The organism is Hoeflea sp. EC-HK425 (genome assembly GCF_902498795.1).
GTDB classification, from domain to species: domain Bacteria; phylum Pseudomonadota; class Alphaproteobacteria; order Rhizobiales; family Rhizobiaceae; genus Hoeflea; species Hoeflea alexandrii.
In genome coordinates this window covers 4,178,758-4,406,167 of record NZ_LR701572.1, presented here as the reverse complement: position 1 = coordinate 4,406,167, position 227,410 = coordinate 4,178,758, and the positions used below count along the sequence as shown (strand labels likewise).

215 protein-coding genes, 1 tRNA gene and 1 pseudogene (2 of these 217 running past the window's edge) are annotated in these 227,410 nt (G+C 61.9%); 115 read left to right on the top strand and 102 right to left on the bottom strand.

Features of this window, described 5'->3' with window-relative positions:
• The 5 genes in view from dapF to SPHINGO391_RS23660 are tightly spaced (at most 25 nt apart) and all read left to right on the top strand, a layout consistent with a single transcriptional unit that may run on beyond the window.
• Positions 1–259 carry the end of a diaminopimelate epimerase gene (gene dapF, locus SPHINGO391_RS23680; RefSeq protein WP_152011150.1) on the top strand. 620 nt of this gene lie to the left of the window's left edge, so 259 of the gene's 879 nt are visible here — the last part of the coding sequence; its start codon lies off the left edge, out of view; it ends in the stop codon at positions 257–259.
• Positions 256–1,560, top strand: coding sequence for a tRNA (N(6)-L-threonylcarbamoyladenosine(37)-C(2))-methylthiotransferase MtaB (gene mtaB, locus SPHINGO391_RS23675; protein WP_152011149.1), 1,305 nt, complete (start codon positions 256–258; stop codon positions 1,558–1,560). The genes dapF and mtaB overlap by 4 nt, the downstream gene beginning before the upstream one ends.
• Positions 1,561–1,584: 24 nt before the next feature.
• Positions 1,585–3,324: a signal recognition particle-docking protein FtsY gene (ftsY, locus tag SPHINGO391_RS23670; RefSeq protein ID WP_152011148.1), complete on the top strand. Its 1,740-nt coding sequence runs from the start codon at positions 1,585–1,587 to the stop codon at positions 3,322–3,324.
• Positions 3,321–4,034 (top strand): septation protein A, encoded by a 714-nt coding sequence (locus SPHINGO391_RS23665; protein WP_152011147.1) that lies wholly within the window; start codon positions 3,321–3,323, stop codon positions 4,032–4,034. The genes ftsY and SPHINGO391_RS23665 overlap by 4 nt, the downstream gene beginning before the upstream one ends.
• 25 nt (positions 4,035–4,059) lie before the next feature.
• Positions 4,060–5,091: an AI-2E family transporter gene (locus SPHINGO391_RS23660; RefSeq protein WP_152011146.1), complete on the top strand. Its 1,032-nt coding sequence runs from the start codon at positions 4,060–4,062 to the stop codon at positions 5,089–5,091.
• A gap of 104 nt (positions 5,092–5,195) precedes the next feature.
• Here SPHINGO391_RS23660 and SPHINGO391_RS23655 read toward each other — a convergent pair whose 3' ends face one another.
• The 6 genes from SPHINGO391_RS23655 to ccmA form a co-directional block, all read right to left on the bottom strand.
• Entirely contained in the window at positions 5,196–5,723 is a 528-nt protein-coding gene (locus tag SPHINGO391_RS23655; RefSeq protein WP_152011145.1) for an NUDIX hydrolase, read from the bottom strand.
• A 120-nt stretch (positions 5,724–5,843) separates the two neighbouring features.
• Positions 5,844–6,455: a DsbE family thiol:disulfide interchange protein gene (locus SPHINGO391_RS23650; protein WP_152011144.1), complete on the bottom strand. Its 612-nt coding sequence runs from the start codon at positions 6,453–6,455 to the stop codon at positions 5,844–5,846.
• On the bottom strand, positions 6,455–6,625 hold the full coding sequence (ccmD, locus tag SPHINGO391_RS23645; RefSeq protein WP_152011143.1) for a heme exporter protein CcmD: 171 nt from the start codon (positions 6,623–6,625) through the stop codon (positions 6,455–6,457). The genes SPHINGO391_RS23650 and ccmD overlap by 1 nt, the downstream gene beginning before the upstream one ends.
• Position 6,626: 1 nt before the next feature.
• A complete protein-coding gene (locus SPHINGO391_RS23640; RefSeq protein ID WP_152011142.1) occupies positions 6,627–7,388 on the bottom strand; it encodes a heme ABC transporter permease in 762 nt (253 codons plus the stop codon).
• A 44-nt stretch (positions 7,389–7,432) separates the two neighbouring features.
• The gene (gene ccmB, locus SPHINGO391_RS23635) at positions 7,433–8,095 is read right to left on the bottom strand and encodes a heme exporter protein CcmB (RefSeq protein WP_152011141.1); all 663 of its coding nucleotides are present in this window, start codon (positions 8,093–8,095) and stop codon (positions 7,433–7,435) included.
• Positions 8,092–8,736, bottom strand: a complete 645-nt coding sequence (gene ccmA, locus SPHINGO391_RS23630) for a heme ABC exporter ATP-binding protein CcmA (RefSeq protein ID WP_152011140.1) — start codon at positions 8,734–8,736, stop codon at positions 8,092–8,094. The genes ccmB and ccmA overlap by 4 nt, the downstream gene beginning before the upstream one ends.
• A 295-nt stretch (positions 8,737–9,031) precedes the next feature.
• On the opposite strand from ccmA, the gene acnA reads away from it, so the two are divergent.
• The 3 genes from acnA to SPHINGO391_RS23615 all read left to right on the top strand — a co-directional run bounded on the left by acnA (position 9,032) and on the right by SPHINGO391_RS23615 (position 13,654).
• Entirely contained in the window at positions 9,032–11,722 is a 2,691-nt protein-coding gene (gene acnA / locus SPHINGO391_RS23625; RefSeq protein ID WP_152011139.1) for an aconitate hydratase AcnA, read from the top strand.
• A 287-nt stretch (positions 11,723–12,009) separates the two neighbouring features.
• Entirely contained in the window at positions 12,010–12,753 is a 744-nt protein-coding gene (locus SPHINGO391_RS23620; RefSeq protein WP_152011138.1) for a DUF1223 domain-containing protein, read from the top strand.
• Positions 12,754–13,249: 496 nt separating this feature from the next.
• A complete protein-coding gene (locus tag SPHINGO391_RS23615) occupies positions 13,250–13,654 on the top strand; it encodes a DUF2794 domain-containing protein (RefSeq protein ID WP_152011137.1) in 405 nt (134 codons plus the stop codon).
• Between the two features lie 31 nt (positions 13,655–13,685).
• On the opposite strand, the gene SPHINGO391_RS23610 is transcribed toward SPHINGO391_RS23615, so the two are convergent.
• The 4 genes from SPHINGO391_RS23610 to SPHINGO391_RS23595 all read right to left on the bottom strand — a co-directional run bounded on the left by SPHINGO391_RS23610 (position 13,686) and on the right by SPHINGO391_RS23595 (position 18,560).
• Positions 13,686–14,237 carry a GNAT family N-acetyltransferase gene (locus tag SPHINGO391_RS23610; protein ID WP_152011136.1) on the bottom strand — a complete coding sequence of 184 codons (552 nt, stop codon included), beginning with the start codon at positions 14,235–14,237 and terminating at the stop codon, positions 13,686–13,688.
• A gap of 117 nt (positions 14,238–14,354) precedes the next feature.
• Positions 14,355–15,086 carry a Bax inhibitor-1/YccA family protein gene (locus SPHINGO391_RS23605; RefSeq protein WP_152011135.1) on the bottom strand — a complete coding sequence of 244 codons (732 nt, stop codon included), beginning with the start codon at positions 15,084–15,086 and terminating at the stop codon, positions 14,355–14,357.
• Positions 15,087–15,267: 181 nt separating this feature from the next.
• On the bottom strand, positions 15,268–17,841 hold the full coding sequence (locus tag SPHINGO391_RS23600; protein ID WP_152011134.1) for an ABC transporter permease: 2,574 nt from the start codon (positions 17,839–17,841) through the stop codon (positions 15,268–15,270).
• Positions 17,841–18,560 carry an ABC transporter ATP-binding protein gene (locus SPHINGO391_RS23595; protein WP_152011133.1) on the bottom strand — a complete coding sequence of 240 codons (720 nt, stop codon included), beginning with the start codon at positions 18,558–18,560 and terminating at the stop codon, positions 17,841–17,843. The genes SPHINGO391_RS23600 and SPHINGO391_RS23595 overlap by 1 nt, the downstream gene beginning before the upstream one ends.
• A 96-nt stretch (positions 18,561–18,656) precedes the next feature.
• On the opposite strand from SPHINGO391_RS23595, the gene SPHINGO391_RS23590 reads away from it, so the two are divergent.
• Together SPHINGO391_RS23590 and thpR are read left to right on the top strand one after the other, a co-directional pair.
• The gene (locus SPHINGO391_RS23590) at positions 18,657–19,298 is read left to right on the top strand and encodes an arylesterase (protein WP_152011132.1); all 642 of its coding nucleotides are present in this window, start codon (positions 18,657–18,659) and stop codon (positions 19,296–19,298) included.
• Positions 19,299–19,392: 94 nt separating this feature from the next.
• A complete protein-coding gene (thpR, locus tag SPHINGO391_RS23585; RefSeq protein WP_152011131.1) occupies positions 19,393–19,983 on the top strand; it encodes an RNA 2',3'-cyclic phosphodiesterase in 591 nt (196 codons plus the stop codon).
• Here thpR and SPHINGO391_RS23580 read toward each other — a convergent pair.
• Positions 19,911–20,429 (bottom strand): low molecular weight protein-tyrosine-phosphatase, encoded by a 519-nt coding sequence (locus SPHINGO391_RS23580; protein WP_244615490.1) that lies wholly within the window; start codon positions 20,427–20,429, stop codon positions 19,911–19,913. The genes thpR and SPHINGO391_RS23580 overlap by 73 nt on opposite strands.
• A gap of 59 nt (positions 20,430–20,488) precedes the next feature.
• On the opposite strand from SPHINGO391_RS23580, the gene SPHINGO391_RS23575 reads away from it, so the two are divergent.
• Positions 20,489–20,794 carry a 4a-hydroxytetrahydrobiopterin dehydratase gene (locus SPHINGO391_RS23575; protein ID WP_152011130.1) on the top strand — a complete coding sequence of 102 codons (306 nt, stop codon included), beginning with the start codon at positions 20,489–20,491 and terminating at the stop codon, positions 20,792–20,794.
• Between the two features lie 81 nt (positions 20,795–20,875).
• Complete coding sequence (locus SPHINGO391_RS23570) at positions 20,876–21,265, top strand: YkvA family protein (RefSeq protein WP_152011129.1); 390 nt, start codon at positions 20,876–20,878, stop codon at positions 21,263–21,265.
• Between the two features lie 63 nt (positions 21,266–21,328).
• On the opposite strand, the gene SPHINGO391_RS23565 is transcribed toward SPHINGO391_RS23570, so the two are convergent.
• Positions 21,329–21,904: a sigma-70 family RNA polymerase sigma factor gene (locus SPHINGO391_RS23565; protein ID WP_152011128.1), complete on the bottom strand. Its 576-nt coding sequence runs from the start codon at positions 21,902–21,904 to the stop codon at positions 21,329–21,331.
• A 292-nt stretch (positions 21,905–22,196) separates the two neighbouring features.
• On the opposite strand from SPHINGO391_RS23565, the gene SPHINGO391_RS23560 reads away from it, so the two are divergent.
• Positions 22,197–22,700, top strand: coding sequence for an invasion associated locus B family protein (locus SPHINGO391_RS23560; protein WP_152011127.1), 504 nt, complete (start codon positions 22,197–22,199; stop codon positions 22,698–22,700).
• A 199-nt stretch (positions 22,701–22,899) separates the two neighbouring features.
• Positions 22,900–23,547 carry a TetR/AcrR family transcriptional regulator gene (locus tag SPHINGO391_RS23555; protein ID WP_152011126.1) on the top strand — a complete coding sequence of 216 codons (648 nt, stop codon included), beginning with the start codon at positions 22,900–22,902 and terminating at the stop codon, positions 23,545–23,547.
• Between the two features lies 1 nt (position 23,548).
• Here SPHINGO391_RS23555 and SPHINGO391_RS23550 read toward each other — a convergent pair whose 3' ends face one another.
• On the bottom strand, positions 23,549–24,253 hold the full coding sequence (locus SPHINGO391_RS23550) for a YafY family protein (protein WP_152011125.1): 705 nt from the start codon (positions 24,251–24,253) through the stop codon (positions 23,549–23,551).
• 110 nt (positions 24,254–24,363) lie between these two features.
• Between SPHINGO391_RS23550 and SPHINGO391_RS23545 the strand changes: the two genes are divergently transcribed.
• The 3 genes from SPHINGO391_RS23545 to SPHINGO391_RS23535 are packed head-to-tail and all read left to right on the top strand — an operon-like array spanning position 24,364 to position 26,463.
• Entirely contained in the window at positions 24,364–24,630 is a 267-nt protein-coding gene (locus SPHINGO391_RS23545) for a hypothetical protein (RefSeq protein WP_152011124.1), read from the top strand.
• Between the two features lie 60 nt (positions 24,631–24,690).
• The gene (gene rlmN, locus SPHINGO391_RS23540) at positions 24,691–25,953 is read left to right on the top strand and encodes a 23S rRNA (adenine(2503)-C(2))-methyltransferase RlmN (protein ID WP_152011123.1); all 1,263 of its coding nucleotides are present in this window, start codon (positions 24,691–24,693) and stop codon (positions 25,951–25,953) included.
• A gap of 9 nt (positions 25,954–25,962) precedes the next feature.
• Positions 25,963–26,463 carry a hypothetical protein gene (locus SPHINGO391_RS23535; RefSeq protein ID WP_152011122.1) on the top strand — a complete coding sequence of 167 codons (501 nt, stop codon included), beginning with the start codon at positions 25,963–25,965 and terminating at the stop codon, positions 26,461–26,463.
• Here SPHINGO391_RS23535 and SPHINGO391_RS23530 read toward each other — a convergent pair whose 3' ends face one another.
• Together SPHINGO391_RS23530 and SPHINGO391_RS23525 are read right to left on the bottom strand one after the other, a co-directional pair.
• Positions 26,464–27,111: a LysE family translocator gene (locus SPHINGO391_RS23530; protein ID WP_152011121.1), complete on the bottom strand. Its 648-nt coding sequence runs from the start codon at positions 27,109–27,111 to the stop codon at positions 26,464–26,466. It abuts the gene before it with no gap.
• A gap of 100 nt (positions 27,112–27,211) precedes the next feature.
• On the bottom strand, positions 27,212–28,066 hold the full coding sequence (locus SPHINGO391_RS23525) for an SDR family NAD(P)-dependent oxidoreductase (protein ID WP_152011120.1): 855 nt from the start codon (positions 28,064–28,066) through the stop codon (positions 27,212–27,214).
• Positions 28,067–28,258: 192 nt separating this feature from the next.
• On the opposite strand from SPHINGO391_RS23525, the gene SPHINGO391_RS23520 reads away from it, so the two are divergent.
• On the top strand, positions 28,259–29,488 hold the full coding sequence (locus SPHINGO391_RS23520; protein WP_152011119.1) for an argininosuccinate synthase: 1,230 nt from the start codon (positions 28,259–28,261) through the stop codon (positions 29,486–29,488).
• 141 nt (positions 29,489–29,629) lie between these two features.
• Positions 29,630–31,681 (top strand): M3 family metallopeptidase, encoded by a 2,052-nt coding sequence (locus tag SPHINGO391_RS23515; protein ID WP_152011118.1) that lies wholly within the window; start codon positions 29,630–29,632, stop codon positions 31,679–31,681.
• Positions 31,682–31,714: 33 nt separating this feature from the next.
• Here the strand turns inward: SPHINGO391_RS23515 and SPHINGO391_RS23510 are convergent, their stop codons facing one another.
• Positions 31,715–32,296: a VOC family protein gene (locus tag SPHINGO391_RS23510; protein WP_152011117.1), complete on the bottom strand. Its 582-nt coding sequence runs from the start codon at positions 32,294–32,296 to the stop codon at positions 31,715–31,717.
• Positions 32,297–32,714: 418 nt separating this feature from the next.
• Between SPHINGO391_RS23510 and typA the strand changes: the two genes are divergently transcribed.
• The 4 genes from typA (at position 32,715) to ppa (ending at position 36,606) form a co-directional block, all read left to right on the top strand.
• Positions 32,715–34,541: a translational GTPase TypA gene (gene typA, locus SPHINGO391_RS23505; RefSeq protein WP_152011116.1), complete on the top strand. Its 1,827-nt coding sequence runs from the start codon at positions 32,715–32,717 to the stop codon at positions 34,539–34,541.
• Between the two features lies 1 nt (position 34,542).
• Entirely contained in the window at positions 34,543–35,199 is a 657-nt protein-coding gene (locus SPHINGO391_RS23500; RefSeq protein ID WP_244615341.1) for a chloramphenicol acetyltransferase, read from the top strand.
• Positions 35,200–35,363: 164 nt separating this feature from the next.
• Positions 35,364–35,870 carry a GNAT family N-acetyltransferase gene (locus SPHINGO391_RS23495; protein ID WP_152011115.1) on the top strand — a complete coding sequence of 169 codons (507 nt, stop codon included), beginning with the start codon at positions 35,364–35,366 and terminating at the stop codon, positions 35,868–35,870.
• Between the two features lie 202 nt (positions 35,871–36,072).
• The gene (gene ppa / locus SPHINGO391_RS23490) at positions 36,073–36,606 is read left to right on the top strand and encodes an inorganic diphosphatase (protein WP_152011114.1); all 534 of its coding nucleotides are present in this window, start codon (positions 36,073–36,075) and stop codon (positions 36,604–36,606) included.
• A gap of 104 nt (positions 36,607–36,710) precedes the next feature.
• Here the strand turns inward: ppa and SPHINGO391_RS23485 are convergent, their stop codons facing one another.
• Together SPHINGO391_RS23485 and SPHINGO391_RS23480 are read right to left on the bottom strand one after the other, a co-directional pair.
• Entirely contained in the window at positions 36,711–36,977 is a 267-nt protein-coding gene (locus SPHINGO391_RS23485; RefSeq protein ID WP_244615340.1) for a DUF167 family protein, read from the bottom strand.
• A gap of 41 nt (positions 36,978–37,018) precedes the next feature.
• Positions 37,019–37,309, bottom strand: coding sequence for a YggT family protein (locus SPHINGO391_RS23480; protein WP_152011112.1), 291 nt, complete (start codon positions 37,307–37,309; stop codon positions 37,019–37,021).
• Between the two features lie 188 nt (positions 37,310–37,497).
• On the opposite strand from SPHINGO391_RS23480, the gene SPHINGO391_RS23475 reads away from it, so the two are divergent.
• Positions 37,498–38,799, top strand: coding sequence for an MFS transporter (locus tag SPHINGO391_RS23475; RefSeq protein ID WP_152011111.1), 1,302 nt, complete (start codon positions 37,498–37,500; stop codon positions 38,797–38,799).
• Here the strand turns inward: SPHINGO391_RS23475 and SPHINGO391_RS23470 are convergent.
• From SPHINGO391_RS23470 to hemC, 6 genes are all read right to left on the bottom strand, one after another.
• Positions 38,750–39,499, bottom strand: a complete 750-nt coding sequence (locus SPHINGO391_RS23470; RefSeq protein WP_244615339.1) for a glutamine amidotransferase — start codon at positions 39,497–39,499, stop codon at positions 38,750–38,752. The two genes, SPHINGO391_RS23475 and SPHINGO391_RS23470, sit on opposite strands and share 50 nt — an antisense overlap.
• Positions 39,486–39,971, bottom strand: coding sequence for a TerB family tellurite resistance protein (locus tag SPHINGO391_RS23465; RefSeq protein ID WP_152011109.1), 486 nt, complete (start codon positions 39,969–39,971; stop codon positions 39,486–39,488). Before SPHINGO391_RS23465 ends, SPHINGO391_RS23470 begins: the two co-directional genes overlap by 14 nt.
• Positions 39,972–39,994: 23 nt before the next feature.
• Positions 39,995–41,878: a heme biosynthesis protein HemY gene (locus SPHINGO391_RS23460; protein WP_152011108.1), complete on the bottom strand. Its 1,884-nt coding sequence runs from the start codon at positions 41,876–41,878 to the stop codon at positions 39,995–39,997.
• Positions 41,879–41,888: 10 nt separating this feature from the next.
• The gene (locus SPHINGO391_RS23455) at positions 41,889–43,403 is read right to left on the bottom strand and encodes a mitofilin family membrane protein (RefSeq protein ID WP_193217394.1); all 1,515 of its coding nucleotides are present in this window, start codon (positions 43,401–43,403) and stop codon (positions 41,889–41,891) included.
• 84 nt (positions 43,404–43,487) lie between these two features.
• The gene (locus tag SPHINGO391_RS23450) at positions 43,488–44,249 is read right to left on the bottom strand and encodes a uroporphyrinogen-III synthase (RefSeq protein ID WP_152011106.1); all 762 of its coding nucleotides are present in this window, start codon (positions 44,247–44,249) and stop codon (positions 43,488–43,490) included.
• A gap of 9 nt (positions 44,250–44,258) precedes the next feature.
• Positions 44,259–45,188, bottom strand: coding sequence for a hydroxymethylbilane synthase (gene hemC / locus SPHINGO391_RS23445; protein ID WP_152011105.1), 930 nt, complete (start codon positions 45,186–45,188; stop codon positions 44,259–44,261).
• Positions 45,189–45,336: 148 nt separating this feature from the next.
• Here hemC and tsaD point away from each other — a divergent pair, with 148 nt between their 5' ends.
• The 5 genes from tsaD to SPHINGO391_RS23420 all read left to right on the top strand — a co-directional run bounded on the left by tsaD (position 45,337) and on the right by SPHINGO391_RS23420 (position 48,455).
• Positions 45,337–46,434 carry a tRNA (adenosine(37)-N6)-threonylcarbamoyltransferase complex transferase subunit TsaD gene (gene tsaD, locus SPHINGO391_RS23440; RefSeq protein ID WP_152011104.1) on the top strand — a complete coding sequence of 366 codons (1,098 nt, stop codon included), beginning with the start codon at positions 45,337–45,339 and terminating at the stop codon, positions 46,432–46,434.
• A gap of 116 nt (positions 46,435–46,550) precedes the next feature.
• On the top strand, positions 46,551–46,844 hold the full coding sequence (locus SPHINGO391_RS23435) for a YciI family protein (RefSeq protein ID WP_152011712.1): 294 nt from the start codon (positions 46,551–46,553) through the stop codon (positions 46,842–46,844).
• 1 nt (position 46,845) lies between these two features.
• Positions 46,846–47,283, top strand: a complete 438-nt coding sequence (locus SPHINGO391_RS23430) for an EVE domain-containing protein (RefSeq protein WP_152011103.1) — start codon at positions 46,846–46,848, stop codon at positions 47,281–47,283.
• A gap of 45 nt (positions 47,284–47,328) precedes the next feature.
• Positions 47,329–47,976 (top strand): methyltransferase, encoded by a 648-nt coding sequence (locus SPHINGO391_RS23425; RefSeq protein WP_152011102.1) that lies wholly within the window; start codon positions 47,329–47,331, stop codon positions 47,974–47,976.
• A 68-nt stretch (positions 47,977–48,044) separates the two neighbouring features.
• Positions 48,045–48,455: a DUF1761 domain-containing protein gene (locus SPHINGO391_RS23420; protein ID WP_152011101.1), complete on the top strand. Its 411-nt coding sequence runs from the start codon at positions 48,045–48,047 to the stop codon at positions 48,453–48,455.
• 23 nt (positions 48,456–48,478) lie between these two features.
• On the opposite strand, the gene SPHINGO391_RS23415 is transcribed toward SPHINGO391_RS23420, so the two are convergent.
• Positions 48,479–49,027, bottom strand: coding sequence for a L,D-transpeptidase family protein (locus SPHINGO391_RS23415; protein WP_152011711.1), 549 nt, complete (start codon positions 49,025–49,027; stop codon positions 48,479–48,481).
• A 158-nt stretch (positions 49,028–49,185) separates the two neighbouring features.
• On the opposite strand from SPHINGO391_RS23415, the gene SPHINGO391_RS23410 reads away from it, so the two are divergent.
• Positions 49,186–49,869 carry a response regulator transcription factor gene (locus SPHINGO391_RS23410; RefSeq protein ID WP_152011100.1) on the top strand — a complete coding sequence of 228 codons (684 nt, stop codon included), beginning with the start codon at positions 49,186–49,188 and terminating at the stop codon, positions 49,867–49,869.
• A gap of 60 nt (positions 49,870–49,929) precedes the next feature.
• Positions 49,930–50,388 carry a cyclic nucleotide-binding domain-containing protein gene (locus SPHINGO391_RS23405; protein WP_152011099.1) on the top strand — a complete coding sequence of 153 codons (459 nt, stop codon included), beginning with the start codon at positions 49,930–49,932 and terminating at the stop codon, positions 50,386–50,388.
• A gap of 59 nt (positions 50,389–50,447) precedes the next feature.
• Here the strand turns inward: SPHINGO391_RS23405 and SPHINGO391_RS23400 are convergent, their stop codons facing one another.
• The 9 genes and pseudogenes from SPHINGO391_RS23400 to tesB form a co-directional block, all read right to left on the bottom strand.
• Complete coding sequence (locus SPHINGO391_RS23400; protein ID WP_152011098.1) at positions 50,448–51,260, bottom strand: exodeoxyribonuclease III; 813 nt, start codon at positions 51,258–51,260, stop codon at positions 50,448–50,450.
• Between the two features lie 136 nt (positions 51,261–51,396).
• Entirely contained in the window at positions 51,397–52,056 is a 660-nt protein-coding gene (locus tag SPHINGO391_RS23395; protein WP_193217447.1) for an outer membrane lipoprotein carrier protein LolA, read from the bottom strand.
• Positions 52,057–52,165: 109 nt separating this feature from the next.
• On the bottom strand, positions 52,166–54,787 hold the full coding sequence (locus SPHINGO391_RS23390) for a DNA translocase FtsK (protein ID WP_152011096.1): 2,622 nt from the start codon (positions 54,785–54,787) through the stop codon (positions 52,166–52,168).
• 185 nt (positions 54,788–54,972) lie between these two features.
• Positions 54,973–56,310: an ammonium transporter gene (locus SPHINGO391_RS23385; protein WP_244615337.1), complete on the bottom strand. Its 1,338-nt coding sequence runs from the start codon at positions 56,308–56,310 to the stop codon at positions 54,973–54,975.
• 27 nt (positions 56,311–56,337) lie between these two features.
• Positions 56,338–56,538, bottom strand: a pseudogene (locus SPHINGO391_RS23380) (ammonia channel protein); the annotation flags it as partial.
• A 20-nt stretch (positions 56,539–56,558) separates the two neighbouring features.
• Positions 56,559–56,909 carry a P-II family nitrogen regulator gene (locus SPHINGO391_RS23375; protein WP_193217393.1) on the bottom strand — a complete coding sequence of 117 codons (351 nt, stop codon included), beginning with the start codon at positions 56,907–56,909 and terminating at the stop codon, positions 56,559–56,561.
• Positions 56,910–57,254: 345 nt separating this feature from the next.
• Entirely contained in the window at positions 57,255–58,601 is a 1,347-nt protein-coding gene (locus tag SPHINGO391_RS23370; RefSeq protein ID WP_210385812.1) for an ammonium transporter, read from the bottom strand.
• 20 nt (positions 58,602–58,621) lie between these two features.
• Positions 58,622–58,972 carry a P-II family nitrogen regulator gene (locus tag SPHINGO391_RS23365; RefSeq protein ID WP_193217393.1) on the bottom strand — a complete coding sequence of 117 codons (351 nt, stop codon included), beginning with the start codon at positions 58,970–58,972 and terminating at the stop codon, positions 58,622–58,624.
• Between the two features lie 217 nt (positions 58,973–59,189).
• Positions 59,190–60,068 (bottom strand): acyl-CoA thioesterase II, encoded by an 879-nt coding sequence (gene tesB, locus SPHINGO391_RS23360; RefSeq protein ID WP_152011094.1) that lies wholly within the window; start codon positions 60,066–60,068, stop codon positions 59,190–59,192.
• Positions 60,069–60,220: 152 nt separating this feature from the next.
• On the opposite strand from tesB, the gene SPHINGO391_RS23355 reads away from it, so the two are divergent.
• On the top strand, positions 60,221–61,447 hold the full coding sequence (locus tag SPHINGO391_RS23355; protein ID WP_152011093.1) for a ubiquinone biosynthesis hydroxylase: 1,227 nt from the start codon (positions 60,221–60,223) through the stop codon (positions 61,445–61,447).
• Positions 61,448–61,471: 24 nt separating this feature from the next.
• On the opposite strand, the gene SPHINGO391_RS23350 is transcribed toward SPHINGO391_RS23355, so the two are convergent.
• The 5 genes from SPHINGO391_RS23350 to SPHINGO391_RS23330 all read right to left on the bottom strand — a co-directional run bounded on the left by SPHINGO391_RS23350 (position 61,472) and on the right by SPHINGO391_RS23330 (position 64,695).
• Positions 61,472–62,020, bottom strand: coding sequence for a TetR/AcrR family transcriptional regulator (locus SPHINGO391_RS23350; protein ID WP_244615334.1), 549 nt, complete (start codon positions 62,018–62,020; stop codon positions 61,472–61,474).
• Positions 62,021–62,151: 131 nt separating this feature from the next.
• Positions 62,152–62,373, bottom strand: coding sequence for a Trm112 family protein (locus tag SPHINGO391_RS23345; protein ID WP_152011091.1), 222 nt, complete (start codon positions 62,371–62,373; stop codon positions 62,152–62,154).
• A 15-nt stretch (positions 62,374–62,388) separates the two neighbouring features.
• Positions 62,389–63,066, bottom strand: a complete 678-nt coding sequence (locus SPHINGO391_RS23340; RefSeq protein ID WP_152011090.1) for an LON peptidase substrate-binding domain-containing protein — start codon at positions 63,064–63,066, stop codon at positions 62,389–62,391.
• An 83-nt stretch (positions 63,067–63,149) separates the two neighbouring features.
• Positions 63,150–64,148: a thioredoxin gene (gene trxA, locus SPHINGO391_RS23335; RefSeq protein ID WP_152011089.1), complete on the bottom strand. Its 999-nt coding sequence runs from the start codon at positions 64,146–64,148 to the stop codon at positions 63,150–63,152.
• A 49-nt stretch (positions 64,149–64,197) separates the two neighbouring features.
• Positions 64,198–64,695 (bottom strand): prolyl-tRNA synthetase associated domain-containing protein, encoded by a 498-nt coding sequence (locus tag SPHINGO391_RS23330; protein WP_152011088.1) that lies wholly within the window; start codon positions 64,693–64,695, stop codon positions 64,198–64,200.
• 327 nt (positions 64,696–65,022) lie between these two features.
• Between SPHINGO391_RS23330 and SPHINGO391_RS23325 the strand changes: the two genes are divergently transcribed.
• From SPHINGO391_RS23325 to SPHINGO391_RS23315, 3 genes are all read left to right on the top strand, one after another.
• Positions 65,023–65,097 (top strand) — tRNA-Gly (locus SPHINGO391_RS23325).
• A gap of 333 nt (positions 65,098–65,430) precedes the next feature.
• Entirely contained in the window at positions 65,431–65,865 is a 435-nt protein-coding gene (locus SPHINGO391_RS23320) for a potassium channel family protein (protein ID WP_193217392.1), read from the top strand.
• A 107-nt stretch (positions 65,866–65,972) separates the two neighbouring features.
• Entirely contained in the window at positions 65,973–66,395 is a 423-nt protein-coding gene (locus SPHINGO391_RS23315) for a metallopeptidase family protein (protein WP_152011086.1), read from the top strand.
• Positions 66,396–66,472: 77 nt separating this feature from the next.
• Here the strand turns inward: SPHINGO391_RS23315 and SPHINGO391_RS23310 are convergent, their stop codons facing one another.
• The 3 genes from SPHINGO391_RS23310 to SPHINGO391_RS23300 are packed head-to-tail and all read right to left on the bottom strand — an operon-like array spanning position 66,473 to position 68,774.
• Positions 66,473–67,639 (bottom strand): amidohydrolase, encoded by a 1,167-nt coding sequence (locus SPHINGO391_RS23310; protein WP_244615332.1) that lies wholly within the window; start codon positions 67,637–67,639, stop codon positions 66,473–66,475.
• Positions 67,640–67,641: 2 nt separating this feature from the next.
• Positions 67,642–67,848 (bottom strand): DUF1737 domain-containing protein, encoded by a 207-nt coding sequence (locus tag SPHINGO391_RS23305; protein WP_152011085.1) that lies wholly within the window; start codon positions 67,846–67,848, stop codon positions 67,642–67,644.
• Positions 67,845–68,774, bottom strand: coding sequence for a CoA ester lyase (locus SPHINGO391_RS23300; RefSeq protein ID WP_152011084.1), 930 nt, complete (start codon positions 68,772–68,774; stop codon positions 67,845–67,847). The genes SPHINGO391_RS23305 and SPHINGO391_RS23300 overlap by 4 nt, the downstream gene beginning before the upstream one ends.
• Positions 68,775–68,937: 163 nt before the next feature.
• Between SPHINGO391_RS23300 and SPHINGO391_RS23295 the strand changes: the two genes are divergently transcribed.
• From SPHINGO391_RS23295 to SPHINGO391_RS23280, 4 genes are all read left to right on the top strand, one after another.
• Entirely contained in the window at positions 68,938–69,171 is a 234-nt protein-coding gene (locus tag SPHINGO391_RS23295) for a hypothetical protein (protein WP_152011083.1), read from the top strand.
• A 118-nt stretch (positions 69,172–69,289) separates the two neighbouring features.
• The gene (leuD, locus tag SPHINGO391_RS23290) at positions 69,290–69,895 is read left to right on the top strand and encodes a 3-isopropylmalate dehydratase small subunit (RefSeq protein ID WP_152011082.1); all 606 of its coding nucleotides are present in this window, start codon (positions 69,290–69,292) and stop codon (positions 69,893–69,895) included.
• A gap of 71 nt (positions 69,896–69,966) precedes the next feature.
• A complete protein-coding gene (locus SPHINGO391_RS23285) occupies positions 69,967–70,221 on the top strand; it encodes an acyl carrier protein (protein WP_152011081.1) in 255 nt (84 codons plus the stop codon).
• Between the two features lie 2 nt (positions 70,222–70,223).
• Positions 70,224–71,435 carry a beta-ketoacyl-[acyl-carrier-protein] synthase family protein gene (locus SPHINGO391_RS23280; protein WP_152011080.1) on the top strand — a complete coding sequence of 404 codons (1,212 nt, stop codon included), beginning with the start codon at positions 70,224–70,226 and terminating at the stop codon, positions 71,433–71,435.
• 13 nt (positions 71,436–71,448) lie between these two features.
• On the opposite strand, the gene SPHINGO391_RS23275 is transcribed toward SPHINGO391_RS23280, so the two are convergent.
• The gene (locus SPHINGO391_RS23275) at positions 71,449–72,411 is read right to left on the bottom strand and encodes a M23 family metallopeptidase (RefSeq protein ID WP_152011079.1); all 963 of its coding nucleotides are present in this window, start codon (positions 72,409–72,411) and stop codon (positions 71,449–71,451) included.
• A 129-nt stretch (positions 72,412–72,540) separates the two neighbouring features.
• Between SPHINGO391_RS23275 and leuB the strand changes: the two genes are divergently transcribed.
• A complete protein-coding gene (gene leuB, locus SPHINGO391_RS23270; protein ID WP_152011078.1) occupies positions 72,541–73,644 on the top strand; it encodes a 3-isopropylmalate dehydrogenase in 1,104 nt (367 codons plus the stop codon).
• 73 nt (positions 73,645–73,717) lie between these two features.
• Here leuB and SPHINGO391_RS23265 read toward each other — a convergent pair whose 3' ends face one another.
• On the bottom strand, positions 73,718–74,152 hold the full coding sequence (locus tag SPHINGO391_RS23265) for an Lrp/AsnC family transcriptional regulator (protein WP_152011707.1): 435 nt from the start codon (positions 74,150–74,152) through the stop codon (positions 73,718–73,720).
• Between the two features lie 139 nt (positions 74,153–74,291).
• On the opposite strand from SPHINGO391_RS23265, the gene SPHINGO391_RS23260 reads away from it, so the two are divergent.
• From SPHINGO391_RS23260 to SPHINGO391_RS23245, 4 genes are all read left to right on the top strand, one after another.
• Complete coding sequence (locus tag SPHINGO391_RS23260) at positions 74,292–75,146, top strand: PhzF family phenazine biosynthesis protein (RefSeq protein ID WP_152011077.1); 855 nt, start codon at positions 74,292–74,294, stop codon at positions 75,144–75,146.
• Between the two features lie 120 nt (positions 75,147–75,266).
• Positions 75,267–75,764, top strand: coding sequence for a ClbS/DfsB family four-helix bundle protein (locus tag SPHINGO391_RS23255; protein ID WP_152011076.1), 498 nt, complete (start codon positions 75,267–75,269; stop codon positions 75,762–75,764).
• A gap of 206 nt (positions 75,765–75,970) precedes the next feature.
• Positions 75,971–77,002, top strand: coding sequence for an aspartate-semialdehyde dehydrogenase (locus SPHINGO391_RS23250; RefSeq protein WP_152011075.1), 1,032 nt, complete (start codon positions 75,971–75,973; stop codon positions 77,000–77,002).
• Positions 77,003–77,166: 164 nt separating this feature from the next.
• The gene (locus tag SPHINGO391_RS23245) at positions 77,167–77,967 is read left to right on the top strand and encodes a lytic murein transglycosylase (RefSeq protein WP_152011706.1); all 801 of its coding nucleotides are present in this window, start codon (positions 77,167–77,169) and stop codon (positions 77,965–77,967) included.
• Between the two features lie 3 nt (positions 77,968–77,970).
• Here SPHINGO391_RS23245 and SPHINGO391_RS23240 read toward each other — a convergent pair whose 3' ends face one another.
• The 6 genes from SPHINGO391_RS23240 to SPHINGO391_RS23215 form a co-directional block, all read right to left on the bottom strand.
• Positions 77,971–78,393 carry a nuclear transport factor 2 family protein gene (locus SPHINGO391_RS23240; protein ID WP_152011074.1) on the bottom strand — a complete coding sequence of 141 codons (423 nt, stop codon included), beginning with the start codon at positions 78,391–78,393 and terminating at the stop codon, positions 77,971–77,973.
• 72 nt (positions 78,394–78,465) lie between these two features.
• A complete protein-coding gene (locus tag SPHINGO391_RS23235; RefSeq protein WP_152011073.1) occupies positions 78,466–79,116 on the bottom strand; it encodes a carbonic anhydrase in 651 nt (216 codons plus the stop codon).
• A gap of 144 nt (positions 79,117–79,260) precedes the next feature.
• Positions 79,261–80,007 carry a DUF429 domain-containing protein gene (locus SPHINGO391_RS23230; protein WP_152011072.1) on the bottom strand — a complete coding sequence of 249 codons (747 nt, stop codon included), beginning with the start codon at positions 80,005–80,007 and terminating at the stop codon, positions 79,261–79,263.
• Positions 80,004–80,897, bottom strand: coding sequence for a pyridoxal kinase PdxY (pdxY, locus tag SPHINGO391_RS23225; protein WP_152011071.1), 894 nt, complete (start codon positions 80,895–80,897; stop codon positions 80,004–80,006). The genes SPHINGO391_RS23230 and pdxY overlap by 4 nt, the downstream gene beginning before the upstream one ends.
• The gene (locus tag SPHINGO391_RS23220; RefSeq protein ID WP_152011070.1) at positions 80,894–81,136 is read right to left on the bottom strand and encodes a hypothetical protein; all 243 of its coding nucleotides are present in this window, start codon (positions 81,134–81,136) and stop codon (positions 80,894–80,896) included. Before SPHINGO391_RS23220 ends, pdxY begins: the two co-directional genes overlap by 4 nt.
• 107 nt (positions 81,137–81,243) lie before the next feature.
• Complete coding sequence (locus tag SPHINGO391_RS23215; protein WP_152011069.1) at positions 81,244–81,819, bottom strand: peroxidase-related enzyme; 576 nt, start codon at positions 81,817–81,819, stop codon at positions 81,244–81,246.
• Between the two features lie 214 nt (positions 81,820–82,033).
• Here SPHINGO391_RS23215 and SPHINGO391_RS23210 point away from each other — a divergent pair, with 214 nt between their 5' ends.
• Both SPHINGO391_RS23210 and SPHINGO391_RS23205 read left to right on the top strand, forming a co-directional pair.
• Positions 82,034–86,710: an NAD-glutamate dehydrogenase gene (locus tag SPHINGO391_RS23210; RefSeq protein WP_244615486.1), complete on the top strand. Its 4,677-nt coding sequence runs from the start codon at positions 82,034–82,036 to the stop codon at positions 86,708–86,710.
• A 32-nt stretch (positions 86,711–86,742) separates the two neighbouring features.
• Entirely contained in the window at positions 86,743–88,137 is a 1,395-nt protein-coding gene (locus SPHINGO391_RS23205) for an MFS transporter (RefSeq protein WP_152011067.1), read from the top strand.
• A gap of 227 nt (positions 88,138–88,364) precedes the next feature.
• Here SPHINGO391_RS23205 and purH read toward each other — a convergent pair whose 3' ends face one another.
• The 4 genes from purH to htpX form a co-directional block, all read right to left on the bottom strand.
• A complete protein-coding gene (gene purH / locus SPHINGO391_RS23200) occupies positions 88,365–89,978 on the bottom strand; it encodes a bifunctional phosphoribosylaminoimidazolecarboxamide formyltransferase/IMP cyclohydrolase (protein WP_152011066.1) in 1,614 nt (537 codons plus the stop codon).
• 133 nt (positions 89,979–90,111) lie between these two features.
• On the bottom strand, positions 90,112–91,815 hold the full coding sequence (locus SPHINGO391_RS23195; protein ID WP_152011065.1) for a heparinase II/III family protein: 1,704 nt from the start codon (positions 91,813–91,815) through the stop codon (positions 90,112–90,114).
• Positions 91,816–92,057: 242 nt separating this feature from the next.
• Positions 92,058–93,371: an RsmB/NOP family class I SAM-dependent RNA methyltransferase gene (locus SPHINGO391_RS23190; RefSeq protein ID WP_244615484.1), complete on the bottom strand. Its 1,314-nt coding sequence runs from the start codon at positions 93,369–93,371 to the stop codon at positions 92,058–92,060.
• A 68-nt stretch (positions 93,372–93,439) separates the two neighbouring features.
• Positions 93,440–94,399 (bottom strand): zinc metalloprotease HtpX, encoded by a 960-nt coding sequence (gene htpX / locus SPHINGO391_RS23185; RefSeq protein WP_152011063.1) that lies wholly within the window; start codon positions 94,397–94,399, stop codon positions 93,440–93,442.
• 148 nt (positions 94,400–94,547) lie between these two features.
• On the opposite strand from htpX, the gene SPHINGO391_RS23180 reads away from it, so the two are divergent.
• Together SPHINGO391_RS23180 and SPHINGO391_RS23175 are read left to right on the top strand one after the other, a co-directional pair.
• Entirely contained in the window at positions 94,548–94,808 is a 261-nt protein-coding gene (locus SPHINGO391_RS23180; RefSeq protein ID WP_152011062.1) for a DUF1674 domain-containing protein, read from the top strand.
• A 47-nt stretch (positions 94,809–94,855) separates the two neighbouring features.
• A complete protein-coding gene (locus tag SPHINGO391_RS23175; protein ID WP_152011061.1) occupies positions 94,856–95,326 on the top strand; it encodes a thermonuclease family protein in 471 nt (156 codons plus the stop codon).
• Between the two features lie 435 nt (positions 95,327–95,761).
• Here SPHINGO391_RS23175 and acs read toward each other — a convergent pair whose 3' ends face one another.
• Positions 95,762–97,714, bottom strand: a complete 1,953-nt coding sequence (gene acs / locus SPHINGO391_RS23170; RefSeq protein ID WP_152011060.1) for an acetate--CoA ligase — start codon at positions 97,712–97,714, stop codon at positions 95,762–95,764.
• Positions 97,715–97,955: 241 nt separating this feature from the next.
• On the opposite strand from acs, the gene SPHINGO391_RS23165 reads away from it, so the two are divergent.
• Positions 97,956–98,651 (top strand): DUF1013 domain-containing protein, encoded by a 696-nt coding sequence (locus tag SPHINGO391_RS23165; RefSeq protein ID WP_152011059.1) that lies wholly within the window; start codon positions 97,956–97,958, stop codon positions 98,649–98,651.
• 93 nt (positions 98,652–98,744) lie between these two features.
• Here the strand turns inward: SPHINGO391_RS23165 and SPHINGO391_RS23160 are convergent, their stop codons facing one another.
• From SPHINGO391_RS23160 to SPHINGO391_RS23150, 3 genes are all read right to left on the bottom strand, one after another.
• A complete protein-coding gene (locus tag SPHINGO391_RS23160; RefSeq protein WP_152011058.1) occupies positions 98,745–99,530 on the bottom strand; it encodes an SDR family oxidoreductase in 786 nt (261 codons plus the stop codon).
• Positions 99,531–99,682: 152 nt separating this feature from the next.
• Positions 99,683–101,593, bottom strand: a complete 1,911-nt coding sequence (locus tag SPHINGO391_RS23155; protein WP_152011057.1) for a propionyl-CoA synthetase — start codon at positions 101,591–101,593, stop codon at positions 99,683–99,685.
• Positions 101,594–101,732: 139 nt separating this feature from the next.
• Positions 101,733–102,392, bottom strand: coding sequence for a YggS family pyridoxal phosphate-dependent enzyme (locus SPHINGO391_RS23150; protein ID WP_193217391.1), 660 nt, complete (start codon positions 102,390–102,392; stop codon positions 101,733–101,735).
• A gap of 221 nt (positions 102,393–102,613) precedes the next feature.
• Here SPHINGO391_RS23150 and leuS point away from each other — a divergent pair, with 221 nt between their 5' ends.
• Genes leuS through holA form a run of 3 tightly spaced genes read left to right on the top strand, consistent with a single transcriptional unit; the run spans position 102,614 to position 106,789 of the window.
• Positions 102,614–105,244, top strand: a complete 2,631-nt coding sequence (leuS, locus tag SPHINGO391_RS23145; RefSeq protein ID WP_152011055.1) for a leucine--tRNA ligase — start codon at positions 102,614–102,616, stop codon at positions 105,242–105,244.
• Positions 105,231–105,734: a hypothetical protein gene (locus tag SPHINGO391_RS23140; protein ID WP_152011054.1), complete on the top strand. Its 504-nt coding sequence runs from the start codon at positions 105,231–105,233 to the stop codon at positions 105,732–105,734. Before leuS ends, SPHINGO391_RS23140 begins: the two co-directional genes overlap by 14 nt.
• Positions 105,735–105,760: 26 nt before the next feature.
• The gene (gene holA / locus SPHINGO391_RS23135; RefSeq protein WP_152011053.1) at positions 105,761–106,789 is read left to right on the top strand and encodes a DNA polymerase III subunit delta; all 1,029 of its coding nucleotides are present in this window, start codon (positions 105,761–105,763) and stop codon (positions 106,787–106,789) included.
• Positions 106,790–106,815: 26 nt separating this feature from the next.
• Here holA and SPHINGO391_RS23130 read toward each other — a convergent pair whose 3' ends face one another.
• The 8 genes from SPHINGO391_RS23130 to hemE all read right to left on the bottom strand — a co-directional run bounded on the left by SPHINGO391_RS23130 (position 106,816) and on the right by hemE (position 115,663).
• Complete coding sequence (locus SPHINGO391_RS23130) at positions 106,816–107,709, bottom strand: ParB/RepB/Spo0J family partition protein (RefSeq protein ID WP_152011052.1); 894 nt, start codon at positions 107,707–107,709, stop codon at positions 106,816–106,818.
• A gap of 34 nt (positions 107,710–107,743) precedes the next feature.
• Positions 107,744–108,538, bottom strand: coding sequence for a ParA family protein (locus tag SPHINGO391_RS23125; RefSeq protein ID WP_152011051.1), 795 nt, complete (start codon positions 108,536–108,538; stop codon positions 107,744–107,746).
• A 16-nt stretch (positions 108,539–108,554) separates the two neighbouring features.
• A complete protein-coding gene (gene rsmG / locus SPHINGO391_RS23120; protein ID WP_152011050.1) occupies positions 108,555–109,199 on the bottom strand; it encodes a 16S rRNA (guanine(527)-N(7))-methyltransferase RsmG in 645 nt (214 codons plus the stop codon).
• Positions 109,200–111,071, bottom strand: a complete 1,872-nt coding sequence (gene mnmG / locus SPHINGO391_RS23115; RefSeq protein ID WP_152011049.1) for a tRNA uridine-5-carboxymethylaminomethyl(34) synthesis enzyme MnmG — start codon at positions 111,069–111,071, stop codon at positions 109,200–109,202.
• Between the two features lie 162 nt (positions 111,072–111,233).
• Complete coding sequence (gene mnmE / locus SPHINGO391_RS23110; protein ID WP_152011048.1) at positions 111,234–112,559, bottom strand: tRNA uridine-5-carboxymethylaminomethyl(34) synthesis GTPase MnmE; 1,326 nt, start codon at positions 112,557–112,559, stop codon at positions 111,234–111,236.
• Positions 112,560–112,602: 43 nt separating this feature from the next.
• A complete protein-coding gene (rho, locus tag SPHINGO391_RS23105; protein ID WP_152011047.1) occupies positions 112,603–113,868 on the bottom strand; it encodes a transcription termination factor Rho in 1,266 nt (421 codons plus the stop codon).
• 212 nt (positions 113,869–114,080) lie between these two features.
• On the bottom strand, positions 114,081–114,626 hold the full coding sequence (hemJ, locus tag SPHINGO391_RS23100; protein WP_152011046.1) for a protoporphyrinogen oxidase HemJ: 546 nt from the start codon (positions 114,624–114,626) through the stop codon (positions 114,081–114,083).
• Positions 114,623–115,663 (bottom strand): uroporphyrinogen decarboxylase, encoded by a 1,041-nt coding sequence (gene hemE, locus SPHINGO391_RS23095; protein ID WP_152011045.1) that lies wholly within the window; start codon positions 115,661–115,663, stop codon positions 114,623–114,625. Before hemE ends, hemJ begins: the two co-directional genes overlap by 4 nt.
• Positions 115,664–115,785: 122 nt before the next feature.
• Between hemE and SPHINGO391_RS23090 the strand changes: the two genes are divergently transcribed.
• From SPHINGO391_RS23090 to dnaQ, 6 genes are read left to right on the top strand one after another with little or no spacing between them, the layout of a single operon-like run.
• Positions 115,786–115,980 (top strand): hypothetical protein, encoded by a 195-nt coding sequence (locus tag SPHINGO391_RS23090; protein ID WP_152011044.1) that lies wholly within the window; start codon positions 115,786–115,788, stop codon positions 115,978–115,980.
• A 60-nt stretch (positions 115,981–116,040) separates the two neighbouring features.
• Entirely contained in the window at positions 116,041–116,862 is an 822-nt protein-coding gene (locus SPHINGO391_RS23085) for a pyruvate, water dikinase regulatory protein (RefSeq protein WP_152011043.1), read from the top strand.
• A gap of 42 nt (positions 116,863–116,904) precedes the next feature.
• Positions 116,905–117,498 (top strand): Maf-like protein, encoded by a 594-nt coding sequence (locus tag SPHINGO391_RS23080; protein ID WP_152011042.1) that lies wholly within the window; start codon positions 116,905–116,907, stop codon positions 117,496–117,498.
• A complete protein-coding gene (locus SPHINGO391_RS23075) occupies positions 117,491–118,348 on the top strand; it encodes a shikimate dehydrogenase (RefSeq protein WP_152011041.1) in 858 nt (285 codons plus the stop codon). The genes SPHINGO391_RS23080 and SPHINGO391_RS23075 overlap by 8 nt, the downstream gene beginning before the upstream one ends.
• A complete protein-coding gene (gene coaE, locus SPHINGO391_RS23070) occupies positions 118,345–118,941 on the top strand; it encodes a dephospho-CoA kinase (RefSeq protein ID WP_152011040.1) in 597 nt (198 codons plus the stop codon). The genes SPHINGO391_RS23075 and coaE overlap by 4 nt, the downstream gene beginning before the upstream one ends.
• 5 nt (positions 118,942–118,946) lie before the next feature.
• Positions 118,947–119,651, top strand: coding sequence for a DNA polymerase III subunit epsilon (gene dnaQ / locus SPHINGO391_RS23065; RefSeq protein WP_152011039.1), 705 nt, complete (start codon positions 118,947–118,949; stop codon positions 119,649–119,651).
• 82 nt (positions 119,652–119,733) lie between these two features.
• Here the strand turns inward: dnaQ and secB are convergent, their stop codons facing one another.
• Both secB and SPHINGO391_RS23055 read right to left on the bottom strand, forming a co-directional pair.
• Positions 119,734–120,246: a protein-export chaperone SecB gene (secB, locus tag SPHINGO391_RS23060; RefSeq protein WP_152011038.1), complete on the bottom strand. Its 513-nt coding sequence runs from the start codon at positions 120,244–120,246 to the stop codon at positions 119,734–119,736.
• 81 nt (positions 120,247–120,327) lie between these two features.
• Positions 120,328–120,864, bottom strand: a complete 537-nt coding sequence (locus tag SPHINGO391_RS23055; protein WP_152011037.1) for an FxsA family protein — start codon at positions 120,862–120,864, stop codon at positions 120,328–120,330.
• Between the two features lie 131 nt (positions 120,865–120,995).
• Here SPHINGO391_RS23055 and SPHINGO391_RS23050 point away from each other — a divergent pair, with 131 nt between their 5' ends.
• The 4 genes from SPHINGO391_RS23050 to SPHINGO391_RS23035 are packed head-to-tail and all read left to right on the top strand — an operon-like array spanning position 120,996 to position 123,790.
• A complete protein-coding gene (locus SPHINGO391_RS23050; RefSeq protein ID WP_152011036.1) occupies positions 120,996–121,700 on the top strand; it encodes a Tim44/TimA family putative adaptor protein in 705 nt (234 codons plus the stop codon).
• On the top strand, positions 121,700–122,833 hold the full coding sequence (locus tag SPHINGO391_RS23045) for an MltA domain-containing protein (RefSeq protein WP_152011035.1): 1,134 nt from the start codon (positions 121,700–121,702) through the stop codon (positions 122,831–122,833). The genes SPHINGO391_RS23050 and SPHINGO391_RS23045 overlap by 1 nt, the downstream gene beginning before the upstream one ends.
• Positions 122,823–123,374: a Smr/MutS family protein gene (locus SPHINGO391_RS23040; protein ID WP_152011034.1), complete on the top strand. Its 552-nt coding sequence runs from the start codon at positions 122,823–122,825 to the stop codon at positions 123,372–123,374. Before SPHINGO391_RS23045 ends, SPHINGO391_RS23040 begins: the two co-directional genes overlap by 11 nt.
• Positions 123,371–123,790, top strand: a complete 420-nt coding sequence (locus tag SPHINGO391_RS23035; protein ID WP_152011033.1) for a helix-turn-helix transcriptional regulator — start codon at positions 123,371–123,373, stop codon at positions 123,788–123,790. The genes SPHINGO391_RS23040 and SPHINGO391_RS23035 overlap by 4 nt, the downstream gene beginning before the upstream one ends.
• Positions 123,791–123,826: 36 nt before the next feature.
• Here the strand turns inward: SPHINGO391_RS23035 and SPHINGO391_RS23030 are convergent, their stop codons facing one another.
• The 5 genes from SPHINGO391_RS23030 to hslV form a co-directional block, all read right to left on the bottom strand.
• Positions 123,827–124,783, bottom strand: a complete 957-nt coding sequence (locus SPHINGO391_RS23030; RefSeq protein WP_244615483.1) for a DUF1402 family protein — start codon at positions 124,781–124,783, stop codon at positions 123,827–123,829.
• 121 nt (positions 124,784–124,904) lie between these two features.
• Positions 124,905–126,212 carry an ATP-dependent protease ATPase subunit HslU gene (gene hslU / locus SPHINGO391_RS23025; RefSeq protein WP_152011031.1) on the bottom strand — a complete coding sequence of 436 codons (1,308 nt, stop codon included), beginning with the start codon at positions 126,210–126,212 and terminating at the stop codon, positions 124,905–124,907.
• A 7-nt stretch (positions 126,213–126,219) separates the two neighbouring features.
• Entirely contained in the window at positions 126,220–127,383 is a 1,164-nt protein-coding gene (locus tag SPHINGO391_RS23020; RefSeq protein ID WP_152011030.1) for a hypothetical protein, read from the bottom strand.
• Complete coding sequence (locus SPHINGO391_RS23015; protein ID WP_244615330.1) at positions 127,380–127,949, bottom strand: GNAT family N-acetyltransferase; 570 nt, start codon at positions 127,947–127,949, stop codon at positions 127,380–127,382. Before SPHINGO391_RS23015 ends, SPHINGO391_RS23020 begins: the two co-directional genes overlap by 4 nt.
• Positions 127,936–128,496, bottom strand: a complete 561-nt coding sequence (hslV, locus tag SPHINGO391_RS23010; RefSeq protein WP_152011029.1) for an ATP-dependent protease subunit HslV — start codon at positions 128,494–128,496, stop codon at positions 127,936–127,938. Before hslV ends, SPHINGO391_RS23015 begins: the two co-directional genes overlap by 14 nt.
• Before the next feature lie 200 nt (positions 128,497–128,696).
• Here hslV and hisB point away from each other — a divergent pair, with 200 nt between their 5' ends.
• The 7 genes from hisB to coaA all read left to right on the top strand — a co-directional run bounded on the left by hisB (position 128,697) and on the right by coaA (position 133,481).
• Entirely contained in the window at positions 128,697–129,305 is a 609-nt protein-coding gene (gene hisB / locus SPHINGO391_RS23005; RefSeq protein WP_152011028.1) for an imidazoleglycerol-phosphate dehydratase HisB, read from the top strand.
• A 35-nt stretch (positions 129,306–129,340) separates the two neighbouring features.
• Positions 129,341–129,823, top strand: a complete 483-nt coding sequence (locus tag SPHINGO391_RS23000; RefSeq protein ID WP_152011027.1) for a DUF2628 domain-containing protein — start codon at positions 129,341–129,343, stop codon at positions 129,821–129,823.
• A gap of 5 nt (positions 129,824–129,828) precedes the next feature.
• On the top strand, positions 129,829–130,479 hold the full coding sequence (gene hisH, locus SPHINGO391_RS22995) for an imidazole glycerol phosphate synthase subunit HisH (RefSeq protein ID WP_152011026.1): 651 nt from the start codon (positions 129,829–129,831) through the stop codon (positions 130,477–130,479).
• Between the two features lies 1 nt (position 130,480).
• A complete protein-coding gene (gene hisA / locus SPHINGO391_RS22990) occupies positions 130,481–131,251 on the top strand; it encodes a 1-(5-phosphoribosyl)-5-[(5-phosphoribosylamino)methylideneamino]imidazole-4-carboxamide isomerase (protein ID WP_152011025.1) in 771 nt (256 codons plus the stop codon).
• Between the two features lie 103 nt (positions 131,252–131,354).
• Positions 131,355–132,128, top strand: a complete 774-nt coding sequence (gene hisF, locus SPHINGO391_RS22985; protein WP_152011024.1) for an imidazole glycerol phosphate synthase subunit HisF — start codon at positions 131,355–131,357, stop codon at positions 132,126–132,128.
• Between the two features lie 40 nt (positions 132,129–132,168).
• Positions 132,169–132,492, top strand: coding sequence for a phosphoribosyl-ATP diphosphatase (locus SPHINGO391_RS22980; protein WP_152011023.1), 324 nt, complete (start codon positions 132,169–132,171; stop codon positions 132,490–132,492).
• Positions 132,493–132,494: 2 nt separating this feature from the next.
• Positions 132,495–133,481: a type I pantothenate kinase gene (gene coaA / locus SPHINGO391_RS22975; protein ID WP_152011022.1), complete on the top strand. Its 987-nt coding sequence runs from the start codon at positions 132,495–132,497 to the stop codon at positions 133,479–133,481.
• A gap of 25 nt (positions 133,482–133,506) precedes the next feature.
• Here the strand turns inward: coaA and SPHINGO391_RS22970 are convergent, their stop codons facing one another.
• The 5 genes from SPHINGO391_RS22970 to SPHINGO391_RS22950 all read right to left on the bottom strand — a co-directional run bounded on the left by SPHINGO391_RS22970 (position 133,507) and on the right by SPHINGO391_RS22950 (position 137,564).
• Complete coding sequence (locus SPHINGO391_RS22970; protein ID WP_152011021.1) at positions 133,507–134,118, bottom strand: alpha-ketoglutarate-dependent dioxygenase AlkB; 612 nt, start codon at positions 134,116–134,118, stop codon at positions 133,507–133,509.
• A 28-nt stretch (positions 134,119–134,146) separates the two neighbouring features.
• Positions 134,147–134,662: a peptidoglycan-binding protein LysM gene (gene lysM / locus SPHINGO391_RS22965; protein WP_152011020.1), complete on the bottom strand. Its 516-nt coding sequence runs from the start codon at positions 134,660–134,662 to the stop codon at positions 134,147–134,149.
• A gap of 80 nt (positions 134,663–134,742) precedes the next feature.
• A complete protein-coding gene (gene arfB / locus SPHINGO391_RS22960) occupies positions 134,743–135,177 on the bottom strand; it encodes an alternative ribosome rescue aminoacyl-tRNA hydrolase ArfB (RefSeq protein WP_152011019.1) in 435 nt (144 codons plus the stop codon).
• On the bottom strand, positions 135,174–135,851 hold the full coding sequence (locus tag SPHINGO391_RS22955; protein ID WP_152011018.1) for a nitroreductase family protein: 678 nt from the start codon (positions 135,849–135,851) through the stop codon (positions 135,174–135,176). The genes arfB and SPHINGO391_RS22955 overlap by 4 nt, the downstream gene beginning before the upstream one ends.
• A gap of 99 nt (positions 135,852–135,950) precedes the next feature.
• Positions 135,951–137,564: a phosphoenolpyruvate carboxykinase gene (locus SPHINGO391_RS22950; protein WP_152011017.1), complete on the bottom strand. Its 1,614-nt coding sequence runs from the start codon at positions 137,562–137,564 to the stop codon at positions 135,951–135,953.
• A 342-nt stretch (positions 137,565–137,906) separates the two neighbouring features.
• Between SPHINGO391_RS22950 and SPHINGO391_RS22945 the strand changes: the two genes are divergently transcribed.
• The 12 genes from SPHINGO391_RS22945 (at position 137,907) to trxA (SPHINGO391_RS22890) (ending at position 155,483) form a co-directional block, all read left to right on the top strand.
• The gene (locus SPHINGO391_RS22945; protein WP_152011704.1) at positions 137,907–138,623 is read left to right on the top strand and encodes a response regulator transcription factor; all 717 of its coding nucleotides are present in this window, start codon (positions 137,907–137,909) and stop codon (positions 138,621–138,623) included.
• A gap of 47 nt (positions 138,624–138,670) precedes the next feature.
• A complete protein-coding gene (locus SPHINGO391_RS22940) occupies positions 138,671–140,455 on the top strand; it encodes a sensor histidine kinase (RefSeq protein WP_152011016.1) in 1,785 nt (594 codons plus the stop codon).
• The gene (locus SPHINGO391_RS22935; RefSeq protein ID WP_244615329.1) at positions 140,452–140,955 is read left to right on the top strand and encodes an HPr kinase/phosphatase C-terminal domain-containing protein; all 504 of its coding nucleotides are present in this window, start codon (positions 140,452–140,454) and stop codon (positions 140,953–140,955) included. The genes SPHINGO391_RS22940 and SPHINGO391_RS22935 overlap by 4 nt, the downstream gene beginning before the upstream one ends.
• Before the next feature lie 123 nt (positions 140,956–141,078).
• Positions 141,079–141,480 carry a PTS sugar transporter subunit IIA gene (locus SPHINGO391_RS22930; protein WP_152011015.1) on the top strand — a complete coding sequence of 134 codons (402 nt, stop codon included), beginning with the start codon at positions 141,079–141,081 and terminating at the stop codon, positions 141,478–141,480.
• Positions 141,477–141,764 carry an HPr family phosphocarrier protein gene (locus SPHINGO391_RS22925; protein WP_152011014.1) on the top strand — a complete coding sequence of 96 codons (288 nt, stop codon included), beginning with the start codon at positions 141,477–141,479 and terminating at the stop codon, positions 141,762–141,764. Before SPHINGO391_RS22930 ends, SPHINGO391_RS22925 begins: the two co-directional genes overlap by 4 nt.
• 116 nt (positions 141,765–141,880) lie before the next feature.
• Entirely contained in the window at positions 141,881–143,275 is a 1,395-nt protein-coding gene (gene ahcY / locus SPHINGO391_RS22920) for an adenosylhomocysteinase (RefSeq protein ID WP_152011013.1), read from the top strand.
• A gap of 202 nt (positions 143,276–143,477) precedes the next feature.
• Positions 143,478–146,024 carry a PAS domain-containing sensor histidine kinase gene (locus SPHINGO391_RS22915; RefSeq protein WP_152011012.1) on the top strand — a complete coding sequence of 849 codons (2,547 nt, stop codon included), beginning with the start codon at positions 143,478–143,480 and terminating at the stop codon, positions 146,022–146,024.
• Between the two features lie 6 nt (positions 146,025–146,030).
• Positions 146,031–147,539: a tRNA (adenosine(37)-N6)-threonylcarbamoyltransferase complex ATPase subunit type 1 TsaE gene (tsaE, locus tag SPHINGO391_RS22910; protein ID WP_152011011.1), complete on the top strand. Its 1,509-nt coding sequence runs from the start codon at positions 146,031–146,033 to the stop codon at positions 147,537–147,539.
• A gap of 18 nt (positions 147,540–147,557) precedes the next feature.
• On the top strand, positions 147,558–148,292 hold the full coding sequence (locus SPHINGO391_RS22905) for a nucleotidyltransferase family protein (RefSeq protein ID WP_152011010.1): 735 nt from the start codon (positions 147,558–147,560) through the stop codon (positions 148,290–148,292).
• Positions 148,289–151,495 carry a double-strand break repair protein AddB gene (gene addB, locus SPHINGO391_RS22900; protein ID WP_152011009.1) on the top strand — a complete coding sequence of 1,069 codons (3,207 nt, stop codon included), beginning with the start codon at positions 148,289–148,291 and terminating at the stop codon, positions 151,493–151,495. Before SPHINGO391_RS22905 ends, addB begins: the two co-directional genes overlap by 4 nt.
• Complete coding sequence (gene addA / locus SPHINGO391_RS22895; RefSeq protein WP_193217390.1) at positions 151,488–155,048, top strand: double-strand break repair helicase AddA; 3,561 nt, start codon at positions 151,488–151,490, stop codon at positions 155,046–155,048. The genes addB and addA overlap by 8 nt, the downstream gene beginning before the upstream one ends.
• Positions 155,049–155,159: 111 nt before the next feature.
• On the top strand, positions 155,160–155,483 hold the full coding sequence (gene trxA / locus SPHINGO391_RS22890; RefSeq protein WP_152011008.1) for a thioredoxin: 324 nt from the start codon (positions 155,160–155,162) through the stop codon (positions 155,481–155,483).
• A 99-nt stretch (positions 155,484–155,582) separates the two neighbouring features.
• Here trxA (SPHINGO391_RS22890) and SPHINGO391_RS22885 read toward each other — a convergent pair whose 3' ends face one another.
• The 8 genes from SPHINGO391_RS22885 to SPHINGO391_RS22850 all read right to left on the bottom strand — a co-directional run bounded on the left by SPHINGO391_RS22885 (position 155,583) and on the right by SPHINGO391_RS22850 (position 163,509).
• A complete protein-coding gene (locus SPHINGO391_RS22885; protein WP_152011701.1) occupies positions 155,583–156,875 on the bottom strand; it encodes a folylpolyglutamate synthase/dihydrofolate synthase family protein in 1,293 nt (430 codons plus the stop codon).
• Between the two features lie 74 nt (positions 156,876–156,949).
• Positions 156,950–157,864 carry an acetyl-CoA carboxylase, carboxyltransferase subunit beta gene (gene accD / locus SPHINGO391_RS22880; RefSeq protein WP_152011007.1) on the bottom strand — a complete coding sequence of 305 codons (915 nt, stop codon included), beginning with the start codon at positions 157,862–157,864 and terminating at the stop codon, positions 156,950–156,952.
• Between the two features lie 36 nt (positions 157,865–157,900).
• Positions 157,901–158,740 carry a tryptophan synthase subunit alpha gene (gene trpA / locus SPHINGO391_RS22875; RefSeq protein ID WP_152011006.1) on the bottom strand — a complete coding sequence of 280 codons (840 nt, stop codon included), beginning with the start codon at positions 158,738–158,740 and terminating at the stop codon, positions 157,901–157,903.
• A gap of 2 nt (positions 158,741–158,742) precedes the next feature.
• Positions 158,743–159,963 carry a tryptophan synthase subunit beta gene (gene trpB, locus SPHINGO391_RS22870; protein WP_152011005.1) on the bottom strand — a complete coding sequence of 407 codons (1,221 nt, stop codon included), beginning with the start codon at positions 159,961–159,963 and terminating at the stop codon, positions 158,743–158,745.
• Between the two features lie 5 nt (positions 159,964–159,968).
• The gene (locus SPHINGO391_RS22865; RefSeq protein ID WP_152011004.1) at positions 159,969–160,649 is read right to left on the bottom strand and encodes a phosphoribosylanthranilate isomerase; all 681 of its coding nucleotides are present in this window, start codon (positions 160,647–160,649) and stop codon (positions 159,969–159,971) included.
• 95 nt (positions 160,650–160,744) lie between these two features.
• Positions 160,745–161,491, bottom strand: coding sequence for a M48 family metallopeptidase (locus tag SPHINGO391_RS22860; protein ID WP_152011003.1), 747 nt, complete (start codon positions 161,489–161,491; stop codon positions 160,745–160,747).
• Between the two features lie 129 nt (positions 161,492–161,620).
• On the bottom strand, positions 161,621–162,064 hold the full coding sequence (locus SPHINGO391_RS22855) for a DUF2852 domain-containing protein (protein WP_152011002.1): 444 nt from the start codon (positions 162,062–162,064) through the stop codon (positions 161,621–161,623).
• Positions 162,065–162,225: 161 nt separating this feature from the next.
• The gene (locus SPHINGO391_RS22850; RefSeq protein ID WP_152011001.1) at positions 162,226–163,509 is read right to left on the bottom strand and encodes a polyhydroxyalkanoate depolymerase; all 1,284 of its coding nucleotides are present in this window, start codon (positions 163,507–163,509) and stop codon (positions 162,226–162,228) included.
• Positions 163,510–163,889: 380 nt separating this feature from the next.
• Here SPHINGO391_RS22850 and SPHINGO391_RS22845 point away from each other — a divergent pair, with 380 nt between their 5' ends.
• Positions 163,890–165,086, top strand: coding sequence for an aminotransferase class I/II-fold pyridoxal phosphate-dependent enzyme (locus tag SPHINGO391_RS22845; protein ID WP_152011000.1), 1,197 nt, complete (start codon positions 163,890–163,892; stop codon positions 165,084–165,086).
• 39 nt (positions 165,087–165,125) lie between these two features.
• Here SPHINGO391_RS22845 and SPHINGO391_RS22840 read toward each other — a convergent pair whose 3' ends face one another.
• Complete coding sequence (locus SPHINGO391_RS22840) at positions 165,126–165,887, bottom strand: IclR family transcriptional regulator (RefSeq protein ID WP_152010999.1); 762 nt, start codon at positions 165,885–165,887, stop codon at positions 165,126–165,128.
• A gap of 125 nt (positions 165,888–166,012) precedes the next feature.
• Here SPHINGO391_RS22840 and SPHINGO391_RS22835 point away from each other — a divergent pair, with 125 nt between their 5' ends.
• The 6 genes from SPHINGO391_RS22835 (at position 166,013) to xsc (ending at position 173,461) form a co-directional block, all read left to right on the top strand.
• Positions 166,013–167,611 (top strand): GMC family oxidoreductase N-terminal domain-containing protein, encoded by a 1,599-nt coding sequence (locus SPHINGO391_RS22835; protein ID WP_152010998.1) that lies wholly within the window; start codon positions 166,013–166,015, stop codon positions 167,609–167,611.
• 37 nt (positions 167,612–167,648) lie between these two features.
• Positions 167,649–168,296: a YjbE family putative metal transport protein gene (locus SPHINGO391_RS22830; protein WP_152010997.1), complete on the top strand. Its 648-nt coding sequence runs from the start codon at positions 167,649–167,651 to the stop codon at positions 168,294–168,296.
• 107 nt (positions 168,297–168,403) lie between these two features.
• The gene (locus tag SPHINGO391_RS22825) at positions 168,404–169,522 is read left to right on the top strand and encodes a TRAP transporter substrate-binding protein (RefSeq protein WP_152010996.1); all 1,119 of its coding nucleotides are present in this window, start codon (positions 168,404–168,406) and stop codon (positions 169,520–169,522) included.
• An 89-nt stretch (positions 169,523–169,611) separates the two neighbouring features.
• On the top strand, positions 169,612–170,226 hold the full coding sequence (locus tag SPHINGO391_RS22820; RefSeq protein ID WP_152010995.1) for a TRAP transporter small permease subunit: 615 nt from the start codon (positions 169,612–169,614) through the stop codon (positions 170,224–170,226).
• On the top strand, positions 170,223–171,560 hold the full coding sequence (locus SPHINGO391_RS22815) for a TRAP transporter large permease subunit (protein WP_193217388.1): 1,338 nt from the start codon (positions 170,223–170,225) through the stop codon (positions 171,558–171,560). The genes SPHINGO391_RS22820 and SPHINGO391_RS22815 overlap by 4 nt, the downstream gene beginning before the upstream one ends.
• Before the next feature lie 116 nt (positions 171,561–171,676).
• Positions 171,677–173,461 carry a sulfoacetaldehyde acetyltransferase gene (xsc, locus tag SPHINGO391_RS22810; protein WP_152010994.1) on the top strand — a complete coding sequence of 595 codons (1,785 nt, stop codon included), beginning with the start codon at positions 171,677–171,679 and terminating at the stop codon, positions 173,459–173,461.
• A 53-nt stretch (positions 173,462–173,514) separates the two neighbouring features.
• Here xsc and SPHINGO391_RS22805 read toward each other — a convergent pair whose 3' ends face one another.
• Together SPHINGO391_RS22805 and SPHINGO391_RS22800 are read right to left on the bottom strand one after the other, a co-directional pair.
• On the bottom strand, positions 173,515–174,987 hold the full coding sequence (locus tag SPHINGO391_RS22805; protein ID WP_152010993.1) for a PLP-dependent aminotransferase family protein: 1,473 nt from the start codon (positions 174,985–174,987) through the stop codon (positions 173,515–173,517).
• 115 nt (positions 174,988–175,102) lie between these two features.
• Entirely contained in the window at positions 175,103–176,485 is a 1,383-nt protein-coding gene (locus tag SPHINGO391_RS22800) for an aminotransferase class III-fold pyridoxal phosphate-dependent enzyme (protein ID WP_152010992.1), read from the bottom strand.
• Positions 176,486–176,841: 356 nt separating this feature from the next.
• Here SPHINGO391_RS22800 and SPHINGO391_RS22795 point away from each other — a divergent pair, with 356 nt between their 5' ends.
• The 3 genes from SPHINGO391_RS22795 (at position 176,842) to SPHINGO391_RS22785 (ending at position 179,989) form a co-directional block, all read left to right on the top strand.
• Entirely contained in the window at positions 176,842–177,834 is a 993-nt protein-coding gene (locus SPHINGO391_RS22795) for an ABC transporter substrate-binding protein (RefSeq protein WP_152010991.1), read from the top strand.
• An 83-nt stretch (positions 177,835–177,917) separates the two neighbouring features.
• Complete coding sequence (locus SPHINGO391_RS22790; RefSeq protein WP_152010990.1) at positions 177,918–178,724, top strand: ABC transporter ATP-binding protein; 807 nt, start codon at positions 177,918–177,920, stop codon at positions 178,722–178,724.
• Positions 178,721–179,989, top strand: a complete 1,269-nt coding sequence (locus tag SPHINGO391_RS22785) for an ABC transporter permease subunit (protein WP_152010989.1) — start codon at positions 178,721–178,723, stop codon at positions 179,987–179,989. The genes SPHINGO391_RS22790 and SPHINGO391_RS22785 overlap by 4 nt, the downstream gene beginning before the upstream one ends.
• Positions 179,990–180,065: 76 nt before the next feature.
• Here SPHINGO391_RS22785 and gyrB read toward each other — a convergent pair whose 3' ends face one another.
• The gene (gene gyrB, locus SPHINGO391_RS22780; protein WP_152010988.1) at positions 180,066–182,501 is read right to left on the bottom strand and encodes a DNA topoisomerase (ATP-hydrolyzing) subunit B; all 2,436 of its coding nucleotides are present in this window, start codon (positions 182,499–182,501) and stop codon (positions 180,066–180,068) included.
• A 256-nt stretch (positions 182,502–182,757) separates the two neighbouring features.
• On the opposite strand from gyrB, the gene SPHINGO391_RS22775 reads away from it, so the two are divergent.
• From SPHINGO391_RS22775 to SPHINGO391_RS22765, 3 genes are all read left to right on the top strand, one after another.
• Positions 182,758–184,152 carry a cytochrome P450 gene (locus SPHINGO391_RS22775; protein WP_152010987.1) on the top strand — a complete coding sequence of 465 codons (1,395 nt, stop codon included), beginning with the start codon at positions 182,758–182,760 and terminating at the stop codon, positions 184,150–184,152.
• A 121-nt stretch (positions 184,153–184,273) separates the two neighbouring features.
• Positions 184,274–186,277 (top strand): hydantoinase/oxoprolinase family protein, encoded by a 2,004-nt coding sequence (locus SPHINGO391_RS22770; RefSeq protein WP_152010986.1) that lies wholly within the window; start codon positions 184,274–184,276, stop codon positions 186,275–186,277.
• Between the two features lie 119 nt (positions 186,278–186,396).
• Positions 186,397–188,553, top strand: coding sequence for a malate synthase G (locus SPHINGO391_RS22765; protein WP_152010985.1), 2,157 nt, complete (start codon positions 186,397–186,399; stop codon positions 188,551–188,553).
• Positions 188,554–188,647: 94 nt separating this feature from the next.
• On the opposite strand, the gene SPHINGO391_RS22760 is transcribed toward SPHINGO391_RS22765, so the two are convergent.
• Complete coding sequence (locus SPHINGO391_RS22760; protein WP_152010984.1) at positions 188,648–189,304, bottom strand: L,D-transpeptidase; 657 nt, start codon at positions 189,302–189,304, stop codon at positions 188,648–188,650.
• Positions 189,305–189,512: 208 nt separating this feature from the next.
• On the opposite strand from SPHINGO391_RS22760, the gene SPHINGO391_RS22755 reads away from it, so the two are divergent.
• A complete protein-coding gene (locus tag SPHINGO391_RS22755; protein ID WP_152010983.1) occupies positions 189,513–189,983 on the top strand; it encodes an MmcB family DNA repair protein in 471 nt (156 codons plus the stop codon).
• Between the two features lie 20 nt (positions 189,984–190,003).
• On the opposite strand, the gene SPHINGO391_RS22750 is transcribed toward SPHINGO391_RS22755, so the two are convergent.
• From SPHINGO391_RS22750 to polA, 10 genes are all read right to left on the bottom strand, one after another.
• On the bottom strand, positions 190,004–190,573 hold the full coding sequence (locus SPHINGO391_RS22750; protein ID WP_152010982.1) for an ActR/PrrA/RegA family redox response regulator transcription factor: 570 nt from the start codon (positions 190,571–190,573) through the stop codon (positions 190,004–190,006).
• Between the two features lie 82 nt (positions 190,574–190,655).
• On the bottom strand, positions 190,656–191,975 hold the full coding sequence (locus SPHINGO391_RS22745; protein ID WP_152010981.1) for an ActS/PrrB/RegB family redox-sensitive histidine kinase: 1,320 nt from the start codon (positions 191,973–191,975) through the stop codon (positions 190,656–190,658).
• 55 nt (positions 191,976–192,030) lie between these two features.
• Positions 192,031–194,490, bottom strand: a complete 2,460-nt coding sequence (gene hrpB, locus SPHINGO391_RS22740; protein WP_152010980.1) for an ATP-dependent helicase HrpB — start codon at positions 194,488–194,490, stop codon at positions 192,031–192,033.
• Positions 194,487–195,143 carry an ATP-binding cassette domain-containing protein gene (locus SPHINGO391_RS22735; protein WP_244615326.1) on the bottom strand — a complete coding sequence of 219 codons (657 nt, stop codon included), beginning with the start codon at positions 195,141–195,143 and terminating at the stop codon, positions 194,487–194,489. The genes hrpB and SPHINGO391_RS22735 overlap by 4 nt, the downstream gene beginning before the upstream one ends.
• Positions 195,144–195,145: 2 nt before the next feature.
• Entirely contained in the window at positions 195,146–196,840 is a 1,695-nt protein-coding gene (locus SPHINGO391_RS22730) for an ABC transporter permease (RefSeq protein WP_152010979.1), read from the bottom strand.
• A 33-nt stretch (positions 196,841–196,873) separates the two neighbouring features.
• A complete protein-coding gene (locus SPHINGO391_RS22725; protein WP_152010978.1) occupies positions 196,874–198,106 on the bottom strand; it encodes an ABC transporter substrate-binding protein in 1,233 nt (410 codons plus the stop codon).
• Between the two features lie 189 nt (positions 198,107–198,295).
• Positions 198,296–199,744 carry an amidase gene (locus SPHINGO391_RS22720; protein ID WP_152010977.1) on the bottom strand — a complete coding sequence of 483 codons (1,449 nt, stop codon included), beginning with the start codon at positions 199,742–199,744 and terminating at the stop codon, positions 198,296–198,298.
• A gap of 3 nt (positions 199,745–199,747) precedes the next feature.
• Positions 199,748–200,491, bottom strand: coding sequence for an alpha/beta hydrolase (locus SPHINGO391_RS22715; RefSeq protein ID WP_152010976.1), 744 nt, complete (start codon positions 200,489–200,491; stop codon positions 199,748–199,750).
• Positions 200,492–200,583: 92 nt separating this feature from the next.
• The gene (locus tag SPHINGO391_RS22710) at positions 200,584–201,615 is read right to left on the bottom strand and encodes an AraC family transcriptional regulator (protein WP_152010975.1); all 1,032 of its coding nucleotides are present in this window, start codon (positions 201,613–201,615) and stop codon (positions 200,584–200,586) included.
• 170 nt (positions 201,616–201,785) lie between these two features.
• Positions 201,786–204,731, bottom strand: coding sequence for a DNA polymerase I (gene polA / locus SPHINGO391_RS22705; protein ID WP_152010974.1), 2,946 nt, complete (start codon positions 204,729–204,731; stop codon positions 201,786–201,788).
• 471 nt (positions 204,732–205,202) lie between these two features.
• On the opposite strand from polA, the gene SPHINGO391_RS22700 reads away from it, so the two are divergent.
• The 12 genes from SPHINGO391_RS22700 to SPHINGO391_RS22645 all read left to right on the top strand — a co-directional run bounded on the left by SPHINGO391_RS22700 (position 205,203) and on the right by SPHINGO391_RS22645 (position 218,805).
• On the top strand, positions 205,203–206,594 hold the full coding sequence (locus tag SPHINGO391_RS22700) for a M20/M25/M40 family metallo-hydrolase (protein WP_152010973.1): 1,392 nt from the start codon (positions 205,203–205,205) through the stop codon (positions 206,592–206,594).
• Between the two features lie 230 nt (positions 206,595–206,824).
• Entirely contained in the window at positions 206,825–209,020 is a 2,196-nt protein-coding gene (locus SPHINGO391_RS22695; protein ID WP_152010972.1) for a transglycosylase domain-containing protein, read from the top strand.
• Between the two features lie 252 nt (positions 209,021–209,272).
• Complete coding sequence (dnaK, locus tag SPHINGO391_RS22690; RefSeq protein ID WP_152010971.1) at positions 209,273–211,186, top strand: molecular chaperone DnaK; 1,914 nt, start codon at positions 209,273–209,275, stop codon at positions 211,184–211,186.
• A gap of 155 nt (positions 211,187–211,341) precedes the next feature.
• A complete protein-coding gene (locus tag SPHINGO391_RS22685) occupies positions 211,342–212,439 on the top strand; it encodes an acyltransferase (protein ID WP_152010970.1) in 1,098 nt (365 codons plus the stop codon).
• A gap of 182 nt (positions 212,440–212,621) precedes the next feature.
• Complete coding sequence (gene dnaJ / locus SPHINGO391_RS22680; RefSeq protein WP_152010969.1) at positions 212,622–213,761, top strand: molecular chaperone DnaJ; 1,140 nt, start codon at positions 212,622–212,624, stop codon at positions 213,759–213,761.
• Between the two features lie 101 nt (positions 213,762–213,862).
• The gene (pmtA, locus tag SPHINGO391_RS22675) at positions 213,863–214,468 is read left to right on the top strand and encodes a phospholipid N-methyltransferase PmtA (protein ID WP_193217387.1); all 606 of its coding nucleotides are present in this window, start codon (positions 213,863–213,865) and stop codon (positions 214,466–214,468) included.
• Positions 214,469–214,663: 195 nt separating this feature from the next.
• On the top strand, positions 214,664–215,245 hold the full coding sequence (locus tag SPHINGO391_RS22670; protein ID WP_152010967.1) for an NAD(P)H-dependent oxidoreductase: 582 nt from the start codon (positions 214,664–214,666) through the stop codon (positions 215,243–215,245).
• A gap of 120 nt (positions 215,246–215,365) precedes the next feature.
• The gene (gene pyrF / locus SPHINGO391_RS22665) at positions 215,366–216,094 is read left to right on the top strand and encodes an orotidine-5'-phosphate decarboxylase (protein WP_152010966.1); all 729 of its coding nucleotides are present in this window, start codon (positions 215,366–215,368) and stop codon (positions 216,092–216,094) included.
• A gap of 18 nt (positions 216,095–216,112) precedes the next feature.
• On the top strand, positions 216,113–216,406 hold the full coding sequence (locus SPHINGO391_RS22660) for a DUF1330 domain-containing protein (RefSeq protein WP_152010965.1): 294 nt from the start codon (positions 216,113–216,115) through the stop codon (positions 216,404–216,406).
• 243 nt (positions 216,407–216,649) lie between these two features.
• Entirely contained in the window at positions 216,650–217,630 is a 981-nt protein-coding gene (locus SPHINGO391_RS22655; protein WP_152010964.1) for a complex I NDUFA9 subunit family protein, read from the top strand.
• 8 nt (positions 217,631–217,638) lie between these two features.
• The gene (locus SPHINGO391_RS22650) at positions 217,639–218,403 is read left to right on the top strand and encodes a sulfite exporter TauE/SafE family protein (RefSeq protein ID WP_152010963.1); all 765 of its coding nucleotides are present in this window, start codon (positions 217,639–217,641) and stop codon (positions 218,401–218,403) included.
• Positions 218,404–218,652: 249 nt separating this feature from the next.
• Positions 218,653–218,805, top strand: a complete 153-nt coding sequence (locus SPHINGO391_RS22645; RefSeq protein ID WP_193217386.1) for a hypothetical protein — start codon at positions 218,653–218,655, stop codon at positions 218,803–218,805.
• Between the two features lie 10 nt (positions 218,806–218,815).
• Here SPHINGO391_RS22645 and SPHINGO391_RS22640 read toward each other — a convergent pair whose 3' ends face one another.
• Positions 218,816–219,619 carry an undecaprenyl-diphosphate phosphatase gene (locus SPHINGO391_RS22640; protein ID WP_152010962.1) on the bottom strand — a complete coding sequence of 268 codons (804 nt, stop codon included), beginning with the start codon at positions 219,617–219,619 and terminating at the stop codon, positions 218,816–218,818.
• 187 nt (positions 219,620–219,806) lie between these two features.
• Here SPHINGO391_RS22640 and SPHINGO391_RS22635 point away from each other — a divergent pair, with 187 nt between their 5' ends.
• The 8 genes from SPHINGO391_RS22635 to SPHINGO391_RS22600 form a co-directional block, all read left to right on the top strand.
• Positions 219,807–220,499, top strand: coding sequence for a glutathione S-transferase family protein (locus SPHINGO391_RS22635; protein ID WP_152010961.1), 693 nt, complete (start codon positions 219,807–219,809; stop codon positions 220,497–220,499).
• Between the two features lie 55 nt (positions 220,500–220,554).
• Positions 220,555–221,724 (top strand): tRNA epoxyqueuosine(34) reductase QueG, encoded by a 1,170-nt coding sequence (gene queG / locus SPHINGO391_RS22630; protein ID WP_152010960.1) that lies wholly within the window; start codon positions 220,555–220,557, stop codon positions 221,722–221,724.
• A 4-nt stretch (positions 221,725–221,728) separates the two neighbouring features.
• Positions 221,729–222,601, top strand: a complete 873-nt coding sequence (locus tag SPHINGO391_RS22625; RefSeq protein WP_152010959.1) for an SDR family oxidoreductase — start codon at positions 221,729–221,731, stop codon at positions 222,599–222,601.
• Positions 222,602–222,759: 158 nt separating this feature from the next.
• The gene (locus SPHINGO391_RS22620) at positions 222,760–223,089 is read left to right on the top strand and encodes a septal ring lytic transglycosylase RlpA family protein (protein ID WP_152011698.1); all 330 of its coding nucleotides are present in this window, start codon (positions 222,760–222,762) and stop codon (positions 223,087–223,089) included.
• Positions 223,090–223,206: 117 nt separating this feature from the next.
• Entirely contained in the window at positions 223,207–224,514 is a 1,308-nt protein-coding gene (locus SPHINGO391_RS22615) for an acetylornithine deacetylase/succinyl-diaminopimelate desuccinylase family protein (RefSeq protein ID WP_152010958.1), read from the top strand.
• Between the two features lie 37 nt (positions 224,515–224,551).
• Entirely contained in the window at positions 224,552–226,042 is a 1,491-nt protein-coding gene (locus tag SPHINGO391_RS22610; RefSeq protein ID WP_152010957.1) for an ABC transporter substrate-binding protein, read from the top strand.
• An 85-nt stretch (positions 226,043–226,127) separates the two neighbouring features.
• Positions 226,128–227,078: an ABC transporter permease gene (locus SPHINGO391_RS22605; protein ID WP_152010956.1), complete on the top strand. Its 951-nt coding sequence runs from the start codon at positions 226,128–226,130 to the stop codon at positions 227,076–227,078.
• On the top strand, positions 227,075–227,410 hold the 5' portion of the coding sequence (locus SPHINGO391_RS22600; protein ID WP_193217385.1) for an ABC transporter permease. Its footprint extends 522 nt past the window's final position; 336 of the gene's 858 nt are visible here — the first part of the coding sequence; it begins with the start codon at positions 227,075–227,077; its stop codon lies off the right edge, out of view. The genes SPHINGO391_RS22605 and SPHINGO391_RS22600 overlap by 4 nt, the downstream gene beginning before the upstream one ends.

Here is a 227,410-nt window from a genome sequence, read left to right as displayed (position 1 = left end):
GACGCTTGATCTTCGGACCTGGGAACGCGGTGTCGGCCTCACCCGCGCCTGTGGCTCGGCCGCCTGTGCCGCCGCGGTCTGCGCCGCGCGCACCGATCGCACCCGCCGACGCGTGACCGTCAATGTGCCCGGCGGCCCGCTTCACATAGACTGGCGCGCCTCCAACCACGTGATCATGACCGGACCGGCGGAATGGGAATTCTCGGGAACCGTCGATCCGCTGACCGGAGACTGGAAGGCGGACGAGGCGGCGGCGTGAGCGGCGTTCGCGTTCTTACCCTCGGCTGCCGGCTCAACACCTACGAATCGGAAACCATGCGCAAGGCCGCCGAAACGGCGGGCCTCAACAACGCCATCCTGGTCAACACCTGCGCGGTAACCGCCGACGCGGTGCGACAGTCGCGCCAGACCATCCGGCGGGCACGCCGCGACAATCCGCACGCCCGCATCGTGGTTTCGGGTTGCGCCGCCCAGACCGAACCCGAAACATTTGCCGCCATGGACGAGGTCGATGCGGTGATCGGCAACGACGCCAAGGGCCAGGCCGCGACCTATCGCGGTCTGCCCGATTTCGGCGTCTCCCATAGCGAGAAGATCCGCGTCAACGACATCATGTCGGTACGCGAGACCGCGCCGCAGATGATCGAGGCGGTCGAAGGCCATACCCGGGCTTTCGTGCAGGTGCAGAACGGCTGCGATCATCGCTGCACCTTTTGCATCATCCCCTATGGCCGCGGCAATTCCCGCTCGGTGCCGATGGGGGCGGTGGTCAGCCAGATCGAAAAACTGGTCGGCAACGGCTACCAGGAAGTCGTCATCACCGGTGTCGACGCCACCAGCTACGGCGCCGACCTGCCGGGAGGCCCGACCCTCGGTACTCTGGCCAGGACCATTCTCAAACAGGTACCTGACCTCAAGCGATTGCGGCTTTCGTCGATCGATTCGATCGAGGTGGACAAAGCCCTGATGGACCTGATTGCCAATGAACCGCGTTTCATGCCGCATCTGCACCTGTCGCTGCAGCATGGCGACGACCTGATCCTCAAGCGCATGAAGCGGCGGCACAGCCGCGACGATGCGGTTCAATTCTGCCGCCAGGTGCGGGACTTGCGGCCAGGCTTTGCGTTCGGCGCTGACCTGATCGCCGGCTTTCCGACCGAGACCGAGGAAATGTTCGCCCGTTCGCTCGACATCGTCGAGGAATGCGGCCTGGCATTCCTGCATGTCTTTCCCTATTCGCCGCGGCAGGGAACTCCGGCGGCGCGCATGCCGCAGCTTGATCGCGCGCTCATCAAGCAACGCGCGGCGCGCTTGAGGGAACGCGGTGAACAAGCCTATGATGCCCATCTCTCGGCGATGGCGGCGGCGGCTGAAACACATAGGGTTATGGTCGAGTTTTCTGGCACGGCGCGGACAGAAAATTTCACCCCGGTGGTTGCGCCCGGCGCGCCACGGGGCCAGATGGCGCTGGTAAGGGTCAGTGGCCGCACCGCAGATCACCTGACCGGCGAGATCGCCGTAACGGATCATATGGAAATCGCAGACGTCGCCGCAGGCTGACGCGCAACAAGATACAGGACCGGAATGGCGCTCAACTTCATCAAAAAGGTTTTCTCCTTCGGGCGGAACAAGGAAGAGGCGCCGGCGCCCGAACCCGCCGAGGAAACGTCAGCCCAACCCGCCGGCGAAGAACCGGTGACAGACGACGCAGCGGCTACCGGACGGGCCTTCCCACGCGACGGCGAGATGCAGTTCACACCGGAAACAGCGGCTGGAAACGCCGGCGAATCCCCGGCACCGGCGGATGAATCCCATGCCGGTGAGCCGCCGCTCCCAGCCTCTGCCACCGATGCTGACGCCGGTACGGTCGAAAGCGCTCCCAGGAATGACGACGCTGCTGCGGATACAAGCAAAGCGGCCGAGGAAGGCGTCGCGCCCGATGCACTTTCCTCCGATCCCACGCTTCCCGCCGCCCCCGCGCCCGACGCGGGAACCGCACTGGAAGCGCGAGACCAGGACCCGTCCGGTACAGCGGCCAGCGAAAGCCTGCCGGACGACGGCGGCGCCATGCAATTCACCCCCGAGACGGCCGGCAACGCCGCGCGACCGACGCCTGCGCCCGCTGATGAAGATCATGCCGGAGAACCGCCCCTCCCGGTCGACGCCAGCAGTCCAGCCGCGACCGGCGTGCCCGAAGGCAGCGGTACCGGCTCCACGGACGAGGTTCAGCAGGCACCCGAGGATCTCACCGCTGATCCGGCAATCCCGCCCGCGCCTGAGCCGCAAGCAGAACCCGTAGCCAGCTCAGAGCCCTCAGCCACCTCGGAGCCGCGCAGGCTCGTGGTCCGCGACACGGTCTCGCAGGCGGAGCCGGAAAAGGCGCCCGAACCGGTCGTCGAGGACCGAGGAAACTGGTGGCAGCGCCTGCGCCAGGGCCTGTCGCGCACCTCGGGCCAGCTCACCGGCCAGATCACCGGCATCTTCACCAAGCGCAAGCTCGACGAGGAGACGCTCGAGGAGCTCGAAGACATCCTGCTGCAGGCCGATCTCGGCGTCGAGACCGCGATGCGGATCACCGACGCCCTGTCCTCGACCCGCTACGGCAAGGACATCTCTCCGGCCGAAGTGCAGAAGGTGATGGCCGACGAGATCACCAGGGTTCTGGGTCCTGTGGCAAGACCGCTGGAGCTTGATCTCAGCCACAAGCCGCATGTCATTCTGGTGGTCGGCGTCAACGGCACCGGCAAGACCACCACCATCGGCAAGCTCGCAGCCAAGCTCAGCTCCGGCGGGCTGAAAGTCACGCTTGCAGCCGGCGATACCTTCCGTGCTGCCGCCATCGAGCAGCTCAAGATCTGGGGTGAGCGCACCGGTTCGAAAGTGGTCTCGACCCGGCTCGGCGCCGATGCTGCCGGCCTTGCCTACGAGGCCTTCGAGACCGCCCGCGAGGATGGCGCCGACGTGCTGATCATCGACACCGCCGGCCGCCTGCAGAACCGCACCGAGCTGATGGACGAGCTCGCCAAGGTGGTGCGCGTCATCGGCAAGCTCGATCCGGAGGCGCCGCACACCGTGCTGCAGACGCTTGATGCGACCACCGGCCAGAATGCCTTGAACCAGGTCGAGATCTTCAAGAACGTCGCCGGCGTCAACGGCCTGGTGATGACCAAGCTCGACGGCACCGCCCGCGGCGGCATTCTCGTTGCCATCGCCGCCAAGCACAGACTGCCGGTCTACTTCGTCGGTGTCGGCGAAGGCGTGGACGACCTCGAACCCTTTGAGGCGGCCGATTTCGCCTCGGCAATCGCCGGAGAACCAAAATGAACGACCGCAACAGCACAACACCCCGGCCAGCGGATCCGGAGGCCGGCGACACGGCACCGCACATTTTCGAAAGCGATCCCAACGCCCCCGACCGCAAGCGCATCAATCCGCTGCTGAAGATGGTGCTGGAACTGGGACCGCTCCTGGTCTTCTTCTTCGCCAATGCGCGCGGCGAATGGATTGCCGAGCGGGTGCCGTTCCTGGCCGATATCGGCGGCCCGATCTTCGTCGGCACCGCCTGCTTCATGATCGCCACCGCGATCGCGCTGAGTGTCTCCTGGGCGCTGACCCGCACCCTGCCGATCATGCCGCTGCTCTCGGGTGTCATCGTGCTGGTCTTCGGCGCCCTGACGCTCTGGCTCCAGGATGAGATCTTCATCAAGGTCAAGCCCACGATCATCAACACCATGTTCGGTGTCATCCTTCTCGGCGGACTCCTCTTCAAGAAGTCCTTTCTGGGCTACGTGTTCGATTCCGCCTTCCGTCTCGACGCCGAGGGGTGGCGCATCCTGACCATGCGTTGGGGCCTGTATTTCCTTCTGATGGCGGTGGTCAACGAAGTCATCTGGCGCAATTTCTCCACGGACTTCTGGATCGCCTTCAAGGTCTGGGGCAACATGCCGCTGTCGATCGTCTTCACCATCATGCAGCTTCCGCTGATGCAGCGGCATGCCCTGCCGGAAGAGGATGAGGAAAAGGCGAAGGGTTAGAAACGCCGCGAGGGTCACGACGGGAATGCGGAACGCGACTTACGGCACAGCGCTCACCCTGATGATCGGCTGGCTGATCTGGATCGGCAAGCCGGTACTGATCCCGATTCTTGCCGCGGCGATATCGGTCTACGTGCTCTCCACCGCCGCCCAGAGCATGCAGGGCCTCCCCATCATTGGCCGGCTGCCGGCCTGGGCAAGACGGGTGCTCATCCTTCTTGCCTTCGTCCTGGCAGTGGTGCTTCTCTTCGTGCTGGTCATCGACAACATCGCACAGGTGGCCGCAGCCCTGCCGCGTTACGAAAGCAATCTTCAGGCGCTTGTCACCCGCTTTGCCAGCCTGCTCGGCATCGACGACGAGCCGACCTGGGCAAACCTGCGGCGGGCGACGCTCGACCAGGTGGATTTCGGATCCTGGATTGCGCCGGCTTTGGCCTCGCTGCGCGGGTTTGGCGGGACACTTTTCCTGGTGGTGCTCTATGCCAGCTTCTTCATGGCCGAACGCGGCATGATGGCGCGAAAGGTGGTGAACGCGCTGGGCGGAGAGGAGGCCGGCGCGCGCGCGCTGTCGCTGCTCGCGCGCATCAACGAACGGATCGGCGAGTACCTGTTCGTCAAGACCGCCGTCAACCTGATCCTCGGCGCAATCTCCTACGTCATCATGCTGGCGCTCGGCATCGAGTTCGCTTTGTTCTGGGCGGTGCTGATCGCCTTCATGAACTACATTCCCTATATCGGCTCGCTGATCGGCGTGATCTTTCCCGTGCTTCTCAGCCTTGCGCAGTTCGGCACCCTGTGGATGGCGGGCGTGGTGCTCACGTCGCTCACCGCAGCGCAGGTTCTCGTCGGCGCTTATCTGGAGCCGCGCATGATGGGCCGCGCATTCAACCTCAGCCCGCTGGTCGTGCTCCTGGCGCTGGCATTCTGGAGCACGCTGTGGGGCTTGCCCGGTGCGCTTCTGGCGGTGCCGATGACCGCCAGTCTCGTCCTGGTCTTCGCCGAGATCAGGACAACCCGCCCCATCGCCGTCATGCTCTCGGCCAGCGGGCGGGTGTGAGACTGGAGACGATACCCAACTGCGTCACCGAGCATTCAGAACCGGATGCTTAAGCCGCTGGGGACCGTCTAGCCCGCTGGGGAACTCGAAGCGGGAGCGAAACCCTACCCCGGATTCGCAAACGGCCCGGCATACCCCTTCGCCATCACCTCGCGCTCGTGACCGAGCATCCAGTGCACCGTGGGGAAGGCGATTTCGTCGACCGGGAGATTGTCCCAGTCGAACAGCTTGACCTCGAGGCTTTCCTCGCCCACCCCGAACAATGTCCCGCCGGCCTCCGGATCGATCAGTTCGGCGCGCCAGATCAGCTGCACCTGGCTCAGATGCGGAACGGAATAGACCGCCAGCAGCTCACCGAGCTTGAGCTGTGCCAGCGCCTCTTCGCGCGCCTCGCGCCGCGCCCCGTCCTCGGGCGATTCATTGAGCTCCAGATAACCGGCCGGCACTGTCCAGAAGCCGCGGCGCGGCTCGATGGCGCGGCGGCACAGCAGCACCTTGCCTTCGTGCCGGACCACCGACCCGACGACGATGCGCGGGTTCTGGTAGTTGACGAAGCCGCAGGTGGTGCAGACATCGCGCTCATGGGTATCGCCGTCGGGAACCAGGCGGTGGAAGGTTTTGAACGTGTTCATGAGGCAAAGATAGAGCCACCGGTGCGCCAAGGCGAGAGCGGCGTGATGGCTTTCGCGATAAAAAACAGCCAACGGTGGGTCAGTGGAAAACAGACGGGCAGGCCGGCGCAAACCGACCACTCAGCTTGCCGGGGCAACAGCCTTTTCGATCGCCGGCAGCAGTTTGTCGCGCAGGCTTTCAACCGTGAACGGACCGATCTGCTTGAACAGGATCTCGCCGTCCGGCGCGACCAGGTAGGTTTCCGGAATGCCGTAGACACCCCAGTCGATTGCCGCCTTGCCGACCGGATCGACGCCGACGGCGGCAAACGGATTGCCAAGTTCGCCGAGAAATCTCAGCGCGTTGTCGTTCTTGTCCTTGTAATTGATACCGACGAGCTCAATCCGCGGATCGCGCGCCAGCTCAAGCAGGATCGGATGCTCCTGCCGGCAGGGCACGCACCAGGATGCCCAGACATTGACCAGTGCAAGCTTGCCCTCGATCGCCGCATCGGTGAGCGCCGGCACCGGAGCTCCGTTGGCGCTGAGCCCTTCGAGCGGCGGCAGATCGAGCGACGGTGCCCTGGTGCCGATCAGCACCGAGGGAATTTCGCTGGCATCCTTGCCGGAACCGAGCTGGTAGAGAAACACCGCCGATAGCGCGATGAAAACCACCAGCGGCAGAAACGCGATCAGCAGCCGCCGACGGCCCGACGCGGCAGGTGCCGCCTCGTCGTGGATCTTTTCGCTCATCAGCTGGACCCGCCGGCAGATTTCGACCGCCGCCGCACGCCCTGCGCCTCGAGTTCAGTCAGTTCGCGCCGCCGCGCCCGCCCATCAAGCAGGATGAACACCAGCAATCCGGCAAGCGTCACCGCCGTTGCCGCATAGGAGAGAAAGACGAAGGCTTCGTGGCTCATCATGTCAGGCTCCGCCACCGATGGATTGCGCGGCCTGGCGGCGCATCGTCTGCACCCGCCGGCGCCAGATTTCGTTACGCATCGCCATCAGATGCAGCGTGAAAAAGATCAGCGTATAGGCGAGCGCCATCACCAGGAGCGGATAGAGCATCGAGGCATGAATGGTCGGACCGTCAAGCCGGATCACGCTCGCCGGCTGATGCAGCGTGTTCCACCAGTCGACCGAAAACTTGATGATCGGGATATTGATGAAGCCGACCAGCGTCAGCACCGCGGCGGGACGCGCCGCCCGGGCCGGATCATCCATCGCCTTGTGCAGCGCCATCAGCCCGAGATACATCAAAAACAGCACGAACACCGATGTCAGCCGCGCATCCCACACCCACCAGGTGCCCCACATCGGCCGACCCCAGAGCGAGCCGGTGAGCAGCGACAGGAAGGTGAAGGCGGCGCCGATCGGCAGCGCCGTCTTGGCCGCGACATCGGCCAGCGGATGCCGCCAGACCAGCGTACCGAGCGAGGCGATCGCCATCACCGAGTAGCACATCATGGCGAGCCAGGCCGCCGGCACATGGATGAACATGATCCTGACGGTAATGCCCTGCTGGTAGTCCTCGGGCGCCGCGAACGACATGTAGAGCCCGATGACCAGCGACAGCACCGCGGCCGTGGCGAGATAGGGCAGGATCCGCCCGGAAAGGGCGAGAAACCGGGTCGGATTGGCGAGGCTGGTAAACCAGCCCTGGGAGATGGTGGTGTCACTCATGGCTTTTTTCTAATCCTTGCCGCGTCCGGTTTCAATGCGACAAATCAATCTGACGCACCCCTGAGCGCCGCAGCCGCCGCAACAGGGCCGAGTGCTGCAAAAAAAAGCGCGATTGCCGACAGGATCATGAACGGCGGCCAGAACGGGTCCGGGTCGGTCACCGCGGCATAGGAAGCACTGACTCCGAAGATGAGGACCGGGATCGCCAGCGGCAGGATCAGGATCGACACCAAGAGCCCGCCGCGCGGCAGCACCACCGCCACCGCCGCACCCACCGCGCCGATGAACGAGATCGCGGGCGTGCCGACCAGGAGCGTCAGCATCACCGCGCCCGTCGACGTGGCGCCCATGTTCATCAAGAGGCCCAGCAGGGGGGCGGCCAGCACCAGCGGCAGGCCGGTGGCGAGCCAGTGCGCCAGGCTCTTGACGAAGACAGTGAAGACCAGCGAGAACCAGTCCTGCATCACCAGCATGTCGAGCGAGCCATCCTCCCGGTCAGCCTGGAACAGCCGGTCGAGCCCCAAGAGCGAGGCCAGAAGCGCGCCGATCCACAGGATCGCCGGGCCGATCCGCGCCAAAAGGTTGAGGTCCGGGCCGATGCCGAAGGGAATCACCGCCACCACCGCAAGAAAAAACAGCACGCCGAGCATTGCCGCCCCGCCCGAGCGGGTGGCAATCGCCAGGTCACGCCTGAGCAGCGCCATCATGCCCAGACCTCCCCTGAAACTGCACTGTGAATGCCCGAGAGCTCCAGCGACCGGACATTCTCCAGCCCGAGCGGCTGGTGGGTGGCGGCGATCGCCAGGCCGCCAGCTTCCAGATGCTGGCGGACCAGATCGGCGAAAAGGCGGTCCGAGCGCTTGTCGAGCGCCGCCGTGGGCTCATCAAGCAGCCACAATGGCCGCCGCGAGACCAGCAGCCGCGCCAGCGCGATGCGCCGTTGCTGGCCGGCCGAGAGATAGCCGAACGGCAGATGCGCCACGCCGGTGAGCCCGACCTGGTCGATCGCTTCGTCCACGCTCAGCCCCTCGCCGCTGTCGCTGCGTTGGAAGCTTTTCCAGAAGCTCAGGTTTTCCTGCACCCGCAGCTCCCGTTTCATGGCGTTGCGGTGACCGAGATAATGGGCAAATTCCGACACCGGCAACGCCGCACCATCATCGTCAAGAAGCAGGAATTCACCCGAATCAGCAGCCAGCAGACCGGCCAGGATCCGCAGCAGTGTCGACTTGCCCGCTCCGTTCGGCCCGGTGATCACCAGTGCCTCGCCGCGGCTGATGGTGAAGCCCAGATTGTCGAACAGCACGCTGTCGCCGCGCCGTCCCTTGAGTTTCGTGGCTGTAGCCTGCATCGGCCCCCCGCATCCAGGCTCGCCGGGCAGTGACCGACGCTCCCATTCAGAAAAAACTAACCACCCAAAAAAACATCGAAATGGGCCATTGGTTGATCTGGCACGTTCTTACGAAATTATCTATAACGCCCGCAACCACGCCAGCGGTCGGCGTGAATTCAATCTAGCGCCGAACATGACGCCAGGGCGTCACGGGCGGACAGCGGAAATGACCGTACCCGCATCCTTGTCCACGCAATCAGCGTGTAAGGTGTTCGCCCTCAAAGTCGGCTGAACTAACGAAAGCGGGTTGCCTGTGGCCAAATCACTCGACAGCTTCAATTGCCGTTCCACCCTCAAGGTCGGTGACACCGAATATGTCTATTACAGCCTCGTCGAGGCCGAGAAAAATGGACTGACCGGTGTCGCCTCGCTTCCGTTCTCGATGAAGGTCATTCTCGAGAACCTGCTGCGCAACGAAGACGGCCGTACCGTCAAGAAGGATGACATCCTCTCCGTCGTTGCCTGGCTGACCAACAAGGGCAAGGCCGAAGCTGAAATCGCCTACCGTCCGGCCCGCGTGCTGATGCAGGACTTCACCGGCGTTCCCGCCGTCGTTGACCTTGCCGCGATGCGCGACGCGATGGTGGCGCTGGGTGGCGACCCGCAGAAGATCAACCCGCTGGTACCGGTCGACCTGGTCATCGACCACTCGGTCATCGTCGACGAATTCGGCACCCCGCAGGCGCTGTCCAAAAACGTCGAGCACGAATACGAGCGCAATGGCGAGCGTTACCGCTTTCTCAAATGGGGTCAGCAGGCGTTCAAGAATTTCCGCGTGGTCCCCCCCGGCACCGGCATCTGCCACCAGGTAAATCTCGAATATCTTGGCCAGACCGTCTGGACCAGGGATGAAGACGGTGAAATCACCGCCTATCCCGACACCTGCGTCGGCACCGACAGCCACACCACCATGATCAACGGTCTTGGCGTCCTCGGCTGGGGCGTCGGCGGCATCGAGGCCGAAGCGGCGATGCTCGGCCAGCCGATCTCCATGCTGCTGCCGGAAGTCATCGGCTTCCGTCTCACCGGTGCGCTCAAGGAAGGCGTCACCGCCACCGACCTGGTGCTGACCGTCGTGCAGATGCTGCGCAAGAAGGGCGTTGTCTCCAAGTTCGTCGAATTCTACGGCCCCGGCCTTGATTCGATGACGCTCGCCGACCGCGCCACCATCGGCAACATGGGCCCGGAATACGGCGCAACCTGCGGCTTCTTCCCGGTTGACGGCGAAACCATCAACTATCTCACCATGTCCGGCCGCGAAGAAAACCGGATCAAGCTGGTCGAAGCCTATTCCAAGGCGCAGGGCATGTGGCGCGACACCGGCGCCGCCGACCCGGTCTTCACCGACACGCTCGAACTCGACCTCGGCTCCGTGGTCCCGTCGATGGCCGGCCCGAAGCGCCCGGAAGGCCGCATTGCGCTGGAAAACATCGCATCCGGCTTCGCCAAGTCGCTGGAAGACGAATACAAGAAGCCCGGCCAGCTCGATAACCGCTACCAGGTCGAAGGCGAGGACTACGATCTCGGCCATGGCGACGTCGCCATCGCCGCCATCACATCGTGCACCAACACCTCGAACCCGAGTGTGCTGATCGGTGCCGGCCTTCTGGCCCGCAACGCCATCGCCAAGGGCCTCAAGACCAAGCCCTGGGTCAAGACCTCGCTGGCGCCCGGCAGCCAGGTGGTGGCCGAGTACCTTGCCAAGTCCGGCCTGCAGGACGATCTCGACAAGCTCGGCTTCAACCTGGTCGGTTTCGGCTGCACCACCTGCATCGGCAATTCCGGCCCGCTTCCGGCCCCGGTCTCCAAGACCATCAACGACAAGGGCCTGATCGCCGCCGGCGTGCTCTCGGGCAACCGCAACTTCGAAGGCCGCATCTCGCCTGACGTTCAGGCCAACTACCTGGCCTCGCCGCCGCTGGTCGTGGCCTATGCGCTGGCAGGCTCGGTGCAGAAGGACCTGACCTCCGAGCCGATCGGCGAGGACAAGGATGGCAACCCGGTCTACCTCAAGGACATCTGGCCCTCCTCCAAGGAGATCCAGGAGTTCATCATGAAATACGTCACCCGCGAGCTCTACGCGGCCAAATATGCCGACGTGTTCAAGGGTGACGAGAACTGGCAGGCCGTCGAGGCCCCGGAAAGCCAGACCTACGCCTGGGACGACCAGTCGACCTATGTGCAGAACCCGCCCTACTTCGCCGGCATGGGCAAGAAGGGCTCGGGCATCTCCGACATACAGGGCGCCCGCGTGCTCGGCCTGTTCGGCGACAAGATCACCACCGACCACATTTCACCGGCCGGTTCGATCAAGGCCCAGTCTCCTGCAGGTTCCTACCTGATGGATCACGGCGTCGGCGTTGCAGACTTCAACCAGTACGGCACGCGCCGCGGCAACCATGAAGTCATGATGCGCGGCACCTTCGCCAACATCCGGCTGCGCAACCACATGCTCGGACCGAACGGACGTGAAGGCGGCTACACCTTCCACTACCCGTCCCGCGAGGAAGTCTCGATCTTCGACGCGGCCATGCAGTACAAGTCGGAAGGCGTGCCGCTGGTGATCTTCGCCGGTGTCGAATACGGCAACGGCTCGTCGCGCGACTGGGCGGCCAAGGGCACCAACCTGCTTGGCGTCCGTGCCGTCATCGCCCAGTCCTACGAGCGCATCCACCGCTCCAACCTGGTCGGCATGGGCGTTATCCCGTTCGTCTTCGAGGAAGGCACCACCTGGGAGAGCCTTGGGCTGAAGGGCGACGAGACCGTCACCATCGAGGGCCTCGCCAGCCTGCAGCCGCGCGAGAAGAAGGTCGCCAAGGTCACCTTCTCGGACGGAACCGTCAAGGACGTGCCGCTGGTCTGCCGTGTCGATACGCTTGATGAGCTCGAGTATCTCAACAATGGCGGCATCCTGCAGACGGTTCTGCGCGACCTCGCAGCCTGACGCATGACGCGATCATGATTGTGGAAGGCCGGGCTCACGCCCGGCCTTTTGCGTTTCGGACCGGAGTTACGCACTGCCGGGGAAGGTGCGGAAGGGCAGAGCCAGGACGGGGAAGAACCATGATCGCATCCGCCTGGCGCAAGGAAGAGCCGAACCTCGATATCGCGGCGATCGCAGGCCATTGACGCGGGAGTCAATCGAATGTGATTTGGACGTGTCCGCAGCTTCACGCTACACCGTTGTAAGAACTTACGGAGTGTCCCCCTGAACCATACGGAATCCAGTTGATGATCGTGCCCAGATTTTTACTTGCCTTTGCCCTGCCGGTCCTTGCAGCCGCCACTTCGGTGCTTGCGGTTCCGGCATTGGCGCAGGCTGGTGATCTCAAAGGCGTGGTGGAACTCTTTACCAGCCAGGGCTGCTCCTCCTGCCCGCCGGCCGACGCGGAACTGGCAAGGCTGGCCGATCAGGGGGATGTGCTGGCACTGAGCTACCACGTCGACTACTGGAACTACCGCGGATGGTCCGACACCCTGTCGTCTGCCGCCAGCACCGAGCGGCAATATGGCTACGCCCGCACGCTGCGACGCAAGAACGTCTACACGCCGCAGGCCGTCATCAACGGCCGGGACCATGTCAATGGCGCCAACGAGACGGCAATCGCCAGAACACTGGACAAGCTCTCCGCCATCGGTGCCGGACTGACGGTCGATGTCAGCGTGGAGTCCACCGATGAGGGTCTGAGCATCACCATCGGACCGGGCAAAGGCAAGGCCGACATCGTGGCAGTCTATTTCGACGAGCAGAACAAGGTCGAGATCGAGCGCGGCGAAAATGCCGGCCGCACCATCACCTATCGCCACAGTGTGCGCGACATGGAAACCGTCGGCATGTGGAATGGACAAACCGTCAATCTCAAGCTGCCGGCATCGGTGATCTCCGCCCATCCCGGACGGCGCTGCGCGATCCTGCTGCAGGTGGTGAGCCCGGATGGTTCGCCCGGACGCATTCTTGGCGCCGCCCGGATCTGATCCGGGGATTCATCCAAAAAGAGACCGGCCCGAAAAAGACCAGCCAAAAAAAAGACCGGCTCGAGGGCCGGTCGAAGGTTTGGTAAGGGGCGCTGCCTCGCGCCCGGAACGGGGGAACGACCCGAAACGCTCTCAAGGCCTCAACCGGTCACCGTTGCCGGTGACGCTGCATGAGCCGTTGAGATGATCCGTCCCGGGGACTCCGAGGGGGCTGGGGGGCTGTAAAATCGAAGTCCCCGGTTCGAACCGTCTGAGGCAACGAGGGAACATTCAGGGTCAATTCCGGCAAGGATTTGACTGAAATGCGGCTCAAATGCGCCCGGTGCCGATTTCCCTGTCCGAGAAGGTAAACAAAGACGACCGGCTGAAGTGTTCTGTGATGCTGCATTGCAACCAGAGATCGGGCGCCCCCTGGTCAAAAAATTCCCTCCCGCGCTTGAAATTATGCATGCGTCAGGCAAAGTGAGGCGATGAACACTGATTTGCAGTCCAGATAATGGCTGATCGAGCCGACTACGCGTCTGCCCGTGGCCCGGTCGATCCGACCGCCCCGACGGACAGGGCAGCGGTGGATCTGGCGGAACACCGCCGCCGCAACACACCCGAACCGGTCACCTTCAAGCGCCGCGAGCTCGACCGGATCCTGCAGGTCTATTCCAGGATGGTCGCTGAAGGACACTGGCGCGACTACGCCATTGATCACCTGCGCGACAAGGCCGTGTTCTCCGCTTTCCGCCGCTCAAGCGAAGTGCCACTCTACCGCATCGAGAAAGATCCCTCCCGGGCCAGAAAACAGGGTGCTTTCGCCATCATTTCAGCCGCCGGCCTGGTGCTCAAGCGCGGCCACGAGCTTGAAATCGTGTTGAAGTATTTCGACAAGGCCCCGCGCCTGGTGCGGTAGCACGCAGCAGCGACGCCCAAATCCCTGATGGTCACCCTCTGAAAAGCGTACCCGGATAAGTGTCCGGATCGGGGTCGGTCGCCTTGCCCTGGCCGAGCGGCCGCTGCATGAAAACCGTGTCGAGCCAGCGCCCGTGCTTGTGGCCCGACCCGGAAATCATCCCGGAAGTGACAAAGCCGGCCTTCTGGTGCACCGCGATCGAGGCCGGATGCGCGCCCCCGATCACCGCGACCATCTGCCGGAACCCAAGGGCCTCGCACCGGCCGATCAGGGCTTCGAGCAATGCCCGCCCGACACCCCTGCCGCGCGCTTCGGGCGCCAGGTAGATCGAATCCTCGACCAGCCACCGATAGGCCGGACGGGTCCGGAAGGCCGAGGCATAGGCGTAGCCCAGGATTCCGCCGTCCTCGTCTGCGGCGATCAGGTAGGGGTAGCCACCTTCGGTGATGGCCGACATCCGCCGTTCCATCTCGGCCTCGTCGGGCGCCACAAGCTCGTAGCTGGCCACGCCGGTGAGCACGCTGTCGGCATAAATGCGGGTGATCTCTACAAGATCGGCAGGCGTCGCATCGCGGATGATCATGGGAACGTGTCCGGTGGGTCAAACCATCCGTTTATCGCGCACCGGGCCCAAGGCCAACACAGGGCCAACAAAAAAGGCGGCCCGAGGACCGCCTTTTCGATTTCACTTGCGTTGCTGTTACTCGCGATTGCCGAGGAACTGCAGCATGAACATGAACAGGTTGATGAAGTCGAGATACAGACGCAGCGCGCCCATGATCGCCTTGCGGCCGGCGGTCGCTTCGCCGTCGCCTTCATAATACATTTCCTTGATCTGCTGGGTGTCGTAGGCGGTGAGGCCGGCAAACACCAGAACGCCGATTGCCGAGATGGCGAATTCAAGCGCGCTCGACTGCAGGAAGATGTTGACGATCATCGCGATCACCAGGCCGAACACGCCCATGATCAGGAACGAGCCCATGCCCGACAGATCCTTCTTAGTCGTGTAGCCATACAGCGACAGCGCGCCGAAGGAGGCTGCAGTGACGAAGAATGTCTGCGTGATCGAGGCGCCGGTGAAGACGATGAAGATCGACGACAGCGACAGTCCCATCATCGCGGCATAGACCCAGAAAGTCGTCTGCGCGGCGGAGACGCTCATCTTCTCGATGCGGAAGCTCAGGAAGAAGACCATCGCCAGCGGTGCCAGCATGATCACCCACTTGAGCGGGCTCGCATAGAGCAGTTGCGCAAAGGCCGGGTTGGTCGATGCCAGCATGTAGGTGCCGTAGGCAGCCACGCCGGTGATACCCAGGCCCATTGCCATAATATTGTAAACGCGGAGCATGTAGGCGCGGAGGCCTTCATCAATGGCGGCATCAGCCTGTACGCCATTCGCTACGCGGACATTCGAATTGCGAAAGTCAGCCATGTTTCCCTCTTTATAAGCCCCGTATGGGTTACGGTGTCGGGTTCAAGTACCCAGGCGCCGCTGCGGGGCTCCAGCATGCCTGCATGTAATATGAGTATGAACTGTGGCCACGACAAGACCCTTAGTGACGCAAGATGCGCGGAAACCTATGCTATTGCTTAACAAATGCGACGATTTGCCATCAAAGTTCGCGCAGCACCGGCGCAGCTTTCTGTCCGAGCACCCGCCAGGTGCCAAGCAGACCGATACCGACGGTCAGGATCAGCGCTCCAACCAGGGTCAGTAATGCGATGTCGGGCATGAACTCCGACGGCAGCGTCATGATGCGGCTGACCACGAACCATGAGGCCACGCCGCCAAAGGCCAGCGCAAAAACCGCCGTGGCCAGTCCCAGTAGGCCGTACTCGTAGACATAGGCACGAATGAGCGTCGCCCGTGTGGCGCCGAGCGTCTTGAGCACCACCGCATCATGGATCCGTGACCGGTTGCCCGCTGCCAGCGCACCGGCCAGAACCAGCACCGAGGCGACCAACGCCACAAGGGCTGCGGCGCGGATGGCAATGCCAATCTGGCCGACCAGGCGGTTGGCCAGTTCCAGCGCGTCCTTGACCCGCACGCTGGTGATCGTCGGGAACGCCTGCGTCACCGTGCGCAGAACCTCGCCTTCCTGTGCCGCATCCGCACCGGGATCCGACAGCGTCGCCATCCAGGAATGCGGTGCGCCGGCGAACGTGTTGGGCGAAAACACCATGACGAAATTGATCGACAGCGATTCCCATTCCACTTCCCGCAGATTGGCAATCCGCGCCGTGATCGAGCGGCCGAGAACCGAAACCGTGATGGTATCGCCGACATTCAGGCCGATCTCGCCGGCTTCCTCGGCAGAAAACGACACCAGCGGCTCGCCCGCATAGTCCGGTGCCCACCACTCACCTTCGGCCAGCCGCGAGTTCTCCGGCTGGTTCTTTGCATAGGTGATGCCGCGATCGCCCCGAAGCACCCAGCGGGCTTCCGGCGGGACATTGTCGGCATTGACCTCTTCACCATTGAGCTGGGTGATCCGTCCGCGCAGCATCGGCACCTTGATGATCTTGCCTTCCGGCACCAGCTCCGAGACGGTGTTTTCGAAACCGTCGATCTCGCTCGACTGGATATCGACAAAGAAGAAATTCGGCGCCCGCTCGGGCAGGTTGCCCGACAGTTCCCGCCTCAGATTGGTGTCGATCAGCGCCAGCGTGACAAGCAGCGCCAGCCCGAGGCCGAGCGACAGCACCACCGACGGCGTCAGCGCGCCGGGGCGGTGGATGTTGCCGATCGCCAGCCTGAGCGGCGTCGAACGCACCGATGGCCATTTCCGCGCGATCAGCTGCACCGCCTGCCCGACAAGACGCAGTACCGCAAAGGCAACGATCACCGCGACCACGAAGACGGTGGCGATGCGGCGGTCATCGGCAAACCAGATAGCCGCCATGCACAGCACCAGCAACGTCAGCCCGGCGGTCAGCAGGTAGGGCCAGCGCGGCAGCGCGCCTGCCTCGAACCCCTGCTGGCGGAACAGGGCGGTCGCGGGCACCTCGCCGGCCCGGCCCAGCGGAAGAACTGCGAAGGCAAACGCCGTCATCAGCCCGAAACCCGCGGCAACGGCCAGTGAGGCCGGATAGAACGAAGCGCTCACGGCGATCGGAATCACGCCCGAGAGCGCACTGGCGGCAAGAAACGGCGTCACCGCCCCCAGCGCCAGACCAAGGGCCACTCCGAGAGTGGCGATCAGCATCACCTGGATCAGATAGATAGCCACCACCAGGCTGGCCGGCGCGCCGACGCATTTGAGCGTCGCGATCACGCCACGCTTGCCTTCAAGCCAGGCTCGCACCGAATTGGCGATGCCGACACCGCCGACGATCAGCGCCGTCAACCCGACCAGGGTCAGGAACTGCGAAAACCGCTCGATGTTCCGTGTCAGCGAGGGTGCCGCGTTCTGGCTGGTCCGGATCGACCATCCCGCATCCGGGAAGCGGCCGGTTGCGTCCTCTCTGAGCGCGGCCAGATCCCTGGCCCCGGCGCTTTCGTCAAGCCGCACGCGATAGCTGAATTCCACCAGGCTTCCGGGGCGGATCAGGCCGGCCGCATCGAGTGCCGCGCGTGAGATCATCAACCGCGGAGCGAAGCCGAAGCCTTCCGACAGCGAATCGGGTTCCGCGGTGATGACACCGCGGATCTTGAGGCTCGCCTCACCCACCAGAATGCTGTCACCGACGGCAAGGCCGAGGCGATCGAGCAGGATCTGCGCAGCAGCGGCGCCATAAACGCCATTGTCTTCGGCAAACAGCTCGTCAAGCGGCAAGGCCGGCACCGTCTCGAAGCCGCCATAGAGCGGATAGGCGTTATCCACCGCCCGCAACTCGACCAGCGACTGGTCCGACCCGTCCGGTTTGCGCGCCATGGTCCGCATGTTGGCGCCCGCCGACACGGTGCCCAGCTCTTCGACATAGGCACGTTCCGCCTCGCCGATGTCGCGGTTGTCGCTCTCGAAGCGGATATCGCCGCCAAGGATGGTCTGGCCTTCCGAGGCAATCGAGCCGGTCATCATCTGCGAGACCGAGTTGACCCCGGCAATCGCGCCCGTGCCAAGCGCCACGCAGGCAAGAAAGATGTAGAAGCCGGACAGGCCGCCGCGCAACTCGCGCAGCGCCAGTCGTGCCGCCAGTCCCAGCCGCAGGCCGTTGGCCCGGGCGGTGGCCGGTGCCGGCGCCATCAGGCCACGACCTCGGCGGCGACCGGCTGTTCGCCACCGCCGACAATCCGGCCGGAGCGGACGGCGATCTGGCGGTTGCAGCGATCGGCGAGCGTGACGTCATGGGTGACCAGCAGCAGCGTGGTGCCGCGCTCGGCCTGCTTGGCAAACAGCAGATCGGCGATCTGTCGGCCGGTATCGCCATCCAGGTTTCCGGTCGGCTCATCAGCCACGATCAGCACCGGATCGGGCGCCAGCGCCCTGGCGATCGCCACGCGCTGCTGTTCGCCACCCGACAACTGACCCGGATAATGTGTCAGGCGTTCGCCCAGACCGACCGCGACCAGTTCCTCGCGCGCCCGCTCGAAGGCATTGGACTTGCCGGCCAGTTCAAGCGGGACCGCGACGTTTTCGAGCGCTGTCATGTTGGGGATCAGGTGAAACGACTGGAACACGATGCCGACAGAGCGGCCGCGCACGGCAGCGACCGCATCCTCGCTCAGCGCATGCAGGGCCTGGTCGGCCACATGGACTTCACCCGAGTCGAGCCGTTCCAGCCCGGCAATGACCATCAGCAGGGTCGATTTGCCCGAGCCGGACGGTCCGACGATGCCGACCGATTCGCCCCGGTTGATATCGATGTCGATGCCCTTGAGCACGTGGACGGACGATGCGCCGTTGCCAAGGGTGAGATTGGCCTGCCGCAGTGTGACAATGGGTTTGGTGGAGGATTGAGACACGGGCTGAGCATCCTATATGGAGAAGAGGCGGTCGGACTTGGAACGTCTGATGCCGAGCACTTAGGAGCCCACCCTCGCGTTTTAAAGGTTTACCCCATGCGTTTTAAGGCTTTGATCGCCGCATTGTGCCTCTCACTTGGGGTAGCTACCGCCTCGGCACTTCCAGCCTCTGCCGATGAGATCAGGATCGTGGGCTTTGGCGACAGTCTCATGGCCGCCTACAATCTTCAGTCGGACGAGGGTTTTCCGGCACGGTTGCAGGCAGCCCTGCGCGACCGAGGCCATGAGGTCTCCATCATCGATGCGGGCGTGTCCGGCGACACGACTTCCGGCGGCCTGGCGCGCCTCGACTGGTCCATTCCAGACGGCATTGACGGTGTGATCCTCGAACTCGGCGCAAACGATGCGCTGCGCGGATTGCCGCCGGAGAAAACCCGCGAGAATCTCGAGGCCATGATCGTCCGGCTGAAGCAGCGCGGCATCAGCGTTCTTCTGGCCGGGATGCTGGCTCCGCCCAACATGGGTGCCGGATACGAGACCGTCTTCAACCAGATCTACCCCGACCTGGCCGCTGAGCATGGCCTGATTTTCTACCCGTTCTTTCTTGATGGCGTGACCGGCAATCCGGAGATGCTGCTGTCCGATGGCATGCATCCGAATGTCAATGGAATCAACACGATGGTCGAAAAATTCGTTCCGGTCGCCGAACAATTCCTGGCCCGGATCAAGACCGAGTGACAGCCCCCGCGCTCCGCAGCGCAACATCTGGGTGCTTGCGTGGCCGCCTGTAGCGTGATTCGTTTGGATCAAACGGTGATTCGGGGGACACACAATGCCCAGGCTTTTTACCGCACTCGAAATTCCCCGGGAGGCGGCCTTGTCCCTCTCCCTCCTGCGTGGCGGATTACCTGGCGCGCGCTGGCTGAGCGTCGAGAACTACCACATCACCCTTCGGTTTATCGGCGACATCGACGGTCCCACGGCTGACGAACTGATCGGTGCCTTCGACCGGATCGACCGGCAGGCTTTCTCGCTTACCCTGTCGGGAATGGGATCCTTCGGCTCGAAGAAGCCGCATTCGATCTGGGCTGGCGTTTCGCCCTCCGCCGAACTCAAGGCGCTGCAGGCCGAGATCGAACGGATCTGTCAGCGCCATGGGCTGCCGCCGGATCCGCGTCGTTTTTCGCCGCACGTGACGCTCGCGCGCCTTCGCAATGCACGGGTCGGCGATGTCGTCAGCTATCTCGGCGGGCGCGGTGATTTCCGCACCCTGCCCTTTGATGTCGGGCGCTTCGTGGTGATGTCGTCGCGTGATTCGGTCGGCGGCGGGCCCTATCTGGTCGAGGAAGCCTACCCGCTGGGCTGGCGCAATTCCCTGCCGAGCCTCGACACAAGCTCGGTGCAGCCCGCCCGCAACAACTGAAACACGTCCTCGAATCCGTCCGCGCCGCCATAATAGGGATCGGGCACGTCGGCCCGGCTGCCGAGTGTATGGTCGAGAAACAGGAAGATGCGGTCATGCCGCGCCGAGGGCGCCCGGGCGCGCATTGTCGCCTCGTTGGAACGGTCCATGGCGAAGATCAGGTCGAACCGGTCGAAATCCTCCGCTGTCAGTTGACGCGCCCGCTGCCCGGAAATGTCGATCCCGTGCATGGCGGCTGTCTCTACCGAGCGGACATCCGGCGCGTCACCCTGGTGCCAGTTGCCGGTACCGGCGGAATCAACCTCCACCAGACCGGTCAGTTGTGCTTGCGCAAGACCGTCGCGGAAGATGCCCTCCGCCAGTGGCGAGCGGCAGATATTGCCCATGCAGACGAACAAGACCGAGATCGATGTCTTTTTTCCGTCATCAAGCACACTAGATTCCATCATAGAGCTTTCCAGCCAATCGGATTGCCATCCGTACCATTCTAACCCGGGAGGACGCCATGTCGCGCCAGAAACTCGATAGCACAGCCGTTGCCGAAAAGCTTGCCTCCGTGTCGTCCTGGAGCATCGACGCAGGAGAGACCGCGCTGAGCCGGACCTTCAAGTTCGCCGATTTCAGCGAGGCCTTCGGCTTCATGAGCCGCGCGGCGCTCGTCGCCGAAAAGCTCGACCATCACCCGGAATGGAAAAATGTCTACCGCACAGTCGAGGTGCGACTGACCACCCACGACGCCGGCGGACTGACCGGTCTCGACTTTGATCTGGCAATGGCCATGGATCATATTGCCTCAGGAACCGGCAGCTGACCGGCCCTGATATTGAAGACAGGCGGTGCCATCGCCATATCCGGTTGATGGAATGTGTGAACCGAGCAATGGAGGCGGGACATGACCGGCCTTGACGGCGAAATTCTCGAACCCGACCACATGGCCGGCCAGGACACCAGGGGCGCCGACGAGTCTTCGGTCCGCGCCGGGTTCTGGCGCACTTTTGCGAAAGCCGCAAAACAGGTGCCCTTCGCCGAAGACGTCGTGGCGGCCTACTATTGCGCGCTTGATCCTGAAACGCCGGGCAAGGCCAAGGCCGTGCTGTTGGGCGCACTCGCCTATTTCATCATGCCGATGGACGCTGTTCCCGATTTCCTGGCTCTCGTCGGCTTTTCCGATGATATCGCGGTTCTGACCCTGGCCATCGCCACTGTCCGCGCCAATCTCACCGAAGCCCACAGGATCGCGGCACGAAAGTCGCTTGACGAGCTGGCATCTGGCAAGGGCTGACCGGCCGCGCTCCGTGGCCGCGTCGCCTGTGTCCCTGACCACCAGCATCTTTCATCAAATGCATCAGTGCAGCGTCATTTCGCCGCCATCGCCCTCGAGCGTGCGCCGCAGACGGGCAAAGGCCAGCCGGATCCGCGATTTCACGGTCCCGAGCGGCAGGCCGGTATCCTCGGCAATCTGACTGTGCGAGCGGCCGAGGAAGAAGGCTTGCCGCACCAGCACCGCCTGCTCCTCGGGAAGATCGAGCATGGCCTTGCGGACACGCTCGTCGCGTTCCTCCGCTTCGACGATATCATCGGCTGATTCGGGTTGGGACGGCTGCAAGGCCGGATCATCGGGATCGAGCAGCGCCGACTTGTCGCGCCGGAAGGCGTCGATCCGGCGGTTGCGCGCGATTCTGAACAGCCAGGTGGCAAGCGACGATTTGGCCGGATCAAACAGCCCCGCCTTGTGCCACAGCACGATCATGACCTCCTGGGTCAGTTCCTCCGCCTGGCCGGGCTCCATGCCGAGCCGCTGCAGGTAGGATTTGATCCGTGGCGCAAAATAATCGAACAATTCCGCAAATGCCGCCTGGTCCCGCCTTTCGGCGACGGACTCGGCGAGCCGGACTAGCCGCTCTTTCATCTCATTCGACATAAACTGCGCAAAACCCCGACTGCTCCTCGCGATCAGCTACCGCCTTGAAGCCAACATATCAACACCTACAACGGAATCCACCAAGGTCAAACTGTTGCCGGATTCGAGTTGTTACAAAAGGTGATGAAGGGACGCGCCGCCCCGCAGCCCGGACCGAATACTGTCCAACTGCGGGATTCATTGACGGTTTGGTAACCAGGATTAAGTCAAAATGAACCAATCACCTCGCAACAAGCGGGAAATGTCGCCGCACTCCGCGCGCGGCACAGGACCACGAACCGGTAGGGAAGCCATGTTTGGGAAGACAATCGCAACCGCAGTGACGGCGCTTTTTGCATTGACCGCCGCCGCGGCGGCGCAATCGCCCACCAGGATCCAGCAGTTTGATGCCTGGGGGGCTTATTCGTACAATTCAGCGGGGGGCAAGGTCTGCTACGTTCTCTCGGTGCCAACCAGTTCCGCGCCGACCAACGTCGACCATGGTGATATCTTTTTCCTCATCTCGCAGCGCCCGGGCCAGAACGTCAGCTACGAGCCGCAGGCGATGATGGGCTATCCGCTGCAGGAAGCCTCCAAGATCACCGTCAATGTCGACGGCCGTGACTTCACCCTGTTCACACGGGGCAACTCGGCCTGGGTCGAAAACGCGGCGCAGGAACCGCAACTGGTTGCGGCAATGAAGGCCGGAACCTCGATGACGGTCAAGGCCGTCTCGCGTCGCGGCACCAACACCTCCTACAGCTACTCGCTCAAGGGAGTGACCGCGGCACTCAACCAGATCGCCAGCTGCAACTGAGTTTCCGTCCTCTGGAAAAGTTCAAGGGAAGGCCGATCATCCGGCCTTCCCTTTTTCGTATGCGCATCGGTTTCCCGCAGCCCTTTCGGTGCGGCCGGCAAGCCGTCGAAACAAGCCGTATTAACCATTTGTTATCCATAGCCTGTGTAAGGAATCGAACAATTGATTGGATGACGCATTGCATCGGATATGAGGCGGCATGGGCACGAAACAGACACTCACGCCTGAAGACTGGATCAAGGCCGCCTTCAAGCTTCTGACGAGTTCCGGACCGAAGGCGATACGGGTCGACTATCTCTGCAAGGAACTTGGTGTCACCAAAGGTTCGTTCTACTGGCATTTCGCCGATCTCGCTGCACTCCAGGCGGCCATGGTAGAGCACTGGCGCCGCGTCGCCACGAGCGACGTGATTGCTTCCATGGTTTCGCCGGAACTGTCGCCGCGCGACCTTTTCATCCGCTTCATCGAAGACATCCTGGATGTGCCGACGCGCGAATACGGCGGACCGATGACCGAAGTCGCCATAAGGCACTGGGCCGCCGGTGACGAAGCCGTACATGCGGTTGTCCGCGACGCCGATACCGAGCGGCTGGCCTTCCTCACCCTGCAGATGCGCGGTTCGGGCCTGACCGGCCCCGAAGCCCGCTCGCGGGCGACCCTGATCTACGCGACGCTGGTCGGCCTCAAGCAGCTGACCGGTGAACCGGGATTGCCGCGAATGGACATTCCCGGTTTTGTCGATGCCATGCTCAGGCCGGCTCCTTCAAACGCTGCAGCGGTTCAGGCCGCCCTGGTCGCCTCAGCGGCCCCGGCACGGGCCCCCCAAACACAGCTCGAAGTTCAGTAACTCAGACCGGTTCAGCCATACCCGGCTCGACGCTGCCCCAGCGGTCCTGGTCCGGCCAGATCGCCCTGAGCGCATCGCCCTGGCCTGAAAAGGACTGGTCCAGGACCCGGCATTCATAGATCCGGTCGGTGCGGAAATGCCGGAACCCCGCCCTGAGCTCGCACCAGCACGCCAGCATCACGCATTCGAGATGATAGACCAGCGCCAGCGGCCGCACCGTTCTCGTCGTCCGGCAGCCCTGTTCGTCCTGGTAGACCAGCTCCAGCTTGCGTTCACCGCGGATCGCGTCCCTGAGCGTCGATTTTGACACGCATCCCTTTGCCGGATCGTCCAGGGCCGCGCCCCAGGGGGCCACCTGCAGCCAGTTCGCGGGACCGTGCAGCGCGTCGATCTTCTCGTGGATCCGTCGCGCTGCCCGCTGCAGCGCGCTGTCGCCGGTGCGTGACAACAGTGCCAGGCCAACCCTGAGCGCCTCGATTTCCTCCAGGTCGAAATTGAGCGGCGGCAGATCATAGCCCCTGCGCATGATGTAGCCGATCCCGGCTTCCCCCTCGACCGGCGTGTTCATCACCTGCAGCGCGGCGATATCGCGATAGATCGTCCGCATCGAAACCTCGAGCTGGCCGGCCAGATATTCGGCGGTCACCGGCTTCCGGGCGGATCTGAGGATCTGGATGATTTCAAACAGTCGGTCGGAACGGCGCATGGTCTGGATCTCGTCATCAGCGGGCGGTTGCTGCTGACAGTATCACAGCCCCCACTGACACCGTACTGTCAGCAGCGGTCTGCTTTCCTGATCACAACAGGAGACCAGACATGAGCTATTACGACCACGCCACCATGATCGCCTATCGCCTCGGCCCCTGGGCACCGGCACCCGAGCCGCCGCTTGATGTTCCAGCCGACCGCAGGAGGCAGGAACATGCTTCGGTCACCGGCCCGTCGCGCGGAAAAACGCGGGTCGGTGAAAACTCTGTCCGCAAGCGACTGGGCAGGTTCTGGACGCGTATCAGCGCCAGGCTGCGACAGCAAAGGCCGGAGGGGCGGCGCTCCGCTGAAGCCGAGCGACCAGAGCAATGGTGACGTGAGCCCCAAAAGCTGGTAGGACGCGGCCAATCTTGCAACATCAGAACCGAGTCCGTGATGCCAGCGACCATTGACCTGACAGACCCTTCCGCGCGTCCCGCCCGGCCTCAGGCTGCCAAAGCGGCCAGCCAGACCATGGACGGCAAGCCGACATTGATCGGCATGAGCCGTGAAGAAATGGTCGCCGCCATGGCCGACGCCGGCGTACCCGAAAAGCAGCGCAAGATGCGGGTCAACCAGATCTGGCACTGGCTTTATGTGCGCGGCTCTTCCGATTTCGCCGACATGCACACGATCTCCAAGGAGTTGCGCGAAAAGCTCGCCGAACGCTATACCGTGGCCCGCCCCGAGATCGTCGAGGAACAGATTTCCAATGACGGCACCCGCAAGTGGCTGATGCGGTTTCCGCCGCGCGGTGCCGGCCGTCCTGTCGAGGTGGAAACGGTCTACATTCCCGAGGAAGGCCGCGGCACGCTGTGCATCTCGAGCCAGGTCGGCTGTACGCTCACCTGCACCTTCTGCCACACCGGCACCCAGAAGCTTGTGCGCAATCTGACCGCCGAGGAAATCCTGTCGCAATTGCTGGTCGCCCGTGACCGGTTGGGCGATTTCCCGCACAAGGACACGCCGCAGGGCGCGATCGTGCCGGCGGAAGGCCGCAAGGTCACCAACATCGTCATGATGGGCATGGGCGAACCGCTCTACAATTTCGACAACGTCAAGCAGGCGCTGCTGATCGCCTCGGACGGCGACGGGCTGGCGCTGTCGCGCCGCCGCATCACGCTCTCGACCTCGGGCGTGGTGCCGGGCATCGTCCACACCGGCGAAGAGATCGGCGTGATGCTGGCGATCTCGCTGCACGCCGTGCGCGACGAATTGCGCGACGAGCTGGTGCCGATCAACAAGAAGTATCCGCTGAAAGAGCTGCTCGAGGCCTGTCGCACCTATCCCGGCGTTTCGAACGCGCGGCGCATCACTTTTGAATATGTGATGCTCAAGGGCGTCAACGACAGCCTTTCCGACGCCAAGGAACTGGTGCGCCTGCTCAAGGGCATTCCCGCCAAGATCAACCTGATCCCGTTCAATCCCTGGCCCGGCTCCGCCTATGAATGCTCGGACTGGGAGACGATCGAGACCTTCGCCGATTTCGTCAACGCCAACGGCTACGCCTCGCCGATCCGCACGCCGCGCGGCCGCGACATTCTTGCCGCCTGCGGCCAGCTCAAGAGCGAATCCGAACGCATGCGCAAGAAGGATCGCGACGAGTTGGAAAGCATGGCCCTGCAGGCGATGATGATCGCCGGCCACGGCGCCGACTGATACCGCCGGATGAGCGACATCCTACGCCTTCTCATCCGGATGATTTCCATCACGCTTGGCTTCTTCGCCGGATGCCTGGCAGCCGGGCTGGCCTATGCCTTTCTCGCACGCCTGGTCGTGCCCGATGATTTCGGCCGCTTCAGCGAGCTCGAACTGACGGTCACCCTGGTGGTGGGCGTCTTCGGCGTCGCCAGCCTGTTTGCCCGCGCCGTATTGTTGCCGGCCTTTGCCGTCATCGCCGTCTTCGAGTTCTGGCGGCGGCGCGACTGGCTGAGTTACGCACTGGCCGGCGCGGTGATTGCGCTGATGGCCACGGCCTTTCCGATGGCAACAGCAATCAGCGGCGCAACCGGCGCGGCGATCGACCCCGCCAGGATGATTGCGATCCACATGGCCTGCGGCATCATCGGCGCCAGCATCTACTGGCTCTTCACTGGGCGCAGCGCCGGGCGCTGGCTGCCGAGCGAGCGGAGAAAATCCGCAGCAGTTGTTCCCAATCCGGAGAGCTGATCAGCGGCTCTGGGTCAGCAGGATCTTGACCGCGAACACCGAAAACACCGCCGCGAAGAGGTAATCCACGGCGCGCATGACCTGCGGCTTGCGCTTCAGCCAGTCAGCCAGACCGTGCGCGCCGAGCACCACCACGATCGCCACCGGCAGGGCGATGACGATGGACAGCAAGCCCAGGAAGATCAGCTTGCCGGTCACGTGCGGATCATTCACCCGGACAAATTGCGGCAGGAAGGTCATGAAGAAGATGATGACCTTGGGATTGAGCAGATTGACCCAGAAACCGTTGAGGAACGCCTTGAAGTAGGACGCATCGCTCTTGCCCTTGGCCTTGACGGCAAGCACCGAACGGTTGCGCACCGCCTGAATGGCGAGCCATAGCAGATAACCGGCGCCGCCTGTCTTCAGCACCAGGAACGCCATCGGCGAGGCGACGATCAGCGCCGAGACGCCGAAGGCCACCAGCAGCGTGTGAATGACGATCCCGAGATTGGTGCCAAGCATCGCCATCATGCCGATGGCACGCCCGTCCCGAATGGCCCGGCTCATCCAGAGCGTCATGTCTGGCCCGGGCGTGATCGCCAGCAGAAGCACGGCGAGGCTGAACGCGGCGAGGACGGGCAGTCCGGGAATGAAGTCGGTGAACATGTGGGTGATCCTGATCGGCGGAAGGCTACCTTTAGGCCTGATTCACGGACCTGCCAATTGCCAGTTTTCGATGATGGTCCACAAACCCGCCGGTGCCGGACTACTGCTTGAGGAAGGCCTTGAATCTCTCCGTCCAGTCCGGATGCCAGCGCGACAGCGGCGGCCGGTTTTCGATGATGTCGCCAGCCGTCCAGGCAATGCGCTTCTCGTCGGTTGCGCGCTCGACATCATTGTCCGGGCACAGAATGTAGAAATCGCCCTTCTCCAGGCTCTCCATCATGAAATCGACCGTCTGCTCCGCGGTCCAGGCGGCATCCGGTTTTTCGGCCCGGCCCCGTGCCGTCAAAGGCGTGTAGACAAAGCCCGGGATCAGCAGATGTGCGCTGACCCGGCAATCGGCCGTGTTGCGCAGTTCATGCTGCAACGCCTCGGTAAAGGCCTTAACGCCGGCCTTGGCGACATTGTAGGCGGGATCACCCGGCGGCGTGGTGATGCCCTGCTTGGAGCCGGTATTGATGATCATCGCCGGTTCGCCATGGGCAATCATCTTCGGTCCGAACGCCCGGCTGCCATGGATCACCCCCATCAGATTGACATTGAGTACCCTGTCCCAGTTAGCCTGGGGCCCGAACAGGCTGCTGCCGGGCTGAATGCCGGCATTGTTCATCAGAAGATGCACCCGCCCGAACCGTTCGATCACGCTCCTCTCCAGCTCTTCCACCGCCGCGAGATCGCCGACATCGGTTGTCACCGAAACGATATCCGTGGCCGGGCCGGAAGCCGCGCTTTCAACCGCCTTCCGGGCTTCAACCAGCCTGGAACTGTCGCTGTCGGCCAGAACCACGCGCATGCCGCGGCCGGCAAGGCACTTGGCCGCGGCGAGGCCGATGCCGGAGGCGGCCCCGGTGACCACCGCAACCTTGCCCCTGTCCATCACCGAGTGAAAACCAGCCATTTCCGTCCTCCCGTTCCATCACTCCGGGTTAGAGGGATAGGCTGTGCGGCGGCGGCCCGTCAAACCAATTGCCGCCTGAACCTCTGCTTGCAATGCCGCTTGACCCTTGCATGGCGCCGCAAACCCGCTAAAAGTGCCGCCAAATTCGCGGGCCCGCACGGGCCAGGGCTTCAAACCGGAAAGACTACAATCATGGCATCGCACAAGGACGTCAAGAAAGTCGTTCTCGCCTATTCGGGCGGCCTCGACACCTCGATCATTCTCAAATGGCTGCAGACCGAATTCGGCGCAGAAGTCGTCACCTTCACCGCCGACCTCGGCCAGGGCGAAGAGCTCGAGCCGGCGCGCAAGAAGGCCGAGATGCTCGGCATCCCCGACAAGAACATCTACATCGAGGATGTCCGTGAGGAATTTGTCCGCGACTTCGTTTTCCCGATGTTCCGCGCCAATGCCGTCTATGAAGGCGTCTATCTGCTCGGCACCTCGATTGCCCGCCCGCTGATCTCCAAGCGGTTGGTGGAAATCGCCCGCGAGACCGGCGCCGATGCGATTGCCCACGGCGCCACCGGCAAGGGTAATGACCAGATCCGCTTCGAGCTCTCGGCTTACGCGCTCAACCCGGATATCAAGATCATCGCGCCCTGGCGCGACTGGTCGTTCAAGAGCCGCACCGACCTGATCAAGTTTGCCGAGGCGCACCAGATCCCGGTCGCCAAGGACAAGATGGGCGAAGCCCCGTTCTCGGTCGACGCCAACCTGCTGCATTCCTCCTCGGAGGGCAAGGTGCTGGAAGATCCGGCCGTCGAAGCGCCCGAATATGTGCACATGCGCACGATTTCGCCGGAATCCGCCCCCGACAAGGCCACCATCATCAAGATCGGCTTCGAGAAGGGCGACGCAGTTTCCATCAACGGCGCTCGCATGAGCCCGGCGACCATTCTCGCCGAACTCAACAATTACGGCCGCGACAACGGCATCGGCCGGCTCGACCTGGTCGAAAACCGCTTTGTCGGCATGAAGTCGCGCGGCGTCTACGAGACTCCCGGCGGCACCATCCTGCTCACCGCCCATCGGGCGATGGAATCGATCACGCTCGACCGCGGCGCTGCCCATCTCAAGGACGAGCTGATGCCGCGCTACGCGGAGCTGATCTATTTCGGCTTCTGGTTCTCGCCCGAGCGCGAGATGCTGCAGGCGGCGATCGACCAGAGCCAAAAGCATGTCGAAGGCGAAGTCACGCTCAAGCTCTACAAGGGCAATGTGATGGTCACCGGCCGCGAAAGCGACAAGTCGCTCTATTCCGATGCGCTCGTCACCTTCGAGGACGACCGCGGCGCCTATGACCAGAAGGATGCGGAAGGCTTCATCCGTTTGAACGCGCTTCGCCTGCGAACCCTGGCTGCGCGCGACCGCAAGAACTGATCCGGCAGATATTTCAAGAAAAGGGCGGGGCCAGCGATGGCTCCGCCCTTTTCATGTCCGTACTGCGTCCCCCGCACGCCGCGACGCCTTGTCCAACACGTCCTGCGAGCCTACATGGGGCAGCATGACAAGGAGCCTTTCATGACCGCATCCGCATCCCCCGTTTTTGACTGGAACGCCCCCCTCGGCCTGCCCGAATTCGACAAAATCGCCGATGCGGATTTCGCCCCCGCCTTCGAGATTGCCCTCGCCGAGCACGATGCGGAAATCGAGGCCATCGCCGGAAACGCGGAAGCGCCCGATTTCAACAATACGCTGGTGGCGCTGGAGCTTGCGGGCGACAAGCTGTCGAGGGTCTCCTCGCTGTTCTGGAACCGGGCCGGAACCGACACCAACGATGTGATCCAGGCGCTCGAGCGCGAAATCGCGCCGCGCATGTCGCGCCATTACTCGAAGATCGCCATGAATCGCGCCCTGTTCGAGCGCATCGACAGCCTCTACCGGCAACGCGAACAGCTGGGCCTGACGCCGGAGCAGGATCGCCTGCTTGAGCGGGTCTGGAAATCCTTCATCAAGTCCGGCGCAGGCCTCGATGAGGCCGGACAGAAGCGCCTGGCCGAAGTCGGCGAGACGCTGGCCGGTCTCGGCGCCCGTTTCGGCCAGAACGTGCTGGCCGACGAGAAGGACTGGCTCATGCTGCTCGATGACGGCGCCGATCTCGACGGTCTGTCCGACGATCTGCGCGCCGCCATGGCAGCCGTTGCCGAGGACCTCGGTCACAAGGGCAAATATGCCGTGACCCTCTCACGGTCGATCATCGAGCCGTTCCTCACATCCAGCGAGAGGCGGGACCTGCGCGAAACCGCCTTCAGGGCCTGGATTGCCCGCGGCGCCAATGGCGGGGAGACCGACAATGCCGCGCTGATCTCCGAGATCATCGCGCTGCGCGCGGAAAAGGCCAGCCTCCTGGGGTATGAAAGCTACGCCGCCTACAAGCTCGACGACACCATGGCCAAGACCCCGGATGCCGTGGAAGCGCTGCTCGGCGACGTCTGGGCGCGTGCCGTCGAGCGCGCCGATGACGACCGCAGTGAGCTGGCCAAGCTGATTGTGGAAGAGGGGGGCAACCATGACGTCGCGGCCTGGGACTGGCGTCACTACGCCGAAAAGCTCAAATCCCGCCGCTTTGACTTCTCCGCTGCCGAACTCAAGCCCTATTTCCCGCTCGACCAGATGATCGAGGCCTGTTTCGACGTTGCAAACCGGCTCTTCGGCATCACCATGACCGAACGCAAGGACATTCGCGGCCCGCACCCTGATGCCCGCGTCTTCGAGGTCCGCGATTCCGCCGGGGACATCATTGCCACCTTCATCGCCGATTACTTTGCCCGCCCCTCCAAGCGCTCCGGCGCCTGGATGAGCGGCATGCGCAGCCAGCACAAGCTCGATATGCCCGACGGCTCGAAGGGCGAAAAGCCGATCATCACCAACGTGATGAACTTCGCCAAGCCGGCGGCCGGTCAAAAGGCGCTGCTGTCGCTTGATGACGCACGCACCCTGTTTCACGAGTTCGGCCACGCCCTGCACGGCATGCTCTCGGACGTGACCTATCCGTCACTTTCGGGCACCTCTGTCAGCCGCGACTTCGTCGAACTGCCATCGCAGCTCTACGAGCACTGGCTGACAGTGCCCGAAATCCTCGAAAAGCACGCCCGCCACTACAAGACCAATGAGCCGATCCCACGGGCGCTGCTCGACAAGGTGCTGGCGGCACAGACCTTCAATGCAGGCTTCGGTGCGGTCGAATTCACCGCTTCCGCTCTGGTCGACATGGCCTGGCACACCGCAGGTGAAAAGGCCGATCCGGCAACATTCGAGGCTGAAACCCTGAAGAAACTCGGCATGCCCGAGGCGATCGTCATGCGTCACGCCAGCCCGCATTTCCTGCATGTGTTCTCCGGCGAAGGCTATTCGGCCGGCTATTACTCCTACATGTGGTCGGAAGTGCTCGATGCGGACGCGTTCGCGGCCTTCGAGGAAACCGGCGATCCGTTTGACGCCGGCATGGCCGAGAAGCTGCGCGCCAACATCTATTCAGCCGGCGGATCGCGCGATCCGGCCGATCTCTACGAGGCGTTCCGCGGCCGCATGCCCGATGCCACGGCTATGCTGGAAAAACGCGGGCTCGCCTGACCGATCACCAATGCTCCGGCGCCGCGGGAGCCCTCAGTAGGCCTTTTTCGGCGTCCGGTCGTCCGACAGCGAGCGCTGGGTGCGCGTGACGATCGCTTCGATCGCGTCGGCGAGATGGATCTCGGCGATGTTGTAGTCGCCGCGTTCGACCCGGATCTTGTGCGCCTCGACGAAGACCTCGGCGTAGCTTACGCCGGCCGGCGGCTCGAACCGGTAGGCGGCAAGCTCGATCAGGAAGCCCAGCGGATCGGTGAAATAGATCGAATCCATGAAGCCCCGGTCCTTGACGCCGCTGTGCTTGATTCCGCGCTCATCCAGCCGCTCGACGGCTTGCGAGAAGGTCGCCTTCGACACGTTGATGGCGAGGTGATGCACCGCGCCGGGCTCGGTCGAGGTCCGCTTTGGATCGGGCTTGCGGTCCTCGCTGGTGAAGATGGTGATCAGCCGGCCATCACCCGGGTCGAAATAGAGGTGGCTTTCAGAGGCACTGTCCAGATTGGGTTGCTCGAAGACAAAAGGCATGCCGAGCACCCCTTCCCAGAAATCGATCGAGGTCTGCCGGTCCGCTCCCACCAGCGTGATGTGATGGATTCCCTGTGCCTGCAATTTGCGCATCTTGATCTCCCGCTTCCATACTCATCCAAAAACAATAGCAAACGGCAGCCGAACGGCAAAACATCGGCCGGGAAACAGAGCGTCAACCCACCATCACCAACGCGGCGACAGGTTTACCGAATGGCCGATATCGACGACGGCGCACGACATGTCCCAAACCGATGAACCGCGAGGACCAGGAGCTCTGGGCCATCACCCTGGATCCGGTCCGTACTGCCCCATTGCTTGTTTCGATCCCGGTACGATATGTTCAAGAACTGCGCTTTGTGCCCTTCTCTCGGTCCATTAAGGCTGTCCGGCAAAGATATCTTTCGCAACCGCAAAAAAACCTGTATAAGCCGCGCAAAGTCCGGCATTTGCCGGCCCGCGCCGGATCATGGTCCGGCGTTTTTGTATTCTCCAGAATGAGACCTGACCCATGTCCCTGCGCAATATTGCGATCATCGCCCACGTTGACCATGGCAAGACCACGCTTGTCGACGAACTCCTGAAGCAGTCCGGTGTCTATCGCGAAAACGAACGCGTTCAGGAACGCGCCATGGATTCCGGCGACATCGAGAAGGAGCGCGGCATCACCATTCTCGCCAAGGCCACCTCGGTGGAATGGAAGGGCAACCGCATCAACATCGTCGATACCCCTGGCCACGCCGACTTCGGCGGCGAGGTCGAGCGTATCCTGTCGATGGTGGACGGCGCCATCGTGCTGGTTGACGCCGCCGAAGGCCCGATGCCGCAGACCAAGTTTGTGGTCGGCAAGGCGCTCAAGGTCGGGCTGCGCCCGATCGTCGCCATCAACAAGATCGACCGCCCCGACGCCCGGGTGGACGAGGTCATCAACGAGGTCTTCGACCTGTTTGCAGCACTCGACGCCACCGACGAACAGCTCGACTTCCCGATTCTCTACGGTTCGGGCCGCAATGGCTGGATGTCGGCTGGCCCTGATCGCCCCGAAGACGGCGGATCGCTCGAGCCGATGTTCGATCTGGTTCTTGAGCACTGCCCGGAGCCCACCGTGGCCGAAGGCCCGTTCCGCATGATCGGTACGATTCTTGAAGCCAACCCGTTCCTCGGCCGTATCATCACCGGCCGCATTCATTCCGGCTCGATCAAGCCGAACCAGGCCGTCAAGGTGCTCAATGGCGAGGGCAAGCTGGTCGAGAACGGCCGCATCTCCAAGATCCTCGCGTTCCGCGGCCTCGAGCGCCAGCCGGTCGAGGAAGCCCATGCCGGCGACATCGTCGCCATTGCCGGCCTGTCAAAGGGCACCGTCGCCGACACCTTCTGCGATCCTGCCGTTACCGAGCCACTGACCGCACAGCCGATCGACCCGCCGACCGTGACCATGACCTTCCTGGTCAATGATTCGCCGCTGGCCGGCACCGAGGGCGACAAGGTTACAAGCCGCGTCATCCGCGACCGCCTGCTCAAGGAAGCCGAAGGCAACGTGGCGCTGAAGATCGAAGAGTCGGAAGGCAAGGATTCCTTCTACGTCTCCGGCCGCGGCGAACTGCAGCTCGCCGTGCTCATCGAGACCATGCGCCGCGAAGGCTTCGAGCTTGCCGTGTCGCGTCCACGCGTCGTCATGCACAAGGACGAAAGCGGCACCCTGATGGAGCCGATCGAAGAGGTCGTCATCGACGTTGACGAGGAGCATTCCGGCGTCGTCGTGCAGAAGATGTCCGAGCGCAAGGCAGAGATGACCGAACTGCGCCCGTCGGGCGGCAACCGCGTGCGTCTGGTCTTCCATGCCCCGACCCGCGGCCTGATCGGCTACCAGTCGGAGCTTCTGACCGACACCCGCGGCACCGCCGTGATGAACCGGCTGTTCCATGACTACCAGTCCTACAAGGGCGAAATCGGCGGCCGCAACAACGGCGTTCTGCTGTCCAACCAGTCCGGCGAAGCCGTTGCCTATGCGATGTTCAACCTCGAAGACCGTGGCCCGATGATCATCGAGCCTGGCGACAAGGTCTACATGGGCATGATCATCGGCATTCATACCCGTGACAATGATCTGGAAGTGAACGTTCTCAAGGGCAAACAGCTCACCAACATCCGCTCTGCCGGCAAGGATGAGGCCGTCAAGCTGACGCCGCCGATCCGCATGACGCTGGACCGCGCACTGTCCTGGATCCAGGACGACGAGCTGATGGAAGTAACGCCGAAGTCGATCCGCCTGCGCAAGCGTTATCTCGACGCCAATGACCGCAAGCGCTTCGGCAAGGCCGGCGCCAACGCCGCCTGATATGGCATCCGGTATATCAGCAGCACGCGAAATCGATCTTGCGACCTGGTCACGGGCCGGACAGTTCCACCTGTTCCGGACCTATGACCGGCCGCATTTCGCCACAACCGCCCGTGTCGATGTCACCGCGCTGATGACCCGCGGCAAGCCGCAGGGCGTCTCGCCCTACCGGGCTTTCATCCATGCAATCGGCGCCGGCGTGCATGCCGTTCCGGCTTTGAAGATGCGCTTTGAGGGTGACCGCGTGCTGGAATATGGCGAGATCTCGCTGTCGGTCACGGTCCCGCGTCCCGGCGACACATTCGGCTACGCCTACATTCCCTATATCGAGGACTGGGACAGTTTCGATGAAAGCTGCAAGGCGATCATTGAGGAAACCACCAGGGGCGCCGATCTCGGCGCCAACACTGGCCAGCGCTTCGATCTTGCCTATCTCTCTTGCCTGCCGTGGATCGATTTCACCGCGCTCGACAACGCGCTTCCAGGACCGGATGACTGCATTCCGCGCTTCTCCTGGGGCAAATTCGTCGAGGCATCGGATGGGCGCTGGAGTTGCCCGGTCGCCGTCCAGGTCCATCATGCGCTGGTGGACGGTCTGCAGGTCGGCCAGTTCTTCGAAGCCGCGCAAAAGAGCCTCGACCGCTTCGCCTCAATCTGAACGGCCCGGACAAACACTGGCCTCAGGGTGGCGGCGGCTCTTGCATATTTCGTTAACAAACGGTTAACTCAACTCACGCCGTCCACAAAACAATGCTGTGGGCTAAGACCGGAGCGGGTCGTCTGTACCTTCTTCGGACACACCATGAACGGTAGTGTGAGCGCATGAGCACGTTAACAATCGACATCCGGCATGCCGAGCCCGAAGATGCAGTCGCCATCGCGGCCACCCATCGCGCGGCCTGGAGCCATGCCTATTCCGGCATCCTGCCCTACAAGGCACTGCGCCACATGCTGGAGCGCCGCGATATCGGTTGGTGGCAGCGCGCCGTGCGCGGTTCCACATCCATCCTGGTGCTCGATGTCGGCGGCACGGTGGCCGGTTACGCCACACTCGGACTCAACCGCGCGCGCTCGCTGCCCCAGGAAGGCGAGATCTACGAGCTCTATCTCAAGCCCGAATTCCAGGGTGTGGGCCTGGGCAAGCGCCTCTTCACCGAAGCCCGCCAGCTGCTGGATTCGCTTGGCTGCAAGGGCGTCGTTGTCTGGTGTCTGGAAGACAATCACGCCGCCGTCGAGTTCTACCGCTTCCAGGGCGGCCGCGACGTGGCCGAAGGCCACGAGACATTCGACGGAAAGAGCCTCAAGAAACTGGCCTTCGTCTGGTCCTGAAGCCGGTCTGAGGGCCAAACACTCCAAAAGTCCTGTTGCACCGGACCGGCTTTGGCTTTAATTCCGGAGCCGTCCGAAGCCGCGCGCCTTTGCCTGATCCAGGTTGGCGCGGGGATGCGACGGGCCCCGAATTGAAGCATGCCCGTTCAGCTCACCTCCCACCCGGGCACGGCATGCACCACATATCCGCATTGGAGCGATCATGCGCATAGACGCCATCAGCATCGGCGACAAGCCGCCACACGACGTCAACGTGATCATCGAGGTGCCGGTTGGCGGCCAGCCGATCAAGTACGAGATGGACAAGGAAGCAGGCACCCTGGTTGTCGACCGCTTTCTCTACACACCGATGACCTATCCGGGCAACTACGGTTTCGTGCCCCACACGCTGTCCGACGACGGTGACCCGATCGACGTTCTGGTCTGCAATACGAGGCCGCTGATTCCCGGTTGCGTCATCAATGTCCGTCCGATTGGTGTTCTGATCATGGAAGACAATGCCGGTCAGGACGAGAAGATCATCGCCGTCCCGTCGACGCATCTCACCAAGCGCTATGAAGGTGTCAACGACTACACCGACATGCCGGAAATCACCCTGCAGCAGATCGAGCACTTCTTCGAGCACTACAAGGATCTCGAACCCGGAAAATGGGTCAAGATCGGCGGCTGGCGCGATGCCGAAGTCGCCCGCCAGCTGATTTCGGAAGCGATTGACCGGGCCAAGGCCAAGGGCTGATCCTCCGCACCGACCGGCACCCGGTTCAGATGCCGGGTCTGGTCCCATTCAAGATTGACAGAGCTTTGCGCCACCCGTCCACCGGATGGGTGGCGCGATCCGTTTCAGCCGCTCAATGCCTGGATCTGTTCGATGATCGCGTCCGGATCCGCACTGATGCGGATGGTCTTTGACCGGCTCGTTTCCCCCGCGACGACCCCTACCGCGGTCTTGCCGATTTTCAGATGCTTGGCGATCAGTTTTTCAACCGCGCGGTTGGCCTTGTTGTTCTCCGCCACCGCCCGGACCCGGGCCTTGAGTCGAACCACGCCGGTCGCATCCTCGACCAGGCCATCGATCTGGTCGACCGAAGCCGCTGGCGTCAATCGCACCGACAGGTCTACCCACGTCTCGCCGGGCCTGTACCAGCTGCTCAGAAGAACATCGGCGCGATCGAGGTCGCGATGAAGGTGCGCACGAAGAAGATCGCGATCAGCAACACGATTGGCGAGATATCAAGCCCGCCAAGATCCGGCATGATACGGCGGATCGGTCTCAGAGCAGGTTCGGTGGCCTTGTAGAGAAACTCGCCGATCATGCCGACGAAGCGGTTGTTGGCGTTGATCACGTTGAAAGCGTAGAGCCAGGAGAAGATGGCGCTGGCGATGATGATCCAGGTATAGAGGCCCAGCACCATGTCGATGGTTGAAAAGACTGCAATCATGAGGTTCTCCGGCTGTTCTTCGCGTGACCGACATGTAGACACTCCAAGCCCGAGCGGCAAGGGCGCGGCGGTGCCTATGATCCGGAACGGTTAAGGCCGGACCGGCCACTCAGGAGACGGGGGCACAAGACGGTGGCACGAACCGGTTGCTCGTGTATAGCTCAGCCAGCTCAAACCGGACAGACACCATGCAAGCTCCAGCCCTGTCGGACGACAGATACGCCGCCTTCCGCCATCGCGCTTTCACGCTCTACTTCGCGGCCCGCTTCCTGTCGACATTCGGTCTGCAGATCATCAGCGTCTCGGTCGGCTGGCAGATCTACGATCTGACCCGCGATCCCTTCGATCTCGGCCTGGTCGGCCTGATCCAGTTTCTCCCGGCACTGGTGCTGATCCTGTTTACCGGTGCTGCCGCCGACCGCTACGGCCGCCGCACCATCATGCTGATCTGCGAAATCATCATCGGGTTTTCGGCCCTGGCACTGGTGTTTTTCGCCTGGCGTGGCCTCGTATCTCCACTGCCGATCTTTGCTGTGCTGCTGGTGATAGGCATTTCGCGGGCGTTTTTCGCGCCCGCCTCGCAGTCACTTGCGCCCAACCTGGTGCCGGCAAAAGACCTGCCAAATGCGATTGCCTGGAACTCGACCTCCTGGCAGACCGCCACCATCGTCGGCCCGGTCGCCGGCGGCCTGCTCTACGGCCTGGGCGCAACCGTGCCCTACCTGACCGCCTGCTTCTTCTTCGCCACGGCTATCATCGCCATCGCGCTGGTGCCGCCACCGTTGCAGCGCTCGCGCGGCGAGGGCCAGAGCTGGAAGACGCTGGTGGCAGGCTTCAGCTATGTCCGCAACCAGAAGATCGTTCTGGGTGCCATCTCTCTCGACATGTTCGCCGTTCTACTGGGCGGCGCCATTGCATTGATGCCAGTTTTCGCCCGCGATGTGCTTGAACTCGGGCCCTGGGGTCTCGGATTGTTGCGCGCCAGCCCCGGCATCGGCGCCATCGGCATGGCGATCTATCTCGCGTCACGACCGATCCGCAGGCATGCCGGGCGCGCAATGTTCATTGCCGTCGGTGTATTCGGCGCCGCAACGGTGGTGTTCGGCCTGTCGAAATCCCTGCCGCTGACCATGGTTGCGCTGATCGTCATGGGTGCTTCCGACATGATTTCGGTCTATGTCCGCCAGAGCCTGGTGCAACTGTGGACGCCGGATGATCTGCGCGGCCGCGTCAGCGCGGTCAACATGGTCTTCATCGGCGCCTCCAACGAACTCGGCGAATTCCGCGCCGGCGTCATGGCGTCGTTGATCGGTCCGATTGCTGCAGTGGTCATCGGTGGCGCCGGAACGCTCGCCGTGGCACTTGCCTGGAGCATCGGCTTCCCGCAGTTGCGCCAGATCCAGTCGCTCGACCGTGACGCCGAAGAGAGCCGGGCAGCGCTCAAGGCTGATTTGGAACGGCAGGAAAAATCCGGTCCAGGAACTGCTTGAGCCATTCCAGCAGCGCCGCGTCGTGCACCAGCCGTCCCGCCAGGTGCTCACGCCCCTGCTGGGCGCCGGGGAGGACGAAACGATGCGCGCCGCGGACCGCCCAGCGGTGCATCATCGCCAGCGTCAGCTCCGCGTGGAACTGGATCGCCCAGGCATTGGCGCCATAGCGGAACGCCTGATTGGGGTAGACATCGGCGGTCGCCAGCAGTTCCGCGCCCCGCGGCAGGTCGAAGCCCTCGCGGTGGAACTGGTAGACCATGGATGGCCAGTCCATCATTTCCCGGCCAGCCGGTGTCGCTTCCAGCCCGTACCAGCCGATTTCCACGGCGCCATCCTCTCGTCCGGCCACCCGGCCGCCGAGATGATTGACCAGGATCTGTGCGCCGAGGCAGATGCCAAGATAGGGCTTGCCGGATCTCAGCACCACATCCATGAAGCGGGTTTCGCGGCGGATCCCCTCGTCAGGATCATTGGCGCTCATCGGCCCACCGAAGACGACAACCCCGGCATGATCACCAAGATGTCCGGGCAGTGGATCCCCCAGCACCGGACGCCGAATGTCGGCGGCGTACCCCATCAGCGAGAGCAATTGCCCGACACGGCCGGAACTCGAGCTTTCCTGGTGCAGGATGATCAGGATACGGCCCGACCTGGACCCGGGCCGGAAACCGGCAACCGGTCGCCCTCTAGCTGCCGTCACCGGCGGCCTCTCCGTCATCAATCCCCGCGGCGGCAAGGGCCCGCTGGCGCGCAAGCACCCGGTCCCGGTTCGACACCCCCATCAGGTCGGCTATCCGCCAGACCACGTGGTCTTCCAGTTCATGCCGGTATCCGTCCGCATAAGCGAGGTTCCACAAAAGCTCGATGAAGTGAACCTTCGCTTCGGGTTCCAGCGAGCGGTTGAGGATGCTGGTGAACTGATAGAGGTCCACCGCCTCGCGGTCCGCTTCTTCACCGGCTTCGATCAGCTCCCGCAGTTCTGCGCCACTCACACCGTATTCCTGGATGATCAGCGCCTTGAGCTTGTCGGACTCGACGTCATCGACAACCCCGTCCGCCCCGATAACGTGGAAGAACAGGGCCACCGCGGCCACGTCGGGGTTGTTCGCATCGGGCTTTGTTCGCCCTTCATCACGCAGACCACCCAGAAAGGCACGTATCTGATCAAGCATTCATTTTCCTCTTCAAGGCCAACTCAGAACAGCCGGAACCGGCCCGGCTTCTCAGGTTCGGCGTTAACATCAATCCCGGGATCATCGGGTCGATGGGTCAGAAAGGCCTCTTCCCTTGCCCGGGCCTCTGCCTCGGGATCAGGTTTGGCAGGCTTCTGTTCCAGCTTCTCCTTCTCCGGCTTCGGTTCATCCGTGGCCGCCTCAGCCGCCTGGTCCGGGCCCGCCGAAGCGACGCTTTTCATCTCGTCGGTCTTGCCCGGCACCGAACCGGTCTTCGCACTTGAATTGGTATCCGCTTCAGCGTCCGTTGCGGCAGGAACAGGGACAGGCTTTGTCACATCAACCGGAGACGTCCTTGTATCGGAAACCGCTTCGGCTTCGATTATCACTGCCTGCTTCGGTTCGGGTTCGGCAGGGTTGTCTGGCTTGCCCGGTTTCTCGTTCTTTCCGGCCGAAGACGATTGCGATACTGCCGGTGCTTCCGGCTTGGCGGCAGCAGGGTCGGCATCCGGCGCTCGGCGCTGACCCTCGCTGGCGGTCGCGCTGACTGGCGGCAGACTTGCCATCGCCTGGTCAAAGGCGCGCGCCGGCGGCTCGTTGTCGAGGCTCGGTCCTGCCAGTTGCTCCACCGGGACCTTCCATTCGAAGGCATCGAGCTTGCCGCTTATCGGCGACACCGGTTCCCAGGTTTCCGACACATAGCCATCCGCTGTCCAGGCCGGATCCCGCGGTGCGCGCACCGCCTGGCTGAGCCAGTGGCGGACACGGCCCTGATCACCGGTTTCGGCTTCCTCGATATCGGCGAGCAGCAGATAGATGCCCTCGCTCGGCTGCAGCCGTGCAGCGGCTTCCGCCTTTTCCCTCGCCAGATCATAGCGTCGTGCTTCCAGCGCGGCCCTTGCGACCACATCGAAGGACTGAGGATTGAGCGGCTTGAGCTTTTCCAGCCTTTCGGCGCGCTTGAGCCGGTCGGCGGCCGTGTCGCCCATCCGTGCCCGCACATAGGCTTCGGCGAGTTCCGGGTGCGGACTGGCCTTCCAGGCACCTTCCAGAACCTTGGCGGCCTTGCGCAGATTGTCCTGCCGCAGCAGCGCCTTGGTCGCAACAACCGCCGCCGGCGCAAACGCCGGCGCCAGTTTCAATGCATTGAGCGCGTCGTCGCGCGCCGAGGACGGATCGCTGTCAACACGATCGCGTGCCCGGGCAGTCAGCAGCACGGCCTTGGTGCGGTCTGCGGCAGCCGCTTCGATGGTGCCAGCCTGGCGCTGGCGGTCGAGCAGCTGCAATGCCTCGTCCCACTTGCCTTCCCGCGTCCGGTAGGACAGCGCCGCCGCACCCGCCCACGGCAGTTGCGGCGCCTGTTCGGCGGCGGTCTCGGCATAATGCTGGGCAGCCTCGTCAGCGCCTTGGCGCTGAGCCTCGAGGTAGAGTCCGCGCAGGCCGAGAAGTTTCGTCTCCGGATCCTCGGCCATGGTTTCGAACAGCTTGCGTGCTTCCTCGTGGTGACCCTCGATCAGCGCCGCCTGGACATCGAGCAGGTGAATCAGCGGCTCCTGGTCGGCCTTCAGCAGCCCCTTGGTGCGCTTGTTCATCTTGCGCGCGGTGACGGCGTCACCGGCACCGGCTGCAAGCAGCCCTGTGGACAGCGCCTGATAGCCGCGATCACGCTTGTTGGCCCGGAAGTAGCGGGCAACCGTGCGCGGCGAATAGATGATGGTGCGGATCAGCCACCAGCTGATCATGATGGCCGCAATCAGCGAAACGATCATGGTGACCGCCGCCATCAGCGACATTTCTATTTCGCGCCCTTGCCAGTTTACGGTCAAATCACCGGGCCTGTCGGCGAGCCAGGCAAAGCCGAAACCGAGAACCAGAACCAGGACAACGAAGAATAACAACCGGATCATCATGGATCTCCTAGTTGGCCGGTGGGGCGGACGGCGCCATAGCGGCGGCGATCAGCTTTTCCGAGCGCGCACGGGCAGCCAGCGCGTCGCTGTAGTCTGCGGTGGCCGCGCGGGAGGCCTCGGGCAGCGTGTTCCATTCGGACAGGGCAGCATCGAGATCGCCGTTGAGCAGCCGCGCTTCGGCACGGGCAACGATGGCCTCGGCGCTGTCGCCCTCGACATCGCCGACCCTGCGCACCTTGACCACCGACATCGCGCTCGACATCAACCGGTCGACGAGCCCGGCCTCGGGATCACCCGGATCCGCCGCGGCAATAGCCTCGCTCGCGGCATCGGAAAACGCGGCCACCAGTGTGGCGCGGCTGGGAACGCCGCGTGCGGCCAGATCCCGCAATTCGGCCACCGCCGGATCCTCCGGGGCGACCGAAGCGAAGGCCTCGAGTTCGCTCATGAACGATCCGCCGCGGTCGATCGCCGACTTGAGGCCGGCAGCGGCGATGGCGCGCGCCAGGTCTATCTGCCGCGAAGGCGCGTCGAGCTGGGTCGACAGCTCCTGCTGATCCTGCTCGAGGTCGGTGATCTTGCCCGTCAGCATGTCGGCACTGGACTGCAACTCGGCAATTGCAGCCTGGAGTCCGCCCTGCGCGGCCCGCAATTCGTTCATCTGCGCGGCAAGTTCGGGATCCGCACCGGCGGTATTTCCATCGCCGAGTTCGGCGAGCCTGCCTTCGAGACCCGCAAGCCGGTCTTCGAGTGCGGTAAGGGCAGCCGGATCGCCGCTTTCGCCGCCGCTGCTCGTTCCTGCCTCTGCAAGACCGGCCTCAAGCCTATCGAGACGGGCCGTGACCTCGGCAGGAGTCCCGGAACCACCCTGCGATCCGGACTCCGAGACCTGCTGTGTCAGGGCGTCGAGCCGGTTGGAAAGTGCGTCCACCTGCGAGACCACCGGCGCCACCGGATCGCTGCTGCTCACCCCCGGTGCCGGCAGAAACCCGCCCGCCTGCAGCGCGTAAGCGCCACCGAGAGCGATCACGGCACCCAGCACGCCCGAGACGACCATGCCGAGACCGCCGCCGCTTCTGGCTGGCGCTGCGGCAGGTTTGGCACCAGCCGCTCTGGCGGCTGCGGCGCCAGCCGGTTTGGGCTTGCTGTCTTCGATTTTTGCATCCTTCGGGTCCGATGCCTTGGCCGAACCGGTCGTTGCGCCGGCCTGCGTCGCTGCTTCGGGCTTAGATCCTGTCTTTGGATCCGGCGCCGGCTTGGACGGGCTGTCGGTCTTCGCCGATGCCGATGAGGTTGCCGGGCCTGCAGCTTCCGCGGACTTGCTCCCGGTATTCTCGCTCCCTGTCTTGCCGGCCTCGGTCTTCTCCGGCTGTGCCGGATCCGGCGTCCGGGCAATGGAAGGCCCGGTGGCCGATGACTTAGCCTTGGGCTCCTCGCTCTTCGGCGTCACATCGGTGGCGTCGAGATCGATGGTCACTGGTTTCGGCGATTTGGAGTGTCGCGGGGTGGGGCCCTTGCTCATGGCGTCTCCTGCAGGGTTGGCGCGGTTGATCTTGCGCATTCTTTGGTCGCAATACGCTCAAACCGTGGCGGTGGTTCCGGCAAATCAGCCCAACCGGGCCATCGACGCAAGCAGGCTGTCCTCGTCGGGGTGCTCGGCCACCACCACACGGGATTGCCAACCCTGCTCCAATTCGCCCGCTATTGCACTCGAAAGGCAGAGAAAACACACGGAATCCAGCGTTTTGCCGAGTTCATGATTGTTGCAAAGTGCAGAAAAGCGTCTTGCTGCATTGGCCGAGTAGAGCAGCACAGCGTCCGGCACGGGAGAGAAAAAACGCGATTTCAAAATGTCAGTTGAATAACTTATTTCCGCCATTTCATAGCATTCAAGCACCACGTAAGCGGTGCCTGAGGCGCTCAGGGCAGTCTCGATGACTGGCTTGCGCGGCACTCCGGCAAGGTAGGCCTGTACACCCTGCCCATCGCTTGCTTCCGGGAGATCCGCAGTCCTGCCCTCGCCCGCATTTTCGGCGATCAGGGCCGCCAGATCCTCGGCCGTACCGCCACCCTCAGTGATCCGGAGAAATCCGGCGTCGCGGGCGGCCTGTGCCGTGGCGGGACCGACAACATGGATCGGCACCCGGCAAAGCTCTGATCCGGATACATCGCCCTGCCCGAACATGGCGAAGGCGCGGGCGCTTGTTGCGATCAATCCCCGGATCGTTGCCACGGGCGGCAGATCTTCAGCTGTTGCGGTGACCCTGCTTTCAAACAGCGGCATCAGAACCGGGTCATGGCCGAGGGCTGCGAGGCGCTCGGACGTCCGTTTCCCGCCGGGTTCCGGACGCGTTACCAGAACGCGCATCGCTCCGCCTCAGGTCCAGCTGTCGAAGAAACTGCTGCCGGCCCGGTCACGCACTTCGGCGCCGGCGTCCGCGCCCAGCTGCGCAGCATCTCCGAGAGGACCTTCACGGCGGATGTCATGCCACACCGAACCATCGGGAGTGAGGATCATCCCGTAAAATGAGAGCTGGCCGCCAGCCACTCTCGCCAGCCCCGCAATCGGGGTCCGGCAGGATCCGTCGAGCGCGCCCAGGAAGCCCCGCTCGCACAGAAGCGCGGCCTCGGTGTCGGCATGGTTGATCGGGGCCAGCAGTTCGGCAATTCGCTCATCATTGGTTCTGGCTTCTATGCAAATCGCTCCCTGCCCCGGCGCCGGGGGAAAACTCTCCGGATCAAGCAGTTCGGTGATCACCCCGGTATTGCCGAGACGCTTGAGCCCGGCATGGGCCAGCAATGTCGCGTCGACCTGCCCCTCGCCAAGTTTGCGCAGCCGTGTTTCGACCTGGCCACGGAAGGTGATGACCGACAGATCGGGCCGCAGTCGCCGGATCAGTGCCTGGCGCCTCAGCGAGGACGACCCGACCACCGCATTCAGCGGCAAGTCCTCGAGCCGGGGCGCGGAACGACCTATGAACGCATCCCGAACATCCTCGCGCTCCAGAAAGGCCACCAGCCCGAGGCCTTCGGGCAGCGCAGTCGGCATGTCCTTCGAGGAATGCACCGCCAGGTCCAGCCGTCCGTCGCTCAGCTGCTCTTCGAGTTCCTCGGTGAACAATCCCTTGCCGCCGATCTCCGACAGCGGCCTGTCGGTCACCCGGTCGCCCTTTGTCGACAGCACCACGATCTCGAACGCATCCTCGGGCAGCCCGTGCGCCGCCATCAGCCGGGAGCGTGTTTCGTGAGCCTGCGCAAGTGCAAGCGGACTGCCGCGGGTACCGATGCGGTAAGGTTTCATTTGCAAGTCATCCGATCCGTTGTTACCGACAAACTGGTACCGGGATCATCCCGCGAGCGCAACATTCAGGCGCGTGCGTGTCGCGTTCAATGGTTTCACTTGAACGCGCGCCACCATACATCACGCCAGACGACTAGGATCCGCAAGGACGGGCATGACCACCGGTAGCATTGATATTCTGGGAATCGAGACAAGCTGCGACGAGACCGCGGCCGCCGTTGTGCGCCGCTTTACCGATGGTAGCGGCGAAATCCTCTCCGATGTGGTGCTGAGCCAGCTCGATCTGCATTCGGCCTTCGGTGGCGTGGTGCCCGAACTTGCCGCCCGTTCGCACGTCTCCACACTCGACAGGCTGGTGGAACAGGCGCTCGCAGAGAGCGGCGTGCCTCTCCCCCAGATCGATGCGGTCGCGGTCACATCCGGGCCAGGGCTGATCGGCGGGCTGATGGTCGGGCTGATGACGGCCAAGGCGATTGCCATGGCGGCTAACAAGCCCTTTCTCGGCATCAACCATCTCGAAGGCCATGCGCTGACCGCCCGCCTTACAGACACTGTCACCTTTCCCTACCTCTTGCTGCTGGTGTCGGGCGGCCACACCCAGATCGTGCTGGTCAAGGGCGTCGACGACTATGAGCGCTGGGGAACCACCATCGACGACGCACTCGGCGAGGCCTTCGACAAGACCGCCAAGCTGCTCGGCCTCGGCTATCCCGGCGGCCCCGCGGTGGAACAGGCAGCCCTTTCGGGCGAGCCAAAGCGCTTCCGCCTGCCGGTGCCGATGCGAAAGGATCCGCGGCTCGACTTCTCCTTCTCCGGACTGAAGACCGCGGTACGGCAGATGGCCGAGGAACAGGCGCCGCTGTCACAACAGACCATTGCCGATCTGTGCCTGGCCTTCCAGGCCTCTGTCACGGCCAGCATCGATGACCGCATCGCCATGGCGCTGGACCGCTTCATGGAGCGTTTCGGAACCGAATCGAGGCCTGCACTCGTGGTCGCCGGCGGTGTCGCCGCCAACAAGGCGATTCGGTACACGTTGGAGAACCGCGCTTCAACAGCCGGTTTCCGCTTCATCGCGCCGCCGCTCAACCTGTGCACGGACAACGCCGCCATGATCGCCTGGGCTGGCGCCGAACGCCTGGCCGCCGGACTTGCGGCCGACCGGCTGGACCTTGCCCCCCGTTCGCGCTGGCCGCTCGATCAGGCCGCAACCGCCGTGCTCGGCCACGGCAAGCGCGGTGCAAAGGCCTGATCCGCTCTTGACCTGAACCGGTATTGAAACGAGAGATCGGGCAAGGCATAGAATGCGGCCACGCCCGACTGGCGATCCCGACCCTGGCGCCAGGCGCCCAACCCGATGGAGACTTCATGTATTTCGTCCTGATGTGCAAAGACAAGCCGAACTCGCTCGAGCTGCGGATGGCCACGCGCCCGCCTCACGTCGAGTATCTCAAGGACCTCGAAGCCGGTGGCATCCTGAAGACCGCGGGCCCGCTGCTGGGCGACGATGAAAAGCCGGTTGGCAGCCTGTGGATCATCAAGGCAGCCGACAAGCAGGAAGCCGAGGCGCTCGCCGCCGGCGATCCTTATGCCAAGGCCGGGCTTTTTGCCTCGGTCGAGATCCGTGCCTTCAACTGGACCTTCAAGAACCCGGAGGCTTGAGATGGCTTACTGGTTGTTCAAATCCGAGCCTTTCAAATGGTCCTGGGAGATGCAGAAGGCCAGGGGCGACGCCGGCGAACAATGGGACGGCATCCGCAACTACCAGGCCCGCAACAACATGCGCGCCATGAAGCTCGGCGACAAGGGCTTCTTCTACCACTCCAATGAGGGCCTGGAAGTCGTCGGCATTGTCGAGGTCTGCGAACTGATCCACCCTGACACCACCATCAATGACCCGCGCTGGGAATGTGTCGACATCCGCGCGGTCTGCGACATGCCGAAGCCGGTAACGCTCAAGGATGTCAAAGCCAACCCGAAGTTGGCCCAGATGAGCCTGGTCACCTCGATGCGGCTGTCGGTTCAGCCGGTGACCGAGGCCGAGTATCTCGAGGTCTGCCGCATGGGCAATCTCGACAACCCTCCACGATCGCCGGAGTGACAGCCGGAATGAGAGCCGCGTGATGCCCGATCCCGGCGCAGGCTGATGAAAACCGACCCGGAGCGCTTCATCCGCGCCAACACCGTGCTTGGCGCGCCGCCGCATGTCCCGGAGATCCGGCTGCATCTGGCCGATGAAGCCCATGATCTGTGGCTCAAGACCGAGGACGAACTCGATGCGCTGGGCCTGCCGCCGCCGTTCTGGGCCTTTGCCTGGGCCGGAGGTCAGGGTCTCGCCCGGCATCTGATCGACAATCCGGATCTCGTTGCCGGCAAGGTGGTGCTCGATTTCGCCTCCGGGTCGGGACTGGTGGCGATCGCCGCCTGCCTCGCCGGTACAGCACGGGTGAGTGCAGTCGACATCGATCCCTGGTCGGCCACCGCAGCCCGCCTCAATGCGCTGGAAAACAGCGTCAGTTTTGAGATCAGCCAGACGGATCTTGTCGGAACCGATTCGGGCTGGGATGTGGTTCTTGCCGGCGACGTGTTTTACGACCGGACCATGAGCGACCTGATCCAACCCTGGTTTTCCGCTCTCGCAAAACGCGGCGCGCTGGTCCTCGTCGGCGATCCCGGCCGCTCCTATTGTCCGCCCAACGGCATGGAATTGCTCGCAACCTACCAGGTTCCGGTCACACGCGCGCTGGAAGACAGCGAAATCAAGCGCACTTCGGTGTTCCGCTTCACCGGGTGAAGCGATTGCCGGCACTCTCAACTGATTTGCGATCCATGGTAGGGTCGGGTTTTTCCAAGGAGCGTGTCATGAATTTTGCAGGCATGAACTATCTGGCAATCCTTGTCGCTGCCATTGTCGCCTTTGTCATTGGCGCCATCTACTACGGGTCGCTGAGCAAGCCGTGGATGAAGGCCGCGAGGCTTGACCCGGAAGGGCCAAAGCCGGCCATGGCGCCGCTGATGATTACGACCTTCATCCTCGAGCTGGGCCTGGCCTTCGTGACCGCCGGCGTGATCGGCCACCTCGGAGCCGGCCAGGTGACACCGGTCAACGGTTTGATTTCGGGCCTGTTCATCTGGGCCGGTATCATCTTCACCACCATGACGATCAACAACCGCTACCAGGGCTTTGGCTGGGACCTGACCCTGATTGACGGCCTGCACTGGCTCTTGGTGATGATCGGGATCGGTCTGACCATCGGCTGGTTCGGGGTCTGACCGGAAGCCGCTCGTTCGCCGTTCTACTGAACCCGGATGATCGTACCGCGCCTGAGCAACGGCATGATGCGCAGCATGTCGCGTCGTGAGAGTGCGATGCAGCCCTGCGTCGGCGGGAATCCGGGCCTGGCCACATGCAGGAAGATCGCGCTGCCGATGCCGCGCCGCCGCGAACGGATGTTCCAGTCGAGCACGAATCCGAAATCGTAGAGCAAATCGTTTCGGACAAGTGTCTCGTGGCTGGCCGGAAACGGCAGCCGCACCGGCCTGTTGTAAGCCCCATGCCCGGGCGCGTCGCACCATCCATCCCGGCAGCTCACCCGCTGCAAGGCCAGACCCGCACCGTCTGGCGTAAGCATGCCGCCGCGTCGAAACCCCGACAGAACGGCCATGGTCGCGCGCGGCGTTCCGCCATCGCCCTCCCGTTTGAACGCGGTCACGCCACCCCGCCCGAGCGCCGCCGGAACCGTCACCGGCCCGATCCTGACCAGCCCCTTGCGCCGGTCGGAGGGGGACGGTCGCACCGCGATCACCCGTGGTCCAGTCCGTTTTGCCGGCGGTTTGTGTAACATCGATCTCACGATCAAGTGCTCCTGCTGTGAGCCTGGACGACTATTTAGCACTTTGCCCTCGCGCCGAAAGTGCCTAAACAGGAACACAATGCCATATGACACCATCTGTGGCGCCGGATTGCTCTCGCGCCGATGCCTGTACGAAGAAGGAAGCCGCAATGACCGCTCGCTCGATCCTGCTGGTAGATGATGACGATGACCTGAGAGAGACCCTCGTCGAACAGCTGTCGCTCTACGAGGAATTTGCCATTTCCCAGGAATCCTCGGCCACCAAGGGTGTGCAGGCTGCCAGGAGCGAACATGTCGACCTGCTGATCATGGATGTCGGCCTGCCCGACATGGATGGGCGCGAAGCGGTGAAACTGCTGCGCAAGGGCGGCTTCAAGGCGCCGATCATCATGCTCACCGGCCACGATACCGATTCCGACACGATCCTGGGGCTTGAAGCCGGCGCCAACGACTATGTCACCAAGCCCTTCCGCTTTGCCGTGCTGCTGGCGCGTATCCGCGCGCAGTTACGCCAGCATGAGCAAAGCGAGGACGCCACCTTCACCGTCGGTCCCTACACCTTCAAGCCGAGCCAGAAACTGCTGCTCGACGACAAGGGCGGCAAGATCCGGCTGACCGAGAAGGAAGCCGCGATCATCCGCTATCTCTACCGCGCCGACCAGAAGGTCGTCACCCGCGATGTGCTTCTCGAAGAGGTCTGGGGTTACAATTCGGGTGTCACCACCCACACGCTCGAGACCCATGTCTACCGGCTTCGTCAAAAGATCGAGGCCGATCCGTCGAACGCCGAGATCCTGGTAACCGAAAGCGGCGGCTACAAGATCATCCCGTGACCGGTTTCACCCGGTCTCCGATGAGACTTTACGCGACACAGGCTTTCAAGGAGTGCATCCGTGGCTCTGAATGATGATATCGCCCTGCTTTCCATTGTCCCGCTGTTTTGCGACATCAGCGAAGACAAGCTCCGGCTGATCGCGTTCGGCGCCGAACGGCGAAAGCTGCAGGCCGGCCAGATGCTGTTTCGCGAGGGCAGTCCTGCCGATTGCGCGTTCGTGGTCGCGAGCGGCCGTTTCGAGCTGTCCCGCACCGGCAAGGGCGGACAGAGCGTCCCGCTCGGCTTCGCCGAACGCGGCACCCTGCTCGGTGAACTGGCGATGGTGACCTCGGTCAACCGCTCGATGACCGCCATTGCTCCTGACACGGCTGAGGTCATCCGTATCAACCGGCCGCTGTTCCGCCGCATGCTTGAGGAGTATCCGGACATCGCCGGCATCATCCGTCAACGGATCGATGAGAATCTTGCGGCACTCAATGCCGATCTGGGCAGGATTTCCGGTCGCTTTGGCGGCTGACGCCAGGGCAGGCTGCAGCCCGGTCACACAAATCGACAGGCCTCAAGAACCGGTCGTCGTTAGAAATCAAAATGCGCCGTCACCGGAACATGGTCGGAGGGCCGTTCCCAGCCGCGGGCTTCGCGCAGCACGTCTATGCGCTTGAGCGCCGGCGCCAGGTCCGCCGATGACCAGACGTGATCGAGCCGCCGCCCGCGGTCGGCCGCGTCCCAGTCCTTGGCCCGGTAGCTCCACCAGGTGAAGATCTTCTCTTCCGGCGGAATGTGGGTCCGGATCAGGTCGACCCAGCCGCCCGCCTTCTGCATCGCCATGAAGTTCTCGGTCTCGATCGGCGTGTGGCTGACCACTTTCAGAAGCTGCTTGTGCGACCAGACATCGGTTTCAAGCGGTGCGATGTTGAGATCCCCGACCAGGATCGAGGATACCCCATCAGCGAGCTCGGCCTCGGCGTGAAGCCGCTTCATTTCCTCGACAAAATCCAGCTTGTGCGCGAATTTCGGGTTGATCTCGCGATCGGGTTCGTCACCGCCGGCCGGAACGTAGAAATTGTGGATGCGGATGCGCCTTGAACCGGGCGCCTCGACAACCGCCGAGACGTTCCGGGTGTCATCGATTGAGCAGTAGGTCTGCCGCCGGTCATCGCTCAGCGGCCGCCGCGAGATGATCGCCACCCCGTGATAGCCCTTCTGACCATGTATCGCGAGATGCTCATAGCCAAGCTTGCGGAAGGCGGCGCTCGGAAATGCGTCATTGGGACACTTGGTCTCCTGCAGACACAGGACATCGGGCCGTTCGGTCTCGAGAAAATGCTGAACCAGCGGAAGCCTGAGCCGGACGGAATTGATATTCCAGGTCGTAACGGAGAACGCCAAATCGAAATCGCCTTCTAGAGGAAAACCAGCCTGTATTTGGCCGATTAGCCACCCAAGGGCAAGCTGATCCTGTCGGCCGGCCGAAATTCGCCCGTCATCCACAATCAAATGAAGGCTTGGATCAGAATGATCTGCTTTAGCGCTCGCTCGGGCGTTTTTCGGACGGAACCTGCGCGTAAGGCACCTCGAACACGTCCTCGGCGAACCGAACGCCACTCTGGACGTTGAAGATCATCACAGAAGTGTCCTTGCCTTGTGCGTCGCGGATGGTCCATTGCCGCAACTCGAAAGTCTTCGGGTCGAACATCATGGAAATGGTCGAATCACCGAAAATCGACTTGTTACCCATAACGATCGTGGTCAGATCAGGGTCTTCCTTGACCGAACGCACGGTCTCGCCCGACAGGTCGATCCGTTCTGACAAGAGCAGTTTCAGAGGCGTCTTGCCGAGCGGGTAGAGATCCCAGGTCCTCAGCTTGCGGTTGCCGATCACCACATTCTTGCCGTCGGCGATCACCCGCACGGCCGAGGGCGCCTCATAGTTGAAGCGCAACTTGCCGGGACGCTCGATGAAGAACTTGCCGCCGGTCTGCTCGCCATTGGGTCCGAACTGGATGAATTCGCCGGTCATGGTTTTAACCGAGGCAAAGTGGTCAGCCACCCTCTGGGCCGTCTGCGCCGACTGCGCGGTACCCGGGAAAGCTACAAGCCCGGCGGCGGCGGCCATCAGCGACAGGCCCAGCCCCAGACCGCCGCCCAGCAGGGCGCGGCGGGCCGGGTCATGGCGGTCGGTCATCGTGGTTGAAATGTTCTGCTTCGACATCTCAGTCTCCGTTTGTTCTTGGCCTCTGTCTCGCCCAAGACTGCGGCGCCAGTGTGACGTGCGGCACACGTCGCCGCACCAGTTAGCGCGGATCGATTTCGTCTTCGGTCGGCACCAGGATTTCACGCTTGCCCGCATGGTTGGCGGGACTGATGACACCTTCGTTCTCCATCCGCTCAATCAGCGAGGCAGCACGGTTGTATCCGATCCCCAGCCGGCGCTGGATATAGGACGTCGATGCCTTGCCATCACGCAACACGATGGCCACCGCCTGGTCATACGGATCGTCCGAATCGGCGAGATTGGAGGTTCCTGCCGGACCGCCACCGCCCCCCTCGGTTTCATCATCATCCTCGGTAATCGCATCGAGATATTCCGGCACGCCCTGTGTTTTCAGGAAGGAAACGATGTCTTCGACTTCCTTGTCCGAGACAAACGGACCGTGGACACGCTGGATGCGGCCACCACCGGCCATGTAGAGCATGTCGCCCATGCCCAGGAGCTGTTCCGCACCCTGCTCACCCAGAATGGTCCGCGAATCGATCTTCGAGGTGACCTGGAACGAGATCCGGGTCGGGAAGTTGGCCTTGATCGTGCCGGTGATCACATCGACCGACGGACGCTGTGTCGCCATGATCACATGGATGCCCGCGGCACGGGCCATCTGCGCCAGTCGCTGCACCGCACCTTCGATATCCTTGCCGGCGACCATCATCAGGTCAGCCATCTCGTCGATCAGAACGATGATGTAAGGCAGCGGCGTGAGATCGAATTCCTCGGTCTCGTAGACGGCCTCGCCGGTCTCGCGGTCAAAGCCGGTCTGCACGGTGCGGGTGATCGGCTCGCCAGCATTGCGCGCCTGTTCGACCCTCTGGTTGAAGCCATCGATGTTGCGCACGCCGATCTTCGACATCTTCTTGTAGCGCTCTTCCATCTCCCGAACGGTCCATTTGAGCGCCACCACGGCCTTTTTCGGATCGGTCACCACCGGAGTTAACAGATGCGGAATCCCGTCATAGACCGAAAGCTCGAGCATCTTCGGATCGATCATGATCAACCGGCACTTTGACGGATCCATCCGGTACAGGATCGACAGGATCATCGTGTTGATCGCCACGGATTTGCCCGAGCCGGTGGTACCCGCCACAAGCACATGCGGCATCTTGGCCAGATCGGCGATCACCGGTTCACCGCCGATGGTCTTGCCAAGTGCCAGCCCCAGCTTGGCCTTGGAGGTCTCGAAATCGCGGCTGGCGATCAGCTCGCGCAGATAGACGGTTTCCCGCTTCTGGTTCGGCAGTTCGATACCGATCGCATTGCGGCCGGGAACCACGGCGACACGCACGGCGATCGCGCTCATCGAACGCGCAATGTCATCGGCAAGCCCGATCACCCGGGAAGACTTGATGCCCGGTGCAGGTTCAAGTTCATACAGAGTGACGACCGGACCGGGCCGGACATGAATGATCTCGCCCTTGACCCCGAAGTCCTGCAGCACGCCTTCGAGCATGCGGGCATTCTGTTCAAGCGCCTCCGGCGACAGCGAGGAATCCTTGGCCACGTTGCGGGCTTCGGCGAGAAGATGGACCGATGGCAGCGAGAACCCGTGATCGTCGAGCATCGAACCCTGCGCATCGCGATGCAACCGCGCACCCGGCTTGGGTCGTTCGGCAGGTGCAGCGATCCGTGGCGAAGCCGCCTGACGAACCGGAGCCGGCTGCGGACGCCAGTCCGCCGCAGGATCGTCTTCCTGGTCGAAATCATCGGACAGGATGCCTTCGGGCAGCGGCTCATCATCGATATCGAAAGGTGGAGCGTCATCGACGTGTTGCGGACGGCCCTGGGTCGAAGCTGCGAAGCCCGGTTCGATTCGTTCCCCAACAGGGCGACGGGCCCCGTCCTGAAACACATCATCGGCGGGATCGTACGCGCGGTTCAGATCGAGCGGGGAATCGGGCATCGGGCGCAGTCTTCGCAGGTCTGCCAGGCCGACCATCCGCCGCAGCCGGGCCCGCGTGGTGTACCATGCATGGGTGACAGCACCCAGGATCAGCGAACCGCTCGACGCTTCATCGAGTTCGTCGTCATCTTCGACAACCGGTTCGTCGATGTCTTCAACAATCACGGGACGTCCGGTCAGGCCGGCGCCGAAGACCAGCAGCCAGCATGCCACCGGCGCTATCAAAACTCCGAGAATGACCGCTACCAGGCCGGAGGGAAACCCGCCAGTGAACACCGAGGGGAGCTTCAGCGCCATGTCGCCGAGAACGCCACCGAGGCCGTTGGGCAGGGGCCAGGCTTCCGAGCGCGGCATCAGCCCGAACAGCGCAGCTGTCAGCCAGGCGCCGCCGAACCAGGCCGCGGCACGGCGTGAGCCACGGTCGACCGGCCTGTTGCGCATGAGGCCGATGGCCCAGAACAGCGCCGGCAGAAGACCAATAAGCCCCGCCAGGCCAAAGAACTGCATGACCAGATCGGCAAACGCCGCGCCGCTGAAACCCAGGGCGTTCTGCGGAACAGCGCCATTGGCGTTGGAGAAGCTCGGATCGGTGACATTCCAGGTTGCCAGCGCCGCAATCGCCAGCATCAGCCCGGCAAGGATTGCCAGCCCGATGACAAACCTGATCTGCCGTCGAACCAGCTCACCCAGCAGGGTGCTGTGCGAAGAAACGCCTGACGGTAGAGATGAAGAGCCTGACTGCATGGGTACACAACGTCCGAATCGGGTTTTGGGCCCTTGCGAACCCACATTCGGCAAATCTAACCGGTACCGGGTTAATGCGGCATTAACCATGCAAACCGCCCGACCGGTAAAACACTCAGGCTCAAACGCAAAGACGCGGCCCGGAAGGCCGGGCCGCGTCTTCGGTCTTGTTGAATCAGGTCTGCTCAGCCGTGATAGGCGGCTTCGCCGTGGGAGGCCAGATCGAGACCCTGGCGTTCATCCTCGACGCTGACGCGCAGACCGATGGCCATGTCGACGATCTTGAAGAGAATGAACGAAAGGATGCCGCACCAGAGGATGGTGATGCCGACCGCAGAGGCCTGGATGACGAACTGCGAACCGACGGCATAGTCTTCGCCGCCCGCGCCGCCGAGACCGGGCATGTTGACGACCGCGGTTCCGAGCGCGCCGACGATGCCGCCAACGCCGTGGATGCCGAACACGTCCGCCGTGTCGTCATAGCCGAACTTGTTCTTCACCACCGCGACGAAATAGTAGCAGACCGCCGAGGAGACCGCGCCCAGCGCGATGGCGCCAACCGGGCCCGCGAAGCCCGCCGCGGGGGTGACAGCGACGAGACCGGCGATCATGCCGGAAACCGCGCCGAGCAGCGAGGCCTTGCCGCGATGCAGGGTTTCGATCACCGTCCAGGCCAGAATGGCACCGGCGGTTGCGGTAAAGGTGTTGATCATGGCGAGCGCAGCGCCGGCATTGGCTTCCAGATTGGAGCCGGCGTTGAAGCCGAACCAGCCGAACCACAGCAGTGCCGCGCCGACCATGGTCAGCGTCATCGAGTGCGGCGCCATCATGTCGCGACCGAAGCCGGTCCGCTTGCCGACCATGATCGCACCGATCAGGCCGGCGATACCGGCATTGATATGCACCACGGTGCCGCCGGCAAAATCGAGCGCGCCCATCTTGTAGAGAAGGCCGTTGGCATCCCACACCATGTGGGCGACCGGGAAATAGACAAAGGTGACCCACAGAGCCACGAACAGCATGACCGCGGAAAACCGGATGCGCTCGGCAAAGGCGCCGACGATCAGCGCCGGGGTGATGCAGGCAAAGGTCATCTGGAAGGCGATGAAGATGTATTCGGGGATCATCACGCCATCGGAGAAGGTGGCCGCTTCACTGGCCGGGGTTACACCCGCCAGGAACATTTTCGCGGTTCCGCCCCAGAACGCGCTTTCCGACCCGCCAAAGGCGAAGGAATAACCATAGAGCACCCAGATCACCATCACCATGGCGGTGATCAGCGTGCACTGCAGCAGCACTGACAGCATGTTCTTGGTCCGCACCAGGCCTCCATAGAACAGCGCCAGGCCGGGCAGGATCATCAACAGCACCAGGATGGTCGAGACCAGCATGAAGGTGGTGTCGCCCTTGTCCATCGTCGTGGTTGCTTCCTGGGCGAAAGCTGGAACAGCGAAAGCGGCGAGTGCGCCCGCTGCCAACAGCCCGATCCGAAGCGGGGATGTGTGTGACATCTGAAGTGTCATGGGTTAGGTCTCCTGTTGCCTTACAANCAGGCCTCCATAGAACAGCGCCAGGCCGGGCAGGATCATCAACAGCACCAGGATGGTCGAGACCAGCATGAAGGTGGTGTCGCCCTTGTCCATCGTCGTGGTTGCTTCCTGGGCGAAAGCTGGAACAGCGAAAGCGGCGAGTGCGCCCGCTGCCAACAGCCCGATCCGAAGCGGGGATGTGTGTGACATCTGAAGTGTCATGGGTTAGGTCTCCTGTTGCCTTACAACGCGTCGGCGTCGGTTTCGCCGGTGCGGATACGCATGGCCTGGTCAATCGAGTAAACGAAGATCTTGCCGTCGCCGATCTGGCCGGTCTTGGCGGACGTCGCGATCGCTTCGACCGCCTTGTCCACCGCATCCGACGCAATCGCGATCTCGATCTTCAGTTTCGGAAGAAAGCTCACCGCGTATTCCGTGCCGCGGTAGATCTCCGTGTGCCCCTTCTGTCTGCCGTAGCCTTTGACTTCGCTGACGGTCAGGCCCTGAATGCCGATAGCCGTCAATGCTTCACGCACCTCGTCCAGCTTGAACGGCTTGATGATGGCCATCACAATTTTCATCTGGTTTCCCATCCTTGTTGTCCGCGGCCATGCCGCCTCTTCTGACAGACAACCCGACACCCGTCGGATCGTCCGTTTGGGAATTCCCAATCAAGTGCCGTGCCAAACGGCAATGTGCCGGAAACCAAGCCTTTCAGACGGGCAGACAGCCCTGCAGGGTGGCATGATGTCGAATTATTGTGCACAAACATCGGGATTTATGATGCTTTATTCAGCACTGCCGCTTTGCGCGCCAATGCCGCGCCTGACCAGCCAGGCTTCTGAACGGGGTCTGTCGATACAAAAAAGGGCCCGGAAAAACCGGGCCCCAAAGGTGGGATGGAACTCCATCCCGACGGGATATCATGACAAGGACAATCAGCCCTTGGTGAATTCCGGATAGGCTTCGACACCGACTTCCGCCATGTCCATGCCCATCATTTCCTGCTCTTCCGTGGCGCGGATGCCGACGGTCGATTTCAGGATCAGCCAGATCACGCCCGACACCACGAAGGTGAACACGCCGATCGAGACGATACCCAGGATCTGGGTGCCGTAGGACATATCCGGGTTGGAGAACGGTACGATGAAGGTGCCCCAGATACCGGCAAGAAGGTGAACCGGGATGGCGCCAACCACGTCGTCGATCTTGAACTTGTCGAGCATCGGGACGGCAAACACCACGATCACACCACCGACGGCGCCGATGATGATCGCCGTCAGCGGCGAAGGCATCAGAGGCTCGGCGGTGATCGAGACCAGGCCGGCGAGAGCGCCGTTGAGCGCCATGGTGACGTCGACCTTCTTGTACATGATCTGGGTGAGGATCATCGCCGCGACCACGCCGCCACAGGCTGCGAGATTGGTGTTGGCAAAGATCCGGCTGATGTCGGATGCGTCACCGTTCGACCCGAGGGCCAGCTGCGATGCGCCGTTGAAGCCGAACCAGCCGAGCCACAGGATGAAGGTTCCGAGCGTGGCAAGCGCCATCGACGAACCCGGCATCGGGGTGACCTTGCCGTCCGCTCCGTATTTGCCCTTGCGTGCGCCGAGGATGATAGCGCCGGCGAGAGCGGCCCAGCCACCGACCGAGTGAACCAGCGTCGAGCCGGCAAAGTCGGAGAAGCCTGCTTCGCTGAGCCAGCCTGCGCCCCACTGCCAGGAACCGGTGATCGGATAGAGCACGCCGGTCAGGATTGCAGTGAAGATCAGGAACGGCCACAGCTTGATGCGCTCGGCCAGAGTGCCCGAGACGATCGATGCTGTGGTGGCGCAGAACACCATCTGGAAGAACCAGTCGGAAGCAACCGAGTAGTCGCCTTCGTTGGCACTGCCGGCGTCAGGCCAGCTGTAAGGCATCGGCGTGCCGAAATAGCCACCGTTGACGTTGGTGTACATCAGTGAATAGCCGATGATCCAGAACATCAGGCCGGCAATCGAATAGAGAGCAATGTTCTTGAGGCACTGCATCGAGACATTCTTGGAACGCACCAGGCCTGCTTCCAGCATGGCAAAGCCGGCGGCCATCCACATGACGAGAAAACCGCCGATGAGGAACAGGAGCGTGTTGAAGATGAAGGCCGTTTCGGCGGCCGTGGCGAATTCCGGCGCCGCGGCGGCTTCGGTTGCTTCCTGGGCGAAAGCTGGAACAGCGAAAGCGGCGAGTGCGCCCGCTGCCAACAGCCCGATCCGAAGCGGGGATGTGTGTGACATCTGAAGTGTCATGGGTTAGGTCTCCTGTTGCCTTACAACGCGTCGGCGTCGGTTTCGCCGGTGCGGATACGCATGGCCTGGTCAATCGAGTAAACGAAGATCTTGCCGTCGCCGATCTGGCCGGTCTTGGCGGACGTCGCGATCGCTTCGACCGCCTTGTCCACCGCATCCGACGCAATCGCGATCTCGATCTTCAGTTTCGGAAGAAAGCTCACCGCGTATTCCGTGCCGCGGTAGATCTCCGTGTGCCCCTTCTGTCTGCCGTAGCCTTTGACTTCGCTGACGGTCAGGCCCTGAATGCCGATAGCCGTCAATGCTTCACGCACCTCGTCCAGCTTGAACGGCTTGATGATGGCCATCACAATTTTCATCTGGTTTCCCATCCTTGTTGTCCGCGGCCATGCCGCCTCTCCTGACAGACAACCCGACACCCGTCGGATCGTCCGCCTGACCCCAAGGAATCAAAAGCCGTGCCAGTTTCGAAAAAAACCGGCAACCTGTTGAAAATATGATCGAATATTCAGCGGAATGATTCAGGCGTGCGCCGCGCCGCACAGTCGAAGATCACAAATTAGGCAAAAGTTAACAAATGCCTATATTTTAGGCTTTTGCCCGATCTCGAATCAATCCTTCCTGCGCGACCGAGGCAATCAGCCTGCCGTCGCGCTGGTAAAGACTGCCGCGTGTGAAGCCGCGGGCGCCATTGGTGTTGGGCGAATCCATGCTGTAAAGCAACCAGTCATCCAGTTTCGAGGGCCGGTGGAACCACATCGCGTGGTCCAGGCTGGCGACCTGCAGCTCGCGGTCAAACACCGAGCGGCCATGCGCAAACAGCGCCGTGTCGAGAAGCGTCATGTCCGACAGATAGGCGAGGATCGCCGCCTGGATGATGTGGTCATCCGGCACCGGACCTGTGGTCCTGACCCAGACCTTCTGCTGCGGCTCGAGTTTCTGGTCGGAAATATAGTGCTCCAGCGACAGCGGCCGCACCTCGATCGGACGCTCCCGCTCCCAGTAGCTGCGGATATGATCGGGCGCACCGGCCAGGAAGGCTTCGCGCATCTCCTCCTTGCCCGGAAGATCCTGCGGCTGCGCAACGGCGGGGATCGGGTCCTGGTACTCGAGCCCCTCCTCGGCCTTCTGGAACGAGGCCGAAAGCGAGAAGATCGCCTTGCCGTGCTGGATCGCCACCACCGAGCGGGTCGCGAAGCTCAGGCCGTCACGGATCCGGTCGACCTCGTAGATGATCGGAGCGGCGGGATCGCCGGGACGCATGAAATAGGCATGCAGCGAGTGCACCGGCCTGTCAGCCGTAATAGTCCGCTGTGCCGCCACCAGCGCCTGGCCGATCACCTGGCCGCCAAAGACGCGCTGCCATCCGACCTGCGGACTAGTTCCGCGGAACAGGTCCTGCTCGAGCCGTTCAATGTCGAGACTTGAGAGCAGTTGTTCCATGGCGGTGGGAGCTGTGCGCGACATTTTGGTTTTCTCGCAGAGGTGGGCTGTAAGATGACAATGCGGTATACGGTGTCATGAGGCTGCTGCAAAGACCGCGGCTTTCATATAGGGCACGAATGAAGGGCAGCGCGCGCTGTCTGCCGGCAGATGCGGATCTCGGGAAGGAACATGCGATGACCACCACGACCCTCGATATTCTGGTATGCGGCGGCGGCTATGTCGGTCTTTCGGCTGCAGTGGCCCTGAAACTTGCGGCGCCGTCGCTGGATGTTGCCGTGATCGACGCCGCGCCGCCCGAGGTATGGCGCAAGGACCAGCGCGCCTCGGCGATCGCCGCCGGCGCAAGGCGCCTGCTGACAACGCTTGATGTCTGGAAGGACATCGAAGCCGAGACGCAAGCCATCAATGACATGATCATCACCGATTCGCGCACCTCCGACCCTGTCCGTCCGGTGTTTCTGACCTTCGACGGCGCAATCGAGGATGGCGAGCCCTTCGCCCACATGGCGCCGAACGTTGCCATGGTCGCTGCCCTTCGCGAAAGGGCGGCAGAGATCGGCGTGGCGATCCACCAGTCAGCCGCCGCATCGGCCCTCGACATCAGCGAGCGCGACGCCCGTGTCGAAACCGCTGATGGCCGGACATTCGCCGCAAAACTCGTGATCGCTGCCGACGGGGTCAAGTCCAGCCTGCGCGAGATGGCCGGCATCAAGACCCAGCGCTGGGAATATGGCCAGTCGGGCATTGTCACAACGGTCGCCCATGAACGCCCGCACAATGGCCGCGCCGAGGAGCATTTCCTGCCCTCCGGTCCCTTTGCCATCCTGCCGCTCAGCGGAAACCGCTCGTCGCTGGTCTGGACCGAACGGACCGAGGATGCCAACCGGCTCGTTGCCGAAGACGATTTTGTCTTTGAGGCCGAGCTCGAGCGCCGCTTCGGCCATCATCTCGGAGCACTGACGGTCGAAGGTGGACGCCGGGCTTTCCCGCTCGGATTGACGCTCGCGCGGGAATTCGTCCGGCCGCGGCTGGCGCTCGCCGGCGATGCCGCGCACGGCATCCATCCGGTCGCGGGCCAGGGCCTCAATCTCGGCTTCCGCGATGTCGCGGCCCTGGCTGAAACGGTCGTCGAGGCAAACCGTCTCGGTCTGGATATCGGCTCGCTGACCGTACTGGAGCGCTACCAGACCTGGCGCCGCTTCGACACGGTGCGCATGGGGGTCACCAGCGATATCCTGACGCGGATGTTCTCAAACGACATCACGCCGTTGCGGCTGATCAGGGATTTCGGCCTCGGGCTCGTCGACCGTATGCCGGCGATGAAACGCTATTTCATCAACCAGGCCGCAGGCATTCCCGATGCTTCGGGCCCGCGGCTGCTGCGCGGCGAGACAATCTGACCGCCGCAGCGTCTCAAGTGATCTTCAAATCCCCGATTGCGGCGCGATCTGCAGGCTTTGTTCGGCGCGGCGCAGGCTTTCCATCAGCACAGTCATGTCGTTGAAAGCGTGGGCCAAGGTGATTCCGCCTTGCCATTCGATGACAACGGCACGGGCACGGGCCATCGCAATAGATGGACGCGGGCCTGTTTTCTGCAGCTCCCGGGCAATGAAACTCACAAGCAGTTCGAAGCTTTGACCGGCCCGCGCCGATGCATCCGGAGCCGACCGGCGAAAATCCCTGACCGCCGCGCTTATCGGGCATCCGTTTTCAACCCGGCTGCGGTTGGACTGTCCAAGCCTCTGCAGCAGGAACCGGATACGCTCACGCGGATCCGGCGATGCGGTCTCTGCTTCGAGGGTCAGGGATTGGGTTTCACTGACAAAAACATCAGCCACCGCCAACGCCAGTTCCGCCTTGCTGCGAAAATAATAGAACATGTTGCCCTGCGGCACCCCGGCGGCGCGGGCAATGTCGGCAATGCTGGTTGCGGAAAAGCCATTGACCCAGAACAGGCGCGCTGCCGCGGCCACGATCGCTTCCCGCCTTTGGTCGCCCTTTTTCGCCACAAGCCCGCCTTTCTGATTTGGTCGGCTGACTTATAATTGAGCGATCAGATGGTCCCGTCAAGCGCCGCCCGCCGCTGGGAAGACGTCTTGGGCTCTCATTCCTCGTCGGGAAGCTGCCGGGCTTCGGAAACCAGCATGATCGGGATGCCGTCGCGCACCGGGTAGGCCAGCCTCGCGCGCGCGGAAACCAGCTCTTCCCGTTCGGCGTGGAATTCCAGCGGCCCGTAGGTCAGCGGACACACCAGGAGCTCGAGCATCTTGATGTCGACAGCGCCCCTTGCTCGGGGATTCTTTTCCGGCTGAACCTGGTCGGTCATTGGCACGCAGCACGCCTATTGCAGAACGCGTCCATAATCCTCTGAATCACGCGCAAGGGCAATCTCGGTAATCGCAATCAGCGTTTCCGCCCGAACCCTGAGATTGTCCGCTTCCAGCAGCGCCTGCTTTTCCGCCGGCCCGTAGGGCGACATCATCGACAGCGAATTGACCAGCGTCTGTGTGCTGGCCCGCTCGACGGAGTTCCAGTCGGCCTCGAGGTCATTGGCGTCCAGATAGGCCTTGAAGCTTTCGAGCAGCGCCTTCCTGTCGACTTCCGCCCCTTCATCACCGGCTTCAAGATCACCCAGGAAGGGCGAAATCCGGCAGGTCCGGTAAGGCTTGCGGCCTTTCTCCACTTCGCCGCCCACCCGGAACCGGCAGACACCGCCCAGGGTGATGACGTAGCGGCCGTCTCCGGTCTCCGCAATCGAGGTAATCCGCCCCAAGCAACCGACACGGCACAGGTCCTCGACAGGACCCTTGCAGGACTCCGCCTCGGCCATCGCCGGTTGAATCACCCCGATCAGCCGGTGCGAACTCATCGCGTCGTCAAACATCGAAAGATAGCGCGGTTCGAAGATGTTCAGTGGTAACTGCGACCCCGGCAGCAACAGCGCACCGGACAGCGGAAAAACCGGAACCTGTTCCGGAATATCCGCTTCGAGCCGATAGGATTTGTTCCCGACCTGCATGCCATTAAGCCTCAACGTTCATTACACACCGGAATGTGGGGCAAACCTTTAAAATCTCAAGGGTCTGCCGCGAAATCAGACGCTCAGGAAAACAGCAGCGAGGAAAGCTGCCGCCGGGCCGAAAGCGTTGCCGGATCGACGGGACCCCAGGCTTCAAAAAACTCCAGCAGCGTCTTGCGCGCCGCTTCGTCTTCCCAGGCCCGGTCCTTGCGCATGATCGCGAACAGCTCATCAGCCGCTGCTTCCCGGTAGCCCTGGGCATTGAGGATCTTGGCAAATTTCAGCCGTGCCTCGTGATCGTCGGGATTGGACGCAAGGCGCGATTCCAGCTCGACCGGATCACCCAGTTCGGCGACTTCGCGCGCCATTTCCACCCGCTTGAACACGGCAGCAACTTCCGGATCCTTGCGGTCTTCAGCCGGAATGGCATTGAGCAGTTTTTCGGCCCGGTCAAACTCGCCCGCCGCCAGCATGCAGCCGGCCATCCCGGCAATCGCGCCGACATGGCCCTGGTCCACTTGCAGGATGGCGCCAAACCCGCGTGCAGCGGTTTCCACATCGCCCGAGGTGAACGCCTCTCGCGACTGTGCCAGAATCTGTTCAACCTGCTCTTCCGCCGAGGATTTCGCCGGCGGGCCGGCCACCTTGTCGATGAACTCGCGAATCTGGCTTTCCGGAAGCGCGCCCATGAAGCCATCCACCGGCTTGCCGCCCGAAAAGGCGACCACGGCGGGGATCGACTGAATGCCCATCTGTCCCGGAATTGCCGGGTGATCATCAATGTTGAGCTTGACCAGCCTGACCCGGCCGTTTGCTTCCCGCACCACCTTTTCGATGATCGGGGTGAGCTGCTTGCAGGGTCCGCACCATGGCGCCCAGAAATCAACCAGAACCGTAACATCCTGCGACGCCTTGATCACGTCGGCGGTGAAGTCAGCGGTGGTGGTGTCAGAGATCAGATCCGCGGCTCCAGCCACACCACCGGCGGGTGCACCGGCCGGTTTCGCGGAATCGCCGAACGTCACCGTGCCGCTCATCTGGCCGCCGGATCCCGGCGCATAGGGATTGTCGAAGTCACTCATGGGTCTGATTCCGTGCCTGCTGTAAGATATCTGTGTTCAAAATCGTGATTTAGACCGAAACTTTCAAGATCATCGGTTCGTGGCCGGTATGGGCCAGAAAGCGCTTGAGGTCATCCCGCCCGATCGATGTGGTCGCATCGTTGCTCAGGGGATGAGCATTGATAACCTCGTTGTCGAGCAGCGGCGCGTCAATGACGATTGTCACTTCGTGGTCGGGATCATTGATCGCGCAGAAGATTGTGACCGAGCCAGGCGCCACACCAAGCTTCTCCATCAGTGCTTCCGGTTTGCCGAACGACACTCGCCCGCTGGCCCCGATCAGCGTGTGGATCGTCTTCAGGTTCACTTCGGCATTTTCTTCGAGTGTGACCAGGAAGTAGGCGCCTTTCTTGTCCTTGAGAAAGAGGTTTTTCGTGTGCCCACCCGGGATGTCGTCGCGCAGAGACTGTGATTCGGCGACCGTGAACACAGGTGCATGATCAACTGTCGAATGCGCGATCTCAAGAGCATCGAGGCAATCGTGGAGATCTTGGCGGGTCTTGGGCATGGAATACACTCTCGCTGAAAAATGCAGTCAGATGGGCGACGTTGAATCCGCGGCCAGGTTTCATTTCGCAGGATTCCAGCCCGATTTCGCCCCCTTGATAGGCAACCCGGCAAATCGGCGCAATGCCCGCCCTATTCCGGGCTTGTCGGCGGGGTGACGGTCGGGCTCAGGACGGGCGCACGACACGGCGATGCGGGCAAGTTGCGATATAGTGCATTTGACTGAAAATTCCCTGTTGCATTTGAAAGCAGGTTGCGCCATATAGCGCCGGTCCGGGCCGGAAGCGTCTGGACAACCGGTCCGGGTTCCCCACGGACATGGTGATGAGCGGGCGTAGCTCAGGGGTAGAGCACAACCTTGCCAAGGTTGGGGTCGGGCGTTCGAATCGCCTCGCCCGCTCCAGTTTCTCCAAATCCCAAAGGTCATGAAGCTGGTCCATCAGAGTTCGGTCAGGTGCCGTTTGGGTATCCCTTGGCTGCAGATCGGCTTGCCTGATATTCGCAAGACTTTCTTTCGGCCGCGCATGCCGAGACACCAAAGTCCCAGGCCTGAAAAATCTCAAAACGGAAGTGCGTCGCGTTTGATCCGCATCAACGTGGCAACCCTATCATGAGTGGATAATGAAATCGGACCAACCTGATGGACATCTTGGCCTCAGGCATCCCTGTTCCTGTGGAACAACTGGTTCCTTGCCCGCCGCCGCATCCGATTTCCCCGTCACCGAGCAGAAAATCCATGATCTCCGAGCTTATCATCGGCACCCTCACCATCCTGGCGTCCACCGCCGTCATGATCGCGTTTGTCCTTGTAACCATCCGGCTGGTCCGCAGGGCGGAAGCCAATTATACGGATCGCCGTCCCGGGATCTGGCAGTTTTTCAGACTGCTATCGAGCGCCGTCATCCTCGTGCTTCTTGCCAACACCGTATGCGTCTGGCTCTGGGCGATCCTGTTCCATTTTCTCGGCGTCTTCCCGACGCTCGAGGAAGCGGTTTATTTCTCGATGGTTTCCTTCACCACGGTCGGCTACGGCGATGTTGTCGTCGAGCACAGCTGGCGCATTCTCTCAGGCTTCGTCTCGGTCAACGGCCTGCTTGCCTTCGGCGTCTTCACCGCTGTTCTGATCGAGATCATCCGCGGCCTTTCAGACCGCTACATCCCAAGGCGATGAAATCTGCTTGTGAACTGCTGCTCTCGAAAAAGCAGTGCTTTTCACTTATATGCACAATACTGGCCCGGTGAGGCCCTGAAAGCGGCTAGTCGGGCAAAGGAAGTTTCATGGCGAGGGTTGATCAAACGGGCGATTGGCGGGACAGGCATGCACCGTCACTTGCCGAGTTCGAATCCCTGGCGATAGATGCCTATGCCAAGCTGCCCGACGGGTTCCGTGCCCACACGGGCAACGTGGCTATCATCGTGGCGGATTTCCCCGATGACGACATCTTCGAGGACATGGGGCTGGAAACGCCATTCGATCTGCTCGGCCTGTTCGAGGGCCGCGGCCTGACCGAACGGTTCACCATCGAGACCGGCGAACTGGCCAACCGGGTTCTGCTCTACCGTCGGCCGATCCTTGATTACTGGGCCGAGAATGATGAAACCCTAGGCGACATCATAACTCACGTCCTCATTCACGAGATCGGCCATCACTTCGGCCTCTCCGATGAAGACATGGAACGCATCGAGGCCGGCGTTCCCTGAGACCGGGTCCGACCTCACTTACCACTCTCACTTGTCCTGTGACGGATTTCACGCGCTGGCAACGGGCTCCGGGGAGCCTATGACCGCGCTCCGCCGCAAAGATCACGGGCAATCTGCTCGAACAGCCTTGTTCCAATCGGAATCAGGGCGTCCGGAAAATCGAAATCGGGATTGTGCAGCCTTGGGTGATCTTCTCCCGAGCCGAGCACGAACAGGCCGGTCTTGGCGACGCTGCCAAAACGTCCAAAATCTTCCGACCAGCGAAACGGATCGCCAACCTCGACACGGGCGGTCCCCAACAGCCCTGCCGCAGATTCGATATGAGCCACCGCTGCCGCGTCATTGTGACCGGCGGCAAAATTCTCGTGGCGGGAGAATTCGACGCCCAGGCCGCCGGCTTCCGCCAGCCGTCGAGCCAGCCCCTCGGCCAGATTGATCAGGTCGGCCTGCAACTCGTCATCAATGGCCCGGACCGTCACCCAGACATCGGCTTCACCGGGAGAGATCCCGAAAGCCGCCTCGCCAACCCGCGCATGGGAAAGGGTGACCAGCGAATGGCCGGCCGTGTGACCCAGCGTCTCCGGCAGCGCCGGCAGGGTTTCGACCAGCCTTGCCATCACCGCTGCCGGGCTGACCCCGGCCTCGGGCTGGGCCGCATGCGACGTACGGCCGGTCAGCCGGATGGCCAACCCCTCGGAGGCAAATGTGAACGGACCGGACCGGACCCCGACCGATCCCAGCGGCAACCCCGGCAGGTTGTGAAGCGCGAAGGCATAATCCGGGCGGATCAGTTCGAAGCGCGGATCTGCTATCACGTCCGCCGCACCCGCGCCGGTTTCCTCCGCCGGCTGGAACAGAAGCACCACGCGGCCACGTGCCGGCCGGTTTGCGGCCAATTGTACAGCCAAGCCGCACATGATCGCCATGTGGCCGTCATGTCCGCACAGATGCCCCTTGCCGTCGATCTCCGAGCGCCAAGCGAAGCGCGAGATCTCGGTGATCGGCAATCCATCGAGTTCACACCGGAACAGCACGGTCGGACCCGCAACGCCGCTGTCATAAACCGCCGCAACGCCGTGCGTGCCCAGGTCCTTGAGGATCTCGTCGGGGCCATGGCGTTCGAGTTCGGCAGCAATCCGGGCGGCTGTCTGCCCCTCTTCACCGGAAAGCTCCGGTCTGCGATGAAGATCGTGGCGCAGAACGGTCAGTTCCGCCACGGCGGCAGGTGTCAGGAGGTCGGTCAAGCTTACTGGTCTCCGAGTTTCATGTCAGGATCATAGGCTTTGCCCTCGACCTCCTTGGTCACTGCCTGGCCGCAATGCATCAGGCCGGTTGCCGCGTTGAAGGACAGCGAGGGCGAGCCATGCAATTGCCAGCCCTTGGACAGGGCGAGGCTGACCTTGTGGCAGAAGGCACTGTCGTCTGGTCCGGTGAGAAAACGATAGAGTTTCATGTCGTGTGGTCTCCGTCATGGCGCGCGGCAATCCGCGCAGCCTTTTCAATGAGCCGTTCAGCCATCTCCAGATGCAGCCGCTCGACCATCTTGCCGTTGAGGCTGATAACGCCCCGGTCGTGGTTTTCAGCCAGACTGAAAGCCTCGGCGATCGCCTTTGCCTCCGCAAGCTGCCCGGCCGGGATGCCGAAGGCCTGGTTGGCCGGTCCGATCTGCGCCGGATGGATCAGCGTCTTGCCGTCAAACCCCATGGCCCGACCCTCGTCGCATTCGCGCTTGAGCCCGGCCTCGTCCCGGAAATCATTGTAAACGCCGTCAAGAACGTCGAGGCCATAGGCCCGCGCCGCAAGCACGATCTGCATCAGCCACGATGACAGCCATGGCCGCCCCGGCAACGAGGCGACGCCGGTTTCCTTCATGAGGTCATTGGTTCCGGTAATCAAACAATCCAGCCGCGCGCCGTCGGACCGTGCCGTGCGCGCGATGTGGCCCGCGTTCATGACCCCGCGCGGGGTTTCGATCATTGCCCACAGCCGCAATGACAAAGCCGCATCGGTCTGCTCAAGCGCGTCTTCCACCGCGATGATGTCTTCGGGCGTTTCCACTTTCGGGATCAGAATCGCGCCCGGCTTGCAGCCACGCGCCGCAAGCAGATCCTCCGCACCCCATGGTGATGACAGGGAATTGATCCGGATCACCGTCTCCACGCCATCAGGCAACGCCGCAGCCCGTCCGTCCCTGAAAAATCGCCGCAGGCTCTCGCGGGCTTCGTCCTTGGCGCCGGGCGCGACCGAATCTTCAAGGTCAATGACGGCGCTGTCACAGGCCAGCTGTGGCAGTTTTTCAAGGGCGCGGGCATTGTTTGCCGGCAGATACAGCGCCGAACGGCGAGGCCGCACGGGCCGGAAGGGTGATGTCTGGGTCATCACGCCTTATTGCCTTTGACGCGACCGCCATGCAAGGGCCCCGGTTTCTTCCGCAAGCTTGATGCGGGCTCCAGGCATCCATGAATACCGGCAGACTGCAGCGCACTATTGAACGCCGCGCTACCGATCCCCACATGATCGATAACAACAAAGGAACATGGTTATGAGAAACATTCTCGCAGTCTTGACCGGATTGGGCCTGGTGGTTGCTGCCTTTGCAGGCGTTGCCTTGGCGCTTGTTATTGGTACCCTCGCAGCAGGCACGATCGTCCTTGCACGTCTGACCGGACGGCTCCAGCCTGCCATGGCAAAGGCAAGCACTTCCGGCAACCGCGACAGGGCCAGAACCGACTACAGGGTCTGGAATGACGGCCGCGGCACCATTATCGACATGTAGTTCGCAGCGCTGCCGCCGCTTGCGAACGCCTTCTGGCGGTTAAGTGTCGGCAAGCCTCTTCTTTTTCGGGTCTTTGTTTGTTAAATGCTCCGGCACAGACAGACAGGATCAGCAAGCCATGGAAAAATTCTCCCGCCTCACCGGCGTTGCCGCACCTCTTCCGGTTGTCAACATCGACACCGACATGATCATCCCCAAGGATTATCTCAAGACGATCAAGCGTACCGGTCTTGGAAAGGGTCTGTTCGCGGAAGCGCGCTACAATGAGGACGGCTCGGAAAACCCGGATTTCGTGCTCAATCAGCCCGCATGGCGTAATGCATCCATCCTCATCGCCGGCGACAATTTCGGCTGCGGCTCGTCGCGCGAGCATGCCCCTTGGGCGCTGCTCGACTTCGGCATCCGCTGCGTGATCTCCACCAGTTTCGCCGACATCTTCTACAACAATTGTTTCAAGAACGGCATTCTGCCGATCGTCGTCAGCCAGGAAGACCTCGACAAGCTGATGGATGACGCCCGTCGCGGCGCCAACGCCACGGTCTCCATCGATCTCGAAGAACAGGAAATCCGCGGCCCGGATGGCGGCGTCATCAAGTTTGATATCGATGCCTTCAAGAAGCATTGCCTGCTTAACGGCCTGGACGACATCGGATTGACTCTCGAGAAGGCAAGCGCCATCGATAGCTATGAAACCAGGGCATCGGACAATCATCCTTGGCTCTAGTCCGTCTGTTGACACCCAGCTGTCGGGCGCAGTGGTTTGTGGTGCGTTTGCGCGCATAGAAGGGAATGTCCATGTCCAGTGATGTTGAAGCATCCATCATCGCCATTATCGCCCCGGCGGCAGAGACCGAAGCAGGCGAGATCACCCGTGAAACGGAATTGGCCGAGCTGGAGATCGACTCGCTCGTACTCACCGAGGTCGTCATGGACATCGAAGACAAGTACGACATCGAGATTGACATGAACACGGCCGAAGCCTGGGAGTCACTCAAGACCGTCGGCGACATCGCCGATGTCGTCAAAGCCCTTGTCGCGGCCAAGACCTGACCATGGACAGGCGGCGCGTTGTCATAACGGGACTGGGCGGTATCTGCGCCCTGGGCGGCAATGCCGAGACGATCTGGGAAGGCATGAAGCAGGGACGGGACGGAGCCCGGCCGCTGGATTTCGATGTCCGTGATCTCAAGGTCAATGTCGGATGCAGCATCGTCGACTACCCGGAAGACGATGGAATTGACAAGCGCCAGAGCGTCACCATGGGCGCCAACAGCCGGATCGCGGTGATTGCGGCCCGCCAGGCCATGCAGCATTCGGGTCTGGAAGCAGGTGGTTTCGATTCCCACCGTGCCGGCTGCATTGTCGGCGTCGGTGTGTACGGGGCCGATGCGGTCGACCAGAGTTATGTCGACATTTTCCTCGAAGGAAAAAGACGCACCAACATATTCACCGTTCCCCGCGCCATGCCCAGCGCGCCGTCCGGCCAGGTGTCCATCGCCATGGGACTGCAGGGTCCGGTCTTCGGTGTGAGTTCAGCCTGCGCATCTGGAAATCATGCTTTCGCTTCAGCCGTGGACCAGATCCGCCTGGGGAGAGCAGACGTGATGCTCGCCGGCGGAACGGAAACAGCCCTGGTCTACGGGCCGCTCAAGGCCTGGGAAGCGCTGCGTGTGCTTGCACGCTCGGTCTGCCGGCCTTTCTCCGCCGATCGCGACGGATTACTGCTTGGCGATGGCGCCGCAATCGCGGTGCTGGAGTCCTACGAGCACGCCAGGGCCCGCGGCGCCAACATTCTGGCTGAAGTCATCGGTGTCGGCATGTCCGGAGACGCCTCCGACATCGTCAATCCGACAGTCGAGGGCCCGGCCACCGCAATCCGAAACTGCCTCGCCGACGCCGGCATATCCGCCGATCAGGTCGACTACATCAATGCCCATGGAACCGCCACCCAGGCCAATGACCAGACTGAAGCCAGGGTTATCCATGATGTCTTTGGCCCGACCGCGAAAACCGTATCAGTGTCCTCGACCAAGTCGATGCACGGCCATTGCCTTGGCGCATCGAGCGCGATCGAGATGATTGCCTGCGTCAACGCGATCCGCGAGGGCGTGATTCCGCCGACTATCAACTACGCGACCCCCGACCCGGTTTGCGATCTTGACGTCACGCCGAATGTGGCGCGCGAGAAGAAGGTCGACATCACCCTTTCGAACGCGTTCGCCTTTGGCGGCACCAATGCGGTGATCGCGCTGGGCAAGATCTGAAACGCGCGGCCTGCTACCTGAACTGCAACTCGGCATTTCTGACGAGGATGGTTTCTCCCTGCCGGACAACACCGGCCTCAAGCCGGTAGTGCCCGGGCGCCGGAGCGCCCTTTTTGCCCGCATAGGCCACGTAGACCGCCTTGGAACGATCCAGCGGTTCAGTCGTCTGCCGGGCGAAAATCTCGCCGTCCCTCTCGATGCGCAATGACACCCTGTCACCCTTCCGAAGATTGATGACCCAGATGTAGCCCACAAGCGCCTGAGCGCTTCTGTCGGGTGGTGCCGGAACACCTGTCCGCACGAGTTGCCCGTCATCAACCGGCCCGTCGAAGAATCCGGCCGCCAGCACCGTGGGCAGCCCGGGTTCGCCGAGCACGGATGCCGCTTCCGCATCCAGCCAGCCACCTGAGGCCGAACCCGCAGCCTCGGCGGAACAGGCATCGCCGATACCAAGACCGGTAAACGGGTCGATCACCTTGCCATTGCGGCGCAGCGTGACGTGGACATGGGGGAAGGCCGCCATTCCGGAAGCCCCCAGAAGGCCAAGCACCTCGCCCTTGGTCACTCTCGTTCCGGGCCCGGGCTTCAGTGAACCCTGCCGCAAATGACAATACTGGGTTTCAAGGCCGTTGCCATGATCGACGACAAGGCCATTACCGCACTCGCGGGAACTGATCGCCTCCCGGTCCTCGGCGCTCGACACCAGCCGGTCGGCCATGCCGTCCCGCCTGGCCTTGACCACGCCATCGGCCATCGCAACGACTTCGACACCCGTCTTGACCTCCTGCATCGACAACACCCGGAAATCGGTTCCCTTGTGCCCGTCATAGGTCTGTGTCCCGCACCAGGGGTCCCGTGCATCGGAACCGGCATCGACATCGACAAATTGCTGAATCGGACAGATCGAGTCCGACGGGCAGTTGAGCGGCAGCCCGAACTGCGGCTCCGCCACAGCTGGCAGCACCAATCCCAACATGGCAATAACAACCTGAACCGGCCGGCGTAGCCGGTTCAAAAGGCGGCTTGAAAGGCGAGGCAGTTGAAAACCCTCCGAAGGGTGTTTAAGGACGCTTCATCTTTTCGATTTTGGTGCGGGGACTTCAAAATGGCAACACGCTCTCTCTTTCTTCTCCCAGGTGACGGCATCGGCCCGGAGGCCATGGCCGAAGTCCGCAAGATCATCGCTTTCATGAACGACAAGGAGGCCGCAGGCTTCTCGACTGATGAAGGTCTGGTCGGCGGTACGGCCTATGATGCGCATGGTCAGGCAATCTCGGATGCCGACATGGACAAGGCCATGGCTGCGGACGCAGTACTGTTCGGCGCCGTTGGCGGGCCGAAGTGGGATGCCGTTCCTTATGAAGTGCGCCCGGAAGCAGGCCTGCTGCGCCTGCGCAAGGACATGGAACTGTTCGCCAATCTGCGCCCGGCGATCTGCTATCCGGCGCTGGCGAATTCGTCATCCCTGAAGCAGGACGTCATCGAAGGGCTCGACATTCTCATCGTTCGTGAACTGACCGGCGGCGTCTATTTCGGCGAGCCCAAGGAAATCATCGATCTCGGCAACGGCCAGAAGCGCGGCATCGACACCCAGGTCTATGACACCTACGAGATCGAGCGGATCTCGGCCGTCGCCTTCGAACTTGCGCGCACCCGCCGCAACGAAGTCTGCTCGATGGAAAAGCGCAACGTCATGAAATCCGGCGTGTTGTGGAACGAAGTGGTCACCGCCACCCACAAGGCCCGCTTCTCAGACGTCAAGCTGAGCCACATGCTGGCCGATGCCGGCGGCATGCAGCTGGTGCGCTGGCCCAAGCAGTTCGATGTCATCGTCACCGACAACCTGTTCGGCGACATGCTCTCTGACATCGCCGCCATGCTCACCGGATCGCTCGGCATGCTGCCATCGGCTTCGCTCGGCGCACCGGATGCCAAGACAGGCAAGCGCAAGGCGCTTTACGAGCCGGTTCATGGTTCGGCTCCCGACATCGCCGGTCAGGGCATCGCCAACCCGATCGCCATGATCGCGTCATTCGCCATGTGCCTGCGCTATTCCTTCAACATGGTCGCCGAAGCCGATCGCCTCGAAGCCGCAATCGCCGCCGTGCTCGACAAGGGCCTGCGCACCGGCGACATCATGTCCGATGGCTGCCAGAAGATCACGACCGCTGAAATGGGCGACGCGATCCTGGCCGCCTACGCCGGCTGATAGATCCGGCCGCAAGGTCTGCTCTATTCAACCCGGTCAGGCATCACGCCGGACCGGGTTTTTCATGGGCTCATCAGACCGGGATGCGGCCGCGCAGCGGTGACGACTTGATGATGGCGGTATTGGTCTCAGCCCGGTCATGAAACGGCAGCAGCACCGGATCCAGATCCGCAATCGAGCGCAACACCAGCCGGGTGACGAAACAATCATCGCCCGTCACCTTGTCGCAATCGACAAAACCCGGCTCGTTCATGATCATGTCCTCGACGACATGCATGTTTCCCGGCCTTGGCTTGATCCTGACAATCGCCTGCAGCGGGTAGCCCAGCGCCTCGAGATCGAGATCCACGGTAAAGCGTGATATGATGCCGTTCGCCTCCAGCCGACGCATCCGGTCGCCCGTCGATGGACCGGATAACCCGACCCTCTTCGACAATTCGCTGACCGGCATGCGGGCATCTTCACGCAGCAGCCTGACAATCAGCCGGTCTTTCTCATCCATTTTCATCATGAAGGCTATTTTCCGGTGCAACCAAATTTTTGAAGGCAATCCAATCATTTTACCTTGTGACGTGCAAGGCCAGTACAAGATCCGCACGCTATTCTGCCAGAAATCGAGCGCACACTTGAACGCAAAGGAAGACACCATGACCGTGCAACGAATTGCCGCCTTCTCCGATGCCGGCGAGGGTGGAAACCCCGCCGGGATAGTGATTTCGGATCAATTCCCTTCAGAATCCGAAATGCGCCGCATTGCAGCCGAAGTGGGTTACTCGGAGACTGCCTTCGCCATTCCAAACGGGGCGGCGGGCAGCTGGCGGGTGCGCTATTTCTCCCCGGAATCGGAGGTGCCATTCTGCGGTCATGCGACAATTGCGCTGGGAGCAGCGCTTGCCGAACATGCAGGCGGAGGCCGTTTTGCCTTGCAGCTGAACACCGCCGACATTTCCGTCGAAGCCACCATCACCGCAGATGGATACACGGCCGCGCTTCAGTCCCCGCCCACCCGCAGTGCTGCGGCCCCCGGGGATCTGGTTCATCATGCTCTGGTCTTGTTTGGTCTTGCCCGAGACCAACTCGATCCGGCCATGCCACCCGCGAAAATCCACGGCGGTGCCGATCATCTCGTGCTTGCGCTGACAGATCGCACGGATCTCTCCGCCATGAGCTATGATCTCGATGCCGGCCGTGCATTGATGCGCGAACACGGCCTTGTGACCATCATGCTGGTCCACATCCGCAGCAACACGGACTTCGATGTCCGCAACGCTTTCGCTTCGGGTGGGGTGCTTGAGGATCCGGCCACCGGCGCCGCTGCGGCCGCCTTTGCAGGCTACCTGCGTGATCTCGGATGGCCGCATCAGAACCGCATCCGGATCATTCAGGGAGAAGACATGGGCGCGAAATCCGTGATCGAGGCAGAGTTCAGCGATGAACCGGGGAGCTCGATCCGGATATCCGGCGCGACCCGTAATATGGCCGCAGACCTCGCGACAGCATGAAACAGGGCGTCGAGCGGCAGGATCGGACAGGTATTGATATCGGTCAAGGCAATGTCGGCGTGACGCTGGAATGAAACCGGAGACGCTAGATCGTTCAGCAGGTGCTTGAGGAGATGACCAATGGCGGCCGCAACAAGAGACGAACTCCTGGCAACAAGCCTGAAGGAGTATCGCAAGCTTGAGGCATTGATTGCAGACCTCTCCGGTGAACAGGCAGCCATGAAGGACGATGACGACACCTCGATCAAGGATGTTATCGGTCATCGCGCCCATTGGATCGATCTGTTCCTCGGCTGGTATGAGGACGGTCAGGCAGGCAGGCAAGTGTCCTTTCCTGCTCCCGGCTACAAATGGAACCAGTTGAAAGCCTACAATGCGGCCCTGCGCGGAGCGCAGGCGGGGTTGAGCTGGGATGAGGCCAGGGAGCTTCTGTCTGCCAATCATGCACGGCTTGTTGGCTTCATCACCGGGCATGATGATGCAGATTTGTATGGCGGCCCGATGCAGGGAGCCAACAACGACTGGACTCCCGGACGCTGGGCAGAAGCCGCTGGGCCCAGCCACTACCGGTCAGCCGCGAAATACATCAGGCAGATCCTGAAGCTACGGGCACTTTGACCCCCAGGATTTGCCGTACTGTTCTCTTGGCAATCCCGGTTATGCGATGGAATTGACATTTCACCGCACTTGCATCAAAACACCGCCACCATGCGCACCACGATCAAAACCAAAACCACGATCTGACCCGTTCCGCCCCTCACTCTCCCCGGGGCGGGAAGAGTGGCGCTTGACCGCTAACAAGGGGAGAGAGGAGCACGGGAACCATGGGTTTCAAAATCGCAATCGCCGGGGCGACGGGCAATGTCGGCCGCGAAATGCTCAACATTCTTGCAGAGCGCGCCTTCCCTGTCAGCGAAGTCGTGGCCCTTGCCTCGAGCCGTTCGGTCGGCACCGAGGTCTCGTTTGGCGACAAGACCCTGAAGGTCAAGAATCTCGAGACCTATGACTTCTCCGACACCGATCTCTGCCTGATGTCGGCTGGCGGCTCCGTCAGCAAGAAATGGTCGCCGAAGATCGGTGCGCAGGGCTGCGTCGTCATCGACAACTCCTCGGCCTGGCGCTACGACGCCGATGTGCCGCTGATCGTGCCGGAAGTGAACCCGGACGCAATATCCGGCTACACCAAGCGCAACATCATCGCCAATCCGAACTGCTCGACCGCGCAGCTTGTCGTCGCACTGAAGCCGCTGCATGACCATGCGAAGATCAAGCGCCTGGTGGTGTCGACCTACCAATCGGTCTCCGGCGCCGGCAAGGATGGCATGGACGAGCTGTTCAATCAGACCCGCGCTGTCTTCGTCGCCGACCCGATCACCAGCCAGAAGTTCACCAAGCGCATCGCCTTCAACGTGATCCCGCACATCGACGACTTCATGGAAGACGGCTACACCAAGGAAGAGTGGAAGGTGCTGGCCGAAACCAAGAAGATGCTTGATCCGAAGATCAAGGTTACCTGCACCGCCGTGCGGGTCCCCGTCTTCATCGGTCATTCGGAATCGGTCAATATCGAGTTCGAGAACGAGATCAGCGCCGAAGAAGCCCGCAACATCCTTCGCGATGCGCCCGGCTGCCAGGTCATCGACAAGCATGAGGACGGCGGCTACATCACGCCTTACGAATGCGCCGGTGAAGATGCGACCTTCATCTCCCGCATCCGCGAGGACGCGACCGTGGAGAACGGCCTGAACATGTGGGTGGTGTCGGACAACCTTCGCAAGGGCGCCGCACTCAATACCATCCAGATCGCCGAGCTGCTGATCAATCGCCGCCTGATCAATCCGCGCGCAGCAGCCTGATCCACAGCACCGCATCAGACCCCGAACCCCGCGATTGCGCAACAATCGCGGGGTTTTTGGTTGGTCGACAGCCCGTGACTTTTCCCCGAATCGCTGGCAAAGTCCGCACCAGACCGGTTTCACGTGGGCAGGGGTTACAACGCATGGACGACAAGTTTCACAAAATGAAGGCCTGGGGTATCGCGTTCATCATCACGGCCGGCCTCAGCGGGCCCGCGCAAGCTGCAACATGCGGCAACACCTCCGCCGGATTCCCTGCCTGGATCGAACAGTTCAAGAAGGAAGCCGCCCGGGCCGGGATTTCCGATCGAACTCTCAACAGCGCCTTCAAGAATGTCCGCTACGCCACCAAGACGATCTCGCTCGACCGCAACCAGCGAAGCTTCAAGCTGTCATTCGAGCAGTTCATGCAAAAACGCGGCGCGCCCACCATCGTTTCCAGGGGCAAGAAACTCAAGCAGCAGTATTCGAGGCTGTTCTCCGCGATCGAGAGGAAATACGGCGTTCCTGCAGGGCCGTTGATCGCGATCTGGGGGATGGAATCCGGGTTTGGCCGCTTCACCGGCAATCAGCACACCATGTCGGCCGTCGCCACCCTGGCCTATGACTGCCGCCGCTCGGCCTTTTTCACCGAGCAGCTCTATGCCCAGTTGCAACTGATCCAGAAAGGCTGGATTTCCCCTGATTTCAAGGGCGCCGCTCATGGCGAAATCGGCCAGACCCAGTTTCTGCCGGCCAACGTCATCCGTTTTGGCGTCAATGGCGACGGCAGCGGCGGCATCAATCTGGGAACTCCCGCGGACGCCCTTGCCTCGACCGCAAATTTTCTGCGCGGCCATGGCTGGCGCGCAGGCGCAGGTTACCAGCCGGGGGAACCGAATTTCCGCGCCATCCAGGGCTGGAATGCGGCAGGTGTGTACCAGAAAGCCATCGCCAGCATCGGCGCCGAAATCGATGGTGGCTGAAGCCTAGAAGTTTTCACAGCTTTCGCCGACCGTGGTCTGCACGCTGCTGACAATCTTGGTGCCGCGAAACCCGAAGACTTCACGGATCATCATCTCGTTTTCGGGAAACTGGTAGCACACCAGCACCGAGGCCGTGGTGGCGCTGGCCTCAGCACCCTCTTCGAGCTGCCAGGCCAGATTTGCGTTCTCCACCGCCTCTTCCCACTCATCAAGCGCCTCGATGAATTCGGCTTTCGTCTGGGTCACGCCGAGGTCTTCAAGCGAGATGACAGCGTCATCGGCCAGAAGATCGGCAATGGCGAGGCGGTTGACGTCGAACAACGCCGTATACCAGCGATCAAGCAGAGAGTTTTGCGCCACCGCCGAAGAAACCGGCAGCAGCAGTCCGAGCACCAGCAATAATATCAAAGATCGTGCCGCAATCATCGCAGGCTCCCAAAGTCCGGGCGCGTTGTTCAACGCTCAAGAGCTCATGGAACCGGACTGAGGCCCTCAATGTCAAGCCAAGGCGGGTTCAGGCCTGAAGAAATCGCCGGTCCTGGGATCCATAACCCAGAGTTCGCCGCTTGAAATATCGAACCAGGCACCATTGATCGCCATCTTGCCCCGGTCTTCGAGAATCTTCACGCAGGGGAAGGAGCGCAGGTTCGCGATCGAATTGCGGATGGAGATCCGCTCCAGCGCCACCTGTCGTTCGCCGCTCGTCAGCAACTGGCTGTCCTGGATCTGCTGGGCTGCCGGCTTGAGCAGCCCCATCCATTGTCCGATGAAGTCCCCGGGCGAGAGCGGTGCCGCATTGGGATCGAGTGCGGCCTTGATGCCGCCGCAACGGCCATGTCCCATCACCACGATCTGGCGGATCTTGAGTGACTGTACGGCAAATTCGAGCGCCGCGGAGGTGGCGTGATAATTGCTGTCCGGTGCGTAGGGCGGCACCAGATTGGCCACATTGCGCACCACGAACAGTTCGCCGGGACCGCAGTCGAAGATGGTTTCAGGCGCCGCGCGGGAATCGCAACAGGCGATTACCAGCGTGTGCGGCTCCTGACCGGTCTCGGCAAGATCGCGATAGCGCTGGCGCTCGGCCGAATAGCGACCGCTCATGAATGTCTGATAGCCTTCAAGCAGGCGGACCGGAAATGACGACATGCCTTCGCACATAAACGGGCGGACGGCGAAGATCAATCAACCATTTGAGCAACCAGCAACTGATCGGTACCGCAATCCAGCTCTGTCGATCGGGTTCAGGCTGGCGATTTGGGTTGGGAGACAACCGGCAGACCGGCTTGCGGATCAGCCGTGAATTGCGATCAGGATTCCGTACCGGTCCCGTTTCGGGTCGGCGGGAAACCGGCTCGTGAGCCCCGTGGCATGTCTGCCGGCCATCACGAGATTGACGCTCGCATCGACGAGATCGTCCATGGCTGCACCACGCGGCGGACCCGCCGCAAAGATACCGCGGTCAATGCCGTGGGATGCAAGCAGGTCGACCCGTTCGGCAATCCCGTCAGGATTGACCGAGCCACGGATCTTTTTCGGCGTCGTCATCGGCGCCATGTTGTTGAGCCGGCAAAAGGCAAACTCCGGATGACATTCGATGACGCGATCGCGCAAGCCGGAATCCGCCTGCAGCAGCCGGTCGATCTCCCTGATCTTGCCGAAGAGATAGAATGCCTGCTTGGAAACCTTCTTCGCCGGATCGGAGTTTTGCATCGCCAGTGCGCAAGCATCGCCATAGGTTTTTGCCTCCACCGCCGCACGCGCCGGAATCGAGAACACGCTCGATTGGCGCGCCCCCAGAAAAGGCCGGATTGCCTGTTCCGGACCGCGGCCTGGACCTTGGATCCTGTCGGGCAGGCCGATAGGCATGTCCACAGCGATTATGGCCGACGGCCCTGCTTCACTGACGAGGTCGGAAAAGCGCTCATGGATATGCACCTGCGGCCGTGTTTCGCCGGGCCTCAGGATCACGGCAATCCAGCCCGCCTTGCATCCATCAACGCCGACAAGCACGGTTTCGGACTGCGAATTTACGCTCACGGCTTCTTGCGGCCCGCCATCGAAATAACCCTGCGCATGTTGACCATCGCCATCGGGGTCCTGAGGCTCTGGGCATCGGTTTCCAGCGTCAGCTCGTCGGCGCCACGCCGTGCGGTCCTGGCGAGAATTTCAAACACCGAACCAGTCGCCATCTGCAGGGCTTTCTCCTCCGCCACCCCTTCCAGGAGCCGAGCCAGGAAAGTTGCCGACATCAGATCTCCCAGCCCGTTGGGCGCATTGGGGATGAGGCGGTGTTCGGCCATCACAGATTGGCCACCGCTGACCAAGAGGTTGCCCGTGCTGCCCGCCATCATTGCCAGCGCAGAGGTGACCAGCACCCGGGCAGGCCCCAATGTTTCCGCCGCCGCCGTCATAGATGCCGAATCACCGATCGGCGCGCCGGACAACCAGGCAAGCTCATGCACGTTCGGCGTGGCGATATCGGCGATCGGAACAAGCTCAGATGCAATCGCCGTGGCAACCGCTTCGGGCACGTAGAGACCGCCGGTATCGCCGATGACCGGATCACACATGTAGAGTGCATCGGGATTTGCCCGGCGCACGGCACCGACCAGGCGCGCCACGTCCGCCGCCTGCCCCGCATCTCCAAGATACCCGCTGAGCACGCCCCCGACCTCACCGAGCCAGGGTGAGCTGCACAGATCATCGATAAGAGCGGAAAAATCGGCACCCGGCGGAACAATCCTTGTCGCCCGGGAATGACCCGGATGCCACGGCAGAACGATAGTAGGGAGCGCCCAGACCGGAAAGCCCAACGTCTCCAGCGCGAAAACCGCGGCACGGTTGCCGACCGAGCCACGAACCACGTGGCTCGAAATCACGATGACTGAAGGATGAATATCGGGATTGCGCTGGCTGTCCGCACTCATGAAGTCACCTGGCTAACCATCCAGAACACCAGCCCGACAAACGCGACAAGGGCCAGCCCGCGGGCGATTCGTGTTCCCCAGACCTCGACCTTGTCGCCTCCCTCGGCGTCCTTGGCGGTGAAATGATCCCGCACGTTGTTGGCCGCCGATTTCATCACCGGGGTCGCCGACAAACCGCCCTCTTCGCCAATCCGCTCCAGCGTGCGTTTTGCCTGACGGACTGTTTCATCGTCTTTCATTTCATGATCTCCCGGCCGTTTCGCTCACCTGAACTGTGCCACTCAGCCCCGTCTTGAAGGCTTCTCCGAACAAACTCGACCCGGCTTCCGGTACTGGCTTCGCCGGTTCAGCGGGCGAGTCCATGATACTCCGGATTTGGCCGCATGTCGGTAGCGGACGCCATCCGGTTGGTCATGTTGAAGAATGACGCCACAGCCGAAATATCCCAGATGTCGCGGTCGGTAAAACCGGCCTCGCGAAGCTTTTGCCTGTCTGCCTCGACGATCCGCGCCGGATCCTCGGTGATCAGGGTGGCGAAATCAAGCATCGCACGCTGCTTCGGTTCAAGATCCGCCACCCGGTAATTCATCACCATCTGCTCGCCCAGAACCGGATCTCCGGAAAGTTGCCGCACCGCGGCCCCGTGCGCCGTCAGGCAGTAGTAGCACTTGTTGACCGAGGAGACCGCGACGGCGATCAATTCCCGCTCGAGCTTGCTCAGGCTGGATCCGGCCAGCATCAGGTCATTGTAGAAGGCAACGAACGCCTCGAGCTTCTCATTGTTGAATGCATAGGCCTTCAGCACGTTGGGCACCATGCCGAGCTTGTCCTGGCATTTGGCGAAATATGCGGTCATGTCCGCGCTCAATGGTGTTTCCTGTTGCAGATCCAGCGCAGTCGCGGCTTCTTGCGGTGTTTTCATCCTAATTCCTCCAATATCTGCCTTTGGTCACGAAATCGTGTCGCTTTGACACACACTTCTGCTAGGATTCGACCAAAGATCAAGTCTTGGAGGGAATGGAATGGGGGTCAGGAACACCCGCAAGTCGGAAACACTTCTTGCGGAAACGGCGGCAATCGCCTCCAAAGCCAAGAAACCGCACATCAATCCCGACGTGCTCTTTTCCAGCGTCAGCATGGACGATCTGGACCTTTTCCCGGCCAAAAGCCTTGCTGCGGCGGCGATCCTGGCGGAATCGGAAGTCCGCGCATGGAATGGCAAGACCTCCCGGCTGAGCCTCGTCAATGCAGATGGCGCCACCAGGGACGACCGTGATGTCTCGATCCTGGCGATCACCACCCTGAACAAGCCTTTCCTCTATGATTCGGTCATGGGCGAGGTTACCTCGGACATCCGCGACATCCTTATGGCGCTGCATCCGATTCTCGTTGTTGACGGCAAGAAACCGGCGACGCTGTTCTCCCATGGCGATGGCAGTGATGCTTCCCAGAGGGTCAGCCACATCCAGATCCACTTGCCAAGGCTCAGCGAAGCGGCGGCGGAAGACCTGACCGCCCGCGTTCGCCATGTGCTTGATCAGGTTCAGGCTGCGGTAGGCGACTGGAAATCCATGCTGGCGATGATCGACCACAGCGCCGCCGATCTCGTCGCACTTGACGTCGACAAGAAAACCGAACCGGCCCGCCAGGAGGCACTGGCCTTCATCACCTGGCTGCGCGACAACAATTTCACCTTTCTGGGCATGCGTGAATATGTCTACGAGGGCGAGGGAAAATCGGCCGAACTGAGCCGCGCCTCCAACGAGGGCCTCGGCATCCTGTCGGACCCGGATGTTCTGGTTTTACGGCTCGGCAAGGATCAGGTCACCACCACGCCGGAGATCCTCGATTTCCTGCAGGGACCGGATTTCCTGATCGTCACCAAGGCCAATGTCCGCTCGGTGATCCACCGTCGCGCCTATATGGATTACATCGGCATCAAGCGCTTCAATTCGAAGGGCAAGGTGATCGGAGAACTGCGGATCGTCGGACTTTTCACGTCTACGGCCTATACGAGGTCGGTCACCAAGATCCCGATGCTGCGCTCGAAGGTGCAATCGGTCGTTTCCGAATTCGGCTTCGATCCGGAAAGCCACTCCGGCAAACTTCTGCTCAACACCCTGGAAGCCTATCCGCGCGATGACCTGTTCCAGATCGATGCCCATCTGTTGGCCCGGTTCTGCATGCAGATCAACGAATTGTCCGATCGCCCGCGCGTCAGGGTCCTGCCGCGGATCGACCGTTTCGACCGCTTTGTCTCGCTCATCGTCTATGTTCCCCGCGACCAGTATGATTCGATCGCGCGCGAACGCATCGGCGACTATTTCAAGACGGTCTACAATGGTCGTGTGTCGGCTTACTACCCGGCCTTTCCCGAAGGCGGTGTGGCCCGGGTGCATTTCATCATCGGCCGCTCCGAGGGAAAGACACCGCAAATCCCGCAGGATCAGCTCGAGCGCGATGTCCGGTCGATCGTCACCCGCTGGGAGGACCAGTTCCGTGCCATCGGCGGCGCCCTTTCCGAACGCATCAATGTCAGCCAGTCCTACAAGGAACGGTTCCGGCCCGAAGAGGCGCTCGAGGACCTCGACAACATCATCGCCTGCAAGGACACCGGCGCTCTTCAGATTTCCTTCTACCGCGGCCAGGGCATGTCGGATGACCATCTGGCACTGAAGATCTTTCATGCCGGTGAGCCGGTGGCCCTTTCGCGCCGGGTACCGCTCCTTGAAAATCTCGGATTCAAGGTGATCAGCGAGCAGACCCACGAGATCTTTCTTGACGAGCGGGCCGGTGTGTCGAGCACGGTGGTTCTGCATGACATGGAAATCATCCACGAGGACAAGCGCGGCATCGATCTCGATCTCGACGGCGCAAGGCTGGAGGAAGCCTTCCTGTCGGTCTGGCGCGGAGAGACCGACAATGACAGCTACAACCGGCTGGTCACAAATGCCGGTCTGAGTGTTCGCGAGGCAACGGTGCTGCGCGCTTTTGCCCGGTATCTGCGCCAAGCAGGCATCGCCTATTCGCAGGAATACATCGCGCTGAGCCTCAACCGCCATTCCGACATCGCCGCGAAATTGTTCGAATTGTTCCGGATCCGGTTCGATACCGGCTTGAAGGAGGCAAAGCGTACTGAACAGAGTTCCAGCGTGACGGAAGCCATCGAGGCCGCCCTTGCCGAAGTGCCGAGCCTCGACGATGACCGCATCCTTCGGCGCTACGTCAACGCCATCGAATCCTCGCTCAGAACCAATTACTTCCAGACCGGTGCCGACGGTGCGCCGCGTCCGGCGCTCGCCTTCAAGCTCGATCCGAAGAAGCTCGAGGGGCTTCCCGAGCCGCGACCGTTCCGGGAGATCTTCGTCTATGGTTCGGAAGTCGAGGGCGTTCACCTGCGCTTCGGCCCCGTTGCCCGCGGCGGGCTGCGCTGGTCGGACAGGGCCCAGGACTACCGCACCGAAGTGCTCGGCCTGGTCAAGGCGCAGCAGGTCAAGAACGCCGTCATCGTGCCGGTTGGTGCCAAGGGCGGCTTCTATCCCAAGAAACTACCCGCCGAAGGCGGCCGCGACGCAATTTTCGAAGCCGGCCGCGACGCCTACAAGCTCTTCATCCGTACCCTGCTGTCGGTGACCGACAACATCGTCGGCGACGCCATTGTGCCGCCCACCGATACCGTTCGTCATGACGCCGACGATCCCTATTTCGTGGTCGCCGCCGACAAGGGCACCGCGACCTTCTCAGACACCGCCAATGCGCTCAGCCAGGAACAGGATTTCTGGCTCGATGACGCCTTCGCGTCCGGCGGATCGGCCGGCTATGACCACAAGAAGATGGGCATTACCGCCCGCGGCGCATGGGAAGCGGTCAAACGGCATTTCCGCGAAATGAACATCGACATCCAGACCACGCCGTTCACCGCCGCCGGCGTCGGCGACATGTCCGGCGACGTGTTTGGCAACGGCATGCTGCTGTCGACCCAGATCAGGCTCCTGGCTGCCTTCGATCACCGCGACATCTTCATCGATCCGGAACCCGACTGCGCCATCGGCTTTGCCGAGCGAAGCCGTCTGTTCGATCTTGGCCGGTCGAGCTGGCAGGACTACGACAAGTCCAAGCTCTCCAAGGGTGGCATGATCATCCCGCGTACGCTGAAATCGGTCGAGCTGACATCGGAGGCCGCCGCCATCATCGGGTTGCAGCCGGGCAAGGCAACGCCGCAGGACATCATGACCGCGATCCTGTCGATGGAGACCGATCTTCTGTGGTTCGGCGGCATCGGCACCTACATCAAGGACGCCGGCGAGAACGATGCCGATGTCGGTGACCGCGCCAACGACGCCATCCGCATCCACGCCCGCCAGGTCCGCGCCAAGGTGATCGGCGAGGGCGCCAATCTCGGCGTCACCCAGAAGGGCCGGATTGCCTATGCGCTCAATGGCGGCCGCTGCAATTCGGATGCGATCGACAATTCCGCGGGAGTCAATTCCTCCGACGTCGAGGTCAACATCAAGATCGCCCTGGCCAATGCCATGCGCGAGAACCGCCTGACCCGGCCCAAGCGCAACACGCTTCTGGCGGCCATGACCGATGAAGTCGCCGAGCTGGTGCTGCGCAACAACTATCTGCAGACCCTTGCGATCTCCGTCGCAGAGGCCGAAGGCGTGTCCGGTGTCGGCGAACTCAACCGGGTGATGGGCAATCTCGAGACCCGAGGGTTGCTCAATCGCAAGGTGGAGTACCTGCCCGACGATGTGGCCGTGGCCGAGCGCGTGGCGGCCGGTCGTGCCCTGACCCGGCCCGAAATCGGGGTCCTGCTCTCCTACGCCAAGCTGGTGCTGTTCGACGAGATCGTCGCCAGCGGCCTGCCGGACGACCCCTATTTCGATTCGGCACTGCGATCTTATTTCCCCAGGAAGATGCAGAAGCCGCATTCAGCCGATATTGCCAGCCACCGGCTCAGGCGCGAGATCATCTCGACCCTGCTGGGCAATGATGCGATCAACCGCGGCGGGCCAGCCTTCGTCATCGGCATGGGCGACAAGTCCGGCGCCACGGCCGGTGAAATCGTCAAGGCCTTTGTGCTGGCGCGTGACGGGCTTTCGCTCAACCGGCTCTATGCCGAGGTCGATGATCTCGACACCAGGGTACCGGGCGCGGTGCAAAACCAGCTCTACGCCCGCATCAGTGACACGCTCAAGAGCGTCACCGGCTGGGCGCTCAAGACCGGTGCGGCGCAAGGCGATCTTGCCATCGCCGTCAAGTCTATGCAGGAAAGCCTGGCCAAACTTGACGGGAAGCTTGCCTCTGCCATGCCCGATTTCATGCGCCAGGAAGCCGAGGAAGCCCGTGATGAACTGATCGCACAGGCGGTTCCCGCCGATCTGGCGACACATATTGCGGGCCTCGGTGGTTTGACTCTGGCGCCTGATATCTGCCACGTCGCGGCCCATTCAAAGACCGATCTGGGCCGGGCGACGCAGGCCTTCTTTGCCGTCACCGAAGCCTTCCGCCTGGGAAGGATCGTCGCTGCCGTCGACCGGATCCCGGTCACCGACCACTTCGAGGGACTGGCGCTGGCGCGCAGCCTCGACGAGATCTCGGAGGCCCGCCGGATCATCGCCGGCGCGGCGCTCGACAGCAACACGAAGGCTGCGAGCCCCGCCGAGGAGTGGCTCAAGACCAACAAGGATCGAATTGCGCATGTCCGCGGACAGATCCTGTCGCTGACCGACAGCGGCGAGTTGTCCGTTGCAAAACTCACCGTCGCCGCCGGCATGCTGAGCGATCTGGCTCGATCCTTGCGGACATGACCGAACAACCGCACCTCTAGAGGGCAGCAGACATGACTGACGTAACCGGATTGCCATCTGCGCCTGTCGTCCAGCGCCGCAGCGTATGGGGCTGGATGCTGTTTGACTGGGCGGCGCAGCCGTTCTTCACCGTCGTCACCACCTTCATCTTCGGCCCCTACTTCATCAGCCGCATGGCGAGTGACCCGGCAACCGGCCAGGCCGCCTGGGGCTACGGCATTGCTGCCGGCGGTCTGCTGATCGCCCTGTTTTCGCCTATCCTCGGTTCCATTGCCGATCAGACCGGACCGCGCAAACCCTGGATAGCATCCTTTGCGATCCTCAAGATCCTAGCCCTCTGCAGCCTCTGGTTTGCCGCACCGGGTTCGAGCGTCGTCGCCGTTGTGGTTGCCTTCACGCTGGCCGCGGTGGCAGCCGAGTTTTCAATCGTGTTCAACGATTCGATGCTGTTGCGCCTGGTTCCCAAAGCACAGATCGGACGCGTATCCAATCTCGCCTGGGGCCTGGGGTATCTTGGCGGCATGATCGTGCTGATCTTCATCATCGCCTTCCTGGCCGCATCGCCTGAAACCGGCAAGACCCTGATCGGCATCGATCCGCTGTTTGGCCTCGATCCGGTCCAGGGCGAGGATGCCCGTGCCTCGGGCCCGATCTCCGCACTCTGGTACGCCGTCTTCATCCTGCCGATGTTCCTGTTCACGCCGGATGCCGGTGGCCGCCGGGCTCTCAAGGGTGCGGTCCGTGACGGCCTGGCCGAATTGCGTTCGACGCTTGGCGAAGTCCGGCAGCGCGCCGGCATCTTCCGCTTTCTGATCGCCCGCATGATCTACCAGGACGGCGTCAATGCGTTGCTTGCCCTGGGAGGCGGTTTTGCCGCCGCGATGTTCGGCTGGTCGATCACCGAAATCGGCGTCTACGGCATCATGCTCAACGTGGTGGCGATTTTCTCTTGCCTCTATGCGAGCCGCCTCGACACGCAGCTTGGCTCCAAGCTGGTTGTTCTGATAGCCATACTGCTGTTGCTGATCGCCACGGTCGGCATCGTTTCTACCGGACCGGGCTTCACCCTGTTCGGAGGACTGCCCCTCGGCGATGCCGACACTGGCGGATTGTTCGGAACGGCTGCCGAAAAAGCCTACATCATGTTTGGTTTGCTGATCGGCATAGCCTTCGGCCCGGTTCAGGCCTCCTCGCGCGCCTACATGGCGCGGAGTGTCACCGAAGACGAGGCTGGACGTTACTTTGGTATCTATGCACTGGCCGGGCGCGCCACCAGTTTCCTGGCACCTTTCCTGGTTGCCACGGTCACGGCTCTGAGCGGATCGGCGCGTCTGGGCATGGCCACCATCACTCTCTTCTTCGCAGTTGGACTGGTCATTCTCTGGACCACGCCCTATCCAGCCGACCAGCCGGATCGCAAAGCCTGAAGAAATACAGACACTTGGCGCCCCCGAGCATTCTCCGTACCTGGGGTATGGAGTTCGCATACTCCGAGTATGGAAAGACAACCCGCATGGATCACGCACTGGCGGCGGGCTTTTTCTGTCACTGTCAGCCAGGCGCGGCTTGCTGGTAGACCCCTAGATCATACCAGGCCCTTAACGGCTTGCGGATTCATTGCATCATGGCTCAAAAAACATGCAGGCATCCGCCCTCAATGACGGAAATGACGCATGCCGGTAAACACCATGGCGATTCCGGCCTCGTCCGCCGCATCGATCACGTCCTGGTCCCGCATCGAGCCACCCGGCTGCACCACCGCCGTGGCGCCCGCCTCGATCGCCGACAGCAGCCCGTCGGCAAACGGGAAGAAGGCATCGGAGGCAACGACGCGGCCCTTGGTCAGCGGCGCTTCCAGGCCGAGCACTTCCGCCGCATCGACGGCCTTGCGCGCCGCGATCCGCGCAGAATCGACGCGGCTCATTTGTCCGGCGCCGATACCGACGGTGGCACCGTTGAGCGCGTAGACGATGGCGTTGGACTTGACGTGCTTGGCAACCCGGAAGGCAAAGCCCAGATCGGCGAGTTCCCGCGCATCCGGCGCCCGCCTGGTTACCACCTTGAAATCTTCCGGCAGCACGATGCCGTTGTCGCGCCCCTGCACCAGCAGACCGCCGGCGACCGTCTTGACCGTCAGCCCGGGCTGGCGCGGGTCCGCCAGTTCCCCGGTGACCATCAGGCGCAGGTTCTTCTTCGCCGACAGGATGTCCTTTGCTTCCTCGCTGGCGTCCGGAGCAATGATCACCTCGGTGAACAGCTTGACGATCTCCGTCGCTGTCTCGGCGTCGAGCGTGCGGTTGAGCGCGATGATGCCGCCGAACGCCGAGGTCTGGTCGCATTCCAGCGCCCGGCGATAGGCTTCGACCAGGCTGTCGCCCACGGCCACGCCGCACGGATTTGCATGCTTGATGATCGCGCAGGCGGCGCGGTCACGGTCAAACTCGCTGACCAGTTCGAACGCGGCATCGGTATCATTGATATTGTTGTAGGACAGCTGCTTGCCCTGCAGAAGTGTCGCGGTCGCCACCCCGGGGCGCTGCTCACCATTGGAATAGAACGCAGCCGCCTGGTGCGGGTTCTCACCGTAGCGCATGACGTCAAGCAGCCGGCCGCCAAAGGCGCGGTGGCGCGGCGCCTCGAGCGCGAGTTCGGTGGCAAACCATCCCGAAACCGCCGCGTCGTAGGCCGCTGTCCGGGCAAAGGCCAGCGCCGCGAGCTCGCGCCGGAGCGCCAAAGGAACCGATCCGTCATTGCTGCGCAGCGCTTCGAGCACGCGCCCGTAATCGCCCGGATCGGTGACTGCCGTCACATAGGCATGGTTCTTGGCCGAAGCACGGATCATCGCCGGGCCGCCGATGTCGATGTTCTCGACGATCGTGGCCGAATCGGCGCCACCGGCCACCGTCTGCTCGAACGGATAGAGATTGACCACCGCGAGGTCGATCTCCGCAATCTTGTGCGCCTGCATCGCCGAACGGTGCTCCTCGTCGGCACGGATGGAGAGCAGGCCGCCGTGAACGCCGGGATGCAGCGTCTTGACCCGCCCATCCATGATCTCGGGAAATCCGGTCAGGTCGGACACATCACGGACCACAAGCCCGGCCGCTTCGAGCGCTGCCCGGGTACCTCCGGTGGAAACCAGCTCGACACCGAGAGCCACAAGATCACGGGCAAACTCCACCAGGCCGGTCTTGTCGGAAACCGACAGCAGCGCGCGGCGGACCGGCACCAGATCCGGCACAGGATGGTTCTTGGATACGACAGCCATATGGAAATCCCTCGAAAACAGCCGCGTCAGCCCGGCGGCGAGGATGCGTTAACACAGGCCGAAGGCCGATAAAACACGCAATTGGGCTTATCTGTGGAGCAATCCCGGCCCGGCGAGGTGACCGGGCCGCCGGCTATGCGCGCGGCAGATTGGTGCGGATCAGCTTCCAGTCGATCTGGGAGCGTTCGCCAACCACGAATTCAAGCGTGATCTGTTTGCTGGTTCGGGCCCCGGCCAGGTCGGCAAAATGGACGTCTTCCTCGATCTTCGGGACCAGATCCCGCGCGACGAAAGCCCAGGATTCACCATCACCGGCAGTGAGATGAACCACGCCATCCTCGTCCTGGGACACCGATATCGTCGGATGGACATGAAACCGCGCCACCGCCGGGGTCCGGTCATCCGGTCGTGGCTCGCTTTCATCGGGCCGGATCACCTGGTCGCGGCCCTGCACCTCGTGACCTGACGACAGCATGCGGATCTTGCGGCGATGTAAAAGCTTCAACGAACCTGCATAGCCGTCGTGGACCGCATCGAAGCCCTGATGGATACCCTCCTCGTCGAGTGAGCGGACAGTCACTCCGCGCACGCCGCCGGTGACGATCGGTCCGAGGAAGGAGGAATGCGAGAACTTGAGCGACGACCTGTCATCCAGCGTCACGGTGGAGTGGGCAGCGGTCATCCGGGCAAAATCGGCATATTGCGTATGCGGCACCACCGGGGCACCGGCATTGACGATGAAACAGTTCGCCCCCGAAGACAGTTCGAACGAGAGGCATCCCGCATGGGTCTGGTTCGACAAAATCCCCTTTGGCGGTGGTCCGGTATCGGCAATCAGCACGGCATTCCCGGCTGACAGCCTCTGATACTGCGAATGCGGCATTTCGCGGAATGCAGAACCCGAGGTTTCATCGTAACGCAGCACACCGAGAAGCCGGTCCGCGGAAACCGCCGAAGAGCCATTGAACAGCACCAGTTCACCGTTGGAATGGCGGAAGAAACGCAGGGCCGAAAACATCCGGTCCATGCCCGCCGCCATGTTGCGCGGTGGCTTCTGGCCGAGATTGATATAGGTCTGCTTGAGCGGCAGCAGATGCGTCAGCAGCTCGATCAGCACCATCGGATTGCGCGACACGTGTCCGCCATCGGGCAGGATCTGTGCATTGATTTCGCTGTCGAGGTTGCGGGATGCAGCCCGAACCGCGCCGGAACTCGAGGGCAGGCAAAGGCTTGCCATCGCCAGTGCAATCCGCGCCTTGAACCGGGTCGCATCTCCCGGCATTGCCCTGGCCACATGCTTCAGATACCGGGCCTGCAACGCGATGCTCTTGAGAAAGCGCCGGTAGAAACCGTGATCGGCGCCACGCAGCACGATCGGCGAGTGCGAAAACCAGGCGATCAGCCGGTTCGAAAGCACTTCCGGCTCATAGGCATGCCCGCCAAGCGCACGCCCTTCCACCGCGATCCAGTCATCGACCAGCGCCCGTGCATTGGCGCAGGCCAGATCGTGATCGGCTGCACGCATATGCCTGAGCCAGCCGAAACCGTGCAGGCTGCGCATGAAGGCCTCGCTCGCCCCCTCCACCTGGAACGGGCTGCCACCATCGGTGTCGATCAGGCTTCCGCCCATGGCAAAGCGGCCCGAATAGATTTCTTCGGCAATATGGGGATCGGCGATGCGCAAGTCGATCGGCGCCACCACCAGCCGGTCCGGGGTGCCACCGGTAAAGCGCAACGCATTTACCCGGCCGAGCGCAATGCGCCGCGCAAACCGTCGCCAGATTTCGGTCCCGTACAGTCGCCCTGAGCGTTGCGAATCGAGAATAGAAAATGCCAATCGGGAATTCCTGAAACCGGGTCCCGGCCCTCCACCGGACCAGAATCGTAACACAGTCGCTTGATTGTTCAACTGTCGCTAATGCATGTCGCGCTCATTTGGATTCCATTGAGCGATAACGTCTATGCATTACTTCAAAGGGTTACAGCGCCGCCCATCCAATTGGATGTACGACGCTGTAATGTGAACTTGTGAGGCAGTTGTCAATGTTTTCAAGCGGCAACCGGTCCATTCCTGAAGGGTCAGGACCTCACCAGCACCACGGCATAGAAGCCATCCAACCCTGCAAGCCTCGGGTCGTCATTGCCCAGCATCGCCGGATGTGTCCTGATTTCGCCTTTGGCGGTGACCGCAGTTTCCAGCCCCGGCCAGCGGGCCGCATCGACCGGGCGGATGCTCCATGCCGGATGGTCGGTCAGAAAACCCGCCACCATCTCTTCGCCTTCTTCCGGATCGAGCGAGCAGTTGGAGAACACCAGCTCCCCTCCGGGACGCACCAGCCCGGACGCATGGTCGAGCAGGTCACGCTGCACCCGGGCAAGGCGCATGATGTCTTCCGCACCCTTGGTGTAGGGAATGTCCGGATGCCGCCGCACCGTTCCCGTCGATGAGCAGGGCGCATCGAGCAAAACACCGTCAAACCCTTCGGGTGCCACCAGATCCTGGGCCCGGGTCAGTTGAGTGGTGACGTCAAACCCGAGCCGGGCCAGGTTGCCCCGCAACCGCTCGAGCCGGGTTTGCGACTGGTCGCACGCCGTCACCCGTGCTCCTGCGAGCGCCAGCTGGGCGGTCTTGCCACCGGGTGCTGCGCACAGATCCACGATATCGAGGCCCACAAGCCTGGAAAACAGCTGGGCCGGAATGCTGGCCGCGGCATCCTGCACCCACCAGGCACCATCCTCGAACCCCTCGAGACCCGAAACCGGTCCCTCCGGACGGCCGATTCGCACCGAACCAGTGGGCAGCACCACGCCGCCAAGTCGGGCTGCCCAGCCGTCAGCATCGGATTTCACCGTCAGGTCGATCGCCGGTGGTTCCGAGAGGATTGCGAGAATTGCATCGGCATCATCCGCGTAGGCAGAGCGAAGCCGGCTTTCGAACCAGTCCGGGAAGTCCGGTGTCAACGCGGTAATCTCCAGCAGCAACACGTCCTTTTCCCGCGCCATCCGGCGCAACAATGCATTGACCAGGCCGGCAAAGCGGCGATTGCGCGGATCCGAATCGGCCTGGGTGACCGCTAGGTCGACGGCGGCTCGATCAGGCACATCAAGATAGAGAATTTGCGCTGCACCAACCCGCAGAACCTGCCGGAGCGCCTTCGCACCCTCAGGCAACGGGTTGTCGACCAGCCTGTCGATGAACGCATCGATGACCTGCAGATGCCGCAGGGCCGACAGAAGAATGGCCCGCACCAGCAGCCGGTCCTGATCGCCAAGCCCGGTGAAGGCCGGATTGCCGCCCGCTGGATCCAGAAGGCCGTCCAGCGAAGCGCGGCTTTCCGTCACCGCAGACAGCAGCCGGGATGCCGCCTGACGGGCGGCAAGGCCGGGCTTCAGATTGGACGGATCAGGCCGGCCCCGGCTCTTGTGAGGTCTCTTGCGCTGTCCCTCCGGCCGGGCGCCGGTCAAGACCACGGCCCCTTGCGGGACGAGCCGTCACGGCCCCATGGTCCGGTCTTAGGCACCGACGTGGTCGCTGGCCGCTCGATCTGATCCCGGGAGCGGCGCGCAGGCGGCGGCGCCATCTCCCCGGCCATCGCTTCCAGCGCGGCGATGCGGTTTTCCGTTGCCGGGTGGGTGGAGAAGAGACTGTCCATGCGTTGACCATTGAGCGGGTTGATAATGAACATGTGCGCGGTCGCCGGGTTGCGTTCAGCATCCTCGTTAACAACGCGGCCGGCGCCGAGCGCGATCTTGCGCAGTGCCGAGGCAAGCCACAGCGGATTGCCGCAGATTTCCGCGCCGCGCCGGTCGGCGGCATATTCGCGGGTGCGGCTGATCATCATCTGCACCAGCATTGCGGCAAAGGGTGCAACGATCATGGCCACCAGAATGCCGATGAATCCGAGCGGATTGTTGTTGTTGCGGTTGCCACCGAAAAAGAGCGCGAAATTGCCCAGCATCGAAATCGCACCGGCCAGTGTCGCGGTGATTGTCATGATCAGCGTATCACGGTGTTCCACATGCGCGAGTTCATGCGCCATAACCGCGGCAACTTCCTCGTCGCTCAGGCTTTCGAGCAAGCCGACGGAGGCCGCGACTGCTGCATTTTCAGGATTGCGGCCGGTGGCGAAGGCATTGGGCTGCTGGTTGTGGATCACGTAAACCTTGGGCATCGGCAGCCCGGCATTCTGCGCCAGATCGGCGACGATCCGGTAGAATTCGGGCGCTGTGCTTGCATCCACCTCCACGGCATGATGCATGCGCAGCACCATCTTGTCCGAATTCCAGTAGGAAAACAGGTTCATCACGGCGGCAACAAGGAAAGCAATCATCATGCCGCCGGTGCCGCCGATGAGATAGCCTACGCCCATGAACAGCGCGGTCATCAAGGCAATCAGCATGGCTGTGCGAACAAGGTTCATCGGCATTTTCCTTTCCGGCGACCTGCCATCCTTTGCCGGTGCCGGCACGGGTGTTCGGCACAGGGGTTTTGATTTCGTCGCTTGTGAGGCTAGATATGGGATCTTGCAAGATGTTCTTCAATAAACTGCCAGACCGGGTGACCCGACCATGAACAATGACCAGCACGACGGCAACACACCGCAACCCGCGGGAACACGGGAAGACGGAGACGTGCAGGAAACTTCAGGACCGGCAGAAAAGCGGCCACTCAGCCCGGCAGCCCGGCGCGCCCTGGCCGAAGCAGAAGCCCGTCGCAAGGCGCTCGACAGCCAGAAGGCCGAAACCGAAAGGGAAATCGGTGGGCGCGGCGGGGCTGACCCGGCACGGTTCGGCGACTGGGAGATCAACGGCCGCGCCATCGATTTCTGACCCCGCGCCGTTGATCCCGTCGCGATACAGGAATATATTCCTGTATCATGAAACCCGATTCGCCCTTCAGATGTCTGCTTGCGCTGGTCACAGCTTTGCTGTGCAACCCGGTCACGCTGACCAGTGCCGCCGATGGCCAATGGCGCAGCGTTGCCGGACCGGTTGCCGCAAGGATCGTCAGAATCATCGATGGTGACACGCTCGAGGTCGAAGCCCATCCCTGGCCAGGTCACTCGGTGCGCGTCTCGGTGCGCTTGCGTGGCATCGACACCCCCGAACGCCGTTCACAATGCGCTGACCAGCGTGCCGCCGCCCGATTGGCACGCAATGAGCTCGAACGCCTGGTGAGAGACTTTCCGACAGTTGAGCTGATCAATGTTTCCGGCGGCAAATATTACGGCAGGGTGCTGGCCGACATGAAGGCGGGAACCCGCGACGTCGCGGCGGCCATGCTGGCAAGCGGGCTCGCCCGCCCCTACGACGGTGGCAAACGCCACAAGCCGCAATGTGCCGGATAGGTCTGAACCCGCCTGACCAGGCCAAATCCCGCACATATCAAAAAGGCCACCCGCAAGGGGTGGCCTTCGTGAATTCCAGCGCCGGTCGGACGCCTGCCCGATCACATCACCGATGGATCAGGACTTGCCAGTATCACCGGCTCTTCAGAGGCTGCTCCGAAGTCCGGCAATCCGAATCGTACGAACCGGCTTTTGGGAATCACTCGACATCGGATCACCTCCTTTCAATTGTTAAAGACACTGACAATGTGGGGCAAACAACGCTGCTTGCCAAGCACCCCGGTCAAATTAATTGCACCCGGCAAGAACGCGCCCATTCCGGATCGGGACAGCCTTGAGACATTGAGAAAGCAGCAAAGAACCCGCCCCGGCGCATCCGGAGCGGGTCTGGTTGATCAGCACGTCAGCCCGGAAACAGGCCGTCCGGGATAGTGATCAGCTCTTCTTGTTCTGCCGGTTTGCGATCAGGTCATCGACGACACCCGGATCGGCCAGGGTCGAGGTATCGCCAAGTGCTGAAAACTCGTCCTCGGCGATCTTGCGCAGGATCCGGCGCATGATCTTGCCCGACCGGGTCTTTGGCAGGCCCGGCGAGAACTGGATCTTGTCAGGCGAGGCAATCGGCCCGATTTCGTGCCGGACATGGGCAACCAGCGCCTTGCGCAGCGCATCGTCGCCTTCCTGTCCTTCCATCAGCGTGATGTAGCAATAGATGCCCTGACCCTTGACGTCGTGCGGATAGCCGACGACCGCAGCCTCCGAAACCGCATCATGCGAGACCAGCGCGCTCTCGACCTCGGCGGTCCCCATGCGGTGGCCCGAGACATTGATCACGTCATCGACGCGACCGGTAATCCAGTAATAGCCGTCCTCGTCACGGCGGCAGCCGTCACCGGTGAAGTATTTCCCCTTGTAGGTGGAGAAATAGGTCTGGATGAAGCGCTCATGATCGCCATAAACGGTGCGCATCTGCCCCGGCCAGGAATCGGTGATGCACAGATTGCCCTCGGTGGTGCCTGCGAGCACATCCCCGTCATTGTCGACCAGCTGAGGCTGCACGCCAAAGAACGGCCGTGTCGCCGACCCGGGCTTGAGCTTGGTGGCGCCGGGCAGCGGCGTGATCAGGATGCCGCCGGTCTCGGTCTGCCACCAGGTGTCGACGATCGGGCATTTCTTACCGCCGACGACATTGTAGTACCATTCCCAGGCTTCCGGGTTGATCGGCTCGCCGACCGACCCGAGCGTCCGGAGCGACTTGCGCGAGGTCTTCGTCACATGGTCGTCGCCCGCGCCCATCAGTGCCCGGATCGCCGTCGGCGCCGTGTAGAAGATGTTGACCTGGTGCTTGTCGACCACATCCCAGAAACGGCTCGGCGACGGATAGTTCGGAACACCCTCGAACATCAGCGTGGTCGCACCATTGGCCAGCGGCCCGTAGACGATATAGGAGTGCCCGGTCACCCAGCCGACATCGGCCGTGCACCAGTAGATATCGCCCTCGTGGTAATCGAAGACATATTCGTGGGTCATCGAGGCATAGACCAGGTAGCCGCCGGTGGTGTGCAGCACGCCCTTGGGCTTGCCGGTCGATCCGGAGGTGTAGAGGATGAACAGCGGATCCTCCGCCTTCATCTTTGCCGGCTTGCAATCCGGCTTCGCCGCCGCAACCGCCTCGTGATACCAGATGTCCCGGTCGGCAAACCATTCGACCTTGCCGGCGGTCCGCTGAACCACCAGCACGTTCTTGACCGTCACGTCATTGCGCTGAGCGATCTCGATGGCGAGGTCCGTATTGTGCTTGAGCGGAACCTTCTTGCCGCCGCGCAGTCCTTCGTCGGCCGTGATCACAAAGGTTGATTCGCAGTCAACGATCCGGCCGGCGAGCGCATCAGGCGAAAATCCGCCAAACACGATGGAATGGATGGCCCCGATCCGGGTACAGGCCAGCATCGCATAGGCCGCCTCGGGAATCATCGGCATGTAGATCGTGACCCGGTCACCCTTCTTCACACCATTCGATTTCATCACATTGGCGAGCCGGCAGACCTGGTCGTAGAGCTCACGATAGGTAATCTTCTTGTCGTCGTAGGGGTTGTCACCCTCCCAGATGATCGCCACCTGATCGCCGCGTTTGTCCAGGTGCCGGTCGATGCAGTTGTAGGAGACATTGGTCAGGCCGTCTTCGAACCACTTGATCGCCACCTTGCCGGTAAAGCTGGTGTTCTTGACCTTGGTGTAGGGTTTGAACCAGTCGATCCGCTTGCCGTGCTTACCCCAGAACTTCTCCGGATCCTTGATGCTCTGCTTGTACCATTTCTGGTATGTTTCATCATCGATCAACGCCCGTGATTTCGCGTCTTTCAGGATGTTGTAGGTTTTTTGCGACATGGGACCCTCCTCACTTACGGATACGCGCCTGTTACCAAAATAAGCGCAACCCGACTTCCATGGCGACCATTAATAACAGCGCAAATCATTGCCGCAATTAGACAATGGGCCGGTTTGCGAAACCCGACGGCAACAATTGCAATTCGACGGGCTTGCGGTTATAAGAACGCCGATTTCCCGGAAATGGTGGTTTCATCCACGGCCCGCGCCCCCGGAGCGGACGGACAGGAGGATTGTATTCATGGCACAGCAGCTTCTCATGCCTAAGGCGACCGCCGTCTGGCTTGTTGACAATACCGCATTGAGCTTCGATCAGATCGCGCAGTTCTGCAAACTGCACCCGCTTGAGGTAAAGGCCATCGCCGATGGCGAATCCTCGCAGGGCATCAAGGGTCTCGACCCTGTCGCAACCGGACAGCTTTCCCGCGAAGAGATCTCGGCCGCCGAGGCCAATCCCGAGCTGAAGCTGAAACTCTCGGAGCCGAAGGTTAGGGTGCCTGAATCCAAGCGCAAGGGACCGCGTTACACTCCGGTCTCCAAGCGGCAGGACCGGCCCAATGCCATTCTCTGGCTGGTGCGCAATCATCCCGAACTCAAGGATGCCCAGATCTCGCGTCTGGTCGGCACCACCAAGTCGACCATCGAACAGATCCGCGGCCGTACCCACTGGAACGCAGCCAACCTGACGCCGATGGATCCGGTTACTCTGGGCCTTTGCACCCAGATCGACCTTGACCTGGAAGTCGAGCGCGCCTCCAAGAACCGCGGCGCACTTGCCGATTCGGAACACGGCAGCGTGCTTCTGTCTGCCCGCGAGACCGAATCGGAAATGCCGGTCGAGGACGAGGGCGAAAAGGAAATCGACGCGGATGCGGTCTTTGCCAAGCTGTCCTCGATGAAGCGCGTCGAGCCGGAAGAAGACGAAGACAACAACTGAGGCTTCAGGTCCTGACAAGATACAAAAGGCCCGGCATTGCCGGGCCTTCGTCGTTTCTGCCGTTCAGGTGCCGGCAGTTTTGTGCAGTCCCGGCTATTCTTTCACCGGAACCGTGTAGTTGAGCGGCATCCGTCCGCCATCGGCATAAATCGTCTGCCCGGTGACATAGCTTGCATCCGGCGAGAGCAGGAAGGCCGTGACGGCGGCAATCTCCGACGGATCTCCGATCCGGCCAAGCGGCGTACGCGACAGGATGCGGTTCCTGGCTTCCGCATTGTCGACAACCGTCGCAAGCAGATCGGTCATGATGGAACCCGGGCCAACCGCGTTGACGCGGATGCCATGCGGTGCCAGCGACAACGCCATCACCTTGGTCAACTGGCTGATGCCACCCTTGGAGACCGAGTAGGGTACCTGGTTGGCGATCGCGAACGTGTCATTGATCGACGACATGTTGACGATCGAGCCGGGTTCCTCGCCGTTTCCGATCTGCTCGACCATGTGGCGCGCGACGGCCTGTCCGCACAGGAAGGCACTCTTGAGGTTGACGCCCATCACCCGGTCGAAATCGGCTTCTTCCAGATCCAGAAAATCAGCAGCGTGAACGATGCCCGCATTGTTGACCAGTGCGTTGATGGAACCGAAGGCATCGATGGTCTTTGCAACCAGATTGTGCACATCGAGCCGCTCGGATACATCGGTGGCCGTAAATCGAACCTCGCCATCTCCTGAAACAGCGTCGACCGCAGCCGAGCCAGCGGCCTCATCGATATCGGCGATCATTACCTTCGCGCCCTCGGACGCCAGGCGGCGTACGATGGCAAGCCCGATACCCTTGGCGCCACCGGTCACGATGGCTGTTCGTCCGTCCAGTCTCATGGTTTTTCCTTTCCCGGGGCGCCGTGTCTTCCATTGGAAGACTCAGAAGCCCAAAATCCGTCTTGTGCAGCCTCCGGCCCGAAAACCTGGCGGTTTTCAAGGGCCGGGGCTTTGGCGAAACGGCGGGACATTGACTTGGACGGTGAGCAAGGTCAATCGCTCTTGCCGGTGATCCCGCGTTTTGCGAGCACCTCGCTGATTTCATCAAGGATGGCGGGATCATCGATCGTGGCCGGCATTTTCCATGACTCTCCATCGGCGATTTTCTGCATGGTCGCCCGCAGGATCTTGCCCGAACGGGTCTTGGGCAGCCGCTTGACCACCATCACGTTCTTGAATGCCGCCACCGGACCTATCTGGTCACGGACAAGCTTGACCACCTCCTTCTCGACGTCTTCCTCGCTCCGCCCGTTGGAATTGTTGATGACGATGAAACCGGCAGGAATCTGGCCTTTCATGCTGTCCGCAATACCGATCACCGCACATTCGACAACATCGGGGTGGCCCGAGACAGCTTCCTCCATGCCGCCGGTCGACAGCCGGTGACCGGCGACATTGATGATGTCATCCGTGCGCGCCATGATGAACAGGTATCCGTCGTCATCGATGAACCCCGCGTCGGCGGTCTTGTAGTAGCCGGGAAACTCCGCGAGATAGGCATCGCGGAACCGGTTCTCGGCGTTCCAGAGCGTCGGCAGGCAGCCAGGCGGCAGCGGCAATTTGACGACGATATTTCCGAGCGTCCCGGCAGCAACCGGATGGCCGGCATCATCGACAACCTGCACGTCGTAACCCGGCATGGGTACCGCCGGAGAACCATATTTGACCGGCAGCAGGCCAAGCCCCATCGGGTTGCCGGCAATGGTCCAGCCGGTCTCGGTCTGCCACCAATGGTCGATCACCGGCACCTTGAGCATCCGCTCTGCCCAATGGATGGTGTCAGGGTCCGCCCGTTCGCCCGCCAGGAACAGCGCCCGGTAGCCGGACAGATCGTATTTGCCGATGAAGCTGCCTTCGGGGTCTTCCTTTCGGATGGCGCGGAAAGCGGTCGGCGCGGTGAACAGCACGGCAACCTTGTGTTCAGAGATCACCCGCCAGAAGGTGCCCGCATCGGGCGTACCGACCGGCTTGCCTTCGAACACGATGGTGGTGTTGCCGTGCAACAGCGGCGCATAGACGATGTAGGAATGTCCGACGACCCAGCCGATATCGGATGCCGCCCAGAACACTTCACCCGGCTTGACGCCGTACATCGCGTGCATCGACCAGTGAAGCGCCGCCATGTGGCCGCCATTGTCGCGCACCACGCCTTTCGGCTGCCCCGTCGTGCCGGATGTGTATAGGACATAGAGCGGATCGGTGGCAGCGACCGGTGTACAGGCGACCTTCCGCCCGGCATTGGCGGCAACCAGCTCCGCATAATCGAAATCCCGGCCCTCGATCAGGTCGCAACGATGTTGCTCCCGCTGCAGGACGATCGTCGCATCCGGCTTGTGCCGCGAATGCTCGATCGCCGCATCAAGTAAGGGCTTGTAGGCAACGATCCGCCCCGGCTCGATACCGCAGGACGCGCTGACGATCAGCTTTGCCTGGCTGTCCTCGATCCTTGTGGCAAGCTCCGAGGCCGCAAAACCGCCAAACACCACCGAATGCACGGCGCCAAGCCGCGCGCAGGCCAGCATCGCCACGATGGCTTCCGGTACCATCGGCATGTAGATGACCACCCGGTCGCCCTTGCCTACGCCCTTGTCCGACAGCGCGCCGGCAAATGCCTCGACCTCCGCCAGCATGTCCCGATAGCTGATGGTCCGCTTCGAACCGGTGATCGGGCTGTCGTAGATCAGCGCCGCCTGATCAGCCCGTCCATCGGACACATGGCGGTCCAGGCAGTTGTGGCAAGTGTTGGTGACCCCGTCCGGATACCAGCCGCCATAGACACCCAGATCGGGATCGAACGCTGTCTCCGGCTTTGTAAACCAGTCGATAGCGGCAGCCTGATCCATCCAGAAACCTTCCGGATTGCTGCGCCAGCTCTCGTAGACCTCGGCATAACGGCTTGTCATGATATTCTCCTCCCGGAACACGCCGGCGCAACACGGAAAGGTGCGCAGGCACTGTCAAAAGCCCCAATTCGCCGGCACCCTATGCCTGTCGGCAGACGGCGAAAACTAGACGATGGGCTAGGTCATGCCGTCAAATCGATTAGCGGGCTCCAAAAATCGCCGACCCGACCCTCACCTCCGTCGCGCCGAGGCCAATTGCGGTCTCGAAATCGTCCGACATGCCCATCGACAGGGTCTTGATGTCGTTCCTGCCGGCAATCTTGCCGAGCAGTGCAAAGTGCGGGCCGGGATTTTCATCCACCGGCGGAATGCACATCAGGCCGGTGATCTTGAGATCCAGATCATCCCGGCACATCGCGATGAAGGCATCCGCTTCCTCCGGCTCGATCCCGGCCTTCTGCGGTTCGGACCCTGTATTGACCTGCACGTAAAGACCCGGGTGCCTGTCCTGCTTCTTGATTTCCCGCGCGATTTCCCTGGCAATCTTTTCACGGTCAACGCTCTGGATGACATCGAACAGTGCCACTGCATCCGCCGTCTTGTTGGATTGAAGTGGCCCGATGAGATGCAACTCGATCCCCTGAGCTTCAGCTTTGAGGCCGGGCCATTTTGATTGCGCCTCCTGAACCCGGTTCTCGCCAAAAACGCGCTGTCCGGCCTCGATGACCGGTCTGATCTCGTCGGCTGACTTTGTCTTGGACACCGCCACCAGCCGGACCGCGCCACTCTCCCGGCCCGCTTCGGCTTCGGCGGCAGCGATAGCCGCGCGCACTCTCTCCAGGTTTTCCCGTGCGTTCACGCTGTGCTCCATATGCTTGCTTTCAAAACCTTCAGAAGGTGTTAGCGCAGCCCGGCCGGCTTGCCAATCAGGCCATGGTTTCGACCGGTGCGCCCGATGCGTAGGCCTGGACCAGCCAAACCGTCCCGAACTTGGGCGTCAAAGCCGCTCAATGGTTGACGCTTGGCGGGTTTCATGGTGAAGGTCGCGACAAAATCTGACAGGTTTTCTGGTGACCCTTTATGGCAATTGAACGATACAATCCCAAACAGGCGGAAACCCGCTGGCAGCGCATGTGGGAAGAAGCGCGGATTTTCGAGACCGACAACGACAGTCCGGACCCGAAATACTACGTGCTCGAGATGTTTCCCTATCCGTCCGGCCGGATCCACATGGGGCATGTCCGCAATTACGCCATGGGAGATGTCGTCGCCCGCTACAAGCGTGCCAAAGGCTTCAACGTGCTGCACCCGATGGGCTGGGATGCCTTCGGCATGCCGGCCGAGAACGCAGCGATCCAGAACAAGGTCCACCCGCGCGACTGGACCTATGCCAATATTGACGCCATGCGCAAGCAGCTCAAGTCGATGGGCCTGTCGCTCGACTGGAGCCGCGAATTTGCCACCTGCGACGTCGACTACTACAAGCAGCAGCAGGCGCTGTTTCTCGATTTCCTCAAGGCCGGCCTGATCTACCGCCGCAATTCCAAGGTCAACTGGGATCCGGTCGACATGACGGTGCTTGCCAACGAGCAGGTCATCGACGGTCGCGGCTGGCGCTCGGGTGCACTGGTCGAACAGCGCGAACTGACCCAATGGTTCTTCAGGATTTCGGATTTCGCCGACGATCTTCTGACCTCGCTTGATGAACTCGATCAGTGGCCCGAAAAGGTCCGGCTGATGCAGAAGAACTGGATCGGCAAGTCCGAAGGCCTCTCGCTGCGCTGGGAAATCGCCGACCCGGCGCTGGCCGGCGGAGCCAACGACATCGAGGTCTACACCACCCGTCCCGACACCCTGTATGGCGCATCGTTCCTGGCGATTGCCGCCGATCATCCGCTCGCCAGGGAACTGGCCGCCAAGGACCCCGCGATCGCCGAGTTCTGCGATCAGTGCCGTCGTGCCGGTACATCGCTGGCAGCACTCGAGACCGCCGAGAAGACCGGTCTGAAGACCGCGGTCAGCGTGGTCCACCCGCTCGACCCAGACTGGACGGTTCCGGTCTACATCGCCAATTTCGTTCTGATGGATTACGGCACCGGCGCCATTTTTGGCTGCCCCTCGGGAGACCAGCGCGACCTCGATTTTGCCCGCAAGTACAATCTGCCGGTTACACCCGTGGTGATGCCGGCGGATGCCGACGCGGCAAGCTTTGTCATCACCGACACTGCCTATGTGGGCGATGGCGTGATGATCAATTCCCGTGATCTCGATGGCATGACACCGGACCAGGCATTCGATGCGGTCGCCAACCTCCTCGAAGCCCGGACACTGGGCAACGCTCCGCAGGCTGCGCGAAAGACCAATTTCCGGCTGCGCGACTGGGGACTGTCCCGCCAACGCTACTGGGGCGCGCCGATCCCGGTGATCCACTGCGATGATTGCGGTGTTGTTCCTGTGCCGACTAAGGATCTGCCGGTCAAGTTGCCTGACGACGTCACGCTCGACAAACCGGGCAATCCGCTCGATCACCATCCAACCTGGAAACATGTCGACTGCCCGGCCTGTGGCAAGGCAGCCCGGCGCGAAACCGATACGATGGACACCTTTGTTGACTCGTCCTGGTATTTTGCCCGTTTCACGGCACCGCGTCACGACACCCCGACCGATCCCTCGGTTGCCAGCGCCTGGCTGCCGGTTGACCAGTACATCGGCGGTATCGAGCATGCGATCCTGCACCTTCTCTATTCACGCTTCTTCACCCGCGCCATGCGCCAGACCGGCCATGTCGACCTCAAGGAGCCGTTCCGCGGTCTCTTCACCCAGGGCATGGTGGTCCATGAAACCTACCGCACCGGAGGCGAAGGCAAGCCGGACTGGGTACCGCCCGCCGAGGTGGTGATCGAGGAACTCGACGGCACCCGCCGGGCCCGCCATGCCAAAACGGGCGAGCCTCTGACCATTGGGTCTATCGAGAAGATGTCCAAGTCCAAGAAGAACGTTGTCGATCCGGATGACATCATCGATAGCTATGGTGCTGATACTGCACGCTTTTTCATGCTTTCCGATTCACCACCGGACCGCGATGTGATCTGGACCGAAGCCGGCGTCGAAGGCGCTCACCGCTTCGTTCAGCGGATCTGGCGATTGCTGGGCGAAGCTGCCCCGGAACTTAAAGCAACCGAAGCTGCAACCGGAACAGATGGTACGGCGCTCGCTGTTTCACGCGCAGCACACAAGACCGTCAAGGCCATCGGTGAAGACATCGAGAAGCTCGCCTTCAACAAGGCCGTTGCCCGGCTTTATGAACTGGTCAACACGATGGCTGCCACCCTCTCGGATGTCGCTGCGGGCAAGGCCGAAACCAAACTGAAGGCAGCCTGCAAGCAGGCCTCCGACATGATCGTGCTGCTGATAGCACCGATGATGCCCCATTTGGCCGAAGAATGCTGGAAATTGCTCGGCAATGACGGCATGGTGGCAACCACACCGTGGCCGGACTACGATGCCAGCCTTGTGATGGATGATCAGGTCACCCTGCCGGTTCAGATCAATGGCAAGAAGCGCGGAGAATTGACAATTGATCGCAATGCCGATCAAGCTGCCGTGGAACAAGCCGTGTTGGCGCTTGAGTTTGTCCAGAACGCGACTGGAGGCAATCCACCGCGCAAACTTATCGTCGTACCCCAAAGGATCGTCAATGTTGTCGTTTGAAGCTGCCGGATCAGAATGGAAAGCCAGGGGTCTCGCGGCCGCGCTCGGCCTTGGACTGCTGGCCGGCTGCCAGGCACAGCCGCTGTACGGGTCGATGAGCGGCGCCAGCCAGTCGATCACTGTCTCCGAGGCAGATTCGCGTGTCGAGCAGGTCGTTCGCAACGAACTGGTGCTCGGCTTTGGCGGCGAACAGCAGAACGGTGCTTACCAGCTCAATCTGAGCGTCAGCTCCGGCCTCTCAGGCCTTCTGCCCGGCGGCCTGGACAATGAGTTTTCAGCTGCTCGGACCACGGTGACCGCCACCTACGTGCTCAAGTCGACCAGCACCGGGGAAACCGTCAAGTCAGGCTCCCGTTTTGCCGATGCACAGCTTGATCTTCCATCGCAGAATTTCGCGCAGGAAAGAGCCAAGCTTGAAGCCGAAGATCGGGCAGCGCGCCAGGTGGCAGCCCTTGTGCGCGCCGATATTGCGGCAGCGCTTGCCCGATAGATCTGCAACCGGTTTGAACGGGCGGCATGACACAACTCAAGTCTCATGAATTTTCAGGGTTTCTGCGACGGGAAGGCACACCCTACCGCATCATACTGATCTATGGACCGGACCGGGGCCTGGTATCCGAACGGGCAAGCGAAATCGCCGCAAAGACCGGCGTGGATCTCAAGGACGATTTCGCGGTTCTGAAACTGGAAGCATCGGACCTTTCGGGCGACCCGGGCAGATTGGCCGATGAATTCGGAGCAATCAGCCTGTTTGGCGGCGACCGGTTGGTCTGGGTAAAAAATGCCGGCAATGATCGCGGGCTGATACAGGCGCTGACAGCGCTCGTGGAAACCGAGCCCGGTTCATCCCATCTCCTGGTCGAGGCCGGAGATCTGAAAAAGGGCAGTGCTCTGCGCAAGCTGATTGAGAACGCCCGCACAGCTCTCGCCATACCCTGTTATGCAGATGATGCCCGCGGTATTCAGACGCTGATTGACGAGGAGTTGGGTGCAGCCGGTCTCACCATCCAGCCAGATGCACGTCAACGCCTTGCGCAGCTTCTCGGAGGTGATCGGCTCGCCAGTCGTAACGAATTGAAAAAACTTGCACTTTACTGCCATGATTCGGGCAAGGTGACCGACGAGGATGTGATCGAGGCGATGGGCGATGTTGCCGCCCTGTCGGTTGATGATGCTGTTGATGCGGTCTTTTCTGGAAATCCGGTGCGGCTTGAGGCAGCACTCGAACGGATTCTGGCCTCCAAGACCTCCGTGTTCCTGGTCCTGCGAAGCTGCATCCTGCAGTTCGAACAGCTTGACGCCATGCGGTCGCTGGTCGAAAACCACGGACGCCAACCCGCCCAGGCGATGACCGAAAGAGGCCGTGGCGTTCACTTCAAGCGCAAGCCTGTGGTTGAAAAGGCACTTCGTCACTGGCGGCTCCCGGCAATAAACCGGGAAATGCGCCGGTTGGCCGACGCCGTGCTCGAAACCCGGCGCAGGCCGCAGCTTGAGGCCTCCATAGCCCGGCAAGCGCTGCTGCGCACCTGCCTGCTCAGCCGCTGACGGATCTTGATCTTCTGAAAATCAGGCTATTTCTCGCCCAGAAGCCGACACAACTCATCAAGTTGTTCGAGCGACTTGTAGTCGATCCGCAACTGCCCGCCCTGCCCCTTGTGGGCCAGCTGGACCTTCAGTCCGAGCACATCGGAAAGGCTGCGTTCAAGCGCCAGCGTGTCCGCGTCCTTCTCTTCCGGACGGGTCGCCGACTTGGTTTCAATCCCTGCCGGACTGGAACCCTGTTCTGCATCCCTCTGTGCAAGCTTTTCGGCATCACGAACCGAGAGACCTTCCCCGGCGATCTTTCGCGCCAGGCCGACCGGATCGGACGTGGACACGATGGCGCGCGCATGGCCGGCAGACAGCGCACCTTCGGCCAGCATCTGCCGCACTTCGTCCGGAAGCTTCAGCAGGCGCAGCGAATTGGCCACATGACTGCGGCTTTTACCGATGACTTCGCCCAGATCATTCTGCGTATAGCCATACTGCGCAATCAGCTGCTCATAGCCCTGGGCTTCTTCAAGCGCGTTGAGATCGGCGCGCTGGACGTTCTCGACAATGGCAATCTCGAGGGCTGTCCGGTCGTCAACGTCCCGCACGATGACCGGAATATCCACCAGGCCGGCCATCTGCGCTGCGCGCCACCGGCGTTCACCTGCGATGATTTCGTACCGGCCTTCGCCTGCGCTGCGCACCATCACCGGCTGCACGATGCCGTGTTGCCGGATCGACCGCGACAGATCTTCGAGATCGGCCGGATCGAAGCTGCGGCGCGGATTGCGCGGGTTGCGGCTGACATGCTCGATCGGCACCATCCGGTCAGCTGAAACTGCCGGTTTCGACTGAGCCTGCACCGGCTGGTCAATCTCGCCGATCAGCGCAGCCAAGCCACGTCCCAGTCGCTTCTTTGTTACATCGTCTGACATCGTCTCATCCACTCTTGCCGTCGACCTGCAGGGGTCAGGCAGCCTTGCGATTGCGTTCGCGCTGAATTACCTCTGAAGCCAGCTGCAGATAGGCCTGGCTGCCTGCGCACTTCAGATCATAGAGAATTGCCGGTTTTCCATAAGACGGCGCTTCCGATACCCGCACATTTCGGGGGATCAGGGTTCGGTAGACCTTGTCGCCCAGGTGCGAGCGGACATCCTCGACCACCTGAAGCGCAAGATTGTTGCGCGCATCATACATGGTCATGACGATACCCTGGATATCCAGCGTCGGATTGAGCGAATCCCGGACCTGACCGACCGTCTCCAGCAACTGGCTCAAGCCCTCCAGCGCGAAGAATTCGCACTGCAGCGGGACAAGAATCGAATGCGCGGCCGCCATGGCGTTCATCGTCAGCAGGTTGAGCGACGGCGGGCAATCGATCAGCACATAACTGTAGCGCATCGCCTCTTCGGTCTGAAGCGCCTTGCGCAGACGAAACACCCGGTCCGGCGTGCCGGCAATTTCCATCTCGACGCCAAGCAGATCCATCGTCGAGGGAATGATGCTCAGATGCGGCACGGCGGTCTGCATCACGGTCTCGCCGATTGTGGCATTCTGCGTCAGGAGATCATAGGCCGAGACACCACGGTCCTTGCGATCTATACCCAGCCCGGTGCTGGCGTTGCCCTGCGGGTCGATATCGACAATCAGGACTTCCTCGCCAATCGCCGCGAGCGCGGTCGCGAGATTGATGGCGGTGGTTGTCTTGCCCACGCCGCCTTTTTGGTTGGCAATGGTTATGATCCGGTTCTTCGAAACTTGCATCGAGAGGGTCCGCGGCCTAGTTGCGCTTGGAAAGATTGCTGATCTCCAGGATTGCCGATCCATCCTGTGCCAGACTTTGATGTTCTACCAGATCAAAGCACCACAGGTCACGCGCTGATCCGACTTCTCCAAGATAATCCAACCCTTTGTGAAACCACATTTGCACCGAGGGATTGTCCTCCGCATAAGGAGCGGCGTAATCAAGCAAATCGGACAGAGAAGCCAGCGCACGTGCCGAAATCGCATCGATTTTTTCCAGCTTATGCCGCGCATCCTCGATTCGAATCGGATGAACACTGGCCCGAGCGCCAGTTTCAAGAATCACCTGACGCAGAAATGCAGCCTTCTTGTTGTTGCTTTCGACCAGATACACCCAACCTTGCTGATGCTCTGCAAGGCAAATGGCCGTGACCAGACCAGGAAAGCCGGCCCCACTGCCCATGTCGAGCCAACGCATCGATTGTGGCTTCAGCCAATAGAGCTGAAGACTGTCAAGAACATGCCGCTGCCATAGTTCCGGCAGGGTATTCGGCGAAATGAGATTGATCGAAATCTGCCATTTTCGCACGAGGTCCGCATAAAGGCTCAGCTTGTCCCATGTTTCACGTGAAACAAAAGCGGAATCCGGGAAGAAGCCTTTGGAAACATCAAACTGGGTCATTTATCCAATTGCCCTGTCCGTGACGCTACCGGAGTACTTCCGGAGATTCGCCAAAAGAAGTGCTACGGCAGCAGGAGTCATCCCCTCGATCCGTTCCGCATGGCCAACCGATGGTGGGCGAATGCGTTCGAGCTTGGTCTTCAGCTCTTGGGAAAGACCGGGAATATTATCATAGCGAAAATCATCAGGGATTCGTCTTCCCTCTTCCCGCCGCCGCTCTTCGATGTCCTGCGCCTGCCGATCAAGATACACAGCATAGACCGCATCAATGGCAGCAGACTCAAGAACCTTGCGTCCATGCGCGTACAGATCCGGCCAGATCTGAAGAATCCGCTCAACGGAGATATCGGGGTAAGATAGCAGCTGAAATGCTGTGCGGCGAATACCGTCCTTGTTCAGGGAAAGTCCAAATTTTCCAGCTTCGCTGGGCGAAAGGCTCAACTGCTTCAGATCTGAAAGACATTTCGCCAACGAATCGAAGTAAGCCGCAAACTTTTCCTGACGGTTCGTGGACACACACCCCAGCGCTATCGCCTTGGGCGTAAGGCGCAGTTCCGCATTGTCGGCACGCAACGACAGCCGATACTCGGCCCGGGAGGTAAACATCCGATAGGGCTCACTTACACCCTTCGTCGTAAGATCATCAATCATGACTCCTATATAGGAATCCGTCCTGCTGAAAATACAGGAATCCCGCTTTTGAACCTTCAGCGCCGCATTGAGACCGGCAACCAGGCCCTGAGCCCCCGCTTCTTCGTAGCCGGTTGTGCCATTGATCTGCCCGGCCAGAAACAGACCGCTGATGCGCCGTGTCTCCAGCGTGTGGCCGAGCTCTCTCGGATCCACATGATCATATTCTATCGCATAGCCTGGTTGAAGAATTCGGACATCCTCAAGCCCTGGAATTGTCCGGAGAAACGATTCCTGCACATCCTCAGGCAACGAAGTGGATATCCCGTTGGGATACACGGTTGAATCGTCCAGGCCTTCGGGTTCGAGGAAAATCTGGTGACCATCTCTTTCACCGAACCTGACGATCTTGTCCTCGATCGACGGACAATAGCGTGGGCCGACGCCTTCGATCTGACCCGAATACATGGCTGACCGATGTATGTTGTCCTGGATGATCCGGTGGGTTTCAGGCGTAGTCCGCGTGATACCGCACCTGATCTGGCGTACTTCGATCCGATCGGTAAGAAAAGAAAAGGGGATGGGCTCGGCATCGGCTTCCTGCCACTCGACACGATCCCAGTTTATGGTGTTACCGTCGAGCCGTGCCGGTGTGCCCGTCTTCAGCCTTCCGAGTTGAAACCCTGACCTTTCCAGTGTCCCCGACAAGCCTACAGACGGATCTTCGTTCATTCTGCCGGCAGGTATCTTCCGATCGCCAATGTGAATGAGGCCGCGGAGAAAGGTTCCAGTGGTCAGAACAACCGCACCGCAATCGATCAGCCGTCCGTCCTTGAGCAAAACACCTTCGATTCCGTCCTCGTTCATCTTGAGGTCTTCCGCCTCGCCCTCGAAGATGTCGAGATTGGGTATAGCGTCCAGCAATCGCTGGATCGCTTCCCTGTAGAGCTTCCGGTCAGCCTGTGTTCTCGGACCCCATACGGCCGGTCCCTTGCGGCGGTTCAGCATGCGGAACTGAATACCTGATTGGTCAGCGGCAAGGCCCATGAGGCCATCCATGGCATCGATCTCTCGAACAAGATGACCCTTCCCAAGACCGCCGATGGCCGGATTGCAAGACATGGTGCCAATCGTGTCTCGCCGATGAGTCACCAGCGCGGTCTTCACTCCAAGACGTGCAGCGGCAGCGGCAGCCTCGCTGCCTGCATGGCCTCCGCCAATCACAACTACATCGTAATTCATAGAATGCCTCCAGGAGACGGTGTTCTTGGTCAGCCAATGCCGAAAGTCAAGGCACATCGTTTCACGTGAAACGTACACGATGCTCGCTGAGCTGGCTGTTGTTGGGGTCAGTGTTTCACGTGAATCACAGGCAGGGCCCAGCGATCCACTGTTCCACGTGAATCATTTACCCACACAGAATTCAGAAAAAATCACACCGAGAAGATCTTCAACATCAACCCTGCCGGTAATGCGGCCCAAGGCGGTTGCCGCGTTCCGCAAATATTCCGATCGAACTTCAATTGGAAGAATCCGACCTCTTACCGCCTTTTCTGCCTCGGCGACGCAGGTCTTGAGGTATTGTACATGCCTATCTCTCGTGGGCAGTGCTTCACCTGCCCCCGCATGGTTCTGGCCGATCCGCTTCTTGATTTCCTCCATCAGAAGATCAATGCCGGCTCCCGTCTTGGCAGATATTGAAAAGACTTCGGAGCCTGTTGTCTCAAATTCCAACTGGCGTAAATCCGATTTTGTGAGCAGGAGCAGATTGTTTGGGTTTGCACCGGCTATCGCGTCAACGGCAGTATCGATGGCTGTGGCATCTCTCAGTTCGAGCACCAGATCCGCCTCTTCCGCGGCCCTGAGGCTCCGCCTTATGCCCTCGAGTTCAATCTGGTCTTCCGAAGACCGTATGCCAGCGGTATCCTGAACCAGGACAAGATGGCCGCCAATGTCCAGGCGAACCTCGACGATATCCCGTGTGGTACCTGCAATATCGGACACTATGGCGACGTCCCGTTTGGCCAGCGCGTTCAGCAATGACGATTTGCCGGCGTTCGGCGGACCTATCAGGGCTATCCTGAATCCATCCCTGACAATTTCCCCGGCCCTTGCCCTAGACAAGTGCTGCTTCATCTCGTCAAGCAGAGCCTGCATCTCTGGCCATATCCGATCTGAAACCGCGCCCGGAATATCGTCTTCATCTGAAAAATCGAGTTCGGCTTCCACCATCGCCCGGGCATGTGTCATCTTGTGCGCCCAGCCGGAATATAGTGAACCCAGAACACCTACTGCCTGGCCCATAGCCTGTTTCCGCTGTGCCTCGGTTTCTGCCCGGATGAGATCGGACAGTCCTTCGACTGCCGTCAGATCCATTCGGCCGTTCTCAAAAGCCCGCTTGGTGAATTCACCAGCTTCTGCATGACGTAGACCGGGTAAATCCGACAGGCGAGAGAGCACCGCGGATATCGACGCCCGTCCACCATGGATCTGCAGTTCAGCGACATCCTCACCGGTAAACGAATGCGGCGATGGAAAAAACAGGCTGAGTCCGTGATCGAGAACCTCACCCGACGCATCACGCAACTTTGCAAGTCGTGCCATACGGGGTTGCGGTACTTCTCCGAGGATTGTTTCGAGTACGAATCGAACTTGCGGCCCCGAAACCCGTATGATTGCAACCCCGGCCGGCGGAGCGCCTGAGGACAGGGCGAATATTGTATCCCGCATATTCGTACCGGTTTCGAATCAAATCGGAGGTTTGTGCGATTCGTCAGGTATTCATGGAATCGAAGAAGTCGCTGTTGGTCTTGGTCTGCTTCAGCTTGTCGATCAGGAACTCGATCGCGTCGGTGGTGCCCATCGGTGCCAGGATGCGGCGCAGCACGAAAATCTTCTGCAGATCCTGTTTCGGCACCAGCAGGTCTTCCTTGCGGGTACCGGATTTGAGAATATCCATTGACGGGAATATTCTCTTGTCTGCAACCTTGCGGTCCAGAACGATTTCAGAGTTGCCGGTACCCTTGAATTCTTCAAAGATCACTTCGTCCATGCGCGATCCGGTGTCGATCAACGCGGTGGCAATAATGGTCAGTGAACCGCCTTCCTCGATGTTTCGGGCTGCACCGAAGAACCTCTTCGGGCGCTGCAGCGCATTGGCATCCACACCGCCGGTCAGCACCTTGCCCGATGAAGGAACAACTGTGTTGTAGGCGCGGCCGAGGCGTGTGATCGAGTCCAGCAGGATGATCACGTCACGGCCATGTTCAACCAGCCGCTTGGCCTTCTCGATGACCATCTCCGCCACCTGGACGTGGCGCACAGCCGGTTCATCAAAGGTGGAGGCCACCACCTCGCCCTTGACCGAGCGCTGCATGTCCGTGACTTCTTCCGGACGTTCGTCGATCAACAGAACGATCAGGTAGCAATCGGGATGGTTGGCTGTAATTGAATGGGCGATGTTCTGCAGGAGAACCGTTTTACCTGTGCGCGGCGGTGCAACAATCAGCCCACGCTGGCCCTTGCCGAGCGGTGCGACCAGGTCGATGACGCGCGCCGAGATATCCTTGGTCGTGGGATTGTCGATTTCCATCTTGAACCGCTCATCCGGATAAAGCGGCGTGAGATTGTCAAAATGAACCTTGTGACGGATCTTTTCGGGATCCTCGAAATTGATCGTGTTGACCTTCAACAGGGCAAAATAGCGCTCGCCCTCCTTCGGACCCCGAATCGGACCTTCAACGGTATCGCCGGTCTTCAGCGAGAACCGACGAATCTGCGATGGCGAGATGTAGATATCATCCGGCCCCGGAAGGTAGTTCGCATTGGCCGAGCGCATGAAACCAAAGCCATCCTGCAGAACCTCGACCACGCCTTCGCCGATAATTTCGACTTCCTGTGCAGCCAGCTGCTTGAGGATCGCAAACATCAATTCCTGCTTGCGCATCACACCAGCATTTTCGACCTCGACCGATTCTGCAAACGCCAGAAGATCGGTAGGAGTTTTGTTCTTGAGCTCTTGAAGCTTCATTTCCTGCATGGGAAATCCAAATTTCGACATTGAAGATATGGGAAGTGGCGGGCATTCACGATCCGGCCTGTGCAGGCCGGCCAGACTGGTACTGGCGCCCACCATAGAAGGTGTTGATTGCTAAATAGCGATTCACGTGAAACGTCGCAAGCCCTGTCCGCGCATATTCTCTCGCGCTTGGGCAGTGACGGATGCTCCGGCCAAACCCTGGCCCTGCACAGTCAGGCGAAGGGCTTGATGATCACCATGATCACCACGAGGATCATCAGCACCGTCGGGATTTCATTGGCCATCCGCCATTGGCGTGCCGTCATGGTGTTCTGCCCGGCCGCAAACCGCCGTGCCGACCGGCTGAGAAAGACGTGAAACGCAGTCAGACCGACAACGGCCACGATCTTGATCCAAAGCCAGGTACCCATGAAGCTGAACCCGTCCCATGCCAGCCACAGACCCACGACCCAGGACACCATCATGGCCGGGTTCATGATCACCTTGACCAGACGCTGCTCCATGACAACGAATGTGGTCGAGGGCTCGCTCCCGGCCGCAGCGTCGGCATGATAGACAAAAAGCCGCGGCAGGTAGAACAACCCGACCATCCATGAAATGACAGCGACGATGTGCAGAACCTTGAGCCAGCCATAAAGCCACGCCGGCTGGAACCACCAGGCAGCCAGTGCGGCCAGAACCACCACGGCAATGCTGAGATAGGCCTTGGTGCGGGCCTTGCTGCCTTCGGCCTGGCTTGTAGCGCGTTGCTCGTTCACCGGCTTGCGGCGCCCCGGATCCGGTTCATCAACCGGGTGACGTTTTCGGGATCGGCTTGCGGCGTGATTCCATGGCCCAGATTGAAGATCAGCGGACCTTTGCCAAGCGTATCGAGCACTTCGTCGATGCCTTCATCTAGCGCAGTTCCGCCTGCCACCATGCGCAGCGGATCAAGATTACCCTGCACAGCACCACCCTGCTGGATCTGCCGCGCCAGCTTGGACGGCACCGTCCAGTCGAGACCGACACAATCGATGCCGGTGGCAGCCCGATAGGTTTCCAGAAGTGCGCCAGCTCCCTTGGCAAATCCGATGATCGGAACCCCCGGACGTTCACGGCGGATCCGGTCGACCATGTGTTTCACCGGACCGATCGAATAGCGCGCAAAATCCGTTTCCGACAGCACTCCCGCCCAGGAGTCGAAGATCTGGACCGCATCCGCGCCAGCATCGATCTGCGCGATCAGGTAATCGGCCGATATATCCGACAGCAATGTGAGAAGGGACATGAAGGCTTCAGGATGCTGCATGGCAAACAATCGCGCCGGCGCCTGGTCGGGCGTCCCATGCCCGGCGATCATGTAGGTCGCCACCGTCCAGGGAGCCCCGCAGAAACCGAGCAGCGTCGTCTCGGCTGGCAGTTCCGCTCTCAGCCTGCGCACCGTCTCATAGACCGGCGCAAGGTGCGTGTGAATGTTCGAGGCATCAAGCGATGCAATGGCTTCCGGTGCAATCGGATCCATCAATGGCCCCGTGCCTTCGACAAACCGTACATTCCGGTCAAGCGCATCAGGAATGACAAGAATGTCGGAAAACAGGATGGCGGCATCAAAACCAAACCGTCTGATCGGTTGCAAGGTGACCTCGACAGCCAGGTCCGGTGTGTAGCAAAGGTCGAGAAAGCCCTTGGCCTTCGATCTGGTTGCTCGATACTCCGGCAGATATCTCCCTGCCTGCCGCATCAGCCACACCGGTGGAGGGAAGACGCTTTCACCGCCCAGCACCTTCATGACTTTACGATCACCGCTTTTTGTCATCCACCACTTCCCTTAAATAAATCCTTATTGAAAAGGATTCTGATTCTTAGACTCTGTGTTTTACGGGGATTCGCCGTTATCCACACTTCATCCACAGCTTGTCCATATAAGCAAGGACGGCCTTGAAGGCCAATCCGATTTCGAATTCAGATCTGCCGGAGACGGATTCGCCGCGTGATTCCAATCCCCTGCACGATACTTCGAATTTCCTTAACGCCGATGCCGTCACATTTTTCCCTGTTGTTCAACTCACCCCTGCCGAAACTGTCCCGGAGATCGCCATTGTGGACAAACTGGTGGTTTATCCCTTGCAATGAGAAGCCCCGGCGACCTACTTCGGACTTGTCCCGGTTTATCAACACCCCGCGGAGAATATTGTGGAGCAGACCAAAAACTATTTCCATCTGCATTTGATCTCCGATTCGACCGGCGAAACGCTGATGGCCGCAGGCCGGGCCGCCGCCGCCCAGTTCCAGGGGGCCCAGGCGCTCGAGCATGTCTACCCGCTGATCCGCACCCGCAAACAGCTGTTCGCGGTCCTCGATGCCATAGATGGTGCTCCGGGAATCGTCCTTTACACCATCGTCGACACCGAACTGGCATCGATCATTGAGCTCAAATGCCGGGACATGGGGCTTCCCAGCGTGTCGGTGCTGGAACCGGTGATCAATGTCTTCCAGTCCTACCTTGGTGCGCCCTCCCGCCGTCGTGTCGGCGCCCAGCACGATATGGGAGAGGAATACTTCAAACGCATCGATGCGCTGAATTTCACCCTGGACCATGACGACGGCCAGTTGCCGGCCGATTTCAACGAGGCGGATCTGGTCATTCTCGGGATCAGCCGGACCTCGAAGACGCCGACGAGCATCTACCTCGCCAACCGCGGTATCAAGACAGCCAATATCCCGATCGTCCATGGCGTTCCGCTACCCGAAGACCTGATCAAGGCAAAAAGGCCCGTCGTTGTCGGGCTCATCGCTTCCGTCGACAGGATCGCACAGGTCCGTCAAAACCGGGTTCTCGGCGCAACCACCGGATATCAGGGCGAGCACTACACCGACCGCTCCCTGATCAGCGAAGAACTCAAATACGCCAGATCCCTGTGCGAGCGGCACGGCTGGCCGGTCATAGATGTGACCCGGCGGTCTATCGAGGAGACCGCAGCGGCCATTCTTGCCTTGCGCCCGAAGTGGCGTTAACCCCCTTTGGGTCCGCGACCCGCTTCGACAAAGGAGACCTCCATGCCGCCGCGCCTCGTTCTTGCTTCGGCGAGCCCATTCCGAAAGACCCTTCTCGAAAACGCCGGGCTCAATTTTGATGCCGAACCTGCGCAGATAGATGAACGGGCGGTCGAGGACACCATCGAAGGCCTGGATCCGGACGATGTGGCATTGATCCTGGCTGAGGCCAAGGCACAGGATGTATCGGGCCGCCACCCCGGCGCCCTCGTGATCGGCTCCGACCAGACCCTGTCGCTGGGAGGCGACATCTTCCACAAGCCCGCAAGCATGGATGAAGCCCGCCGCCGGCTTCTCAAGCTTTCGGGCAGAACCCACGAACTCAACAGCGCCATCGTGCTGGCAAGGGACGGCGAAACTCTCTGGCGCCACATGTCGATCGCGCGGATGACAATGCGTGATCTGGATCCCGGCTTCGTCGGGCGTCACCTGGCCAATGTCGGAGACAGAGCGCTTTCCTCGGTCGGTGCCTACCAGTTTGAAGGTGAAGGCATCCAGTTGTTCGAGCGGATCGAGGGCGACTATTTTGCCATCATTGGTCTGCCGCTGCTGCCGCTCCTGGCAAAGCTCAGGTATCTGGAAGCCATTGATGGCTGAGTCTGAGAGCAATCCAACCCGTGCTTTCGTCATCGGGCATCCGATCGGTCATTCCCGCTCTCCGCTGATCCATGGATACTGGCTCAGGCTGGCCGGTCTTCCGGGCAGTTACCAGCCTGTCGAGGTGGCACCGGCCGAGCTGCCTGTCTTCATTCGTGCCTTGAAGGATGGATCTTCCGGTTTTGCCGGCGGCAATGTGACGATCCCTCACAAGGAAGCTGTTCTGGATCTTGTCGATGAGGCTGATCCCGTCGCCCGGGAGATCGGAGCCGCAAACACGCTTTGGTGCGAGAACGGGCGGGTCATGGCCACGAATACCGATTCGCACGGGTTTTCCGCCAATCTCGATCATCAGGCACCCGGATGGGATACGGGACGGACTGCGGTGATCCTGGGTGCCGGCGGAGCAAGCCGCGCCATCATTCACGCGCTGCTGTCGCGTGGCTTCAGCACGGTTCATGTCGTCAACCGCACCGAGACAAGAGCCCGTGCTCTCGTCGAAGCATTTGGCCCCCGACTTCAAGCCCACGCCATGGCAGAGCTTCCAGTTCTTCTTCGCGGGGCAGACCTGTTCGTCAACACAACATCTCTTGGCATGGACGGATACGCGGTGCCGGAGATTGATTTCACCGTCATGAACCCGCAGGCGCTGGTCACCGATATCGTCTATGTTCCGCTCGAAACGCCAATCCTGGCCATGGCAAGGCGGCAGGGTCTGAAAACGGTCGACGGGTTGGGAATGCTGCTTCACCAGGCAGCGCCCGGTTTCGAGAAGTGGTTCGGAACACGACCGGAGGTTACGCCGGACTTGCGCCGGCTGATCATTGCCGACATGGAGGCGCACACATGATCATCATCGGCCTGACCGGTTCGATCGGCATGGGAAAATCGACCACCTCCGAGATGTTCAAGTCTCTCGGAGTTCCTGTCATCAGCGCCGACGAGATCGTCCATGATCTCTACAGTGCCGAGGCCGCGCCGCTCATCGAGGCGGCCTTTCCCGGCACGACATCCGAAGGGGCGGTCGATCGCCAGGCTCTTTCCGCGAAGCTGATGGCGGCGCCAGAGGGTTTTGCCCGTCTCGAGGCGATCATCCATCCGCTGGTGCGCGCGCGCGAAAAACAGTTTGTCGAAGAGGCCGCAGACCGGGGCGAACCCCTGGTGCTCCTCGACATTCCACTGCTCTTCGAAACGGGATCGACTGACCGCGTCGACACAGTCATTGTCGTCAGTTGTGCGCCGGAGATCCAGCGCCAGCGGGTCATGGCCAGACCGGACATGACCGCGGAGAAATTCGAGGCAATATTGTCAAGGCAGACCCCGGACGCCGAAAAAAGAGCCCGCGCCGATTACGTGATCGACACCGGTCAGGGGCTGGAAGCAGCCCGGACACAGGTCAACGATATCGTTGCCGAGCTTACGGCTGCCAGCAAGAAAGGGTGAAGACCATGCGCGAGATCATCTTCGACACCGAAACCACCGGACTGGAAAACCAGACTGACAGGATCATCGAAATCGGCTGTATCGAACTCGAGAACCAGTTCCCGACAGGGCGAACACTGCATCTCTTCATCAATCCCGATGGCCGCAAGGTACATCCCGATGCCCTCGCAGTTCATGGCATCACCGATGCCTTTCTGGCCGACAAGCCGCTTTTTGCGGATGTCGCTGACGAAATCCTCTCGTTCTTTGAAGGAGCGCGCTATGTGGCCCACAATGCCTCCTTCGACATCGGCTTTATCAATGCCGAGTATCAGAGGGTGGGGATTCCCGCGGTCGCCCCGGACATGGTGATCGATACGCTCTCACTCGCCCGCCGCCGTCATCCGATGGGCCCCAACAGCCTCGATGCGCTCTGTCGTCGCTATGGCATCGACAATTCGCACCGGACCAAGCACGGGGCACTTCTGGATGCCGAACTGCTGACTGACGTCTATATCGAGATGCTGGGGGGCCGGCAGGCGGCACTCGGCCTGTCCGCCAAAGACACTAATACCGTAGAGAGAAAGACTGACGAAGAGGTGGTAGCGATCGGCCAACGCCCGCGGCCGCTTGCCCCACGTCTGACGGACACAGATCTTCAGGCCCATTCGGCGCTGGTCGAGCGCATCGGCGAGAGTGCCTTGTGGCGACGGGTGTCAGGCGACGCCTGATCCTGCAGAACCATGTCGGCATGAGAAAAGCCGCCCGGAGGCGGCTTTGTTTTTGATGGTGGCCGGTATGTGGCCCGTTGTCTCAGTTGGCCTTGTTGGCAACCTGTGCCTTGGCGTTTTCTTCCGCCATGCGCTGCTGGAACATCTGTGCAAAGTCGATCGGATCGACCAGGAGCGGCGGAAACCCGCCATTGCGGGTGGCATCGGCCACGATCTGGCGCGCGAACGGGAACAGCATCCGCGGGCACTCGATGAACAACAGCGGCAGCATGTGTTCCTGCGGGAAATTGGCAACCCGGAAGACACCGCCATAGGTCAGTTCAACATTGAACAGCACCGCTTCGCCGCTCTTGGCCTCGGCGTTCATGGTCAGCACAACGTCGAATTCGGTTTCGCTCAACGGGTTGGCATTGACGTTGACGTTGATGTTGATGTCGGGAGCTTTTTCGCGCGGACCGAGCGACTTCGGTGCGCCCGGATTTTCAAACGACAGATCCTTGATGTATTGGGCCAGGATGTTCAGGGTCGGAGCCTGTCCGTTTCCCTGTGCTTCCGTTGCTGCAGCGCCGCCTTTGCCGGTAGTATCTTTTGCCATCTGGCTCTTCCCTGTTGTTCATCCGCGAGTGCGGTAATCCGGTAAATTGTTCGGCATTGGGCTAGCATTTCGCCACAGGGCTTACAACCCGTTTGAGCCGTCCCTGTCCGGCTTGCCGGGCCTCGACAAGCGATCGGTCTCCTCGGACCATGGCGATGACGGATCCGGATGGCGCTGGAACTCGTCCTCGTCAAGATCGACGACACCGTCTGCTTTCCCGGGTCTTCTGGCTCTGCTGTCAAAGCCGGCCGACATGCTCTGGACCACGATCCGGTCTTTCACCGAACGCCAGACGAGATCGCGAATGCCGGGGACGAAAAGCAGAAAGCCCAGCGAATCGGTCACGAAGCCCGGCGTGAGCAACAGCACGCCGGCGATCAGGATCATCACCCCATGGACCAGTTCACGTCCGGGAACACGATTTGCGCGCAATTCCGTGTTGATTCTGTTGAACAGGCCCACGCCCTGCCAGCGGAGCAGAATGCTGCCGATGATTGCCGTCAGAAGCACCATGCCAAGTGTAGCCCACACCCCGATCTGCCCGCCGATGACAACAAAGGCGGCAATCTCGGCCAGTGGCACCACGAGCAGCAGAAACGGGATCAGGGAGAAGCGCATGAGGTTTGTCCGAAGCAGAAAACGGCCTGATTGTTCAGCCGATGACAAATAGAATGGCGTGACCCTTTGATTGATGGGCCTGAGGGGATTATATGCATCCTGATTGATGATGTAACCGAAAGAAGGCGGGAATGGGTTCCTTTGATTTTGTGACGTTCTTCTTTTTTGTGGCGGCTGTGATCATATTCATCCAGCTCCGCTCGGTGCTGGGCAAGCGAACCGGCCACGAGCGTCCGCCGCAGGATCAGATGGCCCGCCGTGATGAGGCCAGTGCGTCCGAAGGGCTGGACGATCCGAAAGTTGTAACATTGCCGCGGCGTGGCCGGGAGAACGCCGAGCCGGACATGTTCGGCGCGGTTGATGCTTACGCCGAACCGGGAACCGAACTGAACGCGGGCTTGCGCGAAGTGGTTACCGCTGATCCTTCCTTCGCGCCGAAGGATTTTGTCGGCGGCGCCACTACAGCTTACGAGATGATCGTGACAGCCTATGCGGACGGTGACCGCAAGACCCTTAAGGGGCTGCTGTCACGTGAGGTCTATGAAGGCTTTGTCGCCGCCATAGAGGATCGTGAAGCCCGCGGCGAAACGGTCCGTTCCAATTTCGTTGGCATAGACAAGGCCGCAATCATTCAGGCCGAGATGAAGGGTACGGAAGCCAACATCACGCTGCGAATCATCAGCCAGCTGATCTCGGCGACGCTCGACAAGGACGGCGAAGTCATCGATGGCGATCTCGTCGAGGTGGCCGACGTCAATGATGTCTGGACCTTCGCCCGCGACACACGGTCGCGCGATCCCAACTGGCGTCTGATTGCGACGGAAGCCGATCAGTAATGGGACTGTCGCTTGACCGGGAAGACTTCTCGACCCTTCCCGGTTGGGCGGATGACAGTCAGGCAGCGGCATTCGCAGCCTTCCGCCGCTCGGCTGAGCATGCGACACGAACCAGAGCCTATCGCACCGGTTCACTTGGTCTCTGCCATTCCGATTTCGCGCCTGCCTATGCAGCAGCACTTTCGATCGCCAACTCTGAATCCGGCTATTCATCCGCTTCCGAAGCACGCTCCTTCTTTGAAACCTGGTTCCGCCCGGTTGGGATCAGGCTCGAGCATCCGGACGGATTGGTCACTGGCTATTATGAGCCGGAGGTGGCGGTCAGTGATGCCCCAGAATCCGGCTATCGATATCCTTTCCTTCGCAAACCCGGCAAGCTGATCAAGGTACCGGACCCGGACAATCCGCCTGCCGGTATACCCCGGGGCCATGCTTTCATGATCGCGGATGCGGACGGGATGACATGCTGTCCCGACCGGCAAGCCATCGAATCCGGCGCCTTTGCCGGCGAAGGGCTCGAGATCGCCTGGGCGAAATCCAGTATCGATGTGTTCTTTGCCCATATCCAGGGCTGCGCCCGGCTGAACTACGCCGATGGCAGGGTCGAGCGGATCACTTATGCCGCCAAGAGCGGCCATCCCTTTACGGGCATAGGCGGCTTGCTGGTCGAGCGCGGTGCCGTCCCTGCCGACACGGTGTCGATGGCTTCAATCCGACAATGGCTCGCCGACAACCCGTCGCTGGCACAAGCGTTGATGTGGGAGAACCGGTCGTTCATCTTCTTTGAGAAGGCGGACGTCGAAAACCCTTATCTCGGACCGGTCGCCGCCGCCAAGGTCCCGCTTGAGCCAGGCCGGTCTCTCGCGGTGGATCGCCGCATTCACACGTTCGGAACCCCGATCTTCGTCTCCGCAACCGGTTTGCAGGATTTTGACGAGCCGCGGCCATTCGCCCGGCTGATGATCGCCCAGGACACCGGCACCGCGATTGTAGGGCCGGTACGCGGCGATCTGTTTGCCGGATGCGGATCTGCTGCCGGTGACAAAGCAGGATCAATCAAGGCTGTTGCCCGGTTTGTCATTCTTGCACCGGCCGGGTCGGAAATCGCACGGCAGGCCGGCCATGAGCAGTGACAAGTCCAGGCTGAGCCACGAGGATCGTATCATCTGGGCCAGGATCGCACGCACGGTCGAGGCCTTTCCCGGCAAGGAAATCGTGGAGGAAGACTGGTTTGCGGTCGAGGCACCACCATCCGTGGCGCCACCCACACCTGAGAGGCCGGCGAAACAGGTGGATTCCTCTAACCCCCGCTCGCCGACGCCCCGTCAGCAGCCGCATCCGATCGAAAAACCCGTTATCCGCAAGCTGGCTCGCGGCCGCCTGCCCATCGATGGCCGCATCGATCTGCATGGCCTGACTCAGAGCGAAGCCCACAACCTGCTGTTTGGCTTTCTCGCGCGTGCCCACGAAAGAGGTCTTCGCCATGTGCTTGTCATCACCGGCAAGGGCGCTTCCCGCGGCAGCGAAGGCGCTCTCAAACGGGCGGTTCCGGTGTGGTTGAGCAAGCCGGAGTTCCGTTTCCTGATCTCAGGCCATGAAGAAGCCGCCAGAAGTCACGGCGGCGAAGGTGCGCTCTACATTCGCCTGCGCCGCGAAAAGGGCATCGCACGATGACGCCCTTTGGTCAGGCTGTGCGGCGATTGCGTGCCGAACGCGGCATCACCCAGCGCCAGATGGCAAAGGCGATCGGTGTCTCGCCGGCCTATCTGTCAGCTCTGGAACATGGAAATCGCTCCGAGCCGAGTTGGGAATTCGTTCAGCGAGTGATCGGATACTTCAACATCATCTGGGACGAAGCCGAGGAACTGCAGATGCTCGCCGGCCTGTCCAGGCCCCGGGTAAGCATCAACACTTCGGGCCTTGATCCCAAGGCCACTGAAGTTGCCAACAAGCTGGCGGCGGTTATCGACAGGCTGGATGTGGCGACACTTGAACGGATCGAGGCGCTCATGGACGGCGACGGGCTCTCCAGCGAAGGGCGCAACGATGGAGCAAACCAGATCGTGGCAAAAGACAGGCATCGCCGCTAGAACCGGATGGATTGCGACGCAATCGATCCGCTGCATTCAGCGTTCGATGATTTCCCGCAGCTCGTCTTCGTGTTCGTTGACCAGCCAGCCATAGTAGTTTTCGCTTGGCGGCCTGGGCCTGAGGCCGCGTTTCTTTCGCTTTTCATTGTCAGCGGCCAGGGCAAGCGCCCTGCGCGACACGTTGCCGAGATTGTAGAGCGTTGCGGTCAGCCCGGGGTTTCCGGAGATGTCATAGCCGGTAATATCCCGGTAGATGTCGATCGAGTCCGCGATCGAGGCCGCCATGTAAGCGAGCGTCGAATCCGGCTCCATGATTGCCTTGTAGACGTCGGAAGCCTTGCCGGCGTCGAGTTTCCTCAAACGCGAGACCTTGTTGACCCGGTCGGTATGCATCAATGCGGTCAGCGGGTTGAGCTGACCCAGGCCGAAGGTCTGCCCGGCATAGAAGGGCTGGAAGAAAACCGCGCCGAATCGATCGTCGGGATAGGATTTCCCGTCAACCTTCTTGCCGCGGTAGGCCTTTTCCCAGACCTCCTCGCGGCAGGTCCAGAGTTCGAGTGATCCGGAATTCTCGTCACAGTCCTCGAATTCGGGTCGCGCTACGAAGTCCAGCACGCTTTCACCACCATGTTCGAAGCGAAACCGTTCACCGGCATAGGAGACTGCCTTGATGTAATAGGTTTGGAGCCGGTCATAAGCATCGACATTGTAGGTGTGCTCGCCGACCAGCGCGCCGACGATATGGATTGGGTCGATCTTGTAGGCTTTCGATACCGACCGGATTTTCCGGCGCAGCCGGTCATCATCGGCGATCAGGTCGCGGATCTTCTCGTACTTCGCGTCAAAGGTCGACTTGGTTGCCTGTGTGCGGCGTTTCGAGGCCCCGGGCACGTCAGGCTGCTGGGCGTTGCGGTTTCCCTTGGGAACCTGTTCGGCGGAATAGACCTGTGGCACAACGGCAAAGCTCATGGTGAATGCGATTGCTGTCGCCATCACTGTGTTGAGCTGCCAGCTGGGCACGATCATTCTCCTCTCCGGTACGTAACCTGATCTCGGCGCAAATGCGTTTCCAGAATTACATATTGCTTCAAGCGCGGATTGGAAGATTCGCGGTTCAGAGAATAAAACGCGACAGATCCGTATTCTGCGCCAGGTCGCCGACATGTTCCCGGACATAGTCTGAATCAATCGTGATTGTCGAGCCCGGCTGGTCGGGCGCGGTAAAAGAAATCTCGTCGAGAACCCGTTCCATGACCGTCTGCAACCGCCGCGCACCGATATTCTCGATGCTCGCATTCAGATGCACCGCAACCTCTGCCAGGGCGTCGATGGCGTCCTCGGTGAATTCCAGCGTCAGGTCCTCGGTTGCCATCAAGGCCACATACTGTTTGATCAAACTGGCTTCGGTCTCTGTCAGGATCCGGCGGAAATCGTCCTTGCCGAGCGCCCTCAACTCGACCCGGATCGGCAGGCGGCCCTGCAGTTCCGGCAAAAGGTCCGACGGCTTTGAGACATGGAACGCTCCCGACGCGATAAACAAAATGTGATCGGTCTTCACCGGCCCGTACTTTGTTGCCACCGTCGTGCCTTCCACCAGCGGCAGCAGATCGCGCTGCACGCCTTCGCGGGAAACGCCTGCCCCCATTCCGCCCTCGCGGGATGCAATCTTGTCGATTTCATCGATGAACACGATGCCGTCATCTTGCGCGGACTTCAGGGCCTCCTGGTGGACCTGCTCCATGTCCAGCAGCTTGTCGGACTCGTCATTGAGCAGCGAATCGTGGGATTCCCGAACCGTCGTCTTGATCTTGCGCGTGCGTCCACCCATCGCCTTGCCGAACAGGTCGCCGAGATTGAGAACGCCGACATTTGCGCCCTGCATGCCAGGCAGTTCGAATTGCGGCATGCCGGACGAGCTGTCGGCCACTTCGATCTCGATTTCCTTGTCGTCCAGCAGCCCGTCCCGCAGCTTCTTGCGGAAAGACTCGCGCGTCGCCGGAGAGGCCGTGGCGCCGACCAGGGCGTCAAGAACACGTTCTTCCGCATTCTGTTTCGCCTTGGCCTGGACTTCCTCGCGTTTGCGCTCGCGCACCAGCGAGATACCGACTTCCACCAGGTCACGGATGATCTGCTCGACGTCGCGGCCGACATAGCCGACCTCGGTGAACTTGGTTGCTTCCACCTTGACAAAGGGAGCGCCTGCCAGCTTCGCCAGTCGACGCGAGATCTCGGTCTTGCCGACACCGGTCGGTCCGATCATCAGGATGTTCTTTGGCATCACCTCTTCGCGCAACAGCCCTTCGAGCTTCTGCCGCCGCCAGCGGTTCCTGAGCGCGATAGCGACAGCCCGCTTGGCATCCTTCTGACCGATGATGAAGCGATCGAGTTCGGTGACGGTTTCACGTGGGGAGAAATTGCTCATGTCGGAATCATGCCTTTATCGGGGGAAGTCTCTCGAGGAGCGATGTGGGAAGCAGCGGACGGATAATCAAGCGCCGGATCCTCTGCCAACCGGCTCCGAACAGGATGACGATGGCGCCGATGGTCAACAAAATCAGCGCAAAAGGCGGAATGCCGGTGGTGTTAGCAGCACTGTTGACCAGGTAGTAGATCCCGACGGAACCGAAATACGCGAGCGTTGGCGCAAGCAGCGAGCGGCGGTCGATGGCGAGCGCCACCAGTACAAAGGCAGCGATCATCAGGCCGAGCATGACGCTGGCGCTCATTCCCGGTTCTATCCGGCCGGAAAGCACGTCCTGTCCCGTGGCGAGGATGAACAGCGGGTGCACCAGCAACGGCGCCGAAACCACATGCAGCCAGAAGGCGCAGTCCGACCAGACCGTCTGCCGTTCGCGATCGTGCAGATCGAGAAAAACCGCTACCGCGAAAACCACGAACCCGCAAACCAGCGGAATGCTCAGGGCGTTTGAAACCACCTGCGCCAGTTGGTCCGGCGCCGGCGCCGCTATGCTGCCGTTGATCATCTGCTCGTAGTAGACCAGAACGGCGGCCAGAAAGGCGAGACCGGTCGCGGCAATCGCGACAATGGCTGCAAGCACCGGAACCTTGAAGCGCATGAAATAGACGGCCGAAGCCGCGATCAGACCGCCCGCCAGGATAAGCCCGATCGGCAGCGCATCGTCTCTCAGCGCCAGCAGGGAGAACGCGTTGATCGCTCCCGGCAGGCTGAACTGCTGACCGACGAAATCGATCAGCAGGGTCAGGACCGCCGCACTGAACACCAGCGCCAGCAAGGTGCTCGAAAGCCGCATCCGCTTCTGCCGCGTGACGATTTCGGCAACGACCCAGCTTCCTGCGGCGAGCAGCGCAGCCAGCAGCATGCTGTCCGGCGGCAGTACGGCCTGAAGCGCAAATAGCGCGCCCGAAAACAGCAGCACGATACCGACGGTGACGAAGATGTCATTTCCGCCGCCGACCAGCCGCATCTGGTCATCGACCGACAACCGGTCGGACGTGGGGCCCAGCACAGCAGAAGGCCCGGCGCTGGCCGCCAGGTCCAGAAGTGCTGTTCGCTGTGCCGCATCGAGGATGCCGGCGGAGACCGCACGATCAAGTGTTGCTTTGTCTATCATGGGGTGGTCTCGCTGGTTTTCCGGGCGGTCTCGGGCATCTGTACCATGATCAGTACGGGAGTGTCGGTGCCATCCAGTGATTCACGTGAAACAAGCAGCGGCCTGAACCCGGCCTTCTCGTAGGCGCGAATTGCACGCTTGTTGGCAACGTCGGGATCGATGACGATCGTGCCGTGGCCTTCCGCGCGGAGCCCCTCGGTGAATGCCTTCAGCACGGCCGAACCCAGACCCTGCGACAGTCTTGCCGCATCACCGATACTCATGTCGACGCCAATGCTGTCCGCAGGGACTTGCGCCAGCCAAGGCGCGTTGGTCAACCAGGGTTCTTCCAGATGATCGCCGACAAACCAGTACTGAATATAGCCTGCGGGCATTCCATCGACCATGAACAAGAACGGACGCGTTGTTTCCCGGCCCTCGACCATGTCGCGGATATAGCCGATTTCGGCTTCGGGTTCGCCCCACCAGTCACGCCAGTGCGGCGTCTTCAGCCAGTCTTCCAGCAATGCATAGTCATCCGGCGTGACAGTCCGGAAGCCGATTCTGCCGGCTTCAATCGAGCTCAAGGGTTTCGATCACGATATTCGAATTGGTGTAGACGCAGATGTCCCCCGCGATCTCCATGGAGCGCCGCGCAATCTCCTCGGCGCTCTTCTCGCTGTCCATCAGCGCCCGCGCGGCGGCGTAGGCATAGTTGCCGCCCGAGCCGATCGCCATGGTGCCGTGTTCGGGCTCCAGCACATCGCCATTGCCGGTGATCGCCAGCGTCACCGTCTTGTCGGCCACCAGCATCATCGCCTCGAGTCTTCTGAGGTAGCGGTCGGTGCGCCAGTCCTTGGCAAGTTCCACCGCGGCCCGGGTCAGCTGGTCGGGATATTGCTCGAGCTTGGCCTCGAGCCGTTCCAGAAGCGTGAAGGCGTCGGCCGTGGCCCCGGCAAAACCGGCGATCACATTGTTGTCCTTGCCAATGCGGCGGACCTTTCGCGCATTGCCTTTCATCACCGTCTGGCCAAGGCTGACCTGGCCATCTCCGGCCATCACCACCTGCGAACCCTTGCGCACGGTGATGATTGTGGTTGCGTGCATGTCGCCGAAGGGGTTGTGCTCGCCCATGTGGCATCCTTTCCTGGAGGCGGCCCGTCCGGCCGCACTATGATGAGGTCAGTCCTATGTAAGTGCCCGGGGAACGAATGCAAATCCGCCTTTGCGCCTTCTTCCGCCGCGCCCTGCATTTCGCAATCGCGAAAGCCGTTCTGGATATTTGCATTGCAGGCTGATAATGAGCGCATCATCATAGCGTTCGGAGACGACCGATGGCCAACACCGAGACCGCGCGCAGCGCTTCCGTTGCCCGCAAGACCAACGAAACCGACATATCCGTATCCCTGTCCGTGGACGGCAATGGAACCGGGTCGATTCATACCGGTGTTGGCTTTTTCGATCACATGCTCGAGCAGCTGTCGCGCCATTCGCTGATCGATATGGAGATCAAGGCCAAGGGCGATCTGCACATCGACGATCACCATACGGTCGAGGACACCGGCATCGCCATCGGCCAGGCGCTGGCCAAAGCGCTGGGCGACCGCAAGGGCATCAATCGCTACGCGTCGCTTGACCTGGCCATGGATGAGACGCTGACGCGCGCCGCCATCGACATTTCCGGTCGGCCGTTTCTGGTCTGGGACGTGACCTTCACCTCGCCCAAGATCGGCACCTTTGACACCGAACTGGTTCGCGAGTTCTTCCAGGCGCTGGCCCAGCATGGCGGCATCACGCTGCATGTCAGCAATCTTTATGGCGCCAACAACCATCACATTGCCGAGACCTGCTTCAAGGCAGTCGCGCGCGTGTTGCGCGTGGCATGCGAGGTTGATCCGCGGCAGAAGGACCGGATTCCTTCCACCAAGGGGTCGCTGGCCTGAGCCTGTTTCGGCCTGGCTGATCGGAGAAAACCGCAATGACCGCCTATCTTGTTCTGGCAAGTCCCGGTGCACAGATACCCGACGAGCGTTCGGTGGTGATCGCCGATCGCTTTGCACCATGGGCGCTGATAGCGCCTGTTATCTGGCTTCTGTTCAACCGGTTGTGGATTGAGGCTTTTGCGGCTTTCCTGGTCATGGTCGTGGCGGCCTACCTTGCCGGCTCTGCCGGTCAGCCCGCTCTGGGGATCGGCCTCGATATGGCGCTTTCGCTGATAACAGCGCTTGAAGGCCGCAACTGGCGGGCGGCAGCACTCCAGCGCCGCGGCTGGCGTCTGGTAGACGTGATTGAAACCGATGATGCTGAAGTGGCCTTCGAAATCCATGCAGCGCAAGCCGCAGCCGATCAGGGATCTGCAATGCCGGCAAGCGTCAAACCGGCTCTTCCCTCATGGAAACCGGCTCGTCAGGCCGGCAGGGAAACCGGCTCCATCGGTCTTGTGCCGGTTGAAAGGAACTGAACCTGATGCAGGTTGTCATAGTCGATTACGGGTCGAGCAATCTGCGCTCGGCGCTCAAGGCTTTCGAACGCGCGGCCCGCGAAGCCGGCGTTGCAGCCACTGTCACGCTCAGTGCTGATGCGGATCATGTCGCCAGCGCCGACAGGGTCGTACTTCCCGGTGTCGGCGCCTACGCCGATTGCCGTGCCGGGCTCGATGCGATTGACGGCATGAACGCGGCTTTGCGCCACGCGGTCGAGGACAAGGCACGGCCTTTCCTGGGGATCTGCGTCGGCATGCAGCTCATGTCGACCCGCGGATTGGAAAAGACGGTGACCGAAGGCTTCGACTGGATCCCGGGTGACGTGGTCGAAATCAAGCCTTCGAATCCGGCTTTGAAAATACCGCAGATCGGCTGGAACACGCTCGATCTGAAAATCCCTCACCCGCTCTTCAACGGCATTCCGACCGGTCCCGATGGGCTGCACGCCTATTTTGTTCACTCCTATCAATTGGCGGCGAACAACCCGCAGGACGTGATTGCCGTGACTGATTACGGCGGGCCGGTGACCGCCGCCGTCGCCCAAGGCAACAAGGCTGGCACCCAGTTCCACCCGGAAAAGAGCCAGGCACTCGGCCTCGCGCTGATCGCCAATTTCCTCAAATGGAAGCCCTGACATGATCCTGTTTCCCGCAATCGATCTGAAAGACGGCCAGTGCGTCCGGCTCAAGCTGGGTGAAATGGACTCGGCGACAGTCTACAATGAAGATCCTGCCGCCCAGGCGCGGGCCTTTGAGCAACAGGGGTTTGAATGGCTGCACGTGGTCGATCTCAACGGCGCCTTCGAAGGCCAGTCGGTCAATGGAGCCGCGGTCGAGGCGATCCTCAAGGCGACGAAGAATCCGGTGCAGCTTGGCGGTGGCATCCGCACCCTGGCCCACATCGAGGCCTGGCTCGACAAGGGACTGGCCCGCGTGATCCTCGGCACCATTGCCGTCCGTGATCCCGATCTGGTGCGTGAGGCCTGCAGATTGTTTCCGGGCAAGGTCGCCGTCGGCATCGATGCCAAGGGCGGCAAGGTTGCCGTAGAGGGCTGGGCCGAAGCCTCCGAGCTCGGCGTCATCGAACTGGCGCAGCGATTTGAAGGGGCCGGCGTTGCCGCCATCATCTACACCGACATCGACCGCGATGGCGTCCTGACCGGCATCAACTGGGAATCGACCATAGAGCTGGCCGGTGCCGTTTCGATTCCGGTTATCGCCTCGGGCGGTCTCGCCTCGATCGCCGACATTGTGCGCATGAAAATGCCCGATGCCGCGCGCCTGGAAGGCGCCATATCGGGCCGTGCCCTCTATGACGGCCGCATCGACCCGGCAGAGGCGCTGGGCATCCTCGGCGGCACGCTGACCGTAGAGCCGGCAAAGTTTGAAGAGGAAGACCGCTCGTGACCCTAAAATCCCGTGTCATTCCCTGTCTGGATGTGAAGGACGGCCCGCGCGCCGCGCAGCGGCTTTGCCGCGAGGACGCGCAATCCGGAAAGGCGGATGTCCGATGCTGAAATCCCGCGTCATCCCCTGTCTCGACGTCAAGGACGGCCGAGTCGTCAAAGGTGTCAATTTCGTCGACCTGATCGATGCCGGCGATCCGGTGGAGGCCGCCCAGGCCTATGATGCGGCGGGCGCCGACGAGCTCTGCTTCCTCGACATCACCGCGTCGTCCGACGATCGCGACACCATTTTCGACGTTGTCGCCCAGACGGCGGAGCATTGCTTCATGCCGCTCACTGTTGGCGGCGGCATTCGCACCGTGGCAGACATACGCAAACTGCTGCTGTCGGGCGCCGACAAGGTTTCGATCAACTCGGCTGCGGTCAAAAACCCCGATTTCGTCGCCGAAGCAGCCGACAAGTTCGGCAACCAGTGCATCGTCGTTTCCATCGATTCCAAGAAGGTCTCGGCGCCTGGTGAGGCCGATCGCTGGGAGATCTTCACCCATGGCGGCCGTGAGCCGACCGGGATAGATGCCGTCGCCTTCGCCGAGAAGATGGTGGAGCGCGGCGCCGGCGAGCTTCTGCTCACCTCGATGGACCGCGACGGAACCAAAGCCGGCTATGATATTGCGCTGACCCGCACCATTGCCGATGCTGTTCGTGTGCCTGTCATCGCCTCCGGTGGCGTGGGCAATCTGGAGCACCTGGTCGAGGGCATCCGTGACGGCCATGCCACCGCCGTGCTCGCAGCCTCGATTTTCCACTTCGGAACCTATACGATCTCCGAAGCCAAGCAGTATATGGCCGATGCCGGGCTCGACATGCGCCTGAACTAGGCTTGCCTGCCGGGACAATGCGCCAGGAGACACATCCGCAATGAGCAGTTTCACCCTCGCCGATCTTGAACGGATAGTCTCCGAACGGTCACTGGCTGATCCCGCAAACTCCTGGACGGCGAAACTGGTTGCGGCCGGCATGCCGAAAGCTGCCAAGAAGCTGGGCGAGGAGGCGGTCGAGACCGTTATCGCTGCAACTGCGCAAGGCCGTGATGAACTGGTCAGCGAAACGGCTGATCTTCTGTATCACCTCATGGTCGTGCTAAAGGTAGCAGATGTACCTCTTGGCGAGGTGATGGCGGAGCTTGAAGGCCGGACCGTACAGTCAGGCCTTAGCGAGAAGGCAAGCCGCACGGCGGAGTGAATATGGACCAGACCACTATCCAACCCCCTGCCCTGGACCATTTCAAGGCTGACGAGTTTTCGCCCTATCGGTTTTTCACGGCCGACAAGTGGGCCGAGTTCCGCGCCGATACGCCGATGACCCTGACCGAGGACGAAGTCCGGCGGCTGCGCTCGCTCAACGACCCGGTCAATCTCGACGAAGTCCGGCGGATCTATCTGTCATTGTCGCGGCTGTTGTCCGCGCACGTGGAATCCTCGCAATTGCTGTTTGAACAGCGCAAGCGCTTCCTCAATCTCTCCAATGTGGCCAAGACACCGTTCATCATCGGGATCGCCGGCTCTGTAGCGGTGGGTAAGTCCACCACCGCCCGCGTTCTGGCCGAGCTTCTCAAGCGCTGGCCGTCGAGCCCGAAGGTGGACCTCGTGACCACCGATGGCTTTCTCCTTCCCAACGAGGTTCTGCGGCGTGAAAACCTCATGGACCGCAAGGGGTTTCCCGAAAGCTATGACGTCGGTGCGGTGCTGCGCTTTCTCTCGGAAATCAAGGCCGGACAGCATAGCGCCCGGGCGCCGTGTTATTCGCACCTGACCTACGACGTGCTGCCCGGCGAATACACCACCATCGACCGGCCCGACATCCTGATCTTCGAAGGCATCAACGTGCTTCAGGTGCGTGACCTGCCCGAAGACGGCAAGATCGTCCCGTTCGTGTCGGATTTCTTCGATTTCTCGATCTATATCGATGCCGAGGAGGAGGACATCCACAAATGGTATGTCGACCGCTTCATGAACCTCAGGCAGACCGCCTTCCGCGATCCTGAATCCTTCTTCCACCGCTATGCCGCGATCAAGGAAGACGCCGCGCGCGCCATCGCCGAGAGCCTGTGGGAGAACATCAACCTGAAGAACCTGCGCCAGAACATCCTGCCCACGCGTCCGCGCGCCGACCTGATCCTGCGCAAGTCCCCCAACCATCTCATCGAGCAGGTGGCGTTGCGCAAGCTTTAGCCCGAACCTGGCAAACACCGGATGCTCAGCTTGCGGTCACCCGTCTGAGTGTAAGGTTGATGCGTCCGCCATCCTTGAGCAGCGTCGAGGTCGTCGGGTAGATCCGGTCGACGCCATGGAAAGCCAGCCGGCTTTCGCCTCCCAGAATGACCACGTCACCGCTTTCCAGCCGGAAAGATCGGGTCGGCTGCCGCCTTTCGGTTCCGCCGATGCGAAACAGGCAGGCATCGCCGAGCGAGATCGACAGGACCGGAGCGGAGAAATCGCTTTCGTCGCGATCCTGGTGCAGGCCCATGCGGGCGCTGGTATCGTAGAAATTCACCAGGCAGGCCTGAGGCGGACCAAGATAACCGGTCAGGTCGTCCCAGAGTTTCAGCAGGCGCTCGGGAATCGGCGGCCATGGAGCGCCAGTCACCGGATGTCGGTCCTGGTAGCGGTAACCGGCCTTGTCGGCCACCCATCCCAGATCGCCGCAATTTGTCATGCGGACGCTGAACGGCTTGCCGCTGCGCGGCATTTCCGGGCGGTAGAGCGGCGCCTGGCCCACCACCGCCCGGATGTCTTCGAGAAGGCTTTGCTGCTCGTCCCGATCGAGATGGCCGGGAATATGGCGGACCCCATTGGGCAGAACGAGCATTGCTTGCCTTCTTGGTCTGTTTTCGGTCTCAGGCGGTTTCCAGATCCGGAATCCGCAGCACCTGGCCCGGATAGATCTTGTCGGGATCCGACAGCATCGGCTTGTTGGCTTCGAAGATCACGGTGTATTTCGGACCCTTGCCCTTGCCATAGGCGGCTTCGGCAACCTTCCAGAGATTGTCGCCCTTCTTGACGGTGTGGAACTTCGGCTCCTTTGCCGGGGTCGAAGCCTTGACCAGTTCGGTCATGTCGGCGCTGCCCAGCGACAGGCCGGAGTCCGGTATCACCACCTTGAGCTCGGACGCCTCGACCTTGGAAATGCCCAGCGTGTTGCCGACTGCGACAATCGCCTTCTCGAAGATCGACTGGTCTTCGACCACACCGGAGAGCACGATCTTGTCGCCCTCGACCTTTACATCGACCTTGTCGGTGCCGAGCTTGTGCGAATCCAGCTCTTTTTTCACCGCATCGGCATCAGGTGCATCATCATCGCCGCCGATCCCGAGTTTCTTTCCTGCTGACTTGATGAAATCGAAAATACCCATTGGTTGTCGTCTCCCCGAGTGAATGGTGCGCAACTTAACCACGCGCGCTCTGATGTGCCAACCAAAAGCTTTCGCTAATTCTAGTCTTCGGTAACCTTGCCGCGGGCCTTCTTGATCTGGCCGCGTCCGGTCTTGGCGGCAAGCCTGCGTTCGACCGATCCGCGGGTTGGCCGGGTCTTGCGCCGAGGCGGCGGCGGCGGCTCCGAGGCCTGGTCGATCAGCTCGACCAGCCGGGCCCGCGCGTCGGCGCGATTGCGCTCCTGGGTACGGAACCGGTTGGCTTCGATGATGATGACCCCGTCTTTGGAAACCCGGCTGCCACCGAGTTTCAGCGCGTTCTTCTTGACCCTTTCGGGAAGCGACGGCGAGTTGCGGATATCAAACCGGAGCTGCACCGCCGTCGCCACCTTGTTGACGTTCTGTCCGCCCGGACCGGAGGCGCGGATAAAGCTCTCGCCAAGCTCCCAGCCGGCGATGACGATATCGCGCGCTGCATGCAGCGGATCCGCGCTCATGGCGCGGTCTTCCAGAACAGCACTTCGTTCTCCGGCTTGCGGCTGATCGCCGGAACCCTCGCCCCTTCAGCCGGATGGCCGACCACCAGCAGCACCAGCGGCTTCTCATTGTCCGGCCTGCCGCAGATCTGGTTGAGGAAGCCCATCGGCGATGGCGTGTGGGTCAGCGTCGCCAGTCCGGCCGAATGCAGGCTGGCAACCAGCAGCCCGATGGCGATCGAGACCGATTCGGGGACATAGTAGTGCTTGACCTTGCGGCCCTCGGCATCCACGCCCCAGCGTTGCGCGAAGATGGCAATCAGCCAGGGCGCCGTTTCCAGGAAGGGCTTCTCCGAATCGGTACCCAGATGCGCCAAGGCGCCCAGCCACTCCTCGCCTGCCCGGCCCTGGTAGAAGGCGCGTTCCTCTTCCTCCGCTGCAAGCCTGATCTTGCGCTTGATATCCGGGTCGCCGATGGCAACGAAACTCCACGGCTGCTGATTGGCGCCCGAGGGTGCGGTCGCGGCTGCCCGGACTGCAAGGCGGATGATCTCCGGGTCCACCGGATCGGCGGAAAAGTCCCGGACTGTCCTGCGCGATTGCATGAGATCGAAAAAGCTCTGCGCCTCGGCCCGCATCTCGGCATCCGTCTTCCGGGCAATCGAATGCGCAACGGTTTCGACGGGTCTGGTCATGACGGAACGCTCCTTCCGGGATTGGACCTGCGGAAAATGCGCGACAGGCCCCGTCGGGTCAACGGGGCCTGCCAAAGATCGTAGGAAGTGTTTGAATGCTTATTCAGCTGCTGCCTTGAAGCCTGGTGCTGCATCGAGCACCGAACCATCGACATGATCCTCGAACTTGGCGAAGTTCTCGATGAACATGCCGACCAGACGGTTGGCTGCAGCGTCGTAGGCAGCCTGATCCGCCCAGGTCGAACGCGGGTCCAGAATGGCGCTGTCGACACCTTCGACAGCCACCGGCACGGCGAACCCGAAATTGGCATCTGTGCGGTACTCGGCGCCATCGATGGAGCCATCCAGTGCCGCGCTGAGCAGCGCCCGCGTGGCCTTGATCGGCATGCGCTGGCCTTCGCCATAGGCGCCGCCGGTCCAGCCGGTGTTGACCAGCCAGCAATTGACGCTGTTGTCATTGATCAGTTTCCGCAGCAGATCGCCATACTCCGACGGATGACGTGGCATGAACGGCGCGCCGAAGCAGGTCGAGAACGTGGCTTCCGGCTCGGTGACGCCTTTTTCGGTGCCGGCCACCTTTGCGGTGTAGCCGGAAAGGAAGTGATACATCGCCTGTTCCGGCGTCAGTTTTGCGATCGGCGGCATCACGCCGAAGGCATCCGCCGTCAGCATGATGATGTTGAGCGGATGGCCCGAGCGTCCTGTGTCGCTGGCATTCGGAATGAAGTGCAGCGGGTAGGCGCAGCGTGTGTTCTCGGTCAGCGATCCATCGTCAAAATCCGGAACCCGGTTCTCGTCGAGAATGACATTTTCCAGAACCGTGCCGAAGCGTTCGGTAGTACCGAAGATTTCCGGTTCCGCCTCGCGCGACAGCCGGATGGTCTTGGCGTAGCAGCCGCCCTCGAAATTGAACACGCCGTGTTCGCCCCAGCCATGCTCGTCATCGCCAATCAGGGTGCGCTTCGGATCGGCCGAAAGCGTGGTCTTGCCGGTTCCCGAAAGCCCGAAGAACACCGCGGTATCACCATCAGGGCCGACATTGGCCGAGCAGTGCATCGGCATCACGCCCTTGGCGGGAAGCAGGTAGTTGAGTGCGGTGAAAACCGACTTCTTCATCTCGCCGGCATAGGAGGTACCACCGATCAGAACCAGTCTGCGTTCCAGGTCGACCGCGATCACCGTATCCGTGCGGCAGCCGTGACGTGCCGGGTCGGCGCGGAAGGACGGCAGATTGATGATGGTCAGCTCGGGCATGAACCCCGTCAGATCCGCGCGCTCCGGACGGATCAGCAGATTGCGGATGAACAGCGCATGCCAGGCATACTCCGTGACGACCCGCGAGTTGAGGGCATTGTCCTCGTCGGCGCCGCCGACCAGATCCTGAACGAACAGATCCAGGTCCTTGGCATGCGCCACCATGTCGGCGTGCAGCGTGTCGAACGCTTCCGGCGTCATCGGCTTGTTGTTGTCCCACCAGATCTGGCTGTCGGTGGTGGCGTCGCGAACCACGAACTTGTCCTTGGCGGAGCGGCCGGTGTGCTGGCCGGTCAGTGCCCGAAGCGCGCCGTGTGCCGTCAGAATTGCTTCGCCCCGCGCAACGGCGAGTTCGACAAGTTCCGCCTCGAGGCAGTTATATCGCACCAGGCCGGAGGTGTTCAGACCACACAGGTCGATTCCAGCCGACGGATTACGTACTCCCAAATCCTCACTCATGTCGGATTCCTTTTCACTCTGGCGCGGGACAGGTTCAAATTTCGCCGGACCATAGGGAGTGGAATTTTAAAAAACAACAAGTAATTCTAAGATTAATTAATGAAATCAGAGTATTAATCGATTTAAAAAAAATCGGACTTGTTTAAATCGGTTCAATTGCCGTGGCCGGTTTACCCGGTGCGCATTCAGGGAATGACTCCGGTTTGGAACTGTGCCACATTTTGTTCTCACTTTATCCTCATGGACGTGGCGGCGGGATCCGGAAATGACGCTTCACAGCGGCTTGTCCGGAAAAACGGGGGCACTTCCCAGAGGTGCAAGACCATGATGGAGACGACAGACATGCAGACAATCGCGCTCGTCGACGACGACCGCAACATCCTTACCTCGGTTTCGATCGCACTCGAAACAGAAGGGTATCGTGTTGAAACCTACACCGATGGTGCCTCTGCCCTGGATGGATTGCTGGCACGTCCTCCCCAGCTTGCCATTTTCGACATCAAGATGCCGCGCATGGACGGCATGGAACTGTTGCGCCGCCTGCGCCAGAAATCCGATATTCCGGTCATCTTTCTGACGTCCAAGGATGAAGAGATCGATGAACTGTTTGGTCTCAAGATGGGCGCCGACGACTTCATCACCAAGCCGTTCTCGCAGCGTCTTCTTGTCGAGCGGGTCAAGGCCGTGCTCCGCCGGGCGGCAAACCGGGAAGCCGCTGCGGCAGCCCCGGGCCGGGCCGATGCGGCGCCGACCAAGTCGCTGGAGCGCGGCAACCTGATCATGGATCAGGAGCGCCATACCTGCACCTGGAAGAACGAGCCGGTGACCCTGACCGTGACCGAATTCCTTATCTTGCAATCGCTGGCCCAGCGTCCCGGCGTGGTCAAGAGCCGCGATGCGCTGATGGATGCCGCTTATGACGAGCAGGTCTATGTCGATGACCGCACCATTGACAGCCACATCAAGCGGCTGCGCAAGAAGTTCAAGATGGTCGATGATGACTTCGACATGATCGAAACCCTTTACGGGGTCGGCTACCGGTTCCGGGAAGCGGCATGACCGTCACCTGCCCACCAACCGGTCGCGGGATCTAGCGAAAAGCGCCAATGGCTATTGAAACCGAGGACAATGCGGACGCAAAGGGCAGGGCTTCGTCCGAGGTCCGTACGCTGGCAAGCTGGGCCCATCCGGTCAAGCTGGTCCGGCGGATGTTCGGTAATCTCATTTTTTCGAGCCTTACCCGCCGCATCCTGTTTCTCAATCTGGCGGCGCTGGTCGTGCTGGTCTCGGGAATCCTCTATCTTAACCAGTTCCGGGAAGGCCTCATCGATGCCCGGGTGGAAAGCCTCCTGACCCAGGGTGAGATCATTGCCGGCGCCGTCGCGGCCTCGGCCTCGGTCGACACCAACTCGATCACCATCGACCCGGAGAAACTGCTCGAGTTGCAGGCCGGCCAGAGCATTTCGCCGACCAATTCCAACGAGAACCTGGATTTCCCGATCAATCCCGAGCGGGTTGCGCCGGTGCTTCGAAGGCTGATCTCGCCGACCCGCACCCGCGCCCGCATCTACGATGATGATGCGAGCCTGATTCTGGATTCGCGCTATCTCTACACCTCCGGCCAGGTGCTTCGCTACGACCTGCCGCCGGCCGAGACCGCGTCTCCCGGCCTGACCGAAATGGTCACCACCTGGTTCAACCGGTTTTTCCAGCGCCGGGACCTGCCGCTCTACCGCGAACCGCCGGGTGCGGATGGCTCGATCTATCCCGAAGTGATGAATGCTCTGACCGGTGGCCGTGGCGCTGTGGTGCGGGTCACCGAAAAGGGTGAGCTGATCGTGTCGGTGGCTGTTCCGGTCCAGCGCTTCCGTGCGGTGCTCGGGGTCTTGCTGCTGTCCACGCAGGCAGGGGACATCGACAAGATCGTCCATGCCGAGCGTATGGCTATTTTCCGGGTGTTTGGCGTGGCCGCCATGGTCAACATCGTCCTGTCGCTGCTTCTGGCAAGCACCATTGCCACGCCGCTCAGGCGTCTGTCTGCCGCCGCCGTCCGTGTCCGGCGCGGCGCCCGGGTCCGTGAGGAAATTCCGGATTTTTCGGACCGCCAGGACGAGATCGGCAATCTGTCGGTGGCACTGCGCGGCATGACCAATGCGCTCTATGACCGGATTGCCGCCATCGAGAGTTTTGCCGCTGATGTCAGCCATGAACTCAAGAATCCGCTGACTTCACTGCGTAGCGCGGTGGAAACCCTGCCTTTGGCGCGCAACGAGCACTCCCGCAAGCGCCTCATGGATGTCATCCAGCACGATGTCCGCCGCATGGACCGGCTGATCAGCGATATCTCCGACGCGTCCCGGCTCGATGCAGAGCTGGCGCGCCAGGACGGCGTGGCGGTCGACATGGAGAAGCTGCTTACCGACCTCGTGGATATAGCCCGGCAAACCCGCGCTGCGGGCAAGGATGTTGCCATCGAGCTCAAGATCGACAGGCGTAATGCCGGAAAATCCGGTTTCACCGTGCTTGGCCACGATCTCAGGCTCGGCCAGGTGGTGACCAATCTGATCGAGAATGCCCGCTCCTTCGTCTCCGAGACCGGCGGCCGCATTGTCATCCACCTGGCCCGGCGCCGCGGCACGGTCCAGGTCCGTGTCGAGGACAATGGTCCCGGAATTCGCGCCGAGGTCATCGAGCGCGTGTTCGAGCGGTTTTACACCGACCGGCCCGATGGCGAGGATTTTGGCCAAAACTCCGGCCTTGGCCTGTCGATCAGCCGCCAGATCATCGAGGCCCATGGTGGCACCCTGACAGCCGAGAACATCCCCGGCGATGAAGCCGGCAGCTGGCGCGGGGCGCGTTTCATCATCGAACTGCCTGCCGAAACCCCGTGACCGGCATCTCCGTACCAGCAGGCGAAGCCGTGCATGCCACCGCGATTGTCGTTGGCCAGACGGGCTTGCTGTTTCTTGGCCCGTCCGGGTCGGGAAAGAGCACCACCGCCTTTGCCTGCCTTTGCGAGGCGCAGGCCCTGGGATGGAATGCCGCTCTCATTGCTGATGACCGGACCCTGCTGACAGTGCAGGCAGGGCGCTGCATAGCCTCCTGTCCGGATTCGATCCGCGGGCTTCTTGAACTGCGTGGCACCGGAGTGGTCACTGCCCGGCACATTGATCGCGCCGTCCTGCATGCTGCGGTGCTGCTCACGGAGCCGTCGGCGGGGACGCGGGTCCCGGAGAAGAATGAAACCTTTTCGTGTGGCGGCGCATCAATTCCTCTTATGCGTCTGTGGCACGATGGCGCAGCCCTTCCCCTGGCGCGGCTGCGCACCCGGCGGCCAAGCCTGTTTTTCGAGCCCGCGTGGTATCCTCAGGGCAATTTGCCTGTTTTCTGACGTTTTTTGGCTTGAACTTCGCCTGCTTCTGTCCAAGATGAAATTCACAAACTGTTCGCAACTGCGAAACTATTGGCATGGCCTGGCGGAAGACCGCGTCGGCCGCATGCTGCTGGAGGCAAAATGATCGGATTGGTGCTTGTCACTCATGGCAAGCTCGCGGAAGAGTTCAGGCATGCGCTTGAGCATGTTGTCGGACCGCAAACCGCCCTTGAAACCGTCAGCATCGGACCCGAGGATGATATGGACCAGCGGCGGCTGGATATTGTCGGAGCGGTATCACGTGTCGAAAATGGTCATGGCGTCATCATTCTCACCGACATGTTTGGCGGAACACCCTCGAACCTGTCGATCTCGGTGATGGATTCCGGACGCATCGAAGTCATTGCCGGGGTCAATCTGCCGATGCTGATCAAGCTCGCAGGTGTCCGCGGCGGCAATGACATGCAAAAGGCTCTTGCCGACGCGCAGGATGCCGGCCGCAAGTATATCAACGTGGCGAGCCGCCTTTTGACCGGCAAATGACGTCAAAAGCCGCAACCCTGTCCAGAACATTCAAGATCGTCAACAAGCGTGGCCTTCACGCCCGCGCGTCAGCCCGTTTCGTTCAGGCTGTCGAGGGCTTTGACGCCGTTGTTCGGGTGACCCGTGAAGGGTCCACCGTCGGGGGCACATCGATCATGGGCCTTATGATGCTCGCGGCGAGCACCGGTTGCACCATCGATGTCGAAGCCGAAGGCCGGCAGGCCGAAGAGGTGCTTGACGCACTCGAGGTGCTGATTGCCGGCCGCTTCGGCGAAGAAGTTTGAATATTCCCACATAAAGACATCTTTATATCGTATTGCCAGCATGGGCTTTTCCTGCTATGGCAGCGCCCATGCAATCCCGCCTGTCCCGGCCGGATCCCGAACTTTTGGAAAATCTCATGACCGCTACCCAGGACTATGTCGTCGCCAACATCGATCTGGCTGATTTCGGCCGCAAGGAGCTCGATATCGCCGAAACCGAAATGCCGGGCCTGATGTCGCTCCGCGAGGAGTACGGTTCGGAAAAGCCGCTGAAGGGCGCCCGCATTGTCGGTTCACTGCACATGACCATCCAGACTGCAGTGCTGATCGAGACCCTGACGGCACTGGGAGCCGATGTGCGCTGGGCGTCCTGCAACATCTACTCGACCCAGGATCACGCCGCGGCTGCCATTGCAAAGAGCGGTGTCCCGGTGTTTGCCGTCAAGGGTCAGAGCCTTGAGGAGCATTGGGACTATCTCGACAAGTCTTTCCAGTTCGCAGACGGCCCGAACCTGATCCTGGACGATGGCGGCGATGCCACACTCTACGTGCTGCTCGGTGCCCGCGCCGAAGCCGGAGAAGACATCATCCCGGTTCCCGCTTCCGATGAGGAAGCCGTCATCAAGGCGCAGATCAAGAAGCGTATGGACGCTTCTCCGGGCTGGTTCACCAAGGTGCGCGACCAGATCGTCGGGGTCTCCGAGGAAACCACGACCGGCGTTCACCGCCTTTATGAACTGCAGAAAAAGGGTCTGCTGCCCTTCCCGGCGATCAACGTCAATGACTCTGTCACCAAGTCGAAATTCGACAACAAGTACGGCTGCAAGGAAAGCCTCGTCGACGGCATCCGCCGCGCCACCGACACCATGATGGCCGGCAAGGTTGCCGTGGTCTGCGGCTACGGCGATGTCGGCAAGGGGTCGGCCGCTTCGCTGCGCGGTGCCGGTGCCCGGGTCAAGGTTACCGAAATCGATCCGATCTGCGCGCTGCAGGCAGCCATGGACGGTTTCGAGGTGGTGACGCTCGAAGATGTCGCATCGAGTGCTGACATCTTCATCACCACCACCGGCAACAAGGACGTGATCCGCCTCGAGCACATGCGCGAGATGAAGGACATGGCCATCGTCGGCAATATCGGCCATTTCGACAACGAGATTCAGGTCGCGGCGCTCAGGAACCACAAGTGGACCAACATCAAGGACCAGGTCGACATGATCGAGATGCCTTCGGGCAACCGCATGATCCTGTTGAGCCAGGGCCGCCTTCTCAACCTTGGCAACGCCACCGGTCACCCGAGCTTCGTCATGTCAGCATCCTTCACCAACCAGGTGTTGGCGCAGATGGAGCTCTGGACCAAGGGCGACGAGTACAAGAATCAGGTCTATGTGCTGCCCAAGCATCTCGATGAGAAGGTCGCTCGTCTCCATCTCGACAAGATCGGTGCCAAGCTGACCGAGCTGAAGGTTGAGCAGGCCGATTATATTGGGGTGACCGTCGAGGGCCCGTTCAAGCCGGAACACTACCGCTACTGATTTTCTCGGCAATACCCACAACATATTGAGATCGCGTTCTTGACAACAGGGGCGCGATTTCTTTTTGCGCTGCTTCCCCTTCACCGTGATTCGCGAAACAGGTATGTTTTTGCCAATGATTCGTTTGCGTTGTGGCGGCGCGAAAATCGGACTGGCAAGGATTGGCGATATTCTGTCAGACAGGCGACGAGGGGACTGCGACATGCCGGTGAAGACCGATTCACTTGGGCGCAAGGGGCTTTCCGGACTGACAAGAGCTGTTATCGGTGATCTTCGCGGGTTCCGGCGCAGGATTCTGACCGGAACGGCCCTGCTCACTGGCTCCTTTCTGACCTCGGCGCTGCCGGCCCTCGCCCAAACCTCTGGCGAGGCGGCAGCATCCGGAAAGCTCTCCGTATCCACCCTCGAGGTTGTCAACTTCGCCATGGTCATCGGCGCCATTTCGGCTGCCATGATCTCGGCGATCTGGCTTATTCGCGAGCGTGGCAAGATCGATCTGGAAAATGTGCATCTGCGCGCTGCCCTCGCGGATGCGAACGCCCGGATCTCCCGCCACGAGGCGCTTATCGTCGACCGTGACCGGCAGATCGTGGTCTGGGATGGCGTCGGCCTGCCCGCCGAAGTGCTGGGCAAGCTCGCGGCTGAAACCGGGGCGCCGCAGATTCCGGCCGATTTTCTCGCTTTCGGCCGTTGGCTGGAACCCAGATCCGCAGCGGCACTCGACGAATCGATCGACCGGTTGCGCGCCCATGCGGAACGCTTCGACATGATCGTTGAAACCGTTCGCGGTCATGTCATCGAGGCGCAGGGCCGGGTCTCCGGAGGCCGTGCCTTTGTCCGGTTTGTCACCCTGTCGAATGTGCGCGCCGAACTCGCCGAACTCAAGACCGAACGCGACCGTCTGCTCACTTCGCTCGATACCTTCCAGGCGCTTATGGATGTCATCGACATGCCGGTCTGGCTGCGCGGACCGGACGCGAAGCTCGTCTGGGTCAACAACGCCTATGTCCAGGCGGTCGAGGGTGAGGACCGGCAGGACACGCTGCAACGCGGGCTCGAATTGCTGGGCACAGCGGCGCGCGAAAGGGTCCGGGCAACCGCCACGCCCGAGCGGCCTTTCCTCGACAAGGTCTCGACGGTCATCCACGGTCATCGCCGTTTCCTTGAGGTTGCTGACGCCAAGACACCGGCCGGCAATGCAGGACTGGCATTGGACGTCTCCGTCGAGGAGGATCTGCGCCAGGAGCTCAAGCGCACCATCCAGAGCCATGCCGAAACGCTCGATCACCTGGCCACGCCGGTGGCGATATTTGACCGTGACCAGCGCCTTCAGTTCCACAACCAGGCATTCCAGCGCCTGTGGGAACTGGATACGCCTTTCCTCTCCCGCCGTCCCGACAATGGCGAGTTTCTCGAGCGTCTCCGCGCCGACGGCAAACTCCCCGAGCCGCATGCCTGGCGAGACTGGAAGGAGCAGATGCTCTCGGTCTACCGCTCGGTCGAGAGCACACCGCATCTCTGGCATCTTCCCGATGGCCAGACCCTCAATGTCTTCGCCAACGCCCACCCGCAGGGCGGCGTTACCTGGGTGTTCGAGAACCTGACCGAGAAGGTGGATCTGGAATCCCGGTACAACGCGCTTCTCCAGGCCCAGGGTGAGACCATTGACCACCTGGCCGAAGGCGTCGGCGTCTTCGGACCTGACGGCAAGATCCGCCTGTCAAATCCGTCCTTCCGCGCCCTTTGGGGCCTGACCGAACAGCAGGTCAAGCCCGGCACCCATATCCGCCAGATTGCCGAAGCCTGTGAACCGTCGCATCGCGATCCGGATGGCTGGAGACTGTTTGCCGGTGTGATCACCGGTTTCGATGAAGAACGCCGAACCCATGACGGCCGTATCGAACTGACCACCGGCCTCATTCTCGATTACGCCATCGTGCCTCTGCCCAATGGTCAGACCATGATCGCCTTCGTCAATGTCACCGACAGCGTCGGCGCCGAGCGCATGCTGACAGAGAAAAACGAAGCTCTGCGCAAGGCCGACGCGCTGAAGAACGATTTCGTCCAGCACGTCTCCTACGAGCTGCGCTCGCCGCTGACCAACATCATCGGCTTCACCGAACTGCTGCAGACCCCCGGCATCGGCGAGCTCAACGAGCGTCAATCCGAATATCTCGACCACATCGCCACATCGTCTTCGGTTCTGCTGACCATCGTCAACGACATCCTCGATCTCGCCACCGTCGATGCCGGCATCATGCGGCTAGACACCGGAGCCGTGAATATTCCGGCGCTCTTTGCCGAGGCCGGCGAGCAGATTGCCGACCGACTGAAGGAAAACGGCCTGTCGCTTGAGATCGACACTACCGGCGCACCGGCACAGATGATCGGCGATCACCAGCGGCTCAAGCAGATCCTGTTCAAGCTTCTGATGAACGCCGCAAACTTCGCACCTGACGGCTCGGTTGTCCGCTTACGCTGCCGGCAGGACGACGAGGCGATCAGTTTCTCGGTGACCGATTCCGGCCCCGGCATCCCCGAAGATGCCCGCAAGGATGTCTTTGCCCGCTTCGAAACCAACGGCCAGTCGGGCCGCCGTCGCGGGGCCGGGCTTGGCCTCTCCATCGTTCAGAGTTTCGTCGGCCTGCACAACGGCACCGTCTCCATCGAGTCCGGTGAGGAAGGCGGTGCAACCATCATATGCCGCTTCCCGTCCAGCCGCCCGCTTGCCCGCGACGCGGCCGAGTAAGCCTTCATGGCGACGGCGCCCCTGACCGTGGAACTGGCAAACCCCGATGCAACTGTCCGGATGGCCGAAGATGTTTCACTGGCTCTCCAGCCGGGTGATTGCCTGTGTCTGTCGGGAGATCTTGGCGCCGGCAAATCGACCTTCGCCCGGGCATTGATCCGTGCGATTGCGGACGATCCGGACCTCGAGGCCCCGAGCCCTACCTTCACGCTGGTGCAGGCCTACCAGCTGCGGATCCCAATCTCGCACATGGATCTCTACCGCCTCGGCTCCCCCGAGGAACTCGATGAATTGGGTCTCGATGACGCGCTCGCCGAAGGCGCGGCCCTGGTCGAATGGCCCGAAAAGGCGATCGATCTCCTGCCCGAGGACAGGATCATGATCCGGTTTGACGGGATCGGTGACAGCCGCACCGTGATCATCACGGCAGCGGCGCCCTTCATCGAAAGGCTTGAACGCTCCTTCTCTGTCCGGGCCTTCCTTGAGCGGCATTACTCCGAGCCGGTTGTTCGGCGTCATCTCCAGGGCGACGCCTCCTCCCGGACCTATGAGACCATCCGGCCCGAGAGCGGTGACCCGTTGATCCTGATGAACGCGCCGCGAAAGCCGGACGGCCCGCCGGTGCGCGACGGCCTGCCCTACTCGCAGATTGCCCATCTGGCCGAGGATGTTGTTCCCTTTGTCGCCATCGCCCGCTGGCTGCGCGCGCTGGGATTTGCAGCCCCCGAGATCCTCGGCGAGGATCTCGACCAGGGATTTCTGCTGATCGAAAACCTCGGCACTGACGGCATTCTCGATTCTGATGGCAAGCCTGATCCGGAACGTTATGGGGTGGCGATCGATTGCCTTGCCGCCCTGCACGCGAGAGATCTTCCGGGCCCGCTTGCCGTCGGCGGCAGGCTGCATCATGTGCCGGCTTACGATGCCCGGGCCATGCAGATCGAGGTCGAGCTCCTGACCGACTGGTACCTGCCCTGGCGGCGCGGTGCTTCCGTTCCCGATCAGGAGCGGCAGGCCTATCTCGATCTCTGGTACACCCTGTTTGAACGCCTCGAAAGCGCGGAAAAGGCGCTGGTCTTGCGCGACTACCACTCGCCCAACCTGATCTGGCGGCCGGAAAGGACCGGGCTCGACCGACTCGGCATCATCGACTTCCAGGACGCGATGATCGGTCCGTCCGCCTATGACGTCGCCTCGCTCTGCCAGGATGCGCGAGTGACGGTCGATCCGCACCTGGCCGGCCAGTTGCTCGACCGCTACGTCGCCGCCCGCCGGGACGCCAATCCGGATTTTGATGAGACCGGCTTCCGCGAGGCCTATGCGATTATGGCCGCCCAGCGCGCCGCGAAAATTCTCGGCATCTTCGTTCGGCTCAAGCAGCGGGATGGAAAACCCGGCTATCTGCGGCATTTGCCGCGAATGGAGGCCTATATTTCGGCGTCTCTCGCCCATCCGGCGCTGCAACCCTTGCGCAACTGGTTCACAAAGGCTGGTATCGGCGAAAGCGAATCATAAACCGGAACCGCCCGACCGATGACCATCACATCCGCCATGATCCTGGCCGCCGGGCTCGGCACCCGCATGCGGCCGATCACCGAGACCCTGCCCAAGCCGCTGGTCGAAGTGGCGGGGAAGCCTTTGATCGCCTACGGCCTGGAAGCGCTCGGCCGAGCCGGCATCCGCGACATTGTCGTCAACGTTCATTACCTGGCACCGCTTCTCATTGACTGGCTCTCGGCCTGGCCCGGCGCCGATATCCGCATTTCCGACGAAACCGAAGAGCTTCTTGATTCCGGTGGCGGCATCGTCAGGGCCTTGCCGATGCTTGGAGAGGAACCGTTTCTGGTCCTCAACGCCGATACGTTCTGGCTTGAGGAACCGGGAAGCACGACCGACAATCTCTCCCGGATGATGGATCTTTTCGATCCCGAATCGATGGATATCCTGCTGATGACCGCCCGGCTCGATCAGGCAACCGGCCACACCGGCGCCGGAGACTTTACCGTGGCCGAAGATGGCCGTCTGTCCCGCTACAAGGGGGCGGGCGATCCGGTCATCTATGCCGGCGCGATCATCCTGCAGCCGCGCATTTTCAGGGATATCAGCGAGAAACGCTTTTCGATCAACCGCTGCTTCGACGCTGCGATAAGCCAGGGGCGACTATTCGGCTCGCCCATGCACGGCCATTGGCTGACCGTCGGCACGCCCGAGGCCATCGGCGAGGCCGAAGCCGCCCGCTCCGCCTATCTCGGCGAACCGGTCCCGTGAGCTGGGCCGCACCCCGTATTGCAACCATCCCGCCCGGCGCGGATTTCCTCGCCACGCTTGCCGGGCAGATCATTGATGGCGGGCTGGTCCCCGGCCTCGCCTACAATCCCGAGGATCCGCTGTCGCTGGCCGGCGCCACAGTATTCGTGCCGACGCGCCGCGCCGCCCGGGTGCTTCGCTCCGAACTCACCGATCTCATCGGCAAGGGCTCGGCCATCCTGCCGACAATCCGGCCCCTCGGTGAGACCGACGATGATGCCGGCTTCTTCGATTCCGCCGACCCCGAAACACTGGCGCTGGACCCGCCGATTCCGCCGATTGCCGCCACGCTGCGCCTTGCCGATCTGGTCCTGGCCTGGAAACGGACCCTGCCGCAGACCGTCAGGGATCATCTCGGCGGCGTGCCGCTGGTCGCCCCCGCCAACCCGGCGGACGCCATCTGGCTGGGCCGTGCCCTGTCGGACCTGATCCAGGCGGTGGAGACCGAGGAATGCGACTTCGCCGGCCTCGACGATGTCGCGTCCGCGGATCTGCAGCAATGGTGGCAGCTGACAGCCGAGTTTCTGAAGATTGCGCGGGAATACTGGCCGGCGCTGCTCAAGGAAATCCACCGGTCCAGCCCGGCGCGGCACCACAATGCGATGCTCGACGTGTTCACCCGAAGCCTGGCCGCATCCCCGGCAGGCCGCCCGGTCATCGTTGCCGGCTCGACTGGAACCCGGCCCTCGACCGCCCGGCTGATTGCCACCGTGGCGCACTTGCCCCACGGCGCCGTCGTTCTGCCGGGGCTGGATCATGCCATGCGGCGCTCGCACTGGCAGGCGCTGGCCGAGGCAGCCACGACAAGGCAAGCGCCCGATGGTCGCGCCCTGGTCGATGTCGCGATCCGCAGTCACCCGCAATATGGTCTCCACTCCCTGCTTGGGAGCTGCGGTGTCGAGACCGGCGGGATCGGGGACATCCCGGAGATCGGCGGGCTTTCGCCGGAACTGGAAATGCGCCGCAGGCTGGTTTCGCACGCCCTGCTGCCGGCGATCGCCACCGAAACCTGGGGTGAACCGGATTTCCTGCCGGCTCCAGAGGCCATTGTCCCGGGCTTTGAACATGTCAGCCTGATCGAAGCCGCCAACGAGCGCGAGGAAGCCTCAGCCCTGGCTGCCGCCATGCGCCGCGCGCTCGAACCGCGTCCTGGCATTCCGGAGCCGACCGCGGCGCTGGTGACCCCGGATCGCAACCTTGCCCGCCGGGTCGTCACCGAACTGGCCCGCTACGGCATCGAGGCCAATGATTCGGGTGGTTCGCCGCTGACCTCGAGCCTGCAGGGCGGTCTTGCCCGGCTCGCCGTTCACGTCGCCTTCGCACCGGGCGATCCCGTGGCGATCGCGGCACTGCTCAAGCATCCGCTCGCCCGCTTTGGCCTCTCGGGTCCCGAAGCCAGGGCACGCGCCGGCTTCGTCGAGCGGATTGCCCTGCGAGGCGGCAGCGGTTCAGCCGACATCGAAGACCTCGAAGCGCTGGTCAGCGCGCGCGAATCAGGACGCCGCGAGCGTCATTCGGCCCGGTGGCTGAAGCGCATCGGTGATGGTGAGGCCGGGCAGGCGCGCGATTTCGCCGTCCGGGCCTCAGCCGCCCTGGCTCCGCTGACTTCTCTGCTGGTAGAGCGCGCCGGTCCGGGCGTCACCAACGAGATCCCGATAGGCAGGCTTGCCGCTCTAACCGCCGATGCGCTGGAACGTATCTGCATCGATGATACCGGAGCCCTCGATGCGCTCTGGGGCGACGAGGCCGGGGCCGATCTTGCCGCCGTGCTGCTCGAAACCCGAGACAGCGGCTCGACGCTGAGCATGACTGGCCACGAATGGATAGGTGCACTCGATGCGCTTATTTCGGGCCGGATGATCAAACCGCGCGCCGGCGGTCATCCCCGCGCCTTCATCTGGGGCGCGCTCGAGGCCCGGCTTCAGCATGTCGACACCTTGCTGATGGGCGGGCTGAACGAAGGCGTCTGGCCGCAGGCCGGCCAGGAAGATCCTTTCCTGTCGCGCTCGATGAAGGCCGCCATCGGGCTTGAGCCGCCGGAGCGCCGCATCGGCCAGGCGGCGCATGATTTCCAGATGGCGATGGGCGCGCCGGAAGTGGTGCTGTCGCGTTCGCACCGTTCCGGCAAGGCGCCGACCGTTGCCTCGCGCTGGCTTCAGAGGCTTCTGGCGGTGATCGGTCCGCAGCCGGCTGCCATGCTCAGGTCGCGCGGCGAGGCATTGCTTGCCCACGCCCGCACGCTTGATCAGGAACCTTCCACCCCCACAGCCTCCCGCCCGGAACCACGCCCGCCGCAAGAGTTGCAGCCCGCGAGCTACTCCTTCTCGGAAGTCGGCAAGCTGCGCCGCGACCCCTATGCCATCTACGCACGGCGCATTCTCGGTCTCGATCCACTGGAGCCCTTTCTCGCCGATCCCGGTCCGCGCGAACGCGGCACGCTCTATCACGAGATCCTCGAGGCTTTCGTTTCCGGAGCCGATCCCGGTTCGCGCACCCTCGACATGCTTCGCGCGATTGCCGCGGAGCATTTCGCCAGGGCCGGACTGCCGGATGCCACGGCGCTGGTCTGGCGGATGCGCTTTGAAAAGGCGGCCGAGGCCATCGCCGAATGGGAAAACGACACGGCGGCGGGGCTGGTCCGGTCGCTTGTCGAGACCCGCGCCAGCCTGGATCTGCCGCTCGCTGGCCTCAGGCTCACCGGCATGGCCGACCGGCTTGATCTGCGCCGGGACGGTACGGCCTGGATCATCGACTACAAGACCGGCGGAACCCCTTCACGCAAGGAAGCGCGGATCCTGCTCGATCCGCAACTGGCGCTCGAAGCCTATGCGCTGATCAATGGCGGCTTTAAGGATGTTGGCGGCATGCCGGTGTCCGGGCTCCTGTATCTGCGCCTGACCGGCAGGGAGCCTTTCGCCGAACGCATCGATACGGATCCGGAAAAGCCGGGTCGCGACGAGTTTCTGAGCCCGGCTGATCTGGCTGCCAAGGCGGCCGAGGAATTCGTCAAGCTGGTCGGCCTGCTCCGCTCCGGCCGTCGAGGCTACCTGTCGCGTGCGATTCCACGCACCGCCCGCGATTTTGGCGGCGAATATGACCATCTTGCGAGGGTCGCCGAATGGCAGACCGCCGTGGACGGCGATGGAGGCGATGGCGATGACTGACGACAGCGGCATGAGCGTCATTTCCGACACCACGTTGCGCCAGAACCTTGCCGCGACGCCGACGCTGTCAGCCTGGGTGTCGGCCAATGCCGGTTCCGGCAAGACCCACGTCCTGGCCCGCCGGGTCATTCGGCTGCTGCTGCGCGGCGCGCGCCCTTCGGCGATCCTCTGCCTGACCTACACCAAGGCCGCGTCGGCCGAGATGTCCAACCGCATTTTCCGCACTCTTGGTGAGTGGGTCCGGCTCGACGATGCCAGGCTGGCTGAGAAGATTGCCGAGCTTGAGGGGCGTGCAGCCGAGCCGCACCAGCTGGTGCGCGCCCGCCGGCTGTTCGCCACGGCGCTCGAAACGCCGGGCGGTCTCAAGATCCAGACCATTCACGCCTTCTGCGAGGCCGTTCTGCACCGGTTTCCGCTCGAGGCCAACATTCCCGGCCATTTCAGCGTGCTTGACGACCAGAAGGCCGCGGAACTGCTGGCAGAAGCGCGGCGCCAGCTGATGTCGACCCAGTCATTCGAGAACGACCCGGATCTGGCGGCCGCTGTTACCGAAGCGCTCGACACCGGCGGCGAGGCTGGCTTCGACAAGCTGCTTCAAGGCCTCTATGCCCGCCGCCGCGACTACATGGCCTTCGACGCCAGGGCGCGGACACCGCAAGCGGCGGAAGCCCTGATCCGGGCGGCCTTGGGGCTATTGCCGCAGGAAAACGAGGCTTCGCTCGTCGAGACCGCCTGGCCGCTCGATGCCCTGCCGGTCGATTACATCCGGGCGGTCTTCGATTTCGCCGGATCGGCCAAATCATCGACCAAAGCCTACAAATTCACCTACGGATTGCTGGCCGTCGGGTCCGAACCTGGAGCGCAAGAACGGCTGCAACTGCTCAGGGATGTGTTCTTCACCAAATCGGGATCGCCGGCCAGCCTTGGCGGCGTCGCCTCGAAGACGGTCGAGGAGCGGTTTCCCGACCTCGCCGACCGTGTCGCCGAGGCCCAGGGACAGGTGGTCGCCATTTTCGACAGGCTGGCGCGGCTCAGGATGCTGGCGGCTTCTCTAACCGCCTTCCGCCTGGCGCGGCGTTATCTTGGTGAGTTCGAACGGCTGAAAACCCGCCAAGCCCTGCTCGATTATGACGATCTGATCGGCGCCACCGAGGCGCTCTTGTCAAAAAGCGGCGCCAGCGCCTGGGTCCACTACAAGCTCGACCAGGGTATTGACCATGTTCTGGTCGACGAGGCGCAGGACACCGCACCGCTGCAATGGAACGTCATTGGCGCACTGTCCGATGAGTTCTTTGCCGGCGAAGGAGCCCGCCCGGCCATGCGCACGCTGTTTGCGGTCGGCGACGAGAAACAGTCGATCTATTCGTTCCAGGGCGCCCGGCCCGAGCGGTTCGCCGAGGAACGCAGCCGCATCGCACGGCTTGCACGGGCGGCGGACGCTGAGTTCGAACAGGTATCGTTGCGAGTGTCCTTCCGCTCCTCCACCGAGGTGCTCAAGCTCGTCGACCATGTCTTTGCCGATGCGGACGCACTGCGCGGCATGGGTTCCGCTGATGAACCGGTGATCCATGAAACGGCGCGGATGCAGGCGCCGGGCCTGGTCGAGGTCTGGCCGATGATTGCGAAGGAGCAGTCGGGCAACGACGAGGACTGGACCGCCGCATTCGACGAGGTTCCGGCAGACGCACCCGCCGCCCGGCTGGCGGAGCGCATCGCCAATCTGCTCTCGCGCTGGGTCGGTCACGAGCTGATCGAGGACCAGAAGTCGAAGCAGATGCGGCCGGTGGCGCCGGGTGACATTCTGGTGCTGGTCAGGAAGCGCGACGGTTTCGTCCCCACGCTGCTGCGCACGCTCAAGGCAACCACCGATATTCCCGTAGCCGGCGCCGATCGTCTGCGCCTGACCGACCATATCGCGGTTCAGGACCTGATGGCGCTCGGCCGGTTCGTGCTGCTTGGCGATGACGATCTCTCGCTGGCCGCGCTGTTCAAGAGCCCGCTGCTGAATCTCGGCGAGGATGATTTGTTCGCAGTGACCGCCGAGCGGCCTGACGGAATGTCCGTCTGGCAGCAGTTGCAGGAAGTGGCGGAGGCCGAACCGCGCTTTGCCTGGGCGGTGGAGAAACTCAAGCGGTGGAAGGTCCGGTCAGCGCACCAGCCGCCGCATGATTTCTATGCAGCCCTGCTCGGCCCGGATGGCGGTCGCAAGGCCTATCTCTCCCGTCTCGGCCATGAAGTCGGCGATGTGCTTGACGAGTTTCTCGGCCTGACGCTCGATCACGAGCAGGCGGGCCTTCCCGGCCTGCAGTCGTTTCTCGCCATGCTCGAAACCGACACGCCGGAAATCAAGCGCGAGATGGAAGGCCAGTCCGGCGCGGTGCGGATCATGACCGTGCATGCGGCCAAGGGGCTGGAAGCCCCGATCGTGTTCCTGGTGGATTCGGGCGGCGAGGCCTTCCAGCACAGCCATCAGCCCCGGCTCTGGCTGTTGCCGCCTGCGCCCGAAAGTGAGGAAGGGCCCTCGATCCCAGTCTGGCTTCCCGACAAGACCCACGAGAACGAGGCGACAGCACCTGTCCGCGAAAAGATGCGCGAGCAGGCCGAAGAAGAGTATCGTCGCCTTCTCTATGTCGGGTTGACCCGGGCTGCCGACCGGCTGGTAATCTGCGGCTACCGGGGCCTCCGGGAGGTCAAGACGCCGACCTGGCATTCGATGGCATCAGTGGGGCTTGAACGGGCCGTCGTCGAAGCCGGCTACACCGTTTCCGACGGGGTGCATGGAGCCGGAGACGAAACTTTCGATGTCCGCCGTTTCAGCCGCATCCGTCCCGAACCCGCCATCCCCGGCACGGCCACCACGCCAAGCGGTCCGGCGCCGGCACCTGCCAACGAAGCGATCTCGATTCCCTCCGGCCCCCTGCCGCCGCCTGCGCGCCTGCCCCGGCCACTGGCCCCGTCCGGTGTCAGTGCCGTGCTCGAGGACAGCGCGGATGTGGCATCCCGCTCGCCCTTTGCCGACGGCCAGCCGGGATCGGCAGCGGCGCTCGAACGCGGCAGCATGATCCACCGCCTGCTCCAGGTTCTGCCTTCGGTCCCAGACACGGAGCGCCAAGCTGTGCTTTCGCGCTACCTCGCGCGCGCCTTGCCGGAAGCCGAGGCAGCAACGACCGAGACCATGCAGCGCCAGGTGCTTGCCGTTCTGCAGGATCCGCAATTCGCGCCGATCTTCGATGCGCCTGGCGAGGCCGAGGTCTCGGTCATGGGCACCTTGCGGGTCAGGGGTGAGGAGCGCGCCGTATCAGGGCGCATAGACCGCATTGCGCTCGATGGTGACCGTGTTCTGATCATCGACTACAAGACCGGGCTGGCGCCGAGGCCTGGCGAAGATCCCCCGGCCGGCCATATCTCCCAGCTCGCCATCTATCGCGCCTTGCTGGCACCACTCTACCCGGGGCAGCGAATCGACGCCGCGCTGGTCTATGTTTCGGCGCCCGTACTGGTCGAAATCCCGGCGTCGACCCTGGACCAGGCGCTTGCCGCTCTCGATCAATGATCCCGGCCTGTTTATCACGGCTCGGTGAAGCCGGCCGAAATGCCTTGAATACTTACGGGCGAATCATCACATTGGACTCATCTGAGTCATCCATCAAAGGAGTGCCAAACCATGGCAACCGTTAAAGTAGACAGCGCCAATTTCCAGAGCGAAGTGCTCGATTCGACAGTACCCGTTGTCGTCGACTTCTGGGCGGAGTGGTGCGGACCGTGCAAGATGATCGCTCCGAGCCTCGAGGAAATCTCCAACGAGATGGAAGGCAGCGTCAAGGTCGCCAAGCTCAACATCGATGAGAATCCGGAACTCGCTTCGCAGTTCGGCGTTCGCTCGATTCCCACGCTGGCCATGTTCAAGGGCGGCGCCGTCGCTGACATCAAGGTCGGCGCTTCGCCCAAGACCGCACTTTCGAGCTGGATTTCAGGCGCCATCGCCTGAGGTCGGCTCCTCGCGGCAATTCAATGAAACCCGTCTGGTCAACCGGGCGGGTTTTTTGCTGCCTTCAGTCAGATGCGCAAATCCGTGTGATGGTCGGCTCTAGACCGGCGGCGTGCCGTTGACCCTGAGCACGTCACCCAGAAGATAGAGCGAACCGCCAATCAGGATCCGTGGAGGCCGTTCGAGGCCGTTCCAGTTCCTGCAGATGGCGGCAATCGCCGTCTCGACATCTTCGGCAGCTTCGGCGGTCAAGCCCGCCTCGTCGGCTGTATCGGCGAGGAATTCAGGATCGAGCCCCGCCTCGGAATCTGGCACAGGCACGGTGAACACATGCCGTGCCATACCGGCAAAGGCTTCGAAATAGCCGACCGGGTCCTTGGTGTTGATCATTCCGGTGATCAGGAACAGCGGTCGGGATTGGCGGTCATTGAGATTGGCCATCGCCTCTGCAATGACCTGGCCCGCGCCGGGATTGTGTCCGCCGTCGATCCAGAATTCGACGCCATCCATGGCGCTCTCGACAAGCCGGCCATGAGTGAGCCGCTCCAGCCGCCCGGGCCAGGAGACATTGACCAGGCCTTCGGCTATGGCGTTTTCGCTCAACGGGAACCCGGCAGCCTTCAACGCCCTTATAGCTGCTGCGGCATTGGCCTGCTGGTGCCGGCCCGCGAGCTTTGGCAGTGGCAGATCGAGCAATTCGTCTTCATCCTGGTAGGCCAGGCGGCCGTTTTCTTCCAGTGCAAGAAAATCCTGGCCATAGACGCTGTGCGGGCATCTGTGTCGTTCGGCGGTTTCGACCAGCACCTCGCGCGCCGCCTCCTGGCTTTGAGCGCCGATCACCACCGGCGAGCCTGGCTTGATGATGCCTGCCTTCTCCGCCGCGATCAGCTCCACCCTGTCGCCGAGATAGGCCTGATGATCGAGCGAGATCGACATGATCACTGAAACCGCCGGATGGGCAATCACATTCGTTGCATCAAACCGGCCGCCAAGCCCGACCTCGATCACGGCGGCGTCCGCGGGATGTTCCGAAAACAGCACGAACATGACAGCGGTCAGGATTTCGAAGACGGTGATCGTCTCGCCCTGATTGGCCTCGGCGACCCGGCGGACAGCGTCGGCAAGCACCTCGTCGCCAACCAGTTTGCCGCCGCCCTCCGCCCCGATGCGGAACCGCTCGTGCCAGTTGACCAGGTGCGGCGATGTATGAACGTGAACCTTGAGGCCCTGTGCCTCGAGAATGGCGCGGCAGAAGGCGCTGGTCGACCCCTTGCCGTTGGTCCCGGCAATGTGGATCACCGGCGGCAGTTTCTCATGCGGGTTGCCCAGCCGCTCGAGCAACCGGGTGATACGGCCGAGCGACAGGTCGAAACCCTTCGGATGCAGCGCCATGAGCGCGTTGATTTCCCGTTCGGCAGCCGACACGACCGCTCCTCTCGCCGAAGGTCCCGGCTCTTGCTGGAGGTTTACTCCGCCGCTTCCGCCGGCACGGTCTCTGCAATGGGTGCGGGAAGCGCTGCCGGTGCCGGCGCATCCATCTTGAGGAAGATCCGCAGCAGCCGGGCGACGGTCGCCGGGATGTCGTGACGATGCACAACCATGTCGATCATACCGTGGTCGAGCAGATATTCGGAGGTCTGGAACCCCTCGGGAAGTTTTTCCCGGATGGTCTGCTCGATCACCCTTTTGCCGGCAAAGCAGATTTCCGCGCCCGGTTCTGCCAGGTGAATGTCTCCAAGCATGGCATAAGAGGCAGAGACGCCACCGGTGGTCGGGTTGGTCAGCACCACGATGTAGGGCAGGCCGGCTTCCTTGAGCATCTCCACCGCGACGGTGGTGCGCGGCAACTGCATCAGCGACAGAATGCCTTCCTGCATGCGGGCGCCTCCGGACGCCGGGAACATCACCAGCGGGCAATGCCGTGCAATGGCGGCCTCGAAGGCCTGGACGATAGCCTCACCCGCGGCAATCCCGAGCGAGCCGCCCATGAAGGAGAAATCATGCACGCAGGCAACGATCTCGACGCCCTGGACCTTGCCGTGCGCCGCAACGACCGAATCCTCGAGGCCGGTCTTGGTCCGGCTGTCGCGCAGCCGGTCGCTGTATTTCTTCGAATCCCGGAACTTGAGCGGGTCCTGCGGCACCTTCGGTGACGGCAGCAGCTCGTACTTTCCCTCGTCGAACATGTGCTTGAGCCGCGCCTCGGCCGACATCTTCATGTGGTAGCCCGAGGCGGGGATCACGAAATGGTTTTCTTCCAGATCATTGTGGAACACCATTTCACCGGTCTCGGGACACTTGATCCAGAGATTTTCGGGCACCTCGCGACGGCCCAGCATCGAATTGATCTTCGGCCTGACGTAGTTGGTAATCCAGTTCAACGCGTTTTCTCCGGTTCGTACCCCAATGTGGGAATGTTACTGCGTGGGCGCAAGACGTGCGGCGCGAACGCCGGTGGCAAGCCCGCGCACCATCGTGGCGACGCTCTCGACGGTATCGGAGGTTGCAGCACCCTTGGCGTCAAGAGTGTTGGCGATCTGGTTGACGATCGCGGTGCCGACCACGACGCCGTCGGCAGACTGGCCGATGGCGCGCGCCTGCTCGGCGGTTTTCACCCCGAAACCGACGCAAACCGGCAGGTTGGTATGGCTCTTGATCCGGTCGACGGCCTGGTTGACCTTGGAGGTGTCGGCAATTGCAGAGCCTGTGATGCCGGTCATCGACACGTAATAGACAAAGCCCGACGTGTTGGAGAGCACGAGCGGCAACCGCTTGTCATCCGTGGTCGGGGTCGCGAGCCGGATGAAGTTGACCCCTGCCTTCAGTGCCGGCAGGCACAGTTCCTCGTCCATTTCAGGCGGAAGGTCGACCACGATCAGCCCGTCGATCCCGGCCTCGATGGCATCTGCCAGAAAGCGCTCGACACCGTAGATGTAGATCGGATTGTAATAGCCCATCAGCACGATCGGCGTTTCATTGTCGCCCTTGCGGAAATCTGCTGCCAGCGACAGGGTCTTTTTCAGCGACTGGCCGGCCTTGAGCGCCCGTTGTCCCGCCATCTGGATCGCCGGTCCGTCGGCCATCGGGTCGGAGAACGGCATGCCGAGTTCGATCACGTCCGAGCCGGCACCCGGCAGCGCCTGCATGATCTTCAGCGACGTGTCGTAATCCGGGTCGCCGCCCATGAAATAGGTCACCAGCGCCGGCCGGCCCTCGGCTTTCAGCTTCTCAAAACGGGTATCGATGCGAGTGGTCATGATCAGAGCTCCACGCCGAGGATCTTGCCGACAGTGAAGATGTCCTTGTCGCCGCGGCCGCACAGGTTCATCACGATGATCTGGTCCTTGCCCATTTTCGGCGCCCGCTTGATCACCTCGGCCAGGGCATGGCTGGGTTCCAGCGCCGGAATGATGCCTTCAAGCCGGGTCAGCAGCTGGAAGGCTTCCAGCGCTTCGGTATCCATGATCGGAACATACTCGACCCGGTTGGATTCTTTCAGCCACGAATGTTCGGGCCCGATACCGGGATAGTCGAGGCCCGCCGAGATCGAATGGCCTTCCTTGATCTGTCCGTCGCCATCCTGCAGCAGGTAGGTGCGGTTGCCGTGCAGCACGCCGGGCGAACCGGCGGTCAGCGAGGCGCAATGCTCTTCGCCGTCCAGGCCCTTGCCGCCGGCTTCGACGCCAACGATCTGCACGTCCTTGTCATCCAGGAACGGATGGAACAGGCCGATGGCGTTGGAGCCGCCGCCGACAGCGGCAATCAGCATGTCGGGCACGCGGCCTTCCATGGCGATCATCTGCTCGCGGGCTTCCTGGCCGATCACCGACTGGAATGTGCGTACCATTTCCGGGTAGGGATGCGGTCCGGCCGCAGTCCCGATCAGGTAATAGGTATCGTCGACATTGGTCACCCAGTCCCTGAGCGCCTCGTTCATCGCGTCCTTCAGCGTGCCGTGACCGGACGTCACGGGATGCACCTTGGCGCCCAAGAGTTTCATCCGGAACACGTTCGGCGCCTGCCGCTGAACGTCGGTGGCGCCCATGTAGACTTCGCACGGATAGCCGAAGCGTGCCGCAACCGTTGCAGAAGCGACGCCGTGCTGGCCGGCGCCGGTCTCGGCGATGATCCTTGTCTTGCCCATGCGCTTGGCAAGCAGGATCTGGCCGACGCAATTGTTGATCTTGTGCGATCCGGTGTGATTGAGCTCGTCGCGCTTGAAGTAGATCTTGGCGCCGCCGAGGTGCTCGGTCAGCCGCTCGGCAAAATACATCGGCGAAGGGCGGCCGGTATAATGCGCGTTGAGATGATCGAGCTCGGCCCGGAAGGCCGGATCGGCCTTCGCCCTGGTCCACTCCTCTTCCAGCTCCAGGATCAGCGGCATCAGCGTTTCGGCAACGAAACGGCCGCCGAAAATGCCGAACATGCCCTGCTCGTCGGGTCCGGTACGGAATGAGTTGGGATTGGTTGTCTGGTTCAAGTCATCTACTCCTGAGACCGGCCCTGGTCTGGTTGCGCGACTTCCGCCTCGCGAACAGCCTGGACGAAATCATTCATCATGCCGAGGTCCTTGATACCGGGCGCGCTTTCGACGCCCGATGACACATCGACCCCGGGCGCCTGGCTGATGCCGATTGCCTCGCCGATATTGTCTTTTGTCAGCCCACCGGAAAGCATGTAACTGGGAGCCCCGTCAAGCGTGGCAAGGTGCCGCCAGTCAAAGCTTACTCCGTTCCCGCCCGGAAGGTCAGAGCCTTTCGGCGGCTTGGCATCGAACAGGAACCGGTCGGCAATGCCGTGATAAGGTTTGATTCGTGTCAGATCCGAAGCGTCGCGGATGGCGAATGCCTTCATCACCGGCAGTCCGTAGCGGGCTTTGACAACCGAGGCGCGCTCAGGGCTTTCGCCGCCATGTAATTGCAACCAATCCGGCTTCATGCTGGCGACAATTGCATCGAGACCGTCATCATCCATGTCGACCGTCACGGCGACCGTCTTGAGACCACGCGCCCGGGCCCGCTCTGCCAGCGCGGCAGCGGCCCCGATCGCCACGTGGCGGGGGCTCTTTTCGAAAAAGATGAACCCGGCCATGTCGGCGTTGAGATCGGCCGCGCGATCCACCGCTTCGGGCGTGCTCAGGCCGCAAATCTTGATCTGTATCGTCATGGCGGCTGACGTCGCACAAATCGGCGCCAGAGTCGAGATATGGTCGAGATATGGATGGGTTGACCGTCGGTGCTAACCAGACCGGGTGAGCCGTCCTAGAATGCCACCGCGAACAGCCGTGAGCCGTTCTGCTTGAGCCAGCGCTTGGCCTCGGTCGTCCGTGGGCAAAGCGCCTTGCAGGTGGCCCAGAAGTCCGGTCCGTGGTTCATTTCCTTCAGATGCGCCACCTCGTGGGCGGCGAGATAGTCGATGACGAAATCCGGCGCCATCGCGATCCGCCAGGAAAACGACAGGTTTCCCTCCGAAGTGCACGATCCCCAGCGGCTTTTCGTGTCCTTGTAGGCGATCGCCCGCACAGGTTTTCCCAGCGTTGCCGCGTGCATGTGGACCAGCCGCTGCAGCTCGGTCTTTGCCACCCGCTTGAGGTGATCCGATACCCGCCGGCCGATATGCTCGGGAAGGCCGGACACCAGAAGCGTGGGAACCCCGTCCAACTCGGTCTGCTCAGTGATGCCGCGCAGCTTGCCGGTCAAGGCGATGCGGTGATCGACACCGCGAATACTGATCTTTCCCTGGTCCGCGAGCGGGCCGGCATCCTCGACCCTCGCCAGCCGGGTCATCAGCCAGCCGTGATGACGGGTGAGAAATTCATCGATCTCGCGCGCCGCCAGACCTTTTGGGATGGTCAGCTTCAGCGCCTGACCGCCCGGTTCGATGCGCAAGGTCATGCGGGTTGCCCGGGCGTTCTCGCGGATCGCCAAGGGCAGATCGCGGCCATTGACGGTAACCGCGCTGGGGCGCGGCTGAGCGGTTCTGCGGGTGGGGCGACCAAGTCCGAACATGTTTGGGTATTTATCCGATTCGATCACAATGCGGGGATCGAAAATGCCACGCGCTGTGGCACCGCTGCGGGCAACAAAAAGGGCGGCGTTCGAAACGCCGCCCTTTCGGGGAGGTCATGTGTATTGCGGTTACCCGTCGATTTCGGGAACCGACCCGGATGTCCGGGGCTTGCTGTTCTGGCTTGCCTGACGGCTGGCCATGAAGCGGTCGAACTCCTCGCGGTCGCGAGCCATGCGCAGGTCCCGCATGTGCTGGTCGAACTCGCGGCGCATCTCGTCGAGCTTCTTGCGCTCTTCGTCGAGACGGGCCAGTTCGGCATCACGCCAGTCGTCGAATGCGGCATTGCCGCTGCTGGCGCGCATGCCATGCCTGCCCTGAGTGGACTTGCGGAAAGAGCATGCGAAGTTGTCGGTGGCGCGGTTGACGTCTGCCTTGAAGCCTTCGAGCCGGTCGCCCCAGATTATGTAGGCGAGCATGGCAAGGCCGAGCGGCCAGAACACCATGAAGCCAAGGACCATCAGGGCGATGGTGGCGGGCGTCCAGGCGGGACGGATCAATGCGGTCTGTGTCATCGGTCAAAACCTCATCTGGTAAAGGGAAGCGGGGATCGTTCCCTTGTGAATTTGATGTGGTATGGGCCGCGACCCTATTCAAGAAAATGCCCGCAGGAATCCGACATCCTCTTGTATTAAAAGAGAAATTTCGGATACCTAAAATGCTTCTCAAATGATTTTCAGTCGCTCCGGCCGCCCTTGATCAGCTTCGGCTTGGCTTTCTTGGCAGAGTTGCTGCGGGCATGGGTCCGCATGAAATCTAGGATCCGCGGCGCGATTTCGGAGCGGAATCGCGACCCGTTGAACACCCCGTAGTGACCCACTTTCGGCTGGACATAGTGGTGCCGCATGTCATCGGGAATATTGGGGCAGATGGTCTGCGCGGCTTCGGTCTGACCCAGGCCGGAGATATCGTCGTTCTCGCCTTCGACCGTCAGCAGCGCGACATTGCGGATCGCCTTGGTGTTGACCGTGCGGCCACGATGCATCATCTCGCCCTTTGGCAAGGAATGCTTGATGAACACCGTGTCGACGGTCTGCAGGTAGAATTCGGACGTCATGTCCATGACGGCCAGATACTCGTCGTAGAATTCGCGATGCCGTTCGGCCGAATCGCCGTCGTCCTTGACCAGATGCATGAAGAAATCCTTCTGCGCGATCATGTGACGGTCGAGATTCATCGTCATGAAGCCCGACAGCTGCAGGAAGCCGGGATAGACCGAGCGTGTGAAGCCCGGCAGTGGCCACGGCACCTGCATGATGACATTGTCTTCGAACCATTCGATCGGCTTGGCCTGCGCCAGCTCGTTGACGCCGGTCGGATTGATGCGGGTGTCGATCGGGCCGCCCATCAGCGTCATGCTCGAAGGTGCGAAGGTGTCGCCGCTTTCTTCCATCACCGCGACAGCGGCGAGAACCGGGACCGACGGCTGGCAGACCGCGAGCACATGGGTATCGGGGCCAAGCGCATGCAGCATCGAGATGATGTAATCGATGTAATCATCGAGGTCGAAGCGCCCCTCTGTGATTGGCACCATGCGCGCGTCGGTCCAGTCGGTGATGTAGACCTCGGCCTTGGGCAGCAGTGTTTCCACGGTTCCGCGCAGCAAAGTCGCATAGTGGCCCGACATCGGCGCAACGATCAGGATCTTCGGATCCGGCCGGTGATTGGCCGGCAGCGTGCGCTCGAAATGGATCAGGTCGCAGAAAGGCCGCGACCAGACAACTTTCTCATGAACCGAGACCCGGCCGGTGTTCAACGAGGTTTCTTTCAGTCCGAACTCAGGCTTTCCGTAGCGGCGGGTGGTGCGCTCGAACAGCTCGAAACCGGCGGCGACCGAGCGGCCGAACGGCGTATGCGACATCGGATTGACCGGGTTTCGGAAGGTCAGGCGCATCGCGTCAGCATAGGCCCGCATGGGCGCCATGGCGGCATGATTGAGTTCATACATCTGGTAGAACATGAAAAATTGTCCCTTGTTGCGACAGTCAGACTGCCCGGTTCCCGCCATCATGCATGCCAATTCCTTTCCGGAAGCTGACTTTTTGCAGCGCGCAAACAGTGAGCGAGCCTATCACGCTTCTGCTGCATTGCAACAACAGCCCCCTTATTTTGCGGGGCTGTGCGACCTTCTGATGAGAGCCGGGGCCGTAGAGACGTCTGCAGCTCGGCGGTTTGCAGCCGAACCTCTGGCAAACGATGTCGCAGGCTCCTGATCAACTCGATGCTGCGCCGCGTTCAGGACTGTTGTCCATATGGATGCGGGCGAACTGGCGTTAAGATCAGGGCCGGCTTCGTTCTATTGCCGAAGCGCGCAGCATGTCTGGCCAGGGAGGCAGGCTTTTGAAACCGTTCACCGGCAGTTTTACCCAGCAGGAGGCATTGGATGACGCGGTCATTGCTGCCGCCACCGAGATCCTGAGATCCGGCCGCCTGCACCGCTACAACAGCGGACCGGGAGAGCTCTCCAAGGCCTCCGAGCTTGAACAGGCCTATGCCGCCTATCAGGGTGCGCGCTACTGCCTCGCCTGCGCTTCAGGCGGATATGCCATGGCCATCGCCCTGCGTGCGGCGGGCCTCGGCCAGGGGGAAACGGTTCTCACCAATGGTTTTACGCTCGCACCTGTGCCCGGTGCCATAGCGGCTGCCGGTGGAAAAGCACTGCTGGTGGAAATCACCGAGGATCTGGTGATCGATCTGGAAGATCTCGACCGCAAGGCCGCCACATCCGGCGCGCGCTTCCTCTTGTTGTCCAACATGCGCGGTCATCTGGCCGACATGGAGCGTCTCGTCGCCATTGTCACAAAACACGATCTGATCCTGATCGAGGATTGCGCCCACACCATGGGCGCAGCCTGGAACGGCCGCAAGAGCGGCAGTTTCGGTCTGGCCGGCTGCTTTTCCACCCAGACCTACAAGCATCTCAATTCCGGTGAAGGCGGACTGCTGACATCGGACGACCCGGAATTCATGGCCCGTGCCATCATTCTGTCGGGCTCCTACATGCTCTACGAACGCCATGGAGCAGCACCCTCGGCCGATGTCTTCGAGCGGATCCGGCTGGAAACGCCCAACATGTCCGGCCGAATGGACAATCTGCGCGCGGCAGTTCTGCTGCCGCAGCTCGCCCGCCTGGAAGACAGCATCGAGCGCTGGAACGAACGCTACCGGGCGGTCGAACAGGCGCTCGCCGGTGCAGACGGCGTCGCCTTGCCCGGGCGAGCGGCGGCGGAACGCTATGTCGGCAGTTCCATCCAGTTCCGCCTGCCCGGCATATCGCCGGCTTTGGCCAGCGCTTTCGTCGCGGCAAACAAGGCCCTGGGCGTCGAGTTGAAGTGGTTCGGCGCCGCCGAGCCGGTGGCGTTCACCTCCAACCACCACAGCTGGCGCTATGTCGATCCGCAGGCCTTGCCCGAAACCGACAGGATCCTTTCAAGCCTGTTCGACATGCGCCTGCCTCTGACGTTCTCCGTCGAGGACTGCCGCCACATCGGTTCGATCATTGCCCATTGCGCCGCGGAAATCGGCGCCCCTGCCTAGGCTGAACGCCCCGTCAGCTGTTGTTCTTGAACGCTGTCATCAGGCCAACACGGCGCGCATCTTCTCGACGGCGGTGTTGAATTCGCCCAGAAATCCCCGAAGCGTTTCGAGTGACAGCCGCACATTCGGGCCATGGCAGGCAATTGCTGCGAGAAACCGTCCCGAATCGTCGGTCACCGGAACCGCGATCGCCACCATGCCGTCCATGAATTCCTCATTGTCGATCGCAAAACCATCCCTGGCGACAGCCGTCAATTCCCTGAGAAGCATATCCGGATCGGTGATGGTCTTGGGCGTCTTCCGTTCCAGCGTGAGTCCGCGGGCAAAGGCTCGGCGTTTCCGGATGTCGAGACTGGCCAGGAATGTCTTGCCGCTGGCGGTACAATGAAACGGCACGTTCGAGCCGATCGGCAATTGCACCCGGAACGCCCAGCCGGTTTCAACCCGGTCGAGATAACTCATCCCGTCATCCTCGGGGATCACATAATTGATGGTTTCTCCGGTTTTCATGGCCAGATCCACCAGGATCTGCCGGCGCAGGATGTGATCGCGCGACGAGTGCAGCAGTCCCGCCCCAAGCACACGGGCCCGTCGTGCGGCCCTCAGCCGCTTTCCATTCGGCTCGTAGACTAGGAAACCCTCTTCCACAAGGGTGGCGCACAGACGGTGAATGGTCTGCTTGGGCAGGCCTATCGACTGGTTGATCTCGGTCGGCGTGATCGGTTCGCCCGACGTCCCCACGACTTCCAGGATCAGCAGGGTTCGCATGTTTGTTGCGATGCGGTCGTCTGAATTCGGCATTTCAGAACCAGTTTTGAACAATCAATAGAGCCAGTTGTGCCGGGTCTTGCACCACGGCCAGAGAAATGAATACGATCATTAACGAGAAGTAAAGTCTCAATTTTTGAATATTGAGGTGATTTCGGGTGGAGTTCGACTTTGTCATCGTCGGAGCAGGATCAGCCGGTTGCGTCTTGGCCAACCGGCTTTCGGCCGATCCATCCGTCTCGGTGGCAGTGATAGAGGCCGGTGGTCGCGATGCTTCCCCGTGGATTCATGTGCCCGTCGGTTACTTCAAGACCATCAAGGATCCGGCACTCAACTGGATGTACAGGACCGAGGCGGACGAAGGCCTCAACGGCAGGCAGCTCAACTGGCCGCGTGGCAAGACGCTCGGTGGCTCCAGCTCGATCAACGGTTTGCTTTATGTCCGCGGACAGCCGCAGGATTATGATCGATGGCGGCAGATGGGAAACATCGGCTGGGGTTGGGACGATCTGCTGCCCTTGTTCCGGCGCAGCGAGTCCTGGGAGGGCGGTGCTGATCAACTCAGGGGCGACCGGGGAGAGCTGTCGGTCTCCCGCTCGCGGCAATCCTGGCAGGTTGTCGATGCCTGGGTTGAGGCGGCCAAGGCGGCCGGCTTCGCCTTCAACCCGGATTACAATGGCGCAAGCCAGGAAGGTGTCGGCTATTTCCAGCTGACCGCGCGCAACGGCTTGCGCTGCAGTTCCGCCAAGGCCTTTCTCAAACCCGCCAGGTCGCGGCCAAATCTCACCGTTCTCACCCATATCCAGGTTGAAAACGTCGAACTTGATGGTGCCCGGGCGGTGGCGGTGCGCGGCCGTCGCCATGGATCGCTGGTGCGGGTTGCCGCACGACGGGAGATCATCCTGTCGGCTGGGGCGATCGGCTCGCCGCAGATCCTGATGCTCTCGGGCATCGGCGAACCGGCTCACATGGCCGATCACGGAATTCGGCCCAGGCACACCCTGCCAGGCGTCGGCCAGAACCTGCAGGATCACCTTCAGGCCCGCCCGGTCTATCGCTGCACCGCGCCCACCATCAACACCCGCACCCGGGGCCTGTTCAACCAGGCCAGGATCGGGCTTGAATACATGCTCAGCCGTTCCGGGCCGCTGACACTCGCTGCGAGCCTCGGAACCGGTTTCCTGAAAACCCGGCCGGACCTGGAAACGCCCGACATCCAGTTTCACATCCAGCCTTTCAGCGCCAACAACCCGACCACCGATACCGATGATTTCGACGCCTTCACCGCCTCGGTATTGCAGTTGCGGCCCGAAAGCACTGGCGAAATCAGGTTGCGCTCGGCCCGGGCCGAAGATCATCCGCTGATCCACCCCAATTACCTCTCGACTGCTCTGGACCAGCAAACCATCGTCGAAGGCATTCGCATGGCCCGCCGCATCTGCCGTCAGGGGCCGGTGGCAGACCTTGTCACAGAGGAGCATGCACCGGGACGATCGGTTCCCGACGAGGATTTCGACGGCCTGCTCGACTGGGCCCGCAACACCGCGACAACGATCTATCACCCGACCGGTACCTGCAGGATGGGCCGGGACAAGATGGCGGTGGTCGACGAGCGCTTGCGCGTGCATGGCTTGGACGGGCTGAGGGTAGCCGATGCCTCGATCATGCCGGTGATTGTCTCCGGCAACACCAATGCCCCGGCGATCATGATTGGCGAAAAGGCCTCGGACTTGATCCGGGAGGATATGCGCGCATGAGCGAGGCTTTCACCAAACTGCTGGAGGCGAGCCGCTGATGCTGCAGCAGCTTTTCGATTTCGGCGCGATTGTACTGGCCGACCTGGTTCTGTCAGGTGACAACGCCCTGATCATCGGCATGGCCGCGGCGTCGCTGTCGCCCGAACTGCGCAAGCGGGCCATTCTTTTCGGTATCATCGTCGCTGCCGGGCTGAGAATCATTTTCGCGCTGGTCGCCACCAAGCTTCTCGGCGTTCCGGGGCTTCTGTTCTTGGGGTCGTTGCTGCTTTTCTGGGTCTGCTGGCGCCTCTATGGCGAAATCCGCGACAATATTGACCGCGAGGCGGCCAAGGCGCTCGAGACCGCCGAGCATCTCGATGAGGGATACACCGGACCGGCGAGGAAATCCCTTGGTCAGGCGCTGCTGTCGATCACCGTCGCCGATCTGTCGATGTCGATCGACAATGTTCTTGCCGTTGCCGCCATTGCCGACGGCAATACCGAGATGCTGGTGTTCGGCCTTGGTCTCGCCATCCTGCTGATGGCCTTTGCCGCAACCCTGATCATGAAGATCCTGACCCGGTTCCCGGCCATATCCTGGCTTGGGCTGGCGGTGCTGATCTATGTCGCCAGCGACATGTTCTATCGTGGCATCATTGATCCTGCGACAGGCCTCCTGACGATGCTCGGAGGGAGCGTGTCGTGAGCTGGATCCCTCAACCACACTTTTCCAATGCTGTTCGGGAAGCCTTCGCCGAACACGTCCGACTGTCGCACAATCGAAGGCGAGACATGAAACGGGAGGAGAACCCCATGTCGAGACTAACCAAGCTAACCAAGGGTGTCGCAGCTGTCGCACTGTTGGCGGCCACGTCGATGTTCGGCGTGTCGGCTGATGCGGCGACGAAGATCCAGGTCCAGTCGGTTATCCCCAACACGGCTGACGAAGTGGTCATGCTTCAGGATTTCGCCGATGACGTCAAAGCCCTGACCAATGGCGAAGTCGAATTCGAGATCCTGCCCGCCGGCGCTGTTGTTGGCGTCCAGGAAATCCTCGATGCCGTTGACGCCGGCCTGATTGATGGCGGCTTCGCCTGGACCCACTACTGGTCCGGCAAGCATCCCGCAGCCATGCTGTTCGGATCGCCGGTTGCCGGTGCCGGTATCGGCATCGACAACATTGCCTTCATGTCCTGGTACCTGAATGCCGGCGGCAAGGAGCTCTACGACCAGCTCTGGAAGGAGATGGGCGTCAATGTGAAGGGTTTCATGCTGCAGCCGGTGGGCCCGGAAGCACTCGGCTGGTTCAAGGAACCGATCGAAACCATGGCCGATTTCCGCAAGTATCGGTTCCGTACGCCTCCGGGCATCCCCGGCCAGACCTACAAGGACATCGGCGTAGCCTCGGTCGCCATGGGTGGCGGCGATATTCTGCCTGCGCTTGAAAAGGGTACCATCGATGCCGCCGAATGGTGCTGCCCCAAACCCGACTCGGTGTTCGGTTTCCAGAAGGTGCTCAAGCATTACTACCTGCAGGGCCTTCACCAGGTTGTGGTCAATGCTGACCTCTACATCAACGGCGATGTCTACAATTCGCTCACCCCGCTGCAGCAGAAGGCCATCGAAGTGGCCGCAAACGCCTCGCTGATGAAGGCCATGGCCTACCGCATCAACGAGAACGGCAAGGCGCTCGACAAGCTGATCAACGAGGACGGCGTCATCCTGCACGACACTCCGGCGGAATACTTCACCGAGTATATGGCCGCCGCCAATGCCGCACTTGAGAAGAATGCAGCTGAAAACGCCTTCTTCAAGCAGGTCTGGGACAGCCAGAAGGCTTTCGCCAGAACAGCGGTACCTTATTGGGCGCAGGCCCAGCGCACCAACGCCAACCTGGGCGCGGCCTATGCTGAAACGCTGAAGAAGCAATAGGCAAGACGGCACCTGGTCCGCCCTGCTTGCAGCGGGGCGGACCTAGCTAAACCTGCAGGGGGCAGGGAAACCTGGTGGAGGAGGCCGTCATGGCCGGCAATGAAACAGACGATACGATTCCGATCGGCGACGAGTTGCTCGCCGAAAGGCGTGGCGGGCCCGGATCCCGCATGCCCGATGACATGCATCCGGCGGCCCGCTCCATTATCCACGGCATCGACACAATGTCCGAATGGGTCGGCCGGATCGTCGCCCTGCTGGTCGTGCCTATCATGTTCGCCATGGTCTACGAAGTCATCGCGCGCAAGTTCTTTGTCGCGCCGACGCTCTGGGCTTTTGATATCTCGCGCATGCTCTATGGTATGTCCTTCATGCTCGGCGCTGCCTATGCACTGATGCACGGCCTGCATATCCGCGCCGATTTCCTCTACCGCAATTTCGAGGTCAAGACGCAAGGCCGCGTCGACCTTGTCCTCTATATTGTCCTTTTCATGCCGGCGATGATCTTCCTGCTGATCGCCGGCTACGATTTTGCCCTCAAATCGGTGATGCAGGGCGAGCGCGCCGGCGACAGCACATGGGCGCCGGTAGTCTGGCCGGTCAAGGTCTCGCTCGCCGTTGGCGTCGCCCTGTTGCTGGTTCAGGGTGTCTCCGAGATCCTCAAGTCATGGTATGCGGCAACCCGCGGAAGGTGGCCGTCATGAGCTTCTTCGAGATAGCCCCGGAGATCATCGGCTTTTTGATGATCGGGGCGATGCTGTTCGCCATTTTCATCGGCTTTCCGATTTCCTTCACCCTGATCTTCCTGGGCATCGTCTTCGGCGCCTGGGGCTTCGGCATGAAGCTGACCATTTTCCTCATGACCCTGCAGTTCTACGGCTCGATGATGGAGCAGACGCTGGCTGCGGTGCCGCTCTTTGTCTTCATGGGCTTCATGATGGAGCAGGCCGGCCTGATGGAGCGATTGTTCAAGGCGGTACAGCTGATGCTCGCCCGGATGACCGGTTCGCTGTTCGTTGCGGTCCTCTTCGTCTCCGTCGTCTTCGGCGCGGCCACCGGCATCGTCGGCGCTTCAGTGACGATCCTCGGTATCATGGCCGCCAAGACCATGAGCGAATCCGGCTACGATGTCCGTTTGGCCGCCGGAACCATCACCGCCGGCGGAACTCTCGGGATTCTCATTCCTCCCTCGATCATGCTTGTGGTCATGGGTCCGGTTCTGGAGGTCCCGGTCACCGATCTGTTCGCCGGCGCCATCCTGCCCGGCGTGATGATGGCGGTGCTCTACCTCGTCTACGCGCTGGGACGCTGCTGGCTCAATCCGAAACTCGGCCCGCCGCTCCGCGATGACCAGATCCCCGACAGTCGCAGCCATGTCTGGCGGGAATTCATCCTCGGGCTGGTGCCACCGACAATCCTGATCGCCTTCGCCATGGGCTCGATCCTGTTCGGCTGGGCGACCCCCACAGAAGGGGCGGGCATGGGCGCGCTCGGCTCCGTGCTGCTCACCATCGGCTACCGCAAGTTCACGTGGAAGCGCACCTATGACGCGCTGCTCAAGACCCTCGAGATTTCAGTGCTGATCCTGTTCCTCGTCGCAGCATCGAATTTCTTCGGCGCAGTCTTCTCGCGGCTGGGCACGCCCGGCATGATCACCGACTGGCTGCTGGCGCTCGACCTCTCGCCAAGCCTGATCATCATCATGATCCTGGCCATGGTCTTCATTCTCGGCTGGCCGCTCGAATGGGTGCCGATCGTGCTGATCATCCTGCCGATCCTGCAGCCGGTCCTGGTTGAAATGAATGTCAACATGACCTGGTTCGCCATTCTGGTCGCGGTGTGCCTGCAGACGGCCTGGCTCAGTCCGCCGGTCGCCCTGTCGGCCTACTTCCTCAAGGGCGTGGCGCCCGACTGGGATCTCAAGGATATCTATTACGGCATGATGCAGTTCATGACCGTGCAGATTTTCGGCCTGGTGCTGGTGTTCACCTTCCCGTGGCTGGCGCTGTGGCTGCCGGGGTACCTCTATGGAAACTGACAGACTTGTGCCGGAGCATGTCAACAAACCGATCTGGCGTTGCGAAGCTGCCAAACTGGCACTAGAGCGGATCGGACCAGTTGTGGTTTCTAGCCCTCAACAAGGAGGATCATCCCATGCCTAAAATGACCACCGAAGAAGCTTTCGTCAAAGTGCTTCAGATGCACGGCATCGAACACGCGTTCGGCATCATCGGTTCGGCCATGATGCCGGTGTCGGATCTTTTCCCGAAGGCCGGTATCACCTTCTGGGACTGTGCCCATGAAACCAATGCCGGGCTGATGTGTGACGGCTACATCCGCACCACCGGCAAGATGGCCATGGCCATCGCCCAGAACGGCCCCGGCGTCACCGGCTTTGTCACCCCGGTGAAGACCGCCTACTGGAACCACACCCCGATGCTGCTGATCACCCCGCAGGCCGCCAACAAGACCATCGGTCAGGGCGGTTTTCAGGAAATGGAGCAGATGCGGCTGTTTGCGGATTGCGTCTGCTATCAGGAAGAGGTTCGCGACCCCTCCCGCATTCCCGAAGTGCTCAACCGGGTGATCATGAAGGCCTGGCGCGGCTCCGCGCCGGCGCAGATGAACATCCCGCGCGACATGTGGACCCAGGTCATCGACGTCGAGCTGCCGCAGATGGTCCGCTTCGAGCGTCCCGCCGGTGGCGAGGAAGCCATCGCGAAGGCTGCCGATCTTCTGTCTAAGGCCCGTTTTCCGGTCATCCTCTCCGGCGCCGGCGTGGTTCTCTCGGGCGCGATCCCCGATCTGGCCAGGCTTGCCGAACGGCTCGATGCGCCGGTCTGCTCGAACTACCAGCACAATGACAGCTTCCCCGGTTCGCATCCGCTCGCCGTCGGCCCCCTCGGCTACAACGGCTCCAAGGCCGCCATGGAACTGATCGCCAGGGCAGATGTCGTGCTGGCGCTCGGAACAAGGCTCAACCCGTTCTCGACCCTGCCTGGTTACGGCATCGATTACTGGCCGAAGAATGCCGATGTCATCCAGGTCGACATCAATGCCGACCGCATCGGCCTGACCAAGAAGGTCACCGTCGGCATCGAGGGCGATGCCACCAAGGTGGCCCGCGCCATCCTCGCGCAATTGTCCGATGATGCCGGCGACGCCGGCCGCGAGGATCGCCGCAACCTTGTCTCCCTGACCAAGTCCCGCTGGGCGCAGGAGCTGTCCTCGCTCGACCATGAGGACGATGATCCCGGCACCACCTGGAACGAGGAATCGCGTCAGCGCGACGCCGATCTGATGTCGCCGCGCCAGGCCTGGCGGGCCATCCAGTCGGCTCTGCCCAAGGATGCCATCATCTCGTCCGACATCGGCAACAATTGTGCCATCGGCAATGCCTATCCGACCTTTGAGGAGGGCCGCAAATATCTGGCGCCGGGTCTGTTCGGTCCCTGCGGCTATGGCTTTCCGTCAATTCTCGGCGCCAAGGTTGGCCAGCCCGATGTGCCGGTCGTCGGTTTCGCCGGCGATGGCGCCTTCGGCATTTCCATGAACGAGATGACCGCCTGCGGCCGCGACAACTGGCCGGCCATCACCATGGTCATCTTCCGCAACTACCAGTGGGGTGCGGAAAAGCGCAACACAACGCTCTGGTACGACAACAATTTCGTCGGCACAGAGCTCGACCGCGACACCTCCTACGCCAAGATCGCCGAGGCCTGTGGCGCGAAGGGAGTCGTGGTGAAGGACCAGCAGGGCCTGACCGAGGAGCTTGCCAAGGCCGTCGAGCGGCAGATGAAGAACGGTGAAACCACCTTCATCGAGGTGCTGCTCAACCAGGAGCTGGGCGAGCCGTTCCGCCGCGATGCCATGAAGAAGCCGGTGGTTGTCGCCGGGATCAACCGCGACGACATGCGCCCGCAACAGGGTGCGGTCTGAGAGCCAACCGGATCGAGAGTGTCAAAGAGGCCACGCCAGGTGCGTGGCCTTTGTCATATGCTGCCGAACGCCTCGATCGTGTCGGCGATGATATCGATCCCGCCGGGAATCCTGGCGCTGTCGATCGAGGAATAGGCGATACGGAAATTGTGCCGGCCGTCCTCGGGGTTCTCGAAGAAGAAATGGCCCGGCTCGAGCAGCACCCCTCTTTGCCTGACCGCCTGGGCAAGATCGCGGGCGTCGATCCCGTCCGGCGTCTTCATCCAGAAGCTTGAGCCGCCCGAAACATCGGAGCCGGCGACATGCAGTCCGCGCCGGTCTATGGCCTCCTGCATCACGTCGCGGCGGCGCCGGTAGGTCTGGCCCATGCGCGCCACCAGCGCATCGAAATGGCCGAGCGACAGGAAATTCGCCACCGTTCGCTGCAGATGACCGGGCGGATGCCGGACGACCACCATCCGCAGGGCGCGAGCTTCGCGGATGAAGGTCTCCGAACCGACCATGTAGCCAAGCCGCAGACCCGGAAACAGCGATTTGGAGAACGAGCCGACATAGATCACCCGGCCCTCCTCATCCAGCGACTTGAGCGCTGGAGCCGGCGGATTGAGGAACGACATTTCGAATTCGTAGTCATCCTCGACAATCAGGAAGTCTTTCCGCGAGGCCATCTCCAGCAGTTGCTGGCGCCGTTCAAGCGGCATGGTCACACTGGTCGGACAATGATGGCTCGGCGTGGTGAAAACCACGTCGGTCTCGTCAGGAAGCGCGTCGAGCCGCATGCCGGCATGATCGACCGGCACGTTGACCACATTGCAGCGCGCCAGGTTGAGCGCCACCCGCAGGCCCGGATAGCCCGGATTTTCCATCACCGCCGTGCGCCGCTGGTTGAGCAGCACCTGGGCCGCCAGCCACAAGGCGTTCTGTCCGCCCATGGTGATCAGGATCTGCTCCGGCTTGGCCTGAATGCCGCGCCGAGGCAGGGTGTTGAGCGCGATGTATTTGACCAGCTCCGGATCATCGCGCTCGTAGCTGTCGGCTGTGACGGTTGAAAATTCCCGCTTGCCCAGCGCCTGCAGGGCACACTGCCGCCAGTTGCTGTGATCGAAGATCTTCTCGTCCGCCTGACCGTAGATGAAGGGGTAGGGGTAGCTCCGCCAGTCGACCGGTTTTTCCACCAGCACCTGGCCGGTGTAGCGCTGGCCGATGGCGCGGTTCCAGTCGACTGCATCGGTGACGACGCCCTTCGGCGCGTCGAAGCGGGTGCGCTGCGGCGCTGTCGGCGAGACATAGTATCCCGAACGCCCCTTGGCGATCAGGTAATCGTCGGAAACCAGTTCGCTGTAGGCCAGTGTCACGGTGATCCGGCTGATCCCCAGGTGGGTCGCCAGTTTCCGGCTGGAGGGCAGTTTCGCGCCAGGGATGAAACGCCCGGACAAGACGCCCTCGCTGATCATCCTCTGGATCTTCTGTTGCAGTGTTCCCTCGAATTTCGGGTCGAGAAAAAACGTGTCTATCGGAATCGACATTCGATCGCCCAGCCGGTTTTTGCCAGCATATCGACAGACTTAGCCAAGCGGAAGGGGCGGGCGGGCAATTGTCCCGCCCTTGCATCAAGCCGAATATCCCGCCTGCGTGTCGAGCCTATGCGAACACCCGCGTCAGCGCCTGATCCACACTGTCGGTAATCCGGTCGATATCGTCCGCGGTCGCGATCAGCGCCGGTGAGAAACACAGCGTGTTGTTGAAACCCGGCAGCGACCGGTTGGTCGCGCCGATGATGACGCCTTGGGCCATGCAGTCGGCCACCACGGCCTGTACCCGCTTCTCGTCCATCGGTTCGCGCGAAGCCCGGTCGCTCACGAGTTCCGCGCCGAGGAACAGGCCCTTGCCGCGCACATCGCCGATGACGGCGTGCTTGTCCTGCAGCGCGCACAGATTTCCGATCATCCGCTCGCCCATTGCTTCGGTGTTGGCGATCAGGTCCTCGTCCTCGATGATCCGCATGTTCTCAAGTGCTGCGGCCGGGCCGGCGGCGCATCCGCCAAAGGTCGAGATGTCGCGGAAATAGGACATTGGGTCGGACGGATCGTCCTTGAACTGCTCGAATACCGCTTCCGTGGTCACCGTGCAGGAAATCGCCGCGTAGCCTGAAGCCACGCCCTTGGCCATGGTGACGAAATCCGGCTTGATCCCGTAATGCTGGTAGCCGAACCAGGCACCGGTGCGGCCGACACCGCAGACGACTTCATCGATATGCAGCAGGATATCGTACTTGGCACAGATCTCCTGGACCCGCTCCCAGTAGCCCGGCGGCGGGGTGATCACGCCACCGCCCGCGGTAATCGGTTCGAGGCACAATCCACCGACGGTGTCGGGTCCCTCCCGCAGGATCACCTCTTCGATGGCGTTGGCGGCGGCAAGACCGTAGCTTTCCGCGTCCGGATACTGGCTGCGGTACTCGAGGCAATGCGGCACCATGACAAAGCCCGGCGCCATCGGCCCGTACTGCTCGGCCCGCTGTGGCTGCCCACCGGCCGACAGCGTCGCCAGCGTCGTGCCGTGATAGTCGCGCTCCCGGTAGAGAATCTTGTACTTGCGGCCACCATGATGCCGGTGCGAGATCTGCCGGATCATCTTGAAGGCCTTCTCGTTGGCCTCGGATCCTGAGTTTGAGTAATAGACCCTGCTCATGCCAGGCATCTTCTCGATCAGCTTCTTGGCGAATAAAGCGCCCGGGATCGAGCCCGCGCTGTTGGCGAAATAGTTCATCTTGACCAACTGGTCTCGCACCGCATCGGCGATGCTCTCGCGGCCATAGCCGACATTGACAGTCCAGACGCCCCCGGACACAGCATCAAGATGTTCCTTGCCGGTGGCATCCCACACCCGCATGCCGCGACCCTCGACCATGATCCGCGGATCGATGGTTTCAAACGGCTTGTGCTGGATAAGATGATGCCAGACATGGGCACGATCGGCCTCGACAACTGCCTGGATATCGTTGGTCTGGATGGGCAGGTTCATGCGCGGTCCCTCCCGGGAAAAGAGTGATGTCCGGTCCTCCGGCGTCAAAACCATCGCCGAAGTGTCTGGCAAGAGAATAGGGCCAGTGAGTGCTTGGTCATATGGCCAGAAAAAGACCAACAAATCCAATAGACTGCGGCAGAATGCGAAAACTGGTACAATGCTGCCGCACAAATTGGCGCTATGGCTTTCGACACCGACTTGATCGACTTGACCCTGTTGGCGCAAGATGACTGCAAAAGAACGCCAAGAAAACGGGAACAGCGCTGGAAACCCTGAGATTGATCTTCGGTTTTTCCGGCAAGGATTTGCAATCGAAAGGCCGGCTTCGTGCTGGCCCGGACAGGGAGCATCACATGAAAGCTGCATCAAGAATTTCCGCATTGTTGGCCGGTATCGCCATGGTCGCCACCGCCTCGGTCGCCAAGGCCGAAGAAATCACGGTTGCCTACTTCCTCGAATGGCCGATGCCGTTCCAGTACGCCAAGGTCAAGGGCCTCTATGACGAAGCGCTCGGCATGAAGGTCAACTGGAAGTCGTTTGATGCCGGAACCGCCATGTCGGCGGCGATGGCCTCGGGCGACATCCAGATTTCGGTGAGCCAGGGTGTTCCACCCTTCGTCGTTGCAACGTCCGCAGGGCAGGACCTGCAGGTGGCGGATATTGCCGTCGTCTACAACGACAATGACAACTGCGTGGTCAAGGCCGAGCTCGAAATCGACAAGGACAGCGCCAAGGAACTGGAAGGCAAGAAGGTCGGCGTGCCGATCGGAACCGCCGCGCATTATGGCTTCCTCAAGCAGATGGAGCATTTCGGCATCGATGTCTCGACCATGGAAGTGGTCGACATGGCTCCGCCGGACGGTGCCGCTGCATTCGCCCAGGGCAGCCTCGACATGGTCTGCGGCTGGGGCGGTTCGCTGCGTCGCATGAAGGAGCACGGCAATGTCCTGTTGACCGGTGCCGAGAAGGACGAGATCGGCATCTCCGTCTATGACGTCACATCGGTCCCGGCCTCTTTCGCTGCAGAGAATGCCGACGTTCTGGCCAAGTTCCTCAAGGTGACCGCCGACATGAACGCCAAGTGGCTCACCGATTCGGAGGAAATGCTGCCGGTCATCGCCAAGGATTCGGGGATGAGCGAGGCCGATGCGGCCGACACCCTCAAGGGCTTCCAGTTCCCCACCGTCGAGGCGCAGCTGTCGGACAAGTGGCTCGGCAAGGCCACGCCCGAGTTCCTCAAGGGCGTGGGTGACTTCTTCAAGGAGCAGGGCAATATCCCGGCGTCGCGTGACACCTATGACGGTGCGGTCAACACCGCACCGCTCGCAGCCGCGGCCAACATGTAAGACCGGAAGACGAAACGGGCAGCCGGGGCAATCCGCTCCGGCTGCCCGTCCACGGCACATTGTTCCCTATGATTGGAGTAGCCATGGGTGACCTGGTTATCGACAACCTTTCGATGCGGTTTGATCTGCCCAATGGCGGGTCTGTACAGGCGCTCAAGAATGTTTCTCTCAAGCTTGCCAAGGGTGAATTGCTTGCGGTCCTGGGGCCCTCGGGCTGTGGCAAGACAACGCTTCTCAACATCGTCGCCGGATTTCTTGCCCCCACCGACGGGCAGGTGACGCTCAATGGCAAGAAGGTCACCGGCCCGGGCCCCGAACGCGGCATGGTGTTCCAGCAAGGCGCGCTCTTCGAATGGATGAATGTTCGCCGCAACATTTCGTTTGGCCCCGACATGGCCGGCAGGCCGGCATCTGAAACACGGCCGATCGTCGACAATCTGCTGCGCACGGTCGGGCTGCAGGATTTCGGCGAGAAGATGATCTACGAACTTTCGGGCGGCATGCAGCAGCGCGTGGCGCTGGCGCGCTGTCTGGCCAATGATCCCGATGTCATCCTGATGGACGAGCCGCTCGGCGCGCTCGATGCGCTGACCCGCGAGAAGATGCAGGGGCTGGTGCTCAAGCTCTGGAAGGAAACCGGCAAGACCATCATCCTGATCACCCATTCGGTGGAAGAGGCGTTGCTCCTGGGCGAGCGGCTGCTGGTGATGGCGCCGCGGCCCGGCCGGATTCACAAGGAGTACTGGCTGCCCTTCGCCGAAATGGGCGTTGGCCGCGACCTGCGCCTGGTCAAGAAGGAGCCGGAATTCGGCCAGCGCCGGGAAGAGATCCTCGGCATGATCTGGGACATGGAAGAGGAAATTATGGGCCGTCAGGAGGAAAGCGCATGATCGTCTTTCTGCTTTACCTGGTCATTTTTGGCTTCGCCTATGTCGCCTACCGGTTCTGGGAGCGCTCCCGCCATCACATTCATGACTTCGCCAGCCTGAAAACGGTGACTTTTGGTGATGAGAGCGCGGTGTCGCCGAACCGCTTCGCTTCGGTTGTCTCGATCATCGCCCTGTTTGCGATCTGGGGGGCGTTCACCGGCTCGGTGATCACACCGATCCACGTCCCGGGCCCGTTTGTCGGCGATACCAGCTTCACCTACACCGCCCGCAATGCCGCCGGCGAGACCGACGAGGCGGTGGCCCATATTCGGGTCTACCGTGTCGGCGAGGAGGTGCCGCTTCCCGAGGTGTCTGACACGCCCAACACATTTGCCGTCGATGATGCCGTCAAGATCGGCGCCTGGCGGACATCCCTCAGCCGCCTCAACGAGAACGACATTGGCGGCCAGGAGGATGGCTACAGTCTGATCGCCATAGATGGGCAGCCCATCGCGCCGGGAGAGACGGTGCGGTTCTCCGACGGAGAGGTCACCATGACCAACAAGGGCAGTCTGTCGATCAAGCCCGACAAGGGCTGGCAGATGGAACCGATCTGGCTGCCGGCGCCGGAGGCCGTTCTTGGCCGGCTGGGGGAGATCGCCAGCGAGGGCTACAAGAACTTCTCTCTCTGGGAGCATCTGGGCTATTCGCTCGGCCGGGTGATCGCAGGCTTCGTCATCGGTTCGATCATCGGCATTCCGCTCGGATATGCCATGGGCCTGTCCAACTGGTTCCGCGGCTGGTTCGATCCGATTGTCGAATTCATGCGCCCGGTGCCACCGCTCGCGCTAATCCCGCTGATCATCATCTGGTTTGGCATCGGCGAGGAGGGCAAGGTCATCCTCCTGTTCCTGGCCGCACTCTGGATCATGACCATTGCTGCACGCGCCGGTGTCTCGGGCGTGCGGATATCAAAGGTGCACGCCGCCTATTCGCTCGGGGCCTCCAAATGGCAGATCCTGCGGCACGTGATCGTGCCCAACTCGCTGCCGGAGATTTTCACCGGCGCGCGGGTCGCCATGGGCGTCTGCTGGGGTACGGTGGTCGCAGCCGAATTGGTGGCCGCCGATCGCGGTGCCGGAATGATGATCGTCAACGCGTCGAAGTTCCAGCTCACCGACATCGTCATCCTTGGCATCATCCTGATCGGCATCATCGGCTATGGGATCGATATTCTGATGCGCATGGCCGAGAAATGGCTGGTTCCCTGGAAAGGCCGAGGCTGATAGCAGGCGCTGAAACGGAAAACGCCGCCGCTCAGGTTCAGAGCGGCGGCGTTTCTCTGTTTGAAGCAGGAGCCGGTCAGATGTCGAGATTGGCCACTGACAGCGCATTGTCCTGAATGAACTCGCGCCGTGGTTCGACTTCGTCGCCCATCAGCCGCGAGAACAGGCTGTCGGCGTCGACCGCGTCATTGACCCGGACCTGCAGCAGCGAGCGGGCATGCGGATCGAGCGTCGTCTCCCACAATTGCTCGGCGTTCATTTCGCCAAGGCCTTTGTAGCGCTGCAGCGTCAGGCCCTTGCGGCCGACCGCAAACACCGCCTGCAGCAATTCGCGCGGACCCGAGATCTGGGTGCCGCCTTCCTTGCGCCGCAGGATCGGAGGTTCGGTGTAGACCTCGCGCAGCTTGGCGTTCATCTGGTCGATCATCCGTGCATCCTGGCTGCCGACGAGCCCGGAATCGAGATCCACCGATTCCTTGACACCACGGACCACCCGTTCGAACCGGAATCCGCCGGTGTCGGTAACGATACCCGTCCAGCCGCGCTCCGATTCTTCGGAAATCATGTCGAGACGGCGGGCGACTTCGGCGACCATTGCCTCCGACGCGGCTGGATCATTGATCCGCTCGGGATTGAACGCGCCGGCGATTGCGGCCTGCTCGACAACCGAGTGGTCGTAGCGTGAATGAAGCCCTTCCAGCAGCGCCCGCATTCTCAGTGCATCGTTGATGGTGCCTCTCAGATCGGCGCCGGTCCGCACTTCGCCCGTGGACAGTTCGAGCGCCGCTTCATCGAGCCCGGTGCTGATCAGGTAGTCCTCCATCGCCTTTTCGTCCTTGAGGTACTGACCGGACTTGCCGCGCGACACTTTGTAGAGCGGCGGCTGGGCGATGTAGAGATGCCCGCGCTCGATCAGTTCCGGCATTTGCCGGAAGAAGAAGGTCAGCAGCAGGGTACGGATGTGGGCGCCGTCCACGTCAGCATCGGTCATGATGATGATCTTGTGGTAGCGCAGCTTGTCGGCGTTGAATTCATCCTTGCCGATACCGGTCCCCAGCGCCGTGATTAGCGTCCCGATTTCCTGGCTCGACAGCATCTTGTCGAAGCGGGCCCGCTCGACATTGAGGATCTTGCCCCTGAGCGGCAGGATCGCCTGGTTCTCGCGCGAACGGCCCTGCTTGGCCGATCCGCCGGCCGAATCGCCCTCCACCAGGAACAGCTCCGACTTGGCCGGATCCTTCTCGGAGCAGTCAGCGAGCTTGCCGGGCAGCGAGGAGATGTCGAGGGCGCCCTTGCGCCGTGTAAGTTCGCGTGCCTTGCGCGCCGCTTCGCGGGCGGCGGCTGCTTCGATCACCTTGCCGACCAAGACCTTGGATTCCGCCGGATGTTCTTCGAGCCAGGCGCTCAGCGTCGAATTGACCAGGTTTTCCACCACCGGGCGGACTTCCGAGGAAACCAGCTTGTCCTTGGTTTGCGAGGAGAATTTCGGATCCGGTACCTTGACCGACAGCACGGCGGTCAGGCCTTCGCGGCAATCATCGCCGGTCAGCGACACCTTTTCCTTTTTGGTCATGCCGGAGCTGTCGGCATAGGCCACCATTTGCCGCGTCAGTGCCGCGCGGAAGCCTGCCATGTGGGTGCCGCCGTCGCGCTGTGGAATGTTGTTGGTGAAACACAGCACGTTTTCGTGGTAGCTGTCGTTCCACCACATGGCGAGCTCGACGGTGATCCCGTCCTTTTCGCCCAGCAGTGTCACCGGATCGTTGACCAGCGGCTTCTTCGAGCGGTCGAGATAGCGCACGAAGGCTTCCAGTCCGCCCTCGTAGAACAGTTCCAGTTCCTTGACGTCGGAATGGCGCCGGTCGGCCAGCAGGATGCGGACGCCGGAGTTCAGGAACGCCAGTTCGCGCAGCCGGTGTTCGAGAGTCCCGAAGTCGAAATCGGTCATGGTGAAGGTTTCGCTGCTCGGCATGAAGGACACTTCCGTGCCCGTCTCGCTGCCGCAATCGCCGATTACCTTCAAGGGTGCATCCGCAACGCCGTGGCTGAAGCGGATTTCATGGATCTTGCCATTGCGCCGGACCACCAGCTTCAGCCAGACCGAAAGCGCGTTGACCACGGACACCCCGACGCCGTGCAGACCGCCGGAGACCTTGTAGGAGTTCTGGTCGAACTTGCCGCCGGCATGCAGCTGCGTCATGATCACTTCGGCGGCCGAAATACCCTCACCCTGGTGAATATCGGTCGGAATGCCGCGCCCATTGTCTGTGACGGTCACGGATCCGTCCGGATTGAGCGTCACGGTGACGCGGTCTGCATGGCCGGCCAGGGCCTCGTCGATGGCGTTGTCGACCACCTCGTAGACCATGTGATGCAGGCCGGAGCCGTCGTCGGTGTCGCCGATATACATGCCCGGCCGCTTGCGCACGGCATCCAGGCCCTTGAGAACCTTGATCGATTCGGCGCCGTATTCGGCCGGCACGGTCGGGTTTGTCTCAGGCGTATCGTTCATCATGCAGGTCTTTCAGTCCAGAGCGGCAGTGCCGGGCGGAAGAATGGGGAATACGGCAACGAATCACCGTGAATACGAGCTTTCACTATAGGCGGGCGGCTTGCGAAAACCAAATCCGCGGAGCCATGGAATTGTGGGTTTTGGAATGCATATATGGGGATGAATGCGCCGGATCCCAAAGACGGCATGTGCGTGGCTCCGACTGGCATACTGCGGTTGGTGTCCGATGCTGCTGCCGGTGCAAAAGGAAAGACCGATGACAGAGACCTACACCCCGTTCGTGCCGCCGGCGCCGGTTCCAAGAACAACCCCGCCTTCGCGGTTCGAGATCATACGGACGGTCATGCGAAACCCGCTCGAATTGTGGGGCGAGCCGTCCTTCCGGCTGGAGTGGCTCAAGACCAGGTTCTTCAATGAACGCACGCTGATCGTCAATCATCCGGGCTTGGTGCGGCATGTGCTGGTCGACAACGCCCAGAACTACAAGATGGCGACTATTCGCCAGATGGTCCTGCGCCCGATCCTGCGTGATGGCCTGTTGACGGCGGAAGGCGAAACCTGGAAGCGTTCCCGAAAGGCCATGGCGCCGGTGTTCACGCCGCGCCACTCCCGCGGATTTGCCGAACAGATGTTGGAGCAGTCCCGCGCCTTCACCGGGCGCTATGAAACCGCCGCCGCCGGTGGCGAGGTGCATGACATCGCCGTCGACATGACCGAGCTTACCTTCGATATTCTCTCGGCGACGCTGTTTTCGGGCCAGGTCGCAGGTACCGAAGCCGAATTCGCCGGCGACATAGACCGTTTGTTGTCGACCATGGGCCGGGTGGATCCGATGGACCTGCTCAAGGCGCCATCCTGGGTACCGCGCTTCCGGCGCATGCTCGGCAAGCCGATTCTCGCCAAGTTCCGGGCCATCGTTGAGGAAACCATGACCAGGCGGCAGGCGCTGATGCAGAGCGATCCTCAGAACGTGCCGGAAGACTTCCTCACCCTGCTGATCCGGCTCCAGGGACCGGACGGCCTGAGTTTTGACGAGATCGAGGACAACATCATCACCTTCATCGGCGCCGGTCATGAGACAACCGCGCGGGCACTTGGATGGACCCTCTATTGCCTGGCCAACTCCCCGCAGGATCGCGAAAAGGTCGAGGCAGAGATCGACGAGGTGCTGGCCCGCGAACCCGATCCGGTCAAATGGCTGGACCTGATGCCATGGACCCGCGCCGTCTTCGAAGAGGCGATGCGGCTCTACCCGCCGGCCCCCTCGATCAACCGCGCCGCCATTGCCGATGACAGCTGGGACAATGGCAAGGGGGAGACCGTGACCATCGAGGCCGGGACCACGATTCTGGTGATGCCCTGGACGCTGCACCGGCACACCAAGCTGTGGGATCGCCCTGAAGCCTTTATCCCCTCCCGCTTCCTTCCGGAAAACCGAGGCGCTATCGATCGCTACCAGTATCTGCCCTTCGGCGTCGGCCCGCGCATCTGCATTGGCGCCACCTTCGCGCTGCAGGAAGCGGTGATCGCTCTGGGCGTGCTGTTGTCGCGTTTCCGCTTCGACTGCACCGATGCGACGAAGCCATGGCCCATGCAGAAACTCACCACCCAGCCCGAAGGCGGTTTGCCGATGCGGGTAAGCCTTCGGTAGCTTGGCAAGTCAGGCCAATCGCGGACCCGCCAGCGTGCGAAAGTGTGGCATCCGGTTGAAAACCGTCATATGTGGATTGTCAGCTCCCGTCGGGCGTGGAGCGCATGAATGGACCGCAGACATGACATCCCCCCTTTTTCTCGGCATCGATACCGGCGGCACCTACACAGACGCTGTTCTCTACAGCGAAAGCGAGGGTGTTCTGGCCTCGGCCAAATCGCTGACCACACGTCATGATCTGGCGATCGGTGTATCCGGCGCAGTTGAAACGGTTCTCGCCGAAATCGGTGCCGCGGTTGGGCGGATCCGGCTGGTCTCGCTTTCCACCACGCTCGCCACCAATGCGCTTGTCGAGGGCCAGGGCGGACGCGCCGGACTGGTGATGATCGGCTTCGGCCCGCAGGATCTTGCCCGGGACGGACTGGCCGAAGCACTTGGCAGTGATCCGGTCATCTACCTGACCGGCGGGCACAATGTGCATGGCAACGAGACCCCGCTTGATCTCGCCCCGCTTGAGCAACAGCTCGAGGATTTCGGCCGGCAGGTCTCTGCGGTGGCGATCGCTGGCTATTTCGCGGTTCGCAATCCTGCCCACGAGATCGCCGTGCGTGATTTGATACGACATCGAACATCCTTGCCGGTCACCTGCAGTCATGATCTTTCTTCGAAGCTGGGCGGGCCAAGGCGGGCGCTGACCACGCTGTTGAATGCCCGGCTGATCTCGATGGTGGCCCGTCTCATCGATGCCACCTCCGGCTATCTCGAGAGCCGCGGCATCAAGGCGCCGCTGATGGTGGTGCGTGGCGATGGTGCCTTGATCTCGGCCGCAGAGGCGCTGATGCGTCCGATCGAGACTATTCTCTCCGGCCCGGCGGCAAGCCTCGTCGGCGCGCGGCATCTGACCGGACTGGAGAACGCCGTCGTATCCGACATCGGCGGCACAACCACCGATGTTGCGGTGCTTGAAGGCGGTAATCCGCGGCTGGACAGTGAGGGCGCCACCGTTGGCCGCTACCGGACCATGGTCGAGGCGGTTGCCATGCACACGTTCGGTCTTGGCGGGGATTCCGAGCTGCGGCTTGAGGACGGCGGTTTTGATGCGGGCCTGACCCTCGGCCCGCGTCGGCTGATGCCTTTGAGCCTCGCCGCCCATCTCTGGCCGCAGCCGGTGATTGCGGCGCTGGAACGGCAGGCACAAACATCCTTTCCAGGCCGTTATGACGGCCGTTTTGCCCTTCGCACTGGTTTGCCGAAGGCATTGGCCACCGGGCTGAGTGTCCAGGAAGCGGCCTTGTACGAGCGCGTGACACTGGAGCCGCAGCCGCTTGACGCCGTGCTGACCGCTACCTCCCAGCGCGCAACGCTGGACCGGCTCGTCGCCCGCGGCCTGGTCTTGATTGCAGGCTTCACACCCTCCGATGCGATGCATGTGTTGGGCCGGCAGGACCAGTGGAATACCGAGGCCGCGGTTCTGGGTGCGGAGATATTCGCGCGCCGCAAGGCGGGCTCTGGCCAGGCCGTCGCCGACTCGGCTTCCGGGCTCGCCGGGATGGTCTCTGCCCGTCTGACCCGTCAGAGCGCCGAGGTGATCCTGACGGCATTGCTGGCCGAAGAAGGCATCAGCGGCATTGACGTGTCGAAATCGGCTTTTGTTGAGCGCGCCCTTGCCCGCGCGCCCGGGCTGGTCCGCTTCAGTCTCCGGCCTGACAGGCCGCTTGTCGCACTCGGGGCCTCCGCGCCGGTGCATTACCCCGCGATCGCCGACATGCTCGATATCGAAAGCTTCGTGCCGGTCCATGCCGGGGTCGCCAACGCGGTGGGCGCGGTTGTCGGCCAGGTACGCGAAACCGTGACCGTGTTCGTCACCGAGCCGGATGAGGGACGCTATGCGGTCAACGGCGCCGGCGCGCACGAACTTTTCAGGGAGCGTGCCGAGGCTTTCGCACGGGCGCGGGAACTGGCTGGCGCCGAGGCTCGAGAGGCCGCGATCCGCAGCGGCGCCGACCATCCGGTGGTCGAATACGGCGAGCATATCGACATGCCGGAGATCGAGGGTCTCGAAAAGCTTGTCGAAGCCCGGTTCGTTGCCACCGCTTCCGGTCGGCCCCGCATAGCTGCGAGATGATTTGTTCCATTTTGGAATAAATCATTTGCACCTTAGATGAATTGACAGGCAATGCGCTGACCGTCAGTTTCGCCCAAAACGAGGGCGCATGGGCGGCGCCCGCAATACGGAGTATCAAAGTGACCAGAATTGAGAAGAACGGGCTGAAGATCAGTGCCGACCTGCACGATTTTATCGTCAACGAAGCCATACCGGGCACCGGCGTCGAGCCGGACCGGTTTTTTGAAGCGTTTGGTCAAGCCGTTTCCGATCTTGCGCCAAAGAATCGCGCCTTGCTCGCCAAGCGCGATGCGATGCAGGAAAAGATCGATGCCTGGTACCGCGAAAACGGCGCACCCGTCGATATGGCTGTCTACAAGGATTTCCTGATCTCGATCGGCTATCTGCTGCCCGAAGGCGGTCCGGTCCAGGTCTCGACCGAAAACGTCGATCCGGAAATCGCGCTGATTGCAGGCCCGCAGCTTGTCGTGCCGGTGATGAACGCCCGCTTCGCGCTCAATGCCGCCAATGCGCGCTGGGGTTCGCTTTACGACGCGCTTTACGGCACCGATGCGCTCGGCGACCTGCCCAAGCCTGGCGGCTATGACGATGAACGCGGCGGTCGCGTCATTGCCTGGGCCAAGTCTTTCCTGGACGAGAGTGCACCGCTGACCGGCGCCAAGTGGGCCGATGTCACCGGCTTCGAATTCGAAAATGGCGAGCTCAGGATCACGACCGACGGTGGCGAAACGAAGCTGGCCGATGAAACCCAGTACACCGGCTTCAAGCGCGACACTGATCATGCCTACCGGCTCTATTTCAGCAAGAACGGCCTGTATGCCGTGGTCTGCGTTGATCCTGCCAGCGTCATCGGCAAGACCGACAAGGCAAACATCTCCGACGTGATCCTCGAATCGGCCGTTACCGCGATCATGGATTGCGAAGATTCCATCGCTGCCGTCGATGCCGAAGACAAGACGCTGGTCTATCGCAACTGGCTCGGCCTGATGAAGGGCGATCTGGCCGAAGAGGTTCACAAGGGCGGCAAGAGCTTCATCCGCAAGCTTCACGGCGACATCGAATACACAACGCCGGACGGCAAGGCCGCGACGCTGAAGGGTCGCTCACTGATGCTGGTCCGCAATGTCGGCCACTTGATGACCAACCCGGCCATCCTAGATCACGACGGAAACGAGATCCCCGAAGGCATCATGGACGCCTTCATGACCGCGCTCATCGCGTTGCACGATATCGGTCCCGATGGCCGCCGCGCCAATTCCGCCACCGGTTCGATGTATGTGGTCAAGCCGAAGATGCATGGCCCTGAGGAAGTGGCTTTCGCCGTCGAGATCTTCGGCCGCGTCGAGGCGGCTCTCGGCATGGCGCCCAACACCATCAAGATGGGCATCATGGACGAGGAGCGCCGCACCACTATCAACCTGAAGGAATGCATCCGCGCTGCCAGCAAGCGTGTTGTGTTCATCAACACCGGCTTCCTTGACCGCACCGGCGACGAGATTCACACCTCGATGGAAGCCGGCCCGATGATCCGCAAGGGCGACATGAAGCAGGCCGCCTGGATTGCCGCCTATGAAAACTGGAATGTTGATATCGGCCTTGAATGTGGTCTGGCCGGGCACGCCCAGATCGGCAAGGGCATGTGGGCCATGCCCGACATGATGGAAGCGATGCTGGAGCAGAAGATTGGTCACCCGAAGGCCGGCGCCAACACCGCCTGGGTGCCTTCGCCGACCGCGGCAACGCTGCATGCCACCCATTATCACAAGGTCAATGTCGCCGGCGTCCAGACCACGCTGCGCTCTCGCGAACGTGCAAAGCTCGATGATATCCTGTCGATCCCGGTGGCGAAGAATCCCAACTGGACGCCGGAGGAAATCCAGCGCGAGATCGACAACAACGCGCAGGGCATTCTTGGCTATGTCGTGCGCTGGGTTGATCAGGGCGTCGGCTGCTCCAAGGTTCCCGACATCAACAATGTCGGCCTGATGGAAGACCGCGCAACGCTGCGCATCTCGGCTCAGCACATGGCCAACTGGCTGCATCACGGCGTCGTCAGCAAAGAGCAGATTGTCGAAACCATGAAGCGCATGGCGGTGGTGGTCGACGGCCAGAACGCAGGCGATCCGGCCTATCATCCGATGGCGCCGGACTACGACAAGTCGGTGGCCTTCCAGGCGGCCGTCGAACTCGTGCTTGAAGGCCGTGCCCAGCCAAACGGTTACACCGAACCGGTGCTGCATCGCCGCCGTCTCGAACTCAAGGCCGGCGCCGCCTGAGCCGGCCCGGCTGCTCGTCTGCGGATCGAAAGACAAGAAAGCCCGCCCGGGTCACCCGGGCGGGCTTTCGAATTCCAGCAGGGTCTGAGCGAAGCTACTGCTTGACCACCACGCGGGCGTTCTTGCCCGGGCGGACGCGATTGTAAAGATCGATGATGTCCTGGTTCATCAACCGGATGCATCCCGAAGAAGCGGCCGTGCCGATCGACTTCCATTCCGGCGTGCCGTGCAATCTGAACAGCGTATCCTCGCCCTTCTGGTTGAACAGGTAGAGGGCGCGCGCCCCCAGCGGATTTTTCAGGCCGGGCTTCATGCCGTCTTCGCCGTATCTCGCCAGTTCCGGCTTGCGGTCGATCATCTCCTTCGGAGGAGTCCATTTCGGCCATTCCTGCTTCCAGGCAATATAGGCCTCGCCTTCCCAGGCAAATCCGGCCTTGCCGACGCCGATGCCGTAGCGCACGGCCTTCTTGCCCGGCAGAACCAGATAGAGGAAGCGCTTGGGTGTATCGACGATGATGGTACCCGGCTTTTCCCGTGTATTGTAGGAAACGATCTGGCGGTGGTATTTTTTGTCGATCTTGCTGATCGGAACGGCGGGAATCGAATAACCGGAATCGGTAACCGAGCCATATTCGGATGTGAAGATCTGCGAGGTCGAGCCGGAAACGCCGCCTTCGGTGCTGGCGGAGCAACCGGCAAGAGCGAGCGCCGCAACCAATCCGGCAATGGTAAGCGAAGAACGAAGGGCCATTTTGAAAACTTCCGAATGCAAGGCGTGAACGACAGGTGTGAACCGCGGTCAACGTGAAGCCTGTTATTTTAATTAAGTCTTAACTATGCAATTGTTTTGCATAAAATATCACATCAAGCTTCATGCTTTGTTAGGCCTCATTGCTTTTCTGCAACAGGGCTACCACCGGACGTTGCGATAGACCATAGGCCATGGCAGGTATAGGTCAATGACAATCATTTCCCCACATTCCGCAAACCCGCTCGTCGATGGGCGGCAGTCCGATCGCGCAATGATGGTGCGCCGGGGCGTGCAACGGTTGTTTTCGGATCTGCGTTTGTCGATGGTACCGGAATTGGCGCTTGCCTCCGGCCGCCGTGCCGATCTGGTGGCGCTTGGTGGCAATGGCGAGATCTGGATCGTCGAGATCAAGTCGTCGGTCGAGGACTTCCGCTCGGATCACAAGTGGCCCGAGTACCGGCAGCATTGTGACCGGCTGTTTTTCGCCACGCATGGAGGTGTGCCGGCGGATTTGTTCCCGAAGGAGTGCGGGCTGATCATCGCCGATGAATGGTCCGGCCATATGCTGCGAGAGGCCCCGGAACACCGTCTTGCCGCCGCAACGCGCAAGGCGATGCTGCTCCGGTTCGCCAAGGCTGCGGCTGACCGGCTTCTGCTCGCCGAACTGGCCGCAGGCTGAGGCAGGCCGTGCAACAAGGGTCAGCGCGGGGCGCGTTTCGCCAGGATCCTTTGCAGGGTCCGGCGATGCATGTTGAGCCGCCGCGCTGTCTCTGAAACATTGCGCTCGCACATCTCGTAGACCCGCTGAATGTGCTCCCACCGGACCCGGTCGGCAGACATCGGGTTTTCCGGAACCTCGGCCCGCTCTCCGGGCTTTCGGGTCAGCGCTGCGTAGACTTCGTCCGCATCGGCCGGCTTGGCAAGGTAGTCGATGGCACCCAGCTTCACCGCTGTCACAGCCGTGGCAATGTTGCCATAGCCTGTCAGCACGATGATCCGCGTGTCGTCACGGCGTTCGCGGATGGCCTCGATCACGTCCAGCCCGTTGCCGTCCTGAAGCCGCATGTCGACAACGGCATATTTCGGTGTTCGTGCCCGGGCCTTGGCGAGACCTTCAGCCACGCTTTCGGCAATCTCCACCGCGAAGCCGCGCGTTTCCATGGCGCGCGCGAGCCGGCGCAGAAAGGGTCCGTCATCGTCGACGAGCAGAAGCGAGGCGTCTGGTCCGATCGACTCGGCTTCTGCAGTTTGGGCGATTTCGCCGGTCATGATTCACCTCACAGGTGCTGGCAATGCAGTTTTCAACAACGGATTTAATGCGTTTTTGGAATTTATCCAGTTCCGGACCCGTTCAAACCGCGTTATCCGCCCCAAACAGGTCCATTTTCTCCCGTGGCCAGCTGACCTCCACATGCGCGCCGGTCGTCGGTGCATGCCTGTTGGAGAATTTCAGCGATGCTCCGGAGCGTTCCAGGAGCGTCTTGGCGATGAACAGACCAAGTCCCAGGCCGCCGCCCGTGTGCCGGTCGAGCCGGTTTTTCCTGTTCATGAACGGAACCCCGATCTGGGTCAGCACATCCGGCGCGAAACCAGGCCCGTCATCGTCGATAGAGATCACCACCCGGTCGCGGTCCTGGGTCACCGTCACCGTGACCCGGCTTCTGGCGAAGTCGACGGCGTTCTCGATCAGGTTACCCAGACCGAACAGAATCGCCGGATTGCGCCGGCCGATCGTCTCGCGCATCTCGGAATCTCGGTGCACGACCTCGATGGCGATACCGAATTCACGGTGTGGTGCAATCACTTCCTCGATCAGAGAGCCCAGCGGCAGCCGCACCATGTGGGCCTCGTCCTCGGCTGAAAGGGTGGTCAGCCGCCTCAGGATGTCACGGCATCGCTCGGTCTGACTGCGCAAAAGCATCAGGTCATCGGTAAACCGCGGATCGTTGACCAGCGCCTTTTCCATTTCCCGCGCCACCAACTGAATGGTTGCCAGCGGGGTTCCGAGCTCGTGGGCAGCCGCCGCGGCCAGGCCGTCCAGCGCCGAGATGTGCTGCTCGCGCTGCAACACCAGCTCGGTCGCAGCCAGCGCATCGGCAAGCTGACTGGCTTCGGCGGATACCTGGAAAGAGTAGAACGCCGCGAAGGCGGTGGTGGACACGATCGCGATCCAGGTTCCTAGAATAAGGAGAAACGGCACCTCGAAAGAGCTGTCTGGATACCAGGGCAGCGGCAGTGAGAAGAATGCCAGGACCGTGACCGCGGCCACGGACAGTGCGCCCAGGCTCAAGGTGTGACGCACCGGTTGCGAGGTCGAGGATATGATCACCGGAACGCACAGCAGTACCGAGAACGGATTGGCCAGACCTCCGGTCATGAACAGCAGGCCGGACAGTTGCAACACATCGAACGACAGCACCGCTGTTGCCCCCAGCGGCGGCAGCCGGTGCGCTGCCGGAAACCGCACCGACAGGAACACGTTCAACCAGGCGGAACAGGCAATCAGCGCAAAACAGAACAGTTCCGGTACCGGAAATCCGTAGCCGTGGCCGATGATCAGCACCGTTACGCTCTGTCCGACAACGGCCAGCCACCGCAGCCGTGTCAGGGTCTGCAGCCGCAGACGATGCCGGATCGAGTGATCTTCAAGACTGGCGGGAAGGACGTTCATGCAGTCGATCTAGCGCATCGTGTGCGGGTTCCACAATCGGTTTTGCTGAAACCCTTCAAGTGCCGCGCGGCTTGGCACGGTGCGTGGGTGCCGCCTCCGCAGGGTTTTCCGGCCAGGGATGGCGTGGATAGCGCCCGCGCATCTCGGCCCGTACATCGGCCCAGGAGCCCTTCCAGAAGCCGGGCAGGTCGCGCGTGGTCTGGATCGGGCGCTGCGCCGGCGACAGCAGCTCCAGCGTCAGCGGCAACCGCCCGCCGGCAATCGCCGGATGACGGGTCTCGCCGAACAGCTCCTGTACCCGGATGGCAATCGCGGGGCTTTCAGCCTCATAGCGGATCGGCAGCCTCGATCCGGTCGGCGCCTGGTAATGGGTCGGCGCCAGCCGGTCGAGTTCCTTTCTGGCGCCGGGCCCGCACAGGGACAGCAGGCCCTCGTTCAGACCGTCCCGGTCGATGCCCTTGAGCGACATGACACCTGGCTGATAGGGCGCGAACCATGTCTCGAGCCCCTCGAGCAGCGCTTCATCCGAAACATCCGGCCACGGCGCGCCGAGGCTCCTGTGCAGAAAGCCGATCCGGTCGCGCAGTTGCAGGCCCGCGCCGGAGAATGGCAGCGCCTTGAAACCGAGTTTCCGGACCGCTCCGCACAAAACCGCCATTGCTGCCGCTTCATCGGGTTTTGGCAGCGGTGTTTCGGCAAGCGTGATCGCGCCAATCCGTTTGATCCGCCGTGCCCGCACGGTGCCCGATGGCGGATCGAACACGCATTCCTCGCTCTCGACTGCCCGGTTGTCGAGCACATCGGTCAGCGCTTCACCGGAGAGTTCGGCGGCGGCGAGAATGCGGGCCGCCTGTGCCTTGCCGCTCATGTCGGCGATCACCAGGAACTCCGATCCGGCCAGCCGGTCGGTTTCTTCGATCATCGCGCCGCGGCCATTGGCGAGCACGAACTTTCCCCTGGCGCCGCGGTGCCGGGCGATCCGGTCCGGAAAGGCGTGCACAAGCAACGCCGCCGCCGGGCAGGGACCGCCGGAGGAAGATTTGCCGCCTGCCAGCCGGCCCGCAAGCGCTCGGGCGGCGGTCCCCCGCGGCGAACGGTCGCCGCGAAACCGCGACAGGCGGACCTCCAGATCGGCATCCTGTCCGCCGAGCCCCTGTTCGGTCAGCAGCACAGCCAGTTCCGCCGCCGCATATCCGTGTCCGTCTTCCTGTCCCGAAACCACCATGGCCGCGAGCCGTGGCGGCAGCGCCAGTGCGCGCATGCGCTTGCCGCGTTCTATGAGGCTGCCATCGGCACCGATCGCGCCAAGATCCTGAAGCAACACCCGCGCCTCGGCAATCGCGGCATCCGGCGGCGGATCGATGAACCGCAGGTCCCGCGGGTCGCTGACCCCCCAGGCCAGGCAATCGAGCACCATGGCGGACAGATCGCTTGCCAGCACCTGCGGTGTCGAGAAGGCCGGCAGCGCCTTGGTCTGTTCGGCCCGCCAGAGCCGCACCGCAATCCCCGGCGCTGTCCGCCCGGCGCGTCCGGCCCGCTGGTCGCCCGAGGCCTGCGACGCCCGGATGGTTTCGAGCCTTGTGATGCCGGTCGAGGGTTCGTAGACCGGTTGCCTCACCAACCCGCTGTCGATGACGATGCGCACGCCATCGATGGTGATCGAGCTTTCCGCCACCGGCGTCGCCAACACGACCTTGCGCCTGCCGTCTGCCGCCGGCTTGATCGCCGCGTCCTGCTCCTGCGAACTCAGCCCGCCATAGAGCGGCTGGATGTCGGTGAGCGGACCCAGCCGGCCTTCGAGCCTCGATGCCACCTGCCTGATTTCGCCCTGGCCCGGTAGAAAGGCCAGGATTGAACCGCTCACGCTTCGGTGGATCGCCTCGATGGCGCTTGCCACGGATGTCTCGATCCGCTCGCCCGGAGCCCGGTCGAGATGGCGGATGTCGACGGGAAAGCTGCGGCCCAGGCTCTCGATCACCGGGCAGTCGTCGAGCAGCACCGCCACCCGGGCGGTGTCGAGCGTCGCCGACATCACCAGGATGCGCAGATCCTCTCTGAGGCCCGACTGGATGTCGAGTGCCAGCGCCAGTCCGAAATCGGCCTCCAGCGCGCGTTCGTGAAATTCGTCGAAAATCACGCAATCGATGCCCTCGAGATCGGGTGACGACAGCGCCATCCGGGTAAACACGCCCTCGGTCACCACCTCGATACGGGTCTTGGCTGAAACCTTTGTATCGAGCCGCATCCGGTAGCCAACGGTTGCGCCGACCTCTTCATCCAGCATCGCCGCCATCCGCCGCGCCGCCGCGCGCGCTGCCAGCCGGCGCGGTTCTATCAGGATGATCTTGCCTTTGAGCCAGGGCTCATCCGCCAGAACCAGCGGCACCAGCGTGGTCTTTCCCGCACCAGGCGGTGCGGCGAGCACCGCATTGGGCCTGTCGGCAAGCGCTGCCCGCAACGGGGCGAGCACATCGGATACCGGCAGATCCTGATAACGGGCGGCAAGATCGCTCACGCCGGGTCGACCTTGTGAACCTGCCCGCCGGCCGCACGGGCGTCGTCCTCGTCATGGGTGACAAGCACCACTGGCAGGCCCGCCCGTCGCGCCCGGTCGAACACCAGCTGTCGTGTTTGGTCGCGCAGATTGGCATCGAGTTTGGAGAACGGCTCGTCAAGCAGCAACAGCCGCGGCCGCGACACCAGCACCCGCTGCAAGGCAACCCGGGCTTTTTGCCCGCCCGACAGCGTATCGGGATCGCGGTCGCCGAACTCGGCAAGACCGGCATCTTCAAGGGCTGCTTCAGCGACCAGCCGGCGCTGCCTGCGACCCTTCACGTCCTCTGGAATGGCGATGGCGATATTGTCGGCGACGCTCAGGTGCGGAAACAGCAGCGGATCCTGGAACAGGATCCCGGCATGGCGTCTTTCCGCTTCCAGCGTCGTCAGGTCGACCCCGTCCACGATCACCCTGCCGCTGGCCGTGAATACTGGATCGAGGAAACCGCCGAGATAGGCAAGCAGGGTGGATTTGCCGGAGCCGGAAGGCCCCATTACGGTCAATGTCTCGCCCCGCCGTACCGTGGCGTCGAGCATCACCAGCACCCGGTCGCCGAGGCAGATATGCACGCGCTCCAGCCGAAGTCCCTGATTGTCGGTCACGCTGTCCACTGTCACACCCGCAAGCCTCGCCGGTTGCGGAATAGCAGGCCCGGCAAACCCGTTGCAATGCTGAAAGCCAGAAACGGCAACAGTGTCTGCATGAAGGCATAGACGCCGATCACCCGGCGGTTGCCCCCGGCTGCCAGCGCCACCGCTTCCGTGGTAACCGTGGTCAGCCGTCCCGCACCGATCAGCACGGTCGGCAGATATTGCCCGACGGAAACCGAGAATCCGACCGCCGCAGCCGTCAGGATGGCCCGCGTCAGCATCGGCAACCGGATCGCAATCAGCGTCCGCGTCCGGCTCATGCCGAGGCCTGCTGCGATAAGGTCATGGCGCCGGTCATGCGCGCGCCAGGGATCGCTCAGCGACAGGAACACGTAAGGAAGCACAAACACCAGATGCGCCAGCACCAGCGCGGAAAAACTGGCGTCAACGCCGAGCCAGATCGACAGCACCTGCAGGCCGAACATGAACGAGATCTGCGGCACGATCAGCGGCAGGTAGATCAGCAGCAGCGCGCCGCCGCCCCGGCCCCGGCCGGTCTCGTATTCGCGTTCGAGGCACAGGATGGTGAGCGTGAGCGCAATCAGCGTCGAAAGCCCGGCCACGGCCAGGGTCGTGCCGAGCGGTCCGCTCATCCGCGGCAGGGCCTGCATCCATGATCGAAGGCTGAAACTGGCCGGCAGCGCATCGGGAAACTGCCAGAGGCCGGAAACCGACCACAAGGCCAGAACCGCAATCCCGCCAAAGACGATGGCGGCTGATGCGACCATCACGCCCCGTGCCGCCGCGCGCAGCACGATGTCCCGCCGCCAGCGGCGACCTGCCTGGCGGCTGCTGCAGACCAGCAGCGCGCCGATGCGCTCAAGCCCGATCCAGGCGACCAGCGCGGTCAGCGTCACGCCGAGCTGCAAAACCGCGCCGGCGGAGGCCAGGAACCGCGTCTCCAGCTCCGGATCGTTCATCCAGTCGATCAGGCGCACGGGCAGCGTCGGCGGCAGGTGCGGTCCGAGGATCAGCGCCACGTCGACCACCGAACTGGCATAGGCGACGACGGCGAACACCGCCAGACGGATCTGCCGGTAGAGCGGCGGCCACAACAGGATGGTAAAGCTGGCGATGCGGCCATAGCCCAGCGAACGCCCGAGCCGCATGGTCTCGACATGCCGGGTCTGCGGCAGGGCGGCGAGCGTTACCAGGAACAGGAACGGGATTTCCTTGACGATCAGGCCCGCCATCATCGACAGCGCCATCGGATCGTTGACGATCAGCAGGTCGGGTGGCCGGTCAAGCCCTGTGAGCCAGGGCGAAACCAGCCGCATCAGCATGCCCGAAGGCGCAATCAGGAACGCGAGCCCAAACGCCGCCGCCGCATGCGGCACCGAAAGAAGCGGCGATATCATCCGCCGCATCCGGGCAAACCCGGCCGTGCCGAGATCGCTGGCGACAAACGCCGCCACCGCGCCGAGCGACACCAGCGTGGTCACCAGTCCGATCAAAATTGACAGAGCCGCCGAACGCATGATGCCCGGCACTTCGCCAAGAGCCGAAAAATGTGCGGTGGTGAAGCGCTCACCGCCAAGTTCGGGCAGGTAGCCCAGCGCCGGAAGCGCGGTTCCCGCCAGCCCGAAGGCCAGCGGGCCGAGCAGGATCGCCAGTGTCAGCGGCGGCGCCAGTCGCGCCAGGCGCACGCCGCCAGCCATGTCAGTCGTCCCCGTTCCGCGCAATCATGGCTGTCAGTTGGCCGCGCCGTAGCGCTTCAGCCACTCGCCCTCGATGCGCTCCATCCAGTCCGGATGCGGTTCATCCAGCGCCGGGCCGAGTTCATCGGGCTTCAGCGTGGCGATGCCGAGGTCCAGCGCATCGAACGCGGCGCGATCATCAGCCGACAGCTTTTCCATCGACAGCACGGTCGGATCGCCCCAGACGGACGGATCCTGCTTGCGGGCCTGGGCTTCAGGCGAAATCAGGAAATTGGCCAGCACCAGCGCACCGGCCTTTGCCGCCGCATTGTAGGGGATTGCCACGAAGTGGGTATTGCCGAGCGTTCCGTCGGTATAGGTGAAGGAACGCACGGTATCAGGCAGCTCGCCCGCAGCGATTCCCGCCGAGGCTTCCGACGGATTGAAAGCGAAGATGATGTCGAGTTCGCCGTCGGCAAGCTTCTGCTTCATGTCGGGATAATTCTGCGGATAGGCCTTGCCGCTGCGCCACAGGTTCGGGTGCAACTTGTCGAGATAGGCAAACAGCGGCGCCACGTCGTCGTTGAATGTCGCGTCAACCACCGGCTGACCCAGCTTGGATCTGTCGGCTATGGTTTCGATCAGCACCTGCTTGAGGAACGACGAGCCAATGAAATCCGGTGGCTGCGGGTAGGAAAAGCGACCGGGATTGCGCTCGGCCCATGCCAGCAATTCGACTGACGAGTGCGGTACGCTGTCTGCCGGCGTGCGGGCGCTGTCATGGAAGAAAACCATCTTGGCACCGCCCCAGGGGCTTTCCAGCCCATCGGTCGGAATGGTGAAATCGGTCAGGATCGTCGGCTTGTTCTCATGGTCGACATAGGTCCAGTTCGGCAGGCCCGTGGTCCAGTCCGGCGCCATCAGCAGGTCCTGCCGCTTCATCGAGGCAAAGTTCTCGCCATTGATCCAGATGAGATCCACCGATCCGCCCTCGTTCTTGCCTGCGGCCTTCTCGGCCAGCACCTTGGCAACAGCGTTGGCGGTGTCATCGAGTTTCACGTGAACCACTTCGACGCCGAAGCGCTCCTTCAGCGTCGTGCCGGCCCAGTCGATGTAGCTGTTGATGTTCTCCGAACCGCCCCATGCGTTGAAATACACCGTCTGGCCCTTGGCTTCCGCAAGCACCGCGTCCCAGTTGCGCGGATCCGGATCGGCAGCCCTGGCCGCCGGCGACAGGGCAAGTGCGGCGCTCAGCGCGCCCGCAATCACGGTCAGGGATTTCAACATGGCAGTTCTCCTCGTCGGCAAAAGTCACTCCACACACCACAGGCCCATGATGGCGTCAACAAAGCCTGTGCGACCGAGCGTCACAATTTGGTGATTCGCACGTGTAGAGGTTGCCGGGTCCGAGCCATTCATTCCTGCCGCGATGCCGAGAGTTCAACCCCCGCTGCGCAGCGGGGACACCGGGGAGGCCTATCGCTCGGTGAGCCTGGCCATCAGCGCGGTCTGGGGCTTGCTCCAGTCGAGCGCCGCTTCCAGCTGCGCGGCCAGCCGGATCAGCACGTCTTCCCGGCCGGGTCTGGCCGAAAACTGCATACCGATGGGCAGCCCTTCGGGCGACCAGGCAACCGGCAGGCTGATCGCCGGTTGACCACTGATATTGTAAAACGACGTGAACGGCGCGAAAGCGAAGACCTTGGACAGGAACGTCTTGATGTCTGCCTCGCCGGCATCAAGCTGCCCGAGCGGCAGCGGCGGTTTGGCGACCGTCGGAGACAGCACCGCATCAAAAGAGCCAAGCTGTCTCAATATCTCCGCGCCGGTCAGGTGGATGCAGGCAATGGCCGCATTGAGTTCGCCACCCGGGATCTGCCGCCCGATTTGCAATGCGCTCCAGACCGACGCTTCGAAATCCTCGCGCCGCGCCACGGTTCCCGTGTGCTTTTCGTGGTAGCCCACAGTGGAAGCAACCGAAGAGCAGATGACATTGAGGAACGCTTCAGCGGCCGGACCGGTCTCATAGCTCAGGCTCGCCGTCTCGGTAACATGGCCGAGCTGTTCCAGCAGCTTGCGGGTACCGTCGAGCGCGTTGCACACTTCCGGATCAACCGCGACGCCGTTCGGTGGTGTCTCAAGGATGCCGATCCGCAATGGCCTCGCCGGGGCGTCGGGGATCTCTGAAAACGACATGTCGTGATAGGGCGGATAATAGGGCGCGGGTTCGCCGCCGTTCTTCAGGCAATCGAGCAATCTTGCCGTATCGCGCACGCTGCGGGTGATGGCGAAGGCGTTGAACGTGTCATGCCAGCCTTCGCCGATATCCAGCCCAGCCAGCACCCGGCCGCGGGTCGGTTTCAGCCCGATCAGGCCGCAGCAGGATGCGGGGATCCGGATCGAGCCGCCGCTGTCGGTCGCGTGCGACAGCGGCACCATTCCCGAGGCCACCGCGGCCGCACTGCCGCCGCTCGATCCGCCGGTGGAGTGCTCCGGGTTCCAGGGGTTTCGCGCGGGTCCCAGAAACCGGGATTCAGTGGTGGAGTTGAGACCGAACTCGGGGGAATTGGTCCGCCCGGCAATGACGAGACCGGCCGCCCGCGCTTTTGCCACGATCGAGCTGTCATGCGAACTGACATGGCCGGCAAAAAACCGGCATCCATGGCTGAGACGGCTGCCCTTGACCAGCGTGTGCAGATCCTTGACCAGGAACGGCACGCCGGCAAAGGGTCCGTCCGGCAGGCCATCCGCGATATCGCGCCGCGCCGCATCGTAGAGCGTCTCCACCACCGCGTTGAGGTGCGGATTGAGGCGCTCGATCCGGGCGATTGCCGTATCGAGCAGCTCCTCAGGCGAGACCTCGCCCTTGCGGACGAAGTCGGCGAGCGCAGTGGCGTCGCGGCTGGTGTAATCCGCCTCTGAAATCATCGCTCAGTCCCTGCCCGCAACCACCAGCGCCCCGGCCAGCGCCTCGGGGTTGGAATACATCACCTCGTGGCTGCCCGGGATCTGGACCAGCCGGCAGGGCGCAACCTTGTGGTACATGCGCGGAAAGAAACCCCATTCGCCGATCGGAAACACCACGTCCTCGGTCGGGTTGATGTAGCTCGTCGGAATCTGCAGAGTTTCGAAGCTGGTCAGATCGATCGGCTCGACGATCGGCCCGAACGGTTCCGGGCACAATTCGTCAAACGCCGCTTTGGCCGTTGCCTCGTCGGCATCGCCGATGAAGCCGTCGCGCCACACCGGCCATGGCGGAAACACCGTATTGTCCGGTGATGCTTCCGCCATCTGCTTGAACAATGCACCGTAATCCGGCGGAACCGCGGCAAGCACCGGCTTGCCATTGCCGGCCAGCAGCGGCGAGATGTAGACAAGACGCCTGATCCGGTCCGCCAGCATCTCGGCTGCCTTGCGCACGACCGAGCCGCCGGCACTGTGCCCGACCAGAACGATGTCGCTCAGGCCGGCGGCCTTCACGGCATCGACCACACAGTCAACGCAGTCCTGGAAGGTGATGGCGACGGATGCGCTGTCTCCCCGCCCGGGAAGCGTCGGGGCGAGGGTCGCGTGCCCCGCCGCATGCAGGTGCTGCTCCACAAAGCGCCAGGAACTGCCGTCATGCCAGGATCCATGCACCAGCACGAATGTGATCTTGTCGTTGTCGCTCGCCATTGTTCTTCCCCTTGACGGTTTGTCGTTGGAAAGAACCTGCCAGCGCCGCGGCCGCCTGTCTTAGGCCGGTATCACGGCCGTTTAGGCGGCTGTCATTTTTCGTCCGAAGCGCTCCGGCGCAGCATGCTCGGCGAAAGCCCGTAGCGTTTCTTGAACGCCGACGAGAAGCTCTGCAGGTGGCTGAAACCCACTTCCTCGGCGATATGGGCCACCGGACGGTCGGTTTCGTCGAGCAGTTGCCACGCGGTCTCAAGCCGGCGGTCGGCGATGTATTCGCTCATCGAGCGGTCGTGCACCGCGCGAAATCCGTAGGACAGCTTGTTGCGGTTGATGCCGAAACGCCGGGCCAGTTCGGAGACCGGCGGTGGCTTGGCGAAAGTCTCGTCGAGCATTTCGCGCACCTGCAGGATGCGGGTCCGGTCCCGCTCTCCCAGCCGGATGCGCGGGCTTGCCCTCTCCCCACGGCCGGCAAATGACAGCGCATTGACAAGCAGTTCCTCCGATTTGGCCTTGGCGTAGATGAGCCGCAGGGTTCCGCGGTGTTTCATCGTCAGCATGTCGGCCACCGCGCGCAGCGACGCCGGATCCATCTCGTAGCGCTGAAAGAAGAAGCCGTCCCCGCCGGTCTGTTCCGCGCTTTCGAGGAACCGGTTGTCCCGGGTCCCAAGAAGCTTGCCGAGATAGGCGCGCCTGACCGAGATCGTCACGCATACGGACCTGCCATTGCCAAAAATATGATGCCCGCAATCCATTCCTTCGGGCTGGTGGAACACCCTGAGCTCCTGGCCGCGCAGCTCGAACCGGCCAAGTTCCTCGAAATCGAAAGCGGCCTTGGCATCGAGACAGAAATTGAACCGGATCCATCCTTCTCCGGCATATTTCACGAAGCCGTCCTGGCGCCAGAAGCAGTCGCTGACGATGATGTTGAAATCCGGATCGAACTCGTAAAAGCCGATCTCGCCCCGCCCCGCTGGCTGGTCGAACGACAGGCGGATCGCCGCATCTGTATCGCCGTCCTCGCTTGAACCGCGAAGCAGCCCGCTCCTCAGGCCAAGGCCATTGGCGGAAAGGCTGATCGCGTCAGCCGGAGCGCTGCTGCCCTGTACGCTGTCAATGCACCTCATTTGACCTCACCCGCCGTTCAACCGTTGCGATTGGGGTGGCAGGCTAAGCCGAATGGCGGGTTATTTCCACTGCCACCTGTCGAGCGGGGTAAAATGCACCGATCACAGCATCAGGCGCGCGCTTGGGCCAGTGATTCCGTGGGAGGTCTGCACGACGGTTCGGATCGCCCTCAGTGCGCCTCGTCCCAGTTCAGGGCCGCGCGGGCGTCGACCTTCAGCGGTACCGCCATATCGACCGCCGGCATGGCGGCGTTTTCCATCACTTCGACAATCACCGGAATGATCGATCCGGCGTCGGCCTCGGCAGTCTCGAAAATCAGTTCGTCATGCACCTGCAACAGCATGCGGGCCTTCTTGCCGGCCTTCTCGAGCGCCGGTTCCATCCGCACCATGGCGCGGCGGATAATGTCGGCGGCGGATCCCTGGATCGGCGCATTGATCGCGGCGCGCTCGTTGAAGGCGCGGACCTGCGGGTTGGAAGAACGGATTTCCGGATAATGCGCCCGGCGGCCGAAGATCGTCGTCACGTAGCCGTTTTCCTTGGCTTCCGCCTTGGTGGCCTCCATGTAATCCTTGATGCCCGGGAAACGCTCGAAATATTTGCGGATGTACTCGCCCGCCTCGGAGCGCTCGATACCGAGCTGATTGGCAAGACCGAAGGCGGAGATGCCGTAGATGATGCCGAAATTGATCGCCTTGGCGCGTCGGCGCACGTCGGAAGGCATGCCCTCTATCGGAACCCCGAACATCTCCGATGCGGTCATGGCGTGAATGTCGACGCCATCGGCAAAGGCTTGCGTCAGCTGCGGAATATGGGCGACATGGGCCAGAACCCGAAGTTCGATTTGGCTGTAGTCCGCCGAGATCAGCACATTGCCCGGCTCGGCAATAAAGGCGGTGCGGATCTTGCGGCCCGCAGCCGTGCGCACCGGAATGTTCTGGATGTTCGGATCCGACGAGGAGAGCCGCCCGGTGGTGGTTGCCGCCATTGCAAACGACGTGTGCACCCGCTTGGTCTCGGGGTTGATGAACCCGGGCAGGGCGTCGGTGTAGGTCGATTTGAGCTTGGTCAGCTGCCGCCAGTCGACGATCTTGCGCGGTAGCTCATGCCCGGCGGCGGCCAGATCCTCGAGCGCCTGGGCGGTGGTTGACCATTGCCCGGTCTTGGTTTTCGTACCGCCCGGCAGGCTCATCTTGTCAAACAGGATCTCGCCGAGCTGCCTGGGCGAGCCGACATTGAAGTTCTCGCCGGCCAGTTCCTGGATTTCCGCCTCCAGCGCTGCCGCGCCTTGTGCCAGTTCGCCCGACAGCCGTGACAGGATCTGCCTGTCGACCCGGATTCCATGCTTTTCCATGCGCATCAGCACCGGCGCCAGCGGCCGCTCCAGCCGCTCGTAGACCGATGCAACCCCGTCTGCCACCAGCCGCGGCTTGAGGACGTGCCACAGCCTGAGCGTCACCTCGGCGTCTTCCGCGGCGTAGGCGGTCGCCTTGTCGATCTGCACCTCGGCAAAGGGAATCGCGTTCTTGCCCGAACCGGTCACGTCCTTGTAGCCAATGGTGGTGTGGCCAAGCCAGCGCTCCGACAGCGAGTCCATGCCATGCCCGCCGGCGCCGGCCTCGAGCACATAGGACAACAGCATCGTGTCGTCGAAACTTTCGATCGAGATGCCGTGCTGCGCCATCACCAGCATGTCGTATTTCAGGTTCTGCCCGATCTTGAGAACCGCCGGGTCCTCGAGCAGCGCCTTGAGTTCGCTCAAGGCCTCCTGCATTGGCATCTGGCCGGCTTGCGCTCCGCCGCCGCCGAGCAGGTCGCCAGCGCCGTTGGAGTGCATGAGCGGCGCATAGCAGGCCCGGACCATCAGATCACCGGTATCGGGCGCGGTTTCCGGCAGCGCCAGCGAGAAACCCACCAGCTCCGCCTGCATCGCATCGAGCGAGGTGGTTTCGGTGTCGAAGGCAACGAGGCCGCGTTCGCGTGCCATCGCGCACCAGGCCTTGAGCTGGTCAATATCGCGCAGCGTTTCGTAGGCCGATGTGTCTATCTTTGCAGAGGCTGTAGCTTCCGCGCGCCGCTTGGCCAGTCCCTGCGGTGTATCATCGCCTTTGCCGCTTGTCCCGGAAGCCCCGGCCTTCCCGGCCTTCCCGGGGTCGAGATCGGGACCGCGCATCTCGGCTGCTGCATCAACGGCCACCTCCGCCGCATCGACCGCGCTGGCATCGGTTTCGGTGGCTTCGGCCACCCGGCGCGTCAGCGAGGTAAACTCCATGCCCTTGAGGAAGGCGACAAGCTTGGGTCCATCGAGCGGGTTGAGCACCAGCTCGTCGAGTTTTTCGGTGACTTCGACATCGTCCTTCAGGCGAACCAGCTCGCGCGAGATCCGCGCCTTGTCGGCAAATTCGATGATGTTTTCGCGCCGCTTGTTCTGCTTGATCTCGCCGGCACGCTCGAGCAGCGTGTCGAGGTCGCCGAATTCCTCGATCAGCTGGGCTGCGGTTTTCGGTCCGATCCCGGGGATACCCGGCACGTTGTCGACCGAATCACCGGTCAGCGCCTGCAGGTCGATCATCTTTTCGGGCGGTACGCCCCATTTCTCGATGACCTCCGGCACGCCGATCTGCCGGTCTTTCATGCTGTCATACATCGACACCTGCGGACCGACGAGCTGCATAAGGTCCTTGTCCGACGATATCACCGTGACATCCGCGCCGGCTTCGCGCGCCAGCCGCGCATAGGTGGCGATCAGGTCGTCGGCCTCGAAGCCCTCCATCTCGATGCAGGGCAAATCGAAAGCCCGTGTCGCTTCGCGGATAACGGCGAACTGTGGCACAAGGTCTTCCGGTGGCGCCGAGCGGTTCGCCTTGTATTCGGGATAGAGCTCGTTGCGGAAGGTTTTCGAGGAATAGTCGAATATCACCGCGAAATGGGTCGGCGTCACCCCGACGGACGTGTCGCGCGCCTCCGACAACAGCTTCCACAGCATGTTGCAGAAGCCCGACACGGCGCCGACCGGCAGGCCGTCGGATTTGCGCGTCAGTGGCGGCAATGCGTGATAGGCGCGGAATATGTAGCCGGAGCCGTCGACGAGGAAGAGATGATCACCTTTTTTCATGCCGCAAGGATTAGCGCGGGGCTGGCACAAGGTCCATGCAGTTTGCCACGCCGTGCCGCTAAATTTCGATCGGCGGCTGGCCCGCCTCGGAAAACTGCTTTAAAGGATGGGCATGGCCTGTTGCCCTGACGGACCCCGGCCCGCCGTTCAGCAGGGTTTCCTCGGCGCCGCGGCTGTCTGGGTGATTCGGGCGCGATCACGCATACGTTACAAAACCGTAATGTTCGTGTCCTTGAAAAGCCACATTCCCCCGACCAAATGTCAATCACCGGCGAACGAATAAGCCGATGTCTGGAAATCACGGCTCGTCCCCCGCCGCTTCCAGACAATGGACAAGGGCCGCCCCGCCCCCCTTATTGGCCCTTGTCCTAACAATACGCCGCCATGGCCTTCCCCTCCGGCCATGGCGGCTTTTCTTTTGCCCGGTCCCGGCGTTAGTCTCTGCGCTTCTGATTCCCTCCGGAGCATTCCATGACCGACCTGACCGCCGCCCTTTCCGCAGCCGACGCCAATTTCGATGACAGTCTCGAGCGCCTGTTCGGTCTGTTGCGCATCCAGTCAATCTCGACGGATCCGGCCTATGCGCCGGAATGCCGCCGTGCCGGGCAATGGCTGGTCGACGAACTCACGGCCCTCGGCTTCGACGCCAGCCTGCGCGACACCACCGGTCATCCCATGGTCGTCGCGCATCACGATGGCGCCACCCCGGATGCACCGCATTATCTGTTTTACGGTCACTACGACGTGCAGCCGGTCGACCCGCTCGATCTGTGGACCGATCCGCCATTCGAGCCGGCGATCAAGGAAATCGCCCCTGGCCGCAAGGCGATTACTGGCCGTGGCGCCTCCGACGACAAGGGCCAGTTGATGACCTTCGTCGAAGCCTGCCGGGCCTGGAAGGCGGCGTCCGGCACCCTGCCATGCCGCATCACCATCCTGTTCGAGGGTGAGGAAGAATCCGGCTCGCCTTCGCTCAAGCCGTTCCTCAAAGCCAATGCCGACGAACTCAAGGCCGAGTGCGCCCTGGTCTGCGACACCGGCATGTGGGACCCAGAAACGCCGGCGATTGCGGTTGCTCTGCGCGGCCTGGTCGGCGAGGAGGTGACAATCCATGCCGCCGACCGCGATCTGCATTCCGGCCTGTTCGGCGGCGCGGCTGCCAACCCGCTGCATATTCTGTCGAAGATCCTCGCCGATCTGCACGATGAGACCGGACGGGTGACGCTCGAGGGCTTTTATGACGGCGTCGAAGAAACCCCGGCGCAGGTTCTTGCCAGCTGGGACAGCCTTGGCAGGACAGCCGAAGACTTTCTCGGCGAAATAGGTCTCTCGGTGCCTTCGGGTGAACAGGGCCGTTCGGTTCTGGAACAGACCTGGGCGCGGCCCACGGCAGAAGTCAACGGCATGTGGGGCGGTTACACCGGCGAAGGCTTCAAGACCGTGATCGCGGCGAAAGCGTCGGCCAAGGTCTCCTTCAGGCTTGTTGGGAAGCAGGACCCCGATCAGGTCCGCGCCTCCTTCCGCGCCCATGTCGAGGCGCGTCTGCCCGCCGATTGCACCGCAAGCTTCTCCCCGCATGGTGGTTCGCCTGCCATCCAGCTGCCGTTTGATTCAGCCGTTGTCACCAAGACGCGCCATGCCCTGACCGACGAATGGCCCAAACCCGCGGTGATGATCGGCATGGGCGGCTCGATCCCCATCGTCGGCGATTTCCAGAACATTCTCGGTCTGCAGTCGGTGCTCTGCGGCTACGGCTTGACCGATGACCGCATCCATTCGCCCAACGAGAAGTATGACCTGACCTCCTTCGCCAAGGGCATCCGGTCCTGGGTCCGCATTCTCGATGCGCTCTCGGTGCGCTGATCGCCGCATTCGATACCCTCGCAAATCGGATTGCCGCATGTCCCGAAGGGGTGGTTTCCTTAACCACCCCTTAAATCGTCGCAATTAGGGTGTTTTCACATCGCCGGGCAGTTTCGGAATGGGACAGACTTGGTTCCTTGCCGGAATTGCTGTGAAACCACACCCCGGATTACTGCCGCGTTTTCTCTGTTTGCGCGGCCCGCCGGGACAAGACAGCATCCGGACCCTTCATGGCGCGCAAGAAGACCCCCCGAAGCCGCATTGAACCCTCGTTCGAGGGATCGCGATCGAACGGGAACGCGCGCACCATGGCCGATGAGCGCGTGGCCGGTAAAACCACCAGCAAGGCTGCCTCCGCCAAACGCCGCAAGAAGTCGCAGTCAAAGGCCCGCAAGCCGAAAGCGCGGACGTCCCGGGGCCGCATCACCGGCGCCGTGCGCTCCATCGCCTACTGGTGCTGCGTGTTGGGGATCTGGGGCGGCATCGCCATCGCCGGTATTGTCGCCTTTTATGGCGCGCGCATGCCGAGTGCTGCGACCTGGTCGATTCCGGACCGGCCGCCAAACGTCAAGATCGTTTCGGTCAACGGCGAGACCATGGCCAATCGCGGCGCCACCGGCGGCGAAGCCCTGCTGCTGGGCGAAATGTCGCCTTACATTCCAGAAGCCGTCATCGCCATCGAGGACCGTCGCTTCTACTCTCATTTTGGTGTCGACCCGATCGGTCTGGCCCGCGCCATGATGGCCAACGTAACTGCCGGACGCATGGTTCAGGGCGGTTCGACGCTCACCCAGCAATTGGCAAAGAACCTGTTCCTGTCTCCGGAGCGCACGATTGAGCGCAAGGTCCAGGAGGTCCTGCTGTCGCTGTGGCTTGAGCACCGCTTCACCAAGGACCAGATCCTCGAAATGTACCTCAACCGGGTGTTTTTCGGCTCCGGCGCCTATGGCGTCGAGGCGGCGTCGCGGCGCTATTTCCGCAAACCCGCCCGGGACGTGTCGCTGGCCGAGGCAGCCCTTCTGGCCGGTCTGCTCAAGGCTCCCTCACGGCTCTCGCCGGCGCGTGATCCGAAGGCGGCGGAGGCCCGTTCGCAAGTTGTGCTGGCCGCCATGCGCGAGCAGGGAGTGGTCTCCGACAGCGAAATCGCCACCGCGCTGACCAGCCCGCAGGTACGCGCCAAGAGCTACTGGACCGGTTCCGAAAACTATGTTGCCGATCTGGTCATGCAGCGCCTGCCTGACCTGGTCGGCAAGATCACCGATGACCTGGTGGTCGAAACCACGATCGATTTCCAGCTGCAGCGCGAAGCTGAAAAGGCGCTGCGGGAGGCGATCGGGGACAATGGTGCCAAGTCCAGGGTCAGTCAGGGCGCGCTCGTCTCCATCGACGGCACCGGCGCGGTCAGGGCGCTGATCGGCGGCCGCGAATATGCCACGAGCCAGTTTGACCGGGCGACCGATGCGCTTCGCCAGCCCGGATCCGCATTCAAGCCCATCGTCTATGCCGCAGCGCTCGAACAGGGCCGGACGCCGCTGTCGGTGCGCAATGACGCGCCTGTGAAAATCGGCAAATGGACTCCCGAGAACTATGACAGCAAGTACCGCGGCAACGTCACCCTGTCCGATGCGCTGACCCACTCGCTCAACACCGTCGCCGCCCAGCTGGTGATGGAGGTTGGTCCGAAGACGGTGGTCAAGACCGCCCGCCGCCTGGGTATCGAGGCTCCGCTCAAGGCCAATGCCTCGATTGCGCTCGGCACTTCGGAAGTCTCGCTGCTCGAACTCACCGGCGCCTATGCCCCGTTCATGAACGGCGGTTACAAGGCAACGCCGCATGTCATTCGGCGGGTGTCCACCCATGATGGCAAGGTGCTCTACGAGAACGCTTACGACAATCCGCCCCGGGTCATCGATCCCGCCGTTGCCGCGATGATGAACCAGATGCTGGTGCGCGTCGTCGAGGAGGGAACCGGCCGCAAGGCGCGCCTGGACGGCTGGCCCGCCGCAGGCAAGACCGGGACCACCCAGTCCTATCGCGATGCGCTGTTCGTCGGCTACACCGCCAATCTCGTCACCGGCGTCTGGTTTGGCAATGACGACGGCAAGCCGATGAAGAATGTCACCGGCGGCGGTCTTCCGGCCGAGACGTGGAAGCAATTCATGCAGGCGGCCCATCATGGCGTGCCGCCGGCCAGGCTGCCACTTGGCGGGGCTCTTCCGCCCGTTGTGATCGAGGGCGATGGAGTGCAGGTCGGCGATCCGGTCGCGGGCCTGATGCGTGATCTGGCACCAGTGCCGGTCTCGCGCGACGCCACCGGCGCCACTGACGGCATGAGCATGACCCCGCCAGCCGACATCGGCGCCGATCCGGCACAGTCCGGTGCAGGCAGGCGAACCACCCTGCTCGATATCCTGATGGGCAATTGACGGTATTTGGCGCCCTAAACCCGCGATAATCAGACAAAATCCTGCAATCTGCATTTCCCATGACGCTTGCAGTCTGGAAGTGACATTCTTATATACGCCTCAACGCTTCCGGCGAGCGCCGCTCCTGCGGTCTTGGCTCTGGCGGCGGAAACGGATGACGAGAGCATCCTGTTTTCTAGTAATGTCCCGTTAGGGGCTGTCGAATGGAACGCCTGACCGGGTCCCGGCAGCTCGCTTCAAGGAGAATTCAATATGGCTAAAGTAATCGGTATCGACCTCGGAACCACCAATTCCTGCGTCGCAGTCATGGACGGCAAGGACGCCCGCGTGATCGAAAACGCGGAAGGCGCCCGCACCACCCCTTCGATGGTGGCCTTCAGCGACGATGGTGAACGTCTGGTCGGCCAGCCCGCGAAGCGGCAGGCAGTGACCAACCCGGAAAACACGCTTTTCGCGGTCAAGCGACTGATTGGCCGCCGCTTCGAGGACAAGGCTGTTGCCAAGGACCAGGAACTGGTCCCCTTCAAGATCGTGCGCGGCGACAATGGCGATGCCTGGGTAGAGGCAAATGGCGAAAGCTACTCGCCGTCCCAGATCTCGGCCATGGTGCTTCAGAAGATGAAGGAAACCGCCGAATCCTATCTCGGTGAAAAGGTCGAGAAAGCCGTCATCACGGTTCCGGCCTACTTCAATGACGCCCAGCGCCAGGCAACCAAGGACGCCGGCAAAATCGCGGGCCTCGAAGTGCTCCGCATCATCAACGAGCCGACCGCCGCTGCACTCGCCTATGGCCTCGACAAGACCGAAGGCAAGACCATTGCCGTTTATGACCTTGGCGGTGGTACGTTCGACGTCTCGATCCTCGAGATCGGCGACGGCGTCTTCGAGGTGAAGTCGACCAACGGCGACACCTTCCTCGGTGGTGAGGACTTCGACATGCGTCTGGTCGGCTATCTTGCCGACGAGTTCAAGAAGGACCAGGGCATCGACCTGCGGAAGGACAAGCTGGCCTTGCAGCGGCTCAAGGAAGCCGCAGAGAAGGCCAAGATCGAGCTCTCTTCCGCGTCCCAGACCGAAATCAACCTGCCCTTCATCACTGCCGATGCATCGGGCCCGAAGCACCTGACCTTGAAGCTCAGCCGCTCCAAGTTCGAGAGTCTTGTCGATGATTTCGTCCAGCGCACCATCGCGCCGTGCAAGGCAGCCCTCAAGGATGCAGGCCTGCAGGCCGCTGATATCGACGAAGTGGTTCTGGTCGGCGGCATGACCCGCATGCCCAAGATTCAGGAAGTGGTGAAGCAGTTCTTCGGCAAGGACCCCCACAAGGGCGTCAACCCGGATGAAGTGGTCGCCATGGGTGCGGCCATCCAGGCCGGCGTTCTTCAGGGCGACGTCAAGGACGTTCTTCTGCTTGACGTGACCCCGCTGTCGCTCGGCATCGAGACGCTGGGTGGCGTGTTCACCCGCCTGATCGACCGCAACACCACGATCCCGACCAAGAAGAGCCAGGTCTTCTCCACCGCCGAAGACAATCAGAACGCGGTGACGATCCGGGTCTTCCAGGGCGAGCGTGAAATGGCTGCCGACAACAAGATCCTCGGCCAGTTCGATCTCGTCGGCATTCCGCCGGCGCCGCGCGGCGTACCGCAGATCGAAGTGACCTTCGACATCGACGCCAACGGCATCGTCAACGTCTCGGCCAAGGACAAGGGCACCGGCAAGGAACACCAGATCCGCATCCAGGCATCTGGCGGCCTGTCCGATTCCGACATCGACGCGATGATCAAGGAAGCCGAAGCCAATGCCGAGGCCGACAAGAAGCGCCGCGGCGTCGTCGAGGCCAAGAACCAGGGCGAGAGCCTGATCCATTCTTCGGAACAGTCGCTCAAGGATTACGGCGACAAGGTCTCCGAAGAGGATCGCACCGCCATCGCCGATGCGATTGCAGCGCTGAAGGCCGCGGTGGAAGCCGAGGAGCCCGACGCTGACGACATCCAGGCCAAGAGCCAGACCCTCATGGAAGTATCCATGAAACTCGGTCAGGCCATGTACGAGCAGAGCCAGGCCGAAGAAGGTGCCGGCGAAGCCGAAGGCGAGGAAAAGATCGTCGATGCGGACTTCGAGGAAGTCAAGGACGACGACACCGACGAGAAAAAGTCAGCCTGATCCTGCACTTCAGGAAAACCAGCTTTAGGGCGTCCGAAAGGGCGCCCTTTTTGCATTAATGTTAATAAAGGAAAGCCTGATGCGTTAACTTGCTTTGAAACGTGTTGCTATTCTATCTGTCCCTTCTCGATCAGAATTGGATCGCCGGGGTAATCATGAGACAGAACTATCGGTTGTTTGGCGCGTGGCGTTTGTTGGCCGCACTGCTTGTGATGGCCTACCACTTTGCCCACCACGCACCCGATCCCGGTCCGGTCACCACCTGGTTCGAGCACATGCTGCCTCTTCTCGACATGTTCTTCATCATGTCGGGGTTCCTGATTTTCCAGCACTACGGCGACATGAAGAACACTGGCAGCAACTATGTCCGCTTCCTCATCAAGCGCCTTGCGCGGCTGTATCCGCTGCACTTCGCGACACTCTCGGTTTTTGTACTCTTCGCCATCGCCGTTCACGCCGGACTGTTGTCCTCGGCGAGCGCGGATACCCGGTACAACCTGATGGCCTTGCCATCCAACCTGCTGCTTCTGCAGGCTTGGGGGGTGAATTCGGAACTGACGTTCAACTATGCGTCCTGGTCGGTCTCGGGCGAGTGGTTTGCCTATCTGCTGTTCCCGATCGTGCTGTTTGCCTTCTCGCTCCGCCGCCTCATGGGCTTGGCGCTTCTGCTTGTCCTGATCGTCGCCATTCTTGAGTTTTCCGACCGTGGTGCGACGGACCCCTATGAGTTCTGGTTCAACACCAAGCTCTGGGCCGCCTACCGGATCGCCGCAGACTTCGTTTTTGGCGCCCTGTTGTGTGCTGTTGCCGCCAGGCTGGCCACTCCCCGCTATTGCCAACTGTTCGCATGGGCGGTTCTCGGCGCGGTGTTCTGTACCATGTTCGCCGGTGCGAACATCTACCTCATCCTCGCCCTGTTCGGCGTGGCGATCACGCTGGCGGCGCTTGCGGACAAGACCGACGCAGAAAGCACGGCCTGGCTCGATCCTCTGGCACCGGTGACGGCGGTGTCGTTCGGGGTCTACATGTGGCACCCGGTGATCGAACTCTTTGCCTACTCGCTGTTCTGGAACCGGATTGTCGCCGTCGACGACCCTGTCCTGTTCTGGCTATTCATGCCGTTTCCAGCCTTGGCGACGATCGTGACAGCCGTCTACTCTGCCCGCTACTTCGAGCGCCCGGCTGGCAAATGGATGGAAGCCGCACTGACAAAAGCAGTATCAGAGCGCTTTCTGGACCGGAAAACCGCCTGAAACCTGCCAATATCTCGCATCCATTGAGTGTCGGGGCTGGAATTTTTTTCAGCCAGTGACTACATCGGGTCCGGAATGAGTTGTCTCCGCATGTCTGCGGCTTCGATTAGCAAGTGTCTTCTGCGTTCCGGTTGCCTCATGGTGCAATTGATGAACGCCCCGGAAAAGAGATAATGGATACAATGGCCAAGCCAGACTTCTATGAAACGCTTGGTGTGGCGCGGGGTGCCGACGAGAAGGAACTCAAGAGCGCTTTCCGCAAGCTTGCCATGAAATACCATCCCGACAAGAACCCTGGCGACGCCGAGGCCGAACGCAAGTTCAAGGAAATCAACGAGGCCTACGAGTTCCTCAAGGATCCGCAGAAGCGTGCGGCCTACGACCGGTTCGGCCATGCTGCCTTCGAGCAGGGCGGACCTGGCGGAATGGGCGGCGGTTTTGGCGGCGGCGGCGGTGGTTTCTCGGATATCTTCGAGGACATCTTCGGCGAAATGATGGGCGGCCGGGGCGGCCGCCGGTCCTCGGGCGGACGCGAGCGCGGCGCCGACCTGCGCTACAACATGGAAATCACGCTCGAGGAGGCCTATACCGGCAAGACCGCGCAGATCCGGGTGCCGACCTCGATTACCTGTGACCTCTGCTCCGGATCGGGCGCCAAGCCCGGCACCCAGCCGACCACCTGCGCCACCTGCGGCGGCGCCGGACGGGTTCGCGCCTCGCAGGGTTTCTTCTCGGTCGAACGCACCTGCCCGACCTGCCACGGCCGCGGTCAGACCATCACTGACCCCTGCACCAAATGTGCCGGTCAGGGCCGGGTCACCGAGGAACGTTCGCTCTCGGTCAACATTCCTGAAGGCATCGAGGACGGCACCCGCATCAGACTGTCCGGTGAAGGCGAGGCCGGCATGCGCGGCGGGCCTTCCGGCGATCTCTACATTTTCCTGTCTGTACGCCCGCATTCCGTGTTTCAGCGCGAAGGCGCCGATCTCTTCTGTTCCGTGCCGATCTCGATGACCACGGCTGCCCTGGGCGGCAAGTTCGAGATCACCACCATGGATGGCGCGCGCTCCCGGGTCACGGTGCCCGAAGGCACCCAGCCGGGCAAGGAGCTTCGCTTGCGCGGCAAGGGCATGCCGGTTCTGCGCTCGACGCAGTTTGGTGATCTCTATGTCCGGATCACCATCGAAACGCCGCAGAATCTCTCCAAGCGACAGCGCGAACTGCTGGCGGAGTTCCAGGAATTGTCCTCCAAGGAGACCAGCCCGGAATCGACCGGCTTCTTCTCCAGGATGAAGGGCTTTTTCGACACCATGTCGGATTGATCCGACGGCCATTCCGGCCGCCCAACAGAAACCATGTTTGCTGTTCATCTGGTGGTGTGTAAGCTGCCCGCTGGACAGGGCGCCGCTGGAGGGTGCAGGCAGTGAACATGAGGTTTCCCGAACGTCTTGCCCGCCGGTTCGATGACGAGATCCGCTTTTTCAAAGGTTGGATGGACGGTCCAAAGGCGGTTGGCGCCATCATGCCGACCTCCGCGGTCACGGCCCGATCGATGGCGTCGGTGATCAATCCCGCATCGGAATTGCCGGTGCTCGAACTCGGCCCCGGAACCGGGGTCATCACACGCGCCATCCTGGCGCGTGGCGTCGCGCCGTCGGACCTTGTCTCGATCGAGTACTCGCCTGATTTCCATGCCCGGCTGCGACTGGATTTCCCGGAAGTCCGTTTTATCCTTGGCGATGCCTTTGATCTCGATGCAACGCTCGGCGATCTGAACGACAGCCTTTTCGACAGCGTGATTTCAGGCATCCCCCTGCTTAATTTTCCGATGTCTTGCCGGGTGGCGTTGATCGAGGATCTGCTTGACCGGCTGCCGCCGGGAAGACCCGTGGTTCAATTCTCCTATGGCGCTCTCTCGCCGGTGCTTGCGCGCGGCACGAGTTTCCAGGTGATCCATCATGATTTTGTCTTGCGCAACGTGCCGCCCGCGCGTCTTTGGATCTATCGCCGTCGCCCGGAAATGGCCTGAAACGGTTTTCAAACCCGAAGCGATTCCTGCTGGTGGGCATGAAAATCACACAAGGCGGTTCGCGCAGCATGGCCTGATACCGGATATGGGCGGGAATTGGCGCTGATAAGCTTTCTTCCTTGTCCACCTGCCTTATATGGAGGCCAGACAGGAAAACAGGTCCCTTGCCGGGACCGGCAGGCAGTGGAGCACTTCATGTCCCCCAGAATTCTCGTTCTTCCCGGTTCAAACCGCGCGGGTTCGTTCAATGTGCAGCTAGCGGCGGCCGCCTCGGTCGAACTGGCGCAACAGGGCGCCGACGTGACCAGGATCTCGCTGGTCGATTACCCGCTGCCACTTGTCGACGAAGACCTGAAGAACGAAACCGGTATCCCCGAGAATGCGATGAAACTCGGGCGCCTGATCGCAGCGCAGGACGGCGTCTTTCTCTGTTGCCCGGAATACAATTCATCGATCCCGCCGCTGCTCAAGAACATGATCGATTGGTTGAGCCTGATCTCCAGGGACGGTGACCGGCCTCTCAAGCCATGGGCCGGGCGCTATGTGGCACTTGGGTCGGCATCAAACGGCAAGCTTGGCGGAATCCGCGGCCTCTACCATGTCCGTTCGGTGATGGCGAATGTCGGAACCCAGATCATCACCGAGCAATGCGCGGTCAGCGGCGCCGCCGATGCCTTCGAGGCAGACGGACGCCTCAAGGACGAGCGAACCAACGGGATGCTGGTCAACACCTGCAAATCCCTGATCCGGCACTGTGCAATGATGACCGCAAGCTAGGACAGCAGATCAGGCTTTGCGCACTGGCAGTTGCGGCAACTTTTGGCCGACACGGATCGCGTTACTCTTGCGAAGCCGGTATCTTCATGCGAGGACCGGCAAACACGGAGGGAATGCGAAATGCCTGATGCAGCGCTTGAACTGGGTGTACCAGCCTTTCAGAAAGTTGATCCGCGTCTGATTGTGGCATTGGATGTGCCGACCGTCGCCGAGGCTGAAGCCCTGGTCGAACGGATCGGCGATGATGCCATGTTCTACAAGATCGGATACCAGCTCGCCTTTGCCGGCGGGCTGCCGCTGGCGCGTGAACTGAAGGCCTCGGGCCGCAAGGTTTTCCTCGACATGAAACTGCTCGACATCGACAACACCATTGCCAAGGGCGTCGAGAACGTCGTCCGGATGGGTGTCGACATGCTGACCATTCATGCCTACCCGAAGGCGATGCGCGCGGCTGTTGACGCGGCACGCGGCAGCGACCTGTGTCTTCTCGGGGTCACGGTCCTGACCTCGATGGACACGGCCGATGTCGCCGATGCCGGCTACGCCTTGTCCGCCGAGGAACTGGTGCAGCGCCGCGCCGCCCAGGCCCGTGACGCAGGCATGGGCGGGATTGTCTGTTCGGCCGCGGAGGCAGGCACCGTCCGCTCCATCGTTGGCTCGGAAATGGCAATCGTCACGCCGGGTATCCGTCCTGCGGGCGCCGACCACGGCGACCAGAAGCGGGTCATGTCACCGGCGCAGGCGCTTGCCGCCGGCGCGACCCATCTTGTCGTCGGTCGACCGATCTCGGCGGCATCCGATCCGGCGTCGGCGGCACGCGCCATCACTGCCGAAATGGCAGCCAACTAGACCAGAAGGGCAGCAATCATGGCAAAGGGATATTGGATCGGCCGCATCGATGTGCACGATCCGGAAGCGTACAAGGCCTATGTCGAGACGGCGACACCGGCCTACAAGGAATACGGGGCGACATTCCTGGTGCGCGGCGGCGAATTCGATCCGGTTGAAGGTGCGGCCCGCGCGCGCAATGTCGTCATAGAATTTCCCAGCTATGAGGCCGCCCTGGCCTGCTACAACTCCGAAACCTACCAGAAGGCCAGGGCGATACGTCAGAAATTCTCTGACGGAGAGCTGCTGGTGATCAGGGGACATGACGCCTGAGAGCCTGAGCGCAGACTGTGGGACGCTGCCGCGTGTCAGTCAAGGCGGCATTGTCAAGCCTTCCGGGTCTTATGGGGCAGGTGGTCCCGCAGGACCGCAGAGATGCGATTAATCCCCGCATGCGGCGGAGCAGCACTTCACCTTGCGCGGGTTTTTGACTATGAGCTTGGTTGGACTGCGGCCGAACCCGGTTGCTTTGCGAGAAACCAACCGGACCCAATGATCCTGTCAGGGAGTGCATAGATGACATCGCTCAATCAACCCAAGCTCGTCACGGTCTTTGGCGGGTCCGGCTTCGTTGGCCGCCATGTTGTGCGTGCGCTCGCCAAGCGCGGTTACCGTGTCCGCGTGGCGGTCCGCCGCCCCGATCTTGCCGGTCACCTGCAGCCATTGGGCGGGGTTGGCCAGATTGTCGCCGTTCAGGCCAATCTGCGAAACCGGGATTCGGTCGACCGGGCTGTCATTGGTGCGGACCATGTCGTCAACTGCGTCGGTATCCTGTTCGAAGCGGGCCGGAACACCTTCGGTTCGGTTCAGGAGTTCGGCGCCCGCGCTGTGGCGGAAGCGGCCCGGGCGGCTGGCGCCGGCCTGACCCATATCTCGGCCATCGGTGCCGACAGCAACTCGGAATCGGACTACGCCAGGTCCAAGGGCATGGCTGAAGAGGCCATTACCAAGATCCTGCCGGATGCCGTCATCCTGCGTCTCTCGATCGTGTTTGGTCCCGAAGACGGGTTTTTCAACAAGTTTGCCGAAATGGCGAGGTTTTCTCCGGCCCTGCCGCTAATTGGTGGTGGTGAAACCCGGTTTCAGCCGGTCTATGTCGGCGATGTCGCCGAAGCCGTGGGCCGCAGCGTCGAGGGCACGGTCGCAGGCGGCAAGGTCTATGAGCTCGGTGGCCCAAGGGTCATGAGCTTCAAGGAAGTACTCGAGGAAATCCTCGAAATCACGATGCGCAAGCGCGCCCTCCTACCGCTGCCCTGGGGGCTTGCCTCCCTGATCGGCAAGGTCGCCACCTTCATCCCCTTCATCGATCCGCCACTGACCGATGACCAGGTGGTCCTGCTCAAGAGCGACAATGTCGTCTCGGACGCCGCGATCAAGGAAAACCGCACTCTCGCCGGCATCGGCATTCCGCAGACCACAGTGGAAGCGATCCTGCCGACCTACCTGACCCGGTATCGGGCGCATGGCCAGTACAGCGGCACCGGAAACGAAGCCTGATTGCGTCCGTGATATCGGTTCTGGCGCCGCCGGGACTTGATGTCTGGGCAGCCGTCGTTCTCATCGTCGCCAGCTTCTTCACTTCGGCGCTGACAGTCTCCGCAGGCATCGGCGGCGGCGTCGTCCTGCTCGGGCTGATGGGATACCTCGTTCCCGTCGCGGCCATCATCCCCGTCCATGGTGTGGTGCAACTGGGCTCCAATGTCGGCCGCGCCGCCATGCTGCGCGACCATGTTGCCTGGGCCTGCCTTGCAGCCTTTTTCATTGGCGCCGTCCCCGGCGCATGGGCCGGCAGTTCGGTGGTGGGGGCTCTCTCCGACTCCGCGCTAAAGGCGGCGCTCGGCGGCTTCATACTCGTTATCACCTGGATGCGGCTTCCCAGGCTGGCGGCGATCCGGCTGCCTGGTTTTGCGGTGACCGGAGCCATCACCACATTCCTGACCATGATTTTTGGCGCAACCGGACCCTTCAACGCCGTGGTCCTGTCCAAGACCTTTCCCGACCGGTTGCGGTTCCAGGCCACCACGGCGGCGGTGATGAGTCTGCAGCACCTGGTGAAGACGTCAGCATTCGCGCTTGCAGGTTTTGCGTTCGGTCCGTGGTTGCCGCTGATCGCTGCAATGATCCTCACCGGACTGGCCGGAACATGGGTCGGGTCCCACATCCTGCGCAAGACTCCCGAAAGCCGCTTTCGGCTGGTCTTCAGGATCTTGCTGACCTTGCTCGCGCTCGATCTGATCCGGCGCGGTGTTGCCGGAATGGCGCATGGTTAGCAATGATTTAAGAAAGAGACGGTTTATTGTTGGCAGGCTGGCCGAACAGGCTTGAATCAGCGGGCCGTGCGGCGTAAACGGCACCGGCTCACAACGTGCCAGGGATGCGCAGCAAACGGCGAGACCCGGGTTGAGAGACGCCCGTCCGGTGCATTGGACAGGATGGTGGAAGACATCACATGCGCAGTCTGAACTCTGCCGGTTGGCGGGGTTCAGCTTCAGCAATCAGATAGATCGGGACATGAGTTAATGGGTAAAACAGTCGTATCCGCGTTTGCATTCGCTATTGTGGTGATCCTGTCCGCATCCGCCTTTGCACCGCGCAGCGTCGCCCATTCCTCCAAGGGCTGCACACCCGCCTATGGTGTTGATCCCTGCGCCATTCAGGCTCTTGCCGAGTAGCCTTTCGGGCTCAGCCGAGCAGCCACAATCCGACCAGCCCCAGACTGCCCACTGCGATTCGCCACCAGGCGAAGGGGGCAAAGCCGTGGCGTGAAACGAAATCGAGCAGGCTGCGCACCACGATCACGCCGGCGATGAATGCCATGACGAACCCGACGATGATGGTGACCACGTCATCATAGGCGAGTTTGTCGTAGTTCTTGTAGAGATCGAGTGTGAAGGCTCCGGCCATGGTCGGCATGGCGAGAAAGAACGAGAATTCCGCCGCCGAGCGCTTGTCGGTTCCCATCAGCAGCGCGCCGGCAATGGTTGCGCCCGAGCGCGACGTCCCCGGAATCATCGCCAGGCACTGACAAAGCCCGATCTTGAAGGCCAGCGACAGCGGGTAATCCATAACATTGGTGTATTTCGGCCTCAGCTTCATCCGGTCGATGATCAACAGAATGATGCCGCCAACGATCAGCACCCAGCAGATCAGCGCCGTCGATTCGAACAGAACGGACTTGATGAACCCGTGAGCCAGGGCGCCGATCACTGCCGCAGGCAGGAAGGCAACCAGAATGGCGCCGACAAAATGTCTTGCCCTTGGGCTCGACGGAAGGGCTACGGCGAGTGCCCAGAGCCGGGCGAAATAGACCGACAGGATTGCCAGGATGGCGCCCAGTTGCACCAGCACCTCGAAACTGTTGCCGGGCGATTCAAAACCGAGGAAATGCCCGGCCAGCAGCAGGTGCGCGGTTGAGGAGACGGGAACGAACTCGGTCAGGCCTTCGATGAGTCCGAGCAGGGCACCTACAATTGTCGTTTCATTCATGCCGGAGTGTCCCTGTTTCGCGCCGATTCAGGCCTGGGTCATTGGATCGCCCTTTTTGGCGACGAGTGTTCACCGATACTGATCAGTGATTCGCTTGTCTTGCCGGGGGCCAGTCCCTATAGCTCTATTTTCCGGAATCTGACCAGTCCCGCGCGCCGGCGCCAACGCAAACACGCTCAGCTTCACGATGCCAGTTCTTTATCACCACACCATATCCGCAGCGTCCCGGTTTGTTCGGGTCTGTTTCAGCGAAGTCGATTTCGCCGCGGAACTCGAGGAAGAACTGCCCTGGGAGAAGCGCCCCGATTTTCTCAAGATCAACCCGGCGGGAACATTGCCGGTCTGCGTCACCGATAACGGGCACGCCCTGTGCGGGCCGCATGTCATCGCCGAATGGATCGACGAATCCTTCGGGGTGTTCAAGCGGGATCGCCGGTTGCTGGCTGAAGACCCGTTCCGCCGCGCCGAAATCCGGCGGCTGATGGAATGGTTCCTGATCAAGTTCGAGCAGGATGTGGTGCGCCCGCTGGTAAGAGAGCGAATCATCAAGCTGCAACTGCCGACAAGCAAGGGCGGCGGAGCGCCTGATCCCAAGTTGCTGCGCACCGGCCGCGCCAATATCCGCCAGCACATGAAATACCTCTCCTGGCTAGCCGGGTCCCGGGCGTGGCTCGCCGGCGACAAGCTCAGCTATGCCGACCTCGCCGCCGCCGCTTCCCTGTCTGTGATGGATTATCTGGGCGAAATTGACTGGAACGAATATCCGCAGGCCAAGGAATGGTACCAGCGCATCAAGTCCCGCCCGTCCTTCCGGCCATTGCTGGCTGACCGGATCCGCAACCTGCCACCGGTCGCTCACTACGCCGACCTCGATTTCTAGGCTGATGGCGGGCGGAAGCCATATCGGTTCCGAACGGCGCGACGGCGGGGCCGGCATGCAATCCGCGCCCCTCTCCGCGCAGCAGGTCGCTCGGCTCAAGGCATTTCTCCATACCGAAGCCGAACGCCTGGGTTTTTGCGCGTTGGCCGTGACCCCGGCCCGATCCGCGCCGTTCTCGCGCGAGCGCCTGGCCGAATTCGTCGATCTTGGCCGCCATGGCTCCATGCAGTGGTTGGCGGAAACCCTGGACCGCCGTGCCGAGCCGCAAACCCTCTGGCCGGAGGCACGTTCGGTCATCGTGCTCGCGATGAACTACGGTCCTGATCGTGATCCGCTCGAAAACCTTGCTCACCCCCAGAATGCCACGGTCTCTGTCTACGCCCGCAATCGCGATTACCATGACATCATCAAGGGCAAGCTCAAGGAACTGGCGGGCAAGTTCGCCTCCCGCGCCGGCGGTGACGTCAAGGTCTTCGTCGACACCGCGCCGGTGATGGAAAAGCCGCTCGCCCAGGCTGCCGGGCTCGGCTGGATTGGCAAGCACACCAATCTGGTGAGCCGCAGCCATGGCTCATGGATCTTCCTGGCATCGATTTTCACCACCGTGGATCTCGCGGCCGATGCGGCAGAAGTCGATCACTGCGGTTCCTGCCGCGCCTGTCTTGATGCCTGCCCGACGGATGCGTTCCCCGCACCCTACCAGATCGATGCGCGGCGCTGCATTTCCTATTTGACCATCGAGAACAAGGGACCGATCCCGCGCGAGTTCCGCACCGCCATCGGCAATCGTGTCTATGGCTGTGACGATTGCCTGGCGGCCTGTCCCTGGAACAAGTATGCCCAGGCCGCCAGCGAGGCCAAGCTGATTGCCCGCGAGGATCTGCGTTCTCCGCCGCTGTCGGGTTTTCTGGCAATGGATGATGCCGCATTCCGGACCTTTTTCTCAGGCTCTCCGGTCAAGCGGATTGGCCGCGACAGGTTTTTGCGCAATGTGCTGGTGGCCGTGGGCAACAGCGGCGAGCCGGATCTCGCGCCGCCCTGCGAAGCCTTGCTGAGCGATGCTTCGCCGCTGGTCAGAGGCAGCGCCGTCTGGGCCCTGTCACAACTGACAGCGCCCCGCCGGATGCATGAGCTTGCTGCTCAGGCCGGCCAGGAGCCCGATGCGGACGTCAGGCAAGAATGGCAACTGGCGCTCGGCGCCGGCAATGAATTGGAACAAGGGTGAACCCATGAGAATGATGATCTTCGGCGCCGGGTTTTCCGGTCTTGCGATTGCCCGGACGCTTGCCGGTGAGTGTGACTTTGCCGGTGGGACAACGCGCAGCGCCGAACGGTTTGCCGCGCTGCAGGGCGCAGGTCTGACCCCCTTCATCTATCAAGGTGGCAACCCCGGAGAGGAATTGAGCACTGCTCTGAGCGAAATCACCCATCTGGTCATGTCGATTGCGCCCGATACGGGCGGCGATCCGCTTCTGGAAGTCTTTGCCGGCGGTCTGCGGCCGACGATGCCGAAACTTGAATGGATCGGTTATCTCTCCACCGTGGGCGTCTATGGCGATCATGGTGGTGATTGGGTTGACGAGGACACCGCGTGCAAGCCGGTCTCGCGCCGCTCGGTCGCGCGTCTGGCGGCTGAAGACGGCTGGACCCGGCTGGCAGACGAAGCCGGCGTACCGCTTGCCATCATCCGCTTGTCAGGGATCTACGGTCCCGGCCGCAATGCGCTCAAAACCATGAGCGAAGGCAAGGCCCGGCGTCTGATCAAGCCTGGCCAGGTGTTCAATCGCATCCATGTCGCCGATATTGGCGGCGCCACTGCGCTGCTCGCCAGGCAACGGTTGGGAGGTATCTACAATGTCACCGACGACATGCCGGCCCCCCCACAGGATGTTGTCAGCGAGGCAGCGCGCATCATGGGCGTCGAACCGCCCGCCGAGATGGATTTCGAAACCGCCGATCTGTCGCCGATGGCGCGGTCTTTCTACGGCGAGAACAAGCGCGTCGCCAATGCACGGATCAAGGAAGCCGGATACAGTTTCATGTACCCCGACTATGTCACCGGGCTCTCGGCCCTGTATCGTGACGAATCCTGGAAGGGATAGCAAAGGCCGGCTGCAACAAACGGCAACAATAAGTGAATTTGGTGATCTTCTTTTGGCCTGCTTGACTGTCCAGTACCCGCGGCATCACAAAGAGGGATTCCAAATTGACTTCAACCGACCTCAACGCACGAGCCGCCGGATTGTTCCTTGCAGGCCTCATGACCGCTGCAGCCACTCTTTCCACCGTCAGCCCCGCATCCGCGGCTGAGCCGTCCTGCGGGCGTGCCTCATGGTATGCCCTGACCTCGCGTACCGCCTCGGGCGAGCGCATGGATCCGTCGAAACTGACCGCTGCTCATCCGCGCCTTCGGTTCGGAACGAGGGTCGAGGTGGTCAATCCACGCAACGGCAAATCCGTCGTGGTCCGCATCAATGACCGGGGCCCTTTCATCAAGGGCCGCATCATCGACGTGTCCAAGGCTGCCGCAGGCCATCTCGGCATGATCAAGGCAGGCGTTGCCAAAGTCTGCTATCGCGTGATCTCCTGATCCAATCCGCTTGCCAGCCCCGTTTGTCTCGCTATTGTGGCGGGGCATGTATTCTTTCAAGGGGTTACAGCGCTGGGATGCGTTCGGTAGAGCGCCCCGCGCTGGCAGAGGCGGGCAATGATGGAAAGCGCGGACATTCTGGAACGGCAAGAGTCTCTCACCCGGGAGATTGCCTCGCGCCGCGATGAGCTGGTGGCCCTGACCCAGGATCTGATTCGCATCCCGACACTCAACCCGCCCGGGGATTTCTATCGCGACATCTGCGAGTATCTCGCCCGCCGTCTCGAAAAATCCGGTTTCGACGTCAAGCTGCTGCGCGCCGAAGGCACGCCAGGAGACAGCGAGCGCCATCCGCGCTGGAACGTGATCTGCCGCCGCGAGGGTGGCCGCTCCGGCCCCTGCGTTCATTTCAATTCTCATATCGACGTGGTCTCGACCGGCGCCGGCTGGACCTTCGACCCCTTCGCCGGAACCGTCTCCGACGGCAAGATCTACGGGCGCGGAGCCTGTGACATGAAGGGCGGGCTTGCCGCATCGATCATTGCTGCCGAAGCCTTTGTCGCCCTCTGGCCGGAATACCCCGGCGCCATCGAGATATCGGGCACGGCGGATGAGGAAACCGGCGGCTATGGCGGTGTCGCCTGGCTGGCCGAGCAGGGCTACTTCTCTCCCGAGCGCGTCCAGCACGTGATCATCCCGGAACCGCTCAACAAGGACCGGATCTGCCTCGGCCACCGCGGCGTCATGTGGGCTGAGATCAAGACCCATGGCCGCATCGCCCATGGCTCGATGCCGTTTCTCGGCGATTGCGCCGTGCGCCACATGGGCGCGGTCATTGCCGAGATGGAAACCTCGCTGTTTCCGGCTCTGGCCCGGAAACACACCGCCATGCCGGTGGTGCCCGATGGCGCAAGGCAATCCACCATGAACATCAACTCGCTGCACGGCGGACAGGCCGAGCCGGATCCGGATTTCACCGGCTTCCCGTCGGCCTGCGTGCCCGACGAGGCCCGGATGATCATCGACCGGCGCTACCTGATCGAGGAGCAGGCCGAGGAGGTGCGCGAGGAGATCATCTCCCTGCTCGAACGGGTCAAGGCAGAGCGGACCGGCTTTCGCTATGATTTCGAGGAACTCTGGCAGGTCAGCCCCACCATGACATCGGTCGATGCGCCGGTGGTCAAGGCGGTCGAGCGCGGCATCCGCTCTGCGCTCGCCTGCGATCCGGTGCACGTCGTCTCGCCCGGCACCTACGACCAGAAACATATTGACCGCATTGGTCGCTTGAAAGACTGTATCGCCTATGGCCCCGGCATCCTCGATCTGGCGCATCAGCCGGACGAATATGTCGGGATCGACGATATGGTGGACTCGGCGAGGGTCATGGCCTTCGCGTTGGACGATCTTCTGCACGGACGCGCGTAAGACGTGATCCGGATAAACGGGAACAAAGGAAGCTGACATGACAAAGAATTCGATCACAGCTGCGGCTGTTTCGGTGCTGGCACTGGGACTGGCTCTCGGAGCCCCACCTGCCATGGCCGCCAAGATGGATGTCACCATCGGCATGCAGCTTGAGCCGCCGAACCTCGATCCGACCGGCGGCGCCGCCGCGGCGATCGACGAGGTGGTCTACGCAAACGTCTTTGAAGGCCTCACCCGCTTTGGCTCCGACGGCGCAATCCTGCCGGCGCTGGCCGAAAGCTGGGAGATCTCCGAGGACGGCCTGACCTACACTTTCAAGCTTCGTGAAGGCGTGAAGTTCCATGACGGCACGGATTTCAATGCCGAAGACGTGAAGTTCTCGCTCGACCGCGCCCGCGCTGATGAGTCCACCAACGCCCAGAAGGCTCTGTTCGCCGACATCGCCTCGGTCGAGGTGGTTGATCCCGCCACCGTCAAGGTGACGCTGTCCAAGCCCAACGGCTCGTTCCTGTTCAACATGGCCTGGGGCGATGCAGTCATCGTCGCGCCTGAATCGGCAGCAGACAACGCCGCAAATCCGGTCGGCACCGGTCCCTTCACCCTGACCGAATGGGTCAAGGGCGACCGGGTCGAACTCGGCCGCTACGACGGCTACTGGGGCACTCCGGTCAAGCTCGACAAGGTGACCTTCAAGTTCATCTCCGACCCGACGGCGGCCTTTGCCGCGATGATGGCCGGCGACCTTGACGCCTACCCGGCCTTCCCGGCCCCGGAGAACCTGGTCCAGTTCGAGGCCGATCCGCGCTTCGAGGTGATCACCGGCTCGTCCGAAGGCGAAACCATTCTCGCCATGAACAACAAGCAGGCGCCGCTCGACAACATCAAGGTGCGTGAGGCGATCGTCCATGCCATCGACCGCCAGGCGATCATTGATGGCGCCATGTTCGGCTACGGCACGCCGATCGGCACCCACTTTGCCCCGCACAACCCGGCATATGTCGATCTGACCGCCCAGTCGGCCTACGACCCGGAGAAGTCCAAGGCGCTGCTGGCGGAAGCCGGCGTCAGCGATCTTTCCTTGTCGCTGAAGCTGCCGCCCCCGAGCTATGCCCGTCGTGGCGGCGAGATCATTGCCGCCCAGCTGCGTGAGGTCGGCATCAATGTCGACATCACCAATGTCGAATGGGCGCAGTGGCTTGATGATGTCTTCAAGGCCAAGAACTTTGACATGACCATCGTTTCGCACACCGAACCGATGGATATCGGCATCTATGCCCGCGACGACTACTATTTCCAGTACGGTGATGCGGATTTCAAGGCGATCATGGCCGATCTTGCCAACGCGACGGATCCTGCCAAGCGCACAGAGCTGATGCAGGCCGCGCAGAAGAAGATCGCCGACGATTACGTCAACGGCTATCTGTTCCAGCTTGCTCGTGCCGGCGTCATCAGCGCCAAGCTGAAAGGCATCTGGCTCAACGCGCCGACCCAGGCCAACGACATGACCGGTGTCTACTGGGAAGATTGAGACCGTCGATGCTTCTGATGGCCGGGTCTGACCCCGGCCATCCCATCCCCATGCCCCTGAATCGTGCCCCCCTGGATCGTGCCCGATGACCGCTTATCTCCTGCGGCGCCTCCTGTCCCTGTCGCTCAGTCTTGTTGCCGCAAGCCTGGTCATCTTCCTGGTGATGGAAGTGGTGCCCGGAGATCCGGCATCCTTCATGATGGGCATCAATGCTGATCCGCAGGCAGTCGCCGCCTTGCGGACCCAGCTTGGCCTCGATCAGCCGCTGCCGCTGCGGTATCTCGGCTGGATCTCAGGTTTGCTGCAGGGCGATTTCGGCATTTCCTATACCTATCGGGTCCCGGTTTCCGAACTGATCGCCGAGCGGGTGGTGATCTCCTTGCCGCTGACGCTCTATGCGCTGGCGCTTTCGACCCTGATCGCTTTCCCCGCGGGAATTCTGGCGGCCTCCCGGCGCAACTCGGCCTCCGACCTGTCGGTCATGGGCGCCACCCAGCTCGGTGTGGCAATTCCGAACTTCTGGTTCGCGATGATCCTGGTTCTGGTCTTCGCGGTCAATCTGCGCTGGTTTTCCGCCGGCGGATTTCCGGGATGGGAAGCCGGCTTCTGGCCCGCAATGAAGGCGCTGACCCTGCCGGCCATTGCGCTCGCCCTGCCGCAGGCCTCGATTCTTGCGCGCGTGATGCGCTCGTCGCTGATCGACACGCTCAACGAGGATTTCATGCGCACCGCCCGCGCCAAGGGGCTGACCCGCGGTCAGGCACTCAGGCGTCATGCACTGCGAAATGCGCTGATCCCGGTGCTGACCATCATCGGCCTGCAGTTTTCCTTCCTGCTTGCCGGCGGCATCATCATTGAGAATGTCTTCTATCTCCCCGGTCTTGGCCGGCTGGCGTTCCAGGCGATCACCCAGCGCGATCTGATAGTCGTCCGCTCCGTGGTGATCCTGCTGGTCTTCGCCGTCATCGTCGTCACCTTCCTGGTCGATCTCGCCTATGCGGCCGCCGACCCGCGATTGCGCAGGCGCCGAACATGAGCACACCTCCCGTAGATCGCTCCTTTCTTCGGATGGCGCTTGGTCATCCCGCCTTTGTGCTCGGCTTTGTGCTCTCCGCGATGTTCATTGTGCTTGCGCTGGTCTCGTTCATCTGGACGCCGTTCGATCCGACCCGGCTCGATATCTCAGGAAAACTCAAGGGCCCGTCGCTCGAGCATTGGTTCGGAACGGATCATTTCGGCCGCGACATGTTTTCCATGATCATGGTCGGCGCCCGCGTGTCGATCGCCGTGGCCTTCGTCGCCGTTGGCATCGGCATGATCATCGGCGTGCCGCTGGGGCTTTACGCAGCCGCCCGCAGGGGCAGCCTG

Coding starts and splice junctions, on each gene's coding strand:
- SPHINGO391_RS22925 (WP_152011014.1), top strand. CDS start 141,477: ATGACGTCAAAAGCCGCAACCCTGTCCAGAACATTCAAGATCGTCAAC.
- ppa (WP_152011114.1), top strand. CDS start 36,073: ATGCGCATAGACGCCATCAGCATCGGCGACAAGCCGCCACACGACGTC.
- polA (WP_152010974.1), bottom strand. CDS start 204,731: ATGAAAAAAGGTGATCATCTCTTCCTCGTCGACGGCTCCGGCTACATA.
- tesB (WP_152011094.1), bottom strand. CDS start 60,068: ATGTCGCGCACAGCTCCCACCGCCATGGAACAACTGCTCTCAAGTCTC.
- leuB (WP_152011078.1), top strand. CDS start 72,541: ATGGCAACACGCTCTCTCTTTCTTCTCCCAGGTGACGGCATCGGCCCG.
- SPHINGO391_RS23605 (WP_152011135.1), bottom strand. CDS start 15,086: ATGGCTGACTTTCGCAATTCGAATGTCCGCGTAGCGAATGGCGTACAG.
- SPHINGO391_RS22605 (WP_152010956.1), top strand. CDS start 226,128: ATGACCGCTTATCTCCTGCGGCGCCTCCTGTCCCTGTCGCTCAGTCTT.
- SPHINGO391_RS23450 (WP_152011106.1), bottom strand. CDS start 44,249: ATGCGCGTTCTGGTAACGCGTCCGGAACCCGGCGGGAAACGGACGTCC.
- SPHINGO391_RS23620 (WP_152011138.1), top strand. CDS start 12,010: ATGATCGTGCCCAGATTTTTACTTGCCTTTGCCCTGCCGGTCCTTGCA.
- SPHINGO391_RS23525 (WP_152011120.1), bottom strand. CDS start 28,066: ATGGCTGGTTTTCACTCGGTGATGGACAGGGGCAAGGTTGCGGTGGTC.
- SPHINGO391_RS23305 (WP_152011085.1), bottom strand. CDS start 67,848: ATGAAACTCTATCGTTTTCTCACCGGACCAGACGACAGTGCCTTCTGC.
- SPHINGO391_RS23615 (WP_152011137.1), top strand. CDS start 13,250: ATGGCTGATCGAGCCGACTACGCGTCTGCCCGTGGCCCGGTCGATCCG.
- htpX (WP_152011063.1), bottom strand. CDS start 94,399: ATGAACCTTGTTCGCACAGCCATGCTGATTGCCTTGATGACCGCGCTG.
- SPHINGO391_RS23665 (WP_152011147.1), top strand. CDS start 3,321: ATGAACGACCGCAACAGCACAACACCCCGGCCAGCGGATCCGGAGGCC.
- SPHINGO391_RS23220 (WP_152011070.1), bottom strand. CDS start 81,136: ATGAAAGACGATGAAACAGTCCGTCAGGCAAAACGCACGCTGGAGCGG.
- SPHINGO391_RS22785 (WP_152010989.1), top strand. CDS start 178,721: ATGATCGTCTTTCTGCTTTACCTGGTCATTTTTGGCTTCGCCTATGTC.
- SPHINGO391_RS22770 (WP_152010986.1), top strand. CDS start 184,274: ATGACATCCCCCCTTTTTCTCGGCATCGATACCGGCGGCACCTACACA.
- rho (WP_152011047.1), bottom strand. CDS start 113,868: ATGCAGGAAATGAAGCTTCAAGAGCTCAAGAACAAAACTCCTACCGAT.
- SPHINGO391_RS22825 (WP_152010996.1), top strand. CDS start 168,404: ATGTCGAGACTAACCAAGCTAACCAAGGGTGTCGCAGCTGTCGCACTG.
- rlmN (WP_152011123.1), top strand. CDS start 24,691: ATGCCAGCGACCATTGACCTGACAGACCCTTCCGCGCGTCCCGCCCGG.
- SPHINGO391_RS23580 (WP_244615490.1), bottom strand. CDS start 20,429: ATGGAATCTAGTGTGCTTGATGACGGAAAAAAGACATCGATCTCGGTC.
- SPHINGO391_RS23660 (WP_152011146.1), top strand. CDS start 4,060: ATGCGGAACGCGACTTACGGCACAGCGCTCACCCTGATGATCGGCTGG.
- SPHINGO391_RS23345 (WP_152011091.1), bottom strand. CDS start 62,373: ATGACCGACCAGGTTCAGCCGGAAAAGAATCCCCGAGCAAGGGGCGCT.
- leuD (WP_152011082.1), top strand. CDS start 69,290: ATGGAAAAATTCTCCCGCCTCACCGGCGTTGCCGCACCTCTTCCGGTT.
- ccmB (WP_152011141.1), bottom strand. CDS start 8,095: ATGATGGCGCTGCTCAGGCGTGACCTGGCGATTGCCACCCGCTCGGGC.
- acs (WP_152011060.1), bottom strand. CDS start 97,714: ATGTCGCAAAAAACCTACAACATCCTGAAAGACGCGAAATCACGGGCG.
- SPHINGO391_RS22695 (WP_152010972.1), top strand. CDS start 206,825: ATGGCGCGCAAGAAGACCCCCCGAAGCCGCATTGAACCCTCGTTCGAG.
- SPHINGO391_RS23235 (WP_152011073.1), bottom strand. CDS start 79,116: ATGTCGTCATTTCCGGTCCGCCTGCTTGAAGGCTATCAGACATTCATG.
- SPHINGO391_RS23030 (WP_244615483.1), bottom strand. CDS start 124,783: ATGGCGACAGCAATCGCATTCACCATGAGCTTTGCCGTTGTGCCACAG.
- SPHINGO391_RS23535 (WP_152011122.1), top strand. CDS start 25,963: ATGAGCGACATCCTACGCCTTCTCATCCGGATGATTTCCATCACGCTT.
- SPHINGO391_RS23640 (WP_152011142.1), bottom strand. CDS start 7,388: ATGAGTGACACCACCATCTCCCAGGGCTGGTTTACCAGCCTCGCCAAT.
- SPHINGO391_RS23560 (WP_152011127.1), top strand. CDS start 22,197: ATGTTTGGGAAGACAATCGCAACCGCAGTGACGGCGCTTTTTGCATTG.
- leuS (WP_152011055.1), top strand. CDS start 102,614: ATGGCAATTGAACGATACAATCCCAAACAGGCGGAAACCCGCTGGCAG.
- ahcY (WP_152011013.1), top strand. CDS start 141,881: ATGACCGCTACCCAGGACTATGTCGTCGCCAACATCGATCTGGCTGAT.
- SPHINGO391_RS22795 (WP_152010991.1), top strand. CDS start 176,842: ATGAAAGCTGCATCAAGAATTTCCGCATTGTTGGCCGGTATCGCCATG.
- SPHINGO391_RS23355 (WP_152011093.1), top strand. CDS start 60,221: ATGACCACCACGACCCTCGATATTCTGGTATGCGGCGGCGGCTATGTC.
- SPHINGO391_RS23385 (WP_244615337.1), bottom strand. CDS start 56,310: ATGACACTTCAGATGTCACACACATCCCCGCTTCGGATCGGGCTGTTG.
- SPHINGO391_RS23545 (WP_152011124.1), top strand. CDS start 24,364: ATGAGCTATTACGACCACGCCACCATGATCGCCTATCGCCTCGGCCCC.
- SPHINGO391_RS22860 (WP_152011003.1), bottom strand. CDS start 161,491: ATGTTCGGACTTGGTCGCCCCACCCGCAGAACCGCTCAGCCGCGCCCC.
- SPHINGO391_RS23055 (WP_152011037.1), bottom strand. CDS start 120,864: ATGCGCTTCTCCCTGATCCCGTTTCTGCTGCTCGTGGTGCCACTGGCC.
- hisF (WP_152011024.1), top strand. CDS start 131,355: ATGCTGAAATCCCGCGTCATCCCCTGTCTCGACGTCAAGGACGGCCGA.
- SPHINGO391_RS22710 (WP_152010975.1), bottom strand. CDS start 201,615: ATGAGGTGCATTGACAGCGTACAGGGCAGCAGCGCTCCGGCTGACGCG.
- SPHINGO391_RS23555 (WP_152011126.1), top strand. CDS start 22,900: ATGGGCACGAAACAGACACTCACGCCTGAAGACTGGATCAAGGCCGCC.
- SPHINGO391_RS22700 (WP_152010973.1), top strand. CDS start 205,203: ATGACCGACCTGACCGCCGCCCTTTCCGCAGCCGACGCCAATTTCGAT.
- SPHINGO391_RS23330 (WP_152011088.1), bottom strand. CDS start 64,695: ATGCCCAAGACCCGCCAAGATCTCCACGATTGCCTCGATGCTCTTGAG.
- SPHINGO391_RS22685 (WP_152010970.1), top strand. CDS start 211,342: ATGAGACAGAACTATCGGTTGTTTGGCGCGTGGCGTTTGTTGGCCGCA.
- tsaE (WP_152011011.1), top strand. CDS start 146,031: ATGGCGACGGCGCCCCTGACCGTGGAACTGGCAAACCCCGATGCAACT.
- SPHINGO391_RS22610 (WP_152010957.1), top strand. CDS start 224,552: ATGACAAAGAATTCGATCACAGCTGCGGCTGTTTCGGTGCTGGCACTG.
- mnmE (WP_152011048.1), bottom strand. CDS start 112,559: ATGCGGGATACAATATTCGCCCTGTCCTCAGGCGCTCCGCCGGCCGGG.
- SPHINGO391_RS23465 (WP_152011109.1), bottom strand. CDS start 39,971: ATGCTTGATCAGATACGTGCCTTTCTGGGTGGTCTGCGTGATGAAGGG.
- rsmG (WP_152011050.1), bottom strand. CDS start 109,199: ATGACCCAGTTTGATGTTTCCAAAGGCTTCTTCCCGGATTCCGCTTTT.
- addA (WP_193217390.1), top strand. CDS start 151,488: ATGACTGACGACAGCGGCATGAGCGTCATTTCCGACACCACGTTGCGC.
- SPHINGO391_RS23565 (WP_152011128.1), bottom strand. CDS start 21,904: ATGTCGAATGAGATGAAAGAGCGGCTAGTCCGGCTCGCCGAGTCCGTC.
- SPHINGO391_RS23215 (WP_152011069.1), bottom strand. CDS start 81,819: ATGAAAACACCGCAAGAAGCCGCGACTGCGCTGGATCTGCAACAGGAA.
- SPHINGO391_RS23140 (WP_152011054.1), top strand. CDS start 105,231: ATGTTGTCGTTTGAAGCTGCCGGATCAGAATGGAAAGCCAGGGGTCTC.
- xsc (WP_152010994.1), top strand. CDS start 171,677: ATGCCTAAAATGACCACCGAAGAAGCTTTCGTCAAAGTGCTTCAGATG.
- SPHINGO391_RS22840 (WP_152010999.1), bottom strand. CDS start 165,887: ATGCCGAATTCAGACGACCGCATCGCAACAAACATGCGAACCCTGCTG.
- SPHINGO391_RS23260 (WP_152011077.1), top strand. CDS start 74,292: ATGACCGTGCAACGAATTGCCGCCTTCTCCGATGCCGGCGAGGGTGGA.
- SPHINGO391_RS23495 (WP_152011115.1), top strand. CDS start 35,364: ATGAGCACGTTAACAATCGACATCCGGCATGCCGAGCCCGAAGATGCA.
- SPHINGO391_RS23570 (WP_152011129.1), top strand. CDS start 20,876: ATGACCGGCCTTGACGGCGAAATTCTCGAACCCGACCACATGGCCGGC.
- SPHINGO391_RS23475 (WP_152011111.1), top strand. CDS start 37,498: ATGCAAGCTCCAGCCCTGTCGGACGACAGATACGCCGCCTTCCGCCAT.
- SPHINGO391_RS22885 (WP_152011701.1), bottom strand. CDS start 156,875: ATGGCGCTGCATCCGAAGGGTTTCGACCTGTCGCTCGGCCGTATCACC.
- SPHINGO391_RS23650 (WP_152011144.1), bottom strand. CDS start 6,455: ATGAGCGAAAAGATCCACGACGAGGCGGCACCTGCCGCGTCGGGCCGT.
- dnaJ (WP_152010969.1), top strand. CDS start 212,622: ATGGCCAAGCCAGACTTCTATGAAACGCTTGGTGTGGCGCGGGGTGCC.
- SPHINGO391_RS22615 (WP_152010958.1), top strand. CDS start 223,207: ATGATGGAAAGCGCGGACATTCTGGAACGGCAAGAGTCTCTCACCCGG.
- SPHINGO391_RS23240 (WP_152011074.1), bottom strand. CDS start 78,393: ATGATTGCGGCACGATCTTTGATATTATTGCTGGTGCTCGGACTGCTG.
- SPHINGO391_RS23125 (WP_152011051.1), bottom strand. CDS start 108,538: ATGCAAGTTTCGAAGAACCGGATCATAACCATTGCCAACCAAAAAGGC.
- SPHINGO391_RS23460 (WP_152011108.1), bottom strand. CDS start 41,878: ATGATCCGGTTGTTATTCTTCGTTGTCCTGGTTCTGGTTCTCGGTTTC.
- SPHINGO391_RS22950 (WP_152011017.1), bottom strand. CDS start 137,564: ATGAGTGAGGATTTGGGAGTACGTAATCCGTCGGCTGGAATCGACCTG.
- coaA (WP_152011022.1), top strand. CDS start 132,495: ATGGACCAGACCACTATCCAACCCCCTGCCCTGGACCATTTCAAGGCT.
- SPHINGO391_RS23410 (WP_152011100.1), top strand. CDS start 49,186: ATGACCGCTCGCTCGATCCTGCTGGTAGATGATGACGATGACCTGAGA.
- SPHINGO391_RS22760 (WP_152010984.1), bottom strand. CDS start 189,304: ATGGCCCTTCGTTCTTCGCTTACCATTGCCGGATTGGTTGCGGCGCTC.
- SPHINGO391_RS22850 (WP_152011001.1), bottom strand. CDS start 163,509: ATGTTCTACCAGATGTATGAACTCAATCATGCCGCCATGGCGCCCATG.
- SPHINGO391_RS23035 (WP_152011033.1), top strand. CDS start 123,371: ATGACGCCCTTTGGTCAGGCTGTGCGGCGATTGCGTGCCGAACGCGGC.
- SPHINGO391_RS23165 (WP_152011059.1), top strand. CDS start 97,956: ATGGCACAGCAGCTTCTCATGCCTAAGGCGACCGCCGTCTGGCTTGTT.
- SPHINGO391_RS22750 (WP_152010982.1), bottom strand. CDS start 190,573: ATGACCGGCGAAATCGCCCAAACTGCAGAAGCCGAGTCGATCGGACCA.
- arfB (WP_152011019.1), bottom strand. CDS start 135,177: ATGAGCGCGGATCCGCTGCATGCAGCGCGCGATATCGTCATCGCCGGC.
- thpR (WP_152011131.1), top strand. CDS start 19,393: ATGCCCAGGCTTTTTACCGCACTCGAAATTCCCCGGGAGGCGGCCTTG.
- SPHINGO391_RS23575 (WP_152011130.1), top strand. CDS start 20,489: ATGTCGCGCCAGAAACTCGATAGCACAGCCGTTGCCGAAAAGCTTGCC.
- SPHINGO391_RS22980 (WP_152011023.1), top strand. CDS start 132,169: ATGAGCAGTTTCACCCTCGCCGATCTTGAACGGATAGTCTCCGAACGG.
- SPHINGO391_RS23500 (WP_244615341.1), top strand. CDS start 34,543: ATGGCATCCGGTATATCAGCAGCACGCGAAATCGATCTTGCGACCTGG.
- SPHINGO391_RS23180 (WP_152011062.1), top strand. CDS start 94,548: ATGAACAATGACCAGCACGACGGCAACACACCGCAACCCGCGGGAACA.
- SPHINGO391_RS23300 (WP_152011084.1), bottom strand. CDS start 68,774: ATGACCCAGACATCACCCTTCCGGCCCGTGCGGCCTCGCCGTTCGGCG.
- SPHINGO391_RS22745 (WP_152010981.1), bottom strand. CDS start 191,975: ATGAACGTCCTTCCCGCCAGTCTTGAAGATCACTCGATCCGGCATCGT.
- pdxY (WP_152011071.1), bottom strand. CDS start 80,897: ATGAGTGCGGACAGCCAGCGCAATCCCGATATTCATCCTTCAGTCATC.
- SPHINGO391_RS22725 (WP_152010978.1), bottom strand. CDS start 198,106: ATGTTGAAATCCCTGACCGTGATTGCGGGCGCGCTGAGCGCCGCACTT.
- ccmD (WP_152011143.1), bottom strand. CDS start 6,625: ATGATGAGCCACGAAGCCTTCGTCTTTCTCTCCTATGCGGCAACGGCG.
- SPHINGO391_RS22915 (WP_152011012.1), top strand. CDS start 143,478: ATGCCGGTGAAGACCGATTCACTTGGGCGCAAGGGGCTTTCCGGACTG.
- SPHINGO391_RS23210 (WP_244615486.1), top strand. CDS start 82,034: ATGGACGATCTGGACCTTTTCCCGGCCAAAAGCCTTGCTGCGGCGGCG.
- SPHINGO391_RS23275 (WP_152011079.1), bottom strand. CDS start 72,411: ATGTTGGGATTGGTGCTGCCAGCTGTGGCGGAGCCGCAGTTCGGGCTG.
- hisB (WP_152011028.1), top strand. CDS start 128,697: ATGGCCAACACCGAGACCGCGCGCAGCGCTTCCGTTGCCCGCAAGACC.
- SPHINGO391_RS23370 (WP_210385812.1), bottom strand. CDS start 58,601: ATGACACTTCAGATGTCACACACATCCCCGCTTCGGATCGGGCTGTTG.
- SPHINGO391_RS23155 (WP_152011057.1), bottom strand. CDS start 101,593: ATGACAAGCCGTTATGCCGAGGTCTACGAGAGCTGGCGCAGCAATCCG.
- SPHINGO391_RS23205 (WP_152011067.1), top strand. CDS start 86,743: ATGACTGACGTAACCGGATTGCCATCTGCGCCTGTCGTCCAGCGCCGC.
- SPHINGO391_RS23315 (WP_152011086.1), top strand. CDS start 65,973: ATGGCGAGGGTTGATCAAACGGGCGATTGGCGGGACAGGCATGCACCG.
- SPHINGO391_RS22790 (WP_152010990.1), top strand. CDS start 177,918: ATGGGTGACCTGGTTATCGACAACCTTTCGATGCGGTTTGATCTGCCC.
- SPHINGO391_RS22620 (WP_152011698.1), top strand. CDS start 222,760: ATGACCGCTGCAGCCACTCTTTCCACCGTCAGCCCCGCATCCGCGGCT.
- coaE (WP_152011040.1), top strand. CDS start 118,345: ATGATCATCATCGGCCTGACCGGTTCGATCGGCATGGGAAAATCGACC.
- SPHINGO391_RS23130 (WP_152011052.1), bottom strand. CDS start 107,709: ATGTCAGACGATGTAACAAAGAAGCGACTGGGACGTGGCTTGGCTGCG.
- hslU (WP_152011031.1), bottom strand. CDS start 126,212: ATGAGCAATTTCTCCCCACGTGAAACCGTCACCGAACTCGATCGCTTC.
- SPHINGO391_RS23395 (WP_193217447.1), bottom strand. CDS start 52,056: ATGACCGACCGCCATGACCCGGCCCGCCGCGCCCTGCTGGGCGGCGGT.
- secB (WP_152011038.1), bottom strand. CDS start 120,246: ATGGCAAAAGATACTACCGGCAAAGGCGGCGCTGCAGCAACGGAAGCA.
- SPHINGO391_RS22940 (WP_152011016.1), top strand. CDS start 138,671: ATGGCTATTGAAACCGAGGACAATGCGGACGCAAAGGGCAGGGCTTCG.
- tsaD (WP_152011104.1), top strand. CDS start 45,337: ATGACCACCGGTAGCATTGATATTCTGGGAATCGAGACAAGCTGCGAC.
- queG (WP_152010960.1), top strand. CDS start 220,555: ATGCAATCCGCGCCCCTCTCCGCGCAGCAGGTCGCTCGGCTCAAGGCA.
- SPHINGO391_RS22645 (WP_193217386.1), top strand. CDS start 218,653: ATGGGTAAAACAGTCGTATCCGCGTTTGCATTCGCTATTGTGGTGATC.
- SPHINGO391_RS23420 (WP_152011101.1), top strand. CDS start 48,045: ATGAATTTTGCAGGCATGAACTATCTGGCAATCCTTGTCGCTGCCATT.
- SPHINGO391_RS22715 (WP_152010976.1), bottom strand. CDS start 200,491: ATGGCGAGCGACAACGACAAGATCACATTCGTGCTGGTGCATGGATCC.
- SPHINGO391_RS23245 (WP_152011706.1), top strand. CDS start 77,167: ATGAAGGCCTGGGGTATCGCGTTCATCATCACGGCCGGCCTCAGCGGG.
- ftsY (WP_152011148.1), top strand. CDS start 1,585: ATGGCGCTCAACTTCATCAAAAAGGTTTTCTCCTTCGGGCGGAACAAG.
- SPHINGO391_RS22805 (WP_152010993.1), bottom strand. CDS start 174,987: ATGTCGATTCCGATAGACACGTTTTTTCTCGACCCGAAATTCGAGGGA.
- SPHINGO391_RS23455 (WP_193217394.1), bottom strand. CDS start 43,403: ATGAGCAAGGGCCCCACCCCGCGACACTCCAAATCGCCGAAACCAGTG.
- SPHINGO391_RS23480 (WP_152011112.1), bottom strand. CDS start 37,309: ATGATTGCAGTCTTTTCAACCATCGACATGGTGCTGGGCCTCTATACC.
- SPHINGO391_RS23430 (WP_152011103.1), top strand. CDS start 46,846: ATGGCTTACTGGTTGTTCAAATCCGAGCCTTTCAAATGGTCCTGGGAG.
- SPHINGO391_RS23045 (WP_152011035.1), top strand. CDS start 121,700: ATGGGACTGTCGCTTGACCGGGAAGACTTCTCGACCCTTCCCGGTTGG.
- SPHINGO391_RS23515 (WP_152011118.1), top strand. CDS start 29,630: ATGACCGCATCCGCATCCCCCGTTTTTGACTGGAACGCCCCCCTCGGC.
- mnmG (WP_152011049.1), bottom strand. CDS start 111,071: ATGAATTACGATGTAGTTGTGATTGGCGGAGGCCATGCAGGCAGCGAG.
- hisH (WP_152011026.1), top strand. CDS start 129,829: ATGCAGGTTGTCATAGTCGATTACGGGTCGAGCAATCTGCGCTCGGCG.
- SPHINGO391_RS23295 (WP_152011083.1), top strand. CDS start 68,938: ATGAGAAACATTCTCGCAGTCTTGACCGGATTGGGCCTGGTGGTTGCT.
- SPHINGO391_RS23265 (WP_152011707.1), bottom strand. CDS start 74,152: ATGAAAATGGATGAGAAAGACCGGCTGATTGTCAGGCTGCTGCGTGAA.
- SPHINGO391_RS23000 (WP_152011027.1), top strand. CDS start 129,341: ATGACCGCCTATCTTGTTCTGGCAAGTCCCGGTGCACAGATACCCGAC.
- SPHINGO391_RS23285 (WP_152011081.1), top strand. CDS start 69,967: ATGTCCAGTGATGTTGAAGCATCCATCATCGCCATTATCGCCCCGGCG.
- SPHINGO391_RS23655 (WP_152011145.1), bottom strand. CDS start 5,723: ATGAACACGTTCAAAACCTTCCACCGCCTGGTTCCCGACGGCGATACC.
- hslV (WP_152011029.1), bottom strand. CDS start 128,496: ATGGGCGAGCACAACCCCTTCGGCGACATGCACGCAACCACAATCATC.
- trxA (WP_152011089.1), bottom strand. CDS start 64,148: ATGAGTGACTTCGACAATCCCTATGCGCCGGGATCCGGCGGCCAGATG.
- SPHINGO391_RS23320 (WP_193217392.1), top strand. CDS start 65,431: ATGATCTCCGAGCTTATCATCGGCACCCTCACCATCCTGGCGTCCACC.
- SPHINGO391_RS22670 (WP_152010967.1), top strand. CDS start 214,664: ATGTCCCCCAGAATTCTCGTTCTTCCCGGTTCAAACCGCGCGGGTTCG.
- SPHINGO391_RS23550 (WP_152011125.1), bottom strand. CDS start 24,253: ATGCGCCGTTCCGACCGACTGTTTGAAATCATCCAGATCCTCAGATCC.
- SPHINGO391_RS23250 (WP_152011075.1), top strand. CDS start 75,971: ATGGGTTTCAAAATCGCAATCGCCGGGGCGACGGGCAATGTCGGCCGC.
- SPHINGO391_RS22945 (WP_152011704.1), top strand. CDS start 137,907: ATGCAGACAATCGCGCTCGTCGACGACGACCGCAACATCCTTACCTCG.
- dnaK (WP_152010971.1), top strand. CDS start 209,273: ATGGCTAAAGTAATCGGTATCGACCTCGGAACCACCAATTCCTGCGTC.
- SPHINGO391_RS23590 (WP_152011132.1), top strand. CDS start 18,657: ATGCGTTTTAAGGCTTTGATCGCCGCATTGTGCCTCTCACTTGGGGTA.
- SPHINGO391_RS23610 (WP_152011136.1), bottom strand. CDS start 14,237: ATGATCATCCGCGATGCGACGCCTGCCGATCTTGTAGAGATCACCCGC.
- SPHINGO391_RS23415 (WP_152011711.1), bottom strand. CDS start 49,027: ATGTTACACAAACCGCCGGCAAAACGGACTGGACCACGGGTGATCGCG.
- SPHINGO391_RS23020 (WP_152011030.1), bottom strand. CDS start 127,383: ATGATAGACAAAGCAACACTTGATCGTGCGGTCTCCGCCGGCATCCTC.
- SPHINGO391_RS22815 (WP_193217388.1), top strand. CDS start 170,223: ATGAGCTTCTTCGAGATAGCCCCGGAGATCATCGGCTTTTTGATGATC.
- SPHINGO391_RS23600 (WP_152011134.1), bottom strand. CDS start 17,841: ATGGCGCCGGCACCGGCCACCGCCCGGGCCAACGGCCTGCGGCTGGGA.
- SPHINGO391_RS23425 (WP_152011102.1), top strand. CDS start 47,329: ATGAAAACCGACCCGGAGCGCTTCATCCGCGCCAACACCGTGCTTGGC.
- SPHINGO391_RS22955 (WP_152011018.1), bottom strand. CDS start 135,851: ATGACCAGACCCGTCGAAACCGTTGCGCATTCGATTGCCCGGAAGACG.
- hisA (WP_152011025.1), top strand. CDS start 130,481: ATGATCCTGTTTCCCGCAATCGATCTGAAAGACGGCCAGTGCGTCCGG.
- trxA (WP_152011008.1), top strand. CDS start 155,160: ATGGCAACCGTTAAAGTAGACAGCGCCAATTTCCAGAGCGAAGTGCTC.
- SPHINGO391_RS22820 (WP_152010995.1), top strand. CDS start 169,612: ATGGCCGGCAATGAAACAGACGATACGATTCCGATCGGCGACGAGTTG.
- hemE (WP_152011045.1), bottom strand. CDS start 115,663: ATGACAAAAAGCGGTGATCGTAAAGTCATGAAGGTGCTGGGCGGTGAA.
- SPHINGO391_RS23435 (WP_152011712.1), top strand. CDS start 46,551: ATGTATTTCGTCCTGATGTGCAAAGACAAGCCGAACTCGCTCGAGCTG.
- SPHINGO391_RS22855 (WP_152011002.1), bottom strand. CDS start 162,064: ATGACACAGACCGCATTGATCCGTCCCGCCTGGACGCCCGCCACCATC.
- SPHINGO391_RS22800 (WP_152010992.1), bottom strand. CDS start 176,485: ATGAACCTGCCCATCCAGACCAACGATATCCAGGCAGTTGTCGAGGCC.
- purH (WP_152011066.1), bottom strand. CDS start 89,978: ATGGCTGTCGTATCCAAGAACCATCCTGTGCCGGATCTGGTGCCGGTC.
- SPHINGO391_RS22730 (WP_152010979.1), bottom strand. CDS start 196,840: ATGGCTGGCGGCGTGCGCCTGGCGCGACTGGCGCCGCCGCTGACACTG.
- SPHINGO391_RS22905 (WP_152011010.1), top strand. CDS start 147,558: ATGACCATCACATCCGCCATGATCCTGGCCGCCGGGCTCGGCACCCGC.
- holA (WP_152011053.1), top strand. CDS start 105,761: ATGACACAACTCAAGTCTCATGAATTTTCAGGGTTTCTGCGACGGGAA.
- SPHINGO391_RS22640 (WP_152010962.1), bottom strand. CDS start 219,619: ATGAATGAAACGACAATTGTAGGTGCCCTGCTCGGACTCATCGAAGGC.
- SPHINGO391_RS22655 (WP_152010964.1), top strand. CDS start 216,650: ATGACATCGCTCAATCAACCCAAGCTCGTCACGGTCTTTGGCGGGTCC.
- SPHINGO391_RS23340 (WP_152011090.1), bottom strand. CDS start 63,066: ATGCAGGTCGGGAACAAATCCTATCGGCTCGAAGCGGATATTCCGGAA.
- SPHINGO391_RS22970 (WP_152011021.1), bottom strand. CDS start 134,118: ATGCTCGTTCTGCCCAATGGGGTCCGCCATATTCCCGGCCATCTCGAT.
- SPHINGO391_RS22660 (WP_152010965.1), top strand. CDS start 216,113: ATGGCAAAGGGATATTGGATCGGCCGCATCGATGTGCACGATCCGGAA.
- SPHINGO391_RS23390 (WP_152011096.1), bottom strand. CDS start 54,787: ATGCAGTCAGGCTCTTCATCTCTACCGTCAGGCGTTTCTTCGCACAGC.
- SPHINGO391_RS23530 (WP_152011121.1), bottom strand. CDS start 27,111: ATGTTCACCGACTTCATTCCCGGACTGCCCGTCCTCGCCGCGTTCAGC.
- pyrF (WP_152010966.1), top strand. CDS start 215,366: ATGCCTGATGCAGCGCTTGAACTGGGTGTACCAGCCTTTCAGAAAGTT.
- SPHINGO391_RS23280 (WP_152011080.1), top strand. CDS start 70,224: ATGGACAGGCGGCGCGTTGTCATAACGGGACTGGGCGGTATCTGCGCC.
- SPHINGO391_RS23160 (WP_152011058.1), bottom strand. CDS start 99,530: ATGAGACTGGACGGACGAACAGCCATCGTGACCGGTGGCGCCAAGGGT.
- SPHINGO391_RS23175 (WP_152011061.1), top strand. CDS start 94,856: ATGAAACCCGATTCGCCCTTCAGATGTCTGCTTGCGCTGGTCACAGCT.
- typA (WP_152011116.1), top strand. CDS start 32,715: ATGTCCCTGCGCAATATTGCGATCATCGCCCACGTTGACCATGGCAAG.
- SPHINGO391_RS22625 (WP_152010959.1), top strand. CDS start 221,729: ATGAGAATGATGATCTTCGGCGCCGGGTTTTCCGGTCTTGCGATTGCC.
- trpA (WP_152011006.1), bottom strand. CDS start 158,740: ATGACCACTCGCATCGATACCCGTTTTGAGAAGCTGAAAGCCGAGGGC.
- dnaQ (WP_152011039.1), top strand. CDS start 118,947: ATGCGCGAGATCATCTTCGACACCGAAACCACCGGACTGGAAAACCAG.
- SPHINGO391_RS23255 (WP_152011076.1), top strand. CDS start 75,267: ATGGCGGCCGCAACAAGAGACGAACTCCTGGCAACAAGCCTGAAGGAG.
- SPHINGO391_RS22775 (WP_152010987.1), top strand. CDS start 182,758: ATGACAGAGACCTACACCCCGTTCGTGCCGCCGGCGCCGGTTCCAAGA.
- ccmA (WP_152011140.1), bottom strand. CDS start 8,736: ATGCAGGCTACAGCCACGAAACTCAAGGGACGGCGCGGCGACAGCGTG.
- SPHINGO391_RS22635 (WP_152010961.1), top strand. CDS start 219,807: ATGCCAGTTCTTTATCACCACACCATATCCGCAGCGTCCCGGTTTGTT.
- SPHINGO391_RS23520 (WP_152011119.1), top strand. CDS start 28,259: ATGGCATCGCACAAGGACGTCAAGAAAGTCGTTCTCGCCTATTCGGGC.
- SPHINGO391_RS22755 (WP_152010983.1), top strand. CDS start 189,513: ATGACAATCATTTCCCCACATTCCGCAAACCCGCTCGTCGATGGGCGG.
- SPHINGO391_RS23080 (WP_152011042.1), top strand. CDS start 116,905: ATGCCGCCGCGCCTCGTTCTTGCTTCGGCGAGCCCATTCCGAAAGACC.
- SPHINGO391_RS22865 (WP_152011004.1), bottom strand. CDS start 160,649: ATGACGATACAGATCAAGATTTGCGGCCTGAGCACGCCCGAAGCGGTG.
- SPHINGO391_RS23050 (WP_152011036.1), top strand. CDS start 120,996: ATGGGTTCCTTTGATTTTGTGACGTTCTTCTTTTTTGTGGCGGCTGTG.
- SPHINGO391_RS23040 (WP_152011034.1), top strand. CDS start 122,823: ATGAGCAGTGACAAGTCCAGGCTGAGCCACGAGGATCGTATCATCTGG.
- SPHINGO391_RS23075 (WP_152011041.1), top strand. CDS start 117,491: ATGGCTGAGTCTGAGAGCAATCCAACCCGTGCTTTCGTCATCGGGCAT.
- SPHINGO391_RS22720 (WP_152010977.1), bottom strand. CDS start 199,744: ATGATTTCAGAGGCGGATTACACCAGCCGCGACGCCACTGCGCTCGCC.
- SPHINGO391_RS23510 (WP_152011117.1), bottom strand. CDS start 32,296: ATGCGCAAATTGCAGGCACAGGGAATCCATCACATCACGCTGGTGGGA.
- SPHINGO391_RS22930 (WP_152011015.1), top strand. CDS start 141,079: ATGATCGGATTGGTGCTTGTCACTCATGGCAAGCTCGCGGAAGAGTTC.
- lysM (WP_152011020.1), bottom strand. CDS start 134,662: ATGGGTATTTTCGATTTCATCAAGTCAGCAGGAAAGAAACTCGGGATC.
- SPHINGO391_RS22830 (WP_152010997.1), top strand. CDS start 167,649: ATGCTGCAGCAGCTTTTCGATTTCGGCGCGATTGTACTGGCCGACCTG.
- SPHINGO391_RS23375 (WP_193217393.1), bottom strand. CDS start 56,909: ATGGGAAACCAGATGAAAATTGTGATGGCCATCATCAAGCCGTTCAAG.
- SPHINGO391_RS23365 (WP_193217393.1), bottom strand. CDS start 58,972: ATGGGAAACCAGATGAAAATTGTGATGGCCATCATCAAGCCGTTCAAG.
- gyrB (WP_152010988.1), bottom strand. CDS start 182,501: ATGAACGATACGCCTGAGACAAACCCGACCGTGCCGGCCGAATACGGC.